Source organism: Bradyrhizobium sp. CCBAU 051011 (assembly GCF_009930815.1).
Taxonomy (GTDB): domain Bacteria; phylum Pseudomonadota; class Alphaproteobacteria; order Rhizobiales; family Xanthobacteraceae; genus Bradyrhizobium.
In genome coordinates, this window is the sequence record NZ_CP022222.1 from 6,147,715 (window position 1) to 6,374,082 (window position 226,368).

The 226,368-nt window shown below is 62.1% G+C and carries 217 protein-coding genes, 1 tRNA gene and 5 pseudogenes (1 of these 223 only partly in view); 125 read left to right on the top strand and 98 right to left on the bottom strand.

Translation table 11 applies throughout. The features are described from left to right. From ACH79_RS28745 to ACH79_RS28755, 3 genes are all read left to right on the top strand, one after another. On the top strand, window positions 1-197 hold the end of the coding sequence (locus tag ACH79_RS28745) for an ATP-binding protein (RefSeq protein ID WP_161853939.1). It extends 1,996 nt beyond the left edge of the window; the window shows 197 of its 2,193 coding nt (coding positions 1,997-2,193); the start codon falls outside the window, past its left edge; the stop codon is at window positions 195-197. A gap of 233 nt (window positions 198-430) precedes the next feature. Next, the gene (locus ACH79_RS28750) at window positions 431-1,018 is read left to right on the top strand and encodes a hypothetical protein (protein WP_161853940.1); all 588 of its coding nucleotides are present in this window, start codon (window positions 431-433) and stop codon (window positions 1,016-1,018) included. 51 nt (window positions 1,019-1,069) lie between these two features. Next, window positions 1,070-1,822 (top strand): ThuA domain-containing protein, encoded by a 753-nt coding sequence (locus ACH79_RS28755; RefSeq protein ID WP_246738174.1) that lies wholly within the window; start codon window positions 1,070-1,072, stop codon window positions 1,820-1,822. A 90-nt stretch (window positions 1,823-1,912) separates the two neighbouring features. Here the strand turns inward: ACH79_RS28755 and ACH79_RS28760 are convergent. The 6 genes and pseudogenes from ACH79_RS28760 to ACH79_RS28785 all read right to left on the bottom strand — a co-directional run bounded on the left by ACH79_RS28760 (window position 1,913) and on the right by ACH79_RS28785 (window position 8,312). Further along, window positions 1,913-2,499: pseudogene (locus ACH79_RS28760) on the bottom strand (GNAT family N-acetyltransferase). A 257-nt stretch (window positions 2,500-2,756) separates the two neighbouring features. After that, window positions 2,757-3,374, bottom strand: coding sequence for a L,D-transpeptidase (locus tag ACH79_RS28765; protein WP_161853943.1), 618 nt, complete (start codon window positions 3,372-3,374; stop codon window positions 2,757-2,759). Window positions 3,375-3,807: 433 nt separating this feature from the next. Further along, the gene (locus ACH79_RS28770) at window positions 3,808-6,423 is read right to left on the bottom strand and encodes an AMP-binding protein (RefSeq protein ID WP_246738175.1); all 2,616 of its coding nucleotides are present in this window, start codon (window positions 6,421-6,423) and stop codon (window positions 3,808-3,810) included. A 508-nt stretch (window positions 6,424-6,931) separates the two neighbouring features. Beyond that, entirely contained in the window at window positions 6,932-7,396 is a 465-nt protein-coding gene (locus tag ACH79_RS28775) for a hypothetical protein (protein ID WP_161853945.1), read from the bottom strand. Window positions 7,397-7,505: 109 nt separating this feature from the next. After that, entirely contained in the window at window positions 7,506-7,760 is a 255-nt protein-coding gene (locus ACH79_RS28780) for a hypothetical protein (RefSeq protein WP_246738176.1), read from the bottom strand. A gap of 342 nt (window positions 7,761-8,102) precedes the next feature. Beyond that, a complete protein-coding gene (locus ACH79_RS28785; protein ID WP_161853946.1) occupies window positions 8,103-8,312 on the bottom strand; it encodes a hypothetical protein in 210 nt (69 codons plus the stop codon). Between the two features lie 220 nt (window positions 8,313-8,532). On the opposite strand from ACH79_RS28785, the gene ACH79_RS28790 reads away from it, so the two are divergent. From ACH79_RS28790 to ACH79_RS28805, 4 genes are all read left to right on the top strand, one after another. Further along, complete coding sequence (locus tag ACH79_RS28790; protein WP_161853947.1) at window positions 8,533-8,976, top strand: GNAT family N-acetyltransferase; 444 nt, start codon at window positions 8,533-8,535, stop codon at window positions 8,974-8,976. Window positions 8,977-9,134: 158 nt separating this feature from the next. Next, entirely contained in the window at window positions 9,135-9,467 is a 333-nt protein-coding gene (locus tag ACH79_RS28795; protein ID WP_161853948.1) for a rhodanese-like domain-containing protein, read from the top strand. Between the two features lie 8 nt (window positions 9,468-9,475). After that, window positions 9,476-10,648, top strand: coding sequence for an aminotransferase (locus ACH79_RS28800; RefSeq protein ID WP_161853949.1), 1,173 nt, complete (start codon window positions 9,476-9,478; stop codon window positions 10,646-10,648). Window positions 10,649-10,651: 3 nt separating this feature from the next. Continuing rightward, window positions 10,652-11,758, top strand: coding sequence for a polyamine ABC transporter substrate-binding protein (locus ACH79_RS28805; RefSeq protein WP_161853950.1), 1,107 nt, complete (start codon window positions 10,652-10,654; stop codon window positions 11,756-11,758). Between the two features lie 473 nt (window positions 11,759-12,231). Here ACH79_RS28805 and ACH79_RS28810 read toward each other — a convergent pair whose 3' ends face one another. The 6 genes from ACH79_RS28810 to ACH79_RS28835 all read right to left on the bottom strand — a co-directional run bounded on the left by ACH79_RS28810 (window position 12,232) and on the right by ACH79_RS28835 (window position 18,689). Continuing rightward, a complete protein-coding gene (locus ACH79_RS28810) occupies window positions 12,232-13,167 on the bottom strand; it encodes a lipid A biosynthesis lauroyl acyltransferase (protein ID WP_161853951.1) in 936 nt (311 codons plus the stop codon). Window positions 13,168-13,187: 20 nt separating this feature from the next. Further along, window positions 13,188-14,465 (bottom strand): beta-ketoacyl-ACP synthase, encoded by a 1,278-nt coding sequence (locus ACH79_RS28815; protein ID WP_161853952.1) that lies wholly within the window; start codon window positions 14,463-14,465, stop codon window positions 13,188-13,190. A gap of 97 nt (window positions 14,466-14,562) precedes the next feature. Continuing rightward, entirely contained in the window at window positions 14,563-15,762 is a 1,200-nt protein-coding gene (locus ACH79_RS28820; protein WP_161853953.1) for a beta-ketoacyl-ACP synthase, read from the bottom strand. Further along, a complete protein-coding gene (locus ACH79_RS28825) occupies window positions 15,755-16,228 on the bottom strand; it encodes a 3-hydroxyacyl-ACP dehydratase FabZ family protein (protein WP_161853954.1) in 474 nt (157 codons plus the stop codon). Before ACH79_RS28825 ends, ACH79_RS28820 begins: the two co-directional genes overlap by 8 nt. Before the next feature lie 9 nt (window positions 16,229-16,237). Next, complete coding sequence (locus tag ACH79_RS28830) at window positions 16,238-16,531, bottom strand: acyl carrier protein (protein WP_065732705.1); 294 nt, start codon at window positions 16,529-16,531, stop codon at window positions 16,238-16,240. Between the two features lie 232 nt (window positions 16,532-16,763). Beyond that, window positions 16,764-18,689: an FAD-binding monooxygenase gene (locus ACH79_RS28835; RefSeq protein WP_161853955.1), complete on the bottom strand. Its 1,926-nt coding sequence runs from the start codon at window positions 18,687-18,689 to the stop codon at window positions 16,764-16,766. Between the two features lie 108 nt (window positions 18,690-18,797). Between ACH79_RS28835 and ACH79_RS28840 the strand changes: the two genes are divergently transcribed. Continuing rightward, window positions 18,798-19,265: a MarR family winged helix-turn-helix transcriptional regulator gene (locus ACH79_RS28840; RefSeq protein WP_161853956.1), complete on the top strand. Its 468-nt coding sequence runs from the start codon at window positions 18,798-18,800 to the stop codon at window positions 19,263-19,265. A gap of 195 nt (window positions 19,266-19,460) precedes the next feature. Here the strand turns inward: ACH79_RS28840 and ACH79_RS28845 are convergent, their stop codons facing one another. The 4 genes from ACH79_RS28845 to ACH79_RS28860 form a co-directional block, all read right to left on the bottom strand. Next, window positions 19,461-20,504, bottom strand: coding sequence for an alpha/beta hydrolase (locus ACH79_RS28845; protein ID WP_161853957.1), 1,044 nt, complete (start codon window positions 20,502-20,504; stop codon window positions 19,461-19,463). Window positions 20,505-21,456: 952 nt separating this feature from the next. After that, complete coding sequence (locus ACH79_RS28850) at window positions 21,457-21,795, bottom strand: hypothetical protein (RefSeq protein WP_161853958.1); 339 nt, start codon at window positions 21,793-21,795, stop codon at window positions 21,457-21,459. A gap of 129 nt (window positions 21,796-21,924) precedes the next feature. Then, a complete protein-coding gene (locus tag ACH79_RS28855) occupies window positions 21,925-22,509 on the bottom strand; it encodes a peroxidase-related enzyme (RefSeq protein WP_161853959.1) in 585 nt (194 codons plus the stop codon). Between the two features lie 111 nt (window positions 22,510-22,620). Then, window positions 22,621-24,363 carry an ATP-binding protein gene (locus ACH79_RS28860; protein ID WP_161853960.1) on the bottom strand — a complete coding sequence of 581 codons (1,743 nt, stop codon included), beginning with the start codon at window positions 24,361-24,363 and terminating at the stop codon, window positions 22,621-22,623. Between the two features lie 606 nt (window positions 24,364-24,969). Between ACH79_RS28860 and ACH79_RS28865 the strand changes: the two are divergent. Both ACH79_RS28865 and ACH79_RS28870 read left to right on the top strand, forming a co-directional pair. Beyond that, window positions 24,970-26,718 (top strand): annotated as a pseudogene (locus ACH79_RS28865) (putative bifunctional diguanylate cyclase/phosphodiesterase); the annotation flags it as partial. Window positions 26,719-26,800: 82 nt separating this feature from the next. Further along, on the top strand, window positions 26,801-28,063 hold the full coding sequence (locus ACH79_RS28870; RefSeq protein WP_161853961.1) for an MFS transporter: 1,263 nt from the start codon (window positions 26,801-26,803) through the stop codon (window positions 28,061-28,063). Window positions 28,064-28,090: 27 nt separating this feature from the next. Here the strand turns inward: ACH79_RS28870 and ACH79_RS28875 are convergent, their stop codons facing one another. Next, window positions 28,091-29,068 carry a tripartite tricarboxylate transporter substrate binding protein gene (locus ACH79_RS28875; protein ID WP_161853962.1) on the bottom strand — a complete coding sequence of 326 codons (978 nt, stop codon included), beginning with the start codon at window positions 29,066-29,068 and terminating at the stop codon, window positions 28,091-28,093. A 56-nt stretch (window positions 29,069-29,124) separates the two neighbouring features. Continuing rightward, window positions 29,125-29,925 carry a transporter substrate-binding domain-containing protein gene (locus ACH79_RS28880; RefSeq protein WP_161853963.1) on the bottom strand — a complete coding sequence of 267 codons (801 nt, stop codon included), beginning with the start codon at window positions 29,923-29,925 and terminating at the stop codon, window positions 29,125-29,127. A 92-nt stretch (window positions 29,926-30,017) separates the two neighbouring features. On the opposite strand from ACH79_RS28880, the gene ACH79_RS28885 reads away from it, so the two are divergent. From ACH79_RS28885 to ACH79_RS28920, 8 genes are all read left to right on the top strand, one after another. Further along, a complete protein-coding gene (locus ACH79_RS28885) occupies window positions 30,018-30,749 on the top strand; it encodes a TetR/AcrR family transcriptional regulator (RefSeq protein WP_161853964.1) in 732 nt (243 codons plus the stop codon). 36 nt (window positions 30,750-30,785) lie between these two features. Beyond that, window positions 30,786-31,655 carry an amidohydrolase gene (locus ACH79_RS28890; RefSeq protein ID WP_161853965.1) on the top strand — a complete coding sequence of 290 codons (870 nt, stop codon included), beginning with the start codon at window positions 30,786-30,788 and terminating at the stop codon, window positions 31,653-31,655. Window positions 31,656-31,668: 13 nt separating this feature from the next. Further along, complete coding sequence (locus ACH79_RS28895) at window positions 31,669-32,673, top strand: tripartite tricarboxylate transporter substrate binding protein (RefSeq protein WP_161853966.1); 1,005 nt, start codon at window positions 31,669-31,671, stop codon at window positions 32,671-32,673. Window positions 32,674-32,728: 55 nt separating this feature from the next. Then, a complete protein-coding gene (locus ACH79_RS28900; RefSeq protein WP_161853967.1) occupies window positions 32,729-33,454 on the top strand; it encodes a PIG-L deacetylase family protein in 726 nt (241 codons plus the stop codon). Further along, window positions 33,451-34,143 (top strand): 4-carboxy-4-hydroxy-2-oxoadipate aldolase/oxaloacetate decarboxylase, encoded by a 693-nt coding sequence (locus tag ACH79_RS28905; RefSeq protein ID WP_161853968.1) that lies wholly within the window; start codon window positions 33,451-33,453, stop codon window positions 34,141-34,143. The genes ACH79_RS28900 and ACH79_RS28905 overlap by 4 nt, the downstream gene beginning before the upstream one ends. A 7-nt stretch (window positions 34,144-34,150) precedes the next feature. After that, window positions 34,151-34,996 (top strand): hypothetical protein, encoded by an 846-nt coding sequence (locus ACH79_RS28910; RefSeq protein ID WP_161856626.1) that lies wholly within the window; start codon window positions 34,151-34,153, stop codon window positions 34,994-34,996. Window positions 34,997-35,009: 13 nt separating this feature from the next. Then, window positions 35,010-35,960 (top strand): catechol 2,3-dioxygenase, encoded by a 951-nt coding sequence (locus ACH79_RS28915; RefSeq protein ID WP_161853969.1) that lies wholly within the window; start codon window positions 35,010-35,012, stop codon window positions 35,958-35,960. A gap of 82 nt (window positions 35,961-36,042) precedes the next feature. Then, a complete protein-coding gene (locus ACH79_RS28920) occupies window positions 36,043-37,251 on the top strand; it encodes a cytochrome P450 (protein ID WP_161853970.1) in 1,209 nt (402 codons plus the stop codon). Between the two features lie 128 nt (window positions 37,252-37,379). Here the strand turns inward: ACH79_RS28920 and ACH79_RS28925 are convergent, their stop codons facing one another. The 5 genes from ACH79_RS28925 to ACH79_RS28945 are packed head-to-tail and all read right to left on the bottom strand — an operon-like array spanning window position 37,380 to window position 42,447. Continuing rightward, the gene (locus ACH79_RS28925) at window positions 37,380-38,207 is read right to left on the bottom strand and encodes a phosphodiesterase (protein WP_161853971.1); all 828 of its coding nucleotides are present in this window, start codon (window positions 38,205-38,207) and stop codon (window positions 37,380-37,382) included. Between the two features lie 9 nt (window positions 38,208-38,216). Continuing rightward, window positions 38,217-39,497 carry an ABC transporter substrate-binding protein gene (locus ACH79_RS28930; protein ID WP_161853972.1) on the bottom strand — a complete coding sequence of 427 codons (1,281 nt, stop codon included), beginning with the start codon at window positions 39,495-39,497 and terminating at the stop codon, window positions 38,217-38,219. A gap of 31 nt (window positions 39,498-39,528) precedes the next feature. Then, window positions 39,529-40,365 carry a carbohydrate ABC transporter permease gene (locus ACH79_RS28935; protein ID WP_161853973.1) on the bottom strand — a complete coding sequence of 279 codons (837 nt, stop codon included), beginning with the start codon at window positions 40,363-40,365 and terminating at the stop codon, window positions 39,529-39,531. Then, window positions 40,362-41,303, bottom strand: coding sequence for a carbohydrate ABC transporter permease (locus ACH79_RS28940; RefSeq protein ID WP_161853974.1), 942 nt, complete (start codon window positions 41,301-41,303; stop codon window positions 40,362-40,364). Before ACH79_RS28940 ends, ACH79_RS28935 begins: the two co-directional genes overlap by 4 nt. Next, window positions 41,296-42,447: an ABC transporter ATP-binding protein gene (locus ACH79_RS28945; protein WP_161853975.1), complete on the bottom strand. Its 1,152-nt coding sequence runs from the start codon at window positions 42,445-42,447 to the stop codon at window positions 41,296-41,298. Before ACH79_RS28945 ends, ACH79_RS28940 begins: the two co-directional genes overlap by 8 nt. A 185-nt stretch (window positions 42,448-42,632) precedes the next feature. Here ACH79_RS28945 and ACH79_RS28950 point away from each other — a divergent pair, with 185 nt between their 5' ends. Then, window positions 42,633-43,538, top strand: coding sequence for a LysR substrate-binding domain-containing protein (locus ACH79_RS28950; protein ID WP_246738178.1), 906 nt, complete (start codon window positions 42,633-42,635; stop codon window positions 43,536-43,538). A gap of 122 nt (window positions 43,539-43,660) precedes the next feature. On the opposite strand, the gene ACH79_RS28955 is transcribed toward ACH79_RS28950, so the two are convergent. Then, window positions 43,661-44,098 carry a helix-turn-helix domain-containing protein gene (locus tag ACH79_RS28955; protein WP_246738179.1) on the bottom strand — a complete coding sequence of 146 codons (438 nt, stop codon included), beginning with the start codon at window positions 44,096-44,098 and terminating at the stop codon, window positions 43,661-43,663. Between the two features lie 323 nt (window positions 44,099-44,421). On the opposite strand from ACH79_RS28955, the gene ACH79_RS28960 reads away from it, so the two are divergent. Together ACH79_RS28960 and ACH79_RS28965 are read left to right on the top strand one after the other, a co-directional pair. After that, the gene (locus tag ACH79_RS28960) at window positions 44,422-45,084 is read left to right on the top strand and encodes a hypothetical protein (RefSeq protein ID WP_246738180.1); all 663 of its coding nucleotides are present in this window, start codon (window positions 44,422-44,424) and stop codon (window positions 45,082-45,084) included. Beyond that, on the top strand, window positions 45,084-45,479 hold the full coding sequence (locus ACH79_RS28965) for a nuclear transport factor 2 family protein (protein ID WP_161853977.1): 396 nt from the start codon (window positions 45,084-45,086) through the stop codon (window positions 45,477-45,479). The genes ACH79_RS28960 and ACH79_RS28965 overlap by 1 nt, the downstream gene beginning before the upstream one ends. On the opposite strand, the gene ACH79_RS28970 is transcribed toward ACH79_RS28965, so the two are convergent. After that, entirely contained in the window at window positions 45,444-46,325 is an 882-nt protein-coding gene (locus tag ACH79_RS28970) for a hypothetical protein (RefSeq protein WP_161853978.1), read from the bottom strand. The two genes, ACH79_RS28965 and ACH79_RS28970, sit on opposite strands and share 36 nt — an antisense overlap. 381 nt (window positions 46,326-46,706) lie before the next feature. On the opposite strand from ACH79_RS28970, the gene aepX reads away from it, so the two are divergent. The 5 genes from aepX to phnY are packed head-to-tail and all read left to right on the top strand — an operon-like array spanning window position 46,707 to window position 52,482. Next, complete coding sequence (aepX, locus tag ACH79_RS28975) at window positions 46,707-47,657, top strand: phosphoenolpyruvate mutase (RefSeq protein WP_161853979.1); 951 nt, start codon at window positions 46,707-46,709, stop codon at window positions 47,655-47,657. Between the two features lie 56 nt (window positions 47,658-47,713). Continuing rightward, window positions 47,714-48,790 carry a methyltransferase gene (locus ACH79_RS28980; protein WP_161853980.1) on the top strand — a complete coding sequence of 359 codons (1,077 nt, stop codon included), beginning with the start codon at window positions 47,714-47,716 and terminating at the stop codon, window positions 48,788-48,790. A gap of 56 nt (window positions 48,791-48,846) precedes the next feature. Next, the gene (aepY, locus tag ACH79_RS28985; RefSeq protein ID WP_246738181.1) at window positions 48,847-50,085 is read left to right on the top strand and encodes a phosphonopyruvate decarboxylase; all 1,239 of its coding nucleotides are present in this window, start codon (window positions 48,847-48,849) and stop codon (window positions 50,083-50,085) included. Beyond that, entirely contained in the window at window positions 50,082-51,236 is a 1,155-nt protein-coding gene (locus ACH79_RS28990) for a DMT family transporter (RefSeq protein WP_246738182.1), read from the top strand. The genes aepY and ACH79_RS28990 overlap by 4 nt, the downstream gene beginning before the upstream one ends. Beyond that, complete coding sequence (phnY, locus tag ACH79_RS28995; protein ID WP_246738738.1) at window positions 51,121-52,482, top strand: phosphonoacetaldehyde dehydrogenase; 1,362 nt, start codon at window positions 51,121-51,123, stop codon at window positions 52,480-52,482. The genes ACH79_RS28990 and phnY overlap by 116 nt, the downstream gene beginning before the upstream one ends. An 8-nt stretch (window positions 52,483-52,490) precedes the next feature. On the opposite strand, the gene ACH79_RS29000 is transcribed toward phnY, so the two are convergent. Further along, window positions 52,491-53,471, bottom strand: coding sequence for a sugar-binding transcriptional regulator (locus tag ACH79_RS29000; RefSeq protein WP_161853982.1), 981 nt, complete (start codon window positions 53,469-53,471; stop codon window positions 52,491-52,493). A gap of 163 nt (window positions 53,472-53,634) precedes the next feature. Here ACH79_RS29000 and ACH79_RS44360 point away from each other — a divergent pair, with 163 nt between their 5' ends. The 11 genes from ACH79_RS44360 to ACH79_RS43210 all read left to right on the top strand — a co-directional run bounded on the left by ACH79_RS44360 (window position 53,635) and on the right by ACH79_RS43210 (window position 74,286). Beyond that, window positions 53,635-53,889 carry a hypothetical protein gene (locus tag ACH79_RS44360; protein WP_246738183.1) on the top strand — a complete coding sequence of 85 codons (255 nt, stop codon included), beginning with the start codon at window positions 53,635-53,637 and terminating at the stop codon, window positions 53,887-53,889. A gap of 162 nt (window positions 53,890-54,051) precedes the next feature. After that, the gene (gene phnA / locus ACH79_RS29010; RefSeq protein WP_161853983.1) at window positions 54,052-55,338 is read left to right on the top strand and encodes a phosphonoacetate hydrolase; all 1,287 of its coding nucleotides are present in this window, start codon (window positions 54,052-54,054) and stop codon (window positions 55,336-55,338) included. Between the two features lie 2 nt (window positions 55,339-55,340). Beyond that, window positions 55,341-56,627: an alkaline phosphatase family protein gene (locus ACH79_RS29015; protein WP_161853984.1), complete on the top strand. Its 1,287-nt coding sequence runs from the start codon at window positions 55,341-55,343 to the stop codon at window positions 56,625-56,627. Then, the gene (locus ACH79_RS29020) at window positions 56,620-57,741 is read left to right on the top strand and encodes an ABC transporter ATP-binding protein (RefSeq protein ID WP_161853985.1); all 1,122 of its coding nucleotides are present in this window, start codon (window positions 56,620-56,622) and stop codon (window positions 57,739-57,741) included. Before ACH79_RS29015 ends, ACH79_RS29020 begins: the two co-directional genes overlap by 8 nt. A gap of 101 nt (window positions 57,742-57,842) precedes the next feature. After that, on the top strand, window positions 57,843-58,670 hold the full coding sequence (locus ACH79_RS29025; protein ID WP_246738184.1) for a carbohydrate ABC transporter permease: 828 nt from the start codon (window positions 57,843-57,845) through the stop codon (window positions 58,668-58,670). Beyond that, entirely contained in the window at window positions 58,667-59,509 is an 843-nt protein-coding gene (locus ACH79_RS29030) for a carbohydrate ABC transporter permease (protein ID WP_161853987.1), read from the top strand. Before ACH79_RS29025 ends, ACH79_RS29030 begins: the two co-directional genes overlap by 4 nt. An 18-nt stretch (window positions 59,510-59,527) precedes the next feature. Beyond that, window positions 59,528-60,817: an ABC transporter substrate-binding protein gene (locus ACH79_RS29035; RefSeq protein ID WP_161853988.1), complete on the top strand. Its 1,290-nt coding sequence runs from the start codon at window positions 59,528-59,530 to the stop codon at window positions 60,815-60,817. Window positions 60,818-61,233: 416 nt separating this feature from the next. Then, entirely contained in the window at window positions 61,234-70,653 is a 9,420-nt protein-coding gene (locus ACH79_RS29040; RefSeq protein ID WP_161853989.1) for a choice-of-anchor I family protein, read from the top strand. A gap of 111 nt (window positions 70,654-70,764) precedes the next feature. Further along, on the top strand, window positions 70,765-72,519 hold the full coding sequence (locus ACH79_RS29045) for a type I secretion system permease/ATPase (RefSeq protein ID WP_246738185.1): 1,755 nt from the start codon (window positions 70,765-70,767) through the stop codon (window positions 72,517-72,519). Further along, window positions 72,519-73,829 (top strand): HlyD family type I secretion periplasmic adaptor subunit, encoded by a 1,311-nt coding sequence (locus ACH79_RS29050; protein ID WP_246738186.1) that lies wholly within the window; start codon window positions 72,519-72,521, stop codon window positions 73,827-73,829. Before ACH79_RS29045 ends, ACH79_RS29050 begins: the two co-directional genes overlap by 1 nt. Before the next feature lie 289 nt (window positions 73,830-74,118). Continuing rightward, window positions 74,119-74,286 carry a hypothetical protein gene (locus ACH79_RS43210; protein ID WP_202639058.1) on the top strand — a complete coding sequence of 56 codons (168 nt, stop codon included), beginning with the start codon at window positions 74,119-74,121 and terminating at the stop codon, window positions 74,284-74,286. 352 nt (window positions 74,287-74,638) lie between these two features. Here the strand turns inward: ACH79_RS43210 and ACH79_RS29055 are convergent. Further along, window positions 74,639-74,712 (bottom strand) — tRNA-Gln (locus ACH79_RS29055). 144 nt (window positions 74,713-74,856) lie between these two features. Between ACH79_RS29055 and ACH79_RS29060 the strand changes: the two genes are divergently transcribed. Continuing rightward, window positions 74,857-75,249 carry a hypothetical protein gene (locus tag ACH79_RS29060; RefSeq protein ID WP_246738187.1) on the top strand — a complete coding sequence of 131 codons (393 nt, stop codon included), beginning with the start codon at window positions 74,857-74,859 and terminating at the stop codon, window positions 75,247-75,249. A 129-nt stretch (window positions 75,250-75,378) separates the two neighbouring features. On the opposite strand, the gene ACH79_RS29065 is transcribed toward ACH79_RS29060, so the two are convergent. The 3 genes from ACH79_RS29065 to ACH79_RS29075 are packed head-to-tail and all read right to left on the bottom strand — an operon-like array spanning window position 75,379 to window position 80,299. Next, entirely contained in the window at window positions 75,379-75,933 is a 555-nt protein-coding gene (locus ACH79_RS29065) for an invasion associated locus B family protein (protein WP_371419293.1), read from the bottom strand. A gap of 56 nt (window positions 75,934-75,989) precedes the next feature. Further along, window positions 75,990-79,136 carry a multidrug efflux RND transporter permease subunit gene (locus tag ACH79_RS29070; protein WP_161853992.1) on the bottom strand — a complete coding sequence of 1,049 codons (3,147 nt, stop codon included), beginning with the start codon at window positions 79,134-79,136 and terminating at the stop codon, window positions 75,990-75,992. Further along, on the bottom strand, window positions 79,133-80,299 hold the full coding sequence (locus ACH79_RS29075; protein WP_161853993.1) for an efflux RND transporter periplasmic adaptor subunit: 1,167 nt from the start codon (window positions 80,297-80,299) through the stop codon (window positions 79,133-79,135). Before ACH79_RS29075 ends, ACH79_RS29070 begins: the two co-directional genes overlap by 4 nt. Before the next feature lie 574 nt (window positions 80,300-80,873). Between ACH79_RS29075 and ACH79_RS29080 the strand changes: the two are divergent. The 4 genes and pseudogenes from ACH79_RS29080 to ACH79_RS29095 all read left to right on the top strand — a co-directional run bounded on the left by ACH79_RS29080 (window position 80,874) and on the right by ACH79_RS29095 (window position 83,706). Further along, a pseudogene (locus ACH79_RS29080) lies at window positions 80,874-81,506 on the top strand (Fe2+-dependent dioxygenase). Beyond that, entirely contained in the window at window positions 81,503-82,456 is a 954-nt protein-coding gene (exbB, locus tag ACH79_RS29085) for a tonB-system energizer ExbB (protein WP_371419294.1), read from the top strand. Before ACH79_RS29080 ends, exbB begins: the two are co-directional and overlap by 4 nt. A gap of 3 nt (window positions 82,457-82,459) precedes the next feature. After that, on the top strand, window positions 82,460-82,924 hold the full coding sequence (gene exbD, locus ACH79_RS29090) for a TonB system transport protein ExbD (protein WP_161853995.1): 465 nt from the start codon (window positions 82,460-82,462) through the stop codon (window positions 82,922-82,924). Beyond that, window positions 82,921-83,706, top strand: coding sequence for an energy transducer TonB (locus ACH79_RS29095; protein WP_246738188.1), 786 nt, complete (start codon window positions 82,921-82,923; stop codon window positions 83,704-83,706). Before exbD ends, ACH79_RS29095 begins: the two co-directional genes overlap by 4 nt. A gap of 122 nt (window positions 83,707-83,828) precedes the next feature. On the opposite strand, the gene ACH79_RS29100 is transcribed toward ACH79_RS29095, so the two are convergent. The 6 genes from ACH79_RS29100 to ACH79_RS29125 are packed head-to-tail and all read right to left on the bottom strand — an operon-like array spanning window position 83,829 to window position 89,849. Then, on the bottom strand, window positions 83,829-85,280 hold the full coding sequence (locus ACH79_RS29100) for an aldehyde dehydrogenase (protein WP_161853996.1): 1,452 nt from the start codon (window positions 85,278-85,280) through the stop codon (window positions 83,829-83,831). 24 nt (window positions 85,281-85,304) lie between these two features. After that, on the bottom strand, window positions 85,305-86,042 hold the full coding sequence (locus ACH79_RS29105) for an ABC transporter ATP-binding protein (protein WP_161853997.1): 738 nt from the start codon (window positions 86,040-86,042) through the stop codon (window positions 85,305-85,307). Beyond that, entirely contained in the window at window positions 86,035-86,784 is a 750-nt protein-coding gene (locus ACH79_RS29110; RefSeq protein WP_161853998.1) for an ABC transporter ATP-binding protein, read from the bottom strand. The genes ACH79_RS29105 and ACH79_RS29110 overlap by 8 nt, the downstream gene beginning before the upstream one ends. Beyond that, window positions 86,781-87,725: a branched-chain amino acid ABC transporter permease gene (locus tag ACH79_RS29115; protein WP_161853999.1), complete on the bottom strand. Its 945-nt coding sequence runs from the start codon at window positions 87,723-87,725 to the stop codon at window positions 86,781-86,783. The genes ACH79_RS29110 and ACH79_RS29115 overlap by 4 nt, the downstream gene beginning before the upstream one ends. Beyond that, entirely contained in the window at window positions 87,722-88,591 is an 870-nt protein-coding gene (locus ACH79_RS29120; RefSeq protein ID WP_246738189.1) for a branched-chain amino acid ABC transporter permease, read from the bottom strand. Before ACH79_RS29120 ends, ACH79_RS29115 begins: the two co-directional genes overlap by 4 nt. A gap of 31 nt (window positions 88,592-88,622) precedes the next feature. Next, window positions 88,623-89,849 carry an amino acid ABC transporter substrate-binding protein gene (locus ACH79_RS29125; protein WP_161854000.1) on the bottom strand — a complete coding sequence of 409 codons (1,227 nt, stop codon included), beginning with the start codon at window positions 89,847-89,849 and terminating at the stop codon, window positions 88,623-88,625. Between the two features lie 169 nt (window positions 89,850-90,018). Here ACH79_RS29125 and ACH79_RS29130 point away from each other — a divergent pair, with 169 nt between their 5' ends. Further along, window positions 90,019-90,930, top strand: a complete 912-nt coding sequence (locus tag ACH79_RS29130; RefSeq protein ID WP_161854001.1) for a helix-turn-helix domain-containing protein — start codon at window positions 90,019-90,021, stop codon at window positions 90,928-90,930. A gap of 24 nt (window positions 90,931-90,954) precedes the next feature. On the opposite strand, the gene ACH79_RS29135 is transcribed toward ACH79_RS29130, so the two are convergent. The 8 genes from ACH79_RS29135 to ACH79_RS29170 form a co-directional block, all read right to left on the bottom strand. Continuing rightward, window positions 90,955-91,365 carry a hypothetical protein gene (locus tag ACH79_RS29135; protein WP_161856634.1) on the bottom strand — a complete coding sequence of 137 codons (411 nt, stop codon included), beginning with the start codon at window positions 91,363-91,365 and terminating at the stop codon, window positions 90,955-90,957. Between the two features lie 61 nt (window positions 91,366-91,426). After that, entirely contained in the window at window positions 91,427-92,107 is a 681-nt protein-coding gene (locus ACH79_RS29140; protein WP_161854002.1) for a site-2 protease family protein, read from the bottom strand. Window positions 92,108-92,157: 50 nt separating this feature from the next. Continuing rightward, window positions 92,158-92,550 carry a GFA family protein gene (locus ACH79_RS29145; RefSeq protein ID WP_161854003.1) on the bottom strand — a complete coding sequence of 131 codons (393 nt, stop codon included), beginning with the start codon at window positions 92,548-92,550 and terminating at the stop codon, window positions 92,158-92,160. Between the two features lie 55 nt (window positions 92,551-92,605). Next, window positions 92,606-92,989 carry a RidA family protein gene (locus ACH79_RS29150; protein ID WP_161856635.1) on the bottom strand — a complete coding sequence of 128 codons (384 nt, stop codon included), beginning with the start codon at window positions 92,987-92,989 and terminating at the stop codon, window positions 92,606-92,608. 41 nt (window positions 92,990-93,030) lie between these two features. Then, window positions 93,031-93,777 (bottom strand): SDR family NAD(P)-dependent oxidoreductase, encoded by a 747-nt coding sequence (locus tag ACH79_RS29155; RefSeq protein WP_161854004.1) that lies wholly within the window; start codon window positions 93,775-93,777, stop codon window positions 93,031-93,033. An 11-nt stretch (window positions 93,778-93,788) separates the two neighbouring features. After that, complete coding sequence (locus ACH79_RS29160) at window positions 93,789-94,523, bottom strand: SDR family oxidoreductase (RefSeq protein WP_161854005.1); 735 nt, start codon at window positions 94,521-94,523, stop codon at window positions 93,789-93,791. Between the two features lie 154 nt (window positions 94,524-94,677). After that, a complete protein-coding gene (locus tag ACH79_RS29165) occupies window positions 94,678-96,498 on the bottom strand; it encodes an IlvD/Edd family dehydratase (protein WP_161854006.1) in 1,821 nt (606 codons plus the stop codon). Between the two features lie 191 nt (window positions 96,499-96,689). Beyond that, a complete protein-coding gene (locus tag ACH79_RS29170; RefSeq protein ID WP_161854007.1) occupies window positions 96,690-97,721 on the bottom strand; it encodes a LacI family DNA-binding transcriptional regulator in 1,032 nt (343 codons plus the stop codon). Window positions 97,722-97,914: 193 nt separating this feature from the next. On the opposite strand from ACH79_RS29170, the gene ACH79_RS29175 reads away from it, so the two are divergent. The 14 genes from ACH79_RS29175 to ACH79_RS29240 all read left to right on the top strand — a co-directional run bounded on the left by ACH79_RS29175 (window position 97,915) and on the right by ACH79_RS29240 (window position 111,748). Continuing rightward, entirely contained in the window at window positions 97,915-98,982 is a 1,068-nt protein-coding gene (locus ACH79_RS29175; protein WP_161854008.1) for an ABC transporter ATP-binding protein, read from the top strand. Window positions 98,983-99,038: 56 nt separating this feature from the next. Then, window positions 99,039-100,358 (top strand): ABC transporter substrate-binding protein, encoded by a 1,320-nt coding sequence (locus ACH79_RS29180; RefSeq protein ID WP_161854009.1) that lies wholly within the window; start codon window positions 99,039-99,041, stop codon window positions 100,356-100,358. Window positions 100,359-100,483: 125 nt separating this feature from the next. Beyond that, window positions 100,484-101,443, top strand: coding sequence for a carbohydrate ABC transporter permease (locus tag ACH79_RS29185; RefSeq protein ID WP_161854010.1), 960 nt, complete (start codon window positions 100,484-100,486; stop codon window positions 101,441-101,443). Then, the gene (locus ACH79_RS29190) at window positions 101,436-102,371 is read left to right on the top strand and encodes a carbohydrate ABC transporter permease (RefSeq protein WP_161854011.1); all 936 of its coding nucleotides are present in this window, start codon (window positions 101,436-101,438) and stop codon (window positions 102,369-102,371) included. Before ACH79_RS29185 ends, ACH79_RS29190 begins: the two co-directional genes overlap by 8 nt. A 49-nt stretch (window positions 102,372-102,420) precedes the next feature. Next, window positions 102,421-103,407, top strand: a complete 987-nt coding sequence (gene denD / locus ACH79_RS29195; protein WP_161854012.1) for a D-erythronate dehydrogenase — start codon at window positions 102,421-102,423, stop codon at window positions 103,405-103,407. Window positions 103,408-103,440: 33 nt separating this feature from the next. Beyond that, the gene (locus ACH79_RS29200) at window positions 103,441-104,379 is read left to right on the top strand and encodes a sugar kinase (RefSeq protein ID WP_161854013.1); all 939 of its coding nucleotides are present in this window, start codon (window positions 103,441-103,443) and stop codon (window positions 104,377-104,379) included. Continuing rightward, window positions 104,376-105,026: a bifunctional 4-hydroxy-2-oxoglutarate aldolase/2-dehydro-3-deoxy-phosphogluconate aldolase gene (gene eda / locus ACH79_RS29205; RefSeq protein WP_161854014.1), complete on the top strand. Its 651-nt coding sequence runs from the start codon at window positions 104,376-104,378 to the stop codon at window positions 105,024-105,026. The genes ACH79_RS29200 and eda overlap by 4 nt, the downstream gene beginning before the upstream one ends. Window positions 105,027-105,081: 55 nt before the next feature. Further along, window positions 105,082-106,251: an acetyl-CoA acetyltransferase gene (locus ACH79_RS29210; protein ID WP_161854015.1), complete on the top strand. Its 1,170-nt coding sequence runs from the start codon at window positions 105,082-105,084 to the stop codon at window positions 106,249-106,251. A 125-nt stretch (window positions 106,252-106,376) separates the two neighbouring features. Further along, on the top strand, window positions 106,377-106,583 hold the full coding sequence (locus ACH79_RS29215) for a hypothetical protein (RefSeq protein ID WP_161856636.1): 207 nt from the start codon (window positions 106,377-106,379) through the stop codon (window positions 106,581-106,583). A gap of 121 nt (window positions 106,584-106,704) precedes the next feature. Next, window positions 106,705-107,907: a CaiB/BaiF CoA-transferase family protein gene (locus ACH79_RS29220; RefSeq protein WP_161854016.1), complete on the top strand. Its 1,203-nt coding sequence runs from the start codon at window positions 106,705-106,707 to the stop codon at window positions 107,905-107,907. 8 nt (window positions 107,908-107,915) lie between these two features. After that, the gene (locus tag ACH79_RS29225) at window positions 107,916-109,082 is read left to right on the top strand and encodes an acyl-CoA dehydrogenase family protein (protein ID WP_065753047.1); all 1,167 of its coding nucleotides are present in this window, start codon (window positions 107,916-107,918) and stop codon (window positions 109,080-109,082) included. A gap of 115 nt (window positions 109,083-109,197) precedes the next feature. Beyond that, window positions 109,198-110,334, top strand: coding sequence for a thiolase family protein (locus ACH79_RS29230; RefSeq protein ID WP_161854017.1), 1,137 nt, complete (start codon window positions 109,198-109,200; stop codon window positions 110,332-110,334). After that, window positions 110,331-110,690 (top strand): Zn-ribbon domain-containing OB-fold protein, encoded by a 360-nt coding sequence (locus tag ACH79_RS29235; RefSeq protein ID WP_161854018.1) that lies wholly within the window; start codon window positions 110,331-110,333, stop codon window positions 110,688-110,690. The genes ACH79_RS29230 and ACH79_RS29235 overlap by 4 nt, the downstream gene beginning before the upstream one ends. Window positions 110,691-111,220: 530 nt before the next feature. Continuing rightward, window positions 111,221-111,748, top strand: coding sequence for a carboxymuconolactone decarboxylase family protein (locus ACH79_RS29240; RefSeq protein ID WP_161854019.1), 528 nt, complete (start codon window positions 111,221-111,223; stop codon window positions 111,746-111,748). 28 nt (window positions 111,749-111,776) lie between these two features. Here the strand turns inward: ACH79_RS29240 and ACH79_RS29245 are convergent, their stop codons facing one another. Continuing rightward, window positions 111,777-113,033, bottom strand: a complete 1,257-nt coding sequence (locus tag ACH79_RS29245; RefSeq protein WP_161854020.1) for an Hsp70 family protein — start codon at window positions 113,031-113,033, stop codon at window positions 111,777-111,779. Between the two features lie 226 nt (window positions 113,034-113,259). Between ACH79_RS29245 and ACH79_RS29250 the strand changes: the two genes are divergently transcribed. Then, window positions 113,260-115,593, top strand: coding sequence for a Tex family protein (locus tag ACH79_RS29250; RefSeq protein ID WP_161854021.1), 2,334 nt, complete (start codon window positions 113,260-113,262; stop codon window positions 115,591-115,593). A gap of 230 nt (window positions 115,594-115,823) precedes the next feature. Here ACH79_RS29250 and ACH79_RS29255 read toward each other — a convergent pair whose 3' ends face one another. The 7 genes from ACH79_RS29255 to ACH79_RS29285 form a co-directional block, all read right to left on the bottom strand. Next, window positions 115,824-116,327, bottom strand: coding sequence for an isoprenylcysteine carboxylmethyltransferase family protein (locus ACH79_RS29255; protein WP_161854022.1), 504 nt, complete (start codon window positions 116,325-116,327; stop codon window positions 115,824-115,826). Between the two features lie 384 nt (window positions 116,328-116,711). Further along, a complete protein-coding gene (locus ACH79_RS29260; protein WP_161854023.1) occupies window positions 116,712-117,257 on the bottom strand; it encodes an RNA polymerase sigma factor in 546 nt (181 codons plus the stop codon). 5 nt (window positions 117,258-117,262) lie between these two features. After that, complete coding sequence (locus tag ACH79_RS29265) at window positions 117,263-117,469, bottom strand: DUF2892 domain-containing protein (protein ID WP_092512150.1); 207 nt, start codon at window positions 117,467-117,469, stop codon at window positions 117,263-117,265. Between the two features lie 334 nt (window positions 117,470-117,803). Beyond that, complete coding sequence (glsA, locus tag ACH79_RS29270; protein ID WP_161854024.1) at window positions 117,804-119,663, bottom strand: glutaminase A; 1,860 nt, start codon at window positions 119,661-119,663, stop codon at window positions 117,804-117,806. 22 nt (window positions 119,664-119,685) lie between these two features. Then, entirely contained in the window at window positions 119,686-121,740 is a 2,055-nt protein-coding gene (locus ACH79_RS29275; RefSeq protein WP_161854025.1) for a TRAP transporter permease, read from the bottom strand. 51 nt (window positions 121,741-121,791) lie between these two features. Continuing rightward, complete coding sequence (locus ACH79_RS29280) at window positions 121,792-122,955, bottom strand: TAXI family TRAP transporter solute-binding subunit (protein WP_161854026.1); 1,164 nt, start codon at window positions 122,953-122,955, stop codon at window positions 121,792-121,794. A gap of 158 nt (window positions 122,956-123,113) precedes the next feature. Continuing rightward, on the bottom strand, window positions 123,114-123,335 hold the full coding sequence (locus ACH79_RS29285; RefSeq protein ID WP_161854027.1) for an acetyl-CoA carboxylase biotin carboxyl carrier protein subunit: 222 nt from the start codon (window positions 123,333-123,335) through the stop codon (window positions 123,114-123,116). 141 nt (window positions 123,336-123,476) lie between these two features. Between ACH79_RS29285 and ACH79_RS29290 the strand changes: the two genes are divergently transcribed. Together ACH79_RS29290 and ACH79_RS29295 are read left to right on the top strand one after the other, a co-directional pair. Next, complete coding sequence (locus tag ACH79_RS29290) at window positions 123,477-124,454, top strand: IclR family transcriptional regulator (RefSeq protein ID WP_161854028.1); 978 nt, start codon at window positions 123,477-123,479, stop codon at window positions 124,452-124,454. Beyond that, window positions 124,384-125,943, top strand: coding sequence for an acyl-CoA carboxylase subunit beta (locus tag ACH79_RS29295; protein ID WP_161854029.1), 1,560 nt, complete (start codon window positions 124,384-124,386; stop codon window positions 125,941-125,943). Before ACH79_RS29290 ends, ACH79_RS29295 begins: the two co-directional genes overlap by 71 nt. Before the next feature lie 109 nt (window positions 125,944-126,052). Here the strand turns inward: ACH79_RS29295 and ACH79_RS29300 are convergent, their stop codons facing one another. The 7 genes from ACH79_RS29300 to ACH79_RS29325 form a co-directional block, all read right to left on the bottom strand. Next, window positions 126,053-127,342 (bottom strand): MFS transporter, encoded by a 1,290-nt coding sequence (locus tag ACH79_RS29300; protein WP_161854030.1) that lies wholly within the window; start codon window positions 127,340-127,342, stop codon window positions 126,053-126,055. A 406-nt stretch (window positions 127,343-127,748) separates the two neighbouring features. Continuing rightward, window positions 127,749-128,351, bottom strand: a complete 603-nt coding sequence (locus ACH79_RS29305; RefSeq protein WP_161854031.1) for a DUF4337 domain-containing protein — start codon at window positions 128,349-128,351, stop codon at window positions 127,749-127,751. Window positions 128,352-128,371: 20 nt separating this feature from the next. Further along, window positions 128,372-128,596, bottom strand: a complete 225-nt coding sequence (locus tag ACH79_RS29310; RefSeq protein ID WP_161854032.1) for a hypothetical protein — start codon at window positions 128,594-128,596, stop codon at window positions 128,372-128,374. A gap of 107 nt (window positions 128,597-128,703) precedes the next feature. Beyond that, entirely contained in the window at window positions 128,704-128,889 is a 186-nt protein-coding gene (locus ACH79_RS29315) for a DUF2783 domain-containing protein (RefSeq protein WP_161854033.1), read from the bottom strand. After that, the gene (locus ACH79_RS43215; protein WP_202639059.1) at window positions 128,886-129,137 is read right to left on the bottom strand and encodes a hypothetical protein; all 252 of its coding nucleotides are present in this window, start codon (window positions 129,135-129,137) and stop codon (window positions 128,886-128,888) included. The genes ACH79_RS29315 and ACH79_RS43215 overlap by 4 nt, the downstream gene beginning before the upstream one ends. A 41-nt stretch (window positions 129,138-129,178) precedes the next feature. Next, window positions 129,179-130,576, bottom strand: coding sequence for an FAD-dependent monooxygenase (locus tag ACH79_RS29320; RefSeq protein ID WP_202639060.1), 1,398 nt, complete (start codon window positions 130,574-130,576; stop codon window positions 129,179-129,181). Between the two features lie 12 nt (window positions 130,577-130,588). Further along, complete coding sequence (locus tag ACH79_RS29325) at window positions 130,589-131,359, bottom strand: enoyl-CoA hydratase (RefSeq protein ID WP_161854034.1); 771 nt, start codon at window positions 131,357-131,359, stop codon at window positions 130,589-130,591. Window positions 131,360-131,499: 140 nt separating this feature from the next. On the opposite strand from ACH79_RS29325, the gene ACH79_RS29330 reads away from it, so the two are divergent. Together ACH79_RS29330 and ACH79_RS29335 are read left to right on the top strand one after the other, a co-directional pair. Further along, the gene (locus ACH79_RS29330) at window positions 131,500-132,036 is read left to right on the top strand and encodes a PaaI family thioesterase (RefSeq protein ID WP_161854035.1); all 537 of its coding nucleotides are present in this window, start codon (window positions 131,500-131,502) and stop codon (window positions 132,034-132,036) included. A 62-nt stretch (window positions 132,037-132,098) separates the two neighbouring features. After that, entirely contained in the window at window positions 132,099-132,719 is a 621-nt protein-coding gene (locus ACH79_RS29335) for a TetR/AcrR family transcriptional regulator (RefSeq protein WP_161854036.1), read from the top strand. Window positions 132,720-132,888: 169 nt separating this feature from the next. Here ACH79_RS29335 and ACH79_RS29340 read toward each other — a convergent pair whose 3' ends face one another. Together ACH79_RS29340 and ACH79_RS29345 are read right to left on the bottom strand one after the other, a co-directional pair. Next, window positions 132,889-133,293 (bottom strand): Imm1 family immunity protein, encoded by a 405-nt coding sequence (locus ACH79_RS29340; protein ID WP_161854037.1) that lies wholly within the window; start codon window positions 133,291-133,293, stop codon window positions 132,889-132,891. 36 nt (window positions 133,294-133,329) lie between these two features. After that, the gene (locus ACH79_RS29345) at window positions 133,330-134,244 is read right to left on the bottom strand and encodes a LysR family transcriptional regulator (protein WP_161854038.1); all 915 of its coding nucleotides are present in this window, start codon (window positions 134,242-134,244) and stop codon (window positions 133,330-133,332) included. 103 nt (window positions 134,245-134,347) lie between these two features. Here ACH79_RS29345 and ACH79_RS29350 point away from each other — a divergent pair, with 103 nt between their 5' ends. The 8 genes from ACH79_RS29350 to ACH79_RS29385 all read left to right on the top strand — a co-directional run bounded on the left by ACH79_RS29350 (window position 134,348) and on the right by ACH79_RS29385 (window position 143,716). After that, window positions 134,348-135,844 carry a CoA-acylating methylmalonate-semialdehyde dehydrogenase gene (locus ACH79_RS29350; protein WP_161854039.1) on the top strand — a complete coding sequence of 499 codons (1,497 nt, stop codon included), beginning with the start codon at window positions 134,348-134,350 and terminating at the stop codon, window positions 135,842-135,844. A gap of 113 nt (window positions 135,845-135,957) precedes the next feature. Continuing rightward, the gene (locus tag ACH79_RS29355) at window positions 135,958-137,103 is read left to right on the top strand and encodes an isobutyryl-CoA dehydrogenase (protein WP_161854040.1); all 1,146 of its coding nucleotides are present in this window, start codon (window positions 135,958-135,960) and stop codon (window positions 137,101-137,103) included. After that, the gene (locus ACH79_RS29360) at window positions 137,100-138,173 is read left to right on the top strand and encodes an enoyl-CoA hydratase/isomerase family protein (protein ID WP_161854041.1); all 1,074 of its coding nucleotides are present in this window, start codon (window positions 137,100-137,102) and stop codon (window positions 138,171-138,173) included. The genes ACH79_RS29355 and ACH79_RS29360 overlap by 4 nt, the downstream gene beginning before the upstream one ends. Before the next feature lie 33 nt (window positions 138,174-138,206). Then, window positions 138,207-139,094: a 3-hydroxyisobutyrate dehydrogenase gene (mmsB, locus tag ACH79_RS29365; RefSeq protein WP_161854042.1), complete on the top strand. Its 888-nt coding sequence runs from the start codon at window positions 138,207-138,209 to the stop codon at window positions 139,092-139,094. Between the two features lie 10 nt (window positions 139,095-139,104). Further along, window positions 139,105-140,835, top strand: coding sequence for an AMP-binding protein (locus tag ACH79_RS29370; RefSeq protein ID WP_161854043.1), 1,731 nt, complete (start codon window positions 139,105-139,107; stop codon window positions 140,833-140,835). A 3-nt stretch (window positions 140,836-140,838) separates the two neighbouring features. Further along, window positions 140,839-141,318 carry a MaoC family dehydratase gene (locus ACH79_RS29375; RefSeq protein ID WP_057835201.1) on the top strand — a complete coding sequence of 160 codons (480 nt, stop codon included), beginning with the start codon at window positions 140,839-140,841 and terminating at the stop codon, window positions 141,316-141,318. A 118-nt stretch (window positions 141,319-141,436) separates the two neighbouring features. After that, window positions 141,437-142,354, top strand: a complete 918-nt coding sequence (locus ACH79_RS29380; RefSeq protein WP_161854044.1) for an SDR family NAD(P)-dependent oxidoreductase — start codon at window positions 141,437-141,439, stop codon at window positions 142,352-142,354. A 132-nt stretch (window positions 142,355-142,486) separates the two neighbouring features. Next, a complete protein-coding gene (locus tag ACH79_RS29385) occupies window positions 142,487-143,716 on the top strand; it encodes a TIGR03862 family flavoprotein (protein ID WP_161856637.1) in 1,230 nt (409 codons plus the stop codon). A gap of 87 nt (window positions 143,717-143,803) precedes the next feature. On the opposite strand, the gene ACH79_RS29390 is transcribed toward ACH79_RS29385, so the two are convergent. From ACH79_RS29390 to ACH79_RS29400, 3 genes are all read right to left on the bottom strand, one after another. Next, window positions 143,804-144,886, bottom strand: coding sequence for a D-TA family PLP-dependent enzyme (locus tag ACH79_RS29390; RefSeq protein WP_161854045.1), 1,083 nt, complete (start codon window positions 144,884-144,886; stop codon window positions 143,804-143,806). A 113-nt stretch (window positions 144,887-144,999) separates the two neighbouring features. Beyond that, on the bottom strand, window positions 145,000-146,814 hold the full coding sequence (locus ACH79_RS29395; RefSeq protein WP_161854046.1) for an ABC-F family ATP-binding cassette domain-containing protein: 1,815 nt from the start codon (window positions 146,812-146,814) through the stop codon (window positions 145,000-145,002). A 3-nt stretch (window positions 146,815-146,817) separates the two neighbouring features. Beyond that, window positions 146,818-147,312, bottom strand: coding sequence for a YaiI/YqxD family protein (locus ACH79_RS29400; RefSeq protein WP_161854047.1), 495 nt, complete (start codon window positions 147,310-147,312; stop codon window positions 146,818-146,820). Window positions 147,313-147,460: 148 nt separating this feature from the next. Here ACH79_RS29400 and ACH79_RS29405 point away from each other — a divergent pair, with 148 nt between their 5' ends. The 3 genes from ACH79_RS29405 (at window position 147,461) to ACH79_RS29415 (ending at window position 149,356) form a co-directional block, all read left to right on the top strand. Continuing rightward, window positions 147,461-148,255, top strand: a complete 795-nt coding sequence (locus ACH79_RS29405) for a hypothetical protein (protein WP_161854048.1) — start codon at window positions 147,461-147,463, stop codon at window positions 148,253-148,255. 2 nt (window positions 148,256-148,257) lie between these two features. Further along, window positions 148,258-148,866 carry a 2-hydroxychromene-2-carboxylate isomerase gene (locus tag ACH79_RS29410; protein ID WP_161854049.1) on the top strand — a complete coding sequence of 203 codons (609 nt, stop codon included), beginning with the start codon at window positions 148,258-148,260 and terminating at the stop codon, window positions 148,864-148,866. A 109-nt stretch (window positions 148,867-148,975) separates the two neighbouring features. Next, complete coding sequence (locus ACH79_RS29415; protein WP_161854050.1) at window positions 148,976-149,356, top strand: rhodanese-like domain-containing protein; 381 nt, start codon at window positions 148,976-148,978, stop codon at window positions 149,354-149,356. Window positions 149,357-149,477: 121 nt separating this feature from the next. Here ACH79_RS29415 and ACH79_RS29420 read toward each other — a convergent pair whose 3' ends face one another. Next, on the bottom strand, window positions 149,478-151,850 hold the full coding sequence (locus ACH79_RS29420) for a xanthine dehydrogenase family protein molybdopterin-binding subunit (protein WP_161854051.1): 2,373 nt from the start codon (window positions 151,848-151,850) through the stop codon (window positions 149,478-149,480). 208 nt (window positions 151,851-152,058) lie between these two features. Here ACH79_RS29420 and ACH79_RS29425 point away from each other — a divergent pair, with 208 nt between their 5' ends. Further along, entirely contained in the window at window positions 152,059-153,102 is a 1,044-nt protein-coding gene (locus tag ACH79_RS29425; RefSeq protein WP_161854052.1) for a Ppx/GppA phosphatase family protein, read from the top strand. A gap of 16 nt (window positions 153,103-153,118) precedes the next feature. On the opposite strand, the gene ACH79_RS29430 is transcribed toward ACH79_RS29425, so the two are convergent. Further along, a complete protein-coding gene (locus ACH79_RS29430) occupies window positions 153,119-153,898 on the bottom strand; it encodes a phasin family protein (protein WP_246738190.1) in 780 nt (259 codons plus the stop codon). 69 nt (window positions 153,899-153,967) lie between these two features. Between ACH79_RS29430 and ACH79_RS29435 the strand changes: the two genes are divergently transcribed. The 3 genes from ACH79_RS29435 (at window position 153,968) to ACH79_RS29445 (ending at window position 156,815) form a co-directional block, all read left to right on the top strand. Further along, complete coding sequence (locus ACH79_RS29435) at window positions 153,968-154,918, top strand: alpha/beta fold hydrolase (RefSeq protein ID WP_161854053.1); 951 nt, start codon at window positions 153,968-153,970, stop codon at window positions 154,916-154,918. Between the two features lie 161 nt (window positions 154,919-155,079). Continuing rightward, window positions 155,080-155,769, top strand: coding sequence for an RlmE family RNA methyltransferase (locus tag ACH79_RS29440; RefSeq protein WP_161854054.1), 690 nt, complete (start codon window positions 155,080-155,082; stop codon window positions 155,767-155,769). 329 nt (window positions 155,770-156,098) lie between these two features. Beyond that, window positions 156,099-156,815, top strand: a complete 717-nt coding sequence (locus ACH79_RS29445; RefSeq protein ID WP_371419477.1) for a Crp/Fnr family transcriptional regulator — start codon at window positions 156,099-156,101, stop codon at window positions 156,813-156,815. A gap of 18 nt (window positions 156,816-156,833) precedes the next feature. Here ACH79_RS29445 and ACH79_RS29450 read toward each other — a convergent pair whose 3' ends face one another. From ACH79_RS29450 to ACH79_RS29460, 3 genes are all read right to left on the bottom strand, one after another. Next, window positions 156,834-157,052, bottom strand: coding sequence for a hypothetical protein (locus ACH79_RS29450; protein WP_161854056.1), 219 nt, complete (start codon window positions 157,050-157,052; stop codon window positions 156,834-156,836). A gap of 125 nt (window positions 157,053-157,177) precedes the next feature. Further along, entirely contained in the window at window positions 157,178-157,648 is a 471-nt protein-coding gene (locus tag ACH79_RS29455; protein WP_161854057.1) for a phasin family protein, read from the bottom strand. A gap of 218 nt (window positions 157,649-157,866) precedes the next feature. Next, complete coding sequence (locus ACH79_RS29460; protein WP_161854058.1) at window positions 157,867-159,342, bottom strand: DHA2 family efflux MFS transporter permease subunit; 1,476 nt, start codon at window positions 159,340-159,342, stop codon at window positions 157,867-157,869. Window positions 159,343-159,479: 137 nt separating this feature from the next. Between ACH79_RS29460 and ACH79_RS29465 the strand changes: the two genes are divergently transcribed. From ACH79_RS29465 to ACH79_RS29480, 4 genes are all read left to right on the top strand, one after another. Then, window positions 159,480-159,728: a hypothetical protein gene (locus ACH79_RS29465; protein WP_057855275.1), complete on the top strand. Its 249-nt coding sequence runs from the start codon at window positions 159,480-159,482 to the stop codon at window positions 159,726-159,728. Between the two features lie 220 nt (window positions 159,729-159,948). After that, window positions 159,949-161,439, top strand: a complete 1,491-nt coding sequence (guaB, locus tag ACH79_RS29470) for an IMP dehydrogenase (protein ID WP_161854059.1) — start codon at window positions 159,949-159,951, stop codon at window positions 161,437-161,439. Between the two features lie 223 nt (window positions 161,440-161,662). Next, complete coding sequence (locus ACH79_RS29475) at window positions 161,663-162,685, top strand: NADP-dependent oxidoreductase (RefSeq protein WP_161854060.1); 1,023 nt, start codon at window positions 161,663-161,665, stop codon at window positions 162,683-162,685. Window positions 162,686-162,802: 117 nt separating this feature from the next. Then, entirely contained in the window at window positions 162,803-163,090 is a 288-nt protein-coding gene (locus tag ACH79_RS29480; RefSeq protein WP_161854061.1) for a hypothetical protein, read from the top strand. On the opposite strand, the gene ACH79_RS29485 is transcribed toward ACH79_RS29480, so the two are convergent. After that, a complete protein-coding gene (locus tag ACH79_RS29485; RefSeq protein WP_161854062.1) occupies window positions 163,087-163,926 on the bottom strand; it encodes a metallophosphoesterase in 840 nt (279 codons plus the stop codon). The two genes, ACH79_RS29480 and ACH79_RS29485, sit on opposite strands and share 4 nt — an antisense overlap. 197 nt (window positions 163,927-164,123) lie before the next feature. Then, entirely contained in the window at window positions 164,124-165,092 is a 969-nt protein-coding gene (locus ACH79_RS29490; protein WP_161854063.1) for a dienelactone hydrolase family protein, read from the bottom strand. A 520-nt stretch (window positions 165,093-165,612) separates the two neighbouring features. Between ACH79_RS29490 and ACH79_RS29495 the strand changes: the two genes are divergently transcribed. Further along, complete coding sequence (locus tag ACH79_RS29495; RefSeq protein ID WP_161854064.1) at window positions 165,613-165,885, top strand: hypothetical protein; 273 nt, start codon at window positions 165,613-165,615, stop codon at window positions 165,883-165,885. 168 nt (window positions 165,886-166,053) lie between these two features. After that, the gene (locus ACH79_RS29500) at window positions 166,054-166,767 is read left to right on the top strand and encodes a hypothetical protein (RefSeq protein WP_161854065.1); all 714 of its coding nucleotides are present in this window, start codon (window positions 166,054-166,056) and stop codon (window positions 166,765-166,767) included. A 317-nt stretch (window positions 166,768-167,084) separates the two neighbouring features. Here the strand turns inward: ACH79_RS29500 and ACH79_RS29505 are convergent, their stop codons facing one another. After that, complete coding sequence (locus ACH79_RS29505; RefSeq protein ID WP_161854066.1) at window positions 167,085-167,777, bottom strand: acriflavin resistance protein; 693 nt, start codon at window positions 167,775-167,777, stop codon at window positions 167,085-167,087. 177 nt (window positions 167,778-167,954) lie between these two features. On the opposite strand from ACH79_RS29505, the gene ACH79_RS29510 reads away from it, so the two are divergent. Together ACH79_RS29510 and ACH79_RS29515 are read left to right on the top strand one after the other, a co-directional pair. Then, a complete protein-coding gene (locus ACH79_RS29510; protein WP_161854067.1) occupies window positions 167,955-168,377 on the top strand; it encodes an MAPEG family protein in 423 nt (140 codons plus the stop codon). A gap of 10 nt (window positions 168,378-168,387) precedes the next feature. Further along, entirely contained in the window at window positions 168,388-169,686 is a 1,299-nt protein-coding gene (locus ACH79_RS29515) for an RsmB/NOP family class I SAM-dependent RNA methyltransferase (protein WP_161854068.1), read from the top strand. Window positions 169,687-169,782: 96 nt separating this feature from the next. On the opposite strand, the gene ACH79_RS29520 is transcribed toward ACH79_RS29515, so the two are convergent. Next, window positions 169,783-170,115, bottom strand: a complete 333-nt coding sequence (locus tag ACH79_RS29520; RefSeq protein WP_161854069.1) for a DHCW motif cupin fold protein — start codon at window positions 170,113-170,115, stop codon at window positions 169,783-169,785. Between the two features lie 188 nt (window positions 170,116-170,303). Here ACH79_RS29520 and guaA point away from each other — a divergent pair, with 188 nt between their 5' ends. Continuing rightward, complete coding sequence (gene guaA, locus ACH79_RS29525) at window positions 170,304-171,899, top strand: glutamine-hydrolyzing GMP synthase (RefSeq protein WP_161854070.1); 1,596 nt, start codon at window positions 170,304-170,306, stop codon at window positions 171,897-171,899. 264 nt (window positions 171,900-172,163) lie between these two features. On the opposite strand, the gene ACH79_RS29530 is transcribed toward guaA, so the two are convergent. Continuing rightward, complete coding sequence (locus ACH79_RS29530) at window positions 172,164-172,763, bottom strand: NADPH-dependent F420 reductase (protein WP_161854071.1); 600 nt, start codon at window positions 172,761-172,763, stop codon at window positions 172,164-172,166. Window positions 172,764-172,978: 215 nt separating this feature from the next. Further along, the gene (locus ACH79_RS29535) at window positions 172,979-173,713 is read right to left on the bottom strand and encodes an SDR family NAD(P)-dependent oxidoreductase (protein ID WP_161854072.1); all 735 of its coding nucleotides are present in this window, start codon (window positions 173,711-173,713) and stop codon (window positions 172,979-172,981) included. A 293-nt stretch (window positions 173,714-174,006) separates the two neighbouring features. Between ACH79_RS29535 and ACH79_RS29540 the strand changes: the two genes are divergently transcribed. Then, window positions 174,007-174,903, top strand: a complete 897-nt coding sequence (locus tag ACH79_RS29540) for a LysR family transcriptional regulator (protein WP_161856639.1) — start codon at window positions 174,007-174,009, stop codon at window positions 174,901-174,903. 496 nt (window positions 174,904-175,399) lie between these two features. On the opposite strand, the gene ACH79_RS29545 is transcribed toward ACH79_RS29540, so the two are convergent. Continuing rightward, a complete protein-coding gene (locus ACH79_RS29545; protein WP_161854073.1) occupies window positions 175,400-175,798 on the bottom strand; it encodes a RidA family protein in 399 nt (132 codons plus the stop codon). A 161-nt stretch (window positions 175,799-175,959) separates the two neighbouring features. Between ACH79_RS29545 and ACH79_RS29550 the strand changes: the two genes are divergently transcribed. The 11 genes and pseudogenes from ACH79_RS29550 to ACH79_RS29600 all read left to right on the top strand — a co-directional run bounded on the left by ACH79_RS29550 (window position 175,960) and on the right by ACH79_RS29600 (window position 186,481). Beyond that, window positions 175,960-176,553 (top strand): TetR/AcrR family transcriptional regulator, encoded by a 594-nt coding sequence (locus tag ACH79_RS29550; protein WP_161856640.1) that lies wholly within the window; start codon window positions 175,960-175,962, stop codon window positions 176,551-176,553. Window positions 176,554-176,765: 212 nt separating this feature from the next. Then, window positions 176,766-178,009, top strand: a pseudogene (locus ACH79_RS29555) (serine hydrolase domain-containing protein). A 114-nt stretch (window positions 178,010-178,123) separates the two neighbouring features. Continuing rightward, window positions 178,124-178,786 carry an SRPBCC family protein gene (locus tag ACH79_RS29560; protein WP_161854074.1) on the top strand — a complete coding sequence of 221 codons (663 nt, stop codon included), beginning with the start codon at window positions 178,124-178,126 and terminating at the stop codon, window positions 178,784-178,786. Then, window positions 178,786-179,148 carry a helix-turn-helix transcriptional regulator gene (locus ACH79_RS29565; protein ID WP_161854075.1) on the top strand — a complete coding sequence of 121 codons (363 nt, stop codon included), beginning with the start codon at window positions 178,786-178,788 and terminating at the stop codon, window positions 179,146-179,148. Before ACH79_RS29560 ends, ACH79_RS29565 begins: the two co-directional genes overlap by 1 nt. A gap of 686 nt (window positions 179,149-179,834) precedes the next feature. Next, window positions 179,835-181,088 (top strand): site-specific integrase, encoded by a 1,254-nt coding sequence (locus ACH79_RS29570; protein ID WP_161854076.1) that lies wholly within the window; start codon window positions 179,835-179,837, stop codon window positions 181,086-181,088. A 161-nt stretch (window positions 181,089-181,249) separates the two neighbouring features. Beyond that, window positions 181,250-181,819, top strand: coding sequence for a hypothetical protein (locus tag ACH79_RS29575; protein ID WP_161854077.1), 570 nt, complete (start codon window positions 181,250-181,252; stop codon window positions 181,817-181,819). Between the two features lie 103 nt (window positions 181,820-181,922). After that, entirely contained in the window at window positions 181,923-182,228 is a 306-nt protein-coding gene (locus ACH79_RS29580) for a hypothetical protein (protein WP_202639061.1), read from the top strand. Next, window positions 182,222-182,788: a class I SAM-dependent methyltransferase gene (locus ACH79_RS29585; protein WP_161854078.1), complete on the top strand. Its 567-nt coding sequence runs from the start codon at window positions 182,222-182,224 to the stop codon at window positions 182,786-182,788. The genes ACH79_RS29580 and ACH79_RS29585 overlap by 7 nt, the downstream gene beginning before the upstream one ends. Further along, window positions 182,785-183,543 carry a PD-(D/E)XK nuclease family protein gene (locus ACH79_RS29590; RefSeq protein ID WP_161854079.1) on the top strand — a complete coding sequence of 253 codons (759 nt, stop codon included), beginning with the start codon at window positions 182,785-182,787 and terminating at the stop codon, window positions 183,541-183,543. Before ACH79_RS29585 ends, ACH79_RS29590 begins: the two co-directional genes overlap by 4 nt. A gap of 64 nt (window positions 183,544-183,607) precedes the next feature. Next, on the top strand, window positions 183,608-184,255 hold the full coding sequence (locus ACH79_RS29595) for a hypothetical protein (RefSeq protein WP_161854080.1): 648 nt from the start codon (window positions 183,608-183,610) through the stop codon (window positions 184,253-184,255). Window positions 184,256-184,402: 147 nt separating this feature from the next. After that, on the top strand, window positions 184,403-186,481 hold the full coding sequence (locus ACH79_RS29600; protein WP_161854081.1) for an AAA family ATPase: 2,079 nt from the start codon (window positions 184,403-184,405) through the stop codon (window positions 186,479-186,481). A 336-nt stretch (window positions 186,482-186,817) separates the two neighbouring features. Here the strand turns inward: ACH79_RS29600 and ACH79_RS29605 are convergent, their stop codons facing one another. After that, window positions 186,818-187,039: a hypothetical protein gene (locus ACH79_RS29605; RefSeq protein ID WP_161854082.1), complete on the bottom strand. Its 222-nt coding sequence runs from the start codon at window positions 187,037-187,039 to the stop codon at window positions 186,818-186,820. 172 nt (window positions 187,040-187,211) lie between these two features. Between ACH79_RS29605 and ACH79_RS29610 the strand changes: the two genes are divergently transcribed. Next, window positions 187,212-187,505, top strand: a complete 294-nt coding sequence (locus tag ACH79_RS29610) for a hypothetical protein (RefSeq protein WP_161854083.1) — start codon at window positions 187,212-187,214, stop codon at window positions 187,503-187,505. Further along, window positions 187,462-187,680: a hypothetical protein gene (locus ACH79_RS29615; RefSeq protein WP_161854084.1), complete on the top strand. Its 219-nt coding sequence runs from the start codon at window positions 187,462-187,464 to the stop codon at window positions 187,678-187,680. Before ACH79_RS29610 ends, ACH79_RS29615 begins: the two co-directional genes overlap by 44 nt. A 45-nt stretch (window positions 187,681-187,725) precedes the next feature. Here the strand turns inward: ACH79_RS29615 and ACH79_RS29620 are convergent, their stop codons facing one another. The 3 genes from ACH79_RS29620 to ACH79_RS29630 form a co-directional block, all read right to left on the bottom strand. Then, window positions 187,726-188,439, bottom strand: coding sequence for a recombinase family protein (locus ACH79_RS29620; RefSeq protein ID WP_161854085.1), 714 nt, complete (start codon window positions 188,437-188,439; stop codon window positions 187,726-187,728). A 713-nt stretch (window positions 188,440-189,152) separates the two neighbouring features. Then, complete coding sequence (locus ACH79_RS29625; RefSeq protein WP_161854086.1) at window positions 189,153-190,775, bottom strand: DHA2 family efflux MFS transporter permease subunit; 1,623 nt, start codon at window positions 190,773-190,775, stop codon at window positions 189,153-189,155. Window positions 190,776-190,779: 4 nt separating this feature from the next. Continuing rightward, window positions 190,780-191,991, bottom strand: a complete 1,212-nt coding sequence (locus tag ACH79_RS29630) for an HlyD family secretion protein (protein ID WP_161854087.1) — start codon at window positions 191,989-191,991, stop codon at window positions 190,780-190,782. 128 nt (window positions 191,992-192,119) lie between these two features. Here ACH79_RS29630 and ACH79_RS29635 point away from each other — a divergent pair, with 128 nt between their 5' ends. Together ACH79_RS29635 and ACH79_RS29640 are read left to right on the top strand one after the other, a co-directional pair. After that, window positions 192,120-192,764 carry a TetR/AcrR family transcriptional regulator gene (locus ACH79_RS29635; protein ID WP_246738191.1) on the top strand — a complete coding sequence of 215 codons (645 nt, stop codon included), beginning with the start codon at window positions 192,120-192,122 and terminating at the stop codon, window positions 192,762-192,764. A 196-nt stretch (window positions 192,765-192,960) separates the two neighbouring features. Continuing rightward, window positions 192,961-194,679 (top strand): adenylate/guanylate cyclase domain-containing protein, encoded by a 1,719-nt coding sequence (locus ACH79_RS29640; protein WP_246738741.1) that lies wholly within the window; start codon window positions 192,961-192,963, stop codon window positions 194,677-194,679. Between the two features lie 252 nt (window positions 194,680-194,931). Here the strand turns inward: ACH79_RS29640 and ACH79_RS29645 are convergent, their stop codons facing one another. The 6 genes from ACH79_RS29645 to ACH79_RS29670 are packed head-to-tail and all read right to left on the bottom strand — an operon-like array spanning window position 194,932 to window position 199,295. Next, on the bottom strand, window positions 194,932-195,924 hold the full coding sequence (locus tag ACH79_RS29645) for an HlyD family secretion protein (RefSeq protein WP_161854090.1): 993 nt from the start codon (window positions 195,922-195,924) through the stop codon (window positions 194,932-194,934). Then, window positions 195,921-196,364, bottom strand: a complete 444-nt coding sequence (locus ACH79_RS29650) for a DUF983 domain-containing protein (RefSeq protein ID WP_161854091.1) — start codon at window positions 196,362-196,364, stop codon at window positions 195,921-195,923. The genes ACH79_RS29645 and ACH79_RS29650 overlap by 4 nt, the downstream gene beginning before the upstream one ends. Continuing rightward, window positions 196,361-196,570, bottom strand: a complete 210-nt coding sequence (locus tag ACH79_RS29655) for a DUF1656 domain-containing protein (protein ID WP_161854092.1) — start codon at window positions 196,568-196,570, stop codon at window positions 196,361-196,363. Before ACH79_RS29655 ends, ACH79_RS29650 begins: the two co-directional genes overlap by 4 nt. Next, a complete protein-coding gene (locus ACH79_RS29660) occupies window positions 196,567-198,621 on the bottom strand; it encodes an FUSC family protein (RefSeq protein ID WP_161854093.1) in 2,055 nt (684 codons plus the stop codon). Before ACH79_RS29660 ends, ACH79_RS29655 begins: the two co-directional genes overlap by 4 nt. Before the next feature lie 24 nt (window positions 198,622-198,645). Continuing rightward, window positions 198,646-198,882 (bottom strand): hypothetical protein, encoded by a 237-nt coding sequence (locus ACH79_RS29665; RefSeq protein ID WP_161854094.1) that lies wholly within the window; start codon window positions 198,880-198,882, stop codon window positions 198,646-198,648. An 11-nt stretch (window positions 198,883-198,893) separates the two neighbouring features. Further along, the gene (locus ACH79_RS29670) at window positions 198,894-199,295 is read right to left on the bottom strand and encodes a hypothetical protein (RefSeq protein ID WP_161854095.1); all 402 of its coding nucleotides are present in this window, start codon (window positions 199,293-199,295) and stop codon (window positions 198,894-198,896) included. A 175-nt stretch (window positions 199,296-199,470) separates the two neighbouring features. Between ACH79_RS29670 and ACH79_RS29675 the strand changes: the two genes are divergently transcribed. Beyond that, complete coding sequence (locus ACH79_RS29675) at window positions 199,471-199,656, top strand: hypothetical protein (RefSeq protein WP_161854096.1); 186 nt, start codon at window positions 199,471-199,473, stop codon at window positions 199,654-199,656. Here ACH79_RS29675 and ACH79_RS29680 read toward each other — a convergent pair. The 3 genes from ACH79_RS29680 to ACH79_RS43220 form a co-directional block, all read right to left on the bottom strand. After that, window positions 199,644-200,402, bottom strand: a complete 759-nt coding sequence (locus tag ACH79_RS29680; RefSeq protein WP_161854097.1) for a sulfite exporter TauE/SafE family protein — start codon at window positions 200,400-200,402, stop codon at window positions 199,644-199,646. The two genes, ACH79_RS29675 and ACH79_RS29680, sit on opposite strands and share 13 nt — an antisense overlap. Next, window positions 200,393-200,701 carry a DUF1127 domain-containing protein gene (locus ACH79_RS29685; RefSeq protein WP_161854098.1) on the bottom strand — a complete coding sequence of 103 codons (309 nt, stop codon included), beginning with the start codon at window positions 200,699-200,701 and terminating at the stop codon, window positions 200,393-200,395. The genes ACH79_RS29680 and ACH79_RS29685 overlap by 10 nt, the downstream gene beginning before the upstream one ends. An 84-nt stretch (window positions 200,702-200,785) precedes the next feature. Beyond that, window positions 200,786-200,926: a hypothetical protein gene (locus ACH79_RS43220; protein WP_202639062.1), complete on the bottom strand. Its 141-nt coding sequence runs from the start codon at window positions 200,924-200,926 to the stop codon at window positions 200,786-200,788. A 237-nt stretch (window positions 200,927-201,163) separates the two neighbouring features. On the opposite strand from ACH79_RS43220, the gene ACH79_RS29690 reads away from it, so the two are divergent. The 15 genes from ACH79_RS29690 (at window position 201,164) to ACH79_RS43230 (ending at window position 213,088) form a co-directional block, all read left to right on the top strand. Then, window positions 201,164-202,060, top strand: coding sequence for a LysR family transcriptional regulator (locus tag ACH79_RS29690; RefSeq protein WP_161854099.1), 897 nt, complete (start codon window positions 201,164-201,166; stop codon window positions 202,058-202,060). A 227-nt stretch (window positions 202,061-202,287) separates the two neighbouring features. Then, complete coding sequence (locus ACH79_RS44365) at window positions 202,288-202,476, top strand: hypothetical protein (RefSeq protein WP_161856641.1); 189 nt, start codon at window positions 202,288-202,290, stop codon at window positions 202,474-202,476. A 47-nt stretch (window positions 202,477-202,523) separates the two neighbouring features. Continuing rightward, a complete protein-coding gene (locus ACH79_RS29700) occupies window positions 202,524-202,850 on the top strand; it encodes a hypothetical protein (protein ID WP_161854100.1) in 327 nt (108 codons plus the stop codon). Window positions 202,851-202,903: 53 nt separating this feature from the next. Continuing rightward, window positions 202,904-203,389, top strand: coding sequence for a hypothetical protein (locus ACH79_RS29705; RefSeq protein ID WP_161854101.1), 486 nt, complete (start codon window positions 202,904-202,906; stop codon window positions 203,387-203,389). A gap of 65 nt (window positions 203,390-203,454) precedes the next feature. Beyond that, window positions 203,455-203,949 (top strand): MaoC family dehydratase, encoded by a 495-nt coding sequence (locus tag ACH79_RS29710; protein WP_161854102.1) that lies wholly within the window; start codon window positions 203,455-203,457, stop codon window positions 203,947-203,949. 119 nt (window positions 203,950-204,068) lie between these two features. Then, on the top strand, window positions 204,069-205,052 hold the full coding sequence (locus ACH79_RS29715; protein WP_246738192.1) for a helix-turn-helix domain-containing protein: 984 nt from the start codon (window positions 204,069-204,071) through the stop codon (window positions 205,050-205,052). Between the two features lie 305 nt (window positions 205,053-205,357). Further along, window positions 205,358-205,630 (top strand): hypothetical protein, encoded by a 273-nt coding sequence (locus ACH79_RS43225; protein WP_202639370.1) that lies wholly within the window; start codon window positions 205,358-205,360, stop codon window positions 205,628-205,630. Window positions 205,631-205,791: 161 nt separating this feature from the next. Continuing rightward, the gene (locus ACH79_RS29720) at window positions 205,792-206,565 is read left to right on the top strand and encodes a hypothetical protein (RefSeq protein ID WP_371419295.1); all 774 of its coding nucleotides are present in this window, start codon (window positions 205,792-205,794) and stop codon (window positions 206,563-206,565) included. Between the two features lie 221 nt (window positions 206,566-206,786). Then, complete coding sequence (locus ACH79_RS29725) at window positions 206,787-207,713, top strand: catalase family peroxidase (protein ID WP_161856643.1); 927 nt, start codon at window positions 206,787-206,789, stop codon at window positions 207,711-207,713. A gap of 515 nt (window positions 207,714-208,228) precedes the next feature. Then, the gene (locus tag ACH79_RS29730; RefSeq protein ID WP_161854103.1) at window positions 208,229-209,182 is read left to right on the top strand and encodes an AraC family transcriptional regulator; all 954 of its coding nucleotides are present in this window, start codon (window positions 208,229-208,231) and stop codon (window positions 209,180-209,182) included. Between the two features lie 175 nt (window positions 209,183-209,357). Next, a complete protein-coding gene (locus ACH79_RS29735; protein ID WP_161854104.1) occupies window positions 209,358-210,020 on the top strand; it encodes an SDR family NAD(P)-dependent oxidoreductase in 663 nt (220 codons plus the stop codon). A 51-nt stretch (window positions 210,021-210,071) separates the two neighbouring features. After that, window positions 210,072-210,824, top strand: coding sequence for an SDR family oxidoreductase (locus ACH79_RS29740; RefSeq protein ID WP_161854105.1), 753 nt, complete (start codon window positions 210,072-210,074; stop codon window positions 210,822-210,824). Window positions 210,825-210,888: 64 nt separating this feature from the next. Next, entirely contained in the window at window positions 210,889-211,278 is a 390-nt protein-coding gene (locus ACH79_RS29745; protein ID WP_161854106.1) for a cupin domain-containing protein, read from the top strand. Window positions 211,279-211,331: 53 nt separating this feature from the next. Beyond that, complete coding sequence (locus ACH79_RS29750) at window positions 211,332-212,255, top strand: MBL fold metallo-hydrolase (RefSeq protein ID WP_161854107.1); 924 nt, start codon at window positions 211,332-211,334, stop codon at window positions 212,253-212,255. 662 nt (window positions 212,256-212,917) lie between these two features. After that, entirely contained in the window at window positions 212,918-213,088 is a 171-nt protein-coding gene (locus ACH79_RS43230; protein ID WP_202639063.1) for a hypothetical protein, read from the top strand. A 148-nt stretch (window positions 213,089-213,236) separates the two neighbouring features. On the opposite strand, the gene ACH79_RS29755 is transcribed toward ACH79_RS43230, so the two are convergent. From ACH79_RS29755 to ACH79_RS29765, 3 genes are all read right to left on the bottom strand, one after another. Continuing rightward, complete coding sequence (locus ACH79_RS29755) at window positions 213,237-213,449, bottom strand: hypothetical protein (RefSeq protein WP_161854108.1); 213 nt, start codon at window positions 213,447-213,449, stop codon at window positions 213,237-213,239. A 202-nt stretch (window positions 213,450-213,651) separates the two neighbouring features. After that, window positions 213,652-213,852 carry a hypothetical protein gene (locus tag ACH79_RS29760; RefSeq protein WP_161854109.1) on the bottom strand — a complete coding sequence of 67 codons (201 nt, stop codon included), beginning with the start codon at window positions 213,850-213,852 and terminating at the stop codon, window positions 213,652-213,654. Window positions 213,853-214,223: 371 nt separating this feature from the next. Beyond that, window positions 214,224-214,886: an SOS response-associated peptidase gene (locus tag ACH79_RS29765; RefSeq protein WP_161854110.1), complete on the bottom strand. Its 663-nt coding sequence runs from the start codon at window positions 214,884-214,886 to the stop codon at window positions 214,224-214,226. A gap of 440 nt (window positions 214,887-215,326) precedes the next feature. Here ACH79_RS29765 and ACH79_RS29770 point away from each other — a divergent pair. The 3 genes and pseudogenes from ACH79_RS29770 to ACH79_RS29780 all read left to right on the top strand — a co-directional run bounded on the left by ACH79_RS29770 (window position 215,327) and on the right by ACH79_RS29780 (window position 217,329). Beyond that, window positions 215,327-215,753 (top strand): annotated as a pseudogene (locus ACH79_RS29770) (hypothetical protein). A gap of 60 nt (window positions 215,754-215,813) precedes the next feature. Next, complete coding sequence (locus ACH79_RS29775; protein ID WP_161854111.1) at window positions 215,814-216,266, top strand: lipocalin-like domain-containing protein; 453 nt, start codon at window positions 215,814-215,816, stop codon at window positions 216,264-216,266. 697 nt (window positions 216,267-216,963) lie between these two features. Continuing rightward, entirely contained in the window at window positions 216,964-217,329 is a 366-nt protein-coding gene (locus ACH79_RS29780; protein ID WP_161854112.1) for a hypothetical protein, read from the top strand. 252 nt (window positions 217,330-217,581) lie between these two features. Here ACH79_RS29780 and ACH79_RS29785 read toward each other — a convergent pair whose 3' ends face one another. Beyond that, on the bottom strand, window positions 217,582-218,874 hold the full coding sequence (locus ACH79_RS29785; protein ID WP_161854113.1) for a YwqG family protein: 1,293 nt from the start codon (window positions 218,872-218,874) through the stop codon (window positions 217,582-217,584). Between the two features lie 495 nt (window positions 218,875-219,369). Here ACH79_RS29785 and ACH79_RS29790 point away from each other — a divergent pair, with 495 nt between their 5' ends. Further along, on the top strand, window positions 219,370-219,753 hold the full coding sequence (locus tag ACH79_RS29790) for a hypothetical protein (protein WP_161854114.1): 384 nt from the start codon (window positions 219,370-219,372) through the stop codon (window positions 219,751-219,753). Further along, window positions 219,750-220,067: a hypothetical protein gene (locus ACH79_RS29795; RefSeq protein WP_161854115.1), complete on the top strand. Its 318-nt coding sequence runs from the start codon at window positions 219,750-219,752 to the stop codon at window positions 220,065-220,067. Before ACH79_RS29790 ends, ACH79_RS29795 begins: the two co-directional genes overlap by 4 nt. A 22-nt stretch (window positions 220,068-220,089) precedes the next feature. On the opposite strand, the gene ACH79_RS29800 is transcribed toward ACH79_RS29795, so the two are convergent. Together ACH79_RS29800 and ACH79_RS29805 are read right to left on the bottom strand one after the other, a co-directional pair. Further along, window positions 220,090-221,541: an SEFIR domain-containing protein gene (locus ACH79_RS29800; protein WP_161854116.1), complete on the bottom strand. Its 1,452-nt coding sequence runs from the start codon at window positions 221,539-221,541 to the stop codon at window positions 220,090-220,092. A gap of 199 nt (window positions 221,542-221,740) precedes the next feature. Further along, window positions 221,741-222,532 carry a DUF4145 domain-containing protein gene (locus tag ACH79_RS29805; protein ID WP_161854117.1) on the bottom strand — a complete coding sequence of 264 codons (792 nt, stop codon included), beginning with the start codon at window positions 222,530-222,532 and terminating at the stop codon, window positions 221,741-221,743. Window positions 222,533-222,654: 122 nt separating this feature from the next. On the opposite strand from ACH79_RS29805, the gene ACH79_RS29810 reads away from it, so the two are divergent. Then, window positions 222,655-223,053 (top strand): HIRAN domain-containing protein, encoded by a 399-nt coding sequence (locus ACH79_RS29810; RefSeq protein ID WP_161854118.1) that lies wholly within the window; start codon window positions 222,655-222,657, stop codon window positions 223,051-223,053. Window positions 223,054-223,287: 234 nt separating this feature from the next. Here the strand turns inward: ACH79_RS29810 and ACH79_RS29815 are convergent, their stop codons facing one another. The 3 genes from ACH79_RS29815 to ACH79_RS29825 form a co-directional block, all read right to left on the bottom strand. Then, window positions 223,288-223,515: a hypothetical protein gene (locus tag ACH79_RS29815; protein ID WP_161854119.1), complete on the bottom strand. Its 228-nt coding sequence runs from the start codon at window positions 223,513-223,515 to the stop codon at window positions 223,288-223,290. A 57-nt stretch (window positions 223,516-223,572) separates the two neighbouring features. Continuing rightward, a complete protein-coding gene (locus ACH79_RS29820; RefSeq protein WP_161854120.1) occupies window positions 223,573-223,887 on the bottom strand; it encodes a hypothetical protein in 315 nt (104 codons plus the stop codon). Between the two features lie 616 nt (window positions 223,888-224,503). Then, window positions 224,504-225,394, bottom strand: coding sequence for a LysR family transcriptional regulator (locus tag ACH79_RS29825; RefSeq protein ID WP_161854121.1), 891 nt, complete (start codon window positions 225,392-225,394; stop codon window positions 224,504-224,506). 104 nt (window positions 225,395-225,498) lie between these two features. Here ACH79_RS29825 and ACH79_RS29830 point away from each other — a divergent pair, with 104 nt between their 5' ends. Beyond that, complete coding sequence (locus tag ACH79_RS29830) at window positions 225,499-226,368, top strand: SDR family oxidoreductase (protein WP_161854122.1); 870 nt, start codon at window positions 225,499-225,501, stop codon at window positions 226,366-226,368.

Consider the following 226,368-nt stretch of genomic DNA (forward strand, 5'->3'; position numbering starts at 1 on the left):
TCCAGGCCTTCTACACGACCAAGCCCAAGGGCATGGGCATGGGCCTCGCGATCTGCAAGTCGATGGTCGAGGCTCACGGGGGACGAATGTGGGTGAGCGCGAACGAACCTCGAGGTGCCGTCTTTCAGTTTTCCCTGCCGCTGGTACGAGAGGAGAGCGTTCCAGCCCAGCAGGTCCGGTCCAATCCAGCGGCATGAGATTGCAGGTAAAGCAAAATGAAAACCGCTCTCGGCTGGATGTTTCCGCGCTATGCGCCAGGCGCCACTCGGAACGTCGCAATGGAGCCACGGCCGGCATGCCCGGCCAAGTGTCCACAATCGGATTCATGCACTGCAGCAATCTGCATCCCTATCTTTTTTGGAGAGGCCGCATGGGTCGTTTAAGCGTTAGTTCGGCTGAATGGCTCGTCTGCGTGCAACCATAGGGCTCGATGTCCAGTCGGCTTAAACAGTTTCTGTTTGGAATTTGGGGTCTTCTGCTGATCCCGCTGGTCATGCCTATCCTCGAAAAAGGATTGAAGGCAAATGTCTTTTCCATTCCGGGTGGTGTGGCCACGACGGTTCTTGGTAACGCTGTGGTCACGACCGTTTCTGACAATCTGGTCGCACTTGGCCAGCAGCGTTGGTTCAAATTTGCGATGGTCTTTTTGACCGGAATGCTGGTTGGCATCTCATTGGAATGGCTGAGCCGGAAGTCGAGCGAAAGAAAAGCTTCCGAGCTCCGAAGTCTGGGCGCTAAATTTCGCAGTCTTTCAGACAGCATCAAAATTCGAGCCGCCTCGTCAGAATGGCCGGACAATGTACGTGATCTCAAACCTGCAATCCTGTCTGCATTTATCTCCGCCAGGAAGTTTGGTTTGTGGGTGCCGAATGAGCACGTTTATCAATTGCCGGATGCGACATTCCTTTGCGAGTACTTCAGGTCTGTCGGCAAGCTGCTGGAGGATGGGCAATTCGACAAGGCCAACAGCGAGGCGTTCTCCTGGCAACCATTTCTCGATAATGTGACGCTGTCTTGAGTTTTCCGTACGGGCTGCAATCCAAATGGATGGTCAGGTCTCAGGGAGAGGATGGTGAGGCGGCGCGAGTTCATCGCGCTGCTCGGCAGCGCGGCGGCAATCCGGCCGCTCGGCGCGCGCGCGGAGCGCCCGCGAGACCGCATCCTCTATTTCACCTACTCGGCCGGCTACCGGCACGACGTCATACCGCTTTCCAGGGAAATCCTGACCCAGCTTGGAAGGAATGCCGGCGCCTTTGAGGTCACTGCAACCGAAGACACCTCTGAATTCTCGGCCGAGAACCTCCAGCGCTACGCCGCGGTGATGTTCTATACATCCGGAGAACTTCCGATGAACGGCGATCAGAAGGCGGCTCTGCTCACCTTCGTGCGCTCGGGCCGTGGGTTCCTCGGTATTCATTCGGCCACGGACACATTCTACGCCTGGCCAGACTATCTTGATCTGGTCGGCGGCTACTTCAATGGTCATCCATGGCATCAGGCCGTGACGATCGAAGTAGCTGATCCCAGCGATCCATTGGTGGCGTTTCTCGGAAATTCGTTGAAAGTCGAGGACGAAATCTATCAGATCCGTGACTTCGACGATCGTGGATCACGCGTGCTCCTGCGCCTCGACCCAAGCTCGGTGGATCTCGGCAAGACCGGTGTGCATCGACGATCCTATGGCTGGCCTCTCGCCTGGAAACGATCTTACGGCGAGGGGCGGGTATTCTATACGGCGCTAGGCCACGAGGCATCCGTCTGGCGCGACGCCCGCTACCAGCAAATCCTCACGAATGCCATCCTCTGGTCTATGCGAAAGTAACCTTGGCGCGCCGAGGGCACTTCGCACGTGTTGGCAAAGAGCCCTTCGAAGCGCGCGTCATGGCGTACCGGTCGCGCGTCAACTCAGCGCTCATGATGCGGGCCGCAGCATCGGTGTCAGCACGGGAGAAGAGCCGCTTTGGATCCTGCCGGCAATCTCGAAGCCATGGCGCTCATAAAAGGACATGTTACGCGGGTTCGAGCTTTCGAGGTAGGCTGCGATGCCTTCCTCGTCGCATCGTCGAAGCGCGTGTTTCATGAGCAATGCGCCGAGCCCTTGCCCGATCCAGTTCGGATCCGCGGCGATAAGGGGTAGATACCAATGCGGGCCGCGGGGATGATGTTCGGCCATGCCTTTCATGACGTCGCCCATATCCTCGGCGATCTCTGGGCGCACAGTCTCCTGCATGATGGCGCCCATTTCTGCTTCATCCGGCTCGACGCCCGGCGGCAGCCACAGGGCGGCGGCGCGAGCCCCTTCGGTGACATAGGCCGTGCCATGCTCGAAAGCCCGGCCGCCAAAAGCATTGACGAGCCGAGGCATTACCCTGAGGTATTCGGACGGATCGGGCCAGCCCAGCGCGCCATCGGGTCGGCCGCAAAGCCGAGCACAATGGTGCTGATCGCGATAGCCCGGATGTTCGCATCCGCAGATTTGACTTCAGGCGCCGCTGACATCGTGTGGTTCCCTCGATCACTCACCGTCAATGTTTAAGCATTGTGAGTGCAATTTCCGACAAGGGTCAAATCACGTCCCCGCCTGTCGAGGGTGTGGGAGGCGGGCGGGCCTTCCGGCATGCAGGGAAAATTGGCAAGAGCGCCGCAGCGGTTCCGATGCTCCTTCATCGTGCGGGGAAATTTTTCTCGCTAAGCCAGACCCCGCCAAGCCCGCCTGCAGGCTACGGGCTTCGCGGCGCCTCACGCGGCGAAGCTTGCTACGCGCTCCGGCCCGGCGGCAGGACGACGACGATCGCGCCGAGCTTCACCCGGTTCACGAGATCGATGATGTCCTCGTTGGTCATGCGGATGCAGCCGGACGAGATGGCCTGACCGATATATTCCGGCTGGTTGGTACCGTGGATGCGGTACAGCGTGTCCTTGTTGCCCTCGTAAAGATAGAGCGCCCGTGCGCCCAGCGGATTGTCCGGACCTCCGGCGACGCGCTTCGGGTAGGGGCCGAGCCGGGCCTGGATCTCCGCCGTCGGGATCCAATCCGGCCATTCAGCCGTCTTGCCAACCGTAGCGATGCCGGACCAGGCCAGCGCTTCCTCTCCCACCGTCACACCATACCGGATCGCCTTGCCGCCCGGCAGGACGTAATAGAGATAGCGCGAGTTGGTATCGACCAGGATGGTTCCCGGCTGCTCCTTGCGCGTGTAGTCGACGATATGCCGGCGATATGTTTCCGGAATAGTCGCCTGCGCATAACGCGCGTGGGCGAGCAACTGCCGGTCCCTTGGGGTCAAGCTGGCATTCGATGACGGCGCAAGGGTTGCTTGCATGCAGCCGCCGAGCAGCCCCACCAGTAACAACGCGAGCCCACGCCCCATCATCGCGTGTCCTCCTACCCGTCTTACATGTCTCAATTTGTTGCTCAAAAAGTGCAGAAATCAAGGCGGCCGCTAAATAATCGTTCAAGCAACTCGCCGCGAGGGGCATGAGACAAAACCTTGCTCTGCCGGCGCGGCGTTGAGCGCCCCTTCAATCAGCCGGTGGTTTAGTCGGATTTGAATGAGTGCCGCCAACGGGGGTACACCGAACTAGTCGGAACGATCCAACCGAGTTGCGATAGCATACCTGACCCGTCGGCCACTTGTTTTCGCGTTGCCGGCGGTTGGAATGGGCGGCCCCAGCTCAGCCCCAGCCCCCCGCTGCTGGGGCCGCGCCTCCTGACCGGGAAATGAAAAAAGGCCGCTAACTGAGACGGTCTTACTGCACTCCAATATCCTTGATTGACAGAGCCGAAAGACCGCAGATCACGCACGCCTAGTTCGCAAAGCTTGCTCGAACGGTGCCGTCAAACGGCTGATCTGCTTGAAGACGTGCTGCCTGTCGGAAATCAATTCTTGTCCGCAGATGCCCGACCAGCAGTTCCGCGCCGACAGTCAGGCAGCCATGATGTCCCCCAGGCACCTGCATCACTTCGAGTTGGGAACTGAGATGCCGCCACGCCCGGCCGTCGTGTTCAGCCGCGTAAAAGGCCACAGGGACCTCGAGCGGTGCCGGAAGATATTGCGCCATTGCGATGGAATAAGCGTCCCATAACGCCGGCGGAATCCCATTATTGAGATTGAATAATGCGTCATACAGCTTGGCGATCCGCTCCTTCGGCCGCTGAGCCATCTGCTCGCGCGTTGAGGCCTTGGAGTATCGCTCCAGCCGGGCCATTTGTTCATATGTCCAGCGCAGAAGGTAAGGCGAACCTAGGGGCTTCATCAGCCCGATGATCGCCCGCGGCACCGGACGGGCGCTGACGGTCGGCGGGTCGACCATCGCAACCAAATCAACCTTGTGGCCGGCTGCGATCAGCAGGCGGGCTGCTTCGAACGCCACCATGGCGCCGTTACATTTGCCGCCCAGCAGGAAAGGACCGGTGGCCTGCCTTTCCAGGATATGCGGCAGGCGGTCGGCGGCCATCTGCTTGATCGACGGCGGAATCGGCTCCCCACGAAGACCATGGGGATCGATGGAGATGATCGGGTAATCGGGCCCGAAAAGCTCCACCATCCGCCGCACACTCTCGTGGCCGCTGATAAGGTCTCCATTAAAGAAGTACAGGGGAGGCCGTTCGCCACAGGCACCGAACTGGAGGAAAGGCGTCGCCGGCGTGCCCGTCTGCACGGCGATTTTTGGCGCAAGTTGCCGGATTGTTTCTGCTCCGAACAGGATCGTGTCCGGTACGGGGTGGCCGACGAGCCGCTCGACCTCGATGAGCATTTCCATCGCCAGAAGGGAGTCACCACCGCTGGCAAAAAAATCATCGTCGACCGTCACAGCCTCGGACTTGAGCAGCCTACGCCATAGAATAAGCAATTCAGCCTCTAGATCCAATGGGCCTTTGTCCACAGCCGGCAGGGGCATCGCCCGCTGCTGACCCAACAGCTGGTCGAGCGACTCGCGCAGCCGTCGCCGTTGGACCTTTCCCGTCGCCCCCTTTGGCAGTTGATCGACGATCAGAATGCGCCGCGGAATCTTGAACGAGGCCAACTCGAGTTGCAGGAACTGGCGAAGCTCCGCGGGTGTCGTCTGCGCGCCAGGATGGGGAACGACGGCCGCCGCGACGTCATCGCCAAGGCGTGGATGGAGGATTGCGAAAGCCGCGGCTTCGGCAATGGCCGGATGGCGTAGTAGTGCGGATTCCACTTCAGCAGGGGCGATCTTCTCACCACCGCGGTTGATTACTTCACTGAGGCGGCCGTGCAGGGTCAGGAAGCCGTCTCCGTCGAGGCTGCCGATATCGCCCGTGCGAAGCCAGCCCTCTCTGAAAGCAGCATGATTGAGTTCCGGCGCATCGAGATAGCCAGATATCACGGTGGGACCTCGAACCCAGATCTCACCCCGCTCGCCGGTTGGCAAGGGATGTCCATCCTCACCAACAATGGCCACGGTATCAGGCCAAGGTTGCCCGCAAGTCCCTGGCCTGTTCGGCCCGGGCGGCGGCAGGTTGGCGGCGATCTGCGCGGCTTCGCTGGAGCCGTAATGCTCCAGCACCGGCACGCCCAAAATGCGCTGCAGGTCGTCCTGCACTTCTTTCAGCAGCGGCGCGCCACCCGATACGACGAACCGCAGCGTGTGCGACGTCGGCGCATCCTTAAGGTTTTCTGCCTTGTCCAGCACGGCAGTGTGAAGCGTAGGACCTGCCGAGTACCAGGTCGGCCGCAGGACATCGAGCCACTCGTCCAGCGCCACGACGGCACTGTTCGCCGGGACGGCAATGCTGCCGCCCGTCAGCAGCGGTGTGAAGACCGTTACTTTGAGCCCATGGGAATAGTAAGGGGACGACACGCTCAGGCAACGGTCCCGGTGTGTGAGACCGAACCAGGCCTGAAGCCGTGCGGCCGCCGCCAGCATATTGCCATGACTGAACGGAATGAGCTTCGGCTGCGCAGTCGTGCCCGACGTCTGCAGGATGAAGGCGGGCGAGCCCGGATCAGGCTCAGCATCGATCGCAGGGAAGTTGGAGACTCGCGCTACGATATTGAGTCCAAGCTGACCGTGCCCGACCGGAGCGGCTTCGATGATGGTGAGCCGTCTGCGCTCAGCGGCCTGGCGAGCTTCAGAGGCATTGCCTTGTGGCACGAGAAGAGCGTTCAGGCGCAGCATGTCGAGACGCTGATCGATCTCCGCTTGGGACAGGCGCGGATCAAGCGGAACCGCGATGCTGCAACAGGCCACCGCAACGATGGCGAGAACCGCCTCCGCGCCGTTCGGCATGAGTATCCCGATCCGGGCGTTGCAATCGAACCCAGCCAAACGCAACTGTCGGCGGATGCCTTCCAACTGGCGCTGAAGATCGCGGTACGTCAGAGGCGCAAACGTGGAGGAGACAATCGCAGGCTGGTGTGGGAACCGCTCTGCAGTTTGACCGATGACCTGGCCCAATGTGAATTGGGTTGCAGCCTCTCTCCCAGCGCGCATTAGACTGTCCCCCCGACTTCCTGGAGCGGCACCCAATCGTAGCGGGAAAAAACGGTAAATGGCGCGAAGCAGTCGCACTAATCCCTAATTTCCATGCTTGGCGAAGGAATAAGGGAACAACCGGCATCGCTGCGGGTTGATTTTGATGCTTCCAGCCGAAAGGTGCCCCCCCGACTGCTGGAAGAAAACCCGTATCGTTCGGGTTGGCGGCCCCTCGGTTGGGGCCGTTTAAACGGAATGGCTTCCCGGTATCCGCAAGGCGCTCGGAGCGCTCATAAGGGAACGGTCGCGGTGCAGCTCCCATTGGCCAGCGCGTGGGGGCTACCTCTAAAAGTCTAGCAAAGAATTGCGACCGCGATCGCAGTGACCTGAATCAGACCGGCCGCCACTATCGTCGCGAGAAAAAGATGCGCGCGCTTTGGCCCAAAATGCGCAGCAGAGAGCGCATCACGCGATCTGCCATCAACAGTGGTCAGTTTCCAAAGAAGCCGCGTCCACCGCGAGGTTGATCCTCGCCAAGAGCCAGGATGGGCGGTTCTTGCTGGTGCATCACCAGACCAGCGGCTTCACGCCTCGCTTTACGTTCAGCGTACTTTTTGCGGCGCGCTCGCTCTTCGGCTTGTGCTTTGCGACGTTCGGCGCGCTCCAAGCCCTGTCTATCCCTTTCTGCGGCCTGCTGCTCTTGGGGTGGCGTCACCGGCTTTGGAGGAGGTTCTGGAGCAGTGACCGTTCGCACCGGCACCTCGGGAGGGGTAGCCGCCTCGGCCGATGCAGGAAGGATAACCCGTACGGGAGGCAGACGATCGGCCACCGGGCGACTAGGCGCGGTCGGCTCCATGCTGGTTTTCGCCAGCATAAGACCGCCGCCGAAACCAATGGCCAAAATGACGAAGGTTGTTCCGACCCCCGCGAAGAATAGACGCGCGTTCGATGCCATGGCTGTCTCCAGATATGGCAATGAACGCTTGAAATTCGACTTGTGTTCCTTGGCGGGAAAAAATGGCAACAATAACGGCCTGAGCTATTGAGCAGATTCTCGCCATTTCCTAATCAACAGCATTGTCAGCACCACGCGTACTCTTTACGAGTGCCTCGCCCCTGCGTTGCCATTCTTCGACGCGGTCAGCGATTTTGTCGTATTCCTCCGCAACCAGCAGCATTCGCCGAATTTGTCTGAGGTCGTAATACCTCTTCGCCTTCGCGCGCGTCGCTTCGGCGCGATCTCGCCAGTACTTCGGTTCTTTGATCGGGTCACGCATGGCACCGGGTAAAGCAATTTCGAGTGCCGCGTTCCTGAACATATGTATGGCGCCGGGCGCCTATAATTCACGAATTGTTAGCGACACAACAGATTCGAGATTGTCGAGCGCGCGCCGCGGTCGAGCACAGGGCGCTTGAGCTGCGCTGGGATTGACGGAATCAATCGAGGATCTCGACTCTCGCATAATCCTGGATAGTTCGTCTGCCTCTCATCGGCCGAGCGCAAGTATGCGGAGCGGCTGGCCTCTTATCCGAACGCATATCGAAGCAAGGCTGCGATGCCAGCTGCCAGGAGGCTCGCCAGCGCAGCCAGCGTCCAATCCGGTCGGGCAGTTCTACTCGCTAGGCTGACCACCGCTTTTGTGAGGTTTGCCATCCTGTCTTCACCAACTCTCAGATCCAAGGCGATGGAGATAAGAAAGACCTTGGCTTGTCAGTTCTTCTGGGTCGCTTTCACCAGCTTGCCATTTTCCGCTCAGATACCTCTCAAGCGAGCAACGGCGTGGATCGGTCGCGTCAATATCCTTGTGCGTCGCCAGGTGCACGGTCCAAGCTCGCTCAACAGCAACCTTCAGCGGGAAGTCGTCATCCATTTTCGAACTCCAAATGGCGCGTCCTAATTCAATTCTACTGGTAAGAAAAGGTTGCCACTTTTTCCCGGATGATGTGTTCAAGTACGGAAGTTGCGTCAGAAGGAGCCCCGGCCGCTGCGCGAGGTCGCTCTTGCTTAAACGTCGCAGTCGGGGGTAGCGGTGGTCGCACGCGGCCAACGGCGGACATTGGCTCGCCAAGTTTGACGCGAGGCAGGTGACGATGGATCCCGTTTACCGTCGAGCGATGCGCAAAGACGCCAGTCGTCTCAACGCCATTCGGCGGCGATCCATCCTTGAGCTTGCGCCACCAAAAATGTCCGGTGCCGAAGCGCAGGCGTGGGCGTCGAAGCTCACGCTCTCCGGTATGGAGCGAAAGCTGCGTGAGCTCGAAGTATGGGTTGCCGAGCTGGACGGCACCTTCGCCGGATGGGGAGCCATTCACGGCGACAGGCTGGAGGGTTTGTATGCTGCGCCCGAATTTGCCGGGCAGGGCGTGGGGAACGGCTTGCTTGGGATGCTCGAAGGGCGGATGCGCGATCGCGAGTTCCCTTCGGTGGAGGCAAGCTCAAACGCCCGCGATTTCTACCTACGCCGCGGCTACCGGTCGGTCGGCCCTCAATCGCCTGATGGGGCCTGGCCCATCGTGAAAGAACTTCTGACCTGAAAAGGGGGCAGGGGAAGAAAATAGTGCGTCGGGCGGCGGCCCGGTTTTGGCGGCCGTTTAACCCGCTCGCGGCGCTTGATTTTCCCCCCGCGAGGGGCGACTTTGGCGCCCGCTTGGCGGGGCCTATTGGCGTCCTCGCGGCGGGTTGTCAGGAGGATATGTTGGCGGACCATCAAGTGCACGATTTAACCCCGGAAGACGTATCGAGGGGGATCGCGGAGGGCCGCTATCTGCTGGTCGACGTCCGCGAGCCCAATGAGGTAGCGGTGGAAGCCTATCCGGATGGCGTGGTCGTTCCGCTCCAGAGCTTCGATCCGGCGGCGATTCCGGACCCGAAGGGCAAGCAGGTAGTGTTCGCCTGCCGCTCCGGCAAACGCTCGGTGACGGCCTCGCTGGCGGCGCAGGCGGCGGGCCTTCCCTATGACAAGCATCTTGCCGGCGGCATCATCGGCTGGAAGGCAGCGGGTTTGCCGATCAAAACCGGCGGCTGATCTCCACCATGACATCCATGAACAAGGTCTTTGCCGACCTTCCCGTCACCGTCTTCGAGGCGATGTCGCAGGCCGCCCGCGACAACAACGCCATCAATCTCGGCCAGGGCTTTCCCGACGATCCCGGGCCGGAGGACATCCGCCGCGCCGCGGCCGATGCCACCGTGAACGGCTACAACCAGTACCCGTCGATGATGGGCATCCCGGAACTGCGGCAGGCCATCGCCGCCCATTACGGCCGCTGGCACAAGCTTTCCCTCGATCCGATGACGGAAGTGATGGTGACCTCGGGCGGCACCGAGGCGCTGACGGCGTCCATCCTCGCCGTCGTCGAGCCCGGCGACGAAGTCGTGGTGTTCCAGCCGGTCTATGACAGCTATCTGCCGATCATCCGTCAGGCCGGCGGCATTCCGCGCCTGTTGCGGCTGGAGCCGCCGGGCTGGCGGCTGACGGAAGAGATGCTGGCCAGCGTTTTCAACGAGAAGACCAAGGCGGTGCTGTTCAACAATCCGCTCAACCCGGCGGCCGTCGTCTATCCCCGCGAAGACCTCGAGCTGCTGGCGCGGTTCTGTCAGAAGTTCGACACCATCGCGATCTGTGACGAGGTCTGGGAGCATGTGATCTTCGACGGCCGCGAGCATATCCCGCTGATCACGATCCCGGGCATGCGGGATCGCACCATCAAGGTCGGCAGCGCCGGCAAGATATTTTCGCTGACGGGATGGAAGGTCGGCTTCGTCTGCGCCGCGCCGCCACTGTTGCGGGTGGCCGCAAAAGTGCACCAGTTCCTGACCTTCACCACCGCGCCGAACCTGCAGGCGGCGGTGGCCTACGGGCTCGGCAAGCCTGACGAATATTTCTACGACATGCGCAAGGATCTGGCGCGGAGCAGGGACCGCCTCACAAAAGGGCTGGAGAGCATCGGCTTTCCCGTGCTGCAATCGCAAGGCACGTACTTCCTCACCGTCGACCTGTCACCGCTCGGCTTGAATGAGACCGACGTCGAGTTCTGCAAGCGTATCGTGACCGACTACAAGGTCGCGGCGATCCCGGTCTCGGCGTTCTACGAGCAGGACGCGGTGACCTCGGTGGTGCGGTTCTGTTTTTCCAAGAAGGACGAGACGCTGGACACCGCGCTGGAGCGGCTGTCGGACGCGGTGCACGGCCGGCGCAAGAGGTAGAAGATGCGCAATTCGACTGGAGTCTCGCTGCGCCTTTTTGGCGCGCTCGCGGTGGCGCTGACGCTCTCGCCTGTGTCGGCGCAGGAGCGCACGGTGAACTTCTACAACTGGTCGAACTATATGGCACCGGGGGTGCTGGAGGATTTTACCAAGGAAACCGGCATCAAGGTGGTCTACGACACTTTCGACGCCAACGAGACGCTGGAGACGCGCCTTCTGGCGGGCAAGTCAGGCTACGACGTCGTGGTGCCGACCGGCTACTTCCTGCAACGCCAGATCACGGCAAAAGTCTTCCTTAAGCTCGACAAGTCGAAGCTGCCCAATCTCGCCAACGCCTGGCCGGTCGTGACCAGCCAGCTCGCCACCTACGATCCCGGCAACAACTACGCCGCCAATTACATGTGGGGCACCACGGGCATCGGCTACAACGTCAAGACCGCGCAGAAAATCCTCGGGGCCGATGCCAAGATCGATAGCTGGGATATCGTCTTCAAGCCGGAAAACCTCGCCAAGTTTAGGGATTGCGGCATCCACATGCTGGATTCCGCCGACGACATTCTGCCTGCGGCCTTGAGCTATCTCGGCATCGATCCGAATTCGACCAAGCAGGCGGACCTGGACAAGGCCGCCGAGCTCGTCAGCAAGATCAGGCCCAATGTCCGCAAGTTTCATTCGTCGGAATATCTGGGCGCGCTGGCCTCCGGCGAGATCTGTTTCGTCGTGGGCTGGTCGGGCGACATCATGCAGGCACGCAGCCGCGCCGCGGAAGCCAAGAACGGCATCGAGATCGGCTACACGATTCCGAAAGAGGGCGCGCAGATGTTCTTCGACAATCTCGCGATCCCCGCGGACGCCAAGAACGTCGCGGAAGCCTATGAGCTGATCAACTATCTCTACCGCCCCGACGTCGCCGCCAAGAATTCTGACTTTTTGTCGTACGCCAACGGCAATCTGGCCAGCCAGAAGCTGGTCGATCCGAAGATTTTGAACGACAGAAACATCTATCCGGACGAGGCGACGCAGAACAAGCTGTTCGTCATCCAGGCCCGCGATCCCGCCACGCAACGAGTGATCAACCGGCTGTGGACCAGGGTGAAGACGGGGAAGTGACCGGTAAGGCACGAACCTCTCTCCGCCGTCATTGCGAGCGAAGCGAAGCAATCCATAGCGCCACGAAGAAAGTATGGATTGCTTCGTCGCTTACGCTCCTCGCAATGACGTGGAGAGGTCCAGTGCACAATCCTCATCTGGGCCACAGACTCCGGTTGCCGGAACCCAAGCGAGAATCTATAGCTCCCTCCGGGAGCATCACATGACCAACATTCTCGCCTTCTTCTCAACGCGCACGCTGCTGCAGATCATCTTCGTTCTGGGGGCGACGGTGGCGATGAAGGCGTGGAGCCTCGGCCTGCTGTTCGGCGGATAGGGAAAGCGGGCGCGTTACGTAGCCCGGATGGAGCGAAGCGAAATCCGGGGGCTTCAGCCGATTGCGAGTGCGCCCCGGGTTGCGCGGAGCTGTCATCGGGCGCGCGTTCGCGCGACCCGTTGGCTTCACCCGGGCTACGCTCGCTACGAAGAGGTCTCTACCGCCACCTTCTGTGCAGCCAGAGCCACTGGTCCGGATATTCCCGCACCCAGCCTTCGATCACATTCGTCACCGCCTGCATGGTGCCCTGGATGTCGATCTGGCCTGCGGCATCGCGCACCGGCTTGACCTCTTCGGACAGCTCGGCGCGGAAACGGTGGTTGGGCAGGCGGATGATGCGCACGCCGTGCACCGGGCATTCGACCTGGCGGAGCAGCCGCGCCAGCGTCGGGTTGGCCTTGGTCTTGCGGCCGAAGAACGTCACCTCGACGCCGTTGCCCATGTACTGATCGACCAGCATCGCGACGTGCTGGCCCCGTTGCAGCGCTTCCGCCAACTTGAGCGGCGCCTCGCGCCCCGCAGGCACCAGCGTGCCCATCTTGACGGCGCGGATCCGCTCGATGGCGCGGTCGGCGGCCTCGATGTTGGGACGGCGGAACAGGATCGCGCAATCGAGCCCATGGGCGACCGCGCCGAGCGCCGGGATTTCCCAATTGCCGAGATGGCTGGCAAAAATGATCGCAGGCTTCCCGTCGTCGCGCAGGGCATCGAAAATCTGCTTGGTCCGCGGGGTGAATTCGATGCGGCTTGGCTTGTCCGGTTGGTCGAGGTCGTAGTCCCAGATGTGGTCGAGATGGGCGAACTCGGCGCCGATGCGGCCGAGATTGTCCCAGACGCCGGCCAGGATGGTCTCGATCTCTTCCGCCGATTTCTCGGGGAAGGCAGCCGTGAGATTTTCGCGTCCGATGCGATCCTCGCGCAGCCTTCGGCCGATGAAGCGGGTGACGCGGCCGAAGAAATTGGCTGTTTTGTCGGGATCGAAATAGCGCGTGGTGCGGAGCAGGGCGATCGTCAGCGCGCCGACGGCGGCTTCCGCTACCGGCTTGGCGGCGTCGCGCAGGCGCGCCTTGGTGCGTAGGAGCAGGCGGTTCATCGTGATGAGTGACGTGCTGGCTACACCGGTTCGCGCGTTAGGATCAGCGAGGCGTTCTGCCCGCCGAAACCGAACGAGTTCGACATCACGGCGGTGACCTTGGCATCGCGCGCGGTGTTGCCGACCACGTCGAATAGGATCGACGGGTCCGGAATCTCGTAATTGATGGTCGGCGGAATCCGCTGGTGCTCCAGCGTCAGCAGCGAAAACACGGCTTCCACCGCGCCGGCTGCCGAGATCGTATGCCCGACCATCGACTTGTTCGACGACACCGGAATTTTCGGCAGATGCTCGCCGAACACGACCGCGGTCGTGTTGTATTCCATCTTGTCGTTTTCCGGCGTCGCGGTGCCGTGGGCGTTGATGTGGTCGATCTGTTCCGGCTCGAGGCCGGCATCGGCAAGCGTCTTGCGCATGCAGCCGATGATCGGCTTTCCGTCGGGGCTGGAGCGGGTGCGGTGGAACGAGTCGGTCAGCTCGCCGCAGCCGGCCACCACGCCGAGAATCTTCGCGCCGCGGGCCATCGCCGACTCATAGCTTTCCAGCACCATCGCGCCGGCGCCTTCGGCCATCACGAAACCGTCGCGGTTCTTCGAGAACGGCTTTGAGGCGGCCTGCGGCGGATCGTTCTGCGTCGACAGCGCCGACAATAGCGAGAAGCGCACCATCGCTTCGGGGTTCACCGAGCCGTCGGCGCCAACGCACAGCGCAGCGTCAGCCTCGCCGCGGCGGATCGCCTCGACGCCGAGCTGGATTGCGGTTGCGCCGGAGGCGCAGGCGGTGGAAAGCGAGATCGGCGATCCCTTGGTGCCGAACTTTTCGGCGAGAAAGCTCGCCACCGAACCGAACATGAAGCGGCGATGATATGCGGTGAACCGTCCGCCGCCGCTGACGCGCAGCATATCCCCGTAGTCGAATTCGGTTCTGCCGACGGCGCGTCCGAGTTCGAGCCGCTGCGGCCACTCGACCTCGACCGGCGCGACTGCGAGAAACAGCGGCCCGGGAAAATCGGCCTTGCCGCCGATATTAGCCTGTTCGAGGGCTTCCTCGGTCGCCATCTCGGCGAGACGCTCGGTGAGGCCGGTCGACGAGAACGGCTCCACGGTGACGAAATCGACGGTACCGGCCATGTTCGTCTTCAGGCCGTCGATCGGAAAGCGCGTCACGGTCCGAATGCCGGATTCGCCCGCGGTCAGCCGGGTCCAATTGTCCGTCTTGCCGGCGCCGAGCGAGGTCACCACGCCCATGCCGGTGACGACAACGATCGGCCTGCCGAGTTTATCGCGTGGTGCTGACATGGTTCCCCCGTCGATGCTGCGCCGTAATTGGAAGCGCTCTCGCGCTCATCTCTTGCTCTGGCCGTGATGCCGCAAGCTTGCTTGCGGGAATCAGGCGCTACTTGATGGCCTCGACCAAGGCCATGCCTTCGCCCTGCCAGTGACCGGCCCCCACCACGACAATCTGGTCGGGGCTGTCAGCCTTTTCAACCTCGAGCCCGGTCGGGTCGTTGGGCGGAAACAGCGCACCGCGGGAGATCGAGAGCGCGGCCAGCGCCAAGCCGAGCGGAAACTGGGTTTCCAGCGTGTGGCCGAACATGGTTCCGGTGGCGCGGACCGCAAATCCGGGGTGCTGGCGCAGAAACGCCTTCTCGTCCGAGGTCACCGGCTCGGCCCCGGTCGCTCCCGTGATCAAGGTGCCGCTGTCGCCGACGCCGAGCTTTGGCCACATCGCTTCCAGCGATTTGGTCACCGCGCCCGGCTGCTTGCGCTGCGCAAGGTCGGCGACCACCCTGGTCAGTCTGGCATAGGGCTTGGCGCCGCGGGCTTCGGCGTGCTCGCGCGACTCCAGCACCAGGAAGCAGCCGGCGGAGCCGAGCGCGAAGCCGCTCTTGCCTTCGCGTTGCCAGACGGGAGCGAACTTGTCGGTCAGATTGAAGTCGCCGAATTCGTAGAGGATCAGCAAGTCCGAACGCTCGCCATTATGGGCCGCGCCGACCAGCGCGATGTCGCTCTGGCCGCTTTCGATCCGTGCCAGCGCAATCCGCGCTGCATCGATCGAGGCGGCTTCCTCGCCCATGAAGGTGCGCGACGTGCCGCAGACGCCGTGCACGATGGCGATGTTGCCGGCGAGCAGGTTGGAGAGCTGGGCCAGGAACAGGGTCGGCCGCAAATCGTTCATCAGCCGTTCGTTGAGAAAGCCCGGACCGGAATTGCCCTTGGCATCGGCGTTGAGGATCGCCGCATCGACCGCGATATCGCGCTCGCCGCCGCCGGCGGCGACGATCATGTCCATTCTAGCAAGGATTTCCTTGTTGCCTTTGACGCCGGCCGAATCGAGCGCCAGCCCCGCGGCATAGGTGCCGATGCGCTGCCACGCCTCCATCTGGCGCTGGTCGCCCTTCTTCGGGATCTGGGCGTCGAAGGAAACCGGCGCCAGCGGGTGCACGATGTGGGGCGCGAACCGCTTGTCGTCGACGTTGATCTTCTTCTCGTTCAGCGCATCCCAATGCGCGTCGAGCCCTTCGCCGAGCGAGGAGACGATGCCGATGCCGGTGATCCAGACTTCCTTGGCGGGCGCGGAATTTGGCTCAGTCATGCGTAATCGCCTGCAGTGGGAAGCCGATCTTGTTGGCCATCGCGTCCATGTGCACACGCAAGGCCGGGTCGGGGAAGGGGGCAAGGCCGAAGGTGAGTTCAGCGCTGCACTTCAACTCCTTGCCGACGCGCCCCTTGACCTTGGTGACGGCATAACCGGAACCTTCGTGCTCGAGCTTCGCCTCGATCGTCAGCAACTGGCCGGGACTGACGAACCCGCGCATCTTGGCTTCCTTCACGATGGCCAGGAACGGCATGCGCTCGAACTTCAGGACGCCGAGTATCAGCCAGCCGGAGCTCTGCGCCATCGCTTCGGTCAGCAGCACGCCGGGCATGATCGGAAAACCCGGAAAATGCCCTTCGAAGATCGTATGCGACGCCGGAACCTGCGCCTCGACCGTAATTTTCTTCTCGTCGAGATTGAGGTCGACGATGCGGTCGATCAGCTTGAAGTAATCAAGGTCCATGGCGGGCGATTAGGCGCCCGTGGCTGCATTCTTGGCGGCGACCAGTTCGTCGATGCGATCGGCGAGATTCTGCAGCACGAAGTACTGCTCGGTCGTGGCCTTGCCGTCGTTGACCTCCTGGGTCCATTTTTCGAGCGGCATCTTGATCCCGAACGCCTTGTCGATGGCAAAGGCGATGTCGAGGAAGTCCAGGCTGTCGATTCCCAGATCGTCGATGGCGTGGCTCTCCGGCTTGATCGTGTCGCGCGGAATGTCGCAGGTCTCCGCGATAATGTTGGCGATCTGATCGAATGTGGAAGACATCATTAAGCCTTTGATATACTGGAGAAAATCCGGAACGGCTTGGAGGAGGCGGGCGCGCGGCCCCGGAAGGCCCTGTTCCCCCGGCCGGAGTCGAGTGCCCGTATATCGGAGCGGGGCGCTGAGTTCAATGGAAAGGGACCGATCCCACCGCATTGGAATTGGGGGTGAAAATGGCGGTTTCGGGGAGCCAGCCTGTGGCATCAACGAAAGCCCGTCGCGATCACCCCAGCGTTCAATCCGCCCGCAACATGAAGCCATCGAAATAGGCGCCAAATTCCCCATGGCCATCGAGCGGGAGCACGTGCGCGACGTACTGGTCCGGTCGCACCACGACCATGCAGCCCGTGCCCCGATCGATCCCGCGCATCGAAAAGATGTCATGGCCGCCCCTCAAATCGGGACAGAACATTTTTTCGTAGTCGATGAGCCCGTAGTGTCCTTTGCGCGGGAGGAGCAGTGGCGGCATCCTTTCGATGGCAAGCTCGGTGTGCGCCTGCTGGAACACCGCGCGGACATCGATCACTGAATCGATGTCGGCGCCCGCAGGTGTGTGCCTTCTGACGGGAGATTTTGGATTCTCGCTCAGGAAATCGCAGAGCGAGCGGACAGGGGAGCTGGCGGCGGCGGGATCGCCCGCGCCGGCAAAGATAAAAATCCGGAAGCGTCCGTCCGCCTTGGCGACATGACCGAGATGAACCGGCTTGGCATCCGAGAGCCGGACGACCGGCGCGGAGTGAAAACGCGTACCGATCACGAAGCCTTTGGCGAGATGCTGGTGATCAGGTTCGGCCGTAAGCATGGATGGGCGGTAGTGGGTCGCCGTTCCCGCAGTGTAGCGGCCGTGCCGGACGAAATAGTTTTGGGTTTCTGCGGCGTCCGCGCCCTTGTTGTCGCCCTTGGCGGAAGCGAGGATTTCGGCCCATTCGCGGTCGAAGTCGATCAGTTCCTTCGCCACCGCCTGCCGTTCCGCCGAGTAGCTGTGCAATAGATGCGGCGCGCTGTGCCGGCGCAGCACGGAAGCCAGCTTCCATCCGAGATTGAAGCCGTCCTGCATCGAGACGTTCATGCCCTGGGCCGCCTTGGGGCTATGGGTGTGGCAGGCATCGCCGGCGATGAACACGCGGGGCAGGCGCGTTGCGGCCTCTTCCGCCGGGACGTCGTCGAACTTGTCGGTCAGCCGCTGGCCGATCTCATAGACCGACCACCAGGCGATTTCCTTCACGTCGAGCGTATAGGGATGAAGAATCCGCCGCGCCTTCGCGATCAGATCATCCGAGGTGATGTTGCGGCTCGTGACCCGTTCGCCGGCGTCGAGATTGGCGAGCTCGACATAGAGCCGGACGAGATAGCCGCCTTCGCGCGGGATCACGATGATGCTGCCGTCACGGGCCGATTGGATCAGCACCTTGAAGCGGATGTCGGGAAAGTCGGTGACGGCAAGGACGTCCATCACACCCCAGGCATGATTGGCGGAATCGCCGCGCAACTCGCGCCCGATCGACTTTCGCACGGTGCTGCGCGCGCCGTCGCAGCCGACGACATAGCGAGCTTTGACGGTCTCGATCTCGCCCTGGTGCCCGGCATCGAGCCGCTCAAGGCGCACGGTCACCGCGTGGTCCTCGAACCGCGCCGTCGGCGAGATCTCAAGATCGAGCAGGCGCCGTGAATAATACGGCTCGAGCTTCGACGGCGATTTGCGCATGACATCGAGATAGCAATCATGCACGCGCGCCTGGTTAAGGATGACGTGCGGCATTTCCGACAGCCCGTCCTCGACGTCCTGAACCCGGCCGCTGCGCACGATGTTTTCAGGCATGCCGTCGTCCGGCTTCCAGAACGTGGTTTCCGTGATCCAGCAGGCCTCCTTCAGCACGCGCTCGCTGAAGCCAAAGGCATGAAACATCTCCATGGTGCGACACGCGATGCCGTCGGCCTGGCCGCGCAGCAGCCGGCTCGGCTTTTGCTCGACGATGCAGGTCTTGATGTCAGAAAACGCCGCAAGCTGCGCGGCCAGCGTGAGACCTGCCGGTCCGCAGCCGACAATCAACACATCGACTTCCGCCGGAACTGGTCCTGATATGCCGGAAGGCAAGACCCGCTCGCCGGGATCGGCCACTTCAGGGTCGCCCGGCTCGAATCCGTTCAGGTGAAACTGCATGAGATGGCTCCTCCCGTCTCCGGCCACCCTACGATATTGCTCAGCATGCTGATTATCAGTATGCTTGTCAATTCCAGACCCGCCTTCAAACCTGCCTTGGAGCGTTCGGTGAGAGATAACAACGAGATGCCCGGCCATCTGGCGCGCCGGTTCCAGCAGATTGCGGTGGCCGTGTTCCTCGCCGAGGTCGAGGACGCCGGCTTCGACCTCACTCCGGTTCAGTACGCAGCGCTGGCGGCAATCAAGCTCAACCCGGGCATCGACCAGGTGACGCTTGCCGGCCTGATCGCCTACGACCGAACCACCATCACCGGCGTGGTCGATCGTCTCGTGCAGAAAGGCTTGCTGGTGCGCCACCCCAGCCCCCGCGACCGCCGCGCCCGCGAGTTGCAGGTCACGGAGTCGGGAAAACGTACGCTGCGCGCCATCACGCCGGCCGTCGAGGCGGCGCAGCGGACCATGCTGCGCGGCCTCACCGAAAAGGAGGGCGCGGACTTGATGCGGCTGTTGCGAAAAGCCATCGCCGCCGGCAACGAACTCAGCCGCGCGCCGTTGCGGGACGCGGAATTGCGGTGAGTGCGACGCGAATGACGTAGGGTGGATTAGCGACAGCGTAATCCGCCGCACCAAATCGAAAGTCCGTAGGATGGTTAGAGCGTAGCGAAACCCATCGCGTCTCGGCTCGCGATTGATGAGTATCGCTGAGCTGCATCCATCCTGCGAACCACGAATACGCTATCGCTGATCCCCCTTACGTTTCCGGACCGGCCTTCACGACTTCTTCGCTTCATCCAGAAACGCCTGTACCGCTTCGAACAACTTCAGGCGATTGCGCTCCATGATGATGCTGTGCGTTCCCTCGGCCAGCGCGACGTAGCGTTTGCCCGGCGAATTCACGAGGAGCGGAAACAGCGTCTGCGCCATGTAGGGCGGCGTATCGCGGTCCCATTCGGCGCCGACCAGCAAAGTTGGCGCCGTGATCTTGGCGGGATCGTAATAGGGTTTGCCGGCGCCGAAGAATTCGGCGCCGTCCTGTACGACGCCGTTGGGGGCGCGGACCACCGGCGGATTCATCGTTGCACCGTCCGGATCGGTTGCGAAGGTCGCAGCCGCCCAGGCGTCGAACCACCCGGCGGGGATGAGGCTGGCTTTCTTGTCCTCGGGCACGCCGGTGTACCAGCGTTCCCTTGCCTGATCGCGATTGACCATGCGGTAGGCGCCGAGCTTGCCGGCGCCGGCCTGAACCAGCGAAGGCGTTTGCCGGATCCAGCTTGGTGCATAGAGCACAAGGCGTTCGACCTTCGCGGCGTTCTGCGTGGTGTAGGTGGCCATCAGCGTGGTGCCCCAGGACCAGCCGAGCAGGTTGAGGCGCGGAATGTTCCGGTGCCGCAGGATGAAATCGACGGCGGTGCCGATGTCCTTGACCGCGGTCTCGCCGTTCACGATCGGCGGATTGGCTTCGGGCTTGTCGGCCATTTCCTTCGGGCGGGTGGATTTGCCGTAGCCGCGCAGGTCGAGAAGCCACACGTCGTAGCCGCGCGCGGCGATGTATTCCATCCAGGACAGGCCATCGAGCTTGAGGTCGAACGCCGTCTCGGACGGATAGGTCGCGCCGTGCACGTAGAGCACGGTTTGCTCGGGGCGGAACGACGTCATGTCAGCCGGCCGCTTGTTGCGGACGTAGATTTCGATGCCGGGATCGGAAGTCTTGACCATCATCTCTTCGGTCACCAGGGGCCTCGTCTGTGCCAGCGCCGGAATGGAAAGCAGCGTTGCGAGAAAAAAGCCTGCGGTCGCGATCGAAAGTCTCACCATAGCCTCCCTCGTATTTTCTTTGTTTCTGCCTACGTAACGTAACGGCAATTGCGCTCGCCGTGCATCTAATTCTCGCCCGGTGACGAAAGCGGATGGGTCTGACGGTGACTAATCGGAGCTAAAGATGCGCTGCGCGTTCGCACGATTTTCTTCAACAACTTCAAGCTGATTTGCCCCGTCCAGTCGTGCGCGGAAAAATATACAGCTTCGCCGTCAGCCCAAATCACGCTTACAAATCGGCCATCCCGTTCCGAGAAGAGGGGCGTTGGCCATCGTCACGAACGTTGGAGCGGGTTGCGGTGGACGCGGCAGCGTCGGGCGCGAGAAGTGTTCGCAGGGCGGTTCTCCGTGAGCGAGCGCGGCGCGCAGGACGTACGGCGCTTAAACGCTTCCGCCAGGAACTTCGGCCGGCAGCACTTGGCTGGCTGACGTCTTTGGCAGAGGAAGCTGCGTACGGCAAAACCGTGTGGTCCTGGCGCCCGTGGCTGGTGTCAAGCCGGCGGAGGTTTTCGAAGCTCGACCGAGTTTCGGTGAACCGCCAATTCGCCGGTGATGGAGGCAAGAGGAATTCGTCTCCAGGGAGAGCGCGGCATAAGCCGTAAACCCACTGCGCAGGGAATGCCGGGCTGCTCCGGCTGTACCTGTATGCTCGTGTGCGCATTTCCTTAAGTGCATTTGCACACGAGACCGCGGGTGCAGCAAAGCACCCGGCATTCCCTGCGCCCTCTCACTTTTGGGGGTGAACGATTTGCAAAACTCGGGCGCATGGTGTCGCGAGAATGCGAAACTGTAGCCATGTCATCGCGAGCGAAGCGTTGAACCGCGTAGCCCGGATGGGGCGCAGCGAAATCCGGGGCAGTGTCAATGCGGGTGACGATTCCCGGATTGCGCTACGCTCCATCCGGGCTACATGCCGGCTGTTTGAAAACCGAATAGGTCGTTGTCCACACGACTACCCGTGCGGCGTCACCGAAATCCGCGCGCAATCGCGCCGGCCCATCAGCACGCAGTCCTGAGTCTTGCGGAGATCGGCGATGCTGACCGCGAGCCAGATGCCGATCGCGGTGAGCGCCACGGTGAAGGCGAAGGCGGCGACATTGGCGAGCATGCGGTGACGGAAATCGTCGCCCTCATCGCGCGGCCGCTCATAGCGGGAAAGGTCGCTCGCCGCCGGCTGCGCCTTCGCTGGCTCGGGTTGGTCCCGCCGGGCAGGCGGATGGGCGGAGGTGCGCGGCCGGAACTTGAGCACGACATGCTCTTCGTCCGAGCTAAAGGGCCGCTGGGTTTTCACTGCCGTCGATCCGCGAGAAATCAGTTCGTCTTTTTAGCACGGCGGCTGAACTTCCAACATGAAATCTTGATCGACGCGGGACAGCCATCCCGACCCGCAATGCCTGGAACTGGGCGCTCGCCGGCCGGCTCAGCCCTGCTTCGACAGCCGCCCCATCATGTAGAACTCATCGTTCGGGCGCATCGCGGTGACGTTGGCCAGCCGGTTCGACAGCGCGAAGAAGGCCGAAATCGCCGCGATGTCCCAGATGTCGTCGTCGGAAAAGCCGTGGCCGGCGACTTCGGCAAGATCGGCCTCCGACACCTCGTTCGCCGCTCGGCTCACCTTCATGGCGAACTCGAGCATGGCGCGCTGGCGCGGCGTGATGTCGGCCTTGCGGTAGTTGACCGCGATCTGGTCGGCGATCTGCGGGTTCTTGGCCCGGATGCGCAGGATCGCGCCATGCGCGATCACGCAGTAGTGACACTGGTTGGCGCTACTCGTCGCCACCACGATCATCTCGCGCTCGGCCTTGGTCAGCCCGCCGTCCTTCTCCATCAGCGCGTCATGATAGGCAAAGAAGGCGCGAAATTCGTCCGGACGATAGGCCAGCGTCAGGAAGACATTCGGCACGAAGCCGGATTTCTCCTGCACCGCAAGAATCCGGGTGCGGATATCCTCCGGCAGCTTGTCGATGGCGGGCGGCTGAAATCGCGGGGCGGCAGGCTTGGTCATGAAGGGGTTCCGGCTCAAGGCCGCGGGATGCGGCGTTGCCGGAACCATATCGCGTTTCGCGGCCAGGTGCATACCGCCGCGCGCGCGAGAATCGCGCAAGGCTGTGGCGCCTCAGCGCAGCGGCTTTTTCAAGAGCGAGAAGCGGTCGGGATCGAGCCCCATCGAGGGCTGCAGCATCGGCGCTTCCACCGGCGTCATGATACGGGCGGCGGGCCGCTCGCCGCCGATGCCGGGATCGTTCGGCACGTCGCGGTTGGAGGTGGCGCCACGCCAACGGTCCAGCACGGCGGAGACGAAGTGCATGTCATGGCCGGCGGCGACCGACGGCACGGACGCGATGGTGGCTTCGCTGCGCGGCAACTGGTGGACCGGCACCTCCTTGAAGCGCAGGCGCGTCGGCAGCGCCACCCCTTCGCCGAAGGCCAGCACCTCGCGGGTGCCGAGCGAAGGCACGAAGGACAAGAGGTTTGCGGCGGCGTCAGAGACGGCCGAGCGCAGCAGCGCCTGGTCGCGGTCGTTGGCAAGGCGCATCGCAAACAGCGTGTTGCACTGGGAGATGATGGTGGCGTCAAGTTCGGCCGGACGCTGGGTGACGAGGCCGAGAAAGACGCCGTATTTGCGGCCCTCCTTGGCGATGCGCGAGACGGCTTTCCGGGTCGGGCCGAAACCGATGTTGCGGTCGGCCGAGGCGTAGCGGTGCGCCTCTTCGCAGACGAACAGAAGCGGCGACACGCCGTCGCTCCACAGGCCGAAATCGAACGCCATGCGGCACAGCACCGACACCACGGAATCGACGACTTCGGCGGGGAAGCCGGCGAGCTGCATGATGGTCATCGGCCGGCCATTGGCCGGCAGGCGGAAAAGATGGCTGATGACTTCCGCCATGGTATCGCCGCCGACATTGGCGTTGTCGAACATGAAGGCGTAGCGCGGATCGTTGCGCACGGTCTCGATGCGCGAAATCAGCTTGTGATAGATGATGCGCGAGGAGCGGTTCTCCAGCTTGCCCATCCGCTCGTCGATCAGCGAAATCAGATCGACCAGCCGGTACGGCACCGGCGTATCCACCGTGTAGCCGCCCGACTTGGGGTCGACGCGCTTCAGCCCGAGCCGGTCGGAGTTCTGATACTGGGTGTAGAGTCCCTTCGCCATCGGGATGACTTCGGCGAGAACGTCGAGCTCTTCGGGCACGCCGGGCCGGCCGCCGAACAACACGTCGACGATCTCTTCGAAGTTGAACAGCCAGAACGGCAGCTTCAGATTGCGCGGGTTGAGCACCAGCGCGCGGTCGCCGAAGCAGCGGCCATATTCGTTGTGCACGTCGAGCAGGAAAACCCGCAGGTTCGGCCGTGCTTTCAGGATCTCGTTGAGCAGCAACGACACGCTGGTCGATTTACCGACGCCGGTGGAACCGAGGACGGCGAAGTGCTTGGAGAGCATTTCCTCGACGTCGACATAGGCGATCACCGAGCGGTCTTGCTGCAGGGTGCCGACATTGATCTGGTCCGATCCGCTCGGCGCATAGACGGTGCGCAGGTCCTGGGCCGTGATGAGGTCGACGTCATCGCCGATCGTCGGATAATTGGTGACGCCTCGCTGGAATTTGGGACGCTCGCCGCCGGAAATTTCGCCGAGCAGGTCGACCGAGGCGCTCGCGATATAGTTGTCGGAGCTCGGCAGATCCTCGCAGGATACCTCGGTGAGCATCGCAACGATCGTGGACTGGGCGCAGCGAATGCTGATGAAGCGGCCGACGGTGGCGCGCACTTCGGAGACGGGCATCTGGCCTGTCGCCAGAAGTCCGACCCGGGCCTGCGAGCCGCGCACGGAAATGACACGTCCGAAGGATGTCACGGTGTTGAACCTGGATCTCTAGAATTGGGGTCTGACCTCCATTATGGGCGGCGCCGACTAGCGAAACGGTTAAACCGGCGCGATTCCGTATCAGCTAAATCTGCGGCATCTCGGTCAGGATTCGTTTTCGCAGCAAAGCTCCGTCAGCGCTGCCGGCTGCGAGTTGCGCTGGAAAATAAGGGCTTTCTTGCATTTCTCGCTGCATGCAACGCCGTTCGCGAATTAATCGTTCATTTACCACTCCGGACGAGAGGCGCGGCCCGTGATCCGCCTCCCGGTAACCTCTTGATTTGGGATTGCGGATCGGAGCCGACGCGTGTGCGTGGTAACCGATTGCTAACTGCAAGTTGTAACGCGGCCTCCATCAGGACTACGCAACAATGCCGCGGGGCGCGCGATTTGCGGTCTGAGTTCCATTGCACGGACCTCTGTCGCATTCCAAGGGTATGTCGGGTGAGCAACGACGGCGGTTATCAAATATCGGGCGGTCCGGCCGGTTTTGCGCTCGGAAGCGGAACGGTCAAACTTCTTGTGGTGTGCGGGATTCTGCTTGCGGCGGTGATTGCGGCCGATCCCACGGCATGGAGTCTTCGCGAACGCGTGTTGCTCGCGCTCGTCGCCGTTCTGTCCGTGATCGCCGGTCTCCTGGTGAGGCGCGATCGCCTGACCGATCAGCGGCTGGCGACCGAGCGGCGCCAGCTCTCGATTGCCGTGAACAACATCCCGCAAGGTCTTGTTCTCTATGATGCATCTGCGCGGATCATCATTTGCAATGAGCCCTATCTCGAGATGTTCGGTTTGTCGCCCGATGTGGCCAAGCCCGGCTGCACCATGCAGCGGCTGATCGCCCACCGGAAAGAAACCGGATCATTCGATGGCGACGTCGATGAATTCTGCAACGCGATCATCCAAACGGTGAGGCTCGGCAAGGCCACGCGCCAGCTCACGGAAGCGCCGGGTGGCCGCGCGATCGAGATCATCAACCGGCCGCTGAAGGGCGGCGGTTGGGTCGCTACAATCGAAGACATCACCGAGCGCACACGCGCCGAGGAGAAGATCGCGCATCTGGCGCATTATGACGGGCTGACCGAGCTGCCGAACCGGCTGCTGTTCCGCGAGCGGCTGGAACAGTTGCTCAAGGCGATCCGGCCCGGCGAGCAACTCGCGGTGCTCTATATCGACATCGATGAGTTCAAGAGCGTCAACGACGCGCTCGGCCACGCGGTTGGCGATGAGTTGCTCAAGGGCGTCGCCGAGCGCCTGCGCGCTTGCCTCAAGGAAAGCGATGTGGCGGCTCGGCTCGGCGGCGACGAGTTCGCCGTGATTCAAACCGCTATCAAGGACCGCTCGGAAACTACAGGGCTTGTTGACGAAATCTATTCGGCGATCAGGCAGCCGCTTGATTGCACGGGGCATCTGATCAGCACCGATGCCAGCATCGGCATCGCGCTTGCCCCCGGCGATGGGGTGGAGCTCGACCAGTTGTTGAGGAATGCAGATCTCGCGCTCTACGGTGCCAAGGGCGACGGACGGCGGACCTACCGCTTCTTCGAGGCCGGCATGGACCAGCGCGCCAAGGCGCGGCGCGGCCTGGAGCTGGAGCTGCGTCAGGCGATCAGCGACGGCAGGCTCGAGACCCATTATCAGCCGGTGGTCAATATCGAGGACGGCAAGATCTCATCCTGCGAGGCGCTGCTGCGCTGGCGGCATCCCGAACGCGGCATGATCTCGCCGGCGGAATTCATTCCGATTGCGGAAGAGAGCGGCCTCATCAATGAACTCGGCCAATGGGTGCTCAACGCGGCCTGCGCCGAGGCCGCCACCTGGCCGGATCATGTCCGCGTCGCGGTCAACGTTTCGCCGGTGCAGTTCAGAAGCCAGTCGCTGGCATTGAACGTGGCGGCTGCGCTGGCTGCCTCCGGCCTGCCTGCCAGCAGGCTCGAGCTCGAAATCACGGAGGCCGTACTCATTCGCGACGACGCGGCGCTGGACGCGCTGCATCAGTTGCGCAAGCTGGGCGTGCGGATCGCGCTGGACGATTTCGGCACCGGCTATTCCTCGCTCAGCTATCTGCAGCGATTCCCGTTCGACAAGATCAAGATCGACCGCTCCTTCATCCAGGATATCGCCGGCCCCGGCGCATCCTCGTCGATCGTCCAGGCCGTGGTGAACATCGCCGCCGCCAGCGACATGATGACGACGGCGGAGGGCGTCGAAACCGAGCAGCAGAGGAACTTGCTGTACATCCTCGGCTGCAACGAGATGCAGGGCTATCTATTCAGCCCTGCGATACCGGCCGCGGAGGTGAGGCGGCTATTGCTGACGCATAGCGGACGAGCGATGTCGGCTGCTTGAAACGCCGCCCCCGGCTTGCTATCCAGTTCTGCATAATAAGAAACAGGGCAGGGTGAACCGCGATGAATCGCGACAACGCATCTTGAGCGAGCCGGCGCGGCCTTCGGCGCTCGCACCATTTCGTGTCAGGAATTACCGTTTTCAGTGGCCCGCCGATCTGCTCACCTCGTGGGCGTTCGAGATGGAGCTGATCATTCTCGGCTGGTATGTGCTGGTCGAGACCGGCTCGGTGCTGCTGCTCACGCTATTCGCCTCGCTTGGCTATATCGGTACGCTGGTAGCGCCGATGTTCGGCGTCGTCGGCGACCGCATCGGCCATCGCGACCTGCTGGCGATGATGCGCGCGGTCTACGCGGTGCTGGCGGCCGTACTGATGACGCTGGCGCTGTCCGGCCACCTCGCTCCGCTCTATGTCTTCATCGTCGCGGCCGTGATGGGCATCGTTCGCCCATCGGACCTCGGCGTGCGCGGCGCACTGGTTGCGACCATCATGCCGCATGGCCAGTTGATCGGGGCGATCAGCATCTCGCGCACGACGATGGACACCGCGCGCATCGCCGGCGCGCTAAGCGGCGCCGGATTGTTTGCCGCGCTCGGCATGGGCCCGGCCTATGTGGCGATCGTCTGCCTCTATCTTACCGCAACCGCGCTGACGCTGTGCATCGTGGTGCCGGCCAGGAAAACGAACTCGGCGGGCGAGGCCCCTAGCGAGGCATTGCAGCGCTCGCCGCTGCGCGACCTCAAGGAGGGCGTGGCCTATTGCTGGACCACGCCGCGGATGCAGGCCGCGCTCTGGGTGGCATTTTTGGCCAACCTGACCGCCTATCCGCTCTCCAACGGCTTGCTGCCCTATATCGCCAAGACGATCTACGGCACCAACCAGACCGGGCTTGGGTATCTGTCGGCGAGTTTTGCGATTGGCTCGCTGGTCGGCTCGATTCTGTTGAGCCTGTTCGGCGGCATCCGCGTGGCGCGACTGATGATCGGCGCAACCGTCATCTGGTACGTGACGTTGCTGGTGTTTGTGCAGATGCAGACCGTGCCGACCGCGATCGTGTGCCTCGTCGTGGCGGGCTTCTCGCAAAGCCTCGCCATGATCTCGATTGCCGTCATCCTGATGCGGACTGCGAGCGAGAATTTTCGCGGCCGGGTCATGGGCGTACGCATGATGGTGATCTACGGCCTGCCGATCGGCCTGTTGGCCGCCGGCGGTCTGATCGACGAGATCGGATTTGCGGCGACCGGAACGCTCTATGCGGCGGCCGGTCTCGCGCTGATGCTGGCGATCGTGCTGCATTGGCGGGCCGATCTGTGGCACGTGCACGCGCCGGCGAACGCGCGGTGATCTGACCGCGCAACCGGCGCGGCCATCTCACTGCACCTTGATGTTCGCCTCTTTCAGCACCGGCTCCCACTTAGCCGCTTCGGCGCGCATGAAGGCGTCGAACTCCCTGGGCGCATTGCCGACCGGCGTGGCGCCCATTTTTTCCAGCGCGGTGAGCACGACCGGATCTTTCAGCGCGGTGGCTAGATCGGAGTGGATCTTTGTGACCAGCTCAGGCGCCATGCCGGCGGGTCCGAGAAAGCCCCACCACACGGAGGCGTCATAGCCGGGCAGGCCGGCTTCGGCGACCGTGGGAATATCGGGCAATGCCTTCGAGCGCTGCGCCGTCGTCACGGCAAGGGCGCGCACCGCATTGCCCGCGAGCTGGCCGACGACTTCCGGCAGCGGGTTGACGCTCATCGGAATCTCGCCCGCGATCACGGCGGTGAGGGCAGGGGCGCCGCCCTTGTAGGGGATCGCCTGGATCTTGACCTTGGCCATGTAGTTCAGAAGCTCGCCGGCGAGATGGGCCGAGGTGCCGCTGCCGGACATGCCGTAGGATAAAGAGTCCGGCTTTTCGCGCGCGGTCGCCAGCAACTCCTGCAAATTCTTCACCGAACTGTTTTTAGGCACCACGATTGCGAGCGGCGAATAGGCGATCTCGCTGATGGCGGTGAAGTCCTTGAAGGTGTCGTAGGGCAGTTTTGGATAGAAGAACTGGTTCAGCGGATGGCCGCTTGCGACCAGGATCAGCGTGTAGCCGTCCGACGGCGATTGCGTGAGCGCCTGCGATGCGATGATCCCGCCGGCGCCCGGACGGTTTTCGACGACCGGCTGCTGGCCCCAGGTCTTCGACAGCGATTGCCCGAGCGTGCGCGCCAGCACGTCGACCGCGCCGCCGGCGGCGTAGGGCACCAGGATACGCACGGGCTTGGTCGGGAACGTCTCCGCATGCACAGCCGTGCCGGCGAGTGAAACGAGGGCTGCAGCGGCGATAGTGCGGACGAATGTTCGGCGTCGGATCATGAGAAAAGGTCCTCGTTGCTGGATATCACTGAGACTTCAGGCGCCGCGTCGCATCGCTATTCCGCAGGCGACGTCGCCGCGCCGCGCAATCCGGCGCGTGCGATGGCGGCGCCGACCACGCCTTCCGACTTCACCTCGTTCGTGAACTGGCGGACAAAAGCCATTGCCTGATCGCGCCCTTTGGGGATAGCGATGGCGTGCCGCTCGATTCCCCAGCGTCCCTCGAGCACTTTCGAGCCCGGCAATTTCTCCGCCATCTCGAACAGCGTGGCCTTGTTGGTTGCGTAGGCATGGATCGCGCCGGCCGACAGCATCTCGATCGCGACGTCGAACGTGGCGGCGCGGATGATTTCGGCGTGTTTGAAATCGCGCGAAAGGGTGGCGTCCGTGGAACTGCCCGCGGTCACGCCGATGCGCAGTCCCGGCGAGTCCATTTCTGCCGGCGTGGTCAGCGTGGACTCGCGAGAGACGAGATAGCCGAGTTCGATTTCGAGAAAGTGTGGGCCGAAATCCATATCCCGCGCCCGCACCGCGGTTGCGTTGGTGAAGGCGACATCGACCTCTCCATTTTTGACGGCGGCGAGGACGTCGGCGTTTTTGGCGAACACGACCGGCTCATAGGGAACGCCAAGCCGCCGCGCGAGCTCCTTGCCGAGATCGTGACCGACGCCGCGCGGCTCGCCCGCTCCGGCGTCCGGCAGGATCGAGGTCGGCGTGCCCGGATAGAGTCCGGCCCGCAAGACGCCTGACGGCGCCATCATCAGCCGCGTTTCCGGGTCGGCGTCGGTGGCAAGGCCAGCGCCGTGCCAGGCCAGTGCCCCGGCACCGATCAGAAACGCAACGATAATCCGGCGCATCCGGCCGCTCTCCCTTGTCGTCCCGGCCCAGATGTTTGTTGACTAGACCTGATACTTTGTACAAACGTACAAAAGTCGAGAGCGGAAAGCAAATGCCCATGACGCGAAATCCCAACATGCGGGAAGCCATCCTGAGCGCGGCCGAATTGCTGTTTTCGACCAAGGGCTTCAATGCCGTGTCGATCCGCGACATCGCGCTGGAGGCGGGCGCCAATCCGGGCAGCATCACCTATCACTTCAAGAGCAAGGACGGGCTGCTGCTGGAAATCTACAAGCGCCATTGCGGTCCGATGAACAAGCGCCGCATCGAGCTATTGGTGGCGGCACAGCGCGTACGCGACGTGCAGGACCGTCTGGAAGCAATCGTGCGGGCCTATGTGCAGCCGGCGTTTTCGTCCAGCACCGATCTTGCCGGCGGCGGGGCGCGGTTCACGCGGTTGCGCGCCGTGATGTCGGCCGAAGGCAACGCCGTGGTGGGGCGCATCATCGCGGAAATCTTCGACGACACCACGCATGCCTTCATCGATGCCATCGGAGAAAGCCTGCCGCATCTGCCGCGGACGACGATCGTGTGGCGGTCGCAGTTTCTGCTCGGCGCGCTCTATTACACCCTCGTCAATCCGGAACGGGTGACGCGGCTTTCCCGCGGCGAAGCGGACGGCGCCGATATGGCGGAAGCGATCGAGCAACTCGTCTCGGCGACAGTGGCCTCGTTGCAGGCGCTTGACATCGATCACATCGACAGCGCGTCACGCCGGACCAAGACCGTTCAGCCACGCGCGGTAGCGGCTGCCCGAAAGCGGAAAGAAAATCCGGCCGAATAGGTACGCGCGCAAAACCCAAGCACTGCAGAAGGCACGATGAACAAGCCCACGATTCCCGGACCCGATCCCGATACGCGAACGCCGAAATTCAAGCTGCCGGCGCTGGCGTGCGACGCGCATACCCACATCTTCGGCCCCGGTGACAAATATCCTTACGCACCGGGACGGCCCTATACGCCGCCCGACGCGCCGCTGGAGGATTTCCAGGCACTGCACAAGAAGCTCGGAATCGGCCGCGCCGTCATCGTCAATGCCAGCGTGCACGGCACTGACAACCGCGTCGCGCTCGACGCCATCGCGGTGAGCAACGGAACTTTTCGCGCGGTGGCCAATATCGATGATACCATCACCGAGCGTGGCCTTCGCGAGCTGCATGAGGGCGGCTTTCGCGGCTGCCGTTTCAACTTTGTGCGCCATCTCGGCGGAGTGCCCGACATGGGCGCTTTCCATCGCATCGTCGCGATGGTGGCGCCGCTTAACTGGCATATCGACCTGCATTTCGATGCGATCGACCTGCCTGAATATGCCGAGATGCTGGCAAAATTGCCGGTTCGCTACACCATCGACCACATGGGCCGCGTCAAGGCGTCTGACGGTCTCGCCCAGCTTCCGTTCCGGACACTGATCGAGCTGATGAACCGGGACGAGAAATGCTGGGTCAAGGTATGCGGCTGCGAGCGGGTGTCGTCGGGCGGACCGCCATTCCACGACGCGGTGCCGTTCGCGCGCCGCATCGTCGAGACCGCGCCCGACCGCGTGATCTGGGGAACCGACTGGCCGCACCCGAACGTCAAGGTGATGCCCAACGACGGCGATCTGGTCGATCTCATCCCGCTGTTTGCGCCGGAGCCGGACCTGCAGCAGAAGATTCTGGTCGATAATCCGGCGCGGCTGTTCGAGTTCTAAGGGAGCGCGGGCGATGGCGGATAAACGCGAGCGATTCACATTGAGCCGGCATGTCGTGTCGTTCGTCGGCATCGCCGCCTTGCTGGCGGCGCTGTTGCTTCCGCAAATCGCCCATGCGCAAAACTATCCGAACAAGCCGGTGCGGCTGATCCTCCCTTTCGGCGCCGGCGGGGTGGCCGACGTCACGGCGCGGTTGGTCACCGAGCGGTTCGGCGAGAAGCTGGGCCAGCGCTTCGTGATCGAGAATATGCCGGGTGCCGGCGGCATCAACGCGGCGCGCGCGGTGCTGACTGCCCCCGCGGACGGCTATACGCTGGCGCTGTTCAGCAACGGCACCGCGATTTCCGTATCGCTGTTCAAGAACCTGACGTTCAACCCGGTGACCGATTTCGTGCCGGTTTCGAGCATGGGTTATTTCGATTTCATCTTCACCACCCAGGCGGGATCGTCTTATCCGACGCTGGCGGAGTTCATCAAGGCAGCAAAGCAGAAGCCCGGCGCGCTCAATGTCGGCACCATCAATGTCGGCTCGACCCAGAACCTTGCGGCGCAATTGTTCAAATCAACCGCCGGTGTCGATGTCACCATCGTGCCGTTCCGCAGTTCGCCGGAGGTGCTGATCGCGCTCTTGCGTGGCGACATCCAGATGGCGATAGAGAACTTCAGTGCTGTGCAGTCGCACATTGCCGACAAGGCGGCGATTGCCGTCGCGTCTTCGGGGCCCGTGCGGACCACGTTTTTGTCGGACGTGCCGACGGTAAAGGAAGCGGGCGGCGGTGATTTCGAGGCAAGGTCATGGAACGCGATCTTTGCACCCAAGGGCACGCCGCCGGAGGTGATCAAGGTGCTCAACGCCGCGCTGCGCGAAGTGCTCGACACGCCGGATTTGAAGAAGCGCGCGCTTGAACTAGGCATCGAGGCCAAGGCCAGTTCGCCCGAGGAAATCCTCGCGCGCCTGAAGAGCGACATCGACAAATGGGCCCAGGTGATCGAGCGGGCAGGAATTGCCAAACAGTAGTCGCGCTGCCGGTGCGGCCGGCCACGCGTAACAAGCCAAGGAGGAAATCCCGATCATGAGCAACGCTGGCAAAACGGGCCTTGTGGTCACGGCGCATCCCGGCGATTTCGTCTGGCGCGCGGGCGGCGCGATCGCGCTGCATGTGAAGAAAGGTTATCGCGTCAAGATCGCCTGCCTATCCTTCGGAGAGCGCGGCGAGAGCCAGTTCGCCTGGAAGGAGGCGGGCGCGACGATGGAGAAGGTGAAGGCCGGAAGGCGCGACGAGGCGCAGCGCGCAGCGGAGATGCTGGGGGCGGAAATCGAATTCTTCGATGCCGGAGATTACCCGCTGCGGCTGACGGATAAGCATTTCGACCGCATGGTCGATATCTACCGCGAGCTCAACCCGTCCTTCGTACTGACCCACGCACTGGAGGATCCCTATAATTTCGATCACCCGAACGCCGCGCACTTTGCCCAGGAAACCCGCGTGGTCGCGCAGGCGATGGGCCATAAGCCCGGCGCCAAATACACCTACTCCGCGCCGCCGGTGTTCCTGTTCGAGCCGCACCAGCCGGAGATGTGCAATTTCAAGCCGCAGGTGATCCTCAACATCGATGAGGTCTGGGAGATCAAGCGGAAGACGTTCGAGATCCTCGCCGCGCAGAAACATCTGTGGGCCTATTACGAGCGCGTCGCGCTGCAGCGGGGCGTGCAGGGCGGCCGCAACACCGGCAAGCCGATGACCTATGGCGAGGCCTATCAGCGGCTGTTCCCGATGGCGATGGAGGAACTGGCATGAAGACCGTCGTCGTCCGCAACATCAAGCGCACCGATGCTGAACTCGTGAAACGGCTCGGTGCGCTCGGCGTCGCCACCGCGCATGAGGCCTATGGCCGCTTCGGGCTGATGAAGCCGTATCTGCGCCCGGTGTGGAGCGGGGCCGAAGCCGCCGGCACCGCCGTGACCGTGCTGGCGCAGCCCGGCGACAACTGGATGATCCATGTTGCGGTCGAGCAGTGCCAGCCCGGCGATATCCTGGTGGTCGGCTGCACGACAGACAATACCGACGGCATGTTCGGCGACCTGCTCGCGACCTCGCTGATGGCGCGCGGCGTCAAGGGGCTCGTCATCGATGCCGGCGTCCGCGACGCCAAATCGCTGCGCGAGATGGGCTTTCCGGTGTGGTCGAAGGCGATCTCGGCCAAGGGCACGGTGAAGGCGACGCTGGGCGCGGTCAATGTGCCCGTGGTCTGCGCCGGCATCAATGTCAAGCCAGGCGATGCCGTGGTCGCCGATGACGATGGCGTGGTCGTGATCGGGCGCAAGGACGCTGCCGACGTGGCCGCCAAAGGCGAAAAGCGCGTCGCCGACGAAGACGGCAAGCGCCAAAAGCTCGCCGCCGGCGTGCTCGGGCTCGACATGTATAATATGCGCGAGCCGCTGGCGAAGGCCGGCCTCGTCTATGTCGACGCGCTGGAGGAGGACTGAGGTGGCGATGCGCCTGCGCACCTTGCTCGGCGACCATCCAGGCACGACCGCGCTCAAGAACGGCTCGATCAGATCCGATCTGGTCGAATTCGACTTCGCGCAGTATTCGCCGACCAACAAGGGCTTCAAGCCGATGGTCCGCGAAGGCGCGTTCGACGTCTCGGAGATGGCGATCGTCACCTACCTGATGGCAAAATCGTTCGGCAAGCCGATGGTGCTGCTGCCGGAAGTCGTGCTGGCGCGGTTTCAGCATGGCCATGCGCTCTACAATACGAAGGCAGGAAAGCTCACGCCGCACGACCTTGCGGGCAGGCGCGTCGGCATTCGCTCCTTCACCACCACGACCGGGGCCTGGCTGCGCGGCATTCTCGCCAATGATTACGGTGTCGATCTCGATTCGATCGAGTGGGTGACGTTCGAGGACGCCCATGTCGCCGAATACAAGGACACGACCAAGCGGGCGCCGGCGGGAAAGCAGATCGTGCAGATGCTGATCGACGGCGAGCTCGACGCGGTGCTCGGCGAAAAATCCGATCATCCCGATTTGGAGCCGCTGTTTGCCGATGTCGAGGCCGAGGAGAGAGCCTGGTTCGACAAGCACGGTGTGGTGCCGATCAACCATATGGTCGTGGTGAGCCGGAGATTGTCGGAAGAACATCCGGACGCGGTGCGGGAGGTCCATCGCCTGCTCACCGAATCCGCCGCCGCTGCACCAGCCGGGCCGCGTTTCAGCCGAGACGAAATGCAGCGGTCGCTGCAGCTGATTATCGATTACTCCGCGCAGCAAAAGCTCATTCCGCGCGCATTTGCCGTCGACGAACTGTTCGACGACGTAACGCGCGCATTGCGCTAGAGGGAGAAGTGCAATGACCCCCGAGCCGATCTTCGATCTCGCCCATCTCGGCCATATGGAATTGCTGACACCGAAGCCGGACGAGAGCCTGAAATTCTTCGTCGACGTCATGGGCATGACGGTTAGCGGTCAGAAGGGCGAGTCGGTCTATCTGCGCGGCTGGGACGATTACGAGCGCTATTCGCTCAAGCTGACGGCATCAAAGACGTCAGGCATGGAGCACATGGCGTTGCGCGCGCGCAGCCCGCAGGCGCTGGAGCGCAGGGTCGCCGCGCTGAAGGGATCCGGTTTCGACATCGGCTGGACCGATGGCGATATGGGGCAGGGGCCGGCGTTCCGCTGCCGCGACCCCGATGGCCATATCGTCGAGCTCTATTACGAGACCGAATGGTATCAGGCGCCACCGGAACTGAAGCCTGCACTGAAGAACCAGGCGCAGCGGTTTCCCGCGCGCGGCGTCAACGTCCGCCGGCTCGATCACCTCAATTGCCTTGCGGTGGACATCAAGGCCAACCGGCTGTTCTTCGAGAGCTATCTCGGCTTGCGCACCACCGAGCAGATCGTGCTCAACGACGGCACGGAAGCCGCGATGTGGATGACGATGTCGAACAAGAGCTACGACTTCGCCTATACCCGCGATCATTACGGCAGGTCCGGTCGCTTCCACCACGTCACCTACGCTCTCGACAGCCGCGAGGAAATCCTGCGTGCCGCCGATATCTTTCTCGACAACGGCATCCATATCGAGACCGGCCCGCACAAGCACGCGATCCAGCAGACCTTCTTCCTCTATGTCTACGAGCCCGGCGGCAACCGCGTCGAGGTCGCCAACGCCGGTGCCCGCCTGATCCTCGCACCCGACTGGAAACCGATCGTCTGGACCGAGGAGGAACGAAAGAAGGGCCAGGCCTGGGGCCTGAAGACGATCGAGTCGTTCCACACCCACGGCACGCCGCCGGTGTGAACGACCGGTGAACTCCACCTTGCGCCTGCAATGTCACGCACCATCTTGATGCGACGGTATGAACGGCATTTTGAGGTAGTCGATGGTGCGGCACGTGGATTTCACCAGCGAGGCCTTCTTTCGTAATCCCGAGGCGGGCGTTGCCCAACTGCGCGCGCTTGGCCCCGTCGTTGCAACGCGGTTTCCGATCATCGGCCGCGTCTGGGTCACCACGACCTACGAGGCGGCTGCACACGTACTGAAGGACAGCGCGACGTTCACGTTGCGCAAGGAAGGTGGTGCGCTGGTCGGATTGCCCTGGTGGATGCCGCGCGTCATCGGCACCGTCGCCAACAACATGCTGACGATGGACGAGCCGGATCACACGCGGCTGCGCGACATCGTCGACGAAGCATTCCGCCGCCGTGCCGTGCTCGACATGGAACCTCATATCCGCGCCATCGCCGATCGTCTCGCCGACGAATTGTTTGCGGCGGGCAGTCCAGCCGATCTGGTGCAGCGTTATGCGCGGATGCTGCCGCTGGCGGTGATCTGCGAGTTGCTCGGCCTGCCGCCGGCGGACCGGCCGAAATTCATCGCCTGGGCCAACTCGCTCGCGCATCTCACCAACGCGTTCAGCTTTCTGCGGCTGATCGGCGGACTGTTCAAAATGCGTCGCTATCTGCAGGAACGGCTGCAGGCGGCGCGCGAGGAGGGCGGCGAAGGATTGATCGCCGAACTGGTGCGCGTCGAGAAGGAGGGCGGACGCATCACGCCGGACGAGATGGTCGCGATGGTGTTCCTGCTGCTCAACGCCGGCTCCGAGACCACGACGCATCTGATCAGCGGATCGGTTTTCGAACTGCTGAAGGATCCGGCCAGGCGCGAATGGCTCGCGGCGGACTGGAGTCGTGCCGGCCTTGCGGTGGAAGAATTCCTGCGTTTCGTCTCGCCGGTGCAATTCTCAAAGCCGCGCTACGTGCGCCGGGACGTCGATCTCGAAGGCGTGAAATTGAATAAGGGCGATCGCGTCATGGCGATGCTCGTCGCCGCCAATCTGGACCCGCAGGCGAACGAATGTCCAGAACGGCTCGATCTCGAGCGGCGGCCGAACCGGCATTTGTCGTTCGGCACCGGCATCCATTTCTGTCTCGGCCATCAGCTCGCGCGCATCGAGGGGATTTGCGCGCTGCAGGCGCTGTTCACGCGCTGGCCCGGATTGAAGCTGGTCGTCGAGCCGTCACAAGTTCATTGGCGGAGACGGCCCGGCATCCGCATGATCGCGGCGCTGCCGGTTGCGGCGGCGGATTGAGAAGCGCGGCTGGAAGGCTGAAGCCTGCCTAACGTCCTCCCACGACCAGTCTTGCGATTTTGCGCGATAAGCTGCGATCCCGTTCGGTTTCGCAACGCTCGATGGGTGCCGGTACGAAACGCGCCATGCTATCGCTCGAGCAGACCGTCGAGCGCGGCCTTGTCGTGCAGCGAGAAGCGCGGGCCGGCGTATAGGAACGGGCATTGGTGGATCACGATCTGTCCGCCGGCAACAGTGACATGCGAATAATCGGGCGGCTCGTGCGAGCCAGGGATGTGGCCTTCGGTTTCCAGATCGAACGCGACCTGATGCGCCAGCGCGCGCTGGATGTGGAAGGGTATGCCGTTCCAGATACCCGCGATCGGCCGGTGCAGATGGCCCATGAACAGATAGTCCGGCCGGCGCGTCCGCGCGATCACCTCCCATTCCGCCTCGGGATTGGCGAGGCGAATGGTGTCCATATAGCATAAGCCGGTGTCAAAGGGCGGATGGTGCTGGAACAGCAGCAGCGGCCGGTCGGTCGGCGCAGAGCGCAGCGCCTGCTCCAGGAAGTCGAGGCGATCGGCGCAGAGTAGGCCTTCATGATTGGGCGCGGCCTCGTTCAGCGTATCCAGCGTGACGACCGTCGCTTCATCGAACACCTGCATGGCTTGAACGAACCCACCGGCGCCACGCTTTACGCCGGGAAAGTAGCGCGCAAAGGCGTCGCGCCGGTCGTGATTTCCCATCAACAGCATGGTTGGCGCGTTGAGGCCGGAGAGCACATCGGCGAGATTTTCGTAAGCTGCATCCTCGCCCCAATGGGCGAGGTCGCCGGTAATGATGACGAAGGCGGTGTCGCGGTGCTGACGGTTGATGCAATCGACCGCAGCCGCAAGCCGTTCGGCGGGATCGAGGCCATAGATCTTGCGGCCGCGCGCGACAAAGTGAGTATCGGTGAGGATGACGAATTTCATCGTACCAGCTCAGCGCGCCGTTCCGGTGGTCTTCGGCAGCAGCTTCTGGACGTCGGCCGCCATGTCGGCCAGCACCGCATCCGGCTCCTTTGCCCGCGCGCCCGTGACCACCGAGTTGAGGTGATCCTTGATCACATCGGTGATCTTCAGCCCGTTGTCGCCGGGGAAGGCATACCATTTGGTGAGCAGCGCGAGCTGGCTCACGGCGGTGTAGTTGTTCGGATTCTTGACGTAGAAGTCCTTGAGATAGACCTCGTTGGCGACCTTGTTCGGCGGCATGTAGCCGGTGGTCTCGGCCATGATCGCCGCGCCCTTCGGTCCGGTCCAGAATTTTACGACTTCCCAGGCGGCATCGCGCCTGGCCTTGTCCTTCGACAGGATCAGCACGACATTACCGCCTGCCGGCAGGCGGCCGTTCGGTGATACCACGTCCGGGAAGGTGTGGGTCTTCAGCGCGAACTTGCCGGCGACCATCTGGGTGACCTTGTTGAGGTCGGACGTCGAGGTGATGTGGAAACCTGTCTTTCCGGCGGCGAAGGCGGCGCGCATCGCCGGCTGATCGAGATTGGGCATGCCACCCTCGGTGACGAGGCGGGCGAGCATGCGGATCGCGAACTGTCCTTCCGGTCCGTTGAACGCGACGCGGGTCTCATCCGCATTGAGCATGGTGCCGCCGCGCGAGAACACCGGCGCCTGCCACAGCCAGTTGCCGGTGATATCCCATGCATAGGTGACGCCGTTGATGTCGTTGCCGAGCGCCTTGATCTTCTTCGCCAGCGCCATCAGCTCAACCCAGGTTTTCGGCAGATTGGCGGCATCGCCGCCGGCCTGCTTCACCAGGTCGAGATTGACATAAACGATGGGGAGCGAAATCGCGAAGGGCAGGGCATAGACCTTGCCGCTGGCGGTGCCGATGTCGAACATCGCCTGGTGAAAACCCTGCTTGTCGAAATCCTTTTCGGCCGCGATGTAGTCGTCGAGCTGGGCCGGGATGTTCTTGTCGACGAGAACGCGGATCCGGTTGAGGCCCTGGAAGCTGACGTCCGGCATCTGGTTGGTGACGGCCTCGCGCAGCACCTTCTGCGTTCCATCCTCGTAGGACTCGTACGGCGCGCGCATCGTCACCTTGATGTTCGGCTGAACCTTTGCAAATTCCTCCGAGATCTTCCTGTGAGTCTCGGTGAACAGCTCCGGATAGGGATACTGCATGACTATTTCGGTCTGCGCTTGCGCTAGCGACGCACTGGCCACAAGCGACAGCGCAGCTGCCGCGATCCAAGATTTCAGCATTGAAGACTCCCCCTTTGTTTGAGATGACGCGTTACTTGATTCCGGTGAGTGCGATGCCCTCGACAAAGCGGCGCTGGGCGAACAGGAAAGCGACCAGCAGCGGCGCGATGATCACCATCGCGGCCGCCATCAGCGCCCCGTAATTGGTGCCGGCCTCGGCATTGCGGAAGTGCGCGACCGCCAGCGGTGGGGTGCGCAGATGCTCGCTGTTGAGCACGATCAGCGGCCAGAAATAGTCGTTCCAGTGCGCCACCACGGAGAAGATGCCAAAGGCGGTCACCGCCGGGATCGCGGCCGGCAGCATCACCCGCCAGACGATGCCGAACTCGGAAATGCCGTCCATCCGCGCCGCATCGACGAGATCGTCGGGCACGTTGCGGAAAAACTGGCGCATCAGAAAGATGCCGAACACGGAAATGGTGAAGGGCAACACCAGCGCGGCATAGCTGTCGAGTACCCCGAGCTTGTGCAGGAGCAGGAACACCGGAATGGCGGTTGCCTGTGGCGGGATCAGGATGCCGAACAGTACCAGCGCAAACAGCGCATTGCGGCCGACGAAGCGCAGTTTTGCCAGGGCGTAGGCCGCGGGCAAGGCGACCAGCAACTGCAGGACGAAGATCGAGACGGTGACGATCACGCCGTTGAGCAGGAAGCGCCAGAGATTGGCTTTTGCAAACGCCGTCTGCAAATTTTCCCACAGTGCGAAATGCCGCGGGATGAGATGCAGCTCGCTGGAGAACACTTCCGACGGCGGCTTCGATGCCGTGGAGATCATCCAGACAAACGGCAGCAGCATCGCGACGGCGCCCGCGATCAGCAGGATGTGGCGAGTGACCGACCAGAGCGAGAGTTTCGCAGGCGTCGTCATGCGTATTGCACGCCGCGGTCGGCGAGCCTCGACTTGATGAGTGTGAGCAGCAGGATGAAGGTCAGGAACACCACGGCGAGCGCCGCGCCGTAGCCGGAGCGGAAGAACTCGAATCCTTCCGTGTACATGCTGTGGATCAGCACCTCGGTGGATTTCGACGGCCCGCCCTTGGTCAGCACATGCACGGTGTCGAATACCTGGAAGGAGCGGATGCCTGATATCACGACCACGAAGGTGGTCACGGGCCGCAGCAGCGGCCAGGTGACCAGCCGGAAGCGCGCCCAGGCGCTGGAAGCGCCGTCGATCTCGGCGGCCTCATAGAGCGGCTTTGGGATCGAGACGAGACCGGCCAGGAACAGCACCATGTTGAAGCCTGCCGCCTGCCAGACGCCGATCGCGCACAACACGTAGAGCGCGGTGCTGCGGTCCTGCAGCCAACTCGGGCCGGCAACGCCGATCTCGCGCAACACGCCGTTCACCAGGCCGAACTGCGGATGCAGCATGAACTCCCACACCACGGCCATCGCGATCAGCGTGGCCATGACCGGCAGGAAGTAGATGGTGCGATAGAGGCTGCGCAGGCTGGTGCCGCTCTGGATCAGCAGCGCGATCGCGAGGCCCGCGGTCACCGCACCGGGCACCACGATGCCGACATAAACCAGCGTGTTGCGCAGCGAGATCCAGAATACCCTGTCGGCGAACATCTCGTGGTAGTTGGCAAGCCCGATGCAGGACAGGCTCGGTGCGCCGAGCTGATAGTCGGTGAAAGACAGTGCGATCACGCCGGCCAGCGGGCCGAGCAGCATCATCAGCATCAGCGTCAGCGCCGGCGCCACCAGCCCATAGGGCGTCAATGGCAAGCGGCCGCGGCGCGGCGCCGCCGCCGGGACGGAAAGGCGGATGGCTACGCCGTCGATGGTGGCCGCGTTGTCAGACAACGGCGCGCTCCCTGATCCGCTCGGGCTGCTCTGCCGTCACGTCGATGCGTTTGCCCGCGCTGTTGAAGGCGCGCACAGCATCGGCAGCGAAGTTGAAGGAGAGGTGGCTTCCGATATCGGGCAGCCGCCTGACGTCGTTGACACGTGCGACCAGCCGCGCCTCGGTGCCATGCAGGCCGATATGCACGAACGCTTCCGCGCCCATGTTCTCGACATGGACGACGGCGCCCGAGAACGGACCATTGCCGAGCTCGATCCGCTCCGAGCGGACGCCGATGCGGCAGTTCTCCGGCGGCTGAGAGCTGGCTAGCCGAAGGACGTGGCCAAAAACCTCGATCCGGCCGTCGTCGCGGATCCGGCCCGGCATCATGTTGATCTTCGGGCTGCCGACGAATTCAGCGACCCTGACGTCGCGAGGGTTGTCGTAGATCTCGGCGGGCCTGCCGACTTGCACCAGCTCGCCGCCGATCATCACGGCAAGGCGGCTCGACATCGTCATCGCCTCGGCCTGGTCGTGCGTCACGTAAATGAAGGTGCTTTTCAGGCTGCGATGCAGCTCCGCCAGCTCGGCGCGCATGTGGACGCGCAATTTGGCGTCGAGGTTGGAAAGCGGCTCGTCGAACAGGAACGCCTCGGGTTGGCGCACCATGGCACGCCCGACAGCCACGCGCTGGCGTTGACCGCCGGACAATTGTGCGGGCTTGCGCTGCAAGAGGTGGGAGATTTCGAGTTGGGCCGCGACCTTTGCGATATCGGCGCGAATGCTCCGCTCTTCGCGGCGGCGGCTGGGCAGCAACGAACCGAGCAGCGGCAGGCGCTCGACGGTCGATAGGCGGCGCATGCGCAGCGGCACCGCCATGTTGTCGAAGGCGCTCAAATGCGGATAGAGCGCATAGGACTGGAACACCATCGCGAGATTGCGCGCGCTCGGACGGATGCCGTCGACGATGCTGCCGTCGATGGTCACCTGGCCCGCGCTCTGCGGCTCAAGGCCGGCGATGATGCGCAGCAGGGTGGACTTGCCGCAGCCTGAGGGACCGACCAGCGAGAGGAATTCGCCGTTTTCGATGGTGAGATCGATACCCCCCAGCACTTCGGTGGCATCGAAGGACTTCCGGATACCGTTGAGTTCAATCCGCGCCATTTCGCGTATCTGTCCCCGTGCGTCCCATTGCGTTGCGCACAGGGTTAGGCGGACGGTCTGACAGTCACATAACGTTCAAAGGCCAATCTTATGCTGGACCCAAGAAGTCCTTTTGGCCGTGTTTGAAACGTCGGGACGTCGGCCGCAACCTGGGAATGTGCGCTGTGGCGTTGACTTGGTCCCGCGTGCGCGCGGTCAATGCGGTATTCGAGACCGGCACATTTGCTGCTGCAGCACGCCGGCTAGGGGTTTCGCAGCCGGCGGTGGCCCAGCTCGTGCGCGAGCTGGAGGCCGAATACGGTGTGGCGCTGTTCGACCGACACGGACACACGCTGATCGCGACGACGCTTTGTCGCAGGCTCTATGCTGCGACCAACAAGGTACAATCGATCGAAGCCGAAGCGCTCGCGATCCTGCAGCAGCGTGACGAATTGTCGGGCGGCGAGTTGCGCATCGGGCTCGGCAACGCCATGCCCGGCATGTTGCTGATCGCGACCTTTCGAAAGCTGTTCCCGAAGGTCCAGATCAGCATCGAGATCGGCAGTTGGTCGACCATTGTCGCCGCGGTGGTGGACCAGCGGGTCGATGTTGCCGTGCTGCCCGAAGTCCCCGACGACAGCCGTTTTCGCCGCGAAGCCTGCATCCAGCAGCGCGTGGTGGCGATGTGCCATCCGGGCTACGCGCTGGCCAGCCAGGCCCCGGTTGCGATCATGAACCTGATGGAACATCCGCTGGTGTTTCGCTCCCGCGACTCCTCGGCACAGCGCACGGTGGATAAAGCTTTCCGGCTGGCGGGGCTGCGCCCGACGCCTGCGATCGTCGTCAATACGCGGGAAGGCATGCTGGAGGCGGTAGCGAACAAGCTCGGCATAGGCTTCGGCTGGGAGCATGGCTCGAGCCGCGTTGACCGTATCGCGAAGGTCTTGATTGCCGAGATGGAAGCGGAGTCGCCGGAATACATCTTTTCCCTCGCGGGTAAACGAGGGCGGCTGGTGGAGCTGTTCTTCCACGCGCACCGCATGTCGGCCTATGGGGACGCCATAGGCTTTCCCGCGCCGGCTGTGGACGGGTTACGTCTCAGCCCTTCATGAGTGTAAGGCCTACGCCGCAGCTTCGTAGAATTGCACTGGGATCGGAGAAGGACATAGCGAGCACTCCGGCAACTCACGCCGCGGAACGGAAATGTCCGCGCGATTCCGGTACCTGCGGGCTCCTATTCCGCGCCAGTTGTCTTCAGAAGCTGCGCGACTTCCATCAATTTTCGACGTAGGCGCTCATCGGCAATGCCGAAGTAGAGTTCGAGAAGCTGACGCGACTCTCGCTTCGTAACGAGTTCACTCCAATCCTGCGCTTCGGCGGTTTGCTTCGATTCGGCGGACGGTCGTTTCTTGCTTTCCAACTCGTCGAAGAACCATGTGATCGGGACGGCAAGTTGCGCGGCAATGCCGTAGAGTCTTGACGCGCTGATACGGGTTTCCCCGGCTTCATACTTTTGGATGAGCTGCGACGTCAGACCAAGACGCCTAGCCAGTTCGTCCTGACTCAAGCCGAGGAGGTTGCGCCGAAGACGTAGCCGCTTCCCCACGTGCTCGTCGACATGGGTCGGCTTTTTCGACGAGACCCCCATTTTGGCGCCGCGTCTGTTCGGCATGCGGGATTTCGATTTCTTCTCGGAAGATTCAGAAGGCATCAAGCACCGCGGTTGAATTCTCGCTCGGTACAATCAACTGGAATGGTGGAAATGGCATATCAACTCCTGGGCGGTATTATCAACTAGAATTATGTCATGCGGGTTACAAATGCACGGATTATTAGGCCTCAACCACACGATGTGAGAATGGCGGGACGAAATCCATGCAAGAGCCTCTTCCGAAATCGGGACGCCTACCCACTCAACTCAAGATCAAACACGGGCCGGTGGGCCTGCTCGGGAGGTTCTTCCTCTGGGCCGACACCGCTGCAAGGGATCTGGGAGTGACGCTGTCCTTTGCCAGCCTGCAGGATCTCATCGAAGCCAATAAAGCCAACTCCGATAGCTGGCGCCCGCTTGTGCCGGTGTTTGACGAGGCTTTGGGCGGCGTTACGCCGGAGACAGCCTTTGTCCTGATCGGGCGGAACAAGCATGGGGAGGTCGTCACAACCCAAGCGGCGCGCATCTATGATTGGCCGGGAACGTCTCTCAAGGACGAGGCCGCTTCGCTGCGAATGTTCTTTGCCGATCCCGATGCCGCATTCGCGCGTGGAGATCGCTGTAAGATCACCACGCCGATTGCCGAGAAAATCAGCGGGCGCGTCGTCTTTTCCGGTGCCGTCTGGTATCGGCGTGATTTCAGAGGCAAGGACCTTGCAACCATCCAGTCGCGCATTGCGCGGGCATATGCCTTCACACGCTGGAATAGCGATTTCACGATCGGCATGATGGCCGATGCCGTCATCGCCGGCGGCCTGGCAGAGCGTGCCGGATACACGAAGATCGAGCATAGCTGCATTGAACTTGTGGCGTCGCCGCTTGGCGCGATGCGTTGCGGGCTGGGCTGGATGCAGTCTGACGAACTCCTTGCCGATCTCGCCGCAATCATGGACCGGGTGAATGCTCCTGCCATTGGGCCCCGCATTGCCGAGGACGCAAATCACTGATGTCGCAAGGCGTGGCGGTATTAAATAATCAAACCTTTCGTCCCGAGGATTCAGAAGGGCTTGTCAAAGCGCTGTTCGGTTGCATCGACGGCAGGGACTGGGCAGGGCTTTCCGAATTTCTCCACGACGAGGCGATCTACGAACGACCGGGTTATGAACCGTTCGTCGGAAAGCCGGCTATCCTGGACTTTTACCTGACGAAACGGATTATTTCGCTCGGCCAGCATCGCGTCGAGAGGGTGCTGAGCGACGGCGCAAACATTGCGTGCTGGGGCAGCTTTTCCGGCGTTGCCAAGAATGGGCGCAATCTCAGCATGCGATTTGCGGATGTCTACCGCATCAGGGAAGGGCGGATTGATCTACGCCGGACATTCTTCGACAGCCCGGCGATCTAGGGCGGATTGTTGCTTCCAGAAGTCAACGGCCGATGCGCCGAGAAGGCATGTTCCCCCGTTTCCCTTGCACGTGAACGGCAAGATGAGACGCTGATAATGGCAGTGAATGCTGTCGTTCCTGTCTGGCCGTCTGATCGTGGCGTTCACCTCGTCCAGGCGCGGCACCAGCGTCTCCTGGACACGGCGGTAAATGCCTTGCACCCACTGGCCGTAATTGTAATCCGGTTGTTCTTCCATAGGCAGGCCTCGCGCATTCTTCCGCCAGGTCTCGCCAAAGATCTCAAAGCCAGGTCCGACCTCGGTAATGGTCAGGCGGCCATCCACGGGCTCGACGAGTATGAAGCGCCCACGAAGCGAATCGGGCAACACGTCGGCCAACTTCGCTGAATCGTAAACCTGCTTGGAATCAATCCAATGCGCGAAAAGTGATGCAAGTGCTTTGTCCGCGCTGGCAAGCATTTCGAGCGGCAGCTCTCTGCCCGCGAACGCGCGAGAAGTTTTCGGATGGCTCGCAGCAGTTTGCTCGGCAAAGTAGGCGATCGTCTGCGCGAAACTCGGGACCAGCTTCTCGACGAACTGACCCGGGTGGGAAATGATGGTGCGCTCGACCCCCATATCAGCGAGGCAGTATAGAGCTGCGGCGATGCTCGTCTGGGACACCGTTTCGGGCTGAAATCGGATGCGCGCCGCATTGGGAGCGATTTTCGTGACCGCCACATATCCCAGATTTTCGACGAGGTAGGTCAGAAAATCGAAATCAGGAAGTGAGCAGTGCAGGGAACTTCGCAAGGCCGAGGATCGTGCGTCCCATGTGCGGCCGTGGTCATCCAGAACGATAGTTTGCATGCGACCCTCACCCGTCAACCCGGAGCAAAGTCGTCCATTGAGCGCTTATTATTTGGCGAAGTTGCGTCATCTTAACCGCACTCGCTACGCTAGACATCAAAATTCGATGGATGATTGGCTTCACGCTTTGGTGACGGCGTTCTTCTGCGTCCGCTTGCCGCAGTCGTTGTCCCAAATCTGGATGCGCGTAGTCAGGGAGCGAATCCCTTCCCGGTTGCAGTGATTTGAGTGCGCGCACAAAACGGCGGCGTCTGCTCCGGCAACAGTTACGCATATCAACTACAATTAGATTTTTTTCACGACAACTAGAATTAGATATTGACGACGAGATGAAATGAGTGACAACTATTGGTGGTCAATGGGACGCTCAAGGAGTTCGGCATGCAACCGCAAAAACAGTCCATCGTCGCGAACGGCCATCATCACCACGCCACGTCGCAAGCGGCGCACAAGCTTCGCAACCAGATCAGCTGCAATCACGAGCTCTCATTCCTGATGGAGGCCCACGACGGTCTGTCGGGCGCCATCGCCGAGCGCGCAGGCTTCAAGGGACTCTGGGCATCCGGCCTTTCAATTTCGTGCTCGCTCGGCTACCGCGACGCCAACGAAGCTTCCTGGACCCAGCTCGTTGATGTCGTCGAGCGCATGGTGGACTCGACCGACCTTCCGGTGCTTGTCGACGGCGATAGCGGCTTTGGCAATTTCAACAATGCGCGCCTTCTGGCACGCAAGCTACAGCAGCGCGGCGCCGCCGGGGTTGCGCTGGAGGACAAGGGCTTTCCCAAGATGAATTCGTTCGTCGGCGATCGGCATCCGCTTGCCGATACCGGCGAATTCTCGGGCCGGCTGCGCGCCGTGAAAGATACGGTAGGCGACGACCTGGTCCTCGTCGCCCGGATCGAGGCGCTGATTGCTGGCCACGGGATGGACGAGGCGCTTACGCGCGCCCATGCCTATGCAGAGGCCGGAGCTGACGCCATCCTCATTCATTCGCGCAAGAGCGTGGCGGACGAGGTCCTCGCCTTCACCGGCGCCTGGCAGAACCGGCTTCCCGTCGTGATCGTCCCCACCAAATACTATCGGACGCCCGTCTCCGCCTATCGCGAAGCCGGCATCTCCACGGTGATCTGGGCCAACCACTCGATGCGGGCGGCGATCGCCGGGATGAGAGACATTTGCGGCCGCATTATCGCCGAGGAAAGCATCGCCGGCATCGAAGGCGAGGTCGCCACGCTCGACGAGGTCTTTGGTCTGTTGCGCTACGGCGAACTCGCTACTGCCGAGGAGCGCTACTTGCCGACGTACAACGGAAATGGTCACGCGAAAGCGTGATTCTCCGGTCCCTCTATCCCACAGCGTAGAGCCCTTCGAACGCGGAGATTCGTACCATGCTTCAATCAACACTGGCGGCCTCAATACCAAGCCAGCTTCCTGCACCTGACATCGCCCAGGTGATCCAATGGCGCGATAGTTCCTATGCGGCCGACCTTTATATCGCGGCGGTCTCGTGGCTCGATCTCTTCACCTATCTCGACGAGACACCGGCGACCGAAGCGGAGATGCGCGGCCATTTTAAGATCAAGGAACGGCCGACGCGAACCATGATCAGGCTGTTTGAGTCCTGGGGACTGCTCGACAACGTCGACGGCAAGCTTCTCGCTTCAGCATCTGCGCGGCGCTACTTGAGCCGCAACTCGAGCGAGAACATTTCCTCCTACATCGCCGTCATGAAGTACAAATCGTCTGTCCGGGAGATTTACGACGTATTACGCCTGGACACACCTGATACGTGGTATGTCGAGCGTGGTGACGCGACCAACTTCGACGAGCTGATGCAAACCGACGATTTCGCCGATCTGAATACGCGCGGAATGGAGGAGCGCGGGCGGATTTTTGCTCCCGACCTCGTGCGCCTGCTCGATTGTACGCACGACACGGCTGTCCTGGATGTGGCAGGTGGATCCGGAGTCTATTCCGCGCACCTGCTCAACCGGTATCCCAATCTGTCGGCGATGATATTTGAACGTCCTCCGGTCGACCAGCTCGCCACGCAATGTCTTGCCGAGCGTAAGCTGACGGCACCGAGAGCGCGCGTGATCGCCGGAGACATGTTTGTCGATCCGTTTCCGCAGACCACTTCGCTCCATCTCTATTCGCATGTCCTCCACAATTGGGGACCGGAGAAAGTGCGGCTGTTGCTGGACAAGTCGTACCGAAGCTTGCTGCCTGGCGGCCGGGTAGCCGTCTTCAGTTGTCACCCGGACGACCGGGGCGGGCGTCCCGCGCCGGTGGAGGAGGCCGAATATTCGGTCCTGCTGACCACCAGCTACGAGGGCTGCTGTTACAGTTTCGAGGACATGCGTTCCCTCATGGAAGGTGCAGGCTTTCAGCACGTCGACTATCGCAAGTCGATTTGCAACCGAAGTCTGATCACGGCGCGAAAGATCGCCGGCAGCTCCAACTGAACAAGAGCTCTATCCGGACAAAATCCGAAGGGCTTCGCCTGATCCTGCTGCCGTCGATGCTGACGGCAGCCACCGCTGCGCGCTGTCCGGCGCGAGGAAAAATATCGCCTGTGGGAAGGGAATCCAAAATGACCATGTCGACAACGACGCTCCTGGGTCTGCTGAAGCAGCAGAAGTATGAGTTTTTTTCCGGGGTACCTTGCTCGAATTTCGCTGATCTGTTCCAGCAGGTCGCCTTGGACAAGGATATCACGTCAGTCCCAGCGTCGAACGAAGGCAGCGCGCTGTCGTTCGCCGTCGGCGCGACGCTGGCGGGGCAACGAAGCGTCGTCGCCCTGCAGAATTCCGGACTGGGAAACATCATCAATCCGCTGACGTCGCTGGTCCAGATCAACTGCATTCCAACGCTGCTTCTGGTCTCCGTGCGGGGACTCACCGACGAGCCCGAGGACGAGCCGCAGCACCGCATCATGGGCGCCAATACCCATGCATTGCTCGATCAATTGGCAATCCCGTGGAGCGAGTTCGACGGGACGCCGCAGGGGTTCATGGCGACGCTCCGGAAGGCCGAAGAGGCATTCGAGCGATCGGTCTCGTTTGCGATTCTGGTTCGCAAAGGTCAGCTGTCGGCGGGCCTCGGCGTCGTCGCCAACGGCGAGCAACAAGTGGAGCGCTATCCACTCAGCGTCGGATGCGCCCTGGAGATCATCAGCGAAGCCCTGCGGCCCACCGATCTCGTCGTCTCGACGACCGGGTTCATCTCCCGGGAGCTGTTTCGCGTGAGCGACCGTCCAGAGAATTTCTACATGCAGGGATCGTTGGGCCATTGCAGCGCGGTGGCTGCCGGCGTCGCGCTCGCGCATCCATCACGCCGCGTGGTCGCGCTGGATGGCGATGGTGCCGTGCTGATGCATATGGGAGTGTTATCCACGATCGGGTACGCATCTCCCCGAAATTTCCTGCACGTCGTGCTCGATAACGAAGGCTACGTCTCGACAGGGAAGCAGGACTCCACCTCGGTCACTTCCTCGCTGGAAGCCGTCGCCGCGGCTTGCGGGTACCGCGCGGTCTGCCGGTGCGTAACCGGCGCCGAATTGGGCGAGGCGGTTGCGCGAAGCCTGTCGACCGAAGGGCCGCACTTCCTGCTTTGCAAGGTCAATCAATCGCATTCGCGCTCGCTACCCCGGGTGACGTCTCGTCATAGCCCGGAGGAAAACAAAGAAGCGTTCCAGATCGCGCTGAACCAGGCGGAGGCCTTCGATCTGCAAGCCGTACCAGCGGGAGTGGCCGGGTGAAACATCAGGCGGTCGATAGGCTGACCAGCTTCCGCTGCCTCTCATTCGCGGTCATCCTTTGCGGCACGAACTGGGTTGCGATCAGGAATGTCTTGCAGTCTTCGCCGCCGCTGTTTTTCACCGGCGTCTGTTTGCTCGGCGGGGCGATCGCGGTCGGCGTTGTCCGCCTGTGTGTTGAATACCCACTCCAGAGCGGTTGTGAAGGGAACGGCAGGCTTGTCGCGCTGGCTCTCCTTCGAATGGCCGGAGGCCTCGGGCTGGCTTTTGTCGGCTTGCAGTATTTCGATGTCGGCACCAGCGCCCTGATCTTCTATACGATGCCCTTGTCGCTCGTCGCCATTGAATGGACGATCGATCGCCAAATGCAATCGCTCCTCGATCTCGTCGCATTGACCTGCGGCATGCTTGGTCTCGGGATGCTGGCGTCGGGTACGGTGCCGGTGGAGACACCTTATGACATCCTGGGCCTCGCGTTGCTTTCAATGGCGGCTTTCAGCTGGGCGCTGGGAACATGGATTCATAAACGCGCTCCCAGCGACATCAATGTGTGGAACCGTACCGTCTTTCAACTGGCGACCGCAGGGGGCATTGTCATCGTTGCGTCGTTGCTGCTGGAACGTCGGCTTGACTGGACTCTGTTGCCGATACTTGCCTGGCCTATCGCATTGAACTTGATCGTGGTGACCGGATTGGCATTCGTCGCTTGGTACCGCGCGCTCAGCCGTATTTCCTCGCATATCGCATCTCAGAGCCTCGTTCTCATCCCTGTCGTCGCGCTGGTTGCGGCTGCCGTCTTGCAACGGGATACTCCGATCACGTGCGTCGTGGTTGCCTGGGTTCTTATGATCGTTGGCGTCGCCTTCGCAGTTTGGCAGCGGTCAAGGGCGCCACTCGCTGTGAGTACGATGTCACGCGCCTGGAAACCTGCGATCGTCAGCGAACACCACATGGAGCCACGCGATGTTAGATCCGACACGTGTCTGTCACCCGATGAAGATCGCAGGAGAGGATGTTCTTTCGGATTCGTTCATCGACGTGCGGAACCCGTTTACCGATCAGGTAATAGCTGCGGTGCCGCAGGCGCGTCCCGAGCACGCTCGGCGGGCCTTCGCGATCGCCCGGGCATTCCGTGCCAAGCTCACAAGGCGTGAGCGGGCGCGGATCCTCCTGGCCACGGCAGAGGCGATCGAAGCAAACCGGGACCGGCTAGCGCATCTCATTACATCGGAAAGCGGCCTGTGTTTGAAAGACTCGCTGCATGAAGCCGCGCGGGCCAGGGATGTCTGGTCCTTTGCAGCGCAAGCCGTGCTCCGGGACGATGGAGAGATTTACGCGGGCGACATCGGAGGAGGGGCGCAGGCTAGACGCATATTCGCGACAAGGACACCGCTCCTTGGCGTCATCTCAGGAATTACTCCCTTCAACCATCCCCTGAATCTCGTCAGTCACAAGCTCGCTCCGGCGATCGCGACCAATAATAGGACCGTGCTGAAGCCGGCCGAGGCAACGCCTTTGACCGCGCTTGCTCTTGCCGAGCTGGTTTATGAGGCGGGCCTGCCGCCGGAAATGTTGTCGGTGATTACCGGCGATCCGCATTCGTTGGGAGATGCGATGATCAATGATCCGGACATCGACCTGGTGACGTTCACCGGGTCGGTAGCGGCCGGAAAGAAAATCGCCGAACGGGTGGGATACAGAAGGCTGGTGCTCGAGCTCGGCGGGAATGATCCTCTGATCGTATTGGGTGACGCCGATCTCGACCGCGCAGCCCGATTGGCGGTGCAGGGCGCGACCAAGAATTCCGGGCAACGCTGTACCGCCGTCAAACGGGTCTTGGTCGTCGATGATGTCGCCGATCGCTTTGCCGAAACGACCCTCTCTCTAATGAGGCGCCTCAGGGCAGGAGATCCCATGGATCCCGACACGGATGTGGGGACGGTCATCAACGCGAAGGCGGCGTCGATCATTGCCGGACGCGTCGAAGCCGCAATTGAGCGCGGCGCCCGTTTGCTGCTCGGCAATACTCCCCACGGCGCGCTCTACCCGCCGACACTGCTGGACCATGTTGCGCCCGATTGCGAGTTGGTGCGCGAAGAGACCTTTGGTCCTGTCCTGCCGATCATTCGCTGCCCCGATGACATCGAACACATCATCGCCATCGCCAACTCGACGGCCTTCGGTCTTTCGGCGGGGTTGTGCACAAACCGGCTCGACGCCATCACCCGCTTTGTCGATGCCCTCGACGTCGGCTGCGTCAACGTATGGGAAGTTCCGGGATACCGGACCGAGCTGACACCGTTCGGCGGCATCAAGGATTCCGGCCTCGGCCATAAGGAGGGCGTGCTGGAAGCCATGAAGAGCTTTACGAATATCAAAACCTACTCGCTGCCGTGGTGAGGCAAACCTCAATCCAGCAGTTTGGACGCGGCCGCTTCGTCGGTGACCAGGACCTGGCAGAAGCCAGCCAACAGGCCGGCGCGAATAATGGGGACCTTGTGCTCGCCGCCGGCCGCGAGAATCCGATGCCTGATCTGGAGCACATGCTCGATCGGCGGATTGATCGTCCGCTGCACCAGGGGGTGACGCAGCGGCTTGCCTGACGAATCGAGGTAGTGACCGCAGATATCGCCGACGGCGCCCGCTTCAAGCAACGAAGCCCAGGTTTCCCGAGAAATGACCTCGTATTCGAGCGCCTTCGATTGCTCGGAAAGGTCAATCGCGCTCAACAGCGCCACGTCGAGGGAGGGCACCATGGCGAGCACGGTGCGTACGGGCTCACTGGCGACGAGGATGTCCTTCAACTCGGCAGTCTCGGCGAACATTGGCGCGGTCAGATAATAGCATCGCGCGCCGAGCGCCCGGGCGATCATGGTCGCATTGTCATATGGATTGATCGGCGCGCTTTCGGCCAACCCGCCGGACATCAGCACCACGCGGGTGCCGTCTCCAGATCGCTGCGGCAGGTTTTGGGCCGCGGCATTGATGGTGCCTCCCCAGGTGATTCCCAGCGACCCCGACGGCGGAAGGCACTCGGCGACGTATCGCGCAGCGGCGGCGCCGACGAAAGAACGCACGTCGGTGCCGCCCATGGGGACCGGGACCACGATCGCGTGACGTAGATTGAATTTGCGGATGAGCTCTTCTTCAAGCTCGGTGCGTAGGCCCGCCGGGTCGGCGATCGTGATTTGAACGAAGCCGCTTTCCCGGGCGTCACCAAGGATCCGGTTGACGCGCTTGCGGGTCATCTTCAGCCGCTGCGCGATCGCGTCCTGGGTTTGACCTTCCCTGAAATAGTACCAGCAGATTTTGGCCACCAACGCGGCCTCGGCTCGACCATCCCCGGCTTCGCCTTCGTTTGATGCCGCTTGCGGGCCTCGAATCAACACGCCCGATCCTCCGATCAGCTTCAGGATCCGCTGTTTGCCTGTTTCCGGGTCGGAATGGCAAATCTTCATACTTGTCCACAAGTCCCAAATGTGCCCGTGTCGTCACAAATGTGTTACGTGGGACCTCTATCTGTCCGCCGAGCTTGGAAACAGGAGATCGTCCATGCGTCGGCTGATCATCGGGTCATTACTTTTGTGCGGCTGGGCAACGTCCGCCCTCGCGCAATTTTCCGACAGCAAGATCGTGATCGGGGTGATGGGTGATCAAAGCGGCGTTGTCGCGGATGTCGGCGGACCCGGATCGATCTTGGCTGCCCATCAGAACAAGCCCGACATCGGGGCCTTCGCAACGACTTCGATGTTTACAGGTTCTGCGCTGTCGCCCTGCGCGGCGTGCTCTGCGATCTCAGCCGTCTGATCAACTCTACGTTCGGGATGATGTGATCGCCATTCGCGACAATGAACGCCAAACCAAGTCGCTCCGGCGCGGCGCTCATTGGTTGCCAGGGCGGCGACCGGAATCCTCTGCCCATGGCCGCGTGGCTCGCAGACGCTGTAACCCTCAACGACAAGTCTTCCCATGAACAAACCTGATCGAATCCTGACCGCCACCTATCGCGCGGAGAGACCTCCGGTGAGCGTAAACGGCCGCACCTATGCGTGGCCGAAACATCCGGCTGTGGTCATCTGTTTCGATGGCTGCGATCCTGCCTATATCGAGGCTGCCAGCGCCGCTGGCGCCATCCCTGCCATCGACCGGATGCGGCGCGAAGGTTTTGCCGCCTCCGCGCTCGCGGCAATGCCGACATTCACCAACCCCAATAACGTGTCCATCGTCTGCGGTGTGCCGCCCGCGGTTCACGGCGTCTCCGGCAATTTCTATCTCGACCGCGACACCGGCGCGGAAATCATGATGGTGGACGCTACCCCTGTGCGGGCGCCGACCATTCTGGCAGCGTTCTCGCAAGCAGGTGCCATGGTTGCCGCCGTTACCGCCAAGGACAAGCTGCGCAAGGCGCTCGGTCATGGGCTCGACGGTATCGCTTTCTCGGCCGAGAAGGCCGACGAGGCGACCGATGCGGAGAACGGCATCTCCGCCATCGGTGCGCTGGTGGGGCGGGGAGCGCCAGACCAGTATTCCGCCGATCTTTCCTTGTTCGTGCTCGATGCCGGAATTCGGCTGCTTGAAACCCGCCGGCCGGACCTGATTTATCTGTCGCTTTCCGATTATGTGCAGCACAAGCATGCGCCGGATGCGCCCGAAGCGATCGCCTTCATGCGCGCGGTGGACCAGCGGCTCGCCTGCATGATTGCGCTCGGCGCCTGCCTCGGGATCGTCGCCGACCATGGCATGAACGACATGGCCCACCAGAGCGGCGAGCCGAACGTCGTCTATCTCGGCGACCTCCTGGATGCCGCCTTCGGCGTGGGCGCAACGCGTGTCATCTGCCCGATCACCGATCCCTTCGTGCGTCACCATGGCGCGCTGGGCGGCTTTGTCCGTGTCCATCTGCAACGGACGGACCCTTCCGCCACCGCGGTGTTGAACTTCATTCGGCAGATTCCCGGTGTCTGCATGGCCGCTTCGCGTGAGGAGGCATGCCTGCGCTTCGAGCTGCCTGAAGATCGCGAAGGCGACATCGCCGTGGTGGCAAGGTCGGGCGTCGCCCTCGGCGCCCACGCAAGCGATCACGACATTTCGCAGCTATCGGGCAAGCGGCTGCGTTCTCATGGCGGGCTCGCCGAACAGGTGGTGCCGTTCATCCTCTCTCACCCGCTGAAGGCCGGACGGGTTGAGGGCGGGGCAGGGAAATCGCTCCGCAACTACGATGTCTTTTCGGTTCTACTCAACGAAGTGAAAGTCTGACTATGCCTCGTGCTATCCTCGTCATCCTCGATGGTCTTCGCCGCGATCTCGTGACGCCGCAGACCACGCCTCGTCTTGCCGCCTTCGCCGAGCGTTCCGAGCAGTTCGCCGCCCATCGCACGGTGTTTCCGTCCTGCACGCGGGTGGTTTCAGCGAGCCTTGCGACGGGTTGCTATCCGGCGCGCCACGGCTTGCAGGGCAACACGATGGCGCTCATGGAAGACGGCCGCCTCGTTCGGCACGACGCGGGTCGTCCGGATTTCCTCCAGCACAAGCGGCGTGTCACGGGTCGCTCGCTGGCCGTGCCAACCCTGGCCGAGCGCTTAACGGGCAGCGGCGGTGCCATTATCTTCAGCAACGTTTCACCAGGAGCGGCCTATGCGCACGATCCGGATGGATTTGGGCGGGTCTATCATCGCGCCGGATCGTTCGGTCGCGACCGCGTCCCGCTGCCGGAAGACGAGCAGCTTCGCGTCACGCTGGACGTAGAAGGCGACCGGGCAATGACCGAGCGCTTCATCCGCGAAGCGGTGTTGCTCCCGTCGGATCCTCCGGCGCTTGCGGTGCTGTGGCTTGGCGAGCCGGACGCCACGCAGCACGCTTTGCCCATGGGATCACCCGGTCATCTTGCGGTGCTGGCAGAAGCAGACCGCAATGCCGGGCGCGTCATGGACGCAGTCGCCACGCTCGCCGACAGAGACGATGTTCTCTTGCTGATAGGATCGGATCACGGCCATCAGACGGTGACCGGCGTCATCGACATCGACGAAGAACTGGTCACTGCCGGATTGAAGGAAAGCCTTGAATCGACCGACGTGGTCGTCGCCTCGAACGGCACCTCCGCGCTGCTCTACGTCCATCCCGATTTCGTCGCGCGCACGCCGTTGGTCGGCGATTTCCTCGCCAGTCAGGAATGGGTGGAAACCGTTTTCGATGGCGGCGCGCTGGCGTCGGTGGGGCAGGGCCGGGATCACGGCCTCGCTTTTGCGGTCTCAATGCGCGCGAGCGATGAGCCCAATGCCTACGGCGTCGCCGGCACCAGTCTCGTCGCGGAACGTGCCGGCAACAAGGCAGATATCCTCGGCAGCGGCCAGCACGGTGGCCTCGGTGCCGGCGAGCAAGCGCCTTTTCTCATGATCGACGGCTCGGGCTTCAGCCCTGGCATGGCGAGGCAGGAGCCCTCCTGCATCACCGACATTGCGCCAACCATTCTTACGCATCTCGGGCTTCCCGCCTCCGGAATGGATGGGCGTGCACTCCAGGCGGTTCGGGGAGGTCGCAATGGCTGAGATCGAACTCCGCCACATCGAGAAGAACTATGGCGAAACCGCCGTGGTGAAAGGCGTGTCGCTGAGCATTCGGGATGGGGAATTTCTCACCCTGGTGGGCCCGTCCGGATGCGGGAAATCCACCTTGCTGCGGATTATCGCCGGGCTAGAGTCGCAGGATAGCGGTGAGGTCGTGGTCGGCGGCCGCTGTGTGGACGACAAGCGCCCCAAGGAGCGCGACGTCGCCATGGTATTTCAGTCTTACGCGCTCTATCCCCATCTTAGCGTTTTCGACAACCTCGCCATGCCGCTGCGAACGCGGCGCTTGAGCTTCGGCCAGCGGCTGCCATTGGTGGGCCGTGCGTTGCCGGGACGAGGCGATGTTGAAAGAGCCATCCGGGTCGAGATCGAGCAAACAGCTTCCATGCTCGACATCGCCCATCTGTTGAACCGCAAGCCGGGCCAGCTCTCCGGTGGTCAGCGCCAGCGTGTCGCGCTGGGCCGCGCGATGGTGCGGGATCCCGCCGTGTTCCTGATGGACGAGCCGCTGTCCAATCTCGACGCCAAATTGCGGGTGCAAATGCGTGCGGAAATCATCGCGCTACATCGCCGTCTCGGCGTCACCTTCGTGTACGTCACCCACGATCAGGCAGAAGCGATGACGATGTCCGACCGCGTCGCCGTGATGATGGACGGCGAACTGCTTCAGGTCGATCGACCGGAGCGGCTCTATCGCGACCCAGAGGACCTGCGGGTTGCCGAGATGATCGGCAGCCCGAAGATCAACGTGGTTTCTCGCGCCCATTGGACATCTTTGGGTGCGTCGCTTCCTGCAGGCGTTCATCGCAACACGGCGTACCTCGCGTTTCGTCCAGAGGCCGTCGGAATAGTCGCGTCCGGAGATGGAAGACTCAATGGCGTCGTCGCCAGCGTCGAGAATCTCGGTTCCGATATCTTCCTGAACGTGACGCTGGCAGACGGGCAGGGCACCGTCGTCGTGCGTACGCATCCCGACGCATCGCGTTGCGAAGCGGGCCGTTCGATCGGTCTACAGATCGACCCGGCCTGCTTGCTGCAGTTTGATAATGCGGGCAGGCGCCAGCGCCAGGCCGAGCAGGTGGAGGCTGCGGCTTGACAGCGCTTGACCACGATCGCCAACGCAGGGCCGATGCCAAAGCAAGCGTCGCGAAGAGATCGGGGGAGCACGGGCTTGCCTGGCTCGCCGTAACGCCGGCATTGCTGCTGTTGATCGGACTTCTGTTCGGCCCGGTCGCGGCGGTCGTGCTTTTCTCGCTGACGGACTGGCAGCTGGGATCATTCACTTTTAACTTCATCGGTATCGCGAACTTCAGGGCGCTGTTCGCGGACCCGACCTTCTGGAAGGCATTGACCAATTCGCTGGTGTATGTGGCCATCGTCGTGCCGGGCACGGTGCTGCTCGGTCTCGTCGTGGCTCTGCTCATCGAGGCCAGTCCCGGCCTGCGTGGTTTCTACAGGGCAGCGCACTTTCTTCCTGTGATGTCCACGATGTCGGCCATGGCGATCGTTTGGGGCACCATGCTGCATCCGACGATCGGGCTGGTGAATCGCGCCCTGGGCGTGATGGGTATTTCCGGAGTTAACTGGCTTCGCGATGAGCGCACGGCGCTGCTCGCTCTCGCCTTGATCGGCATATGGCAAGGCTTCGGTTTCGCCATGGTGCTGTTCGTATCCGGCCTGAAGGCTGTCCCGCAGCAGCTCTACGACGCGGCCGCCATTGACGGCGCCGACGGCATTCTGGACCGGCTGCGTTTCGTGACGTTGCCCATGCTGGGACCGGTCACCATGTTCGTCGTCATCTTGACGGCGACGCGGTCCTTCGAGGTCTTCGACAGTGTTCGCGTTCTGACCCAGGGTGGGCCGAACTATGCATCCGAAGTGCTGTTGCATCGATTCTACACCGAGAGCTTCGATTTCCTCCGCATGGGATATGGCGCAGCGCTCACCGTGGTCTATCTCGCAATCATCGTGCTGCTTACGCTGACGCAGGCGCGGCTTCTCGAACGGCGGGTCCATTATTCATGATCGCCCGCTTTCCAGACCGGCGGTTCGCTGGCCGGGTTGCCCGGCATTCGATTCTGATTCTCACCGCGGCTTTCGCGCTGCTGCCGTTCGTCTGGATGGTGAGCCTGTCGCTCAAACCGCCGGAAGAGATTTTTCAGTCCGACTTCCGCCTTTGGCCGACGGCCTTTCATGGGGTCGAGAACTACCGCGTCGCGCTAACCGCGGCGCCGATGTTCCGCTTCCTGTTAAACGGATTGCTGGTGTGCACGGCGATCTTCGCGCTGCAACTCCTTGCCTCCATTCCCTGCGCCTATGCACTTGCGAAGCTGCGTTTTCGCGGCAGGAACACCTTGTTCTCCGCAGTGCTGGTCGGCCTGCTGCTGCCGCCTCAAGCTCTCGCCATTCCACATTTCGTCCTGTTGAACGTGTTTGGGTTGCTGGACACTTATGCCGCGCTGATCCTGCCGTGGGCGATCTCTACTTTCGGCATTTTCCTGCTGCGGCAGTTCTTTCGGTCCATACCCGACGAGATCATTCACGCCGCCCGCCTCGATGGACTCGGCGAGTTCGAGATCATCTGGCGCATCATGATCCCCATGACAGCGCCGGCGTTGGCCGCCTTTGGCATCTTCTCGGTCGTGGCCCATTGGAACGACTTGTTCTGGCCGCTCATCGCGGTGCGCCGCGAGGAAATTTCCACGCCTGCGCTCGGCATCCTGCTCTTCCGTGACGATGAAGCCGGGCAATTCCTGGGTCCGCTGATGGCGGGCGCCGTGATTATCGTAGCCCCACTTCTCATTGCATTCCTGATCGCGCAGCGCCGCTTCATCGACGGCCTCGCTGTAACAACCATGAAGTAATCCAAATGGAGACCGCCCATGCTTGATCAAATCGTAACCCGGCTAAGTTCCGTGCTGGCCGGGGCCGCTGCCCTCACGGCAATTGGCGCCACCTCCACGCGGGCGGAGGTCACGCTCGATGTGCTCTACACCACACCCGGTACCTTCAATGCGCTGCATCAGGACTTGGCCAAGCGTTTCACCGAGGCGCACTCCGACATCAAGGTGAAGTTCCGCAATCCCGCAGCGAGCTACGAGGAGGCCGCGCAGCAGATCCTGCGCGACCAGATCACTGGTCGACTGCCCGATGTGGCTTTCAACGGGATCAACCAGATCGGCCTGTTCGTGGATCGGGGACTGGGCGCGCCGCTTGATGGCTTCGCCGCGGCAGATGGAGGGCTTGCAGAGCTTGGCTATTACCCGACGCTCGCGGAGCTCGGAAAATACAAGGGCAAGCTCTACGGCCTGCCGTTCGCCGTCTCGACGCCGGTGCTCTACGTCAATGCTGATCTGCTCGCAAAGGCCGGCACCGATGCGTCGGCGCTTCCAAGGACCTGGCCAGAGCTTACGGCTCTGGGCAAGACCATCGAGGCGAAAGCGGGCACTGCGGCTACCGGTTTCTATTATCAGTGGGAGCAAACCGGAAACTGGCTGTTCCAGTCGCTGGTGACGAGCAAAGGCGGCCGCATTCTCAAAGCTGACGGGTGCAGCATCGCCTTCGATGACGCACACGGCATGTGGGCGCTGAAGACGCTCGAAGATTTCGGTAAGTCGGGCATGCCGAATCTCGGGCTCGGTCAGGCCCGGCAATCATTCGTCGCCGGCAACATCGCGATGCTCGCTGATTCCACATCCTATGTGGCCGCGGCCGAGCGGCAGATCGGTGGTCGATTCCAGTTCAAGACCGTCGCGTTCCCGCTCGCTGTCGCCGACGGACGCCTTCCCGCAGGCGGAAACGTCGCCATGGTTTTCGCAAAGGACGCCGAACGCCAGAAGGCCGCCTGGAAATATGTAAAGTTCGCCACCGGTCCGGTCGGCCAGACCGCGATGGTCAATTCCACCGGCTATATGCCCGGCAACGAGATCGCCGTGAAGACGCCGGACCTGCTCGGCGCTTTCTACGCGAGGAGCCCCAACCACCTCACCAGTATCCAGCAGTTGCCGTTGCTGACGGAATGGGCGTCCTTTCCAGGCGATAATTCGCTGAAAATTATTGAGGTGATCAAGCACCATATGGAGAGCCTGGTCACAGGCAAACGTACGGCGGTGCAGGTCATGCCTGAGCTGGTTAAAACCGTGTCCGACCTTCTGCCGAAGTGCGGCGGCTAGTCTTGAACGAACTGACATCGGTGAGAGGGAGCAAATTGTCGCAGCAGTGATGCTGCGACTTCCTTTGCGGATGTCGGCATGAGGCGCCCTGGCCGATTCGCCGCCGCCGCCGTCGCTGCAACTGAGCGGAAATTCGCCGGATCGCACGGTCGTGTGCGTGCAAGCCGTAGGTTGAACGCGGAAAACCCAACCGCTGGTTCGCCCAAAGTTCTGCGCCGAGATAGCCAGCGGAGGCGCTCGCCATCTCGGTGGAAGACTTGCAATGGTTAAGAAACCGTCACCGCGCTGTAATTAACGCCATCCTACATTCCGCGCGCTGACGCTCCCTGTCGTCGCCAATAACAATTCTTCAATGCTGCGCGCGGTCCCCCTGCGCGCGCGACGGTTTCCTTTTGTCATTTCGCATGGAGATATCAATGGCTCTGGTTCCCGGTTCGATCGCCTTCATCGGTTACAACGCTGATGGCAGCGATGGTTTCGCGTTCATCGTTATCGATACGATCGATCCGGGTCAGGTCATTTACTTCAGCGACAATGAGTGGAACGGCAGCGCGTTCAATACGGGTGAGGGTGGTTTCTCCTGGACCAATGGCGCCTCCGCGCTTACGGCCGGAACGGTCGTCGAATTCCTGAGCACGTCGGCGACAAAATCCGTCAATATTGGCACGGTTTCCGCGGGATCGATTGCACTCGGCAATTCGGGCGAGTCGATCTATGCCTTCACCGGCTCCTCGCTGACCGCGCCGACCACGTTCCTCGCCGCTGTCACCAACAACAACGGCGGCTTCAACGGTGCGACCACCAGCGGGATGCTGACCAACACCGGCCTGACCGCGGGCTCCACGGCCTTGGTGCTGCCCGGCACCAGCGGGGCCGACGTGGCCGTCTACAATCCGGAGACGGCAGGAACCACGTTCGCCTCGCGCGCAGATGCTCTGGCGGCATTCAATGCCGGCTCCAATTTCGTGACGCAGGACGCCAGCGGCGACCAGGACGCCGACAATGTGACGCCGGACGGGCCGTTCCGGACCGATCCGCAATCGCCGATCGCCGGTATGATGTTCACTATCGGCGCGTCGCAGCAACCCCAGGCGGTCGCGTTCGCGGCCGGCTCGGTGTCGGTCTCACAGGCCGAGGGCAACACCGGCACGACGGCTTTCACCTTCACGGTGGAGCGGACGGGAGGTACGGTTGGCGATATCAGCTTCAGCGGCCAGGTTTCCTCGGCCGCGGCGGACGCTGCCGATTTCAGCGGCCAGGTTTCGGTGCCTTTCGCCTTCAGCGGCACGATCCCGGCAGGCCAGACTTCGGCGGTCGTGACCATCCAGGTCGCCGGCGATGCCGTCGTCGAAACCAGCGAGGCGTTCACCCTGACGCTGCAGACGGTCGCCAACAACAATGCCGCCATCACCGTAGCTCTCGGTGCGCAGGCCACCGCGACCGGCACGATCCAGAATGACGATGCGGTCGCGCCGGGCAACGTGATCAACGGCATCACCATCCTCGACGAAGCGCCATCGCTTGCTGGTGCTACGCCGGCGCCGGTCGCAAGCAATGCGATTCAACTCGTTCGTCTCGACAATTTCACCCCGGCGGCCGGCACCAATGCCGAGGTCGTGACCTTCGACGCCACCACCGATCGCGCGTTCGTGCTCAATACTATCGGCAACAAGATCGACATCGTCGGCATCAGCGCCAGCGGCGCTACCAGTTCCGTCGGGTCGATCGACCTCACCGCACTTGACGGTTTCGGCGGCGCCAACTCGGTCGCCGTCAAGAACGGCGTGCTCGCGGTCGCCATCACCAGCGATCAGCCCGGCGGCAATGGTTTCGTCGCGCTGTTCGATACCAATGGTGTTCTGATCAAGACGGTCGAAGTCGGCGCTGGTCCGGACCAGATCGTCTTCACTGCGGACGGATCGAAGCTTCTGGTCGCGAACGAGGGCGAGCCGTTCACGGTCGGACCGAACGTGGTCAATCCGGAAGGCAGCGTGTCGGTCATCAGTCTCGCCGGGGGCGCGGCCAATGCAGCCGTTGCGACCACGATCGAATTCGACGGGCTCAATGGTTTTGAGAACGTTCTCAAGCAGGCCGGCGTGAGCGTGCTCACCGGTCAGGCCGCCGCCGCCGACATCGAGCCGGAGTACATCACCGTCTCTCCGGATGGGTCGCGCGCCTATGTCACGCTTCAGGAAGTCAATGCCGTCGCGGTGATCGATCTCACCAACCCGGCCGCAACAAAACCGATCGCCATTCTGCCGCTCGGTGGCGTCGATCACAATCTCGCCGGCAACGCGTTCGACGGCAGCGACCGCGATGGTACTGCGAACCTGCGTACGGCTGATGTGATCGGCCTGCTGCAGCCGGATGCGATCGCAAGCTATTCGGTCGGCGGCTCCACCTATTTCATTACCGCCAACGAAGGCGATGCGCGCGTCAATCTCGACGATGAAGCCAATCTTGCCGATCTGACGCTCGACCCGACAGCCTATGCAAATGCGGCTGCGCTTCAGAACAACACCACAGGCCTCGGCCGGCTTCGTGTCCGCCAGGATCTCGGCGATACCGATGGCGACGGCGATATCGATCAGATCTACGCCTATGGCGGCCGCGGCATCTCGATCTTCAAGCAGAATGCCGACGGCACCATCACCAAGGTACGCGAGAGCGGCGGCGAGTTTGAGGCAATCATTGCCCGTGACTTCGCGGCCCGCTTCAACATCGACACCGCCGAGGGCGGCGGAGGCGGCGCCACAGACAACCGTTCCGACAACAAGGGGCCGGAGCCGGAAGGCATCGATATCGGCGTTATCAACGGCCGAACCTATGCCTTTGTCGGCCTGGAGCGCGTCGGGGGCGTCATGATCTATGACGTCACCGATCCGGCAAATGCCAGCTATGTCGGTTACCGTCCGCCGCTTACGGGCGAGGGCAACGCCCCGGAAGTCACCAAGTTCATCAGCGCCGAGGATTCGCCGACCGGCACAGCGCTCGTGCTGACGGCGAACGAGGGTAATTCGACCGCGGGCTTTGCCGGCTCCGGTCTCACAGTCTACGCGGCGCTGCCACAGGGTTACGCCCAGGAAGTGCGCGTGGCCTCGTCCTCGCTCACCGTCTCGCACAATGAGGGTAACAGCGGCGCGACCGCCTATTCGTTCGTCATCGAGCGCACCAACGGCACCATCGGCTCCGTCGATGTGTCGCTCCAGCTCGCCTCGAATGCCGCGAATGCGACGGATTTCGCCGGCGGTGCCGCCCTGCCGCAGATCATCAACGCGACGATCCCCGCCGGTCAGTCGTCGGTAACGGTTACCGTAAATGTTGCGGGCGACGCGGTATTCGAAGCCAACGAAACCTTCACATTGACCGTGACCGGCGCGTCGACGACGCAGGAAGGCGTCACCGCCGCGGTCAGCGCCACCCAGGCGGTCGCGACCGGCACGATCCAGAACGACGATATGATGCATATCTACGACGTTCAGGGTGCGGGACACCGCTCGGCGTTCGTCGGCCAGCAAGTGACCGTGCGCGGCATCGTCACCGCTATTGACGCGTCCGGCACGGAGAATGGCGGCAACAACCCTGTCGGTTATTACATTCAGGACGCGGTCGGCGATGGCGACTATCGCACCTCAGACGGCGTCTTTGTCTTCCTGGGCACCGGTGCCGGTGTCTCGATCCCGAGCGGAATCGTCGTCGGCGCGGAGGTGCAACTAACCGCAACCGTCAGCGAGTTTGCCAGCACGAACCAGTTGTCGACGACGCAGCTCAACCCGGTGGCAGGCACGACCAGCGTGCTGTCTACCGGCAACGCGCTGCCGACGGCCGTGAGGGTCGGCGATGTCGACAACCTCGCAACGGGCCTCGAGCGCAAACCAGCACTGGTGTCGCTCGGTGACGATGATGTCGATACCGCTCCTCCGGCCGGCACCTATGATCCGGTGAATCAGGGATCGGATTTTTGGGAGTCCCTGGAAGGCATGCGCGTCACGCTTGAAGACGTGCGCGTCACCAGCCCCTTCCATTCGGCGTTTGACGAGCAGTTCGTCACCCCCAACGTTGGCACCAACGCCTCGACCAATTCGCGTGGCGGCCTTACCATCAGCGACACCACGCCCGGAACGACGCAGCCGGCCGACAAGGTGTTCGACTTCAATCCAGAGCGCATTCAGCTGGACGATGAGGCGGGTGTTGCGCTGCCCACCAGCCTCCAGACCGGCGATCGCCCGGGCGATGTGACCGGCGTCGTCAACTACGCCAACGGCCAGTATGAGGTCAACACAACCGAGGCTTATGGTCCGGTGACGGCCGCGAACCTGCAAAAGGAAACCACGACCATCGTGGAGAATTTCGACCGGATTCGCGTTGCGACCTTCAACGTCGAGAATTTGGCGCCGGTCGGCCAACCGGTCGATGGTGCGCCGACGCCGGCGAGCAAGTTCGCCGGTCTTGCGGACGCCATCGTCAGCAACCTCAAGGCACCCGAAATCATTGCGCTCCAGGAGGTGCTGGACAATGACGGTGCCACCAGCTCGAGCACCACAAGTGCTTCGCAAACCCTGTCGCAGCTCATCGACGCCATTGTCGCCGCCGGCGGACCGCGTTATGTGGCTATCGACTCGCCGCCGATCGACAACATTGGCGGTATCCCCGGCGGCAATCAGCGCGTTGCCTATCTGTACGTTCCAGAGGCGGTTTCGCCGACCGCGCGCAATGGCCTGACCGATATCGTCACCGATGCGGATGGCGTAAAGGTGCAGCAGTTCGCGAGCGCCAACCAGATCGGGCAGGGCAATACCGACTTCACCGCCACGCGCAAGTCACTGCCGATGGAATGGTCGCCCGTGGGCTACACCGACGAGCAGGGCGGCACATTCTGGACCGTCAACAACCATCTCTCCTCGAAGGGCGGTTCGGCGCCGCTTTACACCACGTTGCTGGACCTGCCGCTTTATGCCGATCCGATCAATGGCTCTGCGCAACAGACCGGTACGTCGAACGAGCGTGAAGGGCAGGCTGAAACGATCAACGCGTTCGTCGATGGCCTGCTGGCCAATGGATCGGCGACCGATGATCGTATCGTCGTGCTGGGTGATCTGAACGACTTCCAGTTCTTCCCGGTCGTTGATCTCATCACGGGTGAGTTGACCCGGACTACCGCCAACCCGGACGGAACCCCCAGTATCTTCGCGCCCGGCACCGCCGTGCTTTCGGAACTGATCAGCAAGCTCCCCGTAAACGAACGCTATTCCTACAATTTCGATGGCAACGCGCAGGCGCTGGATCACATCCTGGTGTCGAACAACATGTTTGACAGCGCTCAGTTCGATATCGTGCACATCAACTCGGAGTTCATCGACCAGCTTTCCGATCACGATCCCTCGGTGTCGTCGCTCGTAATGTCGCGTTCGGCTGCGATCGCAACCGCTGGCAATGACGTGTTCGACCAGGCTGCGTATACCGCCAAGTTTGGCGCGCGCGGCAGTCTCGCCGGCAACGACACGATCGACGGCCTTGGCGGCGACGATCGCATTGTTGCCGGTCGCGGCAATGACGTGATCGACGGCGGCACCAATGGAGCGGCCGGCGACGTGGCGATCTACTCGGGCGCGCACAGCAACTATACGGTCACGGTGCAGGGTGGCTCCTTCGTCATCACCGACAAACGCGTTGGTCCGTGGGATGGTGTTGACACCGTCACGAATGTGGAACGGTTCGAGTTTGCAGACCGCACGCTAACGGCGGCGCAATTGCTCGATGCTTCTGGGCCCGTACTCACCGCGGCGACACCCGCTGACAACGCGACCGGGGTTGCTACCGGCAGCAACATCGTTCTGACCTTCGACGAAGCCGTTGCTGCAGGTACCGGAAATATCGTCATCAGCAACGGCGCAGGAGACACACGCACGATCGCGATCAATGATGCCTCGCAGGTCACGATCTCCGGCAACACCGTCACCATCAATCCAGCGGCCGATCTGGCGGCCGGGGGCGCCTACGACGTCACGCTGGCCGCGGGCGTGATCACCGACATTGCCGGCAATGCCTTCGGCGGCATCGCGCAGAACGCTCTCGACTTCACCGTCGCGGCGCCGCAGACCTACAAACTCCAGATTTTGCATGCGTCCGACTTCGAGGCAGGTCTGAAGGCGATCGACGACGCGCCGCGCTTCGCAGCCATCGTGGATCGACTTGAGGACACGTTTACCAACTCGATCACGCTGGCGTCGGGCGACAACTACATTCCCAGCCCGTTCTTCAATGCGGCCAGCGATCCGGCCTTGGCCTCGTTCTTCCCGCCGAGCATCGGCCGCGCCGACATCCGCATCCTGAACTCGATCGGGATCGAGGCGTCCGTGATAGGCAACCACGAGTTCGATCCGGGCCCGCGCGATGTGCAGAATCTCATCCGTCCCGTCGCTGATCCCGATGGCGCCGGCCCGCTTGGAGGCTACGAAGGAACACAATTTGCATATCTCGCCGCCAACCTGAATTTCGCCGGCGAGCCGGATCTGGCGCCCAACGCCCAGACCGCGCCGCTGACGGAAGCGACGTTCGGTGTCGCTGCAAGCGGAGGTCGCCGCATCGCGCCATCGACCATTCTCGAGGAAAACGGCGAGAAGATCGGCGTTGTCGGCGTCACCACTCCGGTGTTCGAGGACATCACGACGCCGGGTGGCGTCCGGATCATCGGCCCGCGTACACTGGAAACCGATGCCGACTTCATCGCGCTTGCAGCGGTTATACAGCCGGCGATCGATGCCGTCATCGCCCAGGGTGTAAACAAGGTCATTATCGTTTCGCAGCTGCAGGAACTGGAGAACGAGCAGAAACTCATCACCTTCCTGAAGGGCGTCGACGTAGTGATCGGCGGCGGCTCGAACACGCTGCTCTCCGACGGCAACGACGTTCTCCGTCCCGGCGATGTCAGCGAAGGTGAGTACGCGCAGATCATCACCAACGCCGAAGGCAAGAACACTGTTCTGGTCAACACGGACGGCAACTACAAATATGTCGGCCGGCTGGTGCTCGAGTTCGATGCCAACGGCGACATCATCCCGGCCAGCCTCGATCCGAGCATTAATGGCGCCTATGCCACTGACGATGCGGGTCTGGCGCGGGTCTACGAAGGCACCGGCATCGATCCGTTCGCCGAGGGGTCGCGCGGTGACGCCGTGCGCGATATCACCACCGTGATCGACGGCATCATCACCCAGAAGGATGCCGTCACTTTCGGCCGTACCGACGTTTACCTTGAGGGCCGGCGTGGTGAGGTGCGCTCGCAGGAAACCAATCTTGGTAACCTCTCCGCTGATGCCAACCTGTGGTACGCCAAGTCTGGCTACGACAGTGCCGTCCAGGTATCGATCAAGAACGGCGGCGGCATCCGAGACTCGATTGGCTCGATCAGCTCCGAGGGCGATGGCGCGGAACTGCCGCCGGCTGCAAATCCGGAGGTTGGCAAGGAAGCCGGCGAGGTCAGCCAGCTCGACATCGAGAACTCCCTGCGCTTCAACAACGCGCTCAGCCTTGTCACGTTGACGCCGCAGCAACTGCTTGAAGCTCTTGAAAACGGTGTTTCCAACCCGGGCGGCATCTTCGCCCAGGTTGGCGGCCTCCGGTTCAGCTACGATCTGACCCGCGTTGCAGGGGATCGGATTCGCTCGGTCACCCTGGTCGATGAAAATGAGCACGTGATCGCGGTTGTTGTCGCCGACGGCGAGGTGGTTGCGGACGCTCCGGCGGCGATCCGCATGGTGACGCTGAGTTTCCTGATCGGTGGGGCAAACCCCAACGCTCCGGGAGGGTTCAACCGGCCTGACGGCTTCCGGTTCGCCGAGTACATCGCGGCCGACCCGGCGTTTGCCAATCGTGTCGACCTGTCTCCGGACAATTTGCCGGCAGACGACGTGGCGGCCCGTACCGGCGCTGCCAAATTCACCGACAACGGCTTCGAGCAGGATGCGCTGGCCGAATATCTCGCGGCGAAGTTCTCGGATACTCCGTACGCGCAGGCGGATACGGCTCCGGCCCAGGATCAGCGCATCCAGAATCTGGTTGCAAACGGCGGTAACGACACCGTTCTGCCGATCATGGGAACTGACGGTGAGGATGACCTCTCCGGTACGGCCGCAAAAGACTCGATCTTTGCCAAGGATGGCGACGATCGCGTCCGCAGCCTCGGCGGCGACGATCTCGTGCTCGGCGGCGGCGGTGATGACGTCATCGAGGGCGGCGACGGCAACGATCGGGTGGACGGCGGCGAGGGCAACGACTTCGTCTTCGGCGACGCGGGTAACGATACCGTGCTCGGCGGTGCCGGCGACGATCGTCTTCGCGGCAATGACGGCCACGACATGCTGATCGGCGGCATTGGCAATGACCATGCCAACGGTGGCGCGGGTTCTGACACTTATGCCTACAAGCTAGGCGACGGTTCTGACATCATTACCGAAGCTGCGAATGCGCCGGCTGATACCGATACGTTGGCGTTCGTTGATCTCAATGCTGCGAACGTCACGTTCCGCCGGTTTGGCAACGACACCCTGATTGAGCTGTCCAATGGCAGCGTGGTCACGTTGAAGGATCAGCGGGTGGGCGGCGGCGTCGAAAAGGTGACGTTCGCCAACGGCCAGGAACTCGATCGCAGCGGCATCAACGGCGCGATCGTCAATCGCGGGCCGGTAGCTGTTGACGACACGGCAGTTGCGGTAGCGGAAGACGCCGCGGCGTTCGTCATCCCGTTCGCCGACATTCTCGGCAACGATACCGATGCCGATCTTGACGCACTCTCGATCTCGGCGCTCGCCAACGTCGTGGGCGGCACGGCAGAGATCGTGGCCGGTGGCATCCGGTTCACGCCGGCCGCCAACTTCAACGGACCCGCCTCGTTCGAGTACACCCTGAGCGACGGCCACGGCGGTTCGGATGTCGGCAAGGTCAACTTCACTGTGACCCCGGTGAACGATGCGCCGGTCACGGTGGCCGACGTCGGCACGGCGGGTGAGAACGAAGCCAAATCGTTCGATCTCCTGGCCAACGACACCGACGTTGAAGGCAACCTGCCGCTCGGCTTGGTGGCCCTTGAGGTGACCGGTGTCGACGGCATCAGCCTGACCAATGCGCAGGCGCAGTCGGCGTTTTCGATTGCCCCGAACGGCCAACTGCAGTTCACCCCGGGGAGTCTGTTCGACGGATTGAACGACGGACAGAACGCCACGGTCTCGCTCCGCTATACGGCCGCCGATAGCTTGAACGCCGAGTCGACCGGCACGTTCACGCTGACGGTCACTGGTGAAACCGACGCCAATGTGGTCAACGGAACCAACGGCACTAACCTTCTGCCCGGAACCGACGGTGTTGATCTGGTCAATGCCGGCGGCGGCATGGACTTTGTCTTTGCCCAGGGCGGCAACGACACGGTGCATGCGGGCGAGGGCAACGACTTCGTGTTTGGCGGCGCCGGCGACGACACCCTGAACGGCAATGGCGGGCGCGACAACCTGTTCGGCGAAGACGGCAATGACACGCTGAACGGTGGAGCGGGCAACGATTTGCTCTATGGCGGCTCCGGCAGCGACACCTTCGTGTTCCAGTTCAGCAATGACGGGGCCGGGCGCGACATCGTGTTCGATTTCCGTGCAGGCTCTGGTCCGGACCACGACGTCGTTCAGCTCGACCAGTCGAAGTTTGCCGACTTCAGCGCCCTGATGGCTTCCAGTGCGTTGCAGGACACGCAGATCGGCGTCCAGATCGAATACAATGACGGGTCGAGCATCACACTGCTCGGCGTCAACAAGGCAAGCCTGACGGTGGATGATTTCAAGTTCGCCTAACGGACTGAATTGACTTGTGAATAGAAGGGGGGCGCCTGCGCTCCCTTTCGTCATGTCAGATAACTGTAACAATCAGCGGCTAAGGCGCTACTGAAGAAGTGAGCGTCAATCTTGGGCACCAGCGCAAATCAACCCGGTCACGCCGGCTCGGAGCTTGACGGCGCGCTGTCGCAATGCCGATCCGCCTTTATCGCCATCGCCGGGTTCAGTGCGATCCTCAATATTCTGGCGCTCACCGGCTCCATATTCATGATGGAGGTCTACGATCGCGTGTTGCCCAGCCGGAGCGTTCCGACGCTGATCGGCCTCCTGATCCTGGCGATGACGCTCTATGTTTTTCAGGGCCTGATGGATGCGCTTCGCGGCCGGCTGCTGGTCCGTATCGGCATGCGGCTCGATCAAATCATGTCGGATCGTGTCTATTCGACGGTGATGCGCCTGCCCATCCAGGCGCCGAAACGCGGCGCGTCGATCCAGCCGCTGCGTGATCTCGACACCATCAGGAGCTACTTGTCGGGGCCGGGGCCGACCGCCTTCTTCGATTTGCCGTGGGTACCGTTCTATCTCGCGATCTGCTTTGCCTTTCATGTCTGGATCGGCGTCACCGTGCTTGCAGGTGCGCTCGTTCTGGTATCGCTGACGTTGCTGTCCGAACTGCTGGCGCGGAATTCGTCGCTCGATTCGAACCGGGTCGGCAATGAGCGGGCGCGGCTTTCCGAGACCAGCCGGCGCAATGCCGAAGCCTTGACGGCACTCGGCATGACAGGTTGGGTCTCGCGTCGCTGGCAGACCCTAAATCGCCAGTTCCTGTCGGGGCTCAACCAGTCGAGCGACCTTGCCGCGGGGCTCAGCGCGGTCGGCCGCTCGTTCCGCATGATGCTGCAATCGGGTGTGCTGGCTGTCGGCGCCTATCTCGTCATCAATCAGCAGGCGACGGCCGGCGTCATCATTGCCTCGTCAATCCTGTCGGCCCGTGCGCTCGGTCCGGTCGATCTCGCGATATCGCACTGGCGCAGTTTCGTCGGAGCCCGGCAGGCGCGCCAGCGTCTCAATCAACTTCTCGCCTTGCTGCCGATCCAAAGGGCGCCGACGGCGTTGCCCAGGCCGCAGCGAAGTCTCAACGTCGATAATGTCAGTGCTGCACCGCCGGACGTGCAGCGGGCGGTTGTGCAGGAACTGACCTTTGCGCTGAAGGCCGGCAGTGGTCTTGGGGTCATCGGTCCGAGCGCGTCCGGGAAATCGTCGCTGGCGCGCATTCTGGTCGGGCTGTGGACGCCGGCGCGCGGAACTGTCCGGCTCGATGGCGCGACCCTTGATCAATGGATGCCCGACGACCTTGGCCGGCACATTGGCTACCTTCCCCAGGACGTCGAACTGGTCGAAGGCACAATTGCCGAAAATATCTCGCGGTTCGATCCTGAGGCCTCGCCTGACGGCATCATCGCGGCCGCCAGAGCCGCGGGCGTCCACGAACTGGTTCTGGGTCTGCCATTGGGCTACGACACCCCGATCGGCGAGCAGGGATCGGCGCTGTCAGCCGGCCAGCAGCAGCGCGTTGCGCTGGCGCGGGCCCTGTATGGCGATCCGTTCCTCGTCGTGCTCGATGAGCCGAATTCAAATCTCGATGTCGAAGGCGACGAGGCATTGACGCAGGCCATTCTCAATATCAGGGCCCGCGGCGCAATCGTGATTGTGGTGGCGCATCGCCCGAGCGCGCTCGCCGGCGTGGATTATGTGCTGGCGCTCAACGGCGGGCGGCAGCAGGCATTCGGTCCCAAGGACGAGGTGTTGGCAAAGGTGTTGCGGCGTGATGCTGCGCCTGCCGCCCCGAAAATCGTTCACGCAGCGGCGCAGGGACGGCCATGATGACCGGCACCAGCGAAATCGACGCACGCCCGTCAATCCGGCGCCATATCGTTTTCGGACTGGCCGCGGTTATGCTCGTTGCCGGAGGCATCGGCGGATGGGCTGCGACCACGGATATTTCGGGGGCGTTGATCGCAGCTGGAAGCGTGGTTGTGGAGTCGAGCGCAAAGAAGGTGCAGCACCCGACCGGCGGCGTGGTCGGTGAGATCGCCGTGCCCAATGGCAAGACCGTCAACGCCGGCGATTTGCTGTTGCGGCTGGACGAGACGATGACGCGGGCGAACCTGCAGATCGTTTCGAAAACGCTGGACGAGATGACCGTGAGGCGGGCGCGGCTGCGCGCCGAACGCGACGGTGCCCGCGAGGTCGCCTGGCCCTCCGAATTTCGCGGCAGGCGCGACGAACCGGGCATTCTCGAGTTGATGGCTGACGAGGAGCGCCTGTTTCAGCTCCGCAACACCACGCGCCTTGGCCAGAAGCGGCAATTGGGCGAGCGGATCGCGCAGCTGACCCAGGAAGCGTCCGGCGTCGCCGCGCAGCAGGCGGCGAAATCCCAGGAAATTTTGCTGGTCGAGCGCGAGCTGAAAGGCGTTCGCGAACTGTGGGAAAAAAATCTGATCCAGATCAACAGGCTCACGACGCTTGAGCGGGAGGCGGCGCGGCTCGATGGCGACCGCGCTCAACTCGTGGCAGCGGAAGCCCAGGGCCGCGGCAAGATCGCTGAGATCGAGCTGCAGATAACCCAGATCGATCGCGAACTGGCGAGCGAAGTCGGCCGCGAGTTGCGCGAGATCGACGGCAAGGCGAACGAGTATGCGGAGCGAAAGGTCGCGGCCGAAGACCAGTTGCGTCGGACGGACATCCGCGCGCCGATTTCCGGCACGGTGCACGAGTTGAATGTTCATACCGTGGGCGGCGTGATCAGCGCCGGCGAGCAGCTCATGCTGGTCGTGCCCGCCTCGGATCGGCTCACGGTGGAAGCCAGGATCGCGCCGCAGGATATCGATCAGGTCAAGATCGGACAGGCCGCAGGCTTGCGCTTTTCCGCCTTCAATCAGCGCACGACGCCGGAGATCAGCGGCACCGTCAGCCGCGTCTCGGCAGATGTGACTGCCGAGCAAAGAACCGGAATGACCTACTACACGGCGCGGATTGCGATAGAGCCGCATGAAATCGCGCGTCTCGGAGACGTCAAGCTGGTGCCGGGAATGCCGGTCGAGGTCTTCATCAAGACCGGCGATCGTACCGTGGGCTCTTATCTGACCAAGCCGCTGTTTGATCAGGTGGCGCGGGCCTTTCGCGAGCGCTGATGGCAGATTTGCTCGAAAATTGGGGCAGACGAATGCAAGCTGTGAATGGGTTCCAATGGCAGCCAACCTTGTAGTGTCGCGGCCGCCGTTGTCTTTTTATCGTCCGCTATCAATATGATCCGACGGATATAGCCTTATTCCTGGAGGTTGCCCATTGAGGGGCGACCATTGCTGGCGGTATCCGCATCCAGCGTCGGCCCGGCTTCCCGTAATTTTACTGTCACGAACCTTTTCCGGGTTTCAGCATTTGCTAGGATGGGCTGCTCGGGGCCCTAGACGGGGGTGTCTAATGACGGGACTTGCTCAATTGGCTGTAACACCACGTGACCGCTTTCTTGAGGCGGCACAAAAAGAGCTCGCCGCCTTCGAGCGACGAGAACGCGAATTTTCCAAGCAGGAACGCAAAGAGCGGGCGGCAGAACTGCGGATCCCCGCCGAAAAGTTTGAGCCACACTAGGCAGGGGCTTTTAACAGAAGTTGACCGTCTCCTGAGATGCATCAAGGGATGAACTTTGGCCGCCTTCCGGGGCGGCCTTTGCATTTTAGCAACCCGGCGCCCAGATGCACGCGTCGTCCAGCGTGGACCGGATTGTCCAGTTCGACTTGGTTCGGATTATTGATTGAGCTGGGTCATCATTTCGATTTTCAGGACAAGCACACGCGCAGCCTCAAGACGAGCGATGCCCGCATCGCGCGCAGCCGGGCGGGTAGGACGGCACGATCTGGCTCCCGTGGACCACGGTGTCGGACCATCGACTGCCGGCGGATCGGTCGATCTAAGCTGTCAGATTGTTGTGCTTTTCGGAGTCTGGCTGGGGAACCTGGATTCGAACCAAGACAAACAGAGTCAGAGTCTGTTGTGCTACCGTTACACCATTCCCCAATGGATTATCCAATATAATCAATAGTTTATTTGATTATCTGGATAGATTGCCGGCGGCGGGATCCGGACAAATCACCGCGCCAAAGGTTGGCGTCGTTCTACCCGCTTGGTCCTGTCTTTGGCAAGCGTGGAAGAGGGCGCATTTTGGGCTTCCGCCATTCGGGTTTGAAGCATTGGAAGCTCAAGCGGCCGTCACTTCTTGCGCCTTTGACGCCATCGGGCGCCCACCGGCTCGGCGTGCATGTCGAGCGCTTGGTCCGCAAGGAACCGCCGGCCAAGGGCTCCCGCACCGGCCTGACGGCCTACACGCTCCTGATCGACGGCGAGCCGGCGGGCTCGATCCAGACCCAGCTCGCCTTCAACAATTTCATCTCATGGTCCGGCCTCGACATCGGCCGCGACCGCTCCAGCCCGGTCTCGCATTACGAGGCGCCGTTCGAATTCACCGGCCAATTGCTGCGGGTGACGGTCGACATGCATGAGGACCAAAAGCTGGACGGCGAGGGAGTTGGGACGGCGGAGATGGCGCGGCAGTAACCGCCGCACCGTCATTGCGAGCGCAGCGAAGCAATCAGCGAGCGCGGAGGCATGGATTGCTTCGTCGCTTCAGCGCAAAATTGCTTTGCAATTTTGTCGCGAGCTCCTCGCAATGACGTGGAGAGAGCGCTACTTGATCTTCTCATACGCTGACGCAAAGTCCGCGAGCGGCATCGGGATCGCAATCGTTTCCTTGGCGAGATTCTGGAACGAGACCTTCAACTGTTTGCCGGATTTCAACGCGGTGAGCATCTCGGGCGCGATCTGGAGGTTGGCGTAGCAGCCGCGGGCCTCGCAGGTCTGGATCTGCAGGTCGGACGCCTTGCCGTCATCGACCTGGAGCTTGGCGCCGGCCGGCAGATTGAGCCCGAGCGGTAGCTGGACGAGGCCGACCGGCGCGCGGGTTTCGGCTGATACGCGGATGTTGATCAGCACGATCAACTGGCCGGTCTTGGTCAGAACGGCGCTCTGCTCGATCGCGCATTCCAGCGGCGCACCGCGGCTGGCGCTGCTGCACCGCGCAATCCAGCCAGGAGGGGCGGGCATATTCGCTCCCTCGGCCGCAGCCGGCGTTGCTTGCGCGACAGGTGAGGGGTTCTTGGCTCTGGGTGCCTGGGCGTGGCTTTGCGCGCAAAAAGAGAATAATATCGCGATTGCAATCGTAAGCTTTACAGCAATTGTCACGATCCAGCTCCGAAATGAACATCATTCGGATGTGCTGGTTGCAACCTAAAGTCAAGTCATTCGGCCGCCTGCTTGACCGATCCGTGGGTGTGCGAATGCACATCATGGTTAGGATTGGACGAACGTCCCCACTGCGCAAACGCGTTGGAAAGCCGGTCGAGATAGAGATAGACCACCGGCGTGGTGAACAGCGTCAGCGCCTGGCTGACCAGCAGCCCGCCGACCATGGCATAGCCCAGCGGCTGCCGGATTTCCGAGCCCGTTCCGGTGCCGAGCATCAGCGGCACGCCGCCGAGCAGCGCTGCCATCGTCGTCATCATGATCGGACGGAAGCGCAACAGCGCCGCCTTGCGGATCGCGGCTTCGGGCTTCAGGTTCTCGTCGCGCTCGGCCGTGATGGCGAAGTCGACCATCATGATGCCGTTCTTCTTCACGATGCCGATCAGCAGCACGATGCCGATCAGCGCGATCAAGCTGAAGTCGAACCCGAATAGCATCAGGATCGCGAGCGCGCCGACGCCGGCGGACGGCAGCGTCGACAGGATCGTGATCGGGTGGATGTAGCTTTCGTAGAGGATGCCGAGGATCAGATAGACCACCACCAGCGCGGCAAGGATCAGCAGCGGCACGGTGCCAAGCGACTGCTGAAACGCCTGCGCGGTGCCCTGGAAGCTCGAATTGAGCGTTGCCGGCGCGCCGAGTTCGACCATCGCCTTCTGCACCGCGTCGGTGGCCTGTCCCAGCGCCACGCCCTGTGCGAGGTTGAAGCTGATCGTGATCGCCGGAAACTGGCCCTGATGGCTGATCGATAGCGGCCGCACCGGCACGCTGGTCCAGGTCGCAAAGGTCGACAGCGGCACCTGGTCGCCAGTCGTAGGCGATTTCACGTAGATCTTGTTCAGCGTGTCGAGGCTGCCCTGCAGCTCCGGCAACACCTCCAGCACCACCTTGTAGGTGTTGAGCTGGGTGAAATACTGCGTCACCTGGCGCTGGCCGAACGCATCATACAGCGTATCGTCGATCAGCTGCGGCTGGATGCCGTAGCGCGCGGCGGTATCGCGGTTGATCTTGAGCTCCAGCGTGGTGCCGTTGGTCTGCTGGTCGGTGGCGACGTCGCGCAGCTCGGGCACCGTCTGCATCTTCGCCAGAATCTTCGGCGCCCATTCGTTCAGCTCGGCGAGGTCAGCGTCCTGCAGCGTGAACTCGAACTGGGTTCGCGTCGGCCGGCCGCCGAGCCGCACATCCTGCGCCGCCTGCATATAGAGGCGGGCGCCTTCAACTTTCTCCAATTGGGGACGGAGGCGCGCGATGATCTGCTGCGCGTTCGCCTTTCGCTCCTCGCGTGGCTTCAGCGTGATGAAGAGACTGCCATTGTTCCCGGCGCGCCCGCTGCCGCCGATCAACATCGCGACCGAGGCCACGTCCGGGTCGGCCTGCACGATCTTTCCGAGTTCCTCCTGACGCCGTTTCATCTCGGCAAAGGAGATGTCTTGGCTGGCTTCCGAGGTGGCCGTGATCAGGCCGTTATCCTGCTGCGGGAAGAAGCCTTTTGGGATGATGACGAACAGGTAGACCGACAATCCAAGCGTGGCGAAGAAAACCATCAGCGTCGTGAGCTTCCAACGCATCGCTAGATCGAGGCCCCGCTCATAGACGCGCAGCATCGCATCGAAGCCGCGCTCGCTCCATTGATAAAACCGGCCATGCCTGGTTTCCCCGTGCGCGCGCAGGAAGCGGGAGGCCATCATCGGCGTCAGCGTCAGCGACACGATCATCGACACGAAGATGGTCATGGCAAGCGTCACCGCGAATTCGCGGAACAGCCGCCCGATGATGCCGCCCATCAGCAACAACGGGATCAGCACCGCGACCAGCGAGATACTGATCGAGACGATGGTGAAGCCGATCTCGCGGGCGCCCTTGAAGGCGGCGGCGAGCGGCTTTTCGCCTTCCTCGATATAGCGCGTGATGTTTTCCAGCATCACGATGGCGTCGTCGACCACGAAGCCGACCGCAATCGTGAGCGCCATCAGCGAGAGGTTGTCGAGCGTATAGCCGAACACCCACATCAACGCGCAGGCGCCGAGCAGCGCCAGCGGCACCGTGACCGTCGGGATCACCGTGGCCCAGAAGCTGCGCAGGAAGATGAAGATCACCATCACGACCAGCGCAATGGTCAGGAGCAGGGTGAACTGTACGTCCTCCACCGCGGCGCGGATGGTCTGGGTGCGGTCGCTGATCACCTCGATCTTGATCGCCGGCGGAATGGCTGCCACCAGCCGCGGCAGCGTCGCCTTGATCTTGTCGACGGTCTCGATGACGTTGGCGCCGGGCTGCTTGAAAATCACCAGGAACACGCCGCGCTTGCCGTTGGCCCAGGCCGCCTGTTTGGCGTCTTCCGGCCCGGTGACGGCCTGGCCGATATCGCGGATCCGCAACGGCCCGCCGTTGCGGTAGGCAATGATGACGTCGTTCCAGTCCTTCGAGTCTGGCAATTGGTCGTTGGCGTAGATGGTGTAGGCGCGATGCTCGCCGTCGATATTGCCCTTGGGGCTGTCGACGGTCGTGATCGCGATCTGGCTGCGCACGTCCTCCAGCGAGAGGCCCTTGGCGACGAGTTTGGCCGGGTCGATCTGGATGCGGATCGCCGGTTTCTGCTGGCCGCCGATGATGACCTGGGCAACACCCGAGATCTGGCTGATCTGCTGCGCAAGCTGGGCGTCGACGGCATCGCTCACGGTCGTCAGCGGCAGCGTGTCCGAGGTCGCGGACAAGAGCAGGATCGGCGAGTCGGCCGGGTTGACCTTGCGATAGGTCGGCGGCGAGGGGAGGCTCTTCGGCAACTGGCCGCTGGCGGCGTTGATTGCGGCCTGCACGTCGTTGGCGGCTGCGTCGATCGGGCGGTTCAGATCGAACTGGATCGTGATCGCCGCCGTGCCGAGATAGCTGGTCGAGGTCATCTGCGCGACGCCGGGAATCTGCGCGAGCTGACGTTCCAGCGGCTGCGCCACGGATGACGCCATGGTTTCCGGGCTGCCGCCGGGTAGCGACGCGGAAACCTGAATGGTCGGAAAATCGACCTGCGGCAGCGGCGCAACCGGCAGCAGCGGATAGGCCACCAGGCCGATGAACATGATGCCAGCCATCATCAGCGAGGTGCCGATGGGATAGCGAATGAAGGGCGCGGAGATTCCCTCGCTCATTCGCCGGGAACCTTCGCCTGATCCGAACTGGCGACTGCCGTCGTCACCAGCGTGCCCGGCTGAACCTTGAACTGGCCCGCCGCGATTACCTGCTCGCCGGGCGAAAGCCCGTCATCGACCACGGAGCGGCCGTCGATCGAGCGCATCACCTTGATCTTACGGAGTTCGGCCTTGTTCTCCTTGTTGACCAGATAGGCGTAAAGACCATCGGGTCCATGCTGAACGGCGTCGTCGGGAATCACGGTGGCGTCCTTCAGCGTCGCAATGAGCAGCCGGGTCGAGACCGACTGGCCCGGCCACAGCGCGTGATCCTTGTTGTCGAACACGGCCTTGAGCCGGACGGTTCCGCTCGACGTGTCGACCTGGTTGTTGATGAGCGCGAGCGTGCCGGTGGAGAGCACGCGTTTGCCGTCGGTGGAGAGCGCGATCGTCTTGGGAGGGGAAGCCGCGAGCGCGGCCTTGATATCCGGCAACTGGTCTTCCGGCGCGGTGAAGATCACGGCGATCGGCTCGATCTGGGCGATGGTCACGATGCCGGTCTGCGTCGCGGCATTGACGATGTTGCCGACGTCGACCTGACGCAGCCCGACGACGCCGGAGATCGGGGCCTTGACGGTGGCGTAATCGAGCTGGGTCTGCGCGGTCTCGATCATCGCTGCATCAGCTTGGATCTGCGCGGTGAGCTGCGCGACCGTGGAGCGCTGCGTGTCGGTCTGTTGCCGGGTCGCGAATTCGCCGAGCTTGGTATAGCGCTGCAGGTCGAGGCTGGCGTTGGCGAGGTTGGCTTCGTCCTGCGCCTTCTTGGCCTTGGCCTGATCGAGCGCAGACTGGAAAGGCCGCGGATCGATCTCGACCAGCGTGTCGCCTTCCCGAACGACCTGTCCTTCCTGAAAAGCGATCCGGTTGATCTGGCCGTCAACGCGAGTGCGGACGACGACGGTGTTGAATCCCTGCACGGTGCCGAGACCGGTCAGATAGACCGGAAAATCGGCCTTTTCGACCGTGGCAATCCGCACCGGAACGGCGGCACGGGCGGGCGCGGCCTTCTGCGCTTCAGCTTGCGCCGGATGGTCTCCACTCTGGAATCGCTGCCAGCCGAGGTAGCCCAGCGCGGCGATCGCTACGATCAGCAAAGCCCAACGGATGGTGCGCGACCTCGACATGATTCATCGATTTCCGGAAGTTCCCCAAGTCCTCCGATATAACGTTCGCGCGTTCGCCCTGTACAAACACTAAGGCTTGAGAATCCTAAACAATAGGAAAGGTTGGCCGCCGCGGTGGGCGGCTCGCTGCGTCGCGTACTTCGGCGTGAGTTGCGCACAGGGATGACGTCCGGATTCTGATTGTGGGACTGATTGCGCGTGTTGCAATCGCCCCATCCCCTGCGCTTCCTCACCGGCCCTCAAAGCTGTCGTGAGGGCATCAGCATTGCCGCCATGGATCGACGGTCGGCGAACCGTTCCGCTGATGAAACCACCGGCACGGTTTGGTTGGTGAAAGCTGGACGAACAATCAGCGCCTGACTTTCCAGGATTTCCCGGCGGTCTTTAGAATGCTTGTAAGGGAGGTTAACAGGAACCGGAACGCAAAACTGTTGGTCACCAAACCTGACAAACGAGCTCGGCTACGATGTGCTCTGACCGGAGCGCGACGCCATTCGTGTTCCTGGCGCCTGGACGAAGCGTGAGCATGGTGCTCTCGGGCACGGTTCTAGACAAATTCTAAGGGGCAGTTGGAATGCTGGTCCGCATCGCCAACGTACCGAGCGACTGATGTGGTGGACTTCCGCCGCATCATGGTCGCGGCCGTGTGGAAGATGGCCGCTCCACCGCAGGCGCGGAGCGCCTACGCGCGGCCGTCGAGGGCTAACGACGCCGATCGCCAGTCCAGAATTCATCTCGGCGGCGACCCCGGCTGCATTTCGTCCCGCCGCTGTTTAACCGCTACGCGGCCTCAGACGGCCACCAATTCGGCCTTCATGTCGACAACGCGGTGAGGGGAGATCGCCTCACGGGATTGCAGATCCGGACCCACCTTTCAGTGACGCAGTGCCCGTCGGAACCGGACGAATACGACGGTAGCGAAGTGATAGTGGAGGACCTCTATGACTTACATGAAATCAAGCTCGGGGCCTGGGGCCTCATGCATTATCCTGCGTCTAGGTCGCATCTGGTTACGCCGGTCGCACGAGGTATGCATGTAGCGTCTTTTTTCTGGCTGCAGAGCATGGTACGGGATGGCCACGCCCGCAGCCTCGTCTTCGATCTCGATATCGCGATCCAGGCCCTGGTAGAGCGGCTCGGGCGAGACGACCCTGAAACGGTCAAATTGACCAATCGCAACCTGATCCGCTACTGGGCCGAAGAATGAACAAGATGACTCTTTCTCGCGTGACGACATTGGTGATGATCTCGGCGCTGGCGATGCTGTCGCTGGCGGTGCCGTCGTCCGCCCAGCAGGGCATGGCCCCTCCTGTAGCGCCAACGGCCCAGCAGGCGCCCGCCGTATCGCAATCGCAGCCTCCGGCCGCGCTGCCCCAGGCAGCGGCTCCGCAGGCCGCGCCTTCGGACGCGGCTGCGACGCCGGCCGAGCGCGAGGGTAAATTGCTGAAGGCGGCGGCCGCGGAGCTCAAGGAATTGTCGCCTTGGTCGATGTTCAAGTCGGCCGACGTGGTGGTCAAGGCGGTCATGATCGGCCTTGCCTTTGCTTCGCTGGTGACCTGGACCATCTTCATCGCCAAGATGCTTGAGCTGACCGTGGTTCAGCGCAAGGTGCGCTCGGCGCTGGCCAAGATCGCGGACGCGCGGTCGCTGGCGGAAGCGCAATTCGCGCTCGGCGCCAGGGGCAGCGTGCTGGCGTCCTTCCTTGCGGCAGCAATGCGCGAGGCGCGGCTGTCGGCGGGCATATCGAGCGATGCCGGCATCAAGGAGCGCGCCGCATCGAGCTTTGCCGAAATCGTGCGCGCCGAAGCGCGGCGTATCAGGCTCGGCATGGGCCTTCTGGCAACCATCGGCGCGACATCGCCCTTCGTCGGCCTGTTCGGCACCGTCTGGGGCATCATGAACAGCTTCATCGGTATTTCGAAATCGCAGACCACGAACCTCGCCGTGGTGGCGCCCGGCATCGCCGAGGCGCTGCTCGCGACCGCCATCGGATTGGTTGCTGCAATCCCCGCCGTTATCATCTACAATCACTTTTCTCGCGTGACCAAAGGCTACATGGAGTTGGTCAGCCGCGCATCGGGCGCTGCGGCGCGGCTGTTGTCGCGCGATCTTGACCGCACCCATGTCAGTTCGCATTCCCGTACGGCGGCGGAGTAGGCGATGGGCGCCTCAATCGCAGAACATGACCACGATGACGACAGCGATTTTGCGGAATCGCATGAGATCAATGTCACGCCCTTTATCGACGTCATTCTCGTTCTCCTGATCATCTTCATGGTCGCGGCGCCGCTGTCCACCGTCGACCTGCCGATCGATCTGCCGACATCGACCGCAACTCCGCAGAAGAAGCCGGACAAGCCGACTTATGTCAGCATTAAGCCGGACCTCTCGATTGCGATCGGGGAGGATTTGGTCAAGCGGATCGATCTGGTGCGCTCGTTAGATGCGATGCCGGACAGCAAGGATCGTCATATCTTCATTCGCGCCGATCGCGCGGTACCCTACGGGGAGTTGATGGTCGTGTTGGAGATACTGCGCTCCGGCGGCTACTCGAAAATCAAACTGGTGGCGCTGGAAGGCGTTCCTGATGCGGCGGCGGCGCAGGCAGCGCCGGCAGCGCCTTGATCGGCCTTGACGAACATAAGCCATCCCGGCGGCTCTGGATTTTTGCCGCCGTGACGGCACTTGCGCTTCATGCCGGGGGAGCGGCGCTGGCCATCGCGCATTTGCAAGCTGAAGTAGACGCCGACGATGCCGTAGGTGCGTCGGCGATCGAGGTTGGAGTTGAACTTGCATCGGCCAACCGTGAAGACATCAACCTGCCTCCCGGTCCGGATACCGAGGCTGCCGTAGCATCGCCGCAACTCGCCGAACAAGAGGCCGAGGTTAAGGACACCGAACTGCCGCAGGACAAGCCGACCGACGTCGATGATGCGGACCGCGCGGTGACACCGAACAAATCGGAAAAGCCGAAGGAGGAGGATACGAAGCTTGCAGCGGTGCAGACGCAAGCTTCGCCGGAATCAGCGGCGCAAGAGGCAATGGCAACGCCTAACCTTGACGGGCGTCGTGAAGACACGGCCAAGGCGCCGAAATTGGGCATCGGCAAGAGCGTCGAGCTCGCGAAAGTGGCGTGGGAAAAGAAGGTTGTTGCTCATTTCAAGAAGTTCCTGATGTTTCCGGACGGCGCAAAGGTGAAAGGCGCGGCGTTGAAGCTCGAGCTTGAGTTTGACCGCACGGGTCACGTTCTTTCAGTTAGCGTCGCCGAAGGTTCTGGTCTGAGCGCTTATGACGAAGCTGCTCTGAAAATGGTCCGACGGGCGGATCCTGTACCGAAGCCGCCGCCGTTGGTCGCAGATCTAGGGTTGACTCGCACTTTGCCTGTCACGTTCAAGGACGCAAAATAAGTCGATAGTTCTGCTTTGCCAGTGATGTCGGGCATGATCGCCGACGAAGGTCTGACCTTCACCCCGCCGGTGATCTTCCGTGTCAAGAACAAGAGATGACGCCGCGCATTCTCTCCATCGTGCTAGATCGGATAATGCTGCGGTCCGGTCTCGATCGTGATCCAGCGCAATTCCGTGAATTCGGCGATGCCGGCCTTGCCGCCGAAGCGGCCGTAGCCTGACGCCTTGACGCCGCCGAACGGCATCTGCGCCTCGTCATGAACGGTCGGACCGTTGACATGGCAGATGCCGGAGTCGATCCGCTTGGCGACCTCGAATGCGCGGGCGATGTCGCGGCCGAACACGGCGGCCGACAGGCCATACTCGGTGTCGTTGGCGACGCGAACGGCTTCGTCCACGCCGTTGACGCGCACGACAGAGACCACCGGACCGAACGACTCCTCGCCATAGATGCGCATCGACGAGTTGACGCCGTCGATCACGGTCGCCGACATCAGCGTGCCCTCGCTGCGTCCGCCGGCAACGACCTTGGCGCCCTTGCTGACGGCGTCGTTGATCAAGGCCTGGATGCGGGCCGCCGCATCGGTGCCGATCAGCGATCCCAGCGGCGCATTGCCCTTGCGCGGATCGGCCGCGACCAGCGATCCGGCTTTCGCCGCGAGCCTGGTCACGAATGCGTCGGCGATCTTCTCGTCGACGACGAGGCGCTCCGTCGACATGCAGATCTGGCCCTGGTTCATGAAGGCGCCGAAGGCTGCGGCGGCTACCGCTGCGTCGATATCGGCATCGTCGAGCACGATCATCGGCGCCTTGCCGCCGAGTTCGAGTAGCGCCGGCTTCAGATACTTCGCCGCCACCTGCGCGATGATGCGGCCGACGCGGGTCGAGCCGGTGAAATTGACGCGGCGCACGGCGGGATGGCCGATCAGCATTTCGATCAGGGCAGGGGCATCTTCCGGCGCGTTGGTGATGACGTTGAGCACGCCCGGCGGCAGGCCGGCGTCGCGCAGGCATTCGGCGATCAGCCGGTGGGTGCCCGGGCAGATCTCGGAGGCCTTCAGCACCACGGTGTTGCCGCAGGCCAGCGGCAGCGCAATGGCGCGCACGCCGAGAATGACCGGTGCGTTCCACGGCGCCATGCTCAGCACCACGCCCGCCGGCTGGCGCACGGCCATGGCGATGCAGCCCGGCTTGTCCGAGGGAATGACCTCGCCCGCAATCTGCGTGGTCATGGCGGCGGCTTCGCGCAACATGCCGGCGGCAAGGTGGACGTTGAAGCCGGCCCAGCCCGCGGTCGCGCCGGTTTCTGCTGCCATCAGCTCGATGAACTGCGGCGCCTTCGACGCCAGCAGATCGGCAGCCTTCAGCAGGATCGCGCGCCTTGCGTTCGGGCCGGTGGCGGACCATGCGGGGAAAGCGGCCGCGGCGGTGTCGGCCGCGCGCTTCGCATCCGCGATCTGGGCTGCCGCAGCGCGGCTTGCGACATCACCCGTGACGGGGTTGAGCCGATCGAACGTCGCGCCGTTTGACGCCGGGACATCCTTGCTCTCGAGCAGCAGCGTGATTTCGTGCATGACATTCTCCTTCGGGCGGTGGCGTTACGATGACGGTGTGGCGGTGGCCGGCGGCACGCCGCCGAGATAGGCCCGCTGGACGGCGGGATCGGACTTCAGATGATCGGCGCTGCCGTGGCCGACGATGATGCCGTTTTCGAGCACATAGCCGCGGTCGGCGATCCGCAAGCTTTCCTGCGCGTTCTGCTCGACGAGCAGCAATCCGACGCCGGCCTCGCGTACCCGCAGCAGGGTGGCGAACAATTCCTGCACCATGGCAGGCGAGAGACCGAGCGACGGCTCGTCGAGCAGCAGAATATCCGGATTGGACATCAGGGCGCGGCCGATCGCGAGCATCTGCTGCTCGCCGCCGCTCATGGTGCGCGCGATCTGGGCGGCGCGTTCGCGCAGGCGCGGAAACAGCGAAAACACCTGCTCGCGCCGCGCCGCTTCGCCCTCGCGAGCGCGCTTTGGATTGGCGCCGAGCAGGAGGTTTTCCTTCACCGTCAGATCGCCGAAGATGCCGCGGCCCTCGGGCACCAGCGCCAGTCCGCTTTCGACGATGTCGTGCGGGGGAAGCACGGATATGTTACGGCCGCCGAGGCTCACCTGCTTGCCGGGCAGCGTACGCACAACGCCTGCGATGGCTTTCAGGAGCGAGGTTTTGCCGGCGCCATTGGCGCCGAGGATCGTGACGATCTCGCCGCTGTTGACATGGAGCGCGACGCCGTCGAGCGCGCGGTGCAGGCCATAGGCGAGGCTGAGATTTTTGACCTCAAGCATCCGCAGCCACTCCGCCGAGGTAGGCCTTGACGACCGCGGCATCGCTCAACACGTCCGCGGTGGCACCCTCGGCAATCTTGCGTCCGCTGCTCATGACGATGCAGCGGTCGCACAGGGCGCGCACCGCAGCCATCACATGCTCGACCAGCACGATGGTGATCCCTTCCGCCTTCAACGACCGGATCAGATCGATGCCGATTGCCAGCTCGGAGGGATTGAGGCCGGCGAGCCATTCGTCTAGCAGCAGCAATCGCGGCTTCGCGGCGAGGGCGCGCGCGAGTTCCAGGCGCTTGCGGTCGATATAGGTGAGGTCGGCCGCGGGCCGCCGGCCGTGCCCGGCAAGGCCGACGCGATCGAGCAGCGTATCGATCCGAAGCTCGGCTTCGGCGGCGGGCAGATGGGGTCTCTGGAACGCCAGCCCTGCCTTGATGTTCTCGTGGCAGTCCATGCCATCGAGCACGCGGACGAGCTGGAATGTCCGGGCAAGGCCAAGCCGCGCGATCCGGTACGACGCAAGGCCCGCGATGTTCTGGCCCATCAGGCGGATGGTGCCGGCATCGGGACGCAACACGCCCGATATCAGATTGAGCGCTGTCGTCTTGCCCGACCCGTTGGGACCGAGCAGGCCCATGATCTCGCCTTGTCCGACCGAAAAGCCGAGATCGTTCACCGCGACCAGCCCGCCGAACGCGCGCCGCAGGCCGTCGATTTCGAGCACGGTCGTTTGGGTGCCCTGGCTCATGCGGCTACCCGTTGCGTGGTTTTGCCGGCAGACGTCGTCGACAGCTTCTCGAACAATCCGGCCACGCCCCGCGGCAGCATGTAGACGATCAACAGGAAGATGCAGCCGAGGATGATCGTGAACGTGTTGGGAAAGCGCGCGCTCAACAGTTCGAACAGCAGCGTCAGCGGCACGGCGCCGAGCACCGGCCCCCACAGCCGGTGCGCGCCGCCGAGCAGCGCCATGATCAGCACCTGAAACGAGATCATCGAATTGAAGGCGATCGACGGCTCGATATAGGTCCAGCGCGGCGCCATGATCGCGCCGACCAGCGTCATGACCGTGGCGCTGATCGTGAACAGGGCGACTTTTGCGAAGGTGGTATTGATCCCGCAATGCTTTGCGACGGTCTCGTCCTCGCCGATCACGCGCAGCGCAAAGCCTAAGCGCGAGCGCGCGATCAGCCAGCCCAGCAGGAACACCGCGGCGGTCAGCACCAGCAACTGCCAGTAAATATCGGCCTGGGTGATGTTGACGAAGACATAGCGTCCGAGCACGCGCGACTTGTTGACCTCGAACCAGACCACGAGCTGGCGGATCAGCTCGGTGAGACCAAAGGTAAAGATGACGAAGTAGACGCCGCTCAGGCGCAGCGTCGACAGCCCGACGATGGCGGCGACAATGGCGCCGAGCGCCGCGGCGGTCAGCAGCACCAGCGGCCAGGGCAGGATTTCGCCGAGCACCGCGACGGTATAAGCCCCGACGCCAAAGAAGGCGGTCGTGGCCAGCGAGACATAGCGGGTGGGCCCTGAGAACATACCCCAGGCCGTCGCCAGCACGGTGTATTGCAGCAGGCTGATGGCAAGCGCGAGATAGTAGGCGTTGCCGAGACGGGGGACGAAGGCCAGCAGCGCGATTGCTGCCAGCGAAAGGAAGCCGAAGCCAGCGATACGCGCGCTCATCGCGTCGCCCTGCCAAACAGGCCGGCCGGCTTCACCAGCAGCACGGCGAGAAACAGCGCGAAATTCACCGCAAGCGTAAGCCCGGGATCGACATAGGAGGCAACCAGCGCCTCGCTGAGGCCAAGCGCCAGCCCCGCGATCAGGCAGCCCAGCATGTTGCCGACGCCGCCCATCACCACGACGATCAACGCTTTCATGGTGAAGACCACGCCGGATGATGCGCTGAAGGTGAGGAATGTGCTGACCAGCACGCCGGCCGCGGCGACCAGCGCGCCGCCGAGCGCAAAGGTCAGGGCGGACGCCTGCGGCACATTGATGGCGACAAGCTGGGCCGCGAAGGGATCGACGGCAACCGCGCGTATCGCCGTGCCGGCGCGGGTGCGTGTCAGCGCGGCATAGAGCGCGAGCCCAAGCACGATGGTGATGCCAAGCGCGGTGAGGCGGTTGGCGGCGACCGTCTCACCGAGAAACTGCACCGGGAAGGCCAGGAACGAATAGCTGTAATAGGCTCCGCCGAACAGTGCCAGCATCGAGCCCTGAATGACGAAGGTGAGCCCGAAGGTAGCGAGAATGCTGTCGACCTCGAGCGCGTCGCGGTTCGGCGCGCGGCGCACCAGCGGGGTCAGCAGTATCTTGTAGATCGCAAAATTGAGCACGAAGGCGAGGGGAACGACCAGCGCCAGTCCGACAAAGGGACTGACGGCCCAGCCCGTGAACAGCCAGTGCGATGCAAAGGCGGCGGCGATCAGGAACTCGCCGTAGGATAGGTTCATGATGCGCGCAACGCCGTACTGGAGCGTGAGCCCCATGGCGATGAGCGCATACATGCCGCCCAGCATCAGGCCGGTCAGAATGGCGTTGGTCATGGCTTGGCCGGCCGCCTCGCTGTCTTGAACGTTACGGCGCCACCCACGCCGGCTTCGGCACGATCGCTTTGCGCGCGCCTTCGTTGCCGGCCGGCGCGATGCCGTAGAACTCGCCATCCTGCCACTGGCCGACCCACCAGTAGCGCGTCGGCATGTTGTTCTCGAGCTTGACCTTGCCGATCACGGTGTCGAATGAGCCGGTCTGCAGATCCTTGATGACAGCGGCGCGGTCGACCTTGCCGACGCGTTCGATCGCCTGCTGCAGCATCTGCAGGCTCGCATAAGTCACCGCGCTCGCCCAGCGGTCCGGCTCGGCGCCGTTGGCGGCGGAGGCCTTGTGGCGAGCGAGGTAGTCCTTGATCGCCGGACTGTCGCCGCTCCAGCCGCCGATGCCCATCACGCCTTCGGTGTTCTTGCCGAACTTTTGCTTGTAGAGCGGGAAGGCGGTGCCGACGCCGGTATAGAACACTTTTGGATTGAGGCCTGCGATGCGCGATTGCTCGGTCAGCGCCAGCGTATCCGGCGGGTAGCTGAAGGCGATGAAGACATCGGGATTGAGCGCCTTGATCTCGTTGACGATCGGCGCCAGGTCTTGCGTGCCGATCGGATAGGTCTTGTCGTAGGCGAGTTTGAACTTCGCATTGGTGAGCGCCGGCCGCGCCGCCCCGGACAGATCGATGCCAAAACCGTCGGCGATGCTGACCATCGCCACCGTGTCGCCGATCTTCTTTTCGTCACGCAATTTGTTCAAGAGTTCGACCAGCGATTTGGCGGCATCCGCTGACGTGCCGAGCAGCCAGAAACTGTTGGGCCAGCGCTTGGCGAGTTCCGGCGCGCGATCGGTCACGGCGGTTGCGGCGAGGTGCGGATAACCTTCGCGGTTCAGCGTCGGTCCAACAGCCAGATTAAGGCCGGTGCCCCAGGGCGGCAGAATGAAATCGACCTTGTCCTGGTTGATCAACCGCTCGAGCGCGCGCACGGCCTCTTCGGCGTTGGAGCGGTCGTCATATTGCACCACCTCGATCGGGACGCGCTTGTCGCCGAGCTTGATACCACCGGCGGCATTCACTTCCTTCACCCACAATTCGTAGTTGGGAATGGTGGTGACGGCGGCGCCGCCGGTATTGGGGCCGGTGCGCGAGATCGCGTAGCCGATCTTGATCGAGGTTTGCGCTTCGGCGATGGCGGCGAGGCCGATGGTGGCGGCGCAAGTTGCGGCCGCCAGCAAGGCGGCACGGCGCGTCAAAAATGTCGTCATGTTCTCCTCCCGGGTGATGCGACCGGCGCCATTGAACTGGCGCTCATGATCGTCCTGACGTTAGGGGACGTTCCGGGAGGCTTGGAATTGGACGAAGCCGGGGAAAGATTGTACTTTTCTGGCAAACGCCCCGGTTCACTGGCGGCGGATTGTCTCAGGAGGCGGGGGCATGTCGGTATCACCAGGACTGAATGGACTGCCGGTCGGCATCGCACTGGCGGTGCGTGCGGAGGCATTTTCGGCGGCGCTGGCGGCCAGATCTTGGGTGATCCGCCAGAGGTCCGAGCGGCGGGCGCATCTGTTGCTGCTGCAATCGGATTGTGGCCGTGCATCCTGGCACGGGACCAGTGTTGCGATGGAAGCGCCGACGCTGCTTTGGCTGCCAGGCAGCACCGATGCGACGATCGAAGTGGGTCCCGGCGCGGACGGCTTCCTGCTATCGGTCGACGACGATTTCCTGATCAAGATTATTGCCGGCACGGCCGAGGCGCTGCATCTGCGCAGGACCACCGAGCGCGTCGCGCTGATATCAGGCGAAGCGCTTCCGCCCTCTCTGGATACGGTCGCCGAATCGTGCCGGGCCATCGTGGCTGAGCTGCGTGCGCCCGGCTTTGGCGGCGCGACACTGATCTCTTCGCATCTGCTTCTGCTATGCCTGCAGCTCTGGCGGCTCAGCGCCTCGCATGACGAGCGTCACGAGGTTGCGGCGCGCGGCGGCGGTCCGGCGCTGGTTGGCAATTTCCTGCAAATGGTCGAACTGCATTACCGCGACGGCTGGCCGGTGGCGCGCTATGCGGACGCGCTCGGCGTCACGTCCGACAAGCTGCATGCGCATTGCCAGCGCGAGAAAAGCTGTGGCCCGCGCGCGATCATTCACGAGCGCCTGGTCCGCGAAGCCTGCACGCGCCTGCAGCAGCTCGATCTTCCCGTCGAGCAGATCGGATACGGATTGGGTTTTCGCGATCCGGCTTATTTCAACCGCTTCTTCCGCAAGTACCGCGGCGCATCGCCGGGAAACTATCGCCGGCAGATAAGGCTCGAGCACGCACGCAGCGGTCCGTCCTATGCGGCGTGGCCATGAGTACGCTGGTGTTAAGCGGCTGTGTCAGCGCCAGTATAAGCGGATGCTGACATAGACAATGGCGAGGCAGGCAAAGATCAGCGCCACCGGAAGCCGTGGTTTGGTCTGAGGTCCGGATGCGGCAGGTTTGGGCCGCGGCGGCGGCCGTCGGAACGCTGTGACGTTGCCTGCCTCCTTGACCGGCTCGGCCGCGCGCGAAGGCAGCTCGGGCGGCGTTCCGGAGCCGCCCATCTCGGCATAATAGCTCTTGTACATGAGCTGGATGGTGGCCTCGGACGCGTCCGCCTCGGTCATCCTCGCCAACAATTGCCGGTAGCCCTCGAGAAAGCTTTGCGCCTCGGCGGGCAGGGCGGAGAAGCCGTTAAGCTTGGCCAGCATTTTCCAGGTCGCGAAATCTGCCCTCGCGCGGGTATCGGCGCGTCGCGCAATCAACATATCGGCAGCTTTTGTCGCCATGGCCCGGGTCGGTTCTTCCCTGTGTTGTTCTATCTGAAGATTAAGCGTTGCCGGTGATGAAGAGAAGCGCGCTCATCACATATCCGATAAGAGTCCGCAGTATCGCCGAAATAACATCAAGATTTAGGCCGAGCTGCGTCCCGATGACGGGAAGCAGGATCAAAAGACCGAGCAGGATCAGCATCCCGTACGGTTCCACGCGCGACAGCGGGTAAGCCAGCACCCGCGGCAGCAGCCCGACGGCGACCCGGCCGCCATCCAGCGGCGGGATCGGCATCATGTTGAAGATCGCCAGCACGATATTGAAGAAGAACATGTTTTTGAGGTTGTCCGCGGTCCATTTGGCGGCGTCTGCCGGCACCAGCGGCATGGCATGGAAGGCAAACGCTGCGATCGTCGCCAGGACGATGTTGGTGGCGGGGCCGGCCAGCGCCACCCAGACCATGTCGAGCCGGGGATGGTTAAGGTTTCGGAAATTCACCGGGACCGGCTTGGCGTAGCCGAACAGGAACGGCGAATGCGCCAGCAGCAGCACGCCCGGCAGAATCACGGTCCCGAACGGATCGATATGCTTGAAAGGGTTGAAGCTGACCCGGCCAAGCTGCCAGGCGGTATTATCGCCGAGTTTGTATGCCACGAAGGCGTGCGCGGCCTCGTGGAAGGTGATGGCGATCAGGACGGGGAGCACCCAGACCGAAATGCCGTAGAGCGTGATGTTCAAGCGGTCTGCCCCGGTTTGCGCGTCGAAGCCGCTAGCCTAGCACGCCCGCGTCACTGGGGAACCGTCTCCTGATATTGCGGCAGGCCGTCATCAAGCCGCACCCACGCCATCTTTTCCGAGACCCAGATGTGCTCAGTCGGCGCAAAGGCGTTGCGGTCGTCGAAGGCGGCGAGCGCCACGCCGACGACGGTGCCGTTGGTGCGCCGGGAAAACAGCCTTGTCCCGCAAACCCTGCAGAATACCCGGTCGAGCGCTTCCGACGACGGATAGCGCGCGGTATCACCCGAGACGGTCAAATTCCGCTGGTCGAACAGCGCACGGGCAAAGAACGGCGAGCCCATCGCCTTCTGGCAGTTGCGGCAATGGCAGATCCGGACGTTGACCGGCTCGCCCTCGGTCTTGAACCTGACCGCGCCACACAGGCATCCGCCTTCTCTGGTCATTGTGTCTCCGCGGCTGCATTCACCGTTCTGGCGGTTGATATCCTGGTGAGACCCGTCACGCCTCGGCAATGGCTTCTATTTCCAATAGCCAGGCTTCGTCGAAAATGCCTGCAATGATAACGGTGAGCGCGGGGGCGTGCCCACCCAAAGCCTCCTGTCGCGCTTGACGGTTTTCGAGCGCGTATTTTCTGTCGGACAGGAAGATCGTAACCTTCACCAGATTGCCGATCGTCATGTCTGCGGCTTCGAGCTGTGCAAGGACGTTGGCCCATACAAGCTTCGCTTGTTCAGCAAAGCTGTCCGGCACCGCGCCGCCGCGAGCCATGGGAATCTGACCGCTGATGTAAAGCCGCCGGATGCTGTTCGTTGTTTCCACGGCCTGGGAATAACCGCCGACCGCCTCAGGGGCTGACTCGGCGTTTATCGATCGAAGTTTCAACGGCATTGTTTCTGGTCCAGCTATTTGCAGCCGTCGGTCGGCTAATAAGTTGCTCGTCCGCCGGAAATGTCGAACACCGCCCCGGTCGAAAACGCGCAATCCTCCGACGAAAGCCATGCCACCATCGCCGCGAGTTCTTCCACCAGGACGAAACGCGCCTTCGGAATTTTCGACAGCATGAAGTCGATGTGCTGCTGCGTGAGCTGATCGAAGATCGCGGTTTTCGCCGCCGCCGGCGTTACCGCGTTGACGAGAATGTCGTGCTGCGCGAGCTCCTTGCCGAGCGACTTGGTCAGCGCGATCAGGCCGGCCTTCGAGGCCGAATAATGCGCCGCGTTCGGATTGCCTTCCTTCCCGGCGATCGAGGCGATGTTGACGATGCGGCCGTATTTCTGCTTGAGCATCGCCGGCACCACCGCCTTGCAGCAGATGAAGGGACCGTCGAGATTGATGCGCATCACCTTGCGCCATTCGTCGAGGTCGGTTTCCCACACGGTGGCGTTGACGCCGGCGATGCCGGCATTGTTGACGAGGATATCGATCTTGCCGAGCGCCTTCAGCGTCTCGTCGCGGGTTTTCTCGACGGCGGCGAGGTCGGAGACGTCGACCTTGAACGCCGAGACGGCCGGGCCGATTTCCTTGGCGGTCTTTTCCGCAAACGGCCGGTCGTGATCCCAGATCGCGACCTTCGCGCCTGACGCGACGAAGCGCTCGGCGATCGCGCGTCCAAAACCCTGCGCCCCGCCGGTGACAACGGCGCAACGGCCGTTCAGATCGATCTTGTTCATTGGGCTTTCTCCTACAACGTCCAGCCGCCGTCGATGACGTGCGCGACGCCCGTCGTGAACGCACTCTCATCGCTGGCGAGATAGACGGCGAGCGAGGCGATCTCCTCGGCGGTGCCGAGCCGTCCCATCGGCTGTCGCGCGATGAACATCTCGCGGCCGTTGGGACCTGCAGCCGCCGCGCGATCGAGCATCGACGGGGTTTCGACGGTGCCGGGGCAGATGCAATTGCATCTGATACCCTTGGCGATGAAGTCGGTGGCGACCGAGCGCGTCAGCGCGGCGACCGCGGCCTTGGTCGCGCCGTAGACGTAGCGGTTCGGCGCGGCCTTGAAGACGCCGGCGGCGGACGAGATGTTCACGATCGTGCCGCGGCCATTTTCCAGCATGGCCGGCAGGAATGCGCGGATCGTGCGGTGCATCGACTTGACGTTGAGGTCGAACGAAAAATCGAAGTCTTCGTCGGAGCAATCCAGCACCGTGCCGTGATGCACGAAGCCCGCGGCATTGAGCAGGATGTCGGTCTGGCCGGCGCGTTTGGCCATGGCGGCGACCGCTGCGCTGTCGCGCACGTCGAGCCTGGCCACTTCTGCGATCCCTTCGCCCTTGAGCGCGGCGAGCTTGGCCTCGTCGATATCGGTGGCGAACACGGTTGCGCCTTCACGCGCAAAAGCCACCGCGCAGGCGCGGCCGATGCCGACGGCGGCCGCGGTGACGAAAGCACGCTTGCCCTTCAGGCGGTCTGACATGTTTTTCTTCTCCTTGTTTCCTCTTTTGTCATTGCGAGGAGCAAAGCGACGAAGCAATCCAGATCGTTTCCGCAGGGGGATTTCTGGATTGCTTCCGCCTTCGCTCCTTGAGCTACGGCGGACAAGTCGCTGCGCTCGCAATGACGGCGTTTGCCTAATGATTATCCCGCGCCACGCCGACCGTGCCGGCAATATTCTGATAGCGCGTGGCGAGCTCCATGCAGGCGCCGGTGGCCTGCTGGCCGACGGTCGAGCGATAAACCTCCTGCCACGGCGTCTGGTTGGCCGGGTAGGGGAAGCCGCCCTTGTCCTTCAATTCGGCGCGACGCTTCTTCAATTCGTCGCTTGATATCAGGATGTTGGCGTCGCCCTTGTTGAGGTCGATGCGAACCTTGTCGCCGGTCCGCAGGATCGCCAGCCCGCCGTCGGCGGCGGCTTCCGGCGAGGCGTTGAGGATCGAGGGCGAACCCGACGTGCCGGACTGCCGTCCGTCGCCGATGCAGGGCAGCGAGAGAATACCGCGTTTGATCAGCGCCGCCGGTGGCTGCATGTTCACGACCTCGGCGCCGCCGGGATAGCCGATCGGCCCGGCGCCGCGGATGAACAGCACGCAGTGCTCGTCGATATTGAGCGAGGGATCGTCAATCCGGTCGTGATAATCCTCCGGTCCCTCGAATACGATGGCGCGGCCTTCGAATGCATTCGGGTCTTTCGGATTGACCAGATAGCGCTCACGGAATTCCTTAGAAATCACGCTGGTCTTCATGATCGCGGAATCGAACAGGTTGCCGCGCAGCACCAGGAAGCCGGCGTCCTTCACCAGCGGCTTGTCGTAGCTCCAGATCACGTCGCCGTCGGGCTTGGGCGCCTCGCGACAGTTCTCGCCGATGGTGCGGCCGTTGACCGTGACGGCATCTTCATGGATCCGCTTCTGCGCCATCAATTCGCGCACCACCGCCGGCACGCCGCCGGCGCGATGATATTCTTCGCCGAGATAGAAGCCGGCCGGCTGCATGTTCACCAGCAGCGGAATGTCGTGACCGTGCTTCTGCCAGTCGTCGATCGAGAGCTCCACGCCGATATGCCGCGCCAGCGCGTTGATGTGGATCGGCGCGTTGGTCGAGCCACCGATCGCCGAATTCACAGCGATGCAGTTCTCGAACGCCTTGCGGGTCAGGATGTCGGAGGGTTTGAGGTCCTCCCAGACCATCTCGACGATCCGTTTTCCCGTCTCATAGGCGATCTGGCCGCGCTCGCGATAGGGCGCGGGGATCGCCGCGCATCCGGGCAATGACATGCCGAGCGCTTCCGCCAACGAATTCATCGTCGAGGCCGTGCCCATCGTGTTGCAATGGCCGACCGATGGGGCCGAGGAGGCCACAATTTCAATGAATTCGTTGTAGTCGATCTCGCCGGCGGCAAGCCGCTCGCGTTGTTTCCAGACGATGGTGCCAGACCCGGTGCGTTCTCCGTTGAACCAGCCGTTCAGCATCGGGCCGCCGGAAAGCACGATCGCGGGCAGATTGACTGTCGCCGCCGCCATCAGGCAGGCCGGCGTGGTCTTGTCGCACCCGGTGGTCAGCACCACGCCGTCGAGCGGATAGCCGAACAGCACTTCGACCAGGCCGAGATAGGCGAGGTTGCGGTCGAGCGCCGCCGTCGGCCGCTTGCCGGTCTCCTGGATCGGATGCGTCGGAAATTCCATCGCGATGCCGCCGGCCGCGCGAATGCCTTCGCGTACCCGGTGCGCCAGCTCGAGATGATGCCGGTTGCACGGCGAGAGGTCATTGCCGGTCTGGGCGATGCCGATGATAGGCTTGCCGGACTGCAATTCCTCGCGGGTCAGGCCGTAATTCAGATAGCGCTCGAGATAGAGCGCCGTCATGCCCGGATTGTGCGGGTTGTCGAACCACTCGAGGGAACGCAGCCTGCGGCCCTTACCGTTGGTGGCAGTCTTGTTGTCGTTCTTTTTCATTGGTTCCTCCCGCACTGCAAATCCGGTGAGCGGTTCAAATCGAGGCAGCGCTTGCACAATGCTGAAAATTTCATCCGCTGCAAACGCACTCGCCCGCGCCAATCGGTTTCAGGTCAATCAATCCTAATTCGCCCCAAAAGGTAGCGCTACCATTTTCGCCACCCGCTGCGACCTTCTGTCTGACGTCATCGTTACGTCGTTTGCGGCATCGAGCTTTCGCGCACCATGAGCTGAAAGCCGAGGTCGAGCACGGGCTCTCGCGGCCGGCGGCCTTCGATCGCATCGATCACCATGGTGACGGCGTGCCTTCCCATCTCATAGCGATTCGTGCGCACGCTGGTGAGGGAGGGGACCGCGGACGCCATGAACTCGAGGTCGTTGAAGCCGACGATGGCGAGGTCGCGCGGTACCGCGATCTGTCGGCGCTGGCATTCGAACAGCACGCCCAGCGCCAGGTCGTCGTTGACGCAGAATACTGCGTCGATCTCGGCCGTCCGCGCCAGAAGATCGGCGAACAACGTCCCGCCAAGCGTCACGGTCGTCGGCACCGACGTGGTGACGACGAGGTTCGGATCGAACAGGGATGCCGCCTTCATGGCATCACGATACCCTTCGAACCGCCGCTGCACGCGCGGATCCATTCGTGCGCCGAGAAATCCGATGCGACGGTGCCCTTGCTCCAGAATGTGCGAGATCGCGGCAAAACTGGCATCATAATGGGAAAAGCCGACCATCATGTCGACCGGGCTGTCGCCGATCTCCATGATCTGCGTGACCGGGCAATTCATCGACTCCAGGATCGTGCGCGATTCCGCGGTCTGATTGATGCCCGTGACGATCAGCCCTGCGGGCTTCTGCGCCCGGAACAGCCGCAGCAGCTTTTCCTCCTGCAGGATGCTGTAGCGCGTATTGGCAAGCTGAATCGAGTAGCGGCTGCCTTCGGATGAATCGTAGATGCCGCGCAACACATCGGCGAATACGTTGTTGGTGAGGGAAGGAATCACGACGCCGATGACTTCGGTGCGGTGGGAGGCGAGTGCGCGAGCGGCGAGATTGGGAACGTAACCCAGTTCCTTCACGGCGCTGTCGACGCGTTCCCGCTTACTTTCCGACAGCGCTTCGGGGTTCCTGAAGAAACGCGATGCCGTGATGGGGCTGACGCCAGCGAGCTTGGCGACCTCGGTGAGGCGGATTTTGCCAGACTTTGTCTGTTTTCGTCCCATCTTGCGCTCATATCACAACAGATTAGACGTTTGAACAATTATTGACAGCGCTACCATCGGATTGCTAAAAACCGCCAAACTGCGGATGATAATGACCGTTGAATTCGGCTTCCGGCATTAGAGTCGAAAAGACAGCAAGGCGCCGCCGCCCGCTTGCGGCGCCAATAACAGAACAATGAGGGGAGTGAATTCGATGTCGTCGGTACAGATTCGCGACGTGCGCAAGTCGTTCGGCAATTTTGAAGTTTTGCACGGCGTGTCGATTCCGATCGAGGATGGCGAATTCGTCGTGCTGGTCGGCCCCTCCGGTTGCGGCAAATCGACCTTGCTGCGGATGCTCGCCGGCCTCGAAAACATCACCTCCGGAACGATTTCGATCGGCGATCGCGTGGTCAACAATGTCCAGCCTAAAGAGCGCGACATTGCCATGGTGTTCCAGAACTACGCGCTCTATCCGCACATGACAGTGGCCGACAATATGGGCTTTTCACTCAAGCTGCGCGGGGCAAAGCCTGATGAAATCGCCACCGGCGTCAAGCGCGCCGCTGAAATTCTCGCGCTGACCCCGCTGCTCGATCGCTATCCGCGGCAGTTGTCGGGCGGCCAGCGCCAGCGCGTCGCGATGGGCCGCGCCATCGTGCGCGATCCGCAGGTGTTCCTGTTCGACGAGCCCTTGTCCAACCTTGACGCCAAGCTGCGCGTCGCGATGCGCACCGAGATCAAGGAGCTGCACCAGCGGCTGAAGACCACCACGGTCTACGTCACCCACGACCAGATCGAGGCGATGACCATGGCTGACAAGATCGTCGTGATGCACGACGGCATCGTCGAGCAGATGGGCACCCCGCTCGAACTCTACGACACTCCTGCCAACCAGTTCGTTGCGGGCTTCATTGGTTCGCCAGCGATGAACTTCCTCAAGGGCAAGGTGAAGTCGAACGGCAGCGCCGGGTTCGAAGGTCCGAACGGCGTGAAACTTCCGCTGGGCTCGGCGCCCGCCAATTCGGAAGGCCAGCCGGCTGTCTACGGCGTGCGGCCCGAGCACTTCACCATCGCCGATGACGGCGCCGAAGCCGAAATCATCGTGGTCGAGCCGACCGGTTCGGAGACCCAGGTCTTCGCCAAGCTCGGCGGAGAGCAGGTGGTCGCCGTGTTCCGCGAGCGGCATCAATTCAATCCGGGTGACAAGATCCGGCTCAAGCCGGATCCGTCGCTCGTACATCTGTTTGACGAGGCGACTGGCAAGAGACTGAATAGCTGAGCAATTACAAAAAGTGGCTGAGCAATAACTAATAATATTCAAAGGGAGGATGGACTATGCAGGACTTTACCCGCCGCTCTCTGCTTCAGGGTGGCACCGCGCTGGCGGCGGCCGGCGCGCTGACCGGACCGGCACTGCTCGATTTCGCCAAGGCCTGGGCGCAAGCCTCGCCATGGAAGGCCGAATCCGGCGCCAAGCTCACCGTGATGCGCTGGAAGCGTTTCGTGCCAGCGGAAGACGACGCCTTCAACGCGATGGTCGCCGCATTCAAGACCGCGACCGGCACCGAAATGAACGTGTTCTCGGAGTCGTTCGAGGACGTGCAGCCGAAGGCATCCGTGGCCGCCAACACCGGCTCGGGCCTCGACCTCGCCTGGGGCTTGCACACGCTACCGCAACTGTTCCCGGCGCAGGTGCTGCAGCTGAACGACGTCGCCGACTATCTCGGCAAGAAATACGGCGGATGGACCGAAGCGGCGGCGGTGACCTGCAAGCAGGGCGACAACTGGCTCGGCATCCCGGTCGCGACCGTCGGCGGCTACATGACCTACCGCAAATCGTCGGTGGAAAAGGCCGGGTTCAAGGATTTCCCGAAGGACTTCCCGGGCTTCCTCGAAATGTGCAAGGCGCTCAAGAAGAACAACACGCCGGCCGGCTTCCCGCTGGGCCACGCCTCGGGCGACGCCAATGCCTGGCTGCACTGGATCCTCTGGGGTCACGGCGCCTACACCGTCGACAAGGACAACAAGGTCATCATCAACTCGCCCGAGACCGTGAAGGCGCTCGAGTACTGCAAGGCCCTGTCCGACACCTTCATTCCCGGCGTTGCGTCGTGGAACGATTCGTCGAACAACAAGGCCTATCTGTCGGGCGAACTGCACTGCACCGCCAACGGCATCTCGATCTATGTCGCGGCCAAGGACGATCCGACCAAGAAGGAACTTACCGAAGACACGTATCATGCGCTGTGGCCGGTCGGGCCCATCGGGAAGCCGACCGAACTGCAGCTCTGCGTGCCGATCCTGGCGTTCAAGTTCACCAAATATCCGAACGCCGCGAAGGCCTTCATCGCCTTCATGCTGGAGAAGGAAAACTACGACAAGTGGCTTATGGGCGCGCGGGGCTATCTCACCCACACGCTCAATGCCTACGATAACTCGCCGGTTTGGACGGCCGACCCGAAGAACCAGGTGTTCAGCCAGGCGAGCAAGCGCGCGTTGCCTGCGTCCGGCATCGGTACGCCGGGCGAAAAGGCGGCAACCGCGATCGCCGACTTCCTGGTGGTCGACATGTTCGCGAACTACTGCACCGGCGCCAAGGATGCCAAGACCGCGATCGCGGAAACCGAGCGGCAGTTGAAGCGCATCTATCGCTGATCAACCGGAGCGGATGGCGCATGCCGCCGTCCGCTCCACTAATGTGAGGGCATGTTCCGGAAAAGCGGGTAGGGGCTTTCCGAAGCGATCGTGCTCTAGACAACGGCGCAAACGGGACATCGCCCATGGCAGACATCGCAATCGCGCCAAGACGCGCCAAGACGGAGATCCGCGAGGCCAGCGCGTGGGACCAGCTCAAGCACAACCGTAACTGGGTGGGCTTCTGGTTCATGGTACCGGCGATGGCGTTCCTGATTTTCTTCCTGGCCTATCCGCTTGGTCTCGGTATCTGGCTTTCGTTTACCGACACCCGCATCGGTCGCGTCGGGGCATACGTCGGGACCGAGAATTACGAGTGGCTATGGGACGACGCGATCTTCTGGCTCTCGGTGTTCAACACGCTTCTGTACACGTTCATCGCGAGCGCGATCAAATTCGGTATCGGGCTCTATCTGGCGCTGCTGCTGAACGAGAACATGCCCTTCAAGGCGATGCTGCGCGCGCTGGTGCTGATCCCCTTCATCGTGCCCACGGTGCTGTCGGCGCTGGCGTTCTGGTGGATCTTCGATTCCCAGTTCTCGATCATCTCTTGGTCCTTGAAGCAGATGGGCCTGATCACCGAGAACATCAATTTTCTCGGCGATACCACGTGGGCCCGTATCTGCGTGATCTTCGCCAACATCTGGCGCGGCGTTCCCTTTGTCGCGATCACGCTGCTGGCGGGCCTGCAGACGGTGTCGCCATCGCTTTACGAGGCGGCGATCCTCGATGGCGCGACCAGCTGGCAACGATTCCGGTTCATCACCTATCCGCTGCTGACTCCGATCATCGCTGTCGTGATGACCTTCTCGGTGTTGTTCACCTTCACCGACTTCCAGTTGATCTGGGCGATGACGCGGGGCGGCCCGGTCAACGCCACCCATCTGATGGCGACCTTGTCGTACCAGCGTGCGATCATCGCTGGCCAGCTCGGCGAGGGCGCGGCGATCGCAAGCGCGATGATCCCGTTCCTGCTCGCGGCGATCATGGTGTCCTGGTTCGGGCTGCAGCGCCGCAAGTGGCAGCAGGGAGAGAGCAATGACTGATCTTCCCACTTCGCGGATCGATCTCAAGGCCGTGCTGCATAGTTCCGCGCCGACAGTTGCGATGGACGATCACAGCGAGGGCATGAGTTACCTGCAGTCGGTACCGCGCCGGCTGGTGACGCTCTATCTGCCGCTGTCGATCATCGTCGTCGTCTTGCTGTTCCCGTTCTACTGGATGGGCCTGACGGCGATCAAACCGGACGAGCAACTGCTCGACCTCGACAAGTTCAACCCGTTCTGGACCTGGAATCCGACGTTCAAGCACTTTTACAAGCTGCTGTTCGAAAGCCACTATCCGATGTGGCTCTGGAACACGATGTATGTGGCGGTCTGCGCCACCATCCTGTCGATCATCGCGAGCGTGCTCGCCGCCTATGCCATCGTTCGCCTCCGCTACAAGGGCGCCAATATGGTCGGCGGCCTGATCTTCCTGGCCTATCTGGTGCCGCCGTCGATCCTGTTCATTCCGCTTGCCACCGTCGTGTTTCAGTACGGCCTGTTCGACTCGCCGATGGCGTTGATCCTGACCTATCCCACCATCCTGATCCCGTTCTCGACCTGGCTTCTGATGGGATACTTCAAGACCATCCCGTTCGAACTGGAGGAATGCGCGCTGATCGACGGCGCCAGCCGCTGGCAGATTCTGATCAAGATCGTGCTGCCGCTGGCGATCCCGGGACTGATCTCTGCGTTCATCTTCTGCTTCACGCTGTGTTGGAACGAGTTCATCTACGCGCTGACGTTCCTGCAATCGACCTCCAACAAGACGGTGCCGGTTGCGATCGTCAACGAATTCGTCGACGGCGATATTTATCGCTGGGGCTCGCTGATGGCGGGCGCGCTGGCGGGCTCTTTGCCGCTCGTCATTCTTTACGCCTTCTTCGTCGAGCACTATGTGTCGGCCATGACGGGAGCCGTGAAAGAGTGAGCGCTTTAAGGCCCGTATCTGATAACAGGCTAATAAAAGGAGACGGGTCGTGCACGTTCTGATTCTCGGCGCCGCCGGCATGGTGGGCCGCAAGCTGACCGACCGGCTGCTGCGCGACGGCCGCCTCGGCAAGCACGACATCACCCGCATGACGTTGCAGGACGTGGTGGCGCCCGCCAAGCCTGCCAACGCATCGATCCCGATCCAGGTCGTGTCTTCCGACTTTGCCAATGCTGGCGCTGCGGCGCCGCTGATCGCACATCGGCCGGAGGTGATCTTTCATCTCGCCGCCATCGTCTCGGGCGAGGCGGAAGCCGAATTCGACAAGGGCTACCGGATCAATCTCGACGGCACCCGCCATCTGATCGACGCCATTCGTCATGCCGGCGGCGGCTACAAGCCGCGGCTGGTGTTCACGTCCTCGATCGCGGTGTTCGGCGCGCCGTTCCCGGAAAAGATCGGCGACGAGTTCTTCCATACGCCGCTGACGAGCTACGGCACGCAGAAATCGATCTGCGAACTCCTCATCAACGACTACACCCGCAAGGGCCTGCTCGACGGCATCTCGATCCGCCTGCCGACGATCTGCGTGCGGCCGGGCAAGCCGAACAAGGCGGCCTCCGGCTTCTTCTCCAACATCATCCGCGAGCCGCTGGCGGGCGAGGAGGCGGTGCTGCCGGTGTCCGAGGACGTGCGGCACTGGCACGCCTCGCCGAAATCCGCAGTCGGCTTTCTGGTCCACGCCGGCACCATGGATCTCGACGCGATGGGCCCGCGGCGCAATCTCAGCATGCCCGGCATGTCCGTGACCGTCGGCGAACAGATCGCAGCGCTCGACCGCGTCGCCGGCAAGAACGTCACCGCGCGCATCAAGCGCGTGCCCGATCCGACCATCATCGGCATCGTCTCGGGCTGGCCGCGGGATTTTTCCACCGACCGCGCGCTCAAGCTCGGCTTCACCACCGCCGAGAAGACGTTCGACGACATCATCCGGATCCACATCGAGGATGAACTCGGCGGCAAGTTTGCGGCCTGACGCGATCTCACGTTTCCTGACGCGGATGCGGTCATGAGCAGTGTAGCCTGCATCGGCGAATGCATGGTCGAGCTGAAGCAGGCTGATGGTGGCCTGTTCTCGCGCGGCTATGGCGGCGACACGCTCAATACCGCGGTCTATCTCGCCCGGCTCGGTGCCGGCGCCGATTACATCACCGCGCTTGGCGACGACAGCCTCAGCGACGAGATGATCGCCGGCTGGGCGGCGGAGGGAGTCGGGACCCAACGCGTGGCGCGGCTGGCCGGCAAGCTGCCGGGCCTCTACATGATCCAGACCGACGACAAGGGCGAACGCCGGTTCTTTCACTGGCGCGACGGCGCCGCCGCGCGCAGCCTGATGGATTTGCCGCAGACGCCGGAGATCCTGGATGCGCTGGCCGGCTATAACGTTATCTATCTCTCGGCGATCACGCTGTCGCTGTATGGCGCGGAGGGCCGGGCGCGGCTGTTTGCAGCGCTAAGAAGGGCGCGTGAAGCCGGGGCGCGGTTCGCCTTCGATACCAATTTCCGGTCGCGGGGCTGGCCCGACCTCGACGTCGCCCGCGCCGTTTTCCGGGAGGCCTTTGCCGTAGTCGATATCGTGCTGGCGTCCACCGAGGACTTGGCTCCGCTTTATCCCGGCGAAAGCAACGACGCCTTGCTGGCGCGGATTCCGGGCGCGGAGGTGGTGCTGAAGCTTTCGGAACCGGCGAGCATTCTGCGTCTTCAGGGCGCGCTTTATCCGGTCAGGGCCGAACCATTGAAAGCGCCCGTCGTCGATACCACCGCGGCCGGCGACAGTTTTGCTGCCGCCTATGTTGCCGCGCGCCTGCTGGACGCGGATCCGATCGAAGCCGCGCGGGCGGGACACCGCCTCGCCGGGGTTGTGGTATGCCATCCCGGAGCCATCATCCCGCGCGCGGCGATGCCGCCCGGCCTCCTTCCCGCTACCTCTCGCAAGGCACCTCCATGAGCGCAGCTTCCCGACAGGAAAAACTCGCCGCCATCTTCAAGTCCGCGACTGTCATCCCTGTGCTCACCATCGAACGGCTGGAAGATGCGGTGCCGCTGGCACGCGCGCTGGTCGCCGGCGGGGTGCGCGTGCTGGAAGTCACCCTGCGGACCCCGGTCGCTGCAGACGCCGCCAAGGCCATGATCGCGGAGGTGCCGGACGCTATTGTCGGCATCGGCACGATCCTGAACGCCGACGATCTGGCGAGGGCGACGGCGCTCGGGGCCAAATTCGGCATCAGCCCGGGCGCAACGCCGGAGCTCCTGAAGGCTGCCGCCGCAGGCAACCTGCCGTTCGCCCCGGGGATCGCGACGGCTTCCGAGCTGATGCAGGCGCTGGCCGCCGGCTTCGATCTCGTGAAATTCTTCCCCGCCGAGCAGGTCGGCGGTATCAAGGCACTTCGGGCGCTGGCGGGACCGTTCCCGCACATCAGGGTTTGCCCGACCGGCGGGATCAGCGAAGCCAATGCGGCGTCCTGGCTGGCCGAGCCGAACGTGGTGGCGGTCGGCGGTTCCTGGCTCTGCCCGGCAGCGGACATCCGGGCCAGCAATTGGGCCGGCATAACCGCCATGTGCCAGCGCACCCTGAAATCGCTGAAACTGGCGTGAAGTCTTTTTCCCGATAGGGTACAAGGGCTTCAGAACCGGAACAGGGAGAACGACCATGACAGCCAGCATCGTCGGGTGGGCGCACACGCCATTCGGCAAGTTCGACGCCGAGACCGTCGAAAGCCTCGTGGTGAAGGTTGCGACCGACGCGCTGGCCGACGCCGGTATTTCCGCCGAGGACGTCGACGAGATCGTGCTCGGGCATTTCAATGCCGGCTTCTCGCCGCAGGATTTTACCGCCTCGCTGGTGCTGCAGGCCGACCCCAAGCTGCGCTTCAAGCCGACAACCCGTGTTGAGAACGCCTGCGCCACCGGTACGGCGGCGGTGCATCAGGGCATCCGCGCGATCGCCTCGGGCGCGGCCCGGATCGTGCTGGTGGTCGGCGTCGAGCAGATGACGCGGACGCCCTCGGCCGATATCGGCCGCTACCTTCTGAAGGCGTCTTATCTGCCTGAGGATGGCGACACTGTCGGCGGCTTTGCCGGCGTGTTCGGCAAGATCGCGCAAGGCTATTTCCAGAAATACGGCGACCAGTCGGACGCGCTGGCCTTGATCGCAGCCAAGAACCACAAGAACGGCGTTGCCAATCCCTATGCGCAGATGCGCAAGGATTTCGGTTTCGAGTTCTGCCGCTCCGAGAGCGAGAAGAATCCATACGTCGCCGGTCCCCTGAAGCGTACGGACTGTTCGCTGGTGTCGGACGGTGCGGCAGCGCTGGTGCTGACCGATAGCGAGACCGCGAAGACGATGGGCAAGGCGGTGAACTTCCGCGCCACCGCGCATGCGCAGGATTTCCTGCCGATGTCAAAGCGCGACATCCTGCAGTTCGAGGGCTGCACGGTGGCTTGGCAGCGCGCGCTGGCGCAGGCCGGCGTGCAGCTCAGCGATCTCTCCTTTGTCGAGACTCACGATTGCTTCACGGTTGCCGAACTGATCGAATATGAAGCGATGGGCCTGACGCCGCGCGGGCAGGGTGCCCGTGCCATCAAGGAAGGCTGGACGCTGAAGGACGGCAAGCTGCCGGTCAATCCGTCCGGTGGCCTGAAAGCCAAGGGCCACCCGATCGGCGCGACCGGCGTTTCCATGCATGTGATGAGCGCGATGCAGCTCGCCGGCCAGGCGCCCGAGGGCATGCAGCTCAAGAACCCGAAGCTTGCCGGCATCTTCAACATGGGCGGCGCGGCGGTGGCCAACTACGTCTCCGTGCTGGAGCCCGCAAAGTAGCCGCGAATGTGCTATCCTAGGGGTGGGCAAAGGCGCATCAGCGCCGTGCCCACCATGAGTACCGTGAGATGAGGCTGGTGGGCACGCCTCGCTTTGCCCACCCTACAATTTCCGGAGCGTGCATCATGAGCAACGAAAGTTCGTTGTCACAGTCAGAACTCAACAACCGGATCAGGATTCTGGAAGACAACATCCGGCAGTTGATCGAGCAGGCTGCCGCCGCCTCCGGCGAACAGAACGAAGCGCGCATCGCCGATCGCCTCCACCAGCAGAATGAAGAGCTGGAACGCCTGACCCGGGAGCGCGACGCCAGATCCAAACCGACGAAATAGCCGCCGCCATTGCGCATACGGCCATACGCTGGGCGCGCCTTGATCTTCGCAAGCGCCTGCCGTTACTTGGTTCCCACAACAATGCGGCGGCGGTGGCCGTGTATCGGGAGCAGGCTGATCCATGGGACCATTGGCGGGCACCAAGGTCATCGATATGACGACCGTGCTGATGGGGCCCTATGCAACCCAGATGCTCGGCGACTACGGCGCCGACGTCATCAAGGTTGAATCGCTTGACGGCGACGTGACGCGGCAGATCGGGCCGACGCGCCATCCCGGCATGGGGCCGGTGTTCCTCAACACCAACCGCAGCAAGCGTTCCATCTGCCTCGACCTGAAGAAGCCGGCGGGACGCGAAGCCGTGCTGCGGCTGATCAAATCCGCCGACGTGCTGGTCTACAATGTGCGCCCGCAGGCGATGGCGCGGCTGAACCTCGGCTACGACGTGGTATCGCAAGTCAATCCGCGCCTGATCTATGCCGGCGTATTCGGCTTTGGTCAGGACGGCCCCTATGCGGCAAAGCCCGCCTATGATGATCTGATCCAGGGCGCTACCGCCTTGCCGGCGCTGATGGCGCAGACGGCCGACGGTGTGCCGCGCTACGTTCCCAATGCGCTGGTCGACCGCATCGTCGGTCTGACGGCCGTTGGCGCGATCTGCGCCAGCCTGGTCGATCGCAACCGTACCGGGCGCGGCCAGCGCGTCGACATTCCGATGTTCGAAACCATGGCCGGCTTCGTGATGGGCGACCACATGGGCGGTCTCACCTACGAGCCGCCGCTCGACAAGGGTGGTTATGCCCGCCACCTGTCGCCGGACCGTCGGCCTTACAAGACCTCCGACGGTTATATCTGCGTGATCGTCTACAATGACAAGCAGTGGCAGAATTTCTTCGATGCCACCGGCCGCGACGATCTTCGCGTCCACCCGAAATTTGCGACCTTCGCCGGCCGCGCCGCCAATATCGACACGGTATACGCCGAGTTGGCGCGCATCCTCGAGACCAAAACCACCGCCGAGTGGACCGCGATCCTCGAGAAGGCCGACGTGCCGGTCATGCCGATGCACGATCTCGAAAGCCTGCTCGGCGATCCCCACATCGTTGCGACGAAGTTCTTCCCGGTGGTCAAGCATCCGACCGAGGGCCGCATTCGCAACATGAGGCCATCGACACGGTTTTCCGAAACGCCGGTTGAGACAAAACGGCTGGCGCCGCGCCTGAGCGAGCACAGCGCGGAAATTCTCAGCGAAGCGGGCTTTTCGGCGGACGAGATTGCCACCCTGGTGCGCGAAGGCGTCACCAAGACCGTGCCAAACACATAGGATGACACATGGATTTCGCGCTGTCCGCCAACCAGGAATCGATCCGCGACGCGGTCGGGAAAATCTGTTCGCGCTTCGACGATGCCTATTGGCTGAAGAAGGACAAGGAGGGTGGCTACCCCGCCGACTTCCACCGCGCATTGGCTGATGCCGGCTGGCTCGGCATCTGCATCCCCGAGGAATATGGTGGCTCCGGGCTCGGCATCACCGACGCCGCGATCATGATGCGGACGATTTCGGAATCGGGGGCCGGCATGTCCGGCGCCTCCGCCGTGCACATGAACGTGTTCGGGCTCAATCCCGTCGTCGTATTCGGCACCAAGGAACAGTGCACGCGCATGCTGCCGCCGATCATCGACGGCCGCGATAAGTCGTGCTTTGCGGTGACCGAACCCAATACCGGGCTGAACACCACGCAACTGAAAACCCGCGCGGTGCGCAAGGGCGACAAATATGTCGTCAACGGCCAGAAGGTCTGGATTTCCACGGCGCAGGTCGCCAACAAGATCCTGCTGCTGGCGCGCACCACGCCGCTGGAAGAGGTGAAGAACCCGACGCATGGCCTGAGCCTGTTCTACACGGACTTCGACAAGCAGCGCGTCACGGTCCACGAGATCGAAAAGATGGGCCGCAAGCCCGTCGATTCAAACGAGCTGTTCTTCGAGAATTTTGAAATTCCCGTCGAGGACCGCTTGGGCGAAGAAGGCCGCGGCTTCGAATATATCCTGCACGGCATGAATCCCGAGCGCATCCTGATTGCGGCCGAAGCGGTCGGCCTCGGCCAGGTCGCGCTGTCGCGCGCCGCGGCCTATGCGAAGAACCGTATCGTCTTCAACCGTCCGATCGGCATGAATCAAGGCATCCAGCACCCGCTGGCGAAGAACTGGATGGAGCTGGAGGCCGCATGGCTGATGGTGCTCTCTGCCGGCTGGCAGTATGACCAGGGCATGCAATGCGGACCGGCCGCCAATGCAGCGAAGTATCTCGCCGCCGAAGCCGGCTTCCACGCCTGCGAGCAGGCGGTCATGACCCATGGCGGCTTCGGATACGCCAAGGAATATCATGTCGAGCGATACTTGCGGGAATCGCTGATCCCGCGCATCGCCCCGATCAGCCCGCAGCTCATTCTCAGCTTTATTGCGGAGAAGGTACTGGGCCTGCCGAAGTCGTATTGAGGATGGACGCACTCTCTCGAATGGTCGTTCCGGGGCGATGCGAAGCATCGAACCCGGAACCTCGAGATTCCGGGTTCGCGCTTCGCGCGCCCCGGAATGACAAGGAAGCATGGCGATGAGCTTCATCACCGGCGTCGGACTGACGTCCTACGGCAAGCACGAAGGCTCGTCTTCGCTCGATCTCATGAACAAGGCCGCTGAAACAGCCGTTACCGACGCCGGGTTGAAGCGCTCCGAGATCGACGGCATTCTCTGCGGCTATTCGACGGTCTCCCCGCACATCATGCTGGCGACCGTATTCGCCGAGCATTTTGGCATTCAGCCGTCCTACGCCCACGCCGTGCAGGTCGGTGGCGCGACCGGGCTTGCGATGACGATGCTGGCGCATCATCTGGTCGACGCCGGAGTGGCAAAGCATGTGCTGGTTGTCGGCGGCGAAAACCGTCTCACCGGACAGAGCCGCGACGCCTCGATCCAGGCGCTGGCGCAGGTCGGCCATCCCGACTACGAGGTGCCGCTGGGACCGACCATCCCCGCCTATTACGGCCTCGTCGCCTCGCGCTACATGCATGAATATGGCGTCACCCAGGCGGATCTCGCGGAATTTGCGGTGCTGATGCGGGGGCATGCGATAACCCATCCCGGGGCGCAGTTTCATGAACCGATCACGGTCGCCGATGTGATGGCCTCGAAGCCGGTAGCGATGCCGCTCAAGCTGCTGGATTGCTGCCCGGTGTCCGACGGCGGCGCGGCGTTCGTGGTCAGCCGCGAGCGCACCGGCTCGACCGGGGTTCGCGTGCGCGGCTGTGCGCAGGCGCATACCCACCAGCACATCACAGCTGCGCCGGCCTTAAGCGAACTCGGCGCCGAGATTGCGATCGCCAAGGCCAAGGCCGCATCGGGCGTCGCGATATCGGATGTGCGTTACGCGGCGGTCTACGACAGTTTCACCATCACGCTGGCGATGCTGCTGGAAGACCTCGGCCTTGCCGGGCGCGGCGAGGCGGCGGCGCGGGTGCGGGCAGGGCATTTCGGCCGCGACGGCGCCATGCCGCTCAACACCCATGGCGGCCTCTTGAGCTACGGCCATTGCGGCGTCGGCGGCGCGATGGCGCATCTGGTCGAGACGCATCTGCAGATGACCGGGCGTGCCGGTCCGCGCCAGGTCCGCGATGCCTCGATCGCGCTGTTGCATGGCGACGGCGGCGTGCTGTCGTCGCATGTCAGCATGTTCCTGGAGCGGGTGCGATGAGCGACAAGTCAGCCGATTGGACCAAGGGGGCCGAGGCCATCGTCTATCAATCCTGCGGTGTCTGTGGGAAACCACAATATTTCCATCGCAGCTTCTGCGCCGCCTGTGGTGCGCCGGATCCGGTTGCGAAACGCGCCAGCGGGATCGCGACCGTCTACGCGACATCGCTGGTGTGCCGCGCCGCGACGCCGGAGACGCGCGCGCACGTTCCCTACAATATCGTGCTGGTCGATGCGGAGGAGGGCTTTCGCATGATGGCGCACGGCGACAACGATCTCGCCATCGGCGATGAGGTCACCGCAAGCTATCGGCCGTTTGCGGGAAGGCTGGTCCCGTATTTCGAGAAGAAAAAGTGACGTGTTCAAACACAATGTTCACGCAACGAAGCAACCCAGAATTACGCGGAACGGGTGAAAAATCTGAGTGCTTCGACGCGTCAACATTCAGTGCCAGTAGAACACAACGCTGGCGATAACGAGCATCGCTGATACCGCCAACATCTGCGCAAGTGCTTCCGAGGCCGCCTTCCTGGTGGCTTCCTTCATGCCTAACTCCCTAGACTTGGGCATGAGTCATCCTTGCCCGTGAAGGCCTGATGAACTCAGTTTGGTTTACTCGGAACACCCCGCGCGACGAGTATTCGCTCTTTTGAGTCCCCACTCAGCGAATATCGACAGTGCTGAGAATCGACCAGCATTGAGGCGGCAATTTGTCTCGCTCGCAGCCGGTTTGTGCACGAGAAAGGGAGTTTTTTGGCGCGGGTCTAAGGGCTTGAGTGCCGCCTCGAACCCGCGTCGGCCGCGTTTCGATGGTTGATCGAGCTCCTGCTGCGGTGCATGATCCCTCTGTCAGTAAATCAGAAAAGCCCAAGACCCCAAGGTGACGAATGGCCCGCATTGAATATAGCGATCCCGCCAAGCACAACGATCGCACCCGAGAACTGCTCGGCAAAAACCGCAATGCGAACATCTTCCGGATGATGGCGCATTCGCCGAGCTATCTCGAACAGTACTGCCGACTCGGCGGGGCGATCAGGCACAAGGGCGAACTGGACCCGATCGTGCGCGAGCTTGCCATCACCCGCACCGGCATCCTGTGCGAAGCGCCGTATGAAATCGTCGCCCACAAGCGGATCGGCAAGAATGTCGGCGTCACCGACGAGCAGAATGAGGCGCTAGAGCACTGGCAGGTGGCGACATGTTATAACGACGTGCAGCGCGCCGCGCTCGCCTTCACCGACGAAATCGTCAAGCTTCACAAGCCGACGGACGCGACCTTCAACGCCATCGCCGCCAAATTGACCCCGGCTGCATTGGTCGAGCTGCAGCTTTCGGTCGGCTTCTACATCATGACGTCGAAGTTTCTGGAAACCTTCGCCATCGATATGCAGCCGGTGACGGAGGTGGTGGGCTGATCGGCGATCGGTCCGCGAACGACGGATCTTATTTCGCCGGCCCGTAGCGCCGCAGCGCCTCCAGCGTCAGCCCCTTACCGACGGCGCCGAAGATGTCGCCCTCGACGATGCGGGCCGACGGCACGGCCTTGGTGATTGCCTTGTGGACGTGGGCGAGTTTTACCGAACCGCCGGTCAGGAAAACGGAATCGATATCGCCGGCCTCCAGCCCCGCCTGAACGAGGCAGTTCCTGATGCGCGCCGCGATCCGATCGGCCAACTGTTTTGTGTGGCTGACGAGATCGGGGCGGCTGATGTCAGCGCTGAGACCGGGAGCGACCCATTCCAGCGGAATGTCCGCGCGGGGCTTCTCGGAGAGCGCGATCTTGGCGTCCTCGACTTCCATCGCCAGCGTATGGCCGCGCTGTTCGTGGATGACGCGGATCAGGCGGTCGAGAAGTTCCGGTTCCTTGGCCTGCTGCCGGACCTGGCGAATATCGGCCGTCACGCGCGGCTCGTACATGCGGTTGATGCTCGACCAGGTGGCGAGGTCGTGGAAATAGCTCGACGGCACGTCAAGCCCGGCACGTTTCATGGCGCTACGGAATCCGAACAGCGGCATGACGACGCCGAGGCTGAGCTGACGGTCGAAATCGGTGCCGCCGACGCGTACGCCGTCATTGGCGAGAATATCGGCCGCACGATCGGCCTTGCCGTGGCGCTCGGGTCCCAGACGCACGATCGAGAAGTCCGATGTGCCGCCGCCGATATCGGCGATCAGTGCGAGTTCCTCGGACGTGATCTGCCGCTCATAGTCGAGGGCCGCCGCAATCGGCTCGAACTGAAACGTGACTTCGTCGAAGCCGATTCCCTTCGCAATCGACCGCAGGGTTTCCTCGGCCTTGCGGTCGGCGTCCGGCGCATTGTCGACGAAGTGCACGGGACGGCCATGGACGACACTGCGCAGTTGGCGGCTAGTCGCCCGTTCCGCGCGGCGTTTGACCGCCCCGACATAATAGGCAATCACGTCGCGGAAGCCGACCCGCGCACGCCCGAGCCGGGTGGTTTCCTCGATCAGCGAGGTACCGAGCACCGATTTGAGGCTGCGCATCAGCCGGCCGGCCGTGCCTTCGACATAGGCCTCCATGGCCCTGCGGCCGATCAGGACGTTACCATTCGGCTCATAGAAGATCGCGCTGGGAATAGTGGTGTGCGCCGCCTCCAGCGCCGCCAGAACCGGCGTCCGGCCATCGATGGTGCCGAGCGTCGTGTTCGACGTTCCGAAATCAAGGCCGCAGATCGACATGGGAGGCTCCGGGAGGGAGCGCCCGTTTACACATTACGAGGCCATCAATCCACCCTTATCTCGGCGTGTTTTTCCTGCGATTCCCGGGTGCTGAGGTCGACCGAGAGGGCCGATCCACAGATCAATTTCTTTCCTGCGGCGGGTTGGCAAATCAATCCGAGATGGTCCATAAGCTGCGTCCCCGCGGCCGGTTATCCCGCCGCAAACGGCTTTGGAATGAGGTCGCGTGGCAAATATCAACCGACAGATTGCGCAAGAGCTTGGCGTCCGCGAAGAGCAGATCGCGGCAACCGTCGAACTGCTGGATGGCGGCGCCACGGTGCCGTTCGTGGCGCGCTACCGCAAGGAAATCACCGGCGGCCTCGACGATGCGCAGTTGCGCACGCTGGAAGAGCGCCTGACCTATTTGCGCGAGCTCGAAGCGCGCCGGGTGGCGATCCTCGATTCGATCCGCGAGCAGGGCAAGCTCGACGCCGCGCTGGAAGCCCAGATCATGGCAGCCGACACCAAGGGCCGTCTGGAAGACATCTATTTGCCGTTCAAGCCGAAGCGCCGCACCAAGGCCGAGATCGCCAAGGAGGCTGGCCTCGAGCCGTTGTCCGAGCTGCTGCTGACGCAGCCGCAAAACGATCCGCAGGTCGTTGCCGCGGGCTATGTCGACGCCGAGAAGCAGGTAGCGGATGTCGCCGCGGCCCTCGAAGGCGCGCGTGCGATCCTGGTGGAGCGTTTTGCCGAAGATGCCGATCTGATTGGGCGCTTGCGCGAGGATATGTGGTCGAACGGCCTGATGACGTCCACGGTGCGCAAGGGCAAGAAGACCGAGGGCGAGAAATTCGCGGACTATTTCGAGTACAACGGAGCCCTCCACAAGCTGCCGTCGCACCGTATCCTCGCGCTATTTCGAGGCGAGAAGGAAGAAATCCTCGAACTGCAGATCCAGCCCGAGGCCACTGTGCCCGAGCCCGGCGTTCCCAGCGCCTATGAACTGAAGATCATGCAGCGCTTCGGCATCACCGATCAGAAGCGTCCGGGCGACCGCTGGCTGGTCGATACCGCGCGCTGGGCGTGGCGCACCAAGATCCAGGTGCATCTCAACATCGATTTGCGCATGCGCCTGTGGACCGCCGCCGAGACCGAGGGCGTCCGAGTGTTCGCCTCGAACCTGCGCGATTTGCTGCTGGCCGCGCCGGCCGGCGCGCGCGTCACCATGGGACTTGATCCCGGCTACCGCTCCGGCGTCAAGACCGCCATCGTCGACGCGACGGGGAAGGTAGTCGCGACCACGACGATTTATCCGCACGAACCGCAGCGGCAGTGGAACGAGGCGCTGGCGACGCTGGGCAAGCTCGCGGTCCAGCACCGCGTCGACCTGATCGCAATCGGCAACGGCACCGCTTCGCGCGAGACCGACAAGCTGGCGACGGAGCTCGTCAAGCTGCTTCCGGATCTGAAAATGTCGAAGATCGTGGTGTCGGAGGCCGGGGCGTCCGTGTACTCCGCCTCGGCCTTTGCATCCGAAGAATTGCCGGAACTCGACGTCACCTTGCGCGGCGCGGTCTCGATCGCCCGGCGCCTGCAGGACCCGCTCGCCGAACTCGTCAAGATCGACCCGAAGGCAATCGGCGTCGGCCAGTACCAGCATGACCTCGGCGAGTCCAAGCTGGCGCGCTCGCTGGATGCCGTGGTCGAGGATTGCGTGAACGCCGTCGGCGTCGATGCCAACACCGCTTCCGCGCCGCTGTTGGCGCGGGTATCGGGTATCGGCGCGGGGCTTGCGCAAAGCATCGTGCAGCATCGCGACGCCAACGGACCGTTCAAGTCGCGGAAAGATCTGAAGCAGGTGCCGCGGCTCGGGCCCAAGGCGTTCGAGCAATGCGCCGGCTTCCTGCGCATCAATGGCGGTGAAGACCCGCTCGATGCGTCCGGCGTGCACCCCGAATCCTATCCGGTGGTGCGGCGGATCCTCACTGCCACCAAGAGCGACATCAAGGCGCTGATCGGCAACGCCGATGTCGTACGCCAGTTGAAGCCGCAGGCCTTTGTCGACGAAACTTTTGGTTTGCCCACGGTCACCGACATCCTACGCGAACTGGAAAAGCCCGGCCGCGATCCGCGTCCGGCGTTCAAGGCGGCGGTGTTCAAGGAGGGCGTCGAGGAGATCAAGGACCTCAAGCCCGGCATGATCCTGGAAGGTACGGTGACCAACGTCGCGGCCTTCGGCGCCTTCGTCGACATCGGCGTGCACCAGGACGGCCTGGTGCACATCTCGGCAATGTCGAAGAACTTCATCAAGGACCCGCGCGAGGTGGTGAAGCCGGGCGATATCGTCAAGGTCAAGGTGCTGGAGGTCGAGGTCGCCCGCAAGCGCATCGCGCTGACGCTGCGGCTCGACGACGAAGTCGGTGCCAAGAGCGACCGTCCATCCCAGGGCAAGCCGCGTGAGTTTTCCAAAGCGTCGATGACGTCGTCGTCGCCGCGCAAGCCGCAGGAGCAGGGCGGTGCGCTCGCGGAGGCGCTACGTCGCGCTGCCGAAAAGAACGGGCGGGGCAAGGCGGGGTAGGCGCGGCCGGTGGCTTCATCCTTCGAGGCGCATCGCTGCTTGAGGAGGGGCGGCTCTTGGCAAGGCGCTTGACTGCTTGGGAAGGGAAAAGCGGACTTCGTTGGCCCACTGGTCGATGACGGCCAAGACCCCAAGCCGACATGGCGCCGCCGCAGCTGCTGCACCTGATCAGGGAGGAGAGGCGCGCATGGACCTTAGCGAAGGCAGTGCCCGTCGTCATGATGCTCGCGTTACGGGACTCGCCATGGGGTCAGCCGTGGAACCCAGCGCGGGACGTTGGCCCGAAAGTCCTCGTACTGCGCGCCAAACGTCTGCTTGAGCGTTGGTTCTTCGTACACCAAGACGAAGACGTGGAAAAAGAGCCAGAGCAGCGCGGCATACCAGAGGAGGCGCCAATCGCCGAATAAAAGCGCTTGACCAAAAATGACAGCAGCGACCCCGACGTAAATCGGATTTCGCACGTAGCGATAGAGACCCGTGACCACCAGCTTCTGTGTCGGCGCGATCGGGGCTGACGTTCCCAGCCCCTGCAGTGCAAACCGCGCGAACGAATCCACAACTCCGGGCACTCCGGCAATGATCAACATAAGTCCGATGGCGCGGGTCAGTTCAAAGCCGAAAAAAGCCGGCCGGAACTCCCAATGTGTGATCCACCATGGGACGAACCCCGCCAGCACCAAGGGCGCGACGACGAAGAATAGAGCAGAGCCCAATACCGCGATCGTTTTCGGCATGGCACCTCCTTCCCGTCCTGTCGCAAGGCGGTCGGCAAAATTGAACCGTTGCATCATAGCGCCATTACGGCGAACACGTAGTGCCCATCATCATCGGCCGCGGCGCGCCAGCCCCGACATCGAGGCGCCGGCTCACGCACGCCAACAACTATCTTATCGTTGAATCGCGACGGCCCTGCGAAAGCGTCTCGACCAAGCCCACAGTCCAGCACATCGGGCATCCGCGTAGCGCGACGAGGGCGGCAACGCCCGCGCCCAAGGATAGCCAAGGGTGCGCGGTCTGGTGGACGATGGCCCAAGCGAGTAGCGCCGCCGCAGCTGCGCCGCGCATCAGGTGTGCGCCCAGGAAGGCGCTCCCGAACATGCCGACTCCACGAAAGTAATTCATGTGCTCTCTCGTCCGCTGTCCTTTGTGCCGAGCAAGTATTCGCGCACCAACGCGCGGGCGCGGCGCAGGCGGCTCTTGGCCGCTTCGCGCGTCACGCCGAGCCGCCCGGCGATTTCCCCAATCGTCAGATCTTCGAGATCTCGCAGCAGCAGCACTTCGCGATGGGACGGCGAAAGCGACTCGATCGCATTGACCAAGTCCATGCGTAACTCGTCCGGCGGGACCTTTGCGAGCTCGCGTGACTCTTCCAGGCTGGCGAGCTCCTCGACTCCGCGTATCAGCATCAGCGCCGGCAGCATGCAAAGGCGGGCGATGACGGTCAGCAGCCAGCCGGCGAGTGCGGCTGGACTGCGGATCGTACCCACGCGCCGGTACACGACGATGAGGGCTTCTTGCACCACATCTTCGATGACCGAGGTGCGGTGGCAAAGGCGCCGGGCGTAGCGTCGAATGTCCGGCTGCAGCGCCACCAATAGCTGTGTCAGCGCGTGCCGGTCACCCGACTGTGCCGCGAGCAAGATATCGTCTGATACGCGCGCCAAGGCGGTCACCCCTTCAGTGGCTCGCGCCCGGCGATGGCGCAGGCAGGGCAATAGCCGAACACGCCGGTGACCAGAGTCACGACACCCGCGCCGCTGAGCAGTAGCCCGAGCGGCGAAGCGTGCAGCGCAACCACGCCGCAGATGAGCATCAAGCCTCCGCCGATCAACCTGGCCGCGCGCTCCCACCCGCCAACGTTCTTCCTATACCACATGGTTCTGTGCTCCGGTTCGTGACGCGCCGCTATGGCGCATTCACCCAGACAAGAGGGCGCAAACCCGGCGCCGGGGTCGCGGCACAAAAAATAATTTGAGGGGGTGGCAGCTTCAGCAGGCTGGCGTGGGCGTCGGGTGCGGGCCTGGGCCGCTGAGGAACGCCGGCATCGGGTCGCCGGGGTGTGGACATACGATCCGGCAAAACTCCCGCCCGCGCCGAAGAGGTGATCGAATAGGACGCTATTTGCTGCACTGCATTAGTCGCTAATGGCCCTTAGCGGCTAGCGCCTGACCAATGACCGGTTTGCGGCCAGCAGCGGACGCCTGCCGGAATTACCCCGACGTCAGCACATTCAGCTTGGCGTTGGCGAGGATCAGGCGGTCGGCCAATAGTTGCGCGAGGTTGCGCATGATGCGCTCGCCGGCGCGCGGATGTTGTTTCCGGAAACGTTCGAAATCGCGCAGCGAAATTTCGTAGGCGGTCGCGGCCATGTCGGCCAGCACGTCGGCCGAACGATGCGACTCCAGCAGCGCCATTTCGCCAAAGGGCATTCCCGCCGTGAGCGTCGCGAGGCGGATGCCGTCGGGCAGGGTGACGTGGACGGCGCCACTGCGGAGGAAGAACAGGGATGTGGCGACTTCTCCCGCAGAGATGATCTTCTCGCCGGTTTGATAGGTCCTGATCGACGCGAGCGAGGCGAGATCGGTCAGTTCCTCGTCCGTCAATCCCGCCAGCAGCGATTGTTCGGACAATTCGGTGGCATCGAAGAAGTCGATCGCGCCGCCGTAGCGGTACACCAGCTGGTCTTCCGCCCATTCGATCGCGGCATCGAGCAGATAGTAGTTGCGGATGTTGGTGAGGCCTTCCGTCCATTCCGCGATCATTTTCCAGTCCGGCGACGCGCGCCTGATACCGGAGAGGATCACCGTGACGTGGTGCGCGGCGAGCTCGCGGAATTCCTCGGCGAGCAGGCGGGCGCCGGCGCGGGTCATGGCGGTGACGCGGCGCAGGTCGAAAATAACCAGTTGCGGGCGCGGCTTGGCCGCCAACTGGCGCGAGACGTAATCGACGTTTGAAAACGACAGCGTCCCGACCAGCTCGATGACGCGGACGTCCTCGTGATGCGCGGCGAGGATGTTCTGTTCCCGTGCGCGCCGCACGCGCCGCGACGGGCTGTTGCCGATGTCGTAATCGGCGATGATGCTGTTGCGCGCGTCGTCGCTGCGGTTCAGCATATGCAGGTCGTAATGCGACGACAGCGCCTCGCAGACCTTGATGCCGCGTACGCTGTTGCCGTGCTTGTCGAGCTTCGGCGAATAGCTACCGAGCCCGAGCCGGGCCGGGAGCGCCGCGAGGATGCCGCCGCCGACGCCGCTTTTGGCGGGGATGCCGATCCGGTAGATCCATTCTCCCGCATAGTCGTACATGCCGGAGCTCGTCATGACCGAAAGCGTGCGCGAGATGGCGTAGACGCTCAACACCTGTTCGCCGGTCACCGGATTGACGCCGCGATTGGCAAGCGTGGCCGCCATGACCGCGATATCGCGCGCTGTGACCAGGATGGCGCATTGCCGGAAATAGACCTCCAGCACGGCGGCCACGTTATCCTTGATGACGGCGTTGGTGCGCAGGAGATAGCCGATCGCCCGGTTGCGGTCGCCGGTTAAGCTTTCGGAAGCATAGACGGCGTCGTCGACATCGAGCTCACGCCCGGCAAACCGTCCCAGCGCCTGCCGGATGTAGTCGAACGCGGCATTGCCCTTGGCCTCGTAGATGAGGCCGGAGCAGGCGATCGCGCCGGCATTGACCATTGGGTTGAAGGGATGGTTTTCGGCGTTGAGGCGGATCGAGTTGAAAGGATCGCCCGAGGGTTCGACGCCGATCACGTTTTCGACCCGTGCCGCCCCCAGCGTGTCCAGCGCCAGCGCGAACACGAACGGTTTTGACATCGACTGAATGGTGAAGGGGACCTGGGTGTCGCCGACCTCATAGACATGGCCGTCGAGGGTGGCGAGGCTGATGCCGAAATGAGCAGGGTCGGCCTTGCCGAGTTCAGGAATGTAGTCGGCAACGGCGCCGCCGGTCTCGGGGGTGAAATCGGCGTGACAGGCGTTAAGGAACCGCAGCAAAGGCGGCTTTGAACTGGCCCAGGCCGCGGGGCCGGCCTTGAACGGAGGAGGCGATTGTTTCATCGCCTCCTCTTGTGCAACGCAATCAGGGTGCGCGCAACTGGCCCGGCGCCAGGGTCTGGCGCCTTATCAGGACCAGCGCGATCAGCACGGTCGGGATCAGGATCGCTAATCCGAGCGAGGTGATCTGCCATTGCGAGAGTGGCATGATGCCGCCGCCGGGCGTGGCAATCACGAAGCCGCCGATTATGAGCAACACCCGCAGCGGCCATTCCAGCGCGCCCGCGCCTCTGAGGTCGCCGACAAACACCTGATAGCCCTGGATGCCGCCGCAGATGAACAGCGTGCCGAAGCCCGCCAGCGTCATCAGCCCGAGCCCTTCCAGATACGGGCTTGGTCCCTGCAACACCAGCGCCGGGTTCAGCACGAAGAAGAACGGAATGAAATAGATGATGCTGCCGACCCACATCGATTCCCATCCCGTCTTCATTGCCGGCGAGCCGGCTATGCCGGCCGCGGCAAAGGAGGCGATCGCGACCGGCGGCGTGATCGAGGACAGCATGCCCCAGTAGAAGATGAACATGTGCACGGCCATGCGGTTGAGGCCGAGCTTTTCCAAAGCGGGCGCCACCAAGATGGCGAGGAAGATGTAGCAGGCCGTCGTCGTCAGCCCGAGCCCGAGGACGAGGCTGGTGAAGGCGCACATCACCAGCAGCAGCAACGCATTGTCGCCGGCGATCCGCAACAGGTCGTTGGCGAGGCTGGAGACGACGCCGGTCATCGAGAACGCACCGATCAGCAGGCCGCAGCCCGCGAGGATGCCGACCAGCTCAACAAAGGTGCGCCCGTTGACCTCGAGGAACTTGTTAATGGTCGAGAGCGTCCAGCGCGTGTCCTTTGAGAAAAGCTGGTTCAAGACCAGCAGCAACGCGGTCGCGTAGAACGGCGCGTGGCTCTCGCGCTTGAAATACAAGAGCATCACGATCAGGAGCGCGATGACGAAGACATAATACCAGCCGTCCTTGATCGTATCCCAGACCTTCGGCAGTTCGGCACGCGGAATGCCCTTCAGGTTGTGACGCGCCGCATAGGAGTCCACCTGCATGAACAGTCCGGCGTAATAGAGCACCGCCGGAATGATCGCGGCGAGCGCGACGTCGGCGTAGCTGACGTTGAGGAATTGCGCGATCACGAACGCGGTCGCACCCATCACCGGCGGCGCCAGCACGGCGCCGGTCGACGCGCAGGCCTCGATCGCGGCAGCATAAGAGGCGCGAAAGCCGCTCTTCTTCATGACCGGAATGGTCATGGTGCCGGCGGTCAGCACGTTGGAGATGATCGAACCCGACATCATGCCGAGCAGCCCGGAGGCGAAGATACAGACTTTTGCCGCGCCGCCGCGAAAGGTGCCGCATAGCGAGAATGACAGGTTGATAAAAAACTTTCCGGCGCCCGTCATCATCAGCGCGGTGCCGAACACCAGAAAGCCGATCACGGTGTCGGCAAAGGCCTGGATCGGGATGCCGAGCAGGCTTTCGCCCGACAGCACATGATAGGAGGTTGCCTGTTCCAGCGTCGATTGTGTGCCGCGGAACGGTCCCAGCCACTTCGCATCTGCAAACAGTGGATAAACCGTAAACGGCAGCACGCTAAGCAGCAGGCTCCAGCCGCCGGTGCGCCTCAACGCCTCCATCAGCACCACCCACATGATGACGCCGGCGACGATGACGTCCGTCGGCGCGCCGCCGAACTCCCAACCGGCTTCAGCCGCCTTGCGGACGCTGCGCATCAAGAGGATGGCGCAGGCGAAGGTGACAACGAAAAGCAGGATGTCATACCAGGGAATTCGATCGAGCGGCGCGCTCCCGGTTCCTGGAAAGATCAGGAACGTGAACGGCAGCATCAGCGCGATCAGGAGATAAAAATACTCGGTGTTGAGCTGCGTATAGCCGAGGAAGAAGCGCAGCGAGAATTGCTGGTTGATGCACAGCAGGATGGTTACCGCGGTGGCAACAACCAGCGCCCAGCGCCAGGCCCCACGCAATGTTCGCACCCGCGTGACTTCGGCTTCCTGCATGTTGGCATGCGGGTCGTCGAACTCAATTCGTTTTGCAGGCGCGACTACGCTATCGCTCGACATCATTTCCCCCGAGACGGTGTTGGCCTTCGACTTGAGCGAATAGCGGCGGTGCTATTCAAAGCCGTTCGGCATGTTCGCCTTTGCTAGCGCCGCCGCGCGCGCCTTCATCCAGCCGTCGAGAAACGCCTTGTCGTCCGACGGCGGATTCGACTTGCCGTAGTCCGCCCATGCGGTTGCTAGAACCTGCTGGCGCTTGAGCAATTCCTTGTTGTGAGCTTCCTGTGCATCGGTCCACTGACCGGCTTCCTTCAGCGCCTTCGCGGCGCCCGGATGCACCGGAACCACCCAGTTCTTGGTCTGCCGGTCGGCGGCAAGGCCGCCCGCGCCCGGCGCGGAATCCTTGTAGGCGTCGTAGCCCGTGATCATCGCCTTGGTGATCGAATAGACCTCGTCCGCGGCCAGCGATCCGTAAGACACGAAGATCGGATAGGGGTAGTTGCCGAGCTCGATCGGCTTGTCCTTGGAGATGCCGGCGCCGCAGGTCGCGACGTGCGGGAAGAAGAACGAGCCAACCTTTTTCACGCGTTCCCAGCCGGCCTTGTCGCCGGGCGGCAGCGGCGGCCAGACGATGCCCCGCGGCGATGTCTCGAGTTCCTTTGCCGGGCCAGTAATGGTGGTGGCGAAGGCGGCATCGACGTCGTTGTTGACCATGCCCTTCCACATCGCGCCATAGCTCGAGAACTCGACGACCTTGACGTCGCTTTGCTTGAGGTCGCCGAACGCCAGGACCGCGAGCGCGTTCTGGTTCAGCGCCGGCGAACCGACCACGAAGCCGACGCGCTTGCCCTTGAGCTGCTTGATCTCGGTCACGCCGGTATCCTTGGCGACGCCGAGCGAAGCGCCGTTGCAATCGACGGTAGACAACACCAGTTGCAGGGCTTGCGGACCCCATTCCTTGGTGCCGAATTCGAACACGCCTTCCTGGGCGAAATAGGAGCCGGAGCCCATCGCGGACATGGCCGCGCGCTTGGCGCGCAGCGGCGCCAGCCGCGCCACGTCGTTGCCGGCCGGCAGCACGCGAACGTCGGTGCCGTATTTGTCTTTCATCATTTTGCCGACGCCGACGGCGATGTTGAAGCCCGCGGTGCCGGTGTCATAGGCGGTGACCACCATGGTCGGCGGCAGCTTGACGTCATCGGCGTACGCCGCCGGCATGGCCAGCCATGAGATGCCCGCAAGGGCGATTGGCGCGAGCGCCTTCAAGCCGTGAATCATATTTTCCCCTCAGATTGGTTCGCGATGCGAAATTCTCTCGTCCGCATTGATCATGTCATTCGCTACTTGCAATGGCAACGTTAGGACACGTGCGTCAACACCAAAGCTGGACAGATTGTCGCGGAACATGTCGCGAGCAAGTCTATGCCGCGATACTGTTAAGCTTCGATGATGGCGACGACCTGTCCTTCGGCAATGACGTCGTCGAGTTCGACCAGGATGGCCTTTATCTTTCCTGATGCCGTCGACGTCACCGGAATTTCCATCTTCATCGCTTCGACGAACGCAATCTCGTCGCCGTCGTCGACATTGCCGCCGGTTGTGACGTGAAGCCCGCACACGCGGCCGGCGACTTCGGTGACGATCTTGATTTCTGGCATTCCGTTCTCCCCGGGGACCGTCTGACGGACAGGCTGTCCTCGTGAACGGCTTTTTGTTGTGGCCGCAGATTGCCTGAGGTAGTTTGTTCTGCAAGTGGAATTTTGTTCCGCAGGGCGGAATTAGGCCATGGAGCCATAACAATGGGAAGACGCTCGGAAAGGCTAAGCAAACAGGGAATGCTCGCCAGCGATCTGGCGGGCGAGGGTGACGTGATCCAGGTGGTGTCGCGGGCGTTCGACGTCCTGCGCTGCTTCGAGGGTCATGAAGCAAGGTTAGGTAATCTGGAAATTTCCAGCCGCTGCGGCCTGCCGCGGTCGACGGTGTCGCGGCTCACCCACACTCTGACGCGGATGGGCCAACTCGTTTATCTGCCGCGCGACCAGAAATACCGCATCGGACCAAGCGCGGTGGCGATGAGCACCTCGATGATGAAGGGGTTGCAGCTTCGGAACCTGATCCGGCTGCGGCTGCAGGACGTCGCCGATCAATTGCCGGGAACCGTCGGCTTCGTAATTCCCGACCGCTATCATCTGGTCTATCTCGAATTCGCCCGCGCCGCGAACGCGCTCGGCCTGCACGAAGGCACTGGCAGCCGCATTTCGATGACGAGCACCGCGGCCGGCTTTGCCTATACCGCAGCGCTCGACACTGACGTCGGCGACGCCTTGATCGCCGAAATGGAGCGCGAGATTCCGGAAAATGCGGAACAGTTGAAGTCCCGCATCGAGGACAATCGCCGCCATCTGCGCGAACACGGCTATGTCGTCGGCTGCGGCACCTGGAGCCCGCATATCAACGGCTGCGCGGTGCCGGTGTGGTCACCGCAATATCAAACCTTCGTCGTCGTGACGATCGGCCTTCTCGCCGCGATGTTTGACGAGGAACGGTTGCACCGGGAAGTGGCGCCGCAGATGCTCGAACTCGGCGTTGCGATCGGCGGCCTGCTCGAAGGCGCCGAGGGCGACATCTTCGCCAACCGTATCGAAAGAAAGCCGCTTCCGGCGCGACCCCACAATAACAACAAGATCATCAAGACGGAGGATACGAATGAACTGGAAGCCGGAGCTCGACGAGCTCGCTCGGCGCGAAGCGTTCGCGCGCGAGATGGGAGGCGTTGACAAGGTCAAGCGCCAGCATGACCAGGGCCGGCTCACGGTTCGTGAGCGCATCGACAGACTGATCGACAAGAATTCCTTCCACGAGATCGGCGCGATTTCCGGCATTGCCGAATACGACGAGAGCAGTGAACTCAAGCACCTGACGCCGGCCAACTGCGTGTTCGGCCGCGGCAGGGTCGATGGCCGTACCGTGGTGGTGGTCGGCGATGATTTTACCGTGCGCGGCGGCTCGGCCGACGCCTCGATTTCGGCCAAGCCGCTGATGGCCGAGGAAATGGCGCATGATTTCCGCCTGCCGATCATCCGCGTGATCGAGGGCTCGGGCGGCGGCGGTTCGGTGAAGACGATCGAGACGCGCGGCGCGGCCAATCTGCCCGGCGGCGTCGGCGGCACCCGCTGGTACTGGTTCACGACGGCGAACATGGCGCGCGTGCCCGTGGTCGCGCTCGGGATCGGTTCGGTCGCGGGCCTTGGCGCTGCGCGGCTGGCCGCCAGCCATTATTCGGTCATGACCCGGAATTCCGCGATGTTTGTTGCGGGACCGCCGGTCGTCAAACGCCTCGGCCAGGATTTGACCAAACAGGAGCTCGGCGGCGCCGAGATCCAGACCCGCGCCGGCGGTGTCGATGATGCCGTCGACACTGAGGAGGAGGCGTTCGAACGCGCGCGGCGTTTTCTGTCCTATCTGCCGTCATCGGTGTACGACCTGCCGCCGACCACGCCCTGCAGCGACGATCCGGAGCGCGCCGACGAGTCGTTGTTGAAGGCCGTGCCGCGCAACCGCCGCCAAGTCTACAAGATGCGCCCGATCATCGACGCCGTCGTCGACAAGGGTTCGTTCTTCGAAGTGAACTCCAATTTCGGCCGCCCGGTCATTACCGGGCTTGCCCGGCTGGAAGGCCGCGCGGTGCTGCTGCTCGCCAGCGATCCCTTCCACTACGGCGGATCGTGGACGGCGGAAGCGTGCCAGAAGGTGGTGCGTTGGGTCGATTTCGCCGAAACCTTCCATCTGCCCGTCGTCTATTTGATGGATTGCCCCGGTTTCATGATCGGGCTCGAGGCCGAGAAGTCGGCGACCATCCGGCACGGCGTGCGCGCGATGGCCGCCGTGAACCAGTCGACCGTGCCCTGGTGCACCATCATCGTGCGCAACGCGTTCGGTGTGGCCGGTGTCGTGCATCAGCCGGCCAACCGCTATTCGATGCGCTATGCCTGGCCGTCGGCCTATTGGGGCTCGTTGCCGCTGGAAGGCGGCATCGAAGCGGCCTACCGCGCCGATATCGACGCCGCCGAGGATCCGGCGTTGAAGCTGAAAGAGATCGAGGAACGCCTCAACAAGCTGCGCTCGCCATTCCGCTCGGCCGAGAAATTCTGGGTCGAGGAGGTGATCGATCCCCGCAAAACGCGTTCGCTATTGTGCGAATTCGCGCGATTGGCGGAGCCGATCCGCAGCGTGGGTCCGCCAACCAACATGTCGACGCGGCCGTGAGCTTGCGCGGAAATCGTAGGGTGGGCAAAGCGAAGCGTGCCCACCATCCATCATCGAGCGAGCTGCGCGATGGTGGGCTCGCTTCGCTCAGCCCACCCTACGGCAGTTGTTATGCCGCCGCTGCTACCACCGGCTTCGGCCGCGAGATCGCCAGGACAATCAGCGCGGCGACGATGCAGAGCGCGCCAGCGACGAAGAAGGCGGGCAGGTAGCTCTGCAACATCGTCCGCGACAATCCGGCACCGAACGCTGCGACACCCGCGCCTAATTGATGCCCGGCAAATATCCATCCGAACACGAGGTTGGCGCGCTCGGCGCCAAACCGCTGCGCGGTTAGCCTCACCGTCGGCGGCACGGTCGCGATCCAGTCGAGCCCATAGAACATCGCAAACAGCGACAGGCCGTACAGCGTGAAATCGGAGAAGGGCAGGAGCAAGAGCGACAGGCCGCGCAGTCCGTAGTACCAGAACAATAGCTTGCGATTATCGTAGCGGTCGGACAGCCAGCCCGAGGCGATAGTGCCGACGAAATCGAAAATGCCCATCGCAGCCAGCAGGCTTGCCGCCTGCACCTGCGGAATGCCGAAATCGAGACACATCGGGATCAGGTGGACCTGGACCAGACCGTTGGTGCTAGCGCCGCAGATGAAGAAGGTGGCGAACAGGATCCAGAACACGCCCGACTTCGAGGCATCGCGCAGTGTGCCCAGCGCTGCCGCCATGATCGGGGTGGTGTTGGGCGGCGGCGCCGGCAGCGGCTCGGTGCCTTCATCGCCGAACGGCCGCAGGCCGACATCACTCGGCCGGTCGCGCATAGTCATCAGCACGGCGAAGGCAGCGACGCTCAGCATCACGCACACCAGCGCCAGCGCGGGCCGCCAGCCATAGGCCTCGGTCAGGCTCGCCAATAGCGGCAGGAAGGCGAGTTGCCCGGTGGCAACGCTGGCGGTGAGAATGCCGACGACGAGGCCGCGCCGCGCCAGGAACCAGCGCGCGGCGATGGTTGCGCCCAGCACCAGCGCCGTCATCCCGGTGCCGATCCCGATCACCACGCCCCACAGCAGCATCAATTGCCAGACCTGCGTCATCGCCAGCGACGCGACGAGACCAGACACCACGATCAGCAGCGCCAGCAGCGTCACATTGCGCAGGCCGTAACGGTTCATCAGCGCGGCGGCGAACGGGGCCATCAGCCCGAACAGGATGAAGCGGATCGACAGCGCCGAGGAAATCTCCGCCGTGGTCCAGCCGAATTCCTTCTGTAGGGGCACGATGAAAACGCCGGGAGCGCCGACGGTGCCGGCAGAGATCAGGGCGGTGAGAAAGGTCACGGCGACCATCACCCAGCCATAGTGAATGTTGCGGCGGGCGAGGGTGGCGGACAACCAGTTCGAGATCATTGGGCCTCAGGAATTTCTGTTGGGGCGGTTTGCCTGATTTGCTTTTGCGCATTCTATCGTGATGATGGCATGACTTGAATGTCACACTTCCCTCGTTTCAAGACATGCACAACAATATGCGCCCAACAGGTGACATTCGCGAAGTGAAAGAACCCGCCAACTGAAGCGGCCTCAGTTTAGCGCTGTAGCGGCTTGCCTCCGTGCCACACCCGAGCATCCATTGGCCTCCAAAAATGCACTCCCCGCAATGGGAGCGTTCGAAAGCGCGACGTTCGGGAGCGTGTCAAAGTTCACCGTCTCAGTGTCCAAGCCGGAATGCACGGGCTTTCCAGTCGTAGGACAGCGGATCAGAATATCCGACACGCTGCGCACCACCATCCGACCGGCGCAGCGTGCGTTCGGACCTCTATGCTGCCAGAAACGGTATCTCTATCGCCAGTGTATAGCCGTTGACCATCAGCAGGCCACCCGCGGCACCGACGATGCTGCCGACGATCGCAAGCCAGGGCAGCGTCGCGACGATCGAGACCGAGATCAGCACGATGGCGATCTGCAGAAGCGCTTCGGCATAGTCGAAGTAGGGATCCTGCTTCAGCGCATGGTCGCGCCTGCTCTCGTAGTCCTTGGCCCGCATCATCAATTCCTTCTTGCCCTCCTGCGTCTCGGGCTCGGACTCGTAGCGTGCCGCCGTCTTGCGATAGGCGTCCGCTTTTGCCTTCAGGGCCGTCCTGGCCTCGGCGTTGAGGCTTCCGTCCTGCAGGAACGCCAGTTCGATCGCGTCGGCCGCGAGGTTGTAGTCGGTCTGGCGGATGTTCTTGGCCTGGTAGAAGGCATAGTGGTTCGCGGCATAGATGTTGTTGTTGGTCGCCTCCTTGCCGGCGTTGGCGCCGCCAAGCCCGGTGATGGCCAGCAGCATCGCCAGAATGGCGATGCCGACCGCCGCGCGCTGCTTGAAGCGGTCGTTCTCCTTCTCCTGATCCATCATGTCGGCGGCGTCTTCGGCTTTCATCGATCAGCTCCTCCTTGCTCCTAAAGGGCAGGCACCATAAACAACAGCGTTATGTCACCATCGCGACGCACGAGCACGTTGATTTGTTTCGCAAAAATGCGGCAGGCGCGATGGGTCATACGAAAGGGATGGTCAAGGTTTACGCAAACGTTCGGATGCTTCAGTTCAAGCGTCACCTTTACGGGAGAGAAGTCGACCAATATGAGGTCGAAACAGGCCAGCCACAAGGCCAATACAAACGGCATTGGCAGACATCCCAGTTTCAGCCCTCGAGGCCCGCGCTTCACCTCCAACCGCGGATACTGGCTATCCGACCACTCCGTTCTTTTCAGTCGGCTAGTGAGTACACGTCCTATTCCAGGTCCTCGAGTGCCGTCTTGATGGCCTTCCTGAAGACCGCGATATCGCCGACCTCGTGGCCGAGCACCAGCGCAAGCCGGGTCAGGAACAGCGCCTCGCGGTCGGGCCCGGCCATATCGATCGCCTTCGCCAGCGTCTCGTAGGCGGTCTCGAAGTCTTCAAACGGCATCGCGCTCATGGCATCTCGCTTCCCAGGCAAATGCCTGCGGTTCTCAGGATCTCGGAGGGGACAGCCGCCTTCCATCGCCCGGCGATGTGCAGGTCCGGCCGCAGCAGATAGAGCGTGCCGGGTGCTGCAGCAAACAGGCGGGCGATTTCCCCGCCATGATCAGCGATTGTCTTTGCGCCGGATATGGAGGTCTGTGAGCCCACGACAATGGCTGCGAACCGCTTGTCGATCCGGCCGAGATGTTCGATCGATGCCAACTGTTCGGCGGTGGGTTGTGCCTCGCAGAACAGGATCGCCGTCAGGCCATGGCCGGCGTAGTCGAGCAGGTAGCTTCCGTCGGCCAGCCCAGCGTTCGACGCGACACTGCCGCAGGCTGGCCCGCCGGCAAAGGCTGCATCGCGTGCGGCATAGGGTTCAGCACACTGTCCGAATAGGTGTAGGGCTGCATCTGGCGCGGATTGGCCAGTCCCCGCGGAAATTCGTGCTTCAAGCTGAGCGACAACGCAGCCTCGCGCGCGAGCCGCCAGCCGCGCGTCGGCGGCGTCATGAAGCGCGTGCTTTTGGTGGCGTTGGCGAACACATCGAGCGTGGCGCCGCGCCGCTCCGGCGAATAGCTGTCGAGCAGCCGGTCGTCAGCCTCGCCATGGAGCACAAGCGCAAGCTTCCAGCCGATGTTTTCGGCATCCGCGAGACCATTGTTCAGTCCGCGCACGCCGAAAATCGGCACGATATGCGCGGCATCGCCGATGAAGAACACCCGCTCGTGCCGGTAATCATCGAGGCACAAGGTATTGGCGGAATAGACGCTCCACCATTCCAGCTCCCACGGTTTTGTGTGGCCGATATCGGCAAGGATCGCACTGACGCGTGCGCGGATATTCTCCTCCTTCAGGGCTTCTTCCTCGCTCTCACCTTCCCGAAGCTGATAGTCCACGCGCCAGATATCGTCCGGCTGCTTGTGGATCAGCACCGTGCCGCCGGGATTGCCGCTCGGTTCAAAGAACGCCCGACGCTCGGTTGGAAAATCATGGTCCATGCGGATGTCGGCGATCACATACCGGCCTTCGTAATTGTCACCTTTCAAGCGAAGCCCGAGCATCGACCGGATTGGCGAGCGTGCACCGTCGGCGGCCAGCAGATAGAGAGCGTCGAGAAAGTAATCCCCCTCCGGCGATGAAATGCGGGCAGAAATACCATCTACTTGGCGCTCGAGGCCGGATAATTCGCTCTGCCAGCGCATGTCGATGAGATTGTTGGCGGCCACCGCATCGTGCAGGAATTTCTCGATGTACTGCTGCTGCAGATTGTACATCGGCAGATATTTTTCGCCCGGCGGCTGCGGCATCTCCAGCCGGAAAATCTGCTCGCCGCGGTAGTAGCTGCGGCCGAACCGCCAGCCGAGCGCCTTCTCGACAAACGGTGCGACCGCGCCGACTCGCTCCAGGATATGCATGCTCGGCCGCGCGATGCAGATCGCACGGCTGCCATCATTAAAAGTGTCCTTGCGATCGATCAGCACGCTCCTGATGCCGTACCGCGCCAGCACCAGCGCCGCCGTCATGCCGATCGGGCCGGCCCCCACGATCAGGACGGGATGCCGAGCCGTGACGCCGTCAAGCTCGGGGACGCGCCGCGCCGCGAAGCGCGGATAGTCGAAATAGAGCGACTCCAGCGGTCCCTTGCCGGCAGGCCTCATACCTCCCTCCGTCTATTTCTTGCGGGCGAGAAATTCCCCCATCAACCGCTGCGGCTCGCCGGTCAAAAAGGACTGCCCGAACACGCCGACGCTCAAATTGACGGATTCGGTCAACGGCAACTCCTCCCATTGCCGCAACAGCGCCTTCTGGATGCGCAACGCCTCGGGTCCGCATTCGAGGAGCGCGTTCACCGTATGCTCGACCGCGGCATCGAGCCCGCCTTCCTTCGCGACTACGTCGACCAGGCCCCAGGCGAGCGCGGTGGGCGCGTCGATATTTTCGGCCGTCATCACCAGCCAGCGGGCGCGGCCCCAACCGATCAGCCGCGGCAATAGCGCAGCGTGGATCACCGAGGGGATGCCGACGCGCACTTCCGGCATGCCGAATTTGGCGTCGTGGGCGGCGATCCGGAAATCGCAGGCGGCGGCGACTTCGAGGCCACCGCCGAGGCACCAGCCCGGCAGTCGCGCGATCACCGGCGCTGGAAACTGGCGCACGGCCTCGCAGAGGTCGCGCAGCCGCGTGATGAAAGCTTCCGCGGATTTCTGATCGAGCTTCGCCATCTCCTTGATGTCCGCGCCGCCGATCATGCTCTTCTCGCTCTGGCCGGCCAGGATCACCGCGCGGATATCGGGCTCAGTGGCGAGCTTCTCAAACCCCTCGCGGACGCCGTTGGTGACCGCGGAAGACAGGATATTGAGGCTGCCCGCATTGCAGATCGAGAGCCGAACGACGCCTCTGCCGTCGCGGTCGATGCCGCAATGGGGATTGAGCATTTCCATTTTGTTTTTCCGGGCCTTGTTTTGGATGGTGACGCCACTTCCGGGACATTGCGCCGGCTTGTCAAGGGCAGGTGGGCAGGGCCGTTGCGCGCGGGAGGTCTTCCGTATAAAATGACGATCATCATTCAAAGGGGGCTGCCATGACTATGGCTGATACCGTCGATCTCTTCTCGGCAACCGCGCGAAGGCAGCGGGTGGTGGACTGGCAGGCGCCCGGGCCGGTGGCGAAAGCAGCCGCCGGCATGTCCGGTCTGGAGACGATGTGCGCGATCCGGGACGGCATCATGCCACCGCCGCCGATGGCCCGGCTGATCGGCTTCCGGATGGCCGTTGCAGAGCCCGGCCGCATCGTAATGGAACTCGATCCGCACGAGAGCCTCGAAAATACCATCGGCCTGCTCCATGGCGCGACATCAGCGGCGTTACTGGATACCGCCATGGGTTGTGCCATTGCAACTATGCAGCCTGCCGGGCAGACCTCCGTCACGCTGGACCTCAAGCTGACCTTTCTGCGGCCGTTATCGGTGCGTTCAGGCACGATCGCGGCGGAAGGCAAAGTGGTAAAGCTCGGCCGCCAGACCAGTTATGCCGAAGGCTTCGTCCGCGACGGCGTCGGCGATCTTGCAGTGCACGCAACCGCGACCTTCTCGATGATACCAGGTGGAAACGCGAAATAGATGCAGCATTTCCCGCGCACAACTGCTATTATATGACCACGGACATTTAATGGGACGCGTCAATGCGCTATTCGAAAGAGCACAAGCAGGAGACCCACGCACGGATCGTGAAAAAGGCCTCGGTGCGGCTTCGCGAGAAGGGCGCCCACGGCATCGGCGTCGCCGACCTGATGAAGGAGGCGGGGCTGACCCATGGCGGTTTCTACGCGCATTTCGATTCCCGCGAGGCGCTGGTGATCGAGGCCTTTGCCTACGCGATGGACCGCTCGGTCGAGCATTGGCGCAAGATCGCCGCTGAAACCCCGCCGGAGAAGCGGTTGTCGACGATCGTCGATTCCTACGTCTCGACGGTGCATCGCGACGATCCCGGTCGCGGTTGCGCGGTGCCCACGCTCGGCGCCGAGATTGCCCGGGAAAGCGCAAAAACACGAAGAGCCTTTTCCGCCAAGCTGGAACAATTGATCGATGTGATGGCCGACCAGATTCCGGACGTGCCGCGCAAGACCGCGCGCAAGCAGGCGATGGGAACGCTGGCGACTATGATGGGCACGCTGGTAATGTCGCGCGTGGCGGGCAGCGGAGAGCTTTCCGAGGAGATTCTTCTCGCCGGCCGCGAGGCGGCGCTCGGACGCGCGGTTGCGGCAAAGCCAGCGGCGAAGAAGGCACGGGCGAAGGCGAATTGAATTGTAGATTGTAGGGTGGGTTAGCGCAGCGTAACCCGCCGAAAGTCTCGACATGCGGCACGTCCGCGGTGGGTTACGGCTTCGCCTAACCCACCCTAGGGCGCATTGCGTCACTAAGGTGCTCACCCTTTCCATCTGAGGCGGAGCACGAGTCGCAAGCGCAGTGCCGTCATGTTTCCATCCATTCCATTGACTGTGGTAGGGCCCCGGACTCGGCGAACTCTTGGACAGCAGTCAATCCCCGCTCGAAAGAGATGACGTATTCTCGCGCAAATTCCGTGTGGTGAACCAGCCCCACGTAGCAAGTCATGATTGGATGCGTGCTCGCCTGAGCGCCGCGGCTCGCATAGTACGGCGGATTACGGTGGCCATAGGTGAAGGAGAGGACGGTGTCATCGCCGCCCACGACGAACGAGAGATGGTTACCGTTGGCCGCTTCGAGGATAATGATGTTGAGCATCTTGCGTGCCCGCGCCTCCTCGCTGGCAAGGCGGATCACTCTTTCAAGTTCGGTTGGCGTTGAAATTCGGGCGGCCGGCTCGGCGTCGTGAACGCTGATCGAAAGATCCGCCATTTCGCTCCGCTAGCTAGATTAGGCCCATCTTACGGCTCACCTTCCGCCAAACAGCGCCCGCTCGCTTTCCACCGTCTCGCAGATGTAATCGGCCACCGCGCGAATGCGCGCCAGGTCCTTGCTGTCGGCATGCATCAGCATCCAGAACGTGCGCGAAATCCTGACCTCATCAGGCAATACCGGTCGCAATTCCGGATGCGCCGTCGCCATGAAGTGCGGCAGCACCGCAATCCCGAAGCCTGCGATGGTGGCGTTGAGTTGTGCGATCAGGTTGGCGCTGCGGAATTTGGCGGAAATCTTCGGCGAGACCTGGGGCAGGTAATCCAGTTCCGGGGTGAACAGCAGTTCCTCGATATAGCCGACGAAGCGGTGCCCGGGCAGGTCGCTGCGCGAGGCGATCTTCGGCGCGCGGTCGAGATAGGCAGGGGCGGCGTAGAGGCCGAGGCTGTAGTCGAGCAGCTTGCGCCCGACGATCCGCCCTTCCTTGGGCATGGTCAGGCTGATCGCGATATCCGCTTCCCGCTTCGACAGGCTGAACAGCCGTGCGGTGGCGACGAGCTGCAGATCGAGATCGGGATACCGCTCGGTGAACTTCAGAAGCCGCGCGGCCAGGAAGTGGCTGCCGAAACCGTCGGGGGCGCCGATCCGGACCGTGCCGGTGAGCTGGGCGCGGGAGCCGCCGACCGCCTCCTGGTTGGCGACGATGGTGGATTCCATCGCTTCCGCGCTGTCGGCGACGCGCTGGCCGGCTTCGGTCAGGAGATAGCCGGTCTTGCGGCGGTCGAACAGTTTGGCGGAGTGATGCCGTTCCAGCCGGTCGACACGGCGGATCACGGTGGCATGATCGACCGATAGCTGCTTGGCGGCAGCGGAAACCGATCCGCCGCGCACAATGGCGAGGACGAAACGGAAGTCATCCCAGTCGATCGAACGGTCGCCTTGATCCAGCATTTCCGCACATCTATGGTGCAATTTATCGGACTTGTATCCTAAGAAATGCAGGTCAAAAAGGGGCTCGAAAGCGATCCCACGCGGGACCTTAGGGAGATTATCCATGCGCTCAATCGGACACTTTATCGGCGGCAAAGAGGTCAAGGGAACGTCCGGACGGACGGCCGACGTGTTCGAGCCGATGACCGGCGAGGTTCAGGCCAAGGTGGCGCTGGCCTCCAAGGCCGAAGTCCGCGCGGCCGTCGAGAACGCCGCGCTGGCCCAGCCCGAATGGGCCAACACCAATCCGCAGCGCCGCGCGCGCATCATGATGAAGTTCCTCGAACTGGTGCAGCGCGACTACGACAAGCTTGCCGAACTTCTGGCGCGCGAGCACGGCAAGACCGTGCCCGACGCCAAGGGCGACATCCAGCGCGGCCTCGAGGTCGTGGAATTCGCCTGCGGCATCCCGCATCTGATGAAGGGCGAGTACACCGAAGGCGCCGGCCCCGGCATCGACATCTATTCGATGCGGCAGCCCTTGGGTGTGGTCGCCGGCATCACGCCGTTCAATTTCCCGGCGATGATCCCGATGTGGAAGTTCGCGCCCGCGATCGCCTGCGGCAACGCCTTCATCCTGAAGCCTTCCGAGCGCGATCCCGGCGTGCCGATGCGGCTTGCCGAACTGATGATGGAGGCGGGGCTGCCGCCCGGCATCCTCAACGTCGTCAACGGCGACAAGGAAGCGGTCGATGCGATCCTCGACGATCCCGACATCCGTGCGGTCGGCTTTGTCGGCTCTTCCCCGATCGCGCAATATATCTATGAGCGCGCCGCCGCCACCGGCAAACGCGCGCAGTGTTTTGGCGGCGCAAAGAACCACGCCATCGTGATGCCCGACGCCGATATGGACCAGACCGTCGATGCGCTGATCGGCGCCGGCTACGGCTCCGCCGGCGAGCGTTGCATGGCGATTTCGGTCGCGGTGCCCGTCGGCAAGACCGCCGCCGACCGCCTGATGGAAAAGCTGATCCCGCGCGTGGAGTCGCTCAAGATCGGGACCTCCGTCGATCCGTCCGCCGACTTTGGTCCGCTGGTCACGCGCGAAGCCGTCGAGAAGGTGAAGAGCTATATCGATATCGGCATCAAGGAAGGCGCCACGCTCGCCGTCGACGGGCGCGGCTTCAAGATGCAGGGCTATGAGAAGGGCTTTTATCTCGGCGGTTCGCTGTTCGACAACGTCACCAAGGACATGCGGATCTACAAGGAAGAGATTTTTGGCCCCGTGCTCTCGGTCGTGCGCGCCCACGACTATTCGGAGGCGCTGGCGCTGCCGTCCGATCATGACTATGGCAACGGTGTCGCGATCTTTACCCGCGACGGCGACGCCGCGCGCGACTTCGCCGCCAAGGTCAATGTCGGCATGGTCGGCATCAACGTGCCGATCCCGGTGCCGATCGCCTACTACACCTTCGGTGGCTGGAAGAAGTCGGGCTTTGGCGATCTCAACCAGCACGGTCCGGACTCGGTCCGCTTCTACACCAAGACCAAGACGGTGACCTCGCGCTGGCCGTCCGGCGTCAAGGAGGGCGCGGAGTTCTCGATCCCGTTGATGAAGTGATGGCGTAGCCCAGCCCGTCATTGCGAGCGCAGCGAAGCAATCCATATTGCGAAAAGGACGAATGGATTGCTTCGTCGCTTCGCTCCTCGCAATGACGAAAGAATGAGCCCAGAATGCAGTTCGCTCTCAACGAGGACCAGATCGCAATTCGCGACATGGCACGGGCGTTTGCGGCCGAGAAGATCGCGCCGCACGCGCTGCGCTGGGACGAGGAGAAGCATTTTCCGGTCGACGTGATGCGCGAAGCGGCCACGCTTGGCATGGGCGGCATCTACATCAAGGAGGACGTTGGCGGCTCCGCGATGACCCGCTTCGACGCGGCGCTGATCTTCGAGGCGCTCGCGACGGGCTGCCCGACCGTGTCGGCCTTCATTTCGATCCACAACATGGCGTCCTGGATGATCGATGCCTATGGCAACGACACCCAACGGCAAAAGTGGTTGCCGAAACTCTGCACGATGGAGCTGATCGCAAGCTACTGTCTTACCGAGCCGGGCGCCGGCTCGGATGCCGCAGCGTTGCGAACCCGCGCGGTGCGTGAGGGCGATCATTATGTCCTGAACGGCCAGAAGCAGTTCATTTCAGGGGCGGGCGGCACCGATCTGCTGGTGGTGATGGCGCGGACCGGAGGCGATGGTCCCGGCGGGGTCTCGACGCTCGTCATCGACGGCAAGACGCCCGGGGTCTCGCTCGGCGCCAACGAGCGCAAGATGGGCTGGAACGCGCAGCCGACCCGCGCGGTGATTTTCGAGAACGCGCGCGTGCCGGTCGAGAACCGGCTGGGCGAGGAGGGGATCGGCTTCAAGATCGCGATGGCCGGGCTCGACGGCGGCCGCCTCAACATCGCGGCGTGCTCGCTCGGTGGCGCGCAAAGCGCGCTCGACAAGTCGCTGGCCTACATGAAGGACCGAAAAGCCTTCGGCAAGCGCCTCGACGAATTCCAGGCGCTGCAATTCCGCCTCGCCGACATGGCGACCGAGCTGGAGGCGGCGCGGACTTTTCTGTGGCGCGCGGCGGCGGCGCTCGACCGCAAGGACCCCGACGCCACCATGCTGTGCGCGATGGCAAAACGCTTCGGCACCGATGTCGGTTTCGAGGTCGCCAACCAGGCGCTGCAGCTCCATGGCGGCTACGGCTACCTCAGCGAATACGGCATCGAGAAAATCGTCCGCGATTTGCGGGTGCACCAGATCCTGGAAGGGACCAACGAAATCATGCGGCTGATCGTGTCGCGCAAGATGATCGAGGGCGCGCGATGACGGATGCGGCCGTTGCAGAGGGCGACCTGATCGCGCGCAAGGAAGGTTTTGCCGGCATCATCCGCCTGAACCGGCCGAAGGCCATCAATGCCGTGACGCTGGAGATGTTCCACGATGTCGACAAGGCGCTCGACGTCTTCGAGGCCGATCCCGCCATTGCCGTGATCGTGCTGGAAGGGGCGGGCGAGCGTGGGCTATGCGCCGGCGGCGACATCCGCGCGCTCTGGGAAAGCTCGAAGGTCAAGGGCGACCTCGGCAAGATCCTGTGGCGCGACGAATATATCCTCAACGCCCGCATCAAGAAATTCCCAAAGCCCTATGTCGCCTTCATGGACGGCATCGTGATGGGCGGCGGCGTCGGTCTGTCGGCGCATTCCAGCCACCGCGTCGTGACCGAGAAGACTAAATTGGCAATGCCTGAAGTCGGCCTCGGCTTCTTTCCGGACGTCGGCGGCACCTGGCTATTGTCGCAGTCGCCCGGCGAGATCGGCACCTATTTTGGCCTGACCGGGCAGACCATGAACGGCCCGGATGCCATTCACGCAAAATTCGCCGACACGGTGGTGCCGTCGTCAAAACTGCCGGCCTTGCGCGAGGCATTGACGAAGGTGCAGCCCGGCACGACGTCGGCTGATGTCCGAAAACTGATCGACGGTTTCTCGACCGGCGAGACGGCTGGCCCGGTGGCCGCGCAGCAGGCGAAGATCGATGCGCTGTTCTCCCATGATCGCATGGAAGACATTGTCGCGGCGCTGCAGCGCGACGGATCGGATTTCGCGCAAGCGACGTCGCAGACGCTGAGCGAAAAGTCACCGCGCGGCATGGTGGTGACGCTCAAGCTGCTGCGGCTGGCGCGCAAGTCGAACTCGCTGGAAGAATGCCTGGTGCGGGAGTATCGCGCCGCGCTGGAAGTGTTCGCCAGCGACGATTTTCGCGAAGGCGTGCGCGCCGCCGTGATCGACAAGGACCGCAATCCGAAATGGTCGCCGCCGCGCATTGAAGACGTGACGCCGGCAATGATCGCGCCTTACTTCGCCGAGATCGGCGCCGACGAACTGAAATTTCGATAAGTCAAAACAGAAACGCCCCAGCGGAGGAACATCATGGCAAATATCGCATTCATTGGCCTCGGCAACATGGGCGGGCCGATGGCGGCCAATCTGGTCAAGGCCGGCCACAAGGTCACCGCCTTCGATCTGGTCGCGGCCTCGCGCGATCAGGCCAAGGCGGACGGCGCATCCATTGCCGAGAGTTCGGTCGCTTCCGTCAAGGGCGCTGATGTCGTCGTCACCATGCTGCCCGCGGGCAAGCATGTGCTGTCGGTCTGGAACGAAGTGGTCCCGGCAATGGCCAAGGGCACGCTGATCATCGACTGCTCGACCATTGATGTCGAAAGCGCCAAGCAGGCGCACGCGCTGGCCGCCAAGTCCGGCATGCTGTCGGTCGATGCGCCGGTATCGGGCGGCACCGGCGGCGCCAAGGGCGCCACGCTCACTTTCATGTGTGGCGGCGAGGACAAGGCGTTTGCGGCGGCAAAGCCCGCGCTGGAAAACATGGGCAAGAAGATCGTGCATTGCGGCGGTGCGGGTGCCGGGCAGGCGGCCAAGATCTGCAACAACATGATCCTCGGCATCTCAATGATAGGCGTCGGCGAAGCCTTTGCGCTTGCCGAAAAGCTCGGCCTGTCGCATCAGGCGCTGTTCGACGTCGCCTCGACCTCCTCAGGCCAGTGCTGGGCGCTGACGTCCTATTGCCCGGTGCCCGGTCCGGTGCCGGCTTCGCCCGCCAACAACGGCTACAAGCCGGGCTTCGCCTCCAACCTGATGGTGAAGGACCTGACGCTGGCGCAGGACGCGGCGAACGCCGCCGGCGCCGTGACGCCGCTCGGCAAGCACGCGCAGGAGATCTACAAGGCGTTTGATGCCGCCGGCCATGGCGGGGTGGATTTTTCCGGTATTATCCAGCACGTTAGGAGCCTGGCTGGGAAATAACGGAGACCTGATGACGAGTTTTCAGGAAGCGCGCGCCTTTCTGCTCAAGCACCGCACCGACTACGATGCGGCCGTGAAAGGGTTTCGCTGGCCCGACCCGGTTCCCTTCAACTGGGCGCTGGATTGGTTCGACGCGGAACTCGCCGGCAATGCCGACAGCCGGGATCGCACCGCGCTCTGGATCGTCGATCCCGGCGACAAGGAAATAAAGCTTTCCTTCGCCACGCTGTCGCGCCGGTCCAACCAGGTCGCCAACTTCCTGCGCGCGCAGGGCTTGAGGCGCGGTGATCATTTGCTGTTGCTGCTCGGCAATGTCGTGCCGCTGTGGGAGACCATGCTGGCGGCGATGAAGCTTGGCGTTGTCGTAATCCCTGCGACGACGCTGCTGACATCAGATGAATTGCACGATCGGCTCGATCGCGGCAAGGCGAGGGCCGTGGTCGCCACGCAGGATCAGGTTGCCAAGTTTGCAAATCTCGGCGGCGACAGTCTGGTGCGGATCGTGGTCGGCGCGACGTCGAAGCACGACGGCTGGCTGCCGTTCGAAGGGGCGGAGAGTGCGCCGAAAGCGTTTGCGCCTGATGGGCCGACCCATGCCGACGATCCGATGCTGCTTTATTTCACCTCGGGCACCACGGCAAAACCAAAGCTGGTGCGGCACAGCCAGCGCAGCTATCCGGTCGGCGCGCTGTCGACGATGTTCTGGCTCGGCCTGCAGCCGGGCGACGTCCATCTGAACATTTCCTCTCCGGGCTGGGCCAAGCATGCCTGGAGCTGCTTCTTCGCGCCATGGAATGCGGGGGCCACCGTGTTCGTGGTCAACCAGCCGCGCTTCGACGCCAAGGCGTTGCTCGCAACCGTCGGCCGCTGCGGTGTCACCACCCTGTGCGCGCCGCCAACGGTGTGGCGGCTGTTCATTCAGGAGAAGCTCGCGGACTTCAAGGTCAGCCTGCGCGAGGTCTGCGGCGCCGGCGAGCCGCTCAATCCGGAAGTGATCGACCAGGTGAAGGCGGCGTGGGGCCTGACCATCCGCGACGGCTATGGCCAGACCGAGACCACGGCACTGGCCGGCAATTCGCCCGGGCAAAAGGTCAAGGTCGGTTCGATGGGCCGCCCGCTGCCGGGCTACCGCGTGCGGATCACCGACAATGACGGCCACGTTACCAAGGAGGGCGAGGTGACGCTGGTGCTCGGCGCCGACCGCCCGGCGGGCCTGATGCAGGGCTATCAGGGAGAAGACGGCAAACTGAGCGGTGCCGACGGCGATCTCTACCGTTCAGGCGACGTGGTGTTTGCCGATGACGAGGGCTATCTCACCTTTGTCGGCCGCTCCGACGACGTCTTCAAATCATCGGACTACCGCATCAGCCCGTTCGAGCTGGAGAGCGTGCTGCTGGAACATGATCAGGTCGCGGAAGCCGCCGTCGTGCCCAGCCCCGATCCGATCCGGCTCGCGATTCCGAAGGCCTATGTGCTGCTGGTCTCGGGCGCGGAACGCACGCCGGAGACGGCGCTGTCGATCTTCAAACACCTGCACACGCGGCTGGCGCCGTTCAAGCGAATCCGCAAGATCGAGCTGGTGACGGAACTGCCGAAGACGATTTCCGGCAAAATCCGCCGCGTGCAGTTGCGCCGGCTCGAACATGATAATAACCGCGAGGACGCGTTGCGCGGCGCCGAGTTCCGCGAGGATGAATTCCCGGAGCTGCAGAAGGTGCGGACCGCCGGGTTGGAGAGCTGATCAATGAATGAAGTCTGGAAGAAGCCGCCGGTCTCGTTTGAGGCCTATCAGGCCATGGTCGGCAAGGAGATCGGGGTGTCGTCCTGGCACCTGATCGACCAGAACCGGATCAATGTCTATGCCGACGTGATTGAGGACCATCAGTTCATCCATGTCGATCCTGAACGGGCGAAGAAGGAAACCGCGTTCGGCAACACCATCGCGCATGGCTTTCTGACGATGTCGTTGATGAGCATCATGTCCTACGAGGTGATGCCGGTCATCGAAGGCACGGCGATGGGCGTCAACTACGGCTTCGACAAGCTGCGTTTCCTGTCGCCCGTCCGCGCCGGTTCGCGGGTCCGCGGTCGCTTTACGCTCATGGAAGCCAAGCTGCGCAAGCCCAAGGAACTGCAGTCGCGCACCAACGTCACCGTCGAGATCGAGGGCGAGGACAAGCCCGCGCTGGTCGCCGACTGGATCGGGCTGATTTACTTCAACTGAGTTCCTGCCGTCATTGCCGGGCTTGACCCGGCAATCCATCACTGATCAAAAAGCTCTTCAATTTTGATGGATGCCCGGGTCAAGCCCGGGCATGACGAGAATCCGGGAATCGCAACTCATGGCAATCAGGTTTGACGGACGCGTCGCCATCGTCACTGGCGCGGGCAATGGTCTGGGACGGGCACATGCGCTGGGCCTGGCGAGCCGCGGCGCCAAGGTCGTGGTCAACGATTTCGGCGGCGCGCGTGACGGCACCGGCGGCTCGCTGTCGCCGGCCGAAGCCGTGGTCGAGGAAATCCGCAAAGCCGGCGGCACCGCCATGGCCGACGGCGCCGACGTCTCGAAGTTCGGGCAGGTCACGGCGATGGTCGAGCGGGCCACGAAGGAGTGGGGCAGCGTCGATCTGCTCTGCGCCAATGCCGGCATCCTCCGCGACAAGTCGTTTGGAAAAATGGACGTCGCCGACTTTGCCAAGGTGCTCGACGTCCATCTCGTCGGCACATTTTACTGCTGCAAGGCGGTATGGGAGGGCATGCGCGAGCGCAACTATGGGCGCATCGTGCTGACCACCTCGTCGTCGGGCCTGTTCGGCAATTTCGGCCAGGCCAATTACGGCGCGGCGAAAGCCGGCATGGTCGGCCTGATGAACGTGCTGGCCGAGGAAGGCCGCAAGAACAACATCCGCATCAACACGATCTCGCCGACCGCGGCGACCCGGATGACGGAAGAGCTGTTGCCGCCGCAAGCGCTGGAGCTGATGAAGCCGGAGGCGATCACGCCCGCGGTGGAATTTTTGCTGAGCGAGGACGCGCCCACCCGCACCATCATGGGCGCCGGCGCCGGCTCATTCGCGGTGATCAAGATCATCGAGACCGAAGGCATCAACCTCGCTCAGTCCGACTGGACGCCGGACGCGATCGCGGCACACTTTGCCGAGATCGACGACGTGTCGAAGGCGAAGGCACTGCAGGGCGCGTTCGAGCAGACGCAGAAGTATGTGGCGCAGGCGGCGGCAAGGGCGGGAATTAAGCTGTAACGCGCGGACTAGTAGGGTGGGCAAAGGCGCATCGCGCCGTGCCCACCATGCATCCTCAATGCCGGTAAATATTGGTGGGCACGCTTCGCATTGCCCACCCTACGCACCGTCAATCCGGCCTACACTCTCGCCATGCCTTCACCCGCACAACACGTCGCCATCATCGGCGCTGGCCCCGCTGGCCTGATGGCAGCCGAAGTGCTCGCGCAGGGCGGTGCTTACGTCACCGTCTACGACGCGATGCCGTCCGCTGGCCGCAAATTCCTGATGGCGGGGCGCGGCGGGCTGAACCTCACGCACAGCGAGCCATTGCCGCAATTCCTCGCACGCTACCGCGAAGCGATGCCGCATCTGAAAGCCGCCATCGAAGCATTCCCACCGCAAGCACTGCGCGACTGGAGCGAGGCACTAGGGCAGGAGACCTTCGTCGGCTCCAGCGGGCGGGTGTTTCCGAAAGCTTTCAAGGCGTCACCCTTGTTACGGGCGTGGCTGCGGCGGCTGGACTCGCAGGGCGTAAAGTTGGTGCTACGTCACCGCTGGACCGGTTGGGACGAGCGGGGCTCCCTCCGCTTTGAAGCACCGGACGGCGCACGCGCCGTCGAGGCGGGCGCGACCGTGCTGGCGCTCGGCGGCGCAAGCTGGCCGCGGCTGGGCTCCGATGGCGCATGGGCGGAGATCTTCGCCGCAAGGGGCGTGAGTGTATCCCCGCTCAGGCCGGCCAATTGCGGCTTTACGGTAAGCTGGTCGGATATATTTCGAAACCGGTTCGAAGGCCAACCGCTCAAGGGCATCGAGTTGAACTTTGGTTCGCATAGCGTTTGTGGCGAAGCCATCGTGACACGATCGGGCATCGAGGGCGGCGCGATCTACGCGCTATCAGCCGAATTGCGCGAAGCCATCCTGCGCGACGGACGGTCTACGCTGAACATCGCCTTGCGTCCCGATGTGGAGACCGGCGAACTGATCGCGAAATTGTCGGCCGCGAAGGGCAAGCAGTCTTTTTCGAACTTTCTCCGTAAGGCAGCCAACCTCTCGCCCGTCGCCATCGGCCTGTTACAGGAGGCTGCCAAACCATCCGGGATGTCGCTGGCCGCACTCTCTCCCGGCGATCTGGCCCGTTTGATCCAGGCGGTGCCCGTGCAGCTCAACGGCATCGCGCCGATCGCGCGCGCGATCTCGACCGCAGGCGGCATCGCCTTCGACGAGCTCGACGACGATTTCATGCTCAAGCGCCTGCCGGGCGTGTTCGCCGCTGGCGAGATGCTCGATTGGGAAGCGCCGACCGGCGGTTATCTCCTGCAGGCGTCGTTTGCGACGGGTGCCGCGGCCGGGAAGGGCGCGCTGAAGTGGCTCAATTCGTAGGATGGGTAGAGCGAAGCGAAACCCATCATCGTGCAGCCCGGCAAGTCCTGATGGGTTTCGCTTCGCTCTACCCATCCCACGGACGAGTCAGCGCAACTTCCCCCGCGCCGCCACCGGCAGCACGCCGACGATCTCCTCGCCGCGCACCATCACCACCTCGTCCATCATGTTGACCACGACGCAGACATGGTTGGGCACGATGCGCACGACGTCGCCGACGACAGGCCGCGTGTTGCTGCGGGACAGGTCGAGAAAGCCGTGCTCTTCCGCAAAGCGTGCGATCTTGGCTTCCGGGTGCTCGAGTATCAGCCCGTAACCGTCGAGCCCGCCGCCGGGATCCGACGTCAGCGTCTTCGAGCCGGCGTCGAGAATGCCGCGGTCCGGGCCGGCGCGGCTGACGACGGTGGAATAGATATTGAGTGCGCAATCATCCCACTCGGCGACGCCGGCCGCGACCTGCATGCGGTCGTTGTAGATATAGGTGCCGGGCCGGTGCTCGGTCGCGCCCTTGAGCTTGCCGAGGTTTTTCAGGTTCGGCGAGCCGCCGGTCGAAACCATCGTCGCATCCAGCCCATGCGCGCGGACGCCGGCCAGTGCTTCGTCAAAGAACTTCTGCGCCTCGGCCCAGCCGGTTTCGGTCGGATAGAGCATGAAACCCGCGAATTGCAGCCCTTTGGACGCCGCGATCTCGCGCGCCAGCGCAATCGCTTCCGCTGGCGTCTCGACGCCGGCGCGCTTGCGGCCGGTGTCGCACTCGACCACGACCGAAAGCGGGCGGCCTGATGTAGCGGCGGCTTGCGGCAGGCCCGCGATCACGGTCGAATTGTCGGCGGCGACCGTCATGTTGGCCTTGGCCTGCAGTGCGGCGAGGCGGGCCATCTTCTCCTCGCCGATCAGATTGTAGCTGATCAGGATGTCGTCGATCCCGGCTTCGGCCATCACCTCGGCCTCGCCGATTTTTTGGCAGGTGATGCCCCTGGCGCCGGCCGCGACCTGCATCTGCGCCAGCAGCGGGCTCTTGTGGGTTTTGATGTGCGGCCGGTTGGCGACGCCGGCCGTATCGCAGGCCACCTGGATGCGCGCGATATTGCGCTCGACACGGTCCATGTCGATCACGGCGCAGGGCGTGCCGTATTCACGGGCGATTTTGGCGGCGAGGGGCGTTGTCATGCTCTTCTCTCTGTTCGGGTCCGTAGGATGGGTAGAGCGCAGCGAAACCCATCAATCGTGTCGATGCAACATGCAACATGATGGGTATCGCTTCGCTCCAACCATCCTACGCATTATGCCTGCTCGATCTCTTCCCGCAAAACTTCAAGCTCCAGCCACCGGTCTTCCGCAGCCGACAGCTCTTCCTGCGCTTTTGCAATGGCGGATGAGGCCGCATCAAACTTCTTGCGATCCTTGGCGTAGAGATCGGGATCGTCAAGCAGCTTCTGCTGCTTTGCGATCTCGGCCTGCAACTTTGCGATCGTCTTCGGCAGCGTCTCCAGCGCGTGTTTTTCGTTGAAGTTCAGCCGGCGCTTCGGCGCCGCAGCGGGGGCGGCAACTTTAGCTTCCTTTTTTTCTTCAACGATCGCCGTCGCCTTCACATCCTCTCGTGTCAAATCCTCGCCGCGCTGCGCCAGCATGTCGGTGTAGCCGCCGGCATATTCGATCCAGCGGCCGTTGCCCTCGGGCACGATCACTGACGTCACAACCCGGTCCAGGAAATCGCGATCATGGCTGATCAGGATCACCGTGCCCTCGTAATCGCCGAGCATTTCCTCGAGCACATCAAGCGTCTCGAGATCGAGGTCGTTGGTCGGCTCGTCCAGCACCAGCAGGTTCGACGGCTTTGCCAGCGCGCGCGCCAGCATCAGCCGGCCGCGCTCGCCGCCGGAGAGTGCCTCCAGCGGCGTGCCGCGTTGCTCCTGCGCGAACAGAAAGTCTTTCATGTAGCCGATGACGTGCCTGGGCTTGTCGCCCACCATCACATGGTCGCCGCGGCCGCCGGTCATGGCTTCGGCGAGCGTCGCTTTCGGATCCAGGCTTTCGCGATGCTGGTCGAGCGTTGCCATCTCGATATTGGCGCCGAGCCGGATCGTACCAGAGTCGGGCGGATCGTTGCCGATCAGGAGATGAACCAGCGTGGTCTTGCCGGCACCGTTCGGGCCGACAATGCCGATGCGGTCGCCGCGCTGGACGCGGGTCGAAAAGCCCTCGACGATCGTGCGATCGCCATAGGCCTTGGCGATGTTCTTGGCCTCGATGACGAGCTTGCCGGATTTGTCGGCCTCCGCCGCGGCGAGGCTGGCATTCCCCGTCGCGCCACGGTAATTGCGCCGCTGGTCGCGCAGAGCATGCAGATTGCCGAGCCGCTTGACGTTGCGCTTGCGGCGGCCGGAGACGCCATAGCGCAGCCAGTGCTCCTCGTTGACGATCTTGCGGTCGAGCTTGTGCTGGTCGCGCTCTTCCTCCGCCAGCACCTCGTCGCGCCAGGCTTCGAACGCGGAAAAACCGCGGTCGATCTGGCGGATCTGGCCGCGGTCGAGCCAGGCGGTCGAACGCGACAGGTTGGAGAGGAAGCGGCGGTCGTGGCTGATGAGGACGAGCGCGCATTTCCGGCTCGCCAGTTCGCCTTCCAGCCATTCGATGGTCGGGAGATCGAGATGGTTGGTCGGCTCGTCCAGCAGCAGGATGTCGGGTGAGGGCGCCAGCACCCGCGCCAACGCCGCGCGGCGCGCCTCGCCGCCGGAGACATGCGCGGGGTCCTCGTCGCCGGAGAGCCCAAGCTGTTCGACCAGATAGCGCGCCTGGTAATGATCGTCGCCGGGGCCGAGGCCTGCCTCGACATAGGCCAGCGTGGTCTTGTGCTCGCCGAAATCAGGCTCCTGCGGCAGGTAGCGGATGGTGGCGCCGGGCTGCACGAAGCGGCTGCCGCCGTCGGGCTCGACGAGGCCGGCGGCGATCTTGAGCAGCGTCGATTTACCGGAGCCGTTGCGGCCGATCAGGCAGACGCGCTCGCCTGCAGAAACCGACAGTTCTACGCCCGACAGCAGCGGCGTGCCGCCAAAGGTCAGGCGAATATCTTTCAACTGGATCAGCGGCGGCGCCATGGTTCAACCTTGGTTCGGCGCAGGCTGCTGCGCGCGCTGGCGCTGGATGCGGCGGATGGTCTGGTCGAGCGCGGACAGGAATGCCGAGCGGTCGCGCGGCGCAAACGATCTTGGACCGCCGGTCACTTCGCCGGACGAGCGCAAATCGGTCATCAGGTTGCGTACCGCCAGCGTCATGCCGATCGATTCTTCCGTGAACGGCTTGCCGTTCGGCGCGATTACCTCGGCGCCTGCCTTCACACAACGGCTGGCGAGCGGGATGTCCGACGTGACGACGATATCGCCCTTGCCGGCACGTTCCGCGATCCAGTCGTCGGCGGCGTCCATGCCGGAACCGGCGGCGATGCGCTCGATCAACGGGTCCTGCGGCACGCGGATGAAATTGCCCGCGACCACGCTGACCGGCAGGCCGTGCCTGACAGCGACGCGATAGATCTCGTCCTTCACCGGGCAGGCGTCGGCATCGACATAGATGCGGGTTGGGTTCACGTCAGGCATACGGATTCGACAGCGTTCTCTTGCCCGCGGGTGGTAGCCTATTCGATGCCGGAATGCGAGGAAAACAGGGGTGGGAACACGCTTGCGTCAGCACATTCTTTGCGTACCATAACCGGCGGAAAAACAACCAAAAACAAGAGGAAATGGCATGCCCATCGAGCCGTATCGCGTGGAGGCCTACAACACCGCCAAACAATCCGAAAACAAGATGCACGACGACACCGTGGCACAGCGTTTCGGCTTCTCCGGCGGGCTGGTCCCCGGCGTCGACGTGATGGCCTGTATGATGCACCAGCCAGTCGCCAAATGGGGCCGCGCCTTCCTCGAACGCGGGCTGATCGAGGCCCGCTTCGTCAAGCCGGTCTATGACGGCGAACTCGCCGAACTGACGGCGGAGGAAGACAATGGCGTGCTTTCGATCGAGGTGCATAGCCGTGGCGAGCCTTGCGCTACCGGCACCGCGTCACTGCCGGCTTCCGTGCCCGCTGTTTCGATCGCAGACTACAAGGAAGTCGCGGCCGTCGCGGAGCGCAAGCCGGTCGATGCGACGTCCTACGAAGTCGGCAAATGGCTGGGCACCGCGCCGCGCGACTGGGCGGGCGAGGCGGCCAGCGAATATCTTGAAGACATCAGGGAAGCCGATCCCATCTACGCGAAGGAGGGCCTCGGTCATCCCGGCCTGCTGCAGCGGGTGATGAACCGGCTGCTGGTTGACAACGCCATTCTGGGCCCGTGGATTCACGTCGGCAGCCGCATGCAATTGCTCTCAGCAAAGAAGGCGGGCGATGTCATCACGGCGCGTGCGAAGGTGATCGGCAATTACGACAAGAAGGGCCACCGCTTCGTCGAGCTCGACGCGCTGGTCGTCGCGAACGGCAAAACGCCGCTGGCGCATTGCCACCACGTCGCGATCTACCAGCCGCGCGAACAGGCGGTGGCGTAATCATGCCCGTCACCATCGACTATTATTTGTCGCTCAACTCGCCCTGGACCTATATGGGCAGCGGACCATTTGCTGAGATCGCGCGCCGATATGGCGCGACCGTCAACGTCAAGCCCTGCAAGTTCGGCCCGATCTTCGAGCAGACCGGCGGCCTGCCGTTGCCAAAACGTTCGCCGCAACGGCGCGCTTACCGGCAGATGGAGCTCAAGCGCTGGCGCGAGGTGAGGGGCATTCCGCTCAATCTCGAACCCAAATATTTTCCCTGCGATGACCTCGCGGCGACGCGCCTTGTGATAGCAGCCAAACTGCAGGGCAAGGACGCGCATCTTCTGTCGTTGGAGTTTGGCCGCGCGATCTGGGAACGCAAGGAATCGCTCGCCGACGCCGCTGTCATGTCGGCGGCCGCACAGCGCGCCGGTCTGGACGCGGCGGCATTGCGCGCCGGTGGCCCGCCGGATGGCGAACTCGACGCGCTGTACGAACAGTACACGCAGGATGCGCTGAATGCCGGCGTCTTCGGCGCGCCCAGTTACGTGCTGCCGTCGGGCGAGATCTTCTGGGGCCAGGACCGGCTGGAGCTTCTGGAACGCGCCTTGAAGATGCAGGCCTGATCGGCCGAGCAGCGCGCGCTGAAAAAAAGACAGGCCGAATGGACACACGCGGCTGCAAAAATGCGTTATGATCCGGATCCAAAGAGAAAACGAAAGGCGGGAGTGGACGATGCCCAGTTCAGTGAAGGATCTACTCGCGGCGGCGAACAGTTCGGTTCCAAACATCACCCCACAGGATGCAAAAAACCTGATCGAGGGTGGCAAGGTTCTTGTGGTCGATGTGCGCGACGGCACTGAACTACAAAGCACCGGCAAGGTTCAGGGAGCGAAGCATGTCTCACGCGGCATGCTCGAGTTTCGCGCGGATCCCGACAGCCCCTATTACGACAATGCGTTCGATCGGGAAAAGACCGTCATCGTGTACTGCGCCTCCGGCGGGCGATCTGCGCTTGCAGGCAAGACGCTGCAGGATCTCGGCTACAAGGATGTGCGTAACCTCGGCGGTTTCAAGGGATGGGCCGAGAGCGGCGGCGCGGTCGAGAAGGTGTGACGCGCAGAACAGCAAAGACTCGTCATGCGCGGGCTTGACCCGCGCATCCATCACTTCAGAAGAGTCATTGAAACGTGATGGATTGCCGGGTCAAGCCCGGCAATGACGGGTTGGCCTGACCTCACGCCGCCTTCGCCTTGGCATCCTGAATCGCGCGCCACACCCGCTCCGGCGTCAGCGGCATGTCGATATGGGTGATGCCGTAGTCCGACAGCGCATCCACCACCGCATTGACGATGCAGACGAGGCTGCCGGCGCAGCCGGCTTCGCCGCAGCCCTTGGTGCCGAGCGGATTGGATTTCGCCGGCGAGGGGTGGTCACCGATCTCCATCTGCGGGATGTCCTCCGCGCGCGGCAAGGCATAGTCCATGAACGAGCCGGTGATCGGCTGGCCGTTTGTGTCGTAACTGACCTGCTCCATCAGCGCCTGGCCGATGCCCTGCGCCACGCCGCCATGCAGCTGGCCGGCGACGATCATCGGATTGACCACGGTGCCGAAATCATTGACGGCGAAGTAGCGCACGATTGCCACGACGCCGGTTTCGGGATCGATCTCGACTTCCGCGACATGGCAGCCATTGGGAAAGGTGGAAGGCGTGTCATTGGTGGCATGGTCGACGTCGAGCGACAACGGCGCCCCCTCCGGCATCTTGCCCTCGCGCAGCCGCTGCGCCAGCTCCATGATGCCGATCGAGCGGTCAGTGCCGGCGATGGTGAAGCGGCCGCCGGCGAATTCGATATCACCCTCGGACGCTTCCATCAGATGCGCGGCGGCCTGCTTGCCCTTTGCGACCACGAGCGCGGAGGCTTCGACGATCGCCTGGCCGGTCGCGGTGATCGAGCGCGAGCCGCCGGTGCCGTTGCCGAAACGGACGAGATCGCTGTCGTTCTGCTCGATCGTGATCTTTTCGAAGGGCACGCCGAGCTGCGCCGACAGCACCTGCGCGAACGGCGTGGCGTGGCCCTGGCCGTAATCGAGCGTGCCGGTGGTAAGCTTCACCGAACCATCCGGCTCGAAAGTGATCTTGCCGAGTTCGCCGCTGGGAGGAGCGGTCACTTCCAGATAGGAGCCAACGGCGATGCCGCGCAGCCTGCCGTTCTTCTTGCTCTCCTTCTTGCGCTTGCCAAAGTTGGCGTGGTCGGAAATCTCCAGCGCCTTGTTGAAGACGCCGGCGAAATCGCCGCTGTCATAGGTGACGCCAGAAGCCGCCGCGAATGGCAGTTGCGCCGGCTTGATGAAGTTGCGCTTGCGCAAGGTGAGGCGATTGATGCCCATCTCGTCGGCGGCGCGGTCGATCAGCCGCTCCATGTAGTAGTTGGCTTCGGGCCGGCCGGCGCCGCGATAGGCGCCCATCAGCGTGGTGTTGGTCAGCACCGTCTTGATGTCGACGCCGAGCAGCGGCGTGCGATAGACGCTCGCCAGATTCTTGCCGGTGTTGAGCGACAACGGCCCCGGCGCGACGCCGGTGATGTAGGCGCCGAGATTGCCGTAGCCCTGCAGGCGTACCGCGAGGAATTTACCCTCGGCGTCCAACGCCAGTTCAGCGTGAATCAGCTGCGCGCGGCCGTGGCTGTCGGAAAGAAAGCTGGTCGAACGTTCGTCGGTCCATTTGACCGGACGGCCCAACGCCTTCGCCGCATGGAGGATGCAGGTGTATTCGGGATAGCTGACGTTCTTCATGCCGAAGGAGCCGCCGACATTGGCGGTGAGGATGCGCACCTTGTCGTTCGGCACGTTGAGGATTTTCGCCAGCGTTACCTTGTTGCCGGAGACACCCTGCGTCGGCACCTGCAGCGTGAAACGCTCGGCCGTCTTGTCGTAGGCGGCCAGCGCGACGCGCGGCTCCATCGAGACGACAGCCACGCGGGTGTTGACGATGTCGAGTTTGGTAACATGCGCGGCGGCGGCGAACGCCGCATCGATCTTGGCGGCATCGCCATAGTGATAGTCGAGCGCGACATTGTTCGGGATGTGATCGTAAAGCTGCGGCGCGCCGGGCTTTGCCGCTTCCGCCGCATCGGTCACCGCCGGCAGCGGCTCGATGTCGAGTTCGACGGCCTCAGCGGCATCGCGCGCCTGCGCCAGCGTTTCGGCGACCACGAAGGCGATGGGATCGCCGACGAAGCGCACCTTGTCGGTCGAAAGCGCCGGACGGTTGGTCTGCAACAGCGGCGAGCCGTCGCGGCTCTTCAGCGGCAGGCCGCAGGTGAACGGGCTGTAGCCGGCGGCTTCCAGGTCCTTGCCGGTCCAGACGCCGAGCACCCCGGGCATCGCCCTGGCGGCGGCGGTGTCGATGCCCTTGATGATTCCATGGGCATGGCTGGAACGCACCATCCAGCAATAGGCCTGGCCGGGCAGGGTGAAATCGTCGGTGTATTTGCCGCGCCCACGCACCAGCGTGTCGTCTTCCTTGCGGCGCACCGGCTGCCCCACACCGTATTTTTGCAGTGCGATAGCGTTGTCCAGGGAGGAGGCCGACGTGTGGTCTTGCATCGAAAAGCACCTGAAATGCTGGATTTTCTTGGACTTTCCCGGTTCCGCGGGTTCCCGCTGAGATAACGTACCGTATCATTCCGGACAACGCCTGATTGGGCATAGTCCTATGTGATGGGTTGTTGCGTACCCCCTTGGCGCTGCTAAAGTTTCCGTGAACGGTAATTTTCTTCGGCGGCCGGGAGCGGCCCGCGGAAAGACAGTTTTGATGAATGAGGATACGCGGCTGCGCGAAGGCCTTCAGGCCGGTGCCAGCCCGTCAGGGTCGGTTGCGGCGGCAACGGCAAACGGTGTCTATGCCGCGCTTGATCTTGGCACCAACAATTGCCGGCTTTTGATCGCCAGCCCGGTCGGCGACAGCTTTCGCGTGGTGGATTCGTTTTCGCGGATCATCCGGCTCGGCGAGGGCATTTCCGCAACCGGTTCCATCAGCGAGGCGGCGATCGAGCGCGCCATCGCGGCGCTCAGCATCTGCAGCGACAAGATCCGCTACCGCAAGGCCAAGCGCCTGCGGCTGATCGCAACCGAGGCCTGCCGCGCGGCCGCCAATGCCGACAGCTTTCGCGCCCGCGTCGCTGATGAGACCGGCATCCGCCTCGAGGTGATTGATCGCGAGACCGAGGCGACGCTGGCCGTGATCGGCTGCTCGCCGCTGCTCGATCCAAGGGGGCGGGGCGCTATCCTGTTCGACATCGGCGGCGGCTCGACCGAACTGGTTCGGATCGAGCGCGATCCGGACCAGCAGTACGCGCCACCGCGGATCAAGGCGTGGATGTCGGTGCCGCTCGGCGTCGTCACGCTGGCCGAGCATTTCGGCGGACGCGACGTAACGACGAAATCCTATGCGCAGATGGTGCGCGACGTCGCGCAATATGTGGCGCCGTTCGCGGCCGAGCACGGCACGGATTTACGCGACATGCATATGCTGGGCACCTCGGGCACCGTGACGACGCTTGCCGGCGTCCATCTCAATCTGGCACGTTATGACCGCCGCCGCATCGACGGCATCTGGATGAACAGTTCTGACGTCACGGCCGTGATCCAGCGGCTGCTCGGCATGAGCTATCAGGAGCGCGCCGACAATAATTGCATCAGTGTCGAGCGCGCCGATCTGGTGCTGGCCGGCTGCGCCATTCTCGACGCGATTCGCGATGCCTTCCCGATGCCGCGGCTGCGCGTCGCCGACCGCGGCCTGCGGGAGGGCATGCTGGTCGAGATGATGCGCGAGGACGGCGCGCTCAGGGCGTGCTGATGTCCCGGAGGCAGCTCTAGGCGGCGCGCCGAATCTCTTCCATCTTTTGATTGATCTGCTTGCCGGCATCGTCCGCAAGCTTCAGCGACATGTCGGCTATCCGGCGACTGCTTTCCAGAACATTCTCCACGGTCTCACGCACCATGTCGCTTTGTACGGCGGCAACGTCCTGAGGCGTTCGACAGGCCCACAAATCATTCATGCGGTCCATGCTCTTCTCGACCTGGTGCCGAACCAGATCGAAGTATTCTCGAGACATCCCACCCATCATCTGGGCGGCAGCAGTGCTGGTGTAAAGTATGGTTTGGGTGCTGGTTTGGGTGCTGCGGGACGAGCGTTCCGTTGCCTGCTGCACTCCTTCTCCCGACAAGCCGAGTGTGCGGCTAAGTTGCTCTGTTGACCGACCCATGACTGTGGTCGCCATATCCAGACCGAAGCGCCAGGCGTTCTGCAACGTCTCGGCGTTTTGCTGAACCAGATTGGCGCTCACCCGAGCCACTTCCTGCCCAGCCTCAGCCGCAACTTGTCCGAGGCGCGCTGTTTGCTCGGCTGCGGCTTGTCCGGCGCGGCTGGCCTGCTCGGCAGTCGTCTCGCTGGCGCGGCGGGCGGCGTCCTCAATGCCTTGTGTAAACTTTTCCTCCTGGCGTGGGTTTGCCATCTTTTTCTCCGCTGATTGCAGGTTGATGACTTTGCCCCAGCTCCTTCCGGGCAACGCGATCGCTGTGGACCCGTTCCAGACCTGCCGATCTTTTCCGCCGCTCTCGATGTTGCTTAGGAACGGCGGCCGCATCTCCATGGTTATGCCGCAGACTGGCTCTTCGCCTGCCGCAATTCGGCTTGCTACGCACGTCACGAGGCTCAGCGAATGACCACAGCTGAAACCGTTCTTGTCATCATTGCAGGCGTTCTCCTTCTTCTGGTGATCGGGAACATCGTGTTCTCGTTCGTGGCCGAACGGAAGAACCCGCCAATCGGTCGTTTCATCGACTGTGAAGGTGTGCGACTTCATTACATCGATCGTGGTGATCCCGCAGCTCCATGCGTCGTGCTGTTCCACGGCAACGGCTCGATGATCCAGGATTTCATACTGAGCGGATTGGTGGACCATCTTGCTCGCCGCAAGAGGGTTATATGCTTTGATCGGCCAGGCTTCGGCTACAGCCAGCGGCCCCGCTTGCGCATCTGGACAGCGACATCGCAGGCCGGGCTGTTCGTTAAGGCGCTCAAGGCGCTCGGCGTGCACAGTCCCGTCGTGCTTGGCCACTCATGGGGGGCCTTGGTTGCCGTCGCCATCGGATTTGAAAAGGACTATCCGATCCGTGGTCTTGTGCTTGCTTCCGGTTATTACTTTCCGACACGGCGATGGGACTTCTGGATGATGTCAGGTCCAGCGATACCGGTGTTGGGCGATCTGGTTCGCTACACAATAGCGCCGGTCATCTCATGGGCCATTCTGCCGATATTGTTTCGCAAGCTTTTTGCGCCCCGCGCTGTTCCGGTGAACTTCAAGGACGGCTTTCCAGCCTCCCTGACTCTCAGGCCGAAACAGTTGAGGGCGGCCGCTGAGGAAAGCGCGTTCCTCATCCCGGAAGCAGCACGGCTTCAATCGCGCTATCAGGACGTGCGGTGTCCGATCCACATCTTCCACGGAACAGGTGACCAGATTATCGAACCTGAACAGGCCGGACGCCTACACGAGGTGCTGGGTGGGTCCGACTTGCATCTTGTGCGGGATGCCGGACACATGGTGACGTATGTCGACAGCGCCACCATCGTTCAGGCCGTCGAGTCCCTGGAAGTCGCCATGACCAAATAGGAGGTGGCGTACGGAAGGTGGGTTTGGCGATCTACATACTTCGCCACATGGGCTGATGGTCCCGCATGACGGCCTCGTCATACTCGCTTCAATGCGCATCCGGTTCCGTGCTATTGATTCCAGCGCCGGGTCCCGGCTCACATCTCAAGACAAGCATCGATATGGCAAAAGACACCACCGGACGCCTCCACGTCACGGTCAAGACCGGCGGCAAGCGCAAGCTGTCGTCAAAGCTCTGGCTGGAGCGGCAACTCAACGATCCCTATGTGGCGAAAGCCAAGCGGGACGGCTATCGCTCGCGCGCGGCCTACAAGCTGATCGAGATCGACGACAAATACCGGGTGCTCAAACCGGGCCTCGCGGTGGTCGATCTCGGCGCCGCGCCCGGCGGCTGGAGCCAGATTGCGGCCCGGCGCGTCGGCGCGGTCAACGGCAAGGGCAAGGTGGTTGCGATCGATCTCCTTGAGATGCCGGAAATCCCCGGCGTCGAGTTCGCGCAGCTCGACTTCCTGGCCGAGGACGCGCCGGAGAAACTGATCGCGATGATGGGCGGGCGCGCCGACGTGGTGATGTCCGACATGGCGGCCAACACCACGGGCCACCGCAAGACGGATCAATTGCGCATCATCGGCCTCGTCGAGACGGCGGCGGCCTTTGCTGCCGACGTGCTCAATCCCGGCGGAACGTTCCTGGCAAAGGTGTTTCAGAGCGGCGCCGATGCCGAACTGGTCGCGCAATTGAAGCGCGATTTTGCCAGCGTGCGCCACGTCAAGCCGGCCTCGAGCCGCCAGGATTCTTCGGAGCGCTACGTGCTGGCGATGGGATTTCGCGGACACCGCAATCAGCCCTGAGCGCAACCTTCACGGCAGAACGGCTGGACATCGTCTTACACGGTTGCCGCGTGAGGGCTGGCGGGCACCGCGCCTTCCACGAATCCTGTTGGAACTTTGCCCGGAAGGGCGTATTTCTTTAGTCAGGCGCGGTCTGTTCATCCGCATGCAGCCCTGACGCCGCCGGGAATTTCTGCAGCGAGCCGCGCCTCCGTCTGGGAAGGAGTATTCCCGTGATGGAGCAGAGGACCAGAGTTGGTAATCGACTGTTAGCTGCGTTGCCAACAGCAGACCTCGATTTGCTTGTGCGTCATTTCCGACTGGTTTCGCTTGAACGGGACACCGTATTGGTGCGGTCGGGCGATCCGATCGGACGGCTTTATTTTCCCCTTACCGGCCTGATCGCCTTCGTCATGGACATGCCGAACGGACAAACGGTCGCAACCGCCGTTGTCGGCAACGAGGGCGCCGTGGGCGTTCTGACGGCGCTCGGGCCTACCCGCTCTCCGATGACGGCGGTGGTGCGCGTGGCAGGAACGGCGCTGCAGATTTCGCCGACGCAATTTCAGGGCGCGCTTGGACGCAGCAGCGCCTTGAGGGGAGCGGTTCAAACCCACACCAGGGCGCTCATGGCGCAATTCCAGCATGTCGCAGCCTGCAATGCGCTGCACTCGGTAACGGCCCGGCTGGCGAACTGGTTGCTGCAGGTCCACGATCGGGCCGGGGGCGATACCTTGCCCCTGACGCAAGATACGCTTGCGGAATTGCTCGGCGTGCGCCGCCCCACGGTGACGCATATCGTAGGCAAGCTGCGCGACGCGGGTGGAATCCGGTCCAATCGGCGGGGCTTGATCGAGATCGACAGGCCGCGGCTCGAGATGGCGACATGCGAATGCTACCAGCTCATGCGCCGTCGAATCGATCGTATCGTCCACACCGAGGAGGCACAGACGCCACCGTCCGGGGCTGATGTGGCGGCCTTGTTTGCCAACGCGGATGAGACCCGGCCGCGCACGCCGGCGCGGGGAGTGTCCGGCCAGCGGCCGCGGCATCATTGGCCGGATTGAAAGCCCGCGGCGGCGGCCCTATGCCGATAGGGCGAATGCGGGGCCGGACATGCGCCATTCCTCTTCCGGCTCGTGCACCCAGGCCTCCCGGGCAAACCATTCGTGGTTGGTCTGGCAGATCGAGCAGAAGGTGCGCGCGAAAAACACCGGACTGGATCGAAACCTGTCCCGTTCCGATTTCATCCCCGTCGGGATAGCGCGCCCCGTTCCGGGGCATTTGATCATGACCACGCCCATCCTGTTCCTCCGTTGCTGAATTTGATTTTTGTGTCGACGCAGCTTCGCCATCGGCTGGAACGCGCCCTTCTCACAGGGGTGCTTATTCCAGCCGATCCCGGCGGGCCGCAAAGTTCGATGATGATCTAGGCCGCTTTCTGCAGCGCGCTGGCAAAGCTCTTTTTGAGCGGATCGGCCGTTTCGGTCGCGATCTTGCGCGTAAGCTGCCAAAGTTCCCGGCTCTGTGCGGTCGTGGCTTCGAAGTTCTTGCAGCCCTGCGCGGCCGAGAGTTGCAGGATTTCCGAGGGCGATTTCATGCCCAGGAGATGGCTGAGAAAGTCAAAGGCGGAGCTGGTGTTGACGCTGGAGAACTCAAGGAGTTTGGCGGCATAGTCCGCCGTGCCCTTTGCGTTGGCTGAATAGGCTTCCCGAAGCGCGTCATTGACCGCTCCTGAGGCCATCTTCACCTTCTCGATGTTCTCCTTTGCTCGAATTACGTTCTGCTCGGCGAGCCCATTAAAAATGCCGGGCATTCCAAGGAACGACGTGGCAGAAAGCTTCTCGTCGGCACCAGCTTTCGGATCGGTGTTCGTTTCCTTCGTATTGGCTTGATTCACGCGTCTTCGTCCTTTCACTCAAAACCGAACAAAACGGAAGAATTCCCCATTGGCGGGGTCCCGACACGGAGCAGCCCCGCGCGGTGTCGAACGAGATATGACTGATGGTGGCGGAAGCTTCCGTTCGCTTTCTGACGCTCAGATCAGATTCTTCCTTACGGCGCAGGATGTTCCGAGTGGTGCGGAATGGGACAATCCGCGGAGGGCTCACCCTGAGCTTAGCCCAAGCGCTGATCCCGCGCGTCTTCGGTGCCTTCGCTGGCAGCCTTGGTTGCCGCTTTGGCCGCGCCCTTGCGGCTGGAAATTTCCACCGCCTTGCGGCCCGAGATTTCGTGGCCGGCGTCATCGGGCATCTGCCAGAAGAAATAGGCCGACACCGCCGAGATGATCGCGACCACGAGGAATGCCGGCGGGAATACGTCGGCGCTCAGCTCGGTGACATGCCGGTACAGCATGGTCGATTCCACCGAGAACGCGCCGACGGCGACGCCGGCCGAAATCGCCAGTTGCTGGTTGACGCTGACGAGCGTGGTGGCGCGGCTCATCTGCGGCGGTTCGACCTCGGCATAGGCGACCGTGTTGATCGCGGTGAATTGCAGCGAGCGGAAGAAGCCGCCGACGACGAGGATGATGAAGATCAGCAATAGCGGCGTCGTCACCGTGAACAGCGCGCAGGCCGCGAGGAAGACCGCGCTGACCACGGCGTTGACCGTCATCATGTAGCGGAAGCCGAAGGCGCGGATGATGCGTGCGGCCAGCGTCTTCATCCCCATCGCGCCGACGGCCGAGGCAAACGTGACAAGGCCGGACTGGAACGGCGTCAGCCCAAAGCCTTCCTGCATCAGAAGCGGCAGCAGGAACGGCAGCGCACCGATGCCGAGCCGGAACAGGAAGCCGCCGATGATGCTGGCGCGCATGGTGGAGAGCCGCAGCAGCGAGAAATCCAGCACCGGCGAGCCGGTGCGTTTCGCGTGCATGACGTAGAGCGTCATCGAGATCGTGCCGACCGCGACCAGGCCGACGACGACCGGCCAGGGCAACAGATTAAGGCTGGCGACCGAGAGGCCGAAGGCGATGCCGGCAAGCCCGATACCGGCCAGCACCAGCCCGTAGAGATCGAAGCGCTCGGGATTCTCGCTCTTGATCGGGTCGATGTATTTCATCGCCATGAAGATGCCGAGCAGCCCGATCGGGATGTTGATCAGAAAAATCCAGTGCCAGGAGAAATAGGTGGTGATGAAGCCGCCGAGCGGCGGGCCGATCACCGGCCCGACCAGCGCCGGCACGGTCACCCACGTCATCGCATTGACCAGCGCGCTCTTGTCGATCGAGCGCAGCAGCACCAGCCGCCCGACCGGCGTCATCATCGCCCCACCCATGCCCTGCAGGATGCGGGCGATCACGAAATGGGTCACGTTCTGCGACAGCGCGCAGCCGATCGATCCGATCATGAACACGCCGATCGCGATCGAGAACACCATGCGCGCGCCGAAACGGTCGGCGGTCCAGCCGCTGGCCGGAATGAACACCGCGAGCGAGAGCAGATAGGACGTGATGGCAAGCTTCAGCGTCAGCGGGCTGGTGCCGATGTCAGCCGCGATCGCCGGCAGCGAGGTCGCAATGACAGTCGAGTCCATGTTTTCCATGAACAGGGCTGTGGCGACGATCAGCGGGATCAGACGTTGCTTGTCCATCGTATCAGGGGGATTCGGAAAGAGAGGCAGGCGAGGGGCCTGTATCATCCCGCCGTCACACAAGCCATTGCGGAACGGGGCAAACCACCTAAATCCTGCGTGACGCTGGTATGCACCGCCAGCCGTGGAGGTCCTGAATGATCTACGTTCTCGCTGCCTTGTTGCCGCCGCTCGGGCTGCTCCTGAACGGGCAGCCGTTTTCGGCGATCTTCAACCTGGTCCTGATCGTGTTTTGCCTGATTTTCGGGCTGATTTTTCACGTCCTGCTGCTGGTGCCCTCAGCACATGCGCTGATCGCGGTCCACATGAAGCGGGAGGACCGCAGGCACCGCGAGGTGGTGGAGGCGATCCGCCAGCACGGCCCGCCGCCCGGATACCCGCGCTGAGGTCGCTTTTGGACCCGCCGCTAAACCCTTGGGATTGCGGCGTTTCCCGAAAAGCCTGTGCATAGCAGTCAAACGCTTTGATTCGGCGTTCCGGCATGCTATCGACCACCGTCAACCCCACCGATGGGCTCCGATTCGACGGCGATGCCGATAGCATCGCTGGAGGCGGCGTTCATCCATAAGACTGATCGCGGCGGTGAGCCGCCGAAAGGAGTTGGCAATGGCGCAGGGACTTCAGGGTATCCGTGAAGCCTTCACGTTCGACGATGTGCTTCTGAAACCCGGTCTCTCGGATATCCTGCCGTCTGAGGCCGATATTCGCTCCCACGTAACCCGCGCGATCCCGCTGAACATTCCGATCATCGCGTCCGCGATGGATACGGTCACCGAAGCACGCATGGCGATCGCGATGGCCCAGGCCGGCGGCGTCGGCGTCATCCACCGCAATTTCGATCCGGAGGGGCAGGCCGCGCAGGTGCGGCAGGTCAAGAAGTATGAATCCGGAATGGTGGTCAATCCGCTGACCATCGGGCCCGACGCGATGCTGTCGGACGCGCTGGCGCTGATGAAGGATCACGGCTTTTCCGGCATTCCCGTCGTCACCGGTGCCAGCAAGAATTCGCCGGGCAAGCTGATCGGCATTCTCACCAACCGCGACGTCCGCTTTGCCACCGACCCCAAGCAGAAGGTGTCGGAGCTGATGACGCATGAAAACCTCGTCACCGTGCGCGAGGGCGTCAGCCAGGACGAAGCCAAGCGGATGCTGCACCAGCACCGCATCGAAAAGCTCCTGGTGGTCGACGACCAATATCGCTGCGTCGGCCTGATCACCGTGAAAGACATGGAAAAGGCGGTCGCGCATCCGCTCGCCAGCAAGGACGCGCATGGCCGTCTGCGCGTCGCCGCCGCAACCACCGTCGGCGAGGGCGGCTTTGAGCGCACCGAACGGCTGATCGACGCCGGTGTCGACTTGATTGTGGTCGATACCGCACACGGTCATTCCTCGCGCGTGCTGGAGGCGGTCAACCGCATCAAGCGGCTTTCCAACGCCGTGCAGGTTATCGCCGGCAACATTGCCACCAAGGAAGGCGCGCAGGCGCTGATCGATGCGGGCGCAGACTCGATCAAGGTCGGTATCGGCCCGGGCTCGATCTGCACCACGCGCATCGTCGCCGGCGTCGGTGTGCCGCAGCTCACCGCCATCATGGACGCGGTGGAAGCGGCGAAGAAAGCCGAGGTCCCCGTGATCGCGGACGGCGGCATCAAATATTCCGGCGATCTGGCGAAAGCGCTCGCCGCCGGCGCCGACATCGCCATGGTAGGTTCGCTGCTCGCCGGCACCGACGAAACGCCGGGCGAAGTGTTTTTGTGGCAGGGCCGTTCCTACAAGGCCTATCGCGGCATGGGCTCGGTCGGCGCGATGGCGCGCGGCTCGGCCGATCGCTACTTCCAGCAGGACATCAAGGACACGCTGAAGCTGGTGCCCGAGGGCATCGAGGGCCAGGTGCCGTATAAAGGCCCGGTCGGCAACGTCATGCACCAGCTCGCCGGCGGCCTGCGCGCCGCGATGGGCTATGTCGGCGCCCGCAACCTCGCCGAATTCCATGAGAAGGCGCAGTTCGTCCGCATCACCGGCGCAGGCCTGCGCGAAAGCCACGTCCACGACGTGACGATTACGCGAGAAAGCCCGAACTATCCGGGCGGGGTGTAATTCTCGCTACACGCCGTCATTCCGGGATGGTCCGAAGGACCAGACCCGGAATCTCGAGATTCCGGGTTCGCTTCGCGCCCCGGAATGACGGTGCGTTTGAGGCAACGCCACTCTCCACCGTCATTGCGAGCGCAGCGAAGCAATCCATTTCACAGCTTGCGGAGGCGTGGATTGCTTCGCTACGCTCGCAATGACGAACCAACAAGAACCGGAGGAACCAACCATGTCCCAAGGCAAACGCATCGTTCTGGCATCCCGCCCCGTCGGCGAGCCCAAACCCTCCGACTTCCGTCTCGAAGATTGCCCGGTTCCGACACCCGGCGCCGGCGAAGTTCTCCTCCGCACGATCTGGCTGTCGCTCGATCCCTACATGCGCGGGCGCATGAGCGACGGGCCGTCCTACGCGCAGCCGGTGCCGATCAACGGCGTGATGGAAGGCGGCACTGTCAGCGAGGTGATCGCATCCAACAATCCCGCCTTCGCCAAGGGCGACATCGTGCTGTCGCGCGCCGGCTGGCAGACGCATGCGATCTCCGATGGCAAGGGTCTTGCGAAGATCGATCCCAAGATCGCACCGATCTCGACCGCGGTCGGCGTGCTCGGCATGCCCGGCATGACCGCCTATACGGGCCTGCTTGACATCGGCAAGCCACAGGCGGGCGAGACCGTCGTGGTCGCGGCCGCTTCGGGCGCAGTCGGCTCGGCGGTTGGGCAGATCGCGCGCATCAAGGGCGCCCGCGCGGTCGGGATTGCCGGCGGCAAGGACAAGTGCGCTTACGTCAAGAACGAGCTCGGCTTCGACGATTGCCTCGATCATCGCGATCCAGATCTTGCCGCGAAACTGAAAGACGCCTGCCCGAAGGGCATCGACGTCTATTTCGAGAATGTCGGCGGCGCGGTGTTCGAGGCGGTGTTCCCGCTGCTCAATGCCTTTGCGCGCATTCCCGTGTGCGGCCTGATCGCGCATTACAACGATACGCAGGCGGTGGCGCCGAAATGGGCGCCGGCGATGATGCGCAACGTATTGACCAAGCGGCTGACCATCCGCGGCTTCATCGTCAGCGATTTCGCCGCCCGTCACGCCGACTTCCTGCGCGACATGTCGGGGTGGGTGCGCGAGGGCAAGGTCAAGCACAAGGAGTTCGTCACCGAAGGCCTCGACAGCGCGCCGGCCGCATTCATGGGCCTTCTGAAGGGCGCCAATTTCGGCAAGCAACTCGTGCGCGTTGGCCCCGACAAGGCGTGAAGTGAACTGCGGTGGCCGTGGGGAACACGTAAAATGAACCTCACGGTCACTTGAGGCAAATGTCGGAACGTCGTTACCTGAGCATCGTTTGGCTTTGACATCCAATGGAGATGCCAAATGATGAACTGCAAGAAACTATCGCTCGGCCTGTTTGCCGCCACGATGCTGGCCACTCCGGTGATGGCTCAAGAGGTCTATCAGGAACCGGGCATGATCGGGTTTAACTACCCGTACTCCAGCTATTCCACTGGAGGATACGGTGTAAGAGCCGCGCCCGGACCAGGCTACTATTACGGCAACCGGTTTCAGCCGGCCCCGCGCGTAGGCGCGTTTGCGACGGCGCCTTGGGACGATAGTCCTACACTTCCTATGGCCTCGTGGAGCGCCAGTGGTGATGCGCTCTAGGATTTCCTGCCAATCAGTGAATCCAGATCAACATCGGTCTGTCCCGGCGCTCTGACGTGGCGGACCTCAAGGGCGTCGGGCTGGAAACGATACTCCACCAGCCCGACTTCCTTCGTGCCGATGATGGGCTGAAGCCGGTCGGAAATGATGAAGCCGGCGGATGGCGACCAGACATGGCGCGTATGTCGATAGGTGAAATCGCGACGCTGATGAACATGGCCTGAGGCGACCAGCCTCAAATCGACTCCAGCGAACATCTCGATCAGGCTTCTGCGCCGGGGTTGCGGCACATAACGGATCGCCGTTTCCTCCGTCTCGGCATCATCAGGCGCATTCAGAAACAGCGGCTTGTGCAGAAACAGCGCGACCGGTCTGCCGTTCACGCGCCCGAGTTCTGAAGCGAGCCAACCGAACTGCTCGGCCTCGCTCTCGATCCCGGTGTTCATGATCAGCGAGTTCAATCCGATAAAGCTCCAGCCAGCCGCATCGAACCGCCAGCGGTCCTCGCCGATCGCGGATAGATATTTCTGCCGCTCCTGTTCGGTTGCCGGTTGCGTCGGCGCGGTACCGACCGCCGTCGGGTTGTCGCCAATATCGTGATTGCCGGGCAAATGACGGCAGGGGACCGGCAGCCCGTCATGCAGTTCCTTTGCGAATTTCAGATCGTCCGGGCTGGTTGGTCCGTCGAAGGCGAGGTCGCCGGTGTTGATCACGAGATCGGGCCGCATCGTGTCGATATGCTCGCTGACGCGATGAAAATTGTCGGTCAGGCTGGCGAAGCGGGCGGCGCGGGAAAGGTGGGTGTCGGAAATTTGCGTCAGGCGAAATTCGGTCATGCATTAGTCCTTTTGGCCCGATCATAGCTGAGCCCGAAGTCGGAACGATGACGCCACAACCTCAATCGTCGTACCCCGCGAAGGCGGGGTACCCAGTACGCCGCGGCTTCTCGATTTAATCGCTGGCGTCGCTGGAATACAGGATCAGCCGCATTCGCGGGATGACGGCGATTTGCGTGTTGCGTGGCGTAACTCACTTACCCCAGCGTCCGTCGCCAGAACGCCAGCATGTCCGCCTTGAACAGTTCGGCATCGCCATCGCGGCTGCCGATGCGGGCGCCCTTGCGGCCATATCCGGCCTTCAGCGCGTAAACCATCAGGTCGCGGTCGGTCAGCTTGCTGTCCGCGACGCCGTGCAGCGGATGGATGAAGGCGCCGTCATTGGCGATGTAGATCGTCGGCGCGGCGGGGGAGACGGAGGCGTCCGGAACGTTCTCGATGGCCGTGCCGCGGTCAAAACTGTGCTGGGCTCCGCCGATCAGCCGCATCGTCGCCTTGCCGCCGGAGAGGCGGATCGCCTGGCAGTGGCCCTGCACCTGCATCGGCGAGCACCATTCATCGGCATCGCCCATGATGACGCGGATCTCGGTCTCGTCGACGGATGGATCGAGGAATTGGTGCCCGCTCCAGGGATAAGCGGCGAGCACGCTGCGAAAACCCGCGCCGGCGCCGACCACCGCATCGGCAAAGCGGCGCGTCGCCGCCGTCAGCACGGCCGAGCCGCCGCGGCTGTGGCCCTGCGCGCCGATTCGCGATGTATCGATTTCGGGATGGCTTGCGAGCACTTTCCAGGCTGCGAGCACGTCATAGGCGCTGGCGGCGAATGAGAACTGGGTCTGGTTGGCGACGGTGGACGTCACGTCGCGCGCGCCAAACCCGTCGAGCACAAATGCCGCAAAGCCGTCATTCGACACCGTTTCGGCATGCGCCAGATGCGAGGAAGCCACGCCGAGACTGCCCGGGACCACGATCACCAGCGGCCATTTTCCGTCCGCCTTCCGGCGATTCGTGGCCGGCAGGAATAGTTTGCCGTCAATCGAAAGCTTCGGCAGGTCGGAGGCGTTGCTGATGACATGGAAGTAATTCAGCGGATTGGCGGTGGGAATTTCGAAATTCTGGCCTTTGGCGCCGTTGGCGAAGACAATATCCTGATCGCGAAATCGCAAAGTTGGATTCCTCCCGCGGCCGCTCTTTTTCGGCGGCTGTCGGGGACATTGTAGACCAAGTTCTCGATATGTATCGGCTCTCGCTGGATTTATTTTTGGCTGACGAGCATGTCTGAACTAAACCGCAAAATGAGACATTTTGCGTCGCTTCTTCAGTTAGTCGCATAAAGGATGTAGGATGTGGCTTAACACCAACGAGACTCATAGAACTTGTCGTAAAACTGATCGGTCGAAGAAATCTATTTACAACGTTGAGAAGTGCTAGCTACAAATAGCAGTCGCTCGTTGAGTCTGCACATGGCAGTCTCGTGCACCCTTGGAGTTCTTGTGGTCGGGAATTCAGGCCTCTCGCTTAGTCCAGGATCGGGCGAAAGCGTATATGTGCAGCCGGCGAGAAAACGCTTGCTCGTAGCCAGTTGGCGGTGCGAAGCGCAGCACTGGACTTCTTTCATCGATGCTTTGAAGCTTTCCAAATCACTGTTCAGCTAAATTGTCTTCCGGTAAACGTTCCCGGATAAGGATGTTCGGGATTCGTGGCGACTCCAATCCAAGTCAAGCGGTTCGCTTGATCTGGTTTCATTTGTTTTTCCTGTCGCCTATCGCTGCGATCGCCTATGTAGCCAGTCATGAGCTCAAGGACGCGGGCCAAGATGCGGTGATCCGCGTCTTGTTCATACTTGCTGTTTCGCTGATTGTGAGCCTCTTTTGCGCAATTTCGCAGCCGATCCAGATCATCGACGAATCTTTAAATGACGAATGTGGGGCGCGCCAACCTGTGTCTTGCCGTCGTTGATGCGACCATCGTAGAGGACGCTAATGACTTGGCAGGTTGAGATCGGAAGCGGGCATCATGTGGTCAACGTTGACAATTCGAACTACGCTTCCAGGGCGGGATGGACTGCAGGACAGCTCCAGGACGAGAGCAGCGTGATAGGCCAACGGAATTAGGAGGAGGTCGAGCATGATAAGATTTGTCGACCGCTTGCCCTATGCTCTTGTTGTAGCGATTTGTGCAGCGGTCGCACCTCTGTTGGTTATGTTGCCCTTTGCTACCACGGAAGTCCGGCCGTTGGGCATGGGGCTAGTCCTTGGATTTTTCGCAGCGATCATCATCCTATGGAGCAAGAATCTTCGCTGGTCGGCGACCACGGGCGAAATGATGTCAGCGATACGCGCGGAAGGTGGGGCCGACAGCGGAGCAATCTCGTTATCGTTGCGAGAGAACCATGAAGTCGAGAATGGAAGTTATTGGACGCGCGCAGTTAGCTTCAGTGATTTCTATTTCCTAAACCGACCGCAAATCGTTCGAATGTGGATAGTCGATTGCCTCATCGGAATTTTAGGTTGGAGCGCGGCGCTTCTTCTTTTCAGCGAGCCAAATTTTGCGCTGACTGTGACATTAGCCGGCTTGCTGGCAGTGCATGTCGCTCGGATAGCTTGGCTCATGCGCCAACGCAATTTGATGCTGACACTCTACCAATCTACAGTAACAATTGTAGTTGGAGGAGCAGCGGGGGCAATAATTGTATTTCTCGCCTATTTTAGCGTCTTGGGTTACTCGAGCAATTGGTGGCCAGCATACCGCAACGTCAACCTCACGTTTGCGCTGCTTCCCTGTTTCCTCGTGTTTGTTGACGTCGCAATCGCTTCGATTTTGCGTAAGTTCCTGAGATAAGAAAAGGAAGGCCGTCATGTCAGTGCTTGAGCTTTTGGACACAATTACCGGCGCCTATAACGGACTTCCACATTGTGTAAAGCGCGCGTAGCCCGACGGGGCGCCTAGTTCGCCCCGTCAAAGCAAATATTCGCTGCGGTCTTGCCGTCCTTGTCCTTTAGCGCAATCCGGCAACGCAACCGCTCTAGCGCCTTGGCCCGCCGCATCGTCCTGCGGGCCGAAATTGCCGTCCCACCAATCCCGCGTCATCTGCATGTTAGCGGGCACACCGGTGCCGGGCGCCAAGGATCAGTCGCGCGATGGGTGGTGCGCGTGCCTCAAAGCACGCGATAGCGGATCGCGAAGGCGTCGTGGATTTCGGTCGTCACAGCGCCGCCGTTGGCGGGCACGATGCCGTCGGCCAGATGCCACGGCCCGAACTGCGGCTGATACGAGGGGCTTGCCGGCAGCCGCAGCCGGAATGTGCTTTGGACCTGGCCGGGCAGGTTCAGCACCATCATGCGCTCGGTGGTGCGGTAGTCGAGCGTCACCGTGCCGCGCAAGACGCTCCGGCCGTCAACCGTCGAGGCCAGCGCCTCCTGAACTTTGGCCAGTTTCTGGTTCCGGTCGGTCAGCAATTCGATCTGGATGTCGGCGGCGGTGGTCAGCGCCGCCTTCGGCAGGCGGATTTCAAATTCCACCGCGGGCTTTGCCGGATTGAGGCCGAGATAGGCCTGCGCCGCGTGCCTGATATCCGAGACCACGAAGGCGACCAGGACCAGCACCGCGGAAGCCGCAAGCCCGTGCTTGACCAGATCCTGGCGGCTGCGCTGCCCGCTGCGGAAATAAACCGACAGCACGATCGCGACCGCCAGCGCCGCGGCGATGCCGGCCAGCGCCGACATCACGATGCCGAGCCCGCCATCGGGGCCATCGCTGAACCCGACGGCGCGGAGCAGGGAGCTCACGGAATCACCGGGTAGCTCGACGGCGCGGCCGGCGCCGGTCAGGATCGGGGAGGTGATGTTCATCGCCAGCTCATGGGGAGGGCTTGAAAGGCGGGTTTGGGACCAGAACCTTCGGAATTCTCGATAGTTGGTCGCAGAGGCTCTGCTTGCGGTTCAAGCGAGCCCGATAAGTGGATTTGTCAGGCGAGGGACGTCTCGTTATTGCTTTAGGGCCTCAAGCAGGCTTCGGGGGAGATTCTCATGTCGGTTCAAATGGTTTTGCTGCCGGTCTTTGTCCTGATCGGGCTCACTTTCTTCCTGATGCTCTGGATGGTGACCGCCCGGACAAAGGCGGTGAAGGCGAGGGAAACCAGCCTGAAGGACATCGCGGCGGGGCAGCCGAAATATCCACCGCGCGTGGCCCAGATCGGCAATTGCTTCTCAAATCAGTTCGAAGTACCCCTCCTGTTCTACATCCTGATCGCGCTGGCGCTGCCGCTGCGCCGGGCCGATCTCTTCATTGTGCTGATGTCCTGGGTGTTCGTGGTGACGCGATTTGCCCATGCCGGCATTTTCATCACTTCCAACAACATCCAGCAGCGCAGCCTGGCGTGGTTCGCCGGCGCGCTGGTGTTGCTGGCGATGTGGATCTACTTCGCGCTGAAGCTCTTGCTTCTGATCTAGAAAGTTTTGAATGACCCCCGCTGCCCGGCTCTCCGCCGCCATCGAACTGATCGACACCATCGACACTGACCGCGTTCCCGCGGCCAAGGCGCTGAAGGAGTGGGGCACCGCGCACCGGTATGCCGGCTCGGGCGATCGCGCGGCGATCTCGGGCCTGATCTGGGACGTGCTGCGGCGACGGGCGTCGAGCGCCTGGCTGATGGATGCCGACACGTCGCGGGCGCGCGTGCTCGGCATGCTCAGGCTCGAGCGCGGCATGAACACCGATGCGATATCGGCGCTGTGCGACGGCGGACGTTTTGCGCCGGAACCGCTGAGCGAGGCCGAACGATCCGCACTCACTTCGCGCAGCCTCGACGGCGCGCCGCCGCACGTCGCCGGCGATTATCCGGAATGGCTGGATCCGCATCTGGCCACCGTGTTCGGCGACGACCGCGTGGCCGAAGCCACCGCGATGGCGAGCCGCGCGCCGCTCGATCTGCGCGTCAACACGCTGAAGGCCAAGCGCGAAAAAGTGCTCGCCTCGCTCAGTCATCTCGGAGCCACGCCGACGCCGTGGTCGCCGCTCGGCCTGCGCATCGAGCTCGGCGCCGATGCGCGCAATCCCGGCATCCACGCGGAAGAAGATTTCATCAAGGGCGCGATTGAAGTCCAGGACGAGGGCTCGCAGCTAGCCGCGCTGTTCTCGGCCGCAAAACCCGGCGAGCAGGTGATCGATCTCTGCGCCGGCGCCGGCGGCAAGACGCTGGCGCTGGCGGCGATGATGCAAGGCAAGGGCCGCCTGATCGCGACCGACCGCGACAAGCGCCAGCTCGCGCCGATCTACGAGCGGCTGTCGCGCGCCGGCGTCCACAACGCTGAAATCCGCGCGCCGAAGGGCGACGCTGATCCATTGGCCGACATCAAGGCGTCAGCCGATCTGATCCTGATCGACGCGCCCTGCACCGGCACCGGCACCTGGCGCCGCAACCCCGACGCCAAATGGCGCATGCGCCCCGGCGCGCTCGAAGTCCGCTTGAAGGAGCAGGCCGAAGTGCTTGATCGCGCGAGCGCGATGGTGAAGCCCGGCGGCCGCATCGCCTATGTCACCTGCTCGGTACTGCCGGCGGAAAATGGCGAGCAGATCCGCGGCTTCGTGTCGCGACATCCGGAGTTTTCGGTTCAGCCATTGAACGAGACGGCAAGCGTGCTGTGGGACAGAGCGGAGGATTTTGAGAAGGCCGCGCTACAGTCTCCCGAAGGATGGCTGATGACGCCGCGCCGCACGGGCACGGACGGCTTTTTCGTCTCGGTGCTGAAGAAGCGATGATCGCGTAGGGTGGGCAGAGCGAAGCGTGCCCACCATCTATCCGCGACCGTTGTCTTGAATGGTGGGCACGCTTCGCTCTGCCCACCCTACAAAACCTCAATCCACAATGAACAGCTTCGCGCCCGTCTTCGTCGACGAGCGGTGCGCGGCGTCGCCGAAATCCGAGACCTGGTAGCTCATGCCCGCGCGAAGCTTGAACGTCCGCCCGTCGCGCAATTCGGTATCGAGTTCGCCCTCCAGCACGTAGAGCACGTGGCCGCGGTCGCACCAGTGATCGGCGAGATAGCCTGGCGAATACTCGACCATCCGCACGCGGAGATCGCCGATGTCGAGTGTGCGCCAGCGTGCTTCACCTGAAACGCCCGCGTGTGTCGTCGCGGCGATCTGGCTCCAGTCGGTGACGGTGAAGGGCAGGGTGGGGATTTTCATGCGGGATGATCCTGCGGGTCGCTTTCGCTTCTCGCAACGACGGTTGTGGCTGACTAATGCGCCGGGTGATTGGCGCAAATTAGGTCAATAATACTTACCTAATACCATCTTGTCCATGCCCGAGAAAGAATGTGGGTCAGCCCTTTGCCGCGGTTGCGAGGCCGCGCCCCGTCGCGTAATTCCTGTCCATGACAGCAGCACAGAAAGCCCGCGAGTCGACGCCCTCGGTGGCCTCGGCGCATGACAAGATTCTGATTGTCGACTTCGGCAGTCAGGTGACGCAACTGATCGCGCGCCGGGTGCGCGAGGAGGGCGTCTATTCCGAAATCGTGCCGTTCCAGAAGGCGGAAGCCGCCTTCGACGAGATGAAGCCGAAGGCGGTGATCCTCTCCGGCGGCCCGGAATCGGTGCATGAAAAAGGCTCGCCCCGCGCGCCACAAAAAATCTTCGATTCCGGCGTGCCCGTGCTCGGCATCTGCTACGGCCAGATGACCATGGCCGCCCAGCTCGGCGGCGAGGTCGAGGGCGGCCATCATCGCGAATTCGGCCGCGCCGATGTCGAGGTGAAGGCGGCAAGCGCGCTGTTCGAATCCACCTGGGGCAAGGGCGAGAAGCATCCGGTGTGGATGAGCCATGGCGACCGCATCACCAAGATGCCGCCGGGCTTCACGGTGGCCGGCGTCTCGCCGAACGCGCCGTTCGCGGTAATTCAGGACGAGAAGCGCAAATATTACGGGCTGATGTTCCACCCCGAAGTGGTGCACACGCCCGACGGCGCCAAGCTGATCCGCAATTTCGTCCGCAAGGTCGCAGGGCTGACCGGCGACTGGACCATGCGCGCCTTTCGCGAGGAAGCGATCGAGAAGATCCGCGCGCAGGTCGGCAAGGGCAGGGTGATCTGCGGCCTATCAGGCGGCGTCGATTCCGCGGTCGCCGCGGTGTTGATCCACGAAGCGATCGGCGACCAGCTCACCTGCGTGTTCGTCGATCACGGCATGCTGCGGCTCGATGAAGCCAAGACCGTCGTCGATTTGTTCCGGCATCACTACAACATTCCGCTGGTGCACGTTGATGCATCAAAGCAATTCCTCGGCGAGCTCGCAGGCGTCACCGACCCCGAAGTGAAGCGCAAGACCATCGGCCGCCTGTTCATCGACGTGTTCGATGCCGAAGCGAAGAAGCTCGGCGGCGCGGATTTCCTCGCGCAAGGTACGCTCTACCCTGATGTGATCGAGAGCGTCTCCTTCACCGGCGGCCCGTCGGTGACCATCAAGTCGCACCACAATGTCGGCGGTCTCCCCGAGCGCATGAACATGAAGCTGGTCGAGCCCTTGCGCGAACTGTTCAAGGACGAGGTCCGCGTGTTGGGCCGCGAACTCGGCCTGCCCGAAATTTTTGTGGGCCGCCACCCGTTCCCGGGCCCCGGCCTCGCCATCCGCTGCCCCGGCGACATCACCAAGGAAAAGCTCGACATCCTTCGCAATGCGGATGCGGTCTATATCGACCAGATCCGCAAGGCGGGATTGTACGACCAGATCTGGCAGGCTTTTGCCGTGCTGCTGCCGGTGAAGACGGTGGGCGTGATGGGCGACGGCAGGACTTATGAATACGTCGTTGGCCTGCGCGCCGTGACCTCCACCGACGGCATGACCGCGGACTTCTATTCCTTCGACATGAAATTCCTCGGCGAGACCGCAACGCGCATCATCAACGAGGTGAAGGGTGTGAACCGCGTGGTGTATGACGTGACGTCAAAGCCGCCGGGGACGATTGAGTGGGAGTGAGGGGGAGTACCGTGGAGTAGTATCGGATAGCAGAGGACACTCGAGCGAATCCTAGGCCATCGATAGCAGTCGATAGATTCTAAGCGACCCGCAGATCTGCCGCTCTGTCGGGCGTCTCCCCGCTCTTCGAACGGCGCCCATACGCCGTCAGGCCCACCCCAACCTTCGCGACTTTGTGGCCTTCAAATATTCGGTCGCGCGCTGCTCGAAGAAGTTAGCGCGCGCGACCAGTTTCTCGGCGTCGATCACACGGTCGTAGATCGATTACTGCTCCTTCTTGAACAAATCCTGGAAGATGAGCTGGCCCCAAGTGCGGCCGCGTGCGTGCACCAGCGCGCCGCCCTCGTTGAGCTTTCCCAACTTGACGGGTGCGAACCCGAGTTGTTTGGCCAAGGCCGCCACGGGAGCGGTCGCATCCTCGTCGTCGCTCGACAGAAAGACCACCCGGTGGCCGCCCTCGACGATCGGATCGGCAGCCAGGGTGGCCGCAATCAGGTGATTGAAACCTTTCACGAGCTTGGCGCCGGTGAACGCCTTCGCGACGAAGGCGGAGGACGGGAGACCGTCCAGCTCTTCAAGGGGAACTAACGCGTTCATCGCATCGATGACCGTCTTGCCTTTCCAGCTCGGCAGGGCCTTCGCAACCTCGCGATGCTCCCCGAACGGGACCGCCAAGATGATTGTGTCGGCCTCGAGTGCATCCCGCAGCGACTTGGCAACGACCGTGGGTCCAATCGCCCGAGCCTGCGGCGCCAACGCCTCGGGCGGCCGGCGGCTCGCGACGGCCACCTTGATGTTCTTACGGGCGAAGGCTCGGGCGAGAGCCTGGCCTACCGCACCGAATCCTACAATCGCATAGCTCATAATACTTCTCCGATCCGTGTTGATATTGATTCCTCGGCCTTCAACGGCGCTGGGTTATCCGTTTCGCTGCATGGCGACCTTCGCGAGATATTCGGACCGCCACCGCAGCGATGCGCGTCATCGGTTCGAATTCCTGAATTGACGCGTAGACGTCCTGCCGTGAACGACTCCCGCGCGGCCGGACGGTCAGCCACTTCCGGCGATCGGGCGCGATTTCAGATGGCCGAGAAGCCGCCGTCGACAGACAACTCCACCCCATTCACGAAGCTTGAATCGTCTGAAGCAAGAAACAGCGCGACCGCCGCAATTTCCTCAGGACGACCCATCTTTCCCCGCGGGATCAGAGATTCGAACATCCGCTTCGCCTCCTCTGTGAGAACTTGGTCCTGCATCGGTGTGGCGATCGGCCCCGGGCTCAGCACGTTCACCCGGATATTCCTGCCCTTCAGTTCGTTGAGCCAAGTGCGTGCGAATGAGCGCAACGCCGCCTTGCTCGCCGAATACACGCCGTAACCAGGAAAACCTTTCACCGAAGCAACTGACCCGGTCATGAAGATCGATCCGCCATCGTTGAACAGCGGCAAGGCTTTCTGAACCGTAAACAGCGTGCCGCGCGTATTCAGGCCGAAGGCAGCATCGAAATGCTGCTCGGTAATTTCGCCCAGTGGGACGGCTTCGCCCATGCCGGCGCTCGCGTACAGGACGTCGATCCTGCCCTTTTCCCGCTTGACCGTGTCGAACAGACGGTCGAGGTCGTCGAGATTGGCCGCGTCGCCGCGCGCGCCGGTCACGTTCCGGCCAATCAGCTTGACCGCCTCGTCGAGCGCCTCCTGCCTTCGGCCCGTGATGAAAACATAGGCGCCTTCTTCAGCGAACCGCCTGGCGCTCGCCAGCGCCATACCGCTCGATCCACCCGTGATGACTGCAACCTTACCCTCAAGCTTTCCCATGACTTTTCCTTTCAGACTCCGTCTTTGGTCGTTCGGGGAGGTCCCCGAGAGCCTCGAGATAGATCTGCCGGCGTCAGGCGTTCAGTGCGGAAGCGCGCACATGGGTGGTGCGAAATCGATCCGGCTGAGCGGCTGACGCCAGCCGCGACGATCGGTGTCCGCCGTTCGGAATTGCGCCGTGCTTGTCGGCGTAGTCAGTGATCACCTGCCCGTGCTACCCAGCATTGGAGAGGATGTTCGATGGTGTTGGACTGGAGCTTTCGAAGGCAAACCCGGCGGTGCCGGATTGCACCATGATCGACTGGGATGACGTTCGCTACTTTCTTGCCGTCGCGCGTGGAGGCTCGGTGCGGGCTGCCGCCGAGCGCCTCGGTGTGAACCACTCGACCGTGCTGCGACGCATCGCCCAGCTCGAGGAACGCCTCGGGGTGCACATGTTCGAAAAGCTGCCTTCGGGCTACCGCCTGACGGCTGCGGGCGAGGAGGTCCTCGAGTTCGCGGACCAGATGGAAGCGTCGTCGCACCTGCTGGAGACGCGCGTCTTCGGGCGCGATCAGAGCGTGCGCGGGCTTCTGCGGGTGACGCTGGCGCCGCCCCTCGCGACACACCTGCTCATGCCGGACTTCGCCGATTTCGCGCGTCTGCATCCGGACATCGAGATGGAAATCTTGTCGTCCGGCGAGCTCGCCAATCTGACCAACCGAGAGGCCGACGTGGCGATCCGCGTCGTCTACGACCGCAAAACCCTGCCGCTCAATCTTCACGGCCTGAAGGGACCGGAGCTGTTCGGCGGCGTCTACATGTCCCGCGATCGACTAGCCGCGTGGCGTGCGGGCGCGCCTGATCCCATCCGGTGGATCGTCATAAGCATTCATGGAATTCCGGATTGGGCCAGCGAGGGTGAGGTTCGCACCATGGGGGGTCCGTTCAGGACCACGGACGCCGAGGCGCAACTCGTTGCGGTACAGCAAGGGCTTGGGATCACGACACTGCCGTGCTTCGTCGGAGATGCCGACCCCCTGCTGGTGAGGGTGCCGGGCACCGACCTGCACATGTACGGAACGCTCTGGCTTCTCACCCAGGGGGAGACACGCAAGACGAAGCGCGTGCGGCTCTTCACTGAGTTCGTATCCCGCAGGCTCGCCGCGTACGCTCCGCTTCTCGCGGGGCTGTCCATATCGCGCGACTGACGCGCGGCAAGTGGCCGGCGACGCTTGCCATAATCCGGTCGGAAGCCGAGCTGCGATCGCTTGAAGCGGCGTCGTTCAATCCGCGAATGTTGCGCCGTATCGCAACCCGGCGCGAGGGCCACACTACTGACGGCGACGGACTTCACCATCGCTGACGGTCTTTTTTTGCAAGCTGGAGACCTCGCTTTTGCGGAGAACTCCGAGGAAAATCGACCAATCGATATCGATAGTCTTTGAAACCGAGCAAATCGCGGATCGCCGAAATTCTCCTTTGAATGCAAGAGCGAGAATTTATGACGGATCCAGGATACGGTTCTTCGTCGTCAGCGGAAGATTTGCCTCGATGGACCAATGCCTTATGATGCTTCAGAACAATCGAGTGGGAGTAGGGGGGTATCGGAGGCAATAGCGTAGGTTCGGTGGCGATTTTTCGCTGCCACGTAGCCCGGCAGTAGTTGTGCCAGCCTATTTCGAATACGGCCGCTTGGCAGTGACGCTATGCCTTTTCGGGAATGCGAGCGATCACCTTGATTTCGAAATCAAAACCAGCAAGCCAGTTTACGCCGATCGCCGTCCAGTTGGGGTAGGGCGGAGCGTCGAAGATCTGGTTCTTGATGGCCATAATGGTCTCGAACTGGTTTTGGGGATCTGTGTGAAATGTGGTCACATCGACGATATCGTCGAAGGAGCAGCCGCCTGCTTCCAGCGTTGCCCGCAGGTTGTCAAAGGCCAATACCACTTGGCGTCGGAAATCAGGTTCGGGGGTTCCATCGGAACGGCTGCCGACCTGCCCGGAGACAAAGAGAAGCTCGCCGGAACGGATCGCAGCGGAATAGCCATGTGCCTCGTAGAGCGCATGCCTGCCGGTCGGAAAAATCGCTTCGCGCTGGGCCATCTTGTAATTCCTTTTCATTGTTTGGTTGCGCGAGCCGTGGACCGAAACATCGAGCATCCACACGCGCTGCGTCGTTTGACATACGTGGCGTATGTGAGATAGAGACATACGCGGCGTATGTCAACTCATATACGTCGCGTATGTGGATGCGGGCAACGATGATGGCGAAGCGGCGCGCCGAGATGATGGAAGAGAACCGTGCGAAGCTGATCGCGGCCGCACGAAAGGCCTTCGCCGAAAAGGGATATTCTGCCGCCTCTATGGATGAGTTGACCGCCGAAGTGGGGCTGACGCGAGGGGCGCTTTACCACAACTTCGGGGACAAGCGCGGGCTGCTGGCTGCTGCAGTTCACCAGATCGACGCGGAGATGGCTGCGCGGGCGCGCGAGATGGGCGCCCAAGCGGGGGACGATTGGGACGGTCTGCTGGCTGAGGGGGCGGCCTATATCGAGATGGCGCTCGATCCTGAAGTCCGGCGTATTGTATTGCTCGACGGGCCGGCGGTCCTCGGAGATCCATCACACTGGCCGAGTCAAAACAGTTGCTTGCAGGCGACAAAGGAGACCGTGGAGCGGCTGATCGCACAAGGAATTCTGAAGTCAGTGGACACAGAGGCCGCAGCGCGGCTTTTGAATGGAGCCGCTCTCAATGCTGCCCTCTGGGTTGCAGCGAGCGACGATCCGGAAGATGTTTTGCCAAAAGCCGTCGAGGCCTTTCGTTGCTTGGCCACAGGATTGCTTGCAAAGCCGGAGTGACTTCAGCTCGTAGGGTGGATTAGCCGGAGGCGTAATCCACCGCATCCTTTCGTTCAGTTATGCTCGCGATGGCGGGTTACGCTATCGCTAATCCGTCCCACATGCTGAGTCCGCAACCGCTTGCGGCGACGATCACCCCGGCACAAACGCGGGATGTGCGCCGCGTGACCCCATGGTACGACACCGGCATCGCCTCTCTGGAGTGATCCTCGATGTCCGCCGCGACCGCCACCAGCCAACATCCTGCAACCGCCGCCGAATCCGATCCGCAATCACTTGGCTGGATGCAGGGCTTTCCGCCGCCGCCGGACAAGACCATCACGTTCCAGAACGGTTCGTTCCGCAGCTTCCCCGGAGCAATATCCGCCAGTTGGTGCCGACAGTGAACGTCTGGCGCGGGGCAGGGCCTGCGTCGGTGTTGCCGCGCGAAGATCATGACATTGGCACATCCGCTTCGATCACCATGGACGGGCGGCCGATGACGTTTGCGCGTATGCTCGAGGAGACCTATGCCGACGGCATCGCCGTGCTGCACCGGGGCAAGCTGATTTATGAGCGCTATTTCGGCGCGCTGAAGCCGCACAAGCCGCATATTGCGATGTCGGTGACGAAATCGTTCACCGGCACGCTCGCCGGCATTCTGGTCGCGGAGGGGAAGATCGATCCGCAGGCGCCGATCACGGATTATGTGCCGGAGCTGAAGACCAGTGCGTTCGCTGATGCGCGCGTGCACGAGGCGATGGATATGACCACCGGCCTCGAATACACCGAGGTCTATACCGACAAGAACTCCGGCGTGTTTGGGCTGCGGCGGGCGAATGGCATGGCGCCGATCGAGCCGGGCTATGAGGGCGCAACCAACATTTTCGATTTCCTGTGTGCGCAGAAGAAGCAGGGTGAGCACGGCAAGGCCTTCGCGTACAAGACCGTCAATTCGGACGTGCTGGCCTGGATCTGCCGGCGGGCGAGCGGAATGACGCTGTCCGATCTCTTATCGGAGCGCATCTGGATTCCGATGGGCGCGGAAGAGGACGCGCATTATCACGTCGACCGCATCGGCACCGAAAGCGGCGGCGGCGGGCTTTCGACGACACTGCGCGATCTGGCCCGCTTCGGCGAAACGATCCGCAATCACGGCCGCTTCAACGGCCGCCAGATCGTGCCGTCTCAAGTCGTCGAGGACACCACGCGCGGCGGCGATCCCGCAAAATTCAAACCGGCCGGCTATACCACATTGCCCGGCGCGTCGTACCGGAACCAGTGGTGGGTGACACACAATGCGCACGGCGCCTATATGGCGCGCGGCGTTCACGGGCAGGGCATCTATATAGATCCGAAAGCCGAGATGGTGATCGTCCGCTATGCCTCGCATCCGGCCGCGGGCAACGCCGCCAACGACCCTGTGACGCTGCCGGCTTACATGGCGCTGGCAAAGGACCTGATGGCGGGAGGCTGACGCAGTTGGCGAGGCGCATCGGCAACCGAAACGGTCCGCCGCAACCATAATATAAGTCTTGACTTATATAAGCTCGTACCGATATTTCTTGCCTCAAACGACAAGGAGGACAGGATGCAGATCGACGTCGCGAGGGTGTTGGGGCTTGTCACGCGCTCGGTGCGCAATTTTGAGAAGGACGGCAAAGCAGCGAGCGCAGTGACGCTGACACGGCTTTACGACACTGATGTCGATGATCTCTGGGACGCGCTGACCAGCAAGGAACGCATCCCGCGCTGGTTCTTGCCGATCGAGGGAGATCTCCAGTTGGGCGGAAAGTACCAGCTGAAGGGCAATGCAGGCGGGACCATCACGGCGTGTACGCCGCCCAGTCATTTTGCAGCGACGTGGGAATTCGGAGGCGCGACGAGCTGGATCGACGTCCAGCTGGCGGCAGAGCGCAGCCAGGCACGGTTGACCCTGGAGCACACCGCGATCATTGAGGATCATTGGAACCAGTTCGGTCCAGGCGCGGTGGGTATCGGTTGGGACCTCTCCCTTGCGGGACTTGAGCGCTATCTTGCGACCGGAGCGTCGGTCGATCATGAGACAGCCGAGGCATGGATGGGCTCACCTGAAGGCAAGGGGTTCATGACCGAGAGCGGCGAGTTTTGGCGCGCGGCGCATGTCGCGAGCGGGGTCGATCCGGCGTCGGCGAAGGAACGGTCGGACCGTACCATCGCTTTCTATCGCGGCGAGATGCCGCCTGACATCGCGCACCCGGGCACAGGAAGCTGATGCACGTCTTCGAAGTCCTCGCCGATCCGGTGCGCCGTCGCATCCTCGAACTGCTCGGCCCCAGGGAAATGGCGTCCGGTGAAGTTGTGGACGCAATCGGAGCCGAGTTCGGGATCACGCAGGCGGCCGTGTCGCAGCACCTCAAGGTGCTGCGCGAGAGCGGCTTTGCTAGGGTTCGCGCGGAGGCGCAAAGGCGACTCTATTCGGTGGACTCTGCGGGGCTTCAGAGCGTGGATGCATGGATCGGTCAGTTCAGGAATTTCTGGGAGCCAAAGCTGGACGCGCTGGCGACGGAGATCGCACGGGGCAAACGGGAGCGGCGGAATGCACCGGTGACCAAACGGACCGGGAAGAGGGCCTAGAATCTGCTTACTCGTTGCCTGGCAGGCGCGACCCCCGGACAGTGTTCCTGCATATCGCTGGCGCTCATGCGGGCTACGGTTGTTCTTGTAGGGTGGGCAAAGGAGCGATAGCGACGTGCCCACCATCTTGAGCCTCGCTCGAAATGGTGGGCACGCTTCGCTTTGCCCATCCTACAGCATCGTGGCAAATCACTTCTGATTTTCAGAAAACGTGTCAAGTCCGGGAATCAAAAATATTCTGCTTTGGTTCTCACCCAAATCAGTCGCATAACTCCGCCTGTCTCACGGCGGATGAGGGGCGCTTCGCGATCGTCACGAACGTGCGGTGAGATGCGGTGGACGCTGAATGCGCGCTCGACGTACGCGCAAGGCAGCGTACGGCGAAGTCGTGTGGTTCGGGCGCCGCGGTGCTGGCGTTAAGTTGGCGGTTGCGCATCGATCCTATCGGATCGAGCGCGGTGTCCCGCCGGCGACGGAGGCAAAAGAGCCGTTCTCCGGGAAGAGCGCGAAGTAAGCCGTAAAGCCATTGCGCAGGGAAAATAAAGAGTCCCATGAAGTTCTATGGAGCCCTGTGGACTCCGCAAGCCATTGATCGCTCGCGCAATATCCCCATAACGTGTCCTACGCCTCCATAGGCCTTCACAGACACGATCGCGACACTTCGCGGGAACGGGGACACGCATCACATGGCACGCAGGGTGAGTTTTAGTGCGCTGGAAAGCCGCAGTGCACGGCTTCGATTGAAAATCCGCCGCAGGCCCTACAGCGGCCCGTCGCTCGCGCGGGGCATCGCGCTGATGTACCGCCGCAACAACACCAACGGGACTTGGGTGCTGAAAGCCAGCAATGGCCACGGCGCATACTGGACCAAAGCGTTTGCGCTAGCCGACGATTTCGAGGACGCGGACGCCAAGAACGTGCTGACGTTTTATCAGGCGCAGGATCACGCGAAGAAACTGGCGCGCGGCGATGACGGCGGTCCCGACAACGCTCCGACTACCGTCGATAGCGCGCTCAAGGCCTATAGGCGCGATTTGGAAGCGCGCGAGGCCAATCCCTATAACGCCGAGTGGCCGCGCTTGCACCTCACCAGCGTGCTGCTGGGCAAGCCGGTGGCGCTGCTGACGAGCGCCGAGTTGAAGAAGTGGCGCGACGGCCTCCTGGGCACGATGGCCCCGGCCACGATCAATCGGCTCTGTCGCTGCTTGGGCGCCGCACTGGAGCAGGCGGCGCAGCACGACAAGCGCGTTCAGAACCGGGATGCTTGGGAAACCGGGCTTGCCGGTCTGCCCAACGCACAGGAAGTGCGCAACGTCATCATCTCCGACGACAAGGTGCGCGAATTGATTGCCGCCGCCTATCGCGTCGATCATCAATTCGGGCTACTGACCGATACCTTGGCGATCACTGGCGCACGTCCGAGCCAAGCCGTCCGCCTCCGCGTCGAGGATTTGCACAATCATCCGTTGCGGCCGAAGTTGATGATGCCGAAGTCGGCCAAGGGCGGCGGCAGAAACCGCAGTGCGAAGAAGATCGAACGCTACAGCGTACCCATCACGCGAGCGTTGGCGCTGAGATTGAAGGCAGCGGCGAAGGGCCGCGCTGGCGACGCACCGCTGCTGCTGCAAAGCGACGGCAGCCCTTGGGACAAGAATCCCGGCCAGAATTATCATCGCCAAGTCGACAACGTCGTCACCGGCATCGGCCTCGATCCCGCCGAGGTGACGATGTACTGCCTGCGACACTCCAGCATCGTTCGCATGCTGCTGCGAAATGTGCCAATCAGGCTGGTGGCGTCGCTGCACAACACCAGCGTCGCGATGATCGAAAAACATTATTCGAAGTACATCACCGAGCATTCCATCGACGACATCACGCGCGTCGGACTGTTGTCAGAGCCGGCGCCAGATGCTGACAATGTAATCGCAATAGCGCGGTGAGGAACGCGCTCAAGCCGCTCGAAACCCAAAGTCATCTGCTTGGAGTTGAGGCGTCCGGAGCGTAAGCTGACCATCAAGCGCGGATAGGAGGCATCCGACAGGCTGGCTCGCACCGCCAGTTTCCGCGCGCTTGAACGGTGCTCGTTCGCGAGGTGCACGCGATGAGTAAAACAAGCCGGGCGAACAAGTCCAGCTTCCCGGGCAGATATGCTGGGGAGCTTGCTACTCCGATTTACGAGCCGGTGGCGGGTAGTGTGGGTGGCCTTGGTGGAAGCAAGGCCGAGGCAGAGCGGCGAGCCTTCGAACAACGACTTCTCAAAATGGATCAGTTGTTCGATTGGTACTCGATCAATCCCGGTGAGCCTGATGCCTGGATGTATCTGGCCGTAAGGCTTGCATCTGAACACGTACCGGGAATGCAAGTTCGTCACAAGCGACGCGGACGCAAGCGGACCTGGAAAGACGGCTTGGGAATTGAACTCATTCGCGATGTTGATGCGCTGCGGCAATCCAAGAAAATGAATTACGAGCAGGCCATTAAGGAGCTCCAAAAGAATAAGGATAAGTGGCGCACCTATACCTATTCCAACCTTATCACTCGCGATCGAGAAGCACGTAGGGTGGAACAACGTCGTCGGCGTTTGGCCGAACAATTAATGGCGTCGCCATTGTCGCAGGCTATGGGGTCGGTGTTCGGGGCGGGCCTGACCGACGAAAATTCAAGCGATTAAATTTCGTCGGCGACGAAAATCGTCCGCATCATTTTTGTGTCGGTGGCCCACGCATACTCTCCGGTTGTCCATGTCACTGATCATGGTGAACGCGGAGCCGAGCATGCCGAAATCCCGCACAGAGCTTGCTGCCGTCGCGCCGTCACCAACTCCGCGATTGGCGTTCAGCATCCGGGAGTTTTGCGAGGCGCACGGCATCAGTGAGGGATTCTTCTACAAGCTGAAAAAGCAAGGTGAAAGCCCGCGCGAGATGAAAGTTGGAACTCGCACGCTGATCTCGTTTGAATCTGCGGCGGAATGGCGTCGCGCGCGGGAAAATCAGGAGAGCCGCCGCCGGGTCGGCGATCGACCTGCATCCGACACGGCCCAGACCGCCGGACACATCGGTGATGGGAGGCGGCCGTGCTGATCCGTCATCTCGATTCCGCGCGCGGTAATGATCTCTACGAAACGCCCGAGGCAGCCACTCGTGCGCTTCTCGCCGTCGAGCCGCTGCCGCAGACGATCCTGGAGCCGGCCTGTGGTCGCGGCGCCATCAGCAAGGTGCTGCGCAACGCCGGTCACACCGTCGTCGAGAACGACATCGTCGACTACGGCCTCGGTCAGGACCGTGTGCAGGATTTCCTGGACATCAAACAGGCCGAGATCGACGGCGTCGATGCCGTGGTTACGAATCCGCCGTACCGCTTGGCGCGGCCATTCGTTCGACACGCCCTGACCCTCTGCCCGCGCGTGTTCATGCTGCTGAGGTTGACGTTCTACGAAAGCGAGTGTCGCAAGGACGTGCTGGAAGGCGCCGGACTCATTCGCGTGCATGTGTTTCGCAACCGTTTGCCGATGATGCACCGCGACGGCTGGACGGGAAATCGTGCTTCCAACTCGGTGGCATTTGCTTGGTTCGTTTGGGAGCGCGGTTTTCTGGGCAAACCCGAACTTGATCGGATCTCGTGGCGCCGAGGTGCGTCGTGACCGCAGGAGAGCGCTGCACGCACACCATCGACTACGATCATCACTCGGCGAGCTCTACCACCCTTTTTTGCGCCAGCCCTGCAATGTGGGTGCTGGAGAAGATTCTGGGAGTCCGGCAGCCCGCTGGGGCGCCGGCGCGCCGTGGCGTTGCCGTCGAGGAGGGCGTTACGCTTGGCCTTATGAACCCTGACGCGTCGCTCGACGAATGCGTCAAGGTCGCCGTCGTCAGATACGACACCCTCACGGCGCTGTCCCCCGATGCCCGTCGCGAGAGGTATCGCGAAACAATCTCGGACATGGTTCGTCAGGCGCTGGCGGAATTGCGTCCATACGGCGTGCCCTCGAGCGTGCAGGGTCGCGTCGAGTGGAGGCCGGATGGTCTGCGCCTGCCTGTCATCGGCTTCTTTGATTTCGAATGGGCGCAGCACGGAATCATCGTTGATCTCAAGACCGCCGAAAAATTGCCGTCGCGGATCAAGGTCTCGCACGCGAGGCAGGCTGCTTTCTACGCAGCAGCATCCGACAATATGGCGGCGCGGCTGACCTACGTCACGCCGAAGAAATGCGAAACCTATGAACTTGAAAACATCCGCGAGCATCGCGAAGCGCTTCGTCGGATCGCGATGAGGATCGAGAACTTTCTCGCGCTCTCGGATGATCCTGAATTTTTCAAGAGCATCACAGTTCCGGATCTGGACAGCTTCTATTGGGGCGGTCCCGCCAGACAACTCGCCTACGAGCACTGGCAAATCTGAATTCCCGCAGAGATCGGGATTGGCACCGCTTCGGGCCCCATCGAAGCAAAAAATGGAGAGCGAAATGCCAAACGCGTTTGGTTTTTCTACTGCGCCGTCCGATGGTGGCGATTTCACCCCGATTGTTAAATACGACGCCCGCGCTGGCCGCATGTTCAGAGTGGATCGCACTCAGGACAGCAGCGGCAACTTTGCGAGCGAGGCCGTCGACGTCACGCAAACGTTCAAGGCAATCTTCGGCTTTGACCATATCGAGACCGGTTGGGTTCGATTTGCTTCGGGCATCGCACCAAACTTCAAGATGGTGCCGATTGGTAACGAACTTCCTGCTCGACCGAGCGCCGAGCATAAGAACGGCGTGAGGTTGATGATCAGGCTTGCGGCAAACTGTTGCGGCGACAAGCCGATCCGCGAGATGGCCGGCACTGCCAAGGCATTTCTGGCTGGGATCGAGGCTGCCTACGAGCAGTATCAGGCAGAGAAGGCTGAGCACCCCGGCGAACTGCCCATCATGGTCCTTGAAGGCACGAAGGCCGTTAAAAGCGGCGCGGGTGAAAAATCGTCGACCAACTATCAGCCGACATTTGTGATTGTCGGGTGGAAGGAGTGCGGTGATTTGGGCAACCGGGCCGCGATGCGGCTTGACGGTAGTCCGCCTGCTACCGGCTCGACGCGTGCCGGACCGCCGAAGGTTGACGACGACTTCGGCTAGCGCTGTGGGGCCAGGAAGGTTGCACCCGACCTGGCCCCGGCACCTCTGAGGTTTCCCGCGATGTGTACTCCCGAGCAACGCACATAGGTGCGCCTTGGCTTTAGCGAAAAATGCCTCCCTTGTGCAGTTGTTCGGGAAGGGCCCGCCATGATGGGGCCCGCTTCGATTTCGGAATTTGATCCTGATTTCGCGACCCCAGCGGAATGGGCTGCCATGTACCGCGCCTGCGGCCTGCAGGTGATCCCATGCTTTGCTCCATCTGAGGTAACGAAGGGAGGATCGTGGAAGCGACCGAAGCTCTCTGAGTGGGCGGAATTTCAGGGCGGTCTAGTTCCCGATCCAGTATTTGCGCGTTGGTATGGCCCGGTCGGCGAACACTCGGCCCGAGACAATATGGGCATGTTGACCGGCCAGGCCAGCGGCAACGTGTTTGTGATCGATCTGGACGACCAGAAAGGTCCGGCCGCCGCTCAATGGTGGTGCGGAATCCTCGCCGTCCACAATAGCGGCATAGAGCCGGAGACTTGTCGACAGGAGACCGGCGGCGGCGGTCGACAAATTCTGTTTCGGGCCCGTCCGGACTGGCATGCCCCAACCAACAGGACGCCCGTCGGCGTCGATATTCGTGGGCAGGGTGGCTTTGCGGTGCTGCCGGCGTCGTTGCATGAGAGCGGCCAACGATATCGGTGGGCGGTCGGCTGTGCGCCCTATGAAATCGAGATCGCGTTGGCGCCGGAATGGCTGTTGACCGCCATAGATGAGCTGGTGGCCCAGCATGGTGGCGACAAGGGTGGCGGCACGCGCAGGGAGCAGACAGCTTCATCTGGCGGCGACTACGACGCGTTCGGACACCAGCGGGACGGGCGCGAATGGAAAATGACCCGGCTGATCTATGCCGCTGTGGTCGATTGGTACCGGGACTGCCCGATCAAGCCCGGCGAGGCCGAGCAGAGGACGAAGGCACTCGAGAAGTATCTGATCTACGAAAGCCTCGTTGTCAGCCGCCTGACCGATCCGGGCAAGACCAAGGCTGAACTGCTGGAACAGGAAGGCCGCGGCTGGACGCTGTTCTGGCAGAAGTGGCAGGCCTTAATGAGAAGGTGGGAAGGCAGGGTGGCGGAGAAGGCCTGTAAGCCGAAACCGAACCCCTTCGGATTTGAGCCGCTCCCGGACGAATCCAAACTCAATATCGGCCGGCCGCTACCGCTTCTGTTGAGTGCGGAGCAGTTCGTGGCGGGTTTCACGCCGCCGGCCTATCTGGTCGACGGCATCCTGCAACGTGGCTACCTGTACAGCCTGACGGCACGCACGGGGCACGGCAAGACGGCAGTCGCCATGTACGTCGCGCAGGCGATAGCCCGTGGCGTGCCCATGCACGGCAACGACGTCAAGCAGGGGACAGTCCTGCTATTGGCTGGAGAGAATCCGGACGACATCAGGGCGCGATTCCTGGTGCTGGCCGATGCCTACGGGTTCAAGGCGGAAGACCTCAAGATGCGTTTTGTGGCCGGCGTGATCGATATTGCCGCCAAGATGCCGGAGATCAGGGCCGAAGCAGAAAAGATCGGCGATCTCGTCCTGGTCATCGTCGACACAGGGGCGGCCTACTTCCCCGGCGATGAAAGCAACAGCAACTCTCAGCAGGGGGCGTATGCCCGGCTGCTAAGGCAGCTGACCTTCCTTCCGGGTAAGCCCGCCGTGCTGGTCAACTGTCATCCCGTGAAACATGCCGCGCGTGACAACCTGCTGCCGATGGGCGGCAGTGCTTTCCTGAACGAAGTGGACGGCAACCTGACGCTTTGGGCGTCAGCCGAACGCCAAACCACCCTGCACTGGCAGGGCAAGTTCCGGGGGCCGGCGTTCGAGCCGATGACGTTCGAGCTGGGAATCGCCGATAGCGACAGAGTGATCGACGCCGCGGGACGCCTGATGCCATCGGTCGTGGCCAAGCCGATATCCGAGTTCAAGCTGCAAGTAGAAGAGGGCAAGCAGGAGAGCGACGAGAACATGCTTATGCGCGCGATCGCCGCTAACCGGAACAGCTCGATTGCCAACCTCGCCATCATTTGCGGGTTCGTCGGCGCTACCGGCAAACCACAGAAATCGAAGGTATTCGCCATATGTGGTCGGCTGGTCGAGGAGAAGCTACTGGAGCGCCGCGGCAACAAGTACCGGATCACGTCAAAGGGCAAGCGGGAGATTGGCTGGAAGGACGATGACGACTAGCCTTTGCACCTGTAACCACGTGAACGATCGCCTTGAACGACGAGGGGTCTAAAAGCAGGCCGTTCGTTCGCACTGAACGATGGTCTGAACGCCGAGAGCGTATTGGTGTCAACCTATTGAAATTTCATCGTTCACGCCTGAACGACTTGCCGACGAACGCTCCACCCCTGTGGAGGAGCGTTCGTTCGGAGCGTTAGCGTAGCGTTAGCGTCCTGGATTTTTTGATGATTTAGAGTCCAGATAGCAGACGCGATTGGGGCGCTGACGGCCAACCGGAAGCTTCATCGGGGAGGTGGCAAGTAGGGCGGGCGCTTCTCCCGCCCTACCGCCAGTGACCTACTGCTCAAGCTTATTTGCAAACTGCTCAACGTCCTCGAGCGTCGCTGAGAACCGATGACCGAGGAATTGGGCATTCGTCACCGCGTGCAGCACTGCATAGCCAACAGGTTGATGGCGACGCAGTGCCGAACGCGCCGGCGTTTTCAGTAGGCGATAGCTAAAGATAGCGAGCCGCCGGCGTAGCCGTCGCTCGCGGTTCAGTTCAGATGCTTCTCGCATAGGACCTCCTCAATAGAGTTGAAGATCCTTGCCAAGCCTTGCCTTGCCCTGAGCGAAAAACGGTAGCGCTAGTTGGCAGGTGAGACAAGTGTCCAAATTGGACAGTCGGTTGGAAGCATTCGCTGTCCGGGTCAATTGTGTTAGGCTGGTTTGCCCCGAGTGGACAGGTCGGATGTCATTGAACCAGAAACCAAAAGCCGAGGTGCTATCACCCCGCAACAAGATGGCGCTGGACACGCTTGTCGGGGTGAGGGGAGAGATGGCGAGGCTTTATCGGCTCGCGTTGAATGGAAGGATCGCGTCCGACGAAATGACCCGGTACATCTACGCATTGAAGGAAATCCGGGCCTGCCTTGAAGCCGAGGTCCTGACCGATGTTCAACAGCGACTGGTCGTGCTGTCGCGTAACATGGACAACCACAATGGTCACCGCATCCTTCATCAACCGACTGTCCCAAGCAGTTGACCGGATCGAGAGCCAGAGCCAGCCGCGCCCGTGGAAGGTGGTGACGGTGCCTCGCGGGTATGACGAGGATCCTGATGCCGCGCGCCAGCGCCACTACGCGGCCCATCCCGAAGATCGAGGCGCGGATGTCGTGATCTGGCATTTTTGCGATGATAAGGAAAGTGACGAGAGCTAGTTGTTATCCACCGGCTGGGGCGTGATGGGAATCATCACCTCTCCCTCAGTTTGCACATTCCGTGTTGTTCAGGCGTTCGAGCAGCCGGGCAACTGCGGTCGGATGCCATATGTCACCCCGAGGAGCCCGAATGCCCCGGGACTGCAACTCATCTGCAATGCTCCGCACCGATGTGACGCCTGAGCGCTTAATGTCGTCAACGATGTCGCGCAGGTCGGCGGCGCGTTGGGTGGCCTTGGCTTTGATGGACGCCACAGCGTCCGCGTTGCCAACCTGTTTGCCCCGGAGCGCTCGCGCCCCGTTGGGGTTACCTAGCTTCACGCCACGGGCTTTTGCAGCCGCTAACGCGTTCTTGGTGCGCTCGCTGATCAAACCCGCCTCCAACTCCGCTACAGCGGCCATCTGCGTAAGCAGGAAGCGCCCTACAGGCCCAGGAGGGACATTGGGAAGGTCGCAGAAGACAAGGTCCACGTCGCTTGCCACGAGGGATCGTAGTAGGTCCACGTTGCGGGTCAGTCGGTCCAACTTCGCGAATACTAGCTTGGCCCTGATGGCCTTGGCGTGGGCGAGGGCGGTTGCGAGCTTGGGACGGTCCGACCGCCGACCGCTCTCGGTCTCGACATACTCAGCGGCAACGGTCCAACGGCCACCGTTCAGGTAACGCTCAACGGCCTGCCGCTGAGCCTCTATGCCAAGCCCACTCCTGCCCTGCTTGTCGGTGGAGACACGCAAGTAGGAGATAAATTTTCCCTCAGTCATGACCAAAAGCCCCAAAACACAATTTGATGTAACGGTCGTTAGATCATTTTGAGTCAGCCCTTCCTAAGTTACAATTGAAATTGTGGTGCTCTCATCGATACTCAGCTCACTGCTAGCGCTGCAGCTCAGATATACATCCTGCATCCGCACGAAGACCCCATCGCGGCGATGGAGAGTGCTGCGCGACGTCAGTCGCAAAGCCTTGGGAGCGCCTGAGGGAGCGCAAGCGGGCGGGTGGGGGGAGACCCCGGGGGCGGTGATGCGGGATTGAATCGCGTCAGGTACTGGTACCGGTTACTGCCCCATGTTCCCGCGCTCGAGTATGGAGGTTGGTGCGGGCGTGGGTCTGATCGGTTCGAAAACTGTCGCCATCCATTGTGGCAGCCGCATCATTGGGGCTTCCCATCCTTTCGAGACTTTCCGAGCGAGCGGGAGGCTATCACATCTGGGGGCGACGTCCGTGTGCATCACCGCAAATCTCGCGCCCGCGCTGATCCGGCATTTCAAGCGGCAAGTCATGGGCGGTATCTAGAGTGTCCCCACGCTGTTTTGCTTTTCGGCCGCAACCCTCCGATGGAACTGCCCGGTTTCATAGGGTAGTTGGCTGCACCTGCTCTTCAGACATGGGCGGCTAAGCCGACGATGTCTGCTCGCGGAGTAAAGCAGACAATCACGGCCACGAACCTCGACGTCTGCTGTAGCGCTTCAGCCGCTTAGTGCCCGCCACTAGCTGCCACGCCCTTCGGCTTGCCGGTCAGCAGGATGGCGATACCTGCCAGCACCAGCACGATGCCAATCACCGCAAAGGCGTCGCTGAATCCCAGCACCAGCGCCTGCTGCTTCACGGCGTTGCCGAGCGCCACGATCGCCTGATGGCGGGCGCCGGCCGGATCAGGCATGCCGTGCGCCATGAAGTACTCCGTCATCGATGCGATACGGTCGCGCACCACGTCACGACCGAGATCGACGGACTGGCCGATGATGTTGGAATGAAACTGCTCGCGCTTGGTGACGATGGTAGCGAGCATGGCCGTGCCGATGGCGCCACCAAGGTTTCGCATCATGTTTGAGATGCCGGAAGCGGCGGCCGCATCCTGCGGCGCGACGCTGCCGAGCGAAATCGCGCTCAAGGGCGTCAGCATGAGGGCCTGACCGATGGCGCGAACGATGTTCGGAATGAAGAACTGGTCGCCGGAATAGTTCAGCGACATCGTCGTGTTCATGAATGACGAGAAGGCGAAGATGCCCATGCCGGCGAACGCGATGTAGCGGATGTCAAAGCGCTGCATCAGTTTTGGCACCAGCGGGATCAGCAAGAGTTGCGGCAGGCCGGTCCAGGCCAGCACGGTGCCGATCTGTTCGGCGTTGTAGCGCTGCACCTGGCCGAGATAGGCCGGCAGCAGATAGACCGATCCGAACAGCGCGAAGCCCACGAAGACGGCCGAGATGGTGCCAATGCCAAAGCTGCGCTGCGTCAATAGCCGCAAACGCACCAATGGCTTTTCCACGATCAACTCGTTGGCCACGAATAGCGCGAGGCTAACCGCGGCGAGGATCGCCAGCTTCACGATGAAGGGCGAGCCGAACCAGTCGTTCTTGTTGCCTTCCTCCAGCACCGCCTGCAGCGCCGACAGGCCGACCGCCATGGTGGCGATGCCGAACCAGTCTCCCTCGCGCAGCAGACCAAGGTTAAGCGGCTGGCGCTCCAGCGTGAAGTAGAGCGTCGTGACCATCACCGCCGTAGGCACGACGTTGACGAAGAAGATGGTCTGCCAGCCGTAGTTCTCGGTGAGATAGCCGCCAATGGTGGGGCCGATCGCGGGCGCAAAGGTCACTGCCAGTGAGAACATAGAAAGGCCGATCGGCTGCTGCGCCTTCGGCAGCTTGGTGAAGACGAGCGTGAACGCCATCGGGATCAGCACGCCGCCAAAAAACCCCTGGAGCGCGCGCATGGCGATCATTGACGGCAGATCGTGGGTGAAGGCGCAGGCAACCGAGAACGTGGCGAACAGGCTCGCAAAGCTCAGCATGATGTTGCGGAAGGAAAACACCCGGCTCAGATAGTCGGTGAGCGGGATCACGACGATCTCACCGATCAGATAGGAGGTGGAGATCCACGAGCCGTTGTCGACGCCGGTGCCGATACCGCCCTCGATGTTGAGCAGCGAGGCATTGGTGATCTGGATGTTCAGAATGGCCATGAACGCGCCGATCATGGCGGCGAGGATCGTAATCCACACAGTAGGGCTGGCGCGATCAGGTTGAACGAGCGTCAGGGTTGCGGCTGATATCGCGCGTGGCGTCGGTGCGCCGCCGGTGAGGGAGAGGTCGGACATGGCATCACCTTTGCGAAGCAAGTTGCGCCATTGCGGGGTTCGAAGGCGAGTGCTGCGGGACGGCTGCCGTTGCCCCCTTGGTCTGAATGCTCGGGATTACCGACATGCCGGGCCGCAGTTCGATGTCAGAACTGTCCAGGGCGATCTTGACGGGGATGCGCTGCACCACCTTGGTGAAATTGCCGGTGGCATTGTCGGGCGGCAGCAGCGCGAATTCCTGGCCGCTGGCTGGGGCAAGGCTGTCGACATGGCCGTGCACCGTCTTGCCCGGGAACATGTCGATTTCGATATCGACCGCCTGGCCCGAGCGCACATCGCTGAGCTGGGTTTCCTTGTAATTCGCGATGACATAGGCGCCACGTGACGGCACCAGGGACATCAACTGCGTTCCAGCTTGCACGAACTGGCCGACGCGCAGGGTGCGATTGCCAGCCACGCCGTCGATCGGTGAGTTGATGGTCGTATAGGAGAGATTGAGCTCGGCCTGCCGTTCCACCGCATCGGCCTTCGCCGCAGCCGCGACGGCCTGTGCGAGCTCGGCCTTCAACAGTTCGACCTGTTTTTGTGCTGACGCTAGATTTGCCTTGTCGCGCGCGATCGCGGCAATTGCGGTGTTGTTGCGCGCTTGCGCGTTCTGCGCATTCTGCACGCTGCCATAGCCGGTGGCGGAGAGATCGGTGTAGCGCTTGTTTTCCTGGGCGGTGAAAACCTGTGCTGCCGTGTCGACATCCAACGTCGCCCTGGCCGAAGCGATCACGGCCTGCTGCACATCAAGCTGGGCGCGCTTGCTCTCGACTGCGGCCTGCGCCGCGGCGACATCGGCCTTGGCCTGATCGAGCGCGACCTTGAAGTCGCGGTCGTCGATCCGCGCCAGCACCTGGCCGACCTTCACATGCTGGTTATCGCCGACGAGAACCTGATTGAGGTAGCCAGAGACTTTCGGGGCAATCGTCGTGTTGTCGGCCTTCACATAAGCGTCATCGGTCGACACCAGAAAGCGACCCACCGTCCAGTAATCCCAGCCATACCAGGATGCGGTTGCGAGCAGCGCGGCGGCGGCTCCTGCCAGCAAGACACGACGGATTCGACCTTTTGTCGCGGGCTTTTGCAGCGGGATCGCGATTTCTACCGCGGAATCGGCCGCCGGAACCAGCTCTTGAGCGGACTCAGCTGGAAGCTGCGGGACAGCCTGGAGAGAGGTGGATTGGGTGCTCATGGCGCCCTCCGTTTAATTTGGAAACTTGATATTTTCCAAAATAGGGCCCACATTGCTTCTGTCAATGGAATGACCGTCATCAGTTAAAGGCATGGCTCGCTATGGCGATCACGAAGACGAGAGGCTCAGTGGGAGAAGCGCGGCGCGGCCGCGGTCGGCCGCAGGCGCGGTCGGACGAGGAGACGCGCGCCGTCATCCTCGAGGCGGCGCGGCATGAATTCGCCTCAAGCGGCTACGCGGCCACCAATATGGAAGGCGTGGCGCGGCGCGCAGGCATTTCCACCAAGACGCTGTACCGCCTGATCCCGAACAAGGCGGCGCTGTTCGAGGACATGATCACGGACCGGATCGACCGCTTCGCATCCGTGGTTCGGCTCAAGGCGTGCGACGGCAACGATATCGAAGCGGCACTGCGCGAAGCACTGATCGCCTGTGGCGAGCTGATTCTGGACAAGGAAGTCATCGCGCTTCAGGGCATGATCCTCGGCGAGAGCGAGCAATTCCCAGAGATCGCAGAGACGTTCTATCAAAAGGCAATGCGGCGCACGGAGAACACGCTGGCGAACTGGCTGAAGGCGCAAGCCGAACGCGGCCTGATCGAGATCGACAATGCCCCTGAGGCTGCCGGCATGCTGCTCGGCATGCTTGTCTTCCAGCCGCAGCGCGCCGCGATGTTCGGCCGCGCGCCCGTGCCGGGCCGCAAGGAATTAGAGCGGCGCGCACAGGTCGTTGCCTACCTGTTCCTGAGGGGTTGCCGGCGATCGGGCCGATGATGGTTTGGCACCGAGACCGTTAGGTTCAATTGGGTTGCGAATGACCGATCTCGGACATTGGGCAATCGGACACCGGCTTGCTTTTCTGCTAAATAGTTATTTGATTTCTCGGCCGAGGTGCGTCTTGAGCGAAGAGCGCGTGGAACGGCGACTGGCGGCTATTCTTGCGGCGGACATCGCCGGATATAGTCGGCTGATGGGTGCCAACGAGGAAGGTACGCTAGCCCAGTTAAAGTCGATTAGAACAGCGCTTGTCGAGCCCGCAATCGCGGCGCATCGCGGTCACATCGTAAAGACGACGGGCGACGGAATGCTGGTCGAGTTTGCCAGCGCCGTCGATGCGGTGCGCGGCGCGGTTGAATTCCAGCGCAGCATGGCCGAGCAAAATACTGCCGTGCCGCAGGATCAAAGGATCGAATTCCGCATCGGCATTCATGTCGGTGATATCATTTTTGATGATAATGATATCTTCGGCGACGGCGTCAATATTGCTGCTCGCCTTGAAGGCATCGCCGAACCGGGCGGGATCTGCATATCCGATGATGCCTATCGGCAGGTTCGAGGCAAGGTCGAGATCGCCTGTGATGATATGGGACAGCAGTCCCTTAGAAATATAGCTGAGCCGATGCGAGCGTGGCGGGTACGGCTGACTGGTCACGGCACTTCCGCGGTAAAATCAGGTCTGGCTATGAGCCAACCTCAGGTCCTCCCGCCCCCCGACAAGCCGTCCATCGCCGTGCTCCCGTTTCAGAACATGAGCGGCGATCCGGAACAGGAATACTTTGCCGATGGAATGGCCGAGGACATCATCACGGCGCTGTCCCGGTTCAAGGCGCTGTTTGTCATCGCCCGAAACTCCAGCTTCACCTACAAGGGGCGCGCCGTCGATGTGAAGCAGGCGGGGCGCGAGCTTGGGGTGCGCTACGTGTTGGAAGGAAGCGTTCGCAAGGCGGCAAATCGAGTACGCATCACGGGACAACTGGTCGATGCCGCCACTGGAGCACATCTTTGGGCCGATCGGTTTGATGGTGGGCTCGGCGACATCTTCGACCTGCAGGACCAGGTGACCGAGAGCGTGGTCGGGGCGATCGCGCCAGCGGTAGAAAAAGCTGAGATCGAGCGCGCCAAGCGCAAGCCAACCGCGAGTCTCGACGCTTATGCCCTCTATTTGCGCGGCTTGGCCAGGTTTTATCAATTTGGCAACCGGCAAGCGAACGACGAGGCATTGCGGCTGTTCAACAGCGCAATCGAGCTCGATCCGGAATTTGCGTCCGCCTACGGTCGTGCAGCCTTTTGCTACGTCATCGCCAAGATCAATGGCTGGATTCCGGACACAGCGAACTCGATTACCGAAGTGAAGAGGCTCACCCAACGAGCGGTTGAGTTAGGCAAAGATGACGCGATCGCGCTCGCCGCTAGCGGGAATGCGTTAGCGTTTGTTGTTCGGGATCTCGGGGTAGGCGCCGGCTTAGTCGATCGCGCGCTTGTGCTTAATTCCAATTTGGCCGAGGCATGGAATTTCGGCGGCTGGATAAAAATTTGGCTCGGCGAGCCGGAAACGGCGATCGAGCGCTTCGCACGTGCCATGCGCTTGAGCCCAGTTGACCCGTGGCTGATGGCAATGCGAGCCGGGACCGCGAATGCACATTTCTTTGTGGGCCGCTATGACGAAGCGGCGTCATGGGCGGTAATGGCATTGCAGTGCAGCCCGGACTATCTACCGGGATTACGTATCAGCGCCGCAAGCAACGCAATGGCCGGGCGGCCGGAGCAAGCACACGAGGCAGTGGCTCGGCTGCGAGAACTGAGCCCCACGCGCCTTTCCAATCTCAAAGACGTGCATGGCCCTTTTCGACGTGCCGAAGACGTCGCGCGATATGAAGAAGGATTGCGAAAAGCCGGGCTGCCCGAGTGATCATCCCGGCCAAGGCGCTCGCCGTTGGCGACGAGGTGATCGAACCAGCGCTACTTCCGCTAATGGGGGCCCAAAGCTGACATTCGCTAGTAGAGCTGCAATGTCCGCTTTGAAGCCAAGCCTGCCGGCCGATCTGAAGCCCGCAAATCAGCCGCGTGGTGGCTCGTGCACAGCGCGTCGAGAACATGGGCCGCGAAGATACCGCCGCTTACCATTGCCAGAAAGGCTACCAACATTCTAATAGAACCAAGTTCATCTGACTTGCGGATTCTCAGCCGCGCGATGGAGAGAATGCGATCGCGGCGCGCGCCACGCGGCAGCTAGAGTGCTGCGGGGCGCCTCGTTCATCTTCGCTTCCGTCGCGTCGTCGCGTGGCGCCGAACCGAGCACCTCGACGGTTGCGGTGGCTCCCGCAACGAGTTCGTTTCGCTCGGTGCGGTTGAGAGCAATGCGGACCGGAACGCGCTGCGCCAACCTCACCCAGTTGAAGGTCGGATTAACGTTGGCGAGCAGGGTAGAACCGGCGCTGCGATCCCGGTCCTCGATACCGGCCGCGACGCTCTCCACCGTGCCCTGCAACACATGGCTGCTTCCCATCAGCCGCACCTTGACCGGGTCGCCGATGTGGATGCGCTGCAGCTTGGTTTCCTCGAAATAGCCCTGAACGTGCAGCGTGTCGGTATCGAGCAGCGCCATCACACCCTTTCCGGGCGTGAGGTAGGCGCCCGGTCGCAGCTCCATATTGGTGACGATGCCGCTGACGGAGGCGCGCACCTCGCTGCGATCGAGATTAAGCTTCGCAAGAGCGCGGTCCGCGACCGCCTGATCAAAGCTTGCCTTTGCCGTAGCTTGCGTGGCGACGACCTGATCCATCCTCTGCCTGGAAACAACGACATCGGTTGTCAGCGCACTGTAGCGTTTCAGGTCGGCATTGGCATTGTCGAGCGTGGCGCGTCTGGCGTCCAGCACCGCCTCGGCCTGTTCCAGCGCGATGGCGTACCGGGCCCGATCGATCCGGAACAGCACGTCACCGCTTTGTACTTGCTGGTTGTCTCGAACCAGAACCTCGCTCACAAAGCCGGAGACATCGGGAGCCACGGGCACCACGTCGGCGCGAACGTGACCATCACGGGTCCAGGGCGCTTGAAAATAATAATCCCACAGCCTGTAGCTGGCCCACATGGCGGCAAGCACCATGACACCGGTCACCGCGAAGCGGCGTAGCGAATTCAGAAGGGTTTTCATGACACCAACTCCTTGGAGGCGACGTTAGGCAGGGGCACGGCACTATCGCGGTTTTCTCGATCCCGGCAGCGCCTGGCGGCTTCGAAGCCATGCATCCCGGTCTGCCACTGCAAGCCAACAATTGTCCCCTTCACGGGCTGCAGTAAACGCAATGCCGCAAGCCCGGTAATGGGTACCCAGATCAGCAATTGAAGCCAAACGGGAGGTGAATAGGCCATCTCGACGGCAAGGAGTGCCGGCACGACAAGGTGGCCGACGACAGCGATCACAAGATAGGCTGGAAGGTCGTCTGCGCGTTGCGCCGTGTAATCCTCGCCGCAAACCTCGCAGCTGTTGACCACCTTCAGGAAGCGGCCGAACAGATGGCCTTGACCACAGTTCGGGCACTTCATCGTGAATCCGCGCCACAGGGCTTTCGGAAACGAAACAGGCGTGGTCATGAGAAAAACTCCTTGGAAGCGAAGACGAAGCTGGTGACGATGCAGACATAAACGGCGAAATCGAACAGTGCGGGATGCCAGACGTGACGATAGAAACCGACGCGCCCCATCACCTTGCTCACTACGCGAGCGACGACATAGGCAAGCACGCTCCAGAGCAGGAGGTTCGGGACAATCACGCCGAACAGATCGAGTTGGTATTTCATGCCGCGATTGTCCTCTGTTCGATTTCCTGCGGTTGATAGGGCGGCGATTCCGGGAAAAGCCCGGAACGAATGCCGGCGAGACTCACAAGCACTTCATCGTGGGCTTCGCCCGATGAATCCCGCAACGTGAATGCGATCGTGTCGTCGAGCTGTCCGATCAGGGCATCGGGAAGCCGGCCCGTAGGTTGGGCCCTGCAAATCGAAGCAAGACGAGCGAGGAACGCTTCGATCGCCGCCCTTGTGCGGCGCGACAAGCCGGGGCTCACCCGCCTGATGTCGAGAACATTCAGCGCCGTTCGAAGTTGGCGGAGACTTGCGGCGTCGCTCCTTGCCTCGGCAGGAACCACGGTGATCCGCGCCGCAAGTAACGCCAGGCGATGCTGCATCAGACTGGCAAGGGCAAAAGGATCCTGGTCCGATTTGCGTTCTGCGACCGCAGCAAGCGTTGTCCAATTGCTCCGGAGCAATCGACTTGCGATCCACTCAGCCCCGAGCAGGCGAACGATGCCGCAGATCACGCCGGTCAGTGCGACGCCCAACATAAGCGCCAGGCTTGAGTTGGCATAAAGGGAGAAATCGGCCGAGTAGCTTTCAGTCAGCGCCAATTGCACTGAGATGTAGATGGCAAGTATTGAGCCGACGCGCGCTGTCGCGGGCCGCGCAGCCATCCAGCCGAACAACAGGAAAGTCGGCATGAGTGCGGCAATCAGCATTTCCAGCGTCGTAATCCGCGGCAGCACGCCAAAAAGGTAGATTCCATGTATGGCGATGACGATGAGAAACAGGCCATAGAAGTTGCGGAATGTCGGAAGTGGGTCGTCTGCGCCGGCGAGGAAGCTGCCGACGACGGCGGCAAACAGCGGAGCGACGACGCCGTCGGACCAGCCGGTCGCGATCGAGAACATGCTGCAAGCCAGCACGGCAAGCGCCACGGACGCGGCAGTGAGGAGCGCAGACCCGTGGTCCCGGTGCGGGACGGCCATGGTCAACCTGTCAGGTCTGAACACGAGCGGAAGCGAATCCGGATGGCGACCATCGGCGATCGCCGCGCGCAAAAGCCGGCAATCCTGCATGACGTCCACAAGATTGCGCAGCCGGATGACGAGACCGGCGACCGTGATGTCGGTCCAGCCCGCATCCACGTCCAGAACGGGCCGAACCTCGTCAAGTGCTGCGCGCAACGCATCGGCCTCCTGACCATTGCGGCTGCCGTCTTCGAGCCATCGCGCGGTCCTTGCGCAGATTGCGGCAACGCGCGTCGACGCTTCTTCGTCCGAATTGAGTGCGAGCTTGCGGTCCTCGATCGATCCGAGCAGGGGAAGTAGCGACAGCATGTGCTGTCGCAGGCGCTGCAAGCCTTGCGCAATATTCGTGGAAGCGGCGACCTCATAGCCGAGATGGCGCCCAAGCTGGTCGATTTCGGACGCTGCGGCGGCGAGGCGGATGCGTTCGCGGTCCCTATCCTGTTCGCTGCCACGGCCGGTGAGGACGTCCAGGCCAAGCCGGCGTGCACCGGCGAGCCAGGTATCGGCTTGCGCGGTGATGCCAGAGGCTACGCTTCGTGGCAGCACGATCATGGCAACGACGCTCGCGCAGAGGATGCCAAGCCCGATCTCCTGCACACGGGCGACCACGATGTCGAAAGCCGATTGAGGCGTTGCAACGATTGGGAACCCAAGCAGCGCCACGGTGTAGCCTGCCAGCATGAACACATAGCTGCGCGGTGTGCCGTCGATCAGCGAGAGGTACAGGCAAATGCCGACCCAGAGCGCGATGCCGAGGCTGAGGAACTCAGGCGCATTGACGAGGTTCGGGACCAGGATGATCGTGCCTGCCGCTCCGATCAGCGTCCCCAGAACGCGATAGACGGCTTTAGAGTAGGTCGCCCCGGTGAACAAGTTGGCGGTGATGTAGACCGAGGCCATCGCCCAGTATGGACGCGGCATGTCCAGCAGGAGCGCGATCGAGAATGCCGACATCGCCGCTGCAAACGTCCTCAGCGAAAAGAGGAGGGCGGCATGTCGATTCCAGAATGAGGAAGGCTGGGTCATGACGATTGTGACATCCGCGGATTGTTATTTCAGCAGCGCATCCCGCTCGGAACTGCAATGCAGGGACCGACGTTGGCTTGCGAAGCTGCTGGGAAGAACGCTAGCCCACATGCCTGCATTTCCGGACGCCTCGGTGCAGTGGCCGAGGTGCGTCGGTGTCCGGACGGCGCCGATGCTGCCGTCGGGCTTCAGGACGGTCACGAACACCATGAGGCACAGCACTTTGGCGGCGAGCATGGCGAGGGTCACAAAGTCGTTCATGTCAGCTCCCGTCAGTCGGCTTTGGCTGCACTTGTCATACGAGGTCCGAGCGGCCGCGGCTTTGCCCGGATTGCCGATGCTTTGTCATTTGTTGCTGTCGACGTGGCCTGAGCCCCTTCCATCGCTGCGAACGCGTCGAGTGGGCTGCGTTGCTCGGGCTGGATGAGGTCTTGGTCCGGAACGACATCCAGCTTGGATCCAAATTCTGTGGCGAGTTGCATTCCCGAATGCGCGGTATCGAACACCACCCGTTCCGGCCATTTGTGGTCCGAATGGATTCGCAGATTGACCCTCGCATTGGGAGCAATCGCGGAATGTGAATGATCAGCGGGACCTGGAAGCCACCAATCGGCGGCCAACAGCGCCACGAGAAGGACACTGCCCACCCAAACAAAGTACTGACGTATCGGCATGGCGAGGAGACCCTCGGTGGCTTACCAAGGCGAACATAATGGTATGACGGGCCACCGGCTTTGCATTGCGTGCTCTCGCCTTGTCATTTGTTGCTGATGACTGGCGCGCCAGCGACATGCAGGTTCAGGCCAAAAACCGAAAGCGATTGCCTGGCATCCGTCAGAGAGAACCGGAATGGTTGCGATCCAGCCGTTTGACGATATTGACCTGGCGCTGACCCGTCGCCTGCTGAAGGCTCGCGTGAAATTGGCTTGGCTGGAGAAGCTGAGCGCCAGCGCTGTGTCCACCAAGGGCCGATCGCCATGGATCAACAACGCTTTCGCGCGCTCGAGGCGCTTGGCGCTGACTCACACGAGATAGCCGGATACTCCGTCCCACAGTAATTTCAGCGCTGTCACGACCAACAATCCGTAGCAGACCCGATAAATCTGGCGTTGGTCCAAACTTCCGTGCAGCCGCCAGCCGGCCCACACGCCAGCGGGAATGGCGAGCACGCAAAGCGCCATCAATGTCCAGACGTTACCTGTTGGCTTCACCAGCAGGAGCCAGGGCACCGCCTTGGTCGCGTTGCCGACGGTGAAGAACAGGCTGGTCGTCCCCGCGTAGACGTCCTTGCTGAGGCCGAGGGGCAGCAGATACATCGCAAGCGGCGGTCCGCCCGAATGCGCCACCATCGTCGTGACTCCCGAGGCAAGGCCGGCGGTGATCGCCTTCGGCGTCGAACGTGGGCGCGTCGTCACCTCTGCGCCTGCAACAAGCCACAGCACGACAAAGATCAGGGTGATCGCGGCCATCGCGATCGCGATGGCGCGGTGGTCCAGGAAGCGGAATAGCAGATAGCCTAGTCCGATGCCGGTCACGAGCCCCGGTAACAGCGCTAGAAGGTCCGGCTTCGACCACGTCGAAGGCTTCCAGTAGAGCAGGGCGAACAGATCCATCGCGATGAACAATGGAGCGAGAAGGCCGCCGGCGGTGACCGGGTCCATCACGATCGACAACAGCGGAATGCCAATAATTGAGAATCCGCCACCAAACGCGCCCTTCATGAAGCAGATTAGGAACACGCCGGCAAAGGTGACCAGGATCGTGGCGACCGTCAGCTCCATGGTGCCGCCTCCAGCGTTGGCGCGTGTTGGCATCCGCCTGGATATGTTGCGGCGGCCGAGATCAATTCGTCCGTTTTGTCCGAATGCGTCACCCGGCCGAAGACAGCCGCCTCCATCTGGAAACGGGTCAGGCCTATGTCCCGCAGCGCGCGGTCGTCGAGATCGTGAAGGCATGCCACGGCGGTCCGCCGGCCGAGGTGGTCAGCGATCCGATCACAAGCCGTGCTCAGCAGGCCGGAACAGGAGTCCAGCCCGGTCGTGACGGCAGGCAGCACGATGGTCGAGAGGATGACGGGCATTTGTAGTCCAATGTTCTTGGGGCCATGCAGTGCAACCTGGCGATTTTCGTCACGGCCGGCTGACGGGGGCTCCGCCCAACCGCCTCAATGATCCGCCGGCTCCGGGATCATCCACGAGGAAATCGTCTGCCAGGCGCCATCGCTCGACTTGCGCTGGTACGCGACGAAGTCGGCATCGTCGCCGTGCTGGATCTCGTAACGATAGGATTCGAAAGGTCTTGTCATTGAACTCTCCTTACAGTTTTCGAGGACCGGCTTCACGCGCCGTCGTCCATGAAGATCTGCCGGATACGCGACCCCGTGTAGTGGTCGTCCGTGGAAACGGTCCTTCCGGGCAGCGGAAGGTCGTTTGAAAGGGACGTCCGTGCGCGCGACCTGCCGGGGATCGATGCTGCCTTCCGAATTCCGGGGCGCTATGGCAAAATCGGAAGACGTTCTTCCAAATATCGGAAGGGGGATGCAATGGATCGCCTCGAAGCGATGTCGACCTTTCTGACCGTGGTCGAGCAGGGCAGCTTGTCCGCGGCGGCGCGGCGATTGAAAACACCGCTCACAACAGTCAGCCGCAACGTATCCGAGCTTGAGTCTCACCTGCGGACGAAGCTCTTCAACCGATCGAGCCGGCAGCTCGTGCTGACGGATACAGGCACTTCTTACGTTGCGGCCTGCAAGCGCATTCTCGCTGATGTGACCGAAGCCGAGCGTACAGCGTCCGGTGAATATACCGCACCGACCGGCGAGCTGGCGGTGACGACCCCATTGGGCCTTGGGCGCGTCATTCTTATGCCGATCATTGCGGACTTCCTCAAGACCTATCCAGATATCAAAGTTAGAATGATCCCCACCGATCAGAAGCTAAGTCTGGCTCAGGAGCAAATCGATGTCGCGGTGCGCATCGGCGAGTTGCCGGATTCGAGCTTGATTGCGTTGCGGCTCGGCAGGACGCGCCGAGTAGCGTGCGCCAGTCCCGCCTATCTGGCGGCTCGTGGAACGCCTCGCACGCCGGAAGAATTGGTCGGACATGATTGCATCAGTTATCCCGGCTTCTCGCCACCCGATGTCTGGACATTCGTCAAAGGCAGGGCGACCATAGCGGCGCCGGTGCATACGCGACTCATCGTCGGCAGCGCTGAAGCGGCTTGTGCCGCGGCCCGGGCTGGTATCGGAATTTCCATAGCCTTTGCTTATCAAATCGAGGCTGCTCCCGAAGAAAGAGCATTGACAACCGTGCTGGATGAATTCCAGCCGCCGGCAATGCCGGTCAACCTCGTGTATACGGCCAACCGGTTTCTGCCGATCAAAGTACGGGCTTTCCTGGACTTTGCAGCACCGCGGCTGAAGCGAGCCTTCGCGGAGTAGGCCGCGACACTCCGATCTCCGCTGCTCAGAGAATGCGGGCGCTTAGGCGCCAAAAGCGGACCGCGTCTGCACGCAATCTCCGCCCGGGTTCTTCGGCTGGCGGTGTTGGTCCGGATTTCCAAGATTCGGAAGGATGACTTCCGATTTCCCCGCCTGTTGCCTCAGGCCTTTCGCCCCATCTGCCAGCTATGACCCGCCGGAACACGGCAATACAGATGGAGGCGAATATGGGTGAAGTTATCCGATTTATCCCGAAGGCCGAGCGCGAACGACTCCGCCTGATACGAGAAGCCCGCGCGAGATACAACAGCGTCTTCCCGCCGGCCGATTCAGTCCACGATCAGCGCGACGACACTCCAATAGTTCATTCCGTCAATGGAACCTGGATTCATCAGGGCGGCGAACCGGTGTCGTGATCAACAAACTGGCCGTGCTCGACGGTCAACCATTAGGAGAAATCGCTATGCCAATCCGCAACATGCTTTTCGCCGCTGCATTCGGTATCGCCTCTCTGACGGCCGCCCATGCTGATGGCTTGCGTCCGATCGAGGGCAAGAGCATCGACCTCGGCGGGATATCGGGGATCGCTTACTACACTGTCGAGCGCGATGGGTTTCACGTCGTCACCACTCTTGCGCAGGGCGAGGCAGGAACGCCGATCCGTGTCGTATCCGTACTTGCATCTGGCCAGCGCGTGGTCCTCTCGACGCCGCAGCAAGCGGATGCAATCGAGATCAGCCGCAAGGGCGACAGTGTTCTTGTTCGCAAGGCGAACGCGACCACGAACTGACTTCGACTCGAACCAGTGCAGTCGCTAAGCGCAATGGAATAAGGAAACTACATATGTCCACCATCCACCTTCATCGGACGACCACTGCCACACCCGAGCAGTACGTCGCCGGACTCACCGATTTCGGGCCGGGCCGCTCGAAAATCTTCGGCAATAGCGCTGATGAATACCTGCAGGTGCACCATAAGGAGAGCTCGCAGGCCGATGTTACGGAAGGCTCGGGCGGCATCTGGGAGCGCCTGCACTACGATTGGTCCGATCCTAATCGCGTCGTCCTCACAACGACCGAATCCAACGTGTGGGGTGGCGCGTCGGGTCACATCTACACCTTCACTCGTCAGCCTAACGGAACGACCGACATTGATGTGGTTGTCATACGCGATGGCAAAACTCTGATGGGGCGGCTCCTCGGGTTCGTGCTTGGGACCATCGGCAGGCGGGTTTTGGAAAAGGCGTTTGAAAACTCCGTCAAGACCATCGAAGCCCGCAACAACAAGGCTGAACACGTGGACGCAGGTAATTCCAGCCTCGCAGCCTGAGCAGTGGGTAGCAGGCGAAAGCAGCAGGAAGTGACTGTCACCATCGTCGGCCAGAGGAGGTAGACATGACTATGTTTCAAGTGAGCAGCGAGGCTGCAACCAGTGCCCCGCGGGCCCAACTGTATCTTGATGACCTTCATGTCGGACAACGCTTTACCAGCCGGACGCACAGGCTGGACGAAGGGCAGATTAAGGCATTCGCGGTTCAATTTGATCCGCAGCCCTTTCACACGGACAAGCAAGCCGCTGAGCGCACGTTTTTCAAGGGCTTGGCGGCGAGCGGTTGGCACACCGCCGCGATCACGATGCGGCTGAATGTCGAGAGTGGTCCGCCACTCGCCGGCGGCTTCGTCGGCGCCGGGGGAGAGTTGAGTTGGCCGGCACCGACCCGCCCTGGAGACGTACTCCATGTTGAGAGCGAAGTCGTTGAAGTCACGTCATCGCGCTCGCGACCCGATCGCGGCACGATAGTCCTTCTCAGCCGGACGATAAACCAGCGCGGCGAGGTCGTTCTGATTCAGAAGGCCAAGCTTGTTGTACCGCGCAAAGTCGCAGCGTGAGGCAAGCTCGGTTTGCAACATAGACAATCGGGCAACATTCGAGATGTCGCTTATCTCGCGACAGCGGTTTCCCGGATCCCGGGCCGAGCAAGTTGAGGCCAACTCTGTAGGAGCGTGTCTTGGAAATCCATCATGATCAGCCGGCCGCTGTGAGCCGATATGGATTGGCGGATTACGGTTTCGAAGGAATGCTGTCATCTTCGGCGGATCGAGGTTGGTCCGGCCTGTCGGCCCAACTGTGTCGAACCGTTCGCAAAGGGGTGATCCCATGGAGGACCCCACAATCCGATATCAGGATTTGCGTTGATACCCACGGCAATGGGGCGCTGGTCACGCGGCGGGCTCCAGGCGTCGAAAGCCGGGTAATCGCAAGGCGAGGTACAGTTTGGCTCTCTCCTCCTGGTTTGCAGGAAGGTTCGGTTGATATCGCCGAAGATCTGACGGGGATTTTGCATATTTATCTTCCGGTCAGCCACTTCTCGCCGAGCAATTTCGAAGTCGATGTCGACCCGGCCGCAGTCAGCGCGCTATCCTACGAAAGAGCATTCGAAGATCCACTTTTGGCCGAGATCGGATTTGCGATTGCATCGGAGCTCCAAAGTGAAACCTCCGCCGGCGGCCTGCTCATTGGAGCCCTCGCATCCAGTCTGGCGGCGAGGCTGGTTCAAAAATATGTCACCGCATCTTCCGCTCAATCCTTTCCTCGCCACACCGTTCAAGGGCTCGATCGGCGCAAACTCTTGCGTGTGCTGGATTACATAGAAGCGAACCTGGAAGGCGATCTTAGCTTAGAGCGCATGGCATCCATTGCTTGTCTGAGCCGATACCACTTTGCCCGTGCCTTCAAGCAAGCCGTCGGGCAACCTCCTCATCGCTACGTAAGCGCCAAGCGCCTTGACCGCGCGAAGGCCTTGTTGATGCAGGGTCAGCGATCTTTGGTGGATATTGCACTGTCGCTAAGCTTTTCCGACCAAGCCAGTTTCACACGCGCATTCAGGCAAGCAACGGGTCAGGCACCCGGCCAATATCGTCGGGAGCTTGGATCGCGGGAGCCGGTAAAGTCACTGACTGTCATTAGGCAACCGTTCGCGAGTTTGGCCTGACTCTGCAGGTCACAACCGTATCAGGCTTCAAGACCGGTGGCGTCGTAGGGCTGCGCTCAACAGCGACAGATGACAATACGACAGCATGTGACGCAAAGCATGCAGCCCATCGCTTAGCGGCGAGTTCGAAGCAAAGTGCTGGCAATTCCCATCGAATGCGCTCACGGGGCGCCATGAATGGTCCATGCAGTAAACGATCCCGCGTATCCTTCCATAGTTTGGAAGGACAGCTCCCGACTTTTCTGTGTTGCGGCAAAGTCGCCTAGCGTCGATATCGGACGGCAGGACGACTAAGGAGTTCGATGATGAGTATCATAGATGCGACGACGTTGTCAGGTTTCGCTCGCAAGACGGCTGAGTCAGCATCCGACTTCGCCAGCGTCGTTCACGACCTGATCATGGACGTGCGCGACAGCTACCGACCCGAACGGCACTACATGCGCGGCCCCGCCCCGAAATGGCGGACCAAGCATCAACCCTGGCAAAGCTTCGGTTCTGAAGCCGTATCGCCAGCCGGGCACCCCCAGATGTCGCCGGCATATGTACGCCGTCGCGATGCAGATAAGCCAACCCAATAGCCGGCCGAGGTTCCGCCATCATGTTCGTGATACCGGTGTTCCTGCTTGCTGCTTCGCTCTCGATCAGACTGGCGAAAGTCTCGAGGACTAGGTCGTCGGAGCGGGCCCGCCTCTCCCATCGAGCCTCTGATCACGCTCGTTGGGCCGAAATCCGAGGTTGGATGCTGCTCGTTGGCGCCGGTCTTTGCATCGTATTGGTGGCTATGCTGAGCGGTTCGGTGCATGCCGGCGTCGCCCTCGAAGTGCGCAAACTGCCGATGACGTTCACCTGGGTCGATTGCCAGCCGAATTGCCGGGGCTGGGTCAGCGCGGTCGGTATAGTGACCGCCGGCAGTCCAATGGAATTTGATGAATTCGCCCGCGGCCGACAGCTCGGCGGCGCGACGATCGTGCTGGACTCCAGCGGCGGCTCGGTCAACGACTCGATCGCGCTCGGAAGGCGGTTCCGGGAGCTCGGGATGGTGACCACCGTCGGGGCGACCGAAAGCGCGCGCGGCAAGCGCGCCCACGTGTCGCCGGAGGCTTATTGCGAGTCCATGTGCGCTTTTCTGCTGCTGTCAGGCAAGTTGCGCTACTTGCCGGAACAGGCGCATGTCCGTGTGCATCAGATCTGGATGGGCGACCGCGCTGACAATGCGCGGGCCGCGAGCTACAGCGCAAATGATCTGATGATCGTGGAGCGCGATATCGGACGTCTCGCCAAGTACACCTTCGACATGGGCGGCACGGGTGATCTGCTGGCACTATCGCTGAACGTGCCGCCGTGGGAAACTTTACATGAACTGTCTCGGGAGGAATTGCGGCTGACCAATCTCGTCAATACCGACATGGTTGCTCAGCTGGGTAGCCCCAACGCAGCGGGGGTCGAGCTGCCGCCCAAATCGGTACGGGGTCGGTTCGTAAGCACGGCGGCGGCGTCTGCTGGGCAAGAGTAGCGGCTAGCCTTTCGAAGGTACTGCCTCCGGTTATCTCGAAGGGCACCGCAGTTTCCTCTGAGTCGACCAATGATGGCCGCGCGGTTCCGAAGGAGGGTTGTGCGCTGAAGCCGACGAACAGGAATTCGCGTTAGCAGCAATCGCTCTGCAAGTACCTCAATCGCGCTGGCGCAGCAGCACGCCTGGTTCGCTAGACCATCGCGATGTCCACGCCAACGCCATTGTCCCAATTCCCGACCGGGTTCGCCACGCCGGCGTCGATCGTCGACGCGCTGAAGGCAGAAGCCGGTGATTCACCAAAAGCACGCGCGAGCTTTGCGAGGGGCCGATGCGTCCGCGGCACGTATGTCCCATCGGGTCGGGCGGAGGAGATTACGAGATCCCTGAGCTTCACGAGACCATCACGCGTGCTGGCGCGTTTCTCGGTGGGTGGCGGCAATCCGAAAGTGGCGGATGCCGACAAACTTGTGCTGCGCGGCTTCAGTTTCAGGCTCGGGGCCGTTGATCAGCGCTCGGACATTCTCACACAAAGCGCTCCGGTTCATTATGCGAGGACGCTCGACCAGATGTTGGCGTTCCTCAAGGCGCGCACTCCGGGACCGAACGGAGGGCCGGATCTGGAGAACGTCAGGGCATTCTCCGTTGCCAATCCTGAAACGCTGCATCAGGCAAGCTACATCGCTGCGCATCCGCCGCGCGGGAGCTTTGCCGGCACGACCTATTGGGGCGTGCACTCCTTTCCCGCAACGAATTCAAGAGGCGAGACGCGCTTCATCAAGTTCAAGGTCGTTCCGGTCGGCGGGAACGTTACGCTGACGGAGGAGGAGGCCAGGATGAAGCCTGCCGACTTCCTGCACGACGATCTCGAAAACCGGATTCGTGCAGGCGATATCCGCTTCAGCGTGATGGCGCTGCTCGACCGTCCCGGCGACCCCACCATGGACGTAACGATCCGATGGCCTAACGAGGACCGCTGCGAGGAGGTGCGGCTGGGAACGATCGTCATCACCGGTATCGAGCCAAACGAAGCGTGCGATGCAATCATGTTCGATCCAGCGAATCTCACTGAAGGTATCGGACATCCGCCAGATGAGATCTTTGCGGCACGCCACGCCGCCTGCACCATCTCATTCGCGAAACGCCGCTGAATGAGATGCCTGGCCTACCGGGGCATGCCTCGCCCTCGGGAACGCCGCGCACTCCGCGGCGCCACGCCTCCGGGCTGGTTGCCGACCAAGGCTCCCTCGTAAAGTGGCTTTGATTGGCGAACCCGGCCGATATCGCGTTCTCCCTCAGCGGCAGGTCACAGCAGTGAAGTCGGATTGTATCGCTCGCTCGCGATGCTGTTGAGCGGTATCTGATAGCCGCGCACAATCGTCCTGCACCGGATTGGCGTCCGTGACACCAAGCCCGTTATCGTGCTCAAGAATGTCAGCGCTGTTGTCCGTCCGTGACAATGCGCGGAGCATTTATACGTGCCGCCTTCGATATCGGCAAACGGCCGCTCGTCGCATTTGACCGCGACTTTGGTCGCAGGCAGGTGGGTTGGAGCAGGTTTAGGCAAAACACGGCCGCTTTGGGATAGACTCCGTACCTGCACAGCGCCTAGAACGCGTGCCGAACGTTCGATCAAGGTGCCCCCCTCAACGGCGAGGACAGGCCCATGAGCAAGCAGGTTCTGCGCGTTCTTTCGCAAGAGCATCAGCCAGACATTTCCCGGGCGCAGCAGCGCGATTTGCCGATCGGCGAGCGTCCTCACGCCGATGCGGAAATGACGCGCGTGCTCAAGACCAAGCCCGTTCGCATGGCCTCAGACCCGTCCAGCGGCGCGATCACCTTTTGGAAACACGATCCCCTGCACGACGTCGTCGCGCCCATGGCCGATCACGTCATCATGAGCTTCCCCGCCGGGCCGGTGCGGTTCGAGCGCCGTAACGGGAAAGAATTTGTGAATGGAATGACGCGTCCCGGGACCGTGACGGTCATTCCGGCCGGTTCGAGCTCGCGATGGGACATATACCAGCCTCTGAATGTCGTTCAGCTCTACCTGCCGCACACGACGCTCCAGCGCGTTGCCCACGAAGCCGATGTAGCCGCTCCTGCCGACCTTGTGGAGCGAACGGTTCATCCCGACCCCGTTACATCCCGGTTGCTCCTCAGTGCTGCGGATGCACTTGAAGGCAGCGCGGCGCTGGATTCGCTGTTCAGGCATCAGCTGACGGATCTTCTCGCCACGCGCCTCCTGGCGGCGCACGTCGGTTCACCCACAACGTTCCAGCCGGTCATGGGCGGGCTGTCGCCCAAGGTGCTAAGTCGCGCCATCGAACGCTTGCGTTCGGATAGCGATTCCGACGTATCGCTTGCCGCGCTGGCGGCGGATGCGGGCCTATCGCGCTTCCACTTCTGCCGCGCGTTCAAGGAAAGCACCGGGCTGTCGCCGCATGCCTGGCTGCGCCAGCACCGGCTTGAGCAGGCCATGAACATGCTGCGCGATCCTGACGCGTCAGTCGTCTCGATCGCAGCCGCGCTTGGCTATTCCTCACAGACTGCCTTCGCTGCGGCATTCAGGAAGCTGACCGGCGAGACCCCGAGCGATTGGCGGCGACGCATCCGGTGAACATGTTTTGCCGACGCCAACTTGGTGAATGGCAAATGCAAGGGTCGTTACGCGGATGGCATGAACGACGGGCGGCCGTAACGGGGGAAACGACAATGCTTCCGAGCATGGGGTGGATAGTTTCGGCAACAATGGCATCACCGATTTCAAGTGCAGCGTCGAAAGGTAACAGGCGATGAAGACGTTTCTCAGCATCGGCGCGGGCCCCGGGATGGGTTTCGCGACCGCCGAACGCTTTGCCAAGGAAGGTTTCCAAATAATCTTGGCCGCTCGGAGCGTCGCCAAGACGCAAGAGCTGGCCGAAAGGCTGACATCAAAAGGGTACAAGGCTGACGTTCGCAAAGTGGACTCGAGCGATCCGAACAGCGTCGCGGAACTGGTCGCTGAAGTTCAGAGACAGCACGGCTCGATCGACGTCCTGCACTACAACGCTGCATCCAAGCGCAAGGCGACCCTCTCTGAACAGCCGCGCGACAGCTTCAATGGTGATCTCGCCGTGAACATCGGCGGAGCGCTCGTCGCCGCTCAGGCGGTCGCCCCGAAGATGGAAGAGCAAAAGTCGGGTTCGATCCTGCTGACGGGAGGTGGCTTCGCACTCGCTCCCAGCCCGGACTATCTCTCGATCAGCATCGGCAAGGCCGGCATTCGCGCTTTGGCTCACGCGCTTTTCGAACCGTTCCGCGAAAAGGGAATTCACGTCGCGACAGTAACTGTCTCCACGTTCGTTTCCCCGGAATCGAAGGAGGCCTCTTCGGTGGCCGAACATTTCTGGCATCTGTACAGCCAGCCAAAGGACTCCTGGACCGTCGAAGCGAACTACGCCCCCGCGAGTGCATGACCAGCAAAGCGATTCCAGGTGCTTTCGACAACACCATAAGGGAGGTCAACCATGAAGATCGTTGTGATCGGCGGTACCGGCCTGATCGGCTCGAAGACCGTCGCCATTCTGCGCCAGCGCGGCCACGAAGTCCTTGCCGCCTCGCCCAACAACGGCGTCAACACCATCACCGGCGAGGGGCTCAAAGAGGCCATGGCCGGCACGCAGGTGGTGATCGACCTCGCCAATTCGCCCTCTTTCGAGGACAAGGCGGTGCTGGAGTTCTTCGAGACCTCGGGCCGCAACCTGCTCGCGGCGGAGGCCGCAGCGGACGTCCGGCACCATGTCGCACTATCAATCGTCGCAATCGACCGGACAGACAATGGCTATTTCCGCGCCAAGGTCGCCCAGGAGAAACTGATCGAGGCCTCCGGCATCCCATACACCATCGTCCGCTCGACCCAGTTCCTGGAATTCGTCCGCGGCATCGCAGATTCAAGTGCGGACGGAAACATAGTCAGGCTCCCGCCCATCCTGTTTCAGCCCATTGCGGCGGATGACGTTGCTGCCAACGTTGCGGATGTGGCACTCGCGCCACCGCGCAATGGCATCGTCGAGATCGCCGGCCCGGAACGAGCGCCGTTCAACGAAATCATCGCCCGCTATCTAAAGGCGGTTGGCGACCCGCGCGAGGTCGTGAGCGATCCCGAGGCTCGATACTGGGGCGGTCCGGTTGAAGAGCACTCGCTCGTGCCGTTGGGCGAGGCGCGCCTCGGCCGCATCGGTCTCGACGAATGGCTTCGCCGCTCACAGGCAGCCGCCTGATCCCGCATCGGAGGTACGCCCGGTCTGTCACGAGCGTCCCGGGCAACGAACGAAAGAGGCGACCATGACGATCAAACTCGCTGCGTTGGTTCTTCTGTGCCTGATGACCGGCACGGCGGTGGCCCAGGAGCCCAAGGTCACGCCACTCATGTCCAAGGATCTTCCTGAGAATCCCGGCAGGGAAGCACTGATGATCACAGTCGAGCATGCGCCCGGCGGATCGAGCGCTATCCATAGACACAATGCGCATGCCTTTGTGTACGTGCTGGAGGGCTCCGTCGTGATGCAGCTGAAGGGTGGCCAAGAGGTCACACTGACACCAGGACAGAGCTTCTATGAAGGTCCTGATGACGTTCATGTCGTCGACCGGAACGCAAGCGGCACCCAGCCGGCGAAATTCCTGGTGCTCTTGATCAAGGACAAGGGCGCCCCGGCACTCGTGCCCGCACAGTGACTGTTACGGCAACCCAAGTACGTGAAAGGTGGGGCGAACAACAGGAGACAAACATGAGCCTAGACTACACCTCGCATACCTCACATCCCGGTCAACCGGGGCATGACGAGCTGGTTCCGTCGCGCTACGCGCTGCGGGTCGGCGAGATAGACGTGCTGGTGATCAGCGATGGCGTGCTATTGCTGCCAGGCGCGATGTTGGCGCACAACGCCGAGCCGGCGGTCCGGGCGGCCTGGCTGAAGGACAATTTCCTGCCGCCGGACGCGTTCGACTGGGCGCTGAACGTCGTGGTGGTGCGTAGCGGCGGCCGGACCATACTCGTCGACGCCGGGATGGGAACGGAGTTTCCGGACCTTGAGAAGTCCGGTCACGTGATCCATCGACTGGAAGCCGCCGGAATCGATCTCCCATCCGTGACCGACGTGGTGTTGACCCACATGCACATGGACCACGTTGGCGGGCTGCTCATCGACGGGGTGAAGGAGCGGCTGCGTCCCGACCTGCGAATCCACGTGGCGGCCGCCGAGGTCAAGTTCTGGGAGGCGCCCGATTTCTCCCGCGTCTCCATGCCGCCGGGCTTCCCGGATGCGCTTCGGAAGACGGCAAAGCAGTTCGTAGCCGAGTACGGCAGCAAGTTGCGGACGTTCGAGGATGAGTACGAGGTGGCGCCGGGAGTGGTCGTCACGCGCACCGGCGGCCATACGCCCGGGCACAGCATCGTTCGCGTGACCTCCGGCGGCGACCGGCTAACATTCGCCGGCGACCTCGTGTTCACGGTCGGGTTCGAACACCCCGACTGGTTCAACGGCTTCGAACACGACCCCGAGGAGGCGGTCCGCGTTCGTACCAGTCTGTTGCGGGAGCTGGCGGCGAACGGCAGCCTGCTGGTGGCCACCCACATGCCGTTCCCGTCCGTCGGCCATGTGGCGGTCGCCGGCGACGCCTTTCGTTTTGTACCGGTCCCCTGGGACTACTGACCGCTTGTTGGGTTAGGGCCGAACCAGACGACGTGCGCCGCATTGAAAAAGTATGATTGTCCGACAAATCAGAGCCCGCCGGTTCACGCTGGCGGGCCAAGCCGCGGCCCCGGATTTTCTACGCTGCACCGGCGCCAATAAGCTATCTCCAAGCCTCGGGGACAGTCAGCTAGGGGGCGCCACTATGTGCCGAGTGTTGGTTCCTAACCACAGAGCGGATACGGGGGATGTGCTTCGCAGGTTTCGTCAATGCCTGAGCCCTCCGTAACCCGCATTCTCCGACGGCGAGAGCGAGACGTTGTGATCCAGTTCACGCGATCGGGAAAAGTGGCAAATCAGCCGCTCCAGACTGGCGGACCTTTTCACAAATTTGGCGCAATACTTGGCTAACATCTCTGCATTGCCACCAGTCCATTTTTTGAGCATTGCCATGAACGGATTTGGATTGCGCTTAGGCGCCGTAGCGCTGTTGTTGGGCCTGGCAATATGGACGACGCTTGGTCCGCCGAAACAAACCGTCGCTCGTATCAACATCGTTCACGCACATTAGAGTTCTCTCGTCAGGGTCCAAAAATTGGACTCTGTAATATCACTGTCATGAACTCTTTCCCGGTTTCGCAGTTCTGAGTATGGTGCCTTGAGGCTAGTACAGGGTTGCGTAGATGACGGAACACACTCAATTGGCAAACACACCACGCGAACGTTTCCTTGAAGCGGCGCAAAAAGAGATGATCGACTTCGAGCGGAAAGAACGAGAGTTTCGAAAGAAAGCAAAGCAGGAGCGAGCCGCAGAACTGCGACTACCACTCCACAAGTCAGAACTTCACAGCTAGGCGGGGCCCTGGAACGTAGCGCCAGAGAGCTGTCGCTAAGTCAATCCAGCGACGGCTCATGTTCACCGGGGTCGGCTCAACGCGCAATGCACATAGTGGGAAGTTGCAGCCGGTTCACGCTGGCAGGCCACTTGCAAGCACGCACCGCCTAAGCCAGGCGGCTGTCCGAACGACCGACTTTCCACCCGCCAAAGTCATCGGGGAGGGAGCTGGCCAAGCTCTCCAGATTTGATTGCTCTTCGGTCAAGCGCTTTTGGACAAACTGCCGTTCAAGTTCTGTCAGGCTCGTTTTCAATAAGTTGCGATAGCGTTGAATATTACTGCGATGCGTACGCAATCGAGCCAACTGTTGATCAATCATCTATCGTCGTCCTTTGACGAATGGGGTTTATTTCCTTTGTTTTGACGCAACGCCTGTCAGAGCGGAGTATATTCGCTCGGCGACATTGGTATTTCCCCGGTCGGCTGCTGAAATGCCGGCTAGCTAACCCTGCCGCAGGTTTGTGACGCTTTGATTACAGCGCGCCGAAGGTCGAAGACCCGTTGAGAATCCCAACCTGTGACTAGGCGTTGTTCTTTGGCCTTGAGTCGAGGAGTCTCGGCAAAGGCGGCATCTGCTGGTGGGAAGCATCGGTCGGCTCGTCGGAAGATGACTCAACTTCCTTCGCCTTCTGTCCGCTGACAAGGACACCAACAAAGCCGGCGACCACCAGCAAGGTTCCTGCGATCATCAGCCAATGTGGTAATCCCAACGATGCTACCATGAGCCTCGCCGATGCTCCGTTCTCTTGCCCGGAGGCAACGGGGCGCGGTGAGGTCAGTTCCTAGGGCATTCGTCGCTGTCGCGGTGACCGTAAACCTGACAGCTTGAAATTCGCTATCGGACAGGCAACGTCCATCACCTTAACAGGCGGCGTCGATAACCTTGGGTGGCTCGGCCACTTCCCTGATCCTTGTCGGGAATTTGCGCGGGGTCGTGCCGTATGTTGTCTATCGGGAAGACAACGCTACCTGAGACGATGACGATGCGATATGCAACGTTCGATTCCCGGCATTGTTTTGGAAACAATCGCGACCGCGGCGATGATCGTTCTCCTGCTGTACATCCTATTCGGCCCGCCAACTTAGGCCGCATTCATGCGGCAACCTTGTCTTCCTTGTCTGCGCCTCTGGCGACGATCCTGATCGCATTGTCCGGCAACGGCCGCTGCAGCGCCTTGGCCTCATCCCATGGCGCGCGCATCCATACATCGCGCTCCTCATCCGTCATCAGGATGACAGGCATAGCCTTCGGATGGATCGGCTGGACCACGGCGTTCGGCGACGTGGTGAGAAAGCCGTAGACGTTATGAGGGCCGGGGATCGGCTTCGATTTTGTGCCACGATCGCCCTTGAACTCGGTCCAGATGCCCGCGAAGCAGGTCATCGGCCGATCGTCGTTGATCGCGAACCAGACAACATCTTTTTTCTTGGTCTCCGGGTTCGGCTCCGGCGCGTATTCAGCGAAGCTGTTGAACGGCACCAGACAGCGGTACTCCGGCTTCAGCCAACCGCGCCAATGCGGCGAGGAGGTGTTGCGGATGTTGGTCACTGGCGGGCCACCAGTGCGCGGTGGCGGCGGCATGCCCCACCGCATCATGACCAACTCGCGCTCGGTCCCTGCATTGCGAACGACCGGTGCGGGATAATCGGGAAACACGCCCGGCATCGGCGCGAGGTTGCCGACATAGCGGTTCATCACGCGGAACAGTGCGCGGATGGCTTCTTGGTTCGTCGTGATGCTGTAGAGATTGCACATTTGTCGAAGTCGCCGCGATACTCGCCGCTAGTCTCTGCTGTGATGTAGGTCCCTTAGCTTGCGCATGTAGTAGCCCTGCGTCTGAAGAGCTGACCTGATCTCATCACTGACTTTGACAACCCGCTTCTTACTTTTGCGCCAGCTTCCCAGCGCCGCGACGGGAGGGATGGGACATCCCTTCTTCACAACGAGCAGATCACGTCTGGTGTTCAAATATACATCCATATGCCTGACTCCTAAAAAACGGCTGACCTTATCGCTTGGTGAGCAGAGCAGGGGTTACTCAAAGGCAACACCGAGCCATCGTTGTGCGCCCTCCTAGTTTTACCGTTGGCAGGAGCGCAGCGACGCGCTTGACCAAGGTAGTGCGGCACAGGCCCGATGAGCAGCTAGGTCTCGTGTATTGCTCAGAGGCTCAGGTGACGCTGTAATTGCCATCCATGAGCACCAAGACACGCGAGGTCATCTGGGGTAGCCGGATCATGGGCGCGGATATGCGCGCCCAAACAGCCCGCCAAGAGGCTAGGAAGGCTGCCCGTGCGGCGGATCGCGCCGAGGCGGAAGCATTGGTCGGTCCGCATGGAAGGCTATGGTGGTCCGGCCCAGCCGTCTCCGACGATAAGCCAATGCCTCAATGGTGGTTACGGCTGGCTGGAGATCGAGTGTTGTCGATGCAAGACAAGGGCGAGCCTGCCTTTGGATGCGATCCGCAGGGCGCGTGATACGCCGATCTGGAAGCTAGAGCCGTCGTTCCGCTGCCGATCCTGCGGCACGCGCCGCTACAAGCCGCCGGTTCGGATGATCAAGTTGACCGAGCGGCGGGAGATTACTCCGTACAAGTGGGTGCATCCTGATGAAGAACGCTGAGCCACATCGCAAGGAAAAGCGGACGCCGCTTGCACTATCGCGGCCTTTGGATCGTCCATCATGACATTCGACGCGCTCGGCCAGAAACAATCGTTGAAAGAGCAACTGGTTGGCACCTGGACACTGCTTTCGTGGGAGCAGAGAAAAGGTGATGGCACCAAGGTCGAGCGTTATGGGACAAGCCCGAAGGGCATCGCTTTCTTTGATGCGGGTGGGCGATACATCATCACCGTGATGCGAGCAGATCGCGCCAAATACGCGAGCAGTGCCCTATGGCAGGGCACCCCTGACGAAAACAAAGAAACAGCCGACGGCACGATCACATACTTCGGGACATATTCGATAAGCGAGGCAGATAGCAGCATCGCAATTCACGTCGTTGGCAGTTCCTTTCCAAACTGGAATGGGACAGACCAGAAGCGTTTTGTCGCGATTGCCGGAGAACAGTTGACACTGACTGTTCGTCCATCGGACGGCGACGTAGTTGACGTGATTTGGAAGCGTGCGAATTGATTGAACCTGCCAAGTCGCCTGTTGGCTCGAAACGGACATCGCTCCCGTCCTCTCCGAGGTCCGTTGTTGGGGGTAAAGCGGACCTTGTGCGGTCGCCAGCCGAGGTCGCCTTTTGACCCGGAGCGGACGACAGATCAGAGTTGTGCTTGAGGGTGCTCGGATCGCTTCTGCGGTAAGCACCTGATCATCCGTTGAGTAGGTGATGCGCCTGCTCGCGCGGCTGCGAGGGTGATTGCGAGCCCGACATCGCCCTGCCTGCGCTGCAGTTCCTCAAGATCGCGTGAACGTTGAATATCAGGGTTGTTGCAATGCCGACACGGCCAGGGCGCGTCAGCTTTGGTATACATTCGAAACCGCGAACGAGTTGGGTCGGGGTGGTCAGCTGTGGAAAAACATAGCAACGACCGGCCTTGCGCGAAGCTGTTCAGTACTTGGTCTGCTGTTGCTTTGCTCGTGCGTGGCGGCACTGCCGCCGCCACGCCTCAGAGCCTCTACATCTCGGGGGGTGTTATTGGCCTTGTCGGCACACTTGCGGCCCGCGCTGCTCAAGATGATGCAGTCGTTTTGGCCTGTACGGCGAGAAACGGCTATCCGAAAGCAAGGTGGCAAGGCTCTTGAGAGTGTCGAGTTGTCCCGTGCAATCACGAGACAACCGCGAACCGAGGCCGCGCGGACTTGCCCCGGAACTTAGACGCGCATGAAATACGTCATCGCCTCGCTGTTCGGCGCGTTGCTACTGTTCGGTTTCATCGCCTTCGCTGGCGCTGGCCACGGGTGGATCGCGGGCGCGTTCAGTTGCCTGCCATTGGCTCCTATCTCGTTTGCCGCTTGGCTCAACGCACTGCGCACTATACCTTCACTCCATATTGCTAATGGACTGCTTGTTACCGCAGGCGTCGTGCTCGCGGGTACTGCATATGCAACGCTATCCGAAGGCACGCACTACTTCCTTAATTATTGGCGCTTGCAAGGTCCCCTAGCCGGGTCGGTTATCGCTCTCATCTATTTCAACTGGGTCTTCGCTGGCGGGCTCACGTGGTGGCGCCGCCGCGCAGAAACTTAGCTTTGCATCGAGCCCGTCCTGACCGCGACCCTGATCACAAGTTCGCAAAGAAGGGTTTCGCCGCTGTGGCGCACCATTGGTTCGGCGCGCTGCTCAAGATGATGCAGTCGTTTCGGCCCTGTATGGCGAGAAACGGCTATCCGAAAGCAAGGTGGCAGGCTCTTGAGAGTGTCGAGTTGTTCCGCCGCCTTCCTGCCGCCGATGCGCTGCTCGCGGCGAGGCAGCGGCGCGGCTAGGCGACTGGCCGGTCCGTCAGTAGCACTGCATCACGGTCCAGCATCGATCAAAGCGCCCAGCCGCAACATCCTCTTTGCGAGCACAGACATACAGCCTTCCGACGTCGCCCCACTCCATCCCGACTTCGATGTCGCTGTCGATCTGCAGAACGAGCTGCCAGCCATCGGCGCGCTCCGGAGGGTCGCCGGCGAATCTTGCGCATTCCGCTTCGACTGGGTCTTGAATGGACCACGCCGTGCCACCGACCTGATGAACGGCTTCACCGTGGCCGAACATGTCGGGATATTGCGTGTAAAGGCGCTCCCAGAACTGACGATACGCGTCGTGTTGCGCATCGCTCCAGCCCGGCCAATTGTGCTGCGTGATGAAAGCGGCGTGCGGAGGCAAGAGCCATGCTGTCGGGCGTAAGATGCGCGGCTTGAATGCCCAACCTCTCGGCATCAGTTCTCGCGCGACCGGCTCATTGAACTGCGGAGGGACTGGCTTGCGCTCCAGGCGCTCGACGGGTTGGTGCGTGAAGATCACCCGCGCGCGCGCCTGATCCTCTGCTTCCCCCCACGGCCAATCGAACTCATCACAAAAGAACAGTAGCCGTCCGGTAGCGGGGAAGTCGTCCAAGGCGCACACGGCGTGCAGTTCGGCAAAGTCGACCTGCGCGACGAAACTCAGCGGCCATTCGCGATTGCGCACTTCGGCTTCGACTTGGTGCGAGCGCTCCCAGCGCTGAACCACTTGCTTCCATTGCCGGCTGCGGAAGAGCCGATGAAGCCAATGGTAGCGACCAAGCAGGATGTGCCCCGGTGGCGGTCCGGCTACCAATCTCCGTCGCGGCGGGAAGGGCGGTCGCAACGGCCAATCCACATCCGCCGGCATGTCAGGCTGGCCGCCAAGGCGGCATGCACCGATGGGTGTTACGTCTTCGGCGATCGGGCCTGGGACGAGAAGAATGCAACGTCTCGCCAAGTCGGCGAGCCGTGGTGCCCATTCTGCCAGCCCGGCACCGCGCAGGGCCGCTTCCAGTTCGGGCCGGTTGGACCACTGAGGTAGCTCCGCCGCGCTTGCTCTCGCCGCCGTGACAAGCTGCACGCTCCTCGCATGCTGCTTGGCGTGCGAGCGAAGCATGAGCGGTTGGAGGACCCGCATCACTTGAGTCACCAGCCCGAAAACAATGATCGCAAAGACGATGGTGCTGACGTCGGGCCCCAGGTCACCGACGATATGCTCGATCACCCAGACGGCGACGAAGGCCACCGCCATGCAGCCGACCACATAGGCAATCAGGAGCGCGATAAAGACGGACAAACGCATCGGCTCGGGCTCGTTAGCGGCACTCGACCCGAGCGCCTAGCATCGAAGTCTCAACGTGGCAGGATCATATGGCTTAAAAGAGCGGCGATAGTACGGTGCGCGCCGAACTATCGATTGCCGGTCTTGTTGGCTATGAGATGCTCAAGTTCAGCGATCAGTGCGGCCGCGCTATATCGGTCATTTGCACTCGTTCTGATCACCCATATTCGACTTTTCGTGTGAAAAGTACGTTCCAACTCATTGCTGCACATCGTTGGCCGCTGAGATGGCAGTTTCAGTAGTTGTAGCAAGCCAAGCCAGCGATGTCGCCTATTGGCACTTTTCAGACGTGTCGCGATGTCCAACGTGGGTCCGGCATGCGCACTAGAGCGGACATCGCCTAAACTCTTCGGGGGCCGGGGGGAGGTCCGAAAAAAGACGGTCCCAGCATATTCCGGCGCGGCGGCGCTCGGAGTATGTTGGAACTGGGTAGGAACATTCGCGAGGACAAAACTCGTGGCCAAAGAGCCTCCCACACTCACGGTGATCGACTTGGCATCGAAGCCAAATCCGCTCGCACCGCCGCCCGGCTTGGGCGAATCGGGCGCGAAGCTCTGGCACGCCATCCACGCAGACTACGTCATCGACGACGCGGGTGGACTGGCAATGTTGGCCCAGATTTGCGCCGCTGCCGACCGAGTTGCCGAATATGCGTCAACCATCGCGCGCGACGGTCCGACCATCCGCACCAAGGCGGGGCTGAAAGATCACCCGCTTCTGCGGCACGAACTCGCCGCGCAATCTTTCATCGTGAGGTCGCTGCACCGCCGCGGGCTCGACATCGAGCCCGCGCGTCATGAGATCGGCCGCCCGGCCGGACCCTACAGAGGTGAAGCATGACCACCATCGTCCGGCGCAAGCGCGCATCGCGCAGTTCAATCGGCCCTTACCGCCGTCACGAACTCCTCACGGGTCGAATCGTGTACCCGGTGCAAGGCTATACCGGGTACGGTGACGGCATTGGCACGGACCTGACGGCCTTCATCAGCGACGAGATGCGCGCCGACTGGGCGGCCAACCGCGATGAGCTGATGGCATTCTGGCGGTCGGGTCGCCCGGATACATTCCCCGACAGCCTGCCATGGTTGTGTCTCGGTGGCGGCGACGGCTCGCTGCCATGGGCGGTGGTGCTTCTGGAAGAATGTGAACGATGAACAACACCCTCTTGTCAATTTCTTACGCGATTGTGCCAAGTTTATCTGAGCCCATCAGTTCCTGTAGCGACATAGAATAGTAATTCCAGCGTGGCAGATATAGCCCAGTCCCTTTTCCGAAATTGTCGAGAAGGGTTGCTACATGATTTAGGCTTGGCAAAGCGAGCATCGGTGCAATCTGCTGGAAATAACTCGCGGACCGTGCGCGCGCGAAAATTTCAAATGGTGCCGACCGACTGCCCGTATAAACTAATGTCACCGGATACCATCGATTGTGTGTTCCTTGCGCTACCGCGTCAGCCGCATCGCGGATAAACAGAACAAAGTCGGCTTGCATGAGTTCTGCAAAGTCAACTGCTGACCCATTAGATCGCGCCTTGAGCATGTCTGCGCGTACTGACGTCCGACCTAGCGAAAGACGTTTGTTTCGTATCTGGTCCAGCGACCCGGTGCCTTGTTGTAGAATTGAAAGCGCCTGAACAGACTCGTGCGAGAACTGGCTCAGATTCCCGAGGTAGAAGCCGCCTCGCACAACCTCATCAACACTCGAATAGCACTGATGTTTAATGAATAGCGCGACTGTATAAAGAAATAGCTCGTGGACAATGAATCGATAATTGTCGAACCAGTGCTCATGATAGGAATGCATGCTCGGTGGAGGGTAATAATAAGAAAGTGAACGCTCAAAAAAACGTTTGACGGTCGCAATATGTTGGGGTTTCGGGTTGTGACGCGCCAGTACGCCCATCACGTGTATGAATTCATCCCGGTAGGGCAGGAAGGCGGCGACTGAATCGACTACCGCCTGATCAAACGGCTGAGGACTGTTATCATCGAGCCGCAGGCTCTCAAAATTCTCGGAAAGCGCCTCCAGATAATCGGCAAGCGCGGCGTTACTTACATCCGAACTTTTTTGTAGTTGGTCAATTGCCCGTCTTGCTTTCGATCTTGTCGGCAACAGAACGGTTTTCTCATCGAGGAATGCTGGCGGCTTTCCGACTTGGGGTTTTGGATACGCGGGCTTGTTGAATATCCACCTTAGGAGTTGCTCGAAATTCTCCGAGAAAATTTCTTCCTTGCTCAAATCGATGTAGAGACGAGCTTGATAGAACGTAGGAACATAGGCTTTCCCCTCCGCGTCAGTCTCAGATATCACGCACACGAACTTGTTCTGATCTCGAACCTTTTTGTAGATTTGCGGGGTGATGATTTGCGTCTCCGTGCCGACGCCGCCTTGTCGCCCATCGGCCTTTTCCGCGTACTGTTTATCAGAGACTACAATTACCTTCTCGATGCTTTTGTCGGTAACAATTCGCTCCATGAACGCAATTGCATCGTCACCCTCTTTCAGATCCCATTTGTCAAAAATGACATCGACCCCGTTCTCTCGAAGCTGCGTTGCGAGATCAAGAACCCACTGTTGATGGTCGGGGGAAGTCCAACTGTAGGAGATAAACGTTCTGGGGGCGGCCATTCAAATCGTTCCTGCGAATCGGGAGATCCCACGGTGGCACAATGCAGGGTAGTAAGATGAGGGTTGTGGCCGTTGTCCCGGATATTCACAGGGCTGCGGGTCGAGAAGGTGATCGAGACCGGCAAAGCGCTGTTGACCGAAGCCAAGGGACTGGGCGGGGGACGCTGACACAGAAATCGCCGCTCACTGCGCGCGGGCATCAGGGCGTCTTAGTATCCCGGTCCTTGATCTGCTTTAACGCACCGGGTGGCAGAGTGTTGAACATCTCGGCAATTCGTTTTTGCGTTGCTATACGCCGCTCTATCACCAGATTGATAAGCTGAAGCAGCGCTAGGGCCGTTCCTGCGTCGTCACTGAGATCGATCTTGCCCGGATGCACGGCGTTGTTGCCGACAACCCGCACGACGTCGAGCGCTTGTTGTATTTCCACTTCCAATCCCTTTTGAACCAACGAAGCAATATCGGCATTGATGTCCTTACCGCTTTCACCGAGGTCAAGCATCAGCTTTTGAATGATCAACCGCGACAGAGCTGCCGATCCCCTTGGCGATGTTTCAGCAATCGCCGCAGCCTCCACGAAGTCATCCTTTACGTTAGCCGGAATATCTGGATGGGGCTCGATCTTTAGCGAGTGTACTGGCCACGCCAACTTATCTTTTATCCAGACGGCAACTGCATCGCACGCATGGCAGCGGCTTAGATACATGTTCATCATTCGCAGGCGAGGGCTTAGGTAATCCTTGACTTCAAAAGTTACTTCATTCCTCTTAAACCGGTTGAGTAGCGCGTCCGCCCTATTCTGTTCTTCGAGGTCCGATCTTTTCTGCTTTGCAAATTGTTCAACGATAGGAAGCGAAAAAACGAACGGCTTTTCCTTTCGTTCGAATTCATTCAAATTTACCTGAAACCAGAACTGATGGGCCAATGCGCCGCAGTGCGGGCAGGTATAAGAATCTAGACCAAGCTGTGGCGCAACTTCCTTGCCTGCCATTCCGCGCTCCTTTCTTGCGAATCGGGAGCCTTCACGGTGGCACAATGCAGGGTAGCAATACGAGGGTCGGGACGTTTGTCTCGGCTATTCACAGGGCTACTGTGATCACCTTGGGGGGCGAAATGGGATTCTTGAGAAGGCTATTCGGCTTTGAGCAAAGGCTAACAGCCTTGCGCCCAGGGCGCGGCTGGGTCGTGCCGGTGGTTGGTGAATCGCGCTATCAAGACGTGCTTCAGATGCTCTATCGAAAGAACGGCGGTTCTGGCCACGACATCAAGGTGAGCGCCGCGTTAGTCCCCGAGAATGACAATGCTGCCGATCCTAACGCTGTGCGGGTCGAGATCGAATCTCGCGGCGTTGGCTATCTCCCGCGTGAGATGGCTTTGGAGTACAGAGCGGCGCTGGGAGAAAGCAGCGGCCAATGCAGCGCCAAAATTGTTGGCGGCTTCGAGCTGGATGGTGGCTCTTCGGCGCATTTTGGCGTGAAGCTGAATCTCGCCTGGCCGCCGCGTATGAAATGACGAAAGCTGGCGCTGGCATCAGCCCGCCCCACCACGCAGCGGCGCGGTGTCATCAATGGTGCCAATGCCCCTGCAAGTTTGGCATACCCCATTATCCGAGACGTTCTTATTCTGGCTGCTGCATACTGGGTAAGCCAGCCAATCCTTTTTGCTTCGTTCCAGATTTCCATTTGCCCGTCACATGCGACGCATAAGCACTTCCCTTTGCAAACGGGGCACAGGACGATTGCCATGCTACTTCCTGCTTCCAATCGTGACCCTGCCGACGTTCCGGCCGCCCGCGTCATAGACGGTCGTCGTGTTGCCGCTGGTGGACTCGCGGCTGATCACCTTACCTCGCGCATCGGTCGAAGACCGGCCAACGACATTGCCGCGAGAGTCGTAGGACATGAGCTGTTGCGCCGACGCTGCGCCGGTCATTATCGCGAGCGCCAGTAGGATCTTGGGGGTAGGGTTTGGCATCCGGTCATTGTAGCAGAGCGCGGGTTGACGACAAACCCGCGCTCCGCCGTCGTCTGCTTACTTCGTCAACCGCAACAGGATCGCGGCGTGCATGGCCCGCGCACAGGCCGCGTAGGTGCGCGATTTCAGTTGGACATTATCGTTGAGCAGATCGGAAACAAGATCGCCCGGCGCGATGTCCGTGCAATTCCAGACCAGCGTGCAGGCGCGCGAGATCGAGATCGAATGAGGCTCGTAGTTGACCTCGTATTCGACCACGGGCTCCGCTTCGCCCGGCTTCCAGTTGAGGAATTGGTCAACAGCATTGCTGAAGGTTTCCCGGACATGACCAGGCGCGTGGCCGTGTCGCAGGCGTGCATTATGGACGGTCATTTTCAGTCTCCCGAAACAAGAGGAGACCTTTGGGCTAGGCCCCGATCACGCTCGCCTTAACCCGCAAGGTCGGAAAACTCCCTTGCCTTGCCTTGCCGCGCGATGGTGCAAGCACCAGTGAGGTAGCCTGAGATCGGGTCGGCCCCTCGATCCTTCAAGTCTATGGCGCTCTACAGCGTCGTCAACCGGGCTATATGTCAGGCTGTCATAGGTTTTTGAAAATATTTTCTTGATGGGGCTTTACCGCGCCGTCAATTCTCGAAGTGACACCACGGTGGACACACCAATCTCATCACATTGAATAATAAAGCATTTTTGTGCCCATACTCTCCCTTGCGCAGGGAAGGCCGGAATGCTCCCGCTGCCCTGTATGCTCGTGTGCAGTTTTGTTTGCGCAAATCGCACGCGAGACCGCGGGTGCAGCAAGCACCCGGTCTTCCCTGCGCCCTCCAAACAAGAGGAGGGCAAAGAAGATGCAAAGCTCGGGCGTAACGCGCCGCGAGAATGCGGGCCCACACCCTGATGCTCTTTGAAAAGTAGATCCGCCAGAGGCGGAATAGCCATCCGCTTGTAGAGTAATGCCGGAGCTTGGCTGGATAGACCAGCTTCCTGGGTGTCACTTGCCGATATAGGCGGCCAGCTCATCAGGCGTTCCCATAGGAAAGGACTGTTTTAGATAGTCGAGGAATGCCGCCACCCGAGCGCTCAGTAGCCGCCTGGATGGGTAGAGCGTCCACAAGGTAATCTCGGGTCCATCGATATCCCCCCAGTGTACCAGCGTGCCGCCGGCTAAATCGTGGCTCACGAGCGACAAGGGGAGACGGCCAGCGCCGACGCCCGCTCGCACCGCATCCCGAACCATGATGAGTGATGACAGCGCGAGGACAGGCTCGACCGCGATTGTCGATCGGCCAGCAGGCGTCTTTACGTTCCAGGCCAGTCGATCACCGGCCGAGCGCACGACGGCAGGAGCAGCAAGATCTCCGGCCGGTCGGACGAGGTCGGGACTTGCCACGACCAGCAGCCGATCGCGCAGGAAGACTCGTCCAACCAAGCTATCATCTGGATCCGGATTGACCCGGATCACCAGATCAAATCCCTCCTCGATCATGTCGACCGCACGGTCTTCCGTCGTGACCTCGAGCCTCACCTCCGGATACTTCAGGGCGAACCCCGCGGCGATCTTTCCCATGGCTGTTTGAGAGAAAAGCAGCGGGGCACTGATCCGCAACCTGCCTCGCGGCCTTTCACCGCCCGAGGCGATCGCCGCCGCCGTCTCTTCGAGTTCGGTGAGCAAAAGGCCCGCTCGCTCGAACAGCGCACGTCCTTCCTCGGTGAGCTTCAGTGTGCGTCCCCCGCGTTCGAACAGACGCAGGTTGAGGGCGGCCTCCAGTTCCGAGACCCGGCGGGACAACGTTGCCTTTGGGCGTCCCGCAGCTCGCGCGGCGCGCCCAAACCCTCCATGCCGGGCGACAAGATTGAAATCAGCGAGAGCAAGCAGGTCCATATGTTCCACCAATGAGACAGTATGTCCAAATATAACGTCTATCGGTCCAAAGGTGGATCACTAATTTGCAGGGTGTCTTTTGACCCCCAACCGGAGTGATCCCCATGACCATCCTCGTTACCGGCGCCACTGGCCGTGTCGGCCGCCAAGTCGTCCAGCAACTCGTCAAGCGCGGCGCCGACCTGCGCGTCCTCGTCCGCGATCACTCGAAGGCCAACTTTCCGGCCAGTGTGGAGGTTGTGCAGGGCGACCTGCTCGATATCGACTCGCTGCGCACTGCGTTCACCGGCGTCAGCACGTTGTTCCTGCTCAATGCGGTGGCGGGAGACGAATTCACCCAAGCGCTCATCGCGCTGAACATTGCCCGCGAGTCAGGCGTCGAGCGGGTGGTCTATCTGTCGGTGATCCACAGCGATCACTTCGTGAACGTGCCGCACTTCGCGGTGAAATCCGGCGCCGAGCGAATGATCGAACGGATGGGCTTCAGCGCCACGATCCTGCGTCCAGCCTACTTCATCGACAATGAGCTCATGATTAAAGACGTCATCTTCAACTACGGCGTCTATCCGATGCCGATCGGCAGCAAGGGTGTTGCCATGGTTGACGCCCGCGACATTGCCGAGGTCGCAGCGATCGAGCTGATCCGTCGCGAGCAGGCTCCGGGCAAGCTGCCGATCGAAACCATCAATCTGGTCGGCCCTGATACGCTGACGGGTTCGGACGTGGCCGCGATCTGGTCAGACGTCCTGGGTCGCCCGGTTGCCTATGGCGGCGATGATCCCACCGCGTTCGAGCAGAATCTGGCGAAATTCATGCCGAAGTGGATGGCGTATGAAATGCGCCTGATGGCCGAGCGCTATGTCAGCGACGGCATGATCCCGGAGGCCGGCGACGTCGAACGTCTGACCAAGATCCTGGGCCGCCCGCTGCACTCCTATCGCAACTTCGCGACCGAGATCGCCTCCGCGGCCTGA

Excerpts from the sequence above, each read along its gene's own strand:
- ACH79_RS28750 (WP_161853940.1), top strand. The coding sequence starts at position 431 with ATGTCCAGTCGGCTTAAACAGTTTCTGTTTGGAATTTGGGGTCTTCTG.
- ACH79_RS28755 (WP_246738174.1), top strand. The coding sequence starts at position 1,070 with ATGGTGAGGCGGCGCGAGTTCATCGCGCTGCTCGGCAGCGCGGCGGCA.
- ACH79_RS28765 (WP_161853943.1), bottom strand. The coding sequence starts at position 3,374 with ATGATGGGGCGTGGGCTCGCGTTGTTACTGGTGGGGCTGCTCGGCGGC.
- ACH79_RS28775 (WP_161853945.1), bottom strand. The coding sequence starts at position 7,396 with ATGGCATCGAACGCGCGTCTATTCTTCGCGGGGGTCGGAACAACCTTC.
- ACH79_RS28780 (WP_246738176.1), bottom strand. The coding sequence starts at position 7,760 with ATGTTCAGGAACGCGGCACTCGAAATTGCTTTACCCGGTGCCATGCGT.
- ACH79_RS28785 (WP_161853946.1), bottom strand. The coding sequence starts at position 8,312 with ATGGATGACGACTTCCCGCTGAAGGTTGCTGTTGAGCGAGCTTGGACC.
- ACH79_RS28790 (WP_161853947.1), top strand. The coding sequence starts at position 8,533 with ATGGATCCCGTTTACCGTCGAGCGATGCGCAAAGACGCCAGTCGTCTC.
- ACH79_RS28795 (WP_161853948.1), top strand. The coding sequence starts at position 9,135 with ATGTTGGCGGACCATCAAGTGCACGATTTAACCCCGGAAGACGTATCG.
- ACH79_RS28800 (WP_161853949.1), top strand. The coding sequence starts at position 9,476 with ATGACATCCATGAACAAGGTCTTTGCCGACCTTCCCGTCACCGTCTTC.
- ACH79_RS28805 (WP_161853950.1), top strand. The coding sequence starts at position 10,652 with ATGCGCAATTCGACTGGAGTCTCGCTGCGCCTTTTTGGCGCGCTCGCG.
- ACH79_RS28810 (WP_161853951.1), bottom strand. The coding sequence starts at position 13,167 with ATGAACCGCCTGCTCCTACGCACCAAGGCGCGCCTGCGCGACGCCGCC.
- ACH79_RS28815 (WP_161853952.1), bottom strand. The coding sequence starts at position 14,465 with ATGTCAGCACCACGCGATAAACTCGGCAGGCCGATCGTTGTCGTCACC.
- ACH79_RS28820 (WP_161853953.1), bottom strand. The coding sequence starts at position 15,762 with ATGACTGAGCCAAATTCCGCGCCCGCCAAGGAAGTCTGGATCACCGGC.
- ACH79_RS28825 (WP_161853954.1), bottom strand. The coding sequence starts at position 16,228 with ATGGACCTTGATTACTTCAAGCTGATCGACCGCATCGTCGACCTCAAT.
- ACH79_RS28830 (WP_065732705.1), bottom strand. The coding sequence starts at position 16,531 with ATGTCTTCCACATTCGATCAGATCGCCAACATTATCGCGGAGACCTGC.
- ACH79_RS28835 (WP_161853955.1), bottom strand. The coding sequence starts at position 18,689 with ATGCAGTTTCACCTGAACGGATTCGAGCCGGGCGACCCTGAAGTGGCC.
- ACH79_RS28845 (WP_161853957.1), bottom strand. The coding sequence starts at position 20,504 with ATGGTGAGACTTTCGATCGCGACCGCAGGCTTTTTTCTCGCAACGCTG.
- ACH79_RS28855 (WP_161853959.1), bottom strand. The coding sequence starts at position 22,509 with ATGACCAAGCCTGCCGCCCCGCGATTTCAGCCGCCCGCCATCGACAAG.
- ACH79_RS28875 (WP_161853962.1), bottom strand. The coding sequence starts at position 29,068 with ATGATCCGACGCCGAACATTCGTCCGCACTATCGCCGCTGCAGCCCTC.
- ACH79_RS28880 (WP_161853963.1), bottom strand. The coding sequence starts at position 29,925 with ATGCGCCGGATTATCGTTGCGTTTCTGATCGGTGCCGGGGCACTGGCC.
- ACH79_RS28885 (WP_161853964.1), top strand. The coding sequence starts at position 30,018 with ATGCCCATGACGCGAAATCCCAACATGCGGGAAGCCATCCTGAGCGCG.
- ACH79_RS28890 (WP_161853965.1), top strand. The coding sequence starts at position 30,786 with ATGAACAAGCCCACGATTCCCGGACCCGATCCCGATACGCGAACGCCG.
- ACH79_RS28895 (WP_161853966.1), top strand. The coding sequence starts at position 31,669 with ATGGCGGATAAACGCGAGCGATTCACATTGAGCCGGCATGTCGTGTCG.
- ACH79_RS28900 (WP_161853967.1), top strand. The coding sequence starts at position 32,729 with ATGAGCAACGCTGGCAAAACGGGCCTTGTGGTCACGGCGCATCCCGGC.
- ACH79_RS28905 (WP_161853968.1), top strand. The coding sequence starts at position 33,451 with ATGAAGACCGTCGTCGTCCGCAACATCAAGCGCACCGATGCTGAACTC.
- ACH79_RS28910 (WP_161856626.1), top strand. The coding sequence starts at position 34,151 with ATGCGCCTGCGCACCTTGCTCGGCGACCATCCAGGCACGACCGCGCTC.
- ACH79_RS28915 (WP_161853969.1), top strand. The coding sequence starts at position 35,010 with ATGACCCCCGAGCCGATCTTCGATCTCGCCCATCTCGGCCATATGGAA.
- ACH79_RS28920 (WP_161853970.1), top strand. The coding sequence starts at position 36,043 with ATGGTGCGGCACGTGGATTTCACCAGCGAGGCCTTCTTTCGTAATCCC.
- ACH79_RS28925 (WP_161853971.1), bottom strand. The coding sequence starts at position 38,207 with ATGAAATTCGTCATCCTCACCGATACTCACTTTGTCGCGCGCGGCCGC.
- ACH79_RS28930 (WP_161853972.1), bottom strand. The coding sequence starts at position 39,497 with ATGCTGAAATCTTGGATCGCGGCAGCTGCGCTGTCGCTTGTGGCCAGT.
- ACH79_RS28935 (WP_161853973.1), bottom strand. The coding sequence starts at position 40,365 with ATGACGACGCCTGCGAAACTCTCGCTCTGGTCGGTCACTCGCCACATC.
- ACH79_RS28945 (WP_161853975.1), bottom strand. The coding sequence starts at position 42,447 with ATGGCGCGGATTGAACTCAACGGTATCCGGAAGTCCTTCGATGCCACC.
- ACH79_RS28955 (WP_246738179.1), bottom strand. The coding sequence starts at position 44,098 with ATGCCGAACAGACGCGGCGCCAAAATGGGGGTCTCGTCGAAAAAGCCG.
- ACH79_RS28965 (WP_161853977.1), top strand. The coding sequence starts at position 45,084 with ATGTCGCAAGGCGTGGCGGTATTAAATAATCAAACCTTTCGTCCCGAG.
- ACH79_RS28970 (WP_161853978.1), bottom strand. The coding sequence starts at position 46,325 with ATGCAAACTATCGTTCTGGATGACCACGGCCGCACATGGGACGCACGA.
- aepX (WP_161853979.1), top strand. The coding sequence starts at position 46,707 with ATGCAACCGCAAAAACAGTCCATCGTCGCGAACGGCCATCATCACCAC.
- ACH79_RS28980 (WP_161853980.1), top strand. The coding sequence starts at position 47,714 with ATGCTTCAATCAACACTGGCGGCCTCAATACCAAGCCAGCTTCCTGCA.
- aepY (WP_246738181.1), top strand. The coding sequence starts at position 48,847 with ATGCTGACGGCAGCCACCGCTGCGCGCTGTCCGGCGCGAGGAAAAATA.
- ACH79_RS44360 (WP_246738183.1), top strand. The coding sequence starts at position 53,635 with ATGCGTCGGCTGATCATCGGGTCATTACTTTTGTGCGGCTGGGCAACG.
- phnA (WP_161853983.1), top strand. The coding sequence starts at position 54,052 with ATGAACAAACCTGATCGAATCCTGACCGCCACCTATCGCGCGGAGAGA.
- ACH79_RS29015 (WP_161853984.1), top strand. The coding sequence starts at position 55,341 with ATGCCTCGTGCTATCCTCGTCATCCTCGATGGTCTTCGCCGCGATCTC.
- ACH79_RS29020 (WP_161853985.1), top strand. The coding sequence starts at position 56,620 with ATGGCTGAGATCGAACTCCGCCACATCGAGAAGAACTATGGCGAAACC.
- ACH79_RS29030 (WP_161853987.1), top strand. The coding sequence starts at position 58,667 with ATGATCGCCCGCTTTCCAGACCGGCGGTTCGCTGGCCGGGTTGCCCGG.
- ACH79_RS29035 (WP_161853988.1), top strand. The coding sequence starts at position 59,528 with ATGCTTGATCAAATCGTAACCCGGCTAAGTTCCGTGCTGGCCGGGGCC.
- ACH79_RS29040 (WP_161853989.1), top strand. The coding sequence starts at position 61,234 with ATGGCTCTGGTTCCCGGTTCGATCGCCTTCATCGGTTACAACGCTGAT.
- ACH79_RS29050 (WP_246738186.1), top strand. The coding sequence starts at position 72,519 with ATGACCGGCACCAGCGAAATCGACGCACGCCCGTCAATCCGGCGCCAT.
- ACH79_RS43210 (WP_202639058.1), top strand. The coding sequence starts at position 74,119 with ATGACGGGACTTGCTCAATTGGCTGTAACACCACGTGACCGCTTTCTT.
- ACH79_RS29070 (WP_161853992.1), bottom strand. The coding sequence starts at position 79,136 with ATGAGCGAGGGAATCTCCGCGCCCTTCATTCGCTATCCCATCGGCACC.
- ACH79_RS29075 (WP_161853993.1), bottom strand. The coding sequence starts at position 80,299 with ATGTCGAGGTCGCGCACCATCCGTTGGGCTTTGCTGATCGTAGCGATC.
- exbB (WP_371419294.1), top strand. The coding sequence starts at position 81,503 with ATGAACAAGATGACTCTTTCTCGCGTGACGACATTGGTGATGATCTCG.
- exbD (WP_161853995.1), top strand. The coding sequence starts at position 82,460 with ATGGGCGCCTCAATCGCAGAACATGACCACGATGACGACAGCGATTTT.
- ACH79_RS29100 (WP_161853996.1), bottom strand. The coding sequence starts at position 85,280 with ATGCACGAAATCACGCTGCTGCTCGAGAGCAAGGATGTCCCGGCGTCA.
- ACH79_RS29105 (WP_161853997.1), bottom strand. The coding sequence starts at position 86,042 with ATGCTTGAGGTCAAAAATCTCAGCCTCGCCTATGGCCTGCACCGCGCG.
- ACH79_RS29110 (WP_161853998.1), bottom strand. The coding sequence starts at position 86,784 with ATGAGCCAGGGCACCCAAACGACCGTGCTCGAAATCGACGGCCTGCGG.
- ACH79_RS29115 (WP_161853999.1), bottom strand. The coding sequence starts at position 87,725 with ATGAGCGCGCGTATCGCTGGCTTCGGCTTCCTTTCGCTGGCAGCAATC.
- ACH79_RS29120 (WP_246738189.1), bottom strand. The coding sequence starts at position 88,591 with ATGACCAACGCCATTCTGACCGGCCTGATGCTGGGCGGCATGTATGCG.
- ACH79_RS29125 (WP_161854000.1), bottom strand. The coding sequence starts at position 89,849 with ATGACGACATTTTTGACGCGCCGTGCCGCCTTGCTGGCGGCCGCAACT.
- ACH79_RS29130 (WP_161854001.1), top strand. The coding sequence starts at position 90,019 with ATGTCGGTATCACCAGGACTGAATGGACTGCCGGTCGGCATCGCACTG.
- ACH79_RS29135 (WP_161856634.1), bottom strand. The coding sequence starts at position 91,365 with ATGTTGATTGCGCGACGCGCCGATACCCGCGCGAGGGCAGATTTCGCG.
- ACH79_RS29145 (WP_161854003.1), bottom strand. The coding sequence starts at position 92,550 with ATGACCAGAGAAGGCGGATGCCTGTGTGGCGCGGTCAGGTTCAAGACC.
- ACH79_RS29155 (WP_161854004.1), bottom strand. The coding sequence starts at position 93,777 with ATGAACAAGATCGATCTGAACGGCCGTTGCGCCGTTGTCACCGGCGGG.
- ACH79_RS29160 (WP_161854005.1), bottom strand. The coding sequence starts at position 94,523 with ATGTCAGACCGCCTGAAGGGCAAGCGTGCTTTCGTCACCGCGGCCGCC.
- ACH79_RS29165 (WP_161854006.1), bottom strand. The coding sequence starts at position 96,498 with ATGAAAAAGAACGACAACAAGACTGCCACCAACGGTAAGGGCCGCAGG.
- ACH79_RS29170 (WP_161854007.1), bottom strand. The coding sequence starts at position 97,721 with ATGGGACGAAAACAGACAAAGTCTGGCAAAATCCGCCTCACCGAGGTC.
- ACH79_RS29175 (WP_161854008.1), top strand. The coding sequence starts at position 97,915 with ATGTCGTCGGTACAGATTCGCGACGTGCGCAAGTCGTTCGGCAATTTT.
- ACH79_RS29180 (WP_161854009.1), top strand. The coding sequence starts at position 99,039 with ATGCAGGACTTTACCCGCCGCTCTCTGCTTCAGGGTGGCACCGCGCTG.
- ACH79_RS29185 (WP_161854010.1), top strand. The coding sequence starts at position 100,484 with ATGGCAGACATCGCAATCGCGCCAAGACGCGCCAAGACGGAGATCCGC.
- ACH79_RS29190 (WP_161854011.1), top strand. The coding sequence starts at position 101,436 with ATGACTGATCTTCCCACTTCGCGGATCGATCTCAAGGCCGTGCTGCAT.
- ACH79_RS29200 (WP_161854013.1), top strand. The coding sequence starts at position 103,441 with ATGAGCAGTGTAGCCTGCATCGGCGAATGCATGGTCGAGCTGAAGCAG.
- eda (WP_161854014.1), top strand. The coding sequence starts at position 104,376 with ATGAGCGCAGCTTCCCGACAGGAAAAACTCGCCGCCATCTTCAAGTCC.
- ACH79_RS29210 (WP_161854015.1), top strand. The coding sequence starts at position 105,082 with ATGACAGCCAGCATCGTCGGGTGGGCGCACACGCCATTCGGCAAGTTC.
- ACH79_RS29215 (WP_161856636.1), top strand. The coding sequence starts at position 106,377 with ATGAGCAACGAAAGTTCGTTGTCACAGTCAGAACTCAACAACCGGATC.
- ACH79_RS29220 (WP_161854016.1), top strand. The coding sequence starts at position 106,705 with ATGGGACCATTGGCGGGCACCAAGGTCATCGATATGACGACCGTGCTG.
- ACH79_RS29225 (WP_065753047.1), top strand. The coding sequence starts at position 107,916 with ATGGATTTCGCGCTGTCCGCCAACCAGGAATCGATCCGCGACGCGGTC.
- ACH79_RS29230 (WP_161854017.1), top strand. The coding sequence starts at position 109,198 with ATGAGCTTCATCACCGGCGTCGGACTGACGTCCTACGGCAAGCACGAA.
- ACH79_RS29235 (WP_161854018.1), top strand. The coding sequence starts at position 110,331 with ATGAGCGACAAGTCAGCCGATTGGACCAAGGGGGCCGAGGCCATCGTC.
- ACH79_RS29240 (WP_161854019.1), top strand. The coding sequence starts at position 111,221 with ATGGCCCGCATTGAATATAGCGATCCCGCCAAGCACAACGATCGCACC.
- ACH79_RS29245 (WP_161854020.1), bottom strand. The coding sequence starts at position 113,033 with ATGTCGATCTGCGGCCTTGATTTCGGAACGTCGAACACGACGCTCGGC.
- ACH79_RS29255 (WP_161854022.1), bottom strand. The coding sequence starts at position 116,327 with ATGCCGAAAACGATCGCGGTATTGGGCTCTGCTCTATTCTTCGTCGTC.
- ACH79_RS29265 (WP_092512150.1), bottom strand. The coding sequence starts at position 117,469 with ATGTGGTATAGGAAGAACGTTGGCGGGTGGGAGCGCGCGGCCAGGTTG.
- glsA (WP_161854024.1), bottom strand. The coding sequence starts at position 119,663 with ATGAAACAATCGCCTCCTCCGTTCAAGGCCGGCCCCGCGGCCTGGGCC.
- ACH79_RS29275 (WP_161854025.1), bottom strand. The coding sequence starts at position 121,740 with ATGTCGAGCGATAGCGTAGTCGCGCCTGCAAAACGAATTGAGTTCGAC.
- ACH79_RS29280 (WP_161854026.1), bottom strand. The coding sequence starts at position 122,955 with ATGATTCACGGCTTGAAGGCGCTCGCGCCAATCGCCCTTGCGGGCATC.
- ACH79_RS29285 (WP_161854027.1), bottom strand. The coding sequence starts at position 123,335 with ATGCCAGAAATCAAGATCGTCACCGAAGTCGCCGGCCGCGTGTGCGGG.
- ACH79_RS29290 (WP_161854028.1), top strand. The coding sequence starts at position 123,477 with ATGGGAAGACGCTCGGAAAGGCTAAGCAAACAGGGAATGCTCGCCAGC.
- ACH79_RS29295 (WP_161854029.1), top strand. The coding sequence starts at position 124,384 with ATGAACTGGAAGCCGGAGCTCGACGAGCTCGCTCGGCGCGAAGCGTTC.
- ACH79_RS29300 (WP_161854030.1), bottom strand. The coding sequence starts at position 127,342 with ATGATCTCGAACTGGTTGTCCGCCACCCTCGCCCGCCGCAACATTCAC.
- ACH79_RS29305 (WP_161854031.1), bottom strand. The coding sequence starts at position 128,351 with ATGAAAGCCGAAGACGCCGCCGACATGATGGATCAGGAGAAGGAGAAC.
- ACH79_RS29310 (WP_161854032.1), bottom strand. The coding sequence starts at position 128,596 with ATGCCGTTTGTATTGGCCTTGTGGCTGGCCTGTTTCGACCTCATATTG.
- ACH79_RS29315 (WP_161854033.1), bottom strand. The coding sequence starts at position 128,889 with ATGAGCGCGATGCCGTTTGAAGACTTCGAGACCGCCTACGAGACGCTG.
- ACH79_RS29320 (WP_202639060.1), bottom strand. The coding sequence starts at position 130,576 with ATGAGGCCTGCCGGCAAGGGACCGCTGGAGTCGCTCTATTTCGACTAT.
- ACH79_RS29325 (WP_161854034.1), bottom strand. The coding sequence starts at position 131,359 with ATGGAAATGCTCAATCCCCATTGCGGCATCGACCGCGACGGCAGAGGC.
- ACH79_RS29330 (WP_161854035.1), top strand. The coding sequence starts at position 131,500 with ATGACTATGGCTGATACCGTCGATCTCTTCTCGGCAACCGCGCGAAGG.
- ACH79_RS29335 (WP_161854036.1), top strand. The coding sequence starts at position 132,099 with ATGCGCTATTCGAAAGAGCACAAGCAGGAGACCCACGCACGGATCGTG.
- ACH79_RS29340 (WP_161854037.1), bottom strand. The coding sequence starts at position 133,293 with ATGGCGGATCTTTCGATCAGCGTTCACGACGCCGAGCCGGCCGCCCGA.
- ACH79_RS29345 (WP_161854038.1), bottom strand. The coding sequence starts at position 134,244 with ATGCTGGATCAAGGCGACCGTTCGATCGACTGGGATGACTTCCGTTTC.
- ACH79_RS29350 (WP_161854039.1), top strand. The coding sequence starts at position 134,348 with ATGCGCTCAATCGGACACTTTATCGGCGGCAAAGAGGTCAAGGGAACG.
- ACH79_RS29355 (WP_161854040.1), top strand. The coding sequence starts at position 135,958 with ATGCAGTTCGCTCTCAACGAGGACCAGATCGCAATTCGCGACATGGCA.
- ACH79_RS29360 (WP_161854041.1), top strand. The coding sequence starts at position 137,100 with ATGACGGATGCGGCCGTTGCAGAGGGCGACCTGATCGCGCGCAAGGAA.
- mmsB (WP_161854042.1), top strand. The coding sequence starts at position 138,207 with ATGGCAAATATCGCATTCATTGGCCTCGGCAACATGGGCGGGCCGATG.
- ACH79_RS29370 (WP_161854043.1), top strand. The coding sequence starts at position 139,105 with ATGACGAGTTTTCAGGAAGCGCGCGCCTTTCTGCTCAAGCACCGCACC.
- ACH79_RS29375 (WP_057835201.1), top strand. The coding sequence starts at position 140,839 with ATGAATGAAGTCTGGAAGAAGCCGCCGGTCTCGTTTGAGGCCTATCAG.
- ACH79_RS29380 (WP_161854044.1), top strand. The coding sequence starts at position 141,437 with ATGGCAATCAGGTTTGACGGACGCGTCGCCATCGTCACTGGCGCGGGC.
- ACH79_RS29385 (WP_161856637.1), top strand. The coding sequence starts at position 142,487 with ATGCCTTCACCCGCACAACACGTCGCCATCATCGGCGCTGGCCCCGCT.
- ACH79_RS29390 (WP_161854045.1), bottom strand. The coding sequence starts at position 144,886 with ATGACAACGCCCCTCGCCGCCAAAATCGCCCGTGAATACGGCACGCCC.
- ACH79_RS29395 (WP_161854046.1), bottom strand. The coding sequence starts at position 146,814 with ATGGCGCCGCCGCTGATCCAGTTGAAAGATATTCGCCTGACCTTTGGC.
- ACH79_RS29400 (WP_161854047.1), bottom strand. The coding sequence starts at position 147,312 with ATGCCTGACGTGAACCCAACCCGCATCTATGTCGATGCCGACGCCTGC.
- ACH79_RS29405 (WP_161854048.1), top strand. The coding sequence starts at position 147,461 with ATGCCCATCGAGCCGTATCGCGTGGAGGCCTACAACACCGCCAAACAA.
- ACH79_RS29410 (WP_161854049.1), top strand. The coding sequence starts at position 148,258 with ATGCCCGTCACCATCGACTATTATTTGTCGCTCAACTCGCCCTGGACC.
- ACH79_RS29415 (WP_161854050.1), top strand. The coding sequence starts at position 148,976 with ATGCCCAGTTCAGTGAAGGATCTACTCGCGGCGGCGAACAGTTCGGTT.
- ACH79_RS29420 (WP_161854051.1), bottom strand. The coding sequence starts at position 151,850 with ATGCAAGACCACACGTCGGCCTCCTCCCTGGACAACGCTATCGCACTG.
- ACH79_RS29425 (WP_161854052.1), top strand. The coding sequence starts at position 152,059 with ATGAATGAGGATACGCGGCTGCGCGAAGGCCTTCAGGCCGGTGCCAGC.
- ACH79_RS29430 (WP_246738190.1), bottom strand. The coding sequence starts at position 153,898 with ATGGAGATGCGGCCGCCGTTCCTAAGCAACATCGAGAGCGGCGGAAAA.
- ACH79_RS29435 (WP_161854053.1), top strand. The coding sequence starts at position 153,968 with ATGACCACAGCTGAAACCGTTCTTGTCATCATTGCAGGCGTTCTCCTT.
- ACH79_RS29440 (WP_161854054.1), top strand. The coding sequence starts at position 155,080 with ATGGCAAAAGACACCACCGGACGCCTCCACGTCACGGTCAAGACCGGC.
- ACH79_RS29450 (WP_161854056.1), bottom strand. The coding sequence starts at position 157,052 with ATGGGCGTGGTCATGATCAAATGCCCCGGAACGGGGCGCGCTATCCCG.
- ACH79_RS29460 (WP_161854058.1), bottom strand. The coding sequence starts at position 159,342 with ATGGACAAGCAACGTCTGATCCCGCTGATCGTCGCCACAGCCCTGTTC.
- ACH79_RS29465 (WP_057855275.1), top strand. The coding sequence starts at position 159,480 with ATGATCTACGTTCTCGCTGCCTTGTTGCCGCCGCTCGGGCTGCTCCTG.
- guaB (WP_161854059.1), top strand. The coding sequence starts at position 159,949 with ATGGCGCAGGGACTTCAGGGTATCCGTGAAGCCTTCACGTTCGACGAT.
- ACH79_RS29475 (WP_161854060.1), top strand. The coding sequence starts at position 161,663 with ATGTCCCAAGGCAAACGCATCGTTCTGGCATCCCGCCCCGTCGGCGAG.
- ACH79_RS29480 (WP_161854061.1), top strand. The coding sequence starts at position 162,803 with ATGATGAACTGCAAGAAACTATCGCTCGGCCTGTTTGCCGCCACGATG.
- ACH79_RS29485 (WP_161854062.1), bottom strand. The coding sequence starts at position 163,926 with ATGACCGAATTTCGCCTGACGCAAATTTCCGACACCCACCTTTCCCGC.
- ACH79_RS29495 (WP_161854064.1), top strand. The coding sequence starts at position 165,613 with ATGTTCGGGATTCGTGGCGACTCCAATCCAAGTCAAGCGGTTCGCTTG.
- ACH79_RS29500 (WP_161854065.1), top strand. The coding sequence starts at position 166,054 with ATGATAAGATTTGTCGACCGCTTGCCCTATGCTCTTGTTGTAGCGATT.
- ACH79_RS29505 (WP_161854066.1), bottom strand. The coding sequence starts at position 167,777 with ATGAACATCACCTCCCCGATCCTGACCGGCGCCGGCCGCGCCGTCGAG.
- ACH79_RS29510 (WP_161854067.1), top strand. The coding sequence starts at position 167,955 with ATGTCGGTTCAAATGGTTTTGCTGCCGGTCTTTGTCCTGATCGGGCTC.
- ACH79_RS29515 (WP_161854068.1), top strand. The coding sequence starts at position 168,388 with ATGACCCCCGCTGCCCGGCTCTCCGCCGCCATCGAACTGATCGACACC.
- ACH79_RS29520 (WP_161854069.1), bottom strand. The coding sequence starts at position 170,115 with ATGAAAATCCCCACCCTGCCCTTCACCGTCACCGACTGGAGCCAGATC.
- guaA (WP_161854070.1), top strand. The coding sequence starts at position 170,304 with ATGACAGCAGCACAGAAAGCCCGCGAGTCGACGCCCTCGGTGGCCTCG.
- ACH79_RS29530 (WP_161854071.1), bottom strand. The coding sequence starts at position 172,763 with ATGAGCTATGCGATTGTAGGATTCGGTGCGGTAGGCCAGGCTCTCGCC.
- ACH79_RS29535 (WP_161854072.1), bottom strand. The coding sequence starts at position 173,713 with ATGGGAAAGCTTGAGGGTAAGGTTGCAGTCATCACGGGTGGATCGAGC.
- ACH79_RS29540 (WP_161856639.1), top strand. The coding sequence starts at position 174,007 with ATGATCGACTGGGATGACGTTCGCTACTTTCTTGCCGTCGCGCGTGGA.
- ACH79_RS29545 (WP_161854073.1), bottom strand. The coding sequence starts at position 175,798 with ATGGCCCAGCGCGAAGCGATTTTTCCGACCGGCAGGCATGCGCTCTAC.
- ACH79_RS29550 (WP_161856640.1), top strand. The coding sequence starts at position 175,960 with ATGGCGAAGCGGCGCGCCGAGATGATGGAAGAGAACCGTGCGAAGCTG.
- ACH79_RS29560 (WP_161854074.1), top strand. The coding sequence starts at position 178,124 with ATGCAGATCGACGTCGCGAGGGTGTTGGGGCTTGTCACGCGCTCGGTG.
- ACH79_RS29565 (WP_161854075.1), top strand. The coding sequence starts at position 178,786 with ATGCACGTCTTCGAAGTCCTCGCCGATCCGGTGCGCCGTCGCATCCTC.
- ACH79_RS29570 (WP_161854076.1), top strand. The coding sequence starts at position 179,835 with ATGGCACGCAGGGTGAGTTTTAGTGCGCTGGAAAGCCGCAGTGCACGG.
- ACH79_RS29575 (WP_161854077.1), top strand. The coding sequence starts at position 181,250 with ATGAGTAAAACAAGCCGGGCGAACAAGTCCAGCTTCCCGGGCAGATAT.
- ACH79_RS29580 (WP_202639061.1), top strand. The coding sequence starts at position 181,923 with ATGCCGAAATCCCGCACAGAGCTTGCTGCCGTCGCGCCGTCACCAACT.
- ACH79_RS29595 (WP_161854080.1), top strand. The coding sequence starts at position 183,608 with ATGCCAAACGCGTTTGGTTTTTCTACTGCGCCGTCCGATGGTGGCGAT.
- ACH79_RS29600 (WP_161854081.1), top strand. The coding sequence starts at position 184,403 with ATGATGGGGCCCGCTTCGATTTCGGAATTTGATCCTGATTTCGCGACC.
- ACH79_RS29605 (WP_161854082.1), bottom strand. The coding sequence starts at position 187,039 with ATGCGAGAAGCATCTGAACTGAACCGCGAGCGACGGCTACGCCGGCGG.
- ACH79_RS29610 (WP_161854083.1), top strand. The coding sequence starts at position 187,212 with ATGTCATTGAACCAGAAACCAAAAGCCGAGGTGCTATCACCCCGCAAC.
- ACH79_RS29615 (WP_161854084.1), top strand. The coding sequence starts at position 187,462 with ATGGTCACCGCATCCTTCATCAACCGACTGTCCCAAGCAGTTGACCGG.
- ACH79_RS29620 (WP_161854085.1), bottom strand. The coding sequence starts at position 188,439 with ATGACTGAGGGAAAATTTATCTCCTACTTGCGTGTCTCCACCGACAAG.
- ACH79_RS29625 (WP_161854086.1), bottom strand. The coding sequence starts at position 190,775 with ATGTCCGACCTCTCCCTCACCGGCGGCGCACCGACGCCACGCGCGATA.
- ACH79_RS29630 (WP_161854087.1), bottom strand. The coding sequence starts at position 191,991 with ATGAGCACCCAATCCACCTCTCTCCAGGCTGTCCCGCAGCTTCCAGCT.
- ACH79_RS29640 (WP_246738741.1), top strand. The coding sequence starts at position 192,961 with ATGGGTGCCAACGAGGAAGGTACGCTAGCCCAGTTAAAGTCGATTAGA.
- ACH79_RS29645 (WP_161854090.1), bottom strand. The coding sequence starts at position 195,924 with ATGAAAACCCTTCTGAATTCGCTACGCCGCTTCGCGGTGACCGGTGTC.
- ACH79_RS29650 (WP_161854091.1), bottom strand. The coding sequence starts at position 196,364 with ATGACCACGCCTGTTTCGTTTCCGAAAGCCCTGTGGCGCGGATTCACG.
- ACH79_RS29655 (WP_161854092.1), bottom strand. The coding sequence starts at position 196,570 with ATGAAATACCAACTCGATCTGTTCGGCGTGATTGTCCCGAACCTCCTG.
- ACH79_RS29660 (WP_161854093.1), bottom strand. The coding sequence starts at position 198,621 with ATGACCCAGCCTTCCTCATTCTGGAATCGACATGCCGCCCTCCTCTTT.
- ACH79_RS29665 (WP_161854094.1), bottom strand. The coding sequence starts at position 198,882 with ATGAACGACTTTGTGACCCTCGCCATGCTCGCCGCCAAAGTGCTGTGC.
- ACH79_RS29670 (WP_161854095.1), bottom strand. The coding sequence starts at position 199,295 with ATGCCGATACGTCAGTACTTTGTTTGGGTGGGCAGTGTCCTTCTCGTG.
- ACH79_RS29675 (WP_161854096.1), top strand. The coding sequence starts at position 199,471 with ATGGTTGCGATCCAGCCGTTTGACGATATTGACCTGGCGCTGACCCGT.
- ACH79_RS29680 (WP_161854097.1), bottom strand. The coding sequence starts at position 200,402 with ATGGAGCTGACGGTCGCCACGATCCTGGTCACCTTTGCCGGCGTGTTC.
- ACH79_RS29685 (WP_161854098.1), bottom strand. The coding sequence starts at position 200,701 with ATGCCCGTCATCCTCTCGACCATCGTGCTGCCTGCCGTCACGACCGGG.
- ACH79_RS43220 (WP_202639062.1), bottom strand. The coding sequence starts at position 200,926 with ATGACAAGACCTTTCGAATCCTATCGTTACGAGATCCAGCACGGCGAC.
- ACH79_RS29690 (WP_161854099.1), top strand. The coding sequence starts at position 201,164 with ATGGATCGCCTCGAAGCGATGTCGACCTTTCTGACCGTGGTCGAGCAG.
- ACH79_RS44365 (WP_161856641.1), top strand. The coding sequence starts at position 202,288 with ATGGGTGAAGTTATCCGATTTATCCCGAAGGCCGAGCGCGAACGACTC.
- ACH79_RS29700 (WP_161854100.1), top strand. The coding sequence starts at position 202,524 with ATGCCAATCCGCAACATGCTTTTCGCCGCTGCATTCGGTATCGCCTCT.
- ACH79_RS29705 (WP_161854101.1), top strand. The coding sequence starts at position 202,904 with ATGTCCACCATCCACCTTCATCGGACGACCACTGCCACACCCGAGCAG.
- ACH79_RS29710 (WP_161854102.1), top strand. The coding sequence starts at position 203,455 with ATGACTATGTTTCAAGTGAGCAGCGAGGCTGCAACCAGTGCCCCGCGG.
- ACH79_RS43225 (WP_202639370.1), top strand. The coding sequence starts at position 205,358 with ATGAGTATCATAGATGCGACGACGTTGTCAGGTTTCGCTCGCAAGACG.
- ACH79_RS29720 (WP_371419295.1), top strand. The coding sequence starts at position 205,792 with ATGCTGCTCGTTGGCGCCGGTCTTTGCATCGTATTGGTGGCTATGCTG.
- ACH79_RS29730 (WP_161854103.1), top strand. The coding sequence starts at position 208,229 with ATGAGCAAGCAGGTTCTGCGCGTTCTTTCGCAAGAGCATCAGCCAGAC.
- ACH79_RS29735 (WP_161854104.1), top strand. The coding sequence starts at position 209,358 with ATGAAGACGTTTCTCAGCATCGGCGCGGGCCCCGGGATGGGTTTCGCG.
- ACH79_RS29740 (WP_161854105.1), top strand. The coding sequence starts at position 210,072 with ATGAAGATCGTTGTGATCGGCGGTACCGGCCTGATCGGCTCGAAGACC.
- ACH79_RS29745 (WP_161854106.1), top strand. The coding sequence starts at position 210,889 with ATGACGATCAAACTCGCTGCGTTGGTTCTTCTGTGCCTGATGACCGGC.
- ACH79_RS29750 (WP_161854107.1), top strand. The coding sequence starts at position 211,332 with ATGAGCCTAGACTACACCTCGCATACCTCACATCCCGGTCAACCGGGG.
- ACH79_RS43230 (WP_202639063.1), top strand. The coding sequence starts at position 212,918 with ATGACGGAACACACTCAATTGGCAAACACACCACGCGAACGTTTCCTT.
- ACH79_RS29755 (WP_161854108.1), bottom strand. The coding sequence starts at position 213,449 with ATGATTGATCAACAGTTGGCTCGATTGCGTACGCATCGCAGTAATATT.
- ACH79_RS29760 (WP_161854109.1), bottom strand. The coding sequence starts at position 213,852 with ATGGTAGCATCGTTGGGATTACCACATTGGCTGATGATCGCAGGAACC.
- ACH79_RS29765 (WP_161854110.1), bottom strand. The coding sequence starts at position 214,886 with ATGTGCAATCTCTACAGCATCACGACGAACCAAGAAGCCATCCGCGCA.
- ACH79_RS29775 (WP_161854111.1), top strand. The coding sequence starts at position 215,814 with ATGACATTCGACGCGCTCGGCCAGAAACAATCGTTGAAAGAGCAACTG.
- ACH79_RS29780 (WP_161854112.1), top strand. The coding sequence starts at position 216,964 with ATGAAATACGTCATCGCCTCGCTGTTCGGCGCGTTGCTACTGTTCGGT.
- ACH79_RS29785 (WP_161854113.1), bottom strand. The coding sequence starts at position 218,874 with ATGCGTTTGTCCGTCTTTATCGCGCTCCTGATTGCCTATGTGGTCGGC.
- ACH79_RS29795 (WP_161854115.1), top strand. The coding sequence starts at position 219,750 with ATGACCACCATCGTCCGGCGCAAGCGCGCATCGCGCAGTTCAATCGGC.
- ACH79_RS29800 (WP_161854116.1), bottom strand. The coding sequence starts at position 221,541 with ATGGCCGCCCCCAGAACGTTTATCTCCTACAGTTGGACTTCCCCCGAC.
- ACH79_RS29805 (WP_161854117.1), bottom strand. The coding sequence starts at position 222,532 with ATGGCAGGCAAGGAAGTTGCGCCACAGCTTGGTCTAGATTCTTATACC.
- ACH79_RS29810 (WP_161854118.1), top strand. The coding sequence starts at position 222,655 with ATGGGATTCTTGAGAAGGCTATTCGGCTTTGAGCAAAGGCTAACAGCC.
- ACH79_RS29815 (WP_161854119.1), bottom strand. The coding sequence starts at position 223,515 with ATGCCAAACCCTACCCCCAAGATCCTACTGGCGCTCGCGATAATGACC.
- ACH79_RS29820 (WP_161854120.1), bottom strand. The coding sequence starts at position 223,887 with ATGACCGTCCATAATGCACGCCTGCGACACGGCCACGCGCCTGGTCAT.
- ACH79_RS29825 (WP_161854121.1), bottom strand. The coding sequence starts at position 225,394 with ATGGACCTGCTTGCTCTCGCTGATTTCAATCTTGTCGCCCGGCATGGA.
- ACH79_RS29830 (WP_161854122.1), top strand. The coding sequence starts at position 225,499 with ATGACCATCCTCGTTACCGGCGCCACTGGCCGTGTCGGCCGCCAAGTC.